Here is a 221,859-nt window from a genome sequence, read left to right as displayed (position 1 = left end):
GCTTGATAACAGATTAAATTAACCGGCGTAAGCGGGTTAATACAACAGAATTTGCCTGGCGGCACTAGCGCGGTGGTCCCACCTGACCCCATGCCGAACTCAGAAGTGAAACGCCGTAGCGCCGATGGTAGTGTGGGGCCTCCCCATGCGAGAGTAGGGAACTGCCAGGCATCAAATTAAGAAGTATGGCACTGACCTCTGAGGCAGTTCACTACTCGATAAGAGAGTAGGACAAAAGCGAAAGCTTTTGAACGTTGCAAAGCAACGGCCCAAAGGGTGAATCACGAAGTGATTCATAAACTGCCAGGCATTAAATTTAGCGTGCTGATATGGCTCAGTTGGTAGAGCGCACCCTTGGTAAGGGTGAGGTCCCCAGTTCGACTCTGGGTATCAGCACCACTTTTTCGGTTAAAGTTCGGCAGATTAGAAAAGAATTTGTCTGGCGGCAGTAGCGCGGTGGTCCCACCTGACCCCATGCCGAACTCAGAAGTGAAACGCCGTAGCGCCGATGGTAGTGTGGGGTCTCCCCATGCGAGAGTAGGGAACTGCCAGACATCAAATAAAGCAGAAGGCCATCCGGAAGGATGGCCTTTTTGCATTGGAGCGAAAAAAATGCCGGATGGCGGCTTCGCCTTATCCGGCCTACGGGTACGGTGCGAACCTGAACTGTGTAGACCTGGTAAGTGTAGCGCCACCAGGGAATTTGTTGGCTCAATAATTAATAAAGCAGAAGGCCATCCGAAAGGATGGCCTTTTTGCATTGGTGCGAAAAAACGGGATAGCAATTAATGGATTACCTGCGATAAAAATGCGCGTGTACGCTCGGATTTCGGATGTGCAAAAAACTCCTCTGGCGCGGCCTGCTCGACAATCTCTCCGCGATCCATAAATATCACCCGATCAGCGACGGTACGCGCGAAACCCATCTCATGCGTGACACACAGCATCGTCATACCCGACTGCGCCAGTCCAATCATCGTATCCAGCACCTCTTTAACCATCTCCGGATCGAGCGCCGATGTCGGTTCATCAAACAGCATAATCTTGGGTTTCATGCACAGAGAACGGGCAATCGCGACACGCTGCTGCTGCCCGCCGGAAATTTGCCCGGGAAACTTATGTGCATGCTCGGCAATCCTCACGCGCTCAAGGTAATGCATCGCCAGCGCTTCTGCCTCTTTCTTTGGCATTTTATGCACCCAAATGGGGGCCAGCGTACAGTTTTGCAGAACGGTCAGATGCGGGAATAAATTAAAGTGCTGGAACACCATGCCCACTTCCTGACGTACTTTCTCGATATTACGCAGATCGTCGTTTAGCTCGATCCCATCGACAATAATTCGCCCCTGCTGATGTTCCTCAAGGTGGTTGATACAGCGGATGGTTGTTGATTTTCCTGAGCCCGAAGGCCCACATAATACAATACGCTCACCCGGCCTCACTTTAAGATTAATGTCTTTTAAAACATGAAATTGCCCGTACCATTTATTCACATTTTCCAGCGTAATCATCGCGTCGGCGGGTTGCATCAAAATTTGGCTCATAGATTCCTCAGTGCGGTGTACGCCCGGTGTGGAAGCGCTTTTCCAGGTACTGGCTATAGCGCGACATGCTAAAACATAAGATCCAGTAGATCAGTGCAGCGAAGACATATCCTTCGGTCGACATTCCCAGCCAGGTGGGATCGACGGTTGCTTGTTGTACGCTGCTGAAGAGATCAAACAGGCCGATGATGATTACCAGGCTGGTATCCTTAAACAACGCAATGATGGTGTTCACCAGACCTGGAATCACCAGTTTCAGCGCCTGTGGAAGAATAACCAGTCCCTGCATCCTCCAGTAGCCCAGCGCCAGCGACTCCGCGGCTTCATATTGACCCTTTGGCAGCGCCTGAAGTCCGCCGCGTACCACTTCCGCGACGTAGGCTGACTGGAACAGGATCACACCGACCAACGCGCGAATCAGCTTATCGATACTGGTGCCTTCCGCCATAAAGAGCGGCAGCATGACCGAAGACATAAACAGAACCGTAATAAGCGGCACGCCGCGCCAGAACTCGATAAAAATTACCGACAGAATACGCACCACTGGCATCGTCGAGCGCCGGCCTAACGCAAGGAGGATCCCGAGTGGGAGTGCCCCCGCGATGCCAACAGAGGCGATAATCAGCGTCAGTGTCAGCCCGCCCCACTGGCGCGTCTCGACGCGATCCAGCCCAAAAATTCCACCGTACAGCAGGCCCCAAACAATTAGCGGATAGATAACCGCCCAACCAGCAATGTAGCGCCCGCGCTGTGGCATGTTGCGCCAGAACATCAGCGCTATGGAGAACAGGCCAATCAGCAGTGCCAGATTAATTCGCCAGCGCTGATCGTGCGGATAGAGGCCATACATAAACTGGCCAAAACGTTGGTGGATAAAGACCCAGCACGCCCCGGCTTTCGTACAATCGGCGCGTGTCGTGCCAATCCAGTTGGCCTGCAAAAATGCCCAGTTCAGCAGTGGCGGAATTAACTGCCACATCAGCCACAGGCAGAACAGGGTGAGCAAGCTATTCAGCCAACTGGAGAACAGGTTTTTACGTATCCAGACCAGCGGTCGCCAGGATGAAGCTGGCGTGGGCGGGACCGGATGCGATAACAGTGCTTTTGTCATCATGGCTCCTTAACGCTCGACCAGGGCGATGCGGCGGTTATAGAGGTTCATCAGCAGGGAGATCGTCAGGCTGATAATCAGGTAAACCGACATGGTAATGGCGATGGTTTCAATCGCCTGTCCAGTCTGGTTGAGTACCGTTCCGGCAAACAGTGACACCATATCCGGATAACCAATCGCTGCCGCTAAAGAGGAGTTCTTCACAATGTTCAGATACTGGCTGGTGAGCGGCGGAATGATAACCCGCAGCGCCTGTGGGATGATCACCTGGCGCAGCGTGATCGGATTCGGCAGCCCCAGTGAACGCGCCGCTTCATGCTGACCATAAGGCACCGCCTGAATACCCGCACGAATAATTTCCGCGATAAACGCCGACGTATACACAGAGAGCGCCAGGGTGAGCGCCGCCAGTTCAGGGATAAGCGCCATGCCACCGCGGAAATTAAACCCCCGCAGTTCCGGCACATCCCAGTGTAATGCCGCGCCAAAAAGCACGTGAGCCAGAAACGGTAAGCCAATAATGAGCGCCAGCGCAGCAGGCCAGGTACGGCGGAGCTGGCCCGTTTTGATCTGTCGTAATGTGTTATAGCGATACAGCCCGATAGAGATGGCAATAGCGACAATCATGGCTGCCAGAAATGCCAGCAGCCCTTCCCCTAACTGCGGTGCAGGAATATACAGCCCACGATTGCTGAGAAACAGCAGGTCAAAGGCGTTAACCGCCTGACGCGGCCCCGGCAGGTTGCGCAGTACGGCAAAGTACCAGAAAAAAATTTGCAGCAGCGGGGGAATATTACGGAACGTCTCGATGTAAATCGTAGAGAGTTTACGCAGCAGCCAGTTATCTGATAAGCGGGCCAGGCCAAGGAAAAAGCCGAGTATCGAGGCGAAAACAATACAGAGGGCGGAAACCAGCAGTGTGTTCAGCAGTCCGACCAGAAACACCCGGCCATAGGTATCTCCCTGCTGATAATCAATCAGGTGCTGGACGATACCAAACCCGGCGCTGCGATCGAGAAAAGCGAAGCCTGAGGTGATACCGCGGTTATTCAGGTTGGTAATCGTGTTGTGTATCAAATAGATGGCGATAGCGACAAGCGTCACTACGGCGATAATTTGAAACAGCCAGGCACGAACCGTGGGATTAGAAAAGGAGAGGGCTCCCTTTACGGTTGGGTGACGATGGCGCATAAAAAACCTCAGAACCAGAACGAAAATGTGGGCGCCGCAGCGCAGCGCCCGTTACTGCCGTGCTTAGCGTACTGGCGGAGCGTACTGAATCCCGCCATTGTTCCAGAGGTTGTTTTGCCCGCGTTTGATCTTCAGCGGGCTTTCCGATCCGACATTGCGCTCGAAGATCTCGCCGTAGTTGCCGACCTGTTTCACAATGTTGTAAGCCCATTTGTTATCGAGCTTAAGATCTTTCCCGTAATCACCCTCTTTGCCTAACAGGTGCGCCATATCCGGCGTGGCAGGGCTGGCGGCTTTCTCGTCCACATTCTTCGAGTTGATACCCATCTCTTCGGCGTTCAGCATGGCGAAAAGCGTCCAGCGAACGACGGAGAACCATTCGTCATCGCCACGGCGTACTACCGGCCCGAGCGGCTCTTTTGAGATAACCTCAGGCAGTACAATCCACTCCGCCGGGTTACCCAACTTGATACGCAGGGCATACAGTTGAGACTGGTCAGAGGCCAGCGTATCGCAGCGGCCTGACTCCAGCGCTTTGGCCGATTCGTCAGAGCGGTCGAAGGTCACCGGCGTATACTTCATGTTATTTGCTTTGAAGTAGTCCGCCACGTTCAGTTCCGTATCTGTGCCTGCCTGAATACAAACCGTCGCGCCATCCAGCTCTTTCGCACTTTTCAGGTCGGCCTTGTTATGGGTCAGGAAGCCAATACCGTCGTAATAGGTGACGCCGGTGAACGACATCCCCATGCCAGCATCGCGCGAGGAGGTCCAGGTGGTATTACGGGAGAGTAGATCGACTTCACCCGATTGCAGTGCAGTGAAGCGCTCTTTGGCAGTGAGAGGGGTATATTTTACTTTGCTGGCATCACCAAAGACGGCAGCGGCGACGCCGCGACAGACATCTACGTCGATACCGCTAAATTTGCCATCAGCATCGGCGTAAGAGAAACCGGGCAAGCCGTCACTTATCCCACACTGGACGAACCCCTTTTTCTTAACTGCATCAAATGTGGTACCTGCATGTGCCTGATTCACAACTGCAAACAGCGCGCCGGCAGCGGCGAGGCTGGCTATCATTATCTTTTTCATAATGCATCCTGTGTGGCGAGAAATTATCGTTATAAGTGACGTTTGGGAAACGCCTGAACCTGTCTGTCGTGATGGCTCTACTTTTTAACTAAGCAAACGTAGTGCCAGGTTTGCGCGAGCGAGTGACAGCGCAATATGTCTGAGTGTAGACAGGAAAAAATAAAATCAGCGCCCCGAAACAGTGCGAAATTACAACGTAAGCCACATTTTGGCGCAAAATATTTTCTTTTTAACGGCAACAGTTCGCTAACAGTTTTGGCCGTGAATATAAGCAAACTGTAGGATGAATTGAATATGTGAAAAGCAACACGAATAATTGCAACGCAGCAATATTTAAGACAACAGGATGTGATTAACTTCTATATGTATTTATTTATACAGCGGATGGCGTTTATAAAATTGCACCACAGAAAGGCAAACGCGCGGTCAGGGCCGCGCGCGGAAAGCATTATTTGGACAGGGCGATGATCCCCATCGTCAGACCCGCCACGGCGGCAGTCCCCACCGCGACGGCGCCGGCAGTCTCCCAGTTATCCTGAGTGGTGCCTTTCATGCAGGTATTGGTATGAACCAGGCGGCCCTGGTCATCATAGACCGGTACGCAGGGAGAATCGTGAGCACAACCTGCCAGCAGCGCGGTAAGCAGTGCGACAGAAATTAATCTTTTCATGGTGTTACCTCAATAATCACGCCTTCGCTTAATAAGTTGAATTCCTTATTAACGAGCTCGAGGCTATTTTATCACTGGCGATATAAAGACCATCGTGTGGAATAATGTCAATTCATGTGAATTGTAAAAATAATGAAGGGAGAAGAATTTTATAAATTGGTTTTAAGAAAGAACGAATCACTATCTTATTAATTATTATAGCCTTCAGACTCCATAAAAAAAGCGTCCGAAGACGCCATTATGTTTCAGTCTTACTCGCCTTTGCCTTTGAAGCGACGACGAATCACCACAAAGAAGACGGGGACGAAGAAGATGGCTAACAATGTCGCGGAAACCATCCCGCCCATCACGCCAATACCCACCGCATTCTGCGCGCCGCTCCCGGCGCCGTTGCTGATTGCCAGCGGTAATACGCCGAGGATAAACGCCAGCGATGTCATCAGGATGGGACGCAGACGCATTCGTACTGACATCAACGTTGCTTCTATGATGCCTTTGCCCTCTTTCTCCATCAAATCTTTGGCAAACTCCACGATCAGAATGGCGTTCTTGGCCGATAGACCAATGGTGGTGAGTAGGCCAACCATAAAGTAGACGTCATTTTTCTGGCCAAAGAGCGTAGCAGCTAACAACACGCCGACGATCCCCAGCGGTACAACCAGCATCACGGAGAATGGAATCGACCAGCTCTCGTAGAGCGCTGCCAGGCAGAGGAAGACGATAACGAAAGAGATGCCGATCAGGGCAGGTGCCTGGTTGCCTGACAGTCGCTCCTGATAGGACATCCCGGTCCAGTCGTAACCAATGCCCACTGGCAGCGTCGACGCCAAATGCTCCATCAGCGCCATCGCTTCACCGGTACTTTTACCCGGAGCGGATTCGCCCTGAATTTCCATTGAAGGTAGCCCGTTATAGCGTTCCAGACGCGGTGAGCCGTGAGTCCAGCGTGCTGAGCTGAAGGTGGAGAACGGCACCATTTCGCCACTCGCACTGCGCACGTAAAGATTATTAATATCTTCCGGCAGCATGCGGAACTTCGCATCCGCCTGCACGTAAACCTTTTTCACGCGACCACGGTCGATAAAGTCGTTAACGTAAGCGCCGCCCAGCGAGGCCGAAATAGTCTCGTTGATATCTGAGAGCGATACACCCAATGCCTGTGCCTTTTCCTGATCGACATCGAGCTTAAACTGTACCGTATCTTCCAGCCCGTTGGGTCGGACACCTTCCAGAACATCAGGATGCTGCATGGCTTTGCCCAGCAGTTCGTTACGTGCCGCGGTTAACGCCTGATGGCCCAGCCCGCCCTGGTCGATGAGTTCGAAGTCAAAACCGGTGGCCGTACCCAGCTCCAGAATGGGCGGCATGTTAAAGCCCCGTACAAAGCCATCGGTAATCTTTTCAAATGCCGCATTGGCGCGGCTCAAAATGGCGGTAACCTTCGACTCTTTTCCTTCACGCTGCTCCCACGGTTTCAGGCTGACAAACGCCATCCCTGCGTTTTGCGCCTGACCGCTAAAGCTGAATCCGTTAACGGTAAACACGCTTTCGACATCCGCTTTTTCATTATTCAGGTAATAATGCGTCACCTGGTCGAGCACTTTTTGCGTGCGTTCCTGCGTCGCCCCCGCGGGAAGCTGAACGATGGTCATAAATACGCCTTGATCCTCGTCCGGAAGGAACGAGGACGGAAGACGCAATGCCAGGATCACCATCCCGGCAACAATCAGAACAAAGATCAGCAGATAACGCCCGGTTGAACCCAGAATCCGGCTCACGCTGTCGGTGTAATGCCCTACGCTCCGTTCGAACAGATTGTTAAACCAGCCAAAGAAACCGCCTTTAGGGGCATGCTGCTCTGGCGACATCGGTTTTAAGAGGGTAGCGCACAGTGCCGGCGTGAGGATTAACGCAACCAATACCGATAGCGCCATCGCCGACACGATGGTGATAGAGAATTGTCGATAAATCGCCCCGGTAGATCCGCCAAAGAAGGCCATCGGAATAAACACTGCCGACAGCACCATCGCAATCCCGACCAGCGCACCCTGAATTTGCGACATCGATTTTTCTGTCGCTTCCCTTGGCGGCAGATGTTCTTCAGCCATTACGCGCTCGACGTTCTCCACCACTACGATGGCATCATCGACCAGCAGGCCTATGGCGAGCACCATCCCAAACATCGTCAGGGTATTAATGGAGTAACCGAAGGCGGACAGAATGGCGAATGTTCCCAGAAGTACGACCGGGACCGCGATCGTCGGGATAAGCGTCGCGCGTAAATTCTGTAAAAACAGATACATTACAAGGAAGACCAACACGATCGCTTCGAAAAGGGTTTTCACCACCTCATTGATGGAAATTTTCACAAACGGTGTTGTGTCGTACGGATAAACCACTTTCATCCCCTGCGGGAAGAAAGGTTGCAGTTCTGCCAGCTTCTCTTTAATGGCTTTTGCGGTATCAAGGGCGTTGGCGCCCGTCGCCAGCTTGATTCCCAGGCCCGAAGCCGGATTGCCGTTAATCCGTGCCACCACGTTGTAGTTCTCACCACCCAGCTCAATGCGTGCGACATCTTTCAGGTGCACCACGGAGCCGTCAGTATTCACGCGCAGTGTAACGTTCCCGAACTCAACCGGATCTTTCAGACGCGTTTGCGCAATGATGGAAGCGTTAAGTTGTTGCCCCGGAAGCGCAGGCGTGCCGCCAAGCTGACCGGCGGCAATCTGATCGTTCTGTACCTTTAGCTGGTTGATGACATCAACCGGGGTAAGGCGATATTTATTCAGAAGGTTGGCATCCAGCCAGATACGCATGGCGTATTGTGCGCCGAACAGCTGTACATCGCCCACGCCGTTAAGGCGACTAATGGAGTCTTTAATATTAGAGGCCACATAGTCAGAAATATCATCCTGCGTGGTGGCGGGGTTATCGGAGACAAAACCGGCCACCATGAGGAAGCTGCTGCTCGATTTTTCGACGCTGATCCCTTGCTGCTGCACTTCCTGCGGCAGCAGCGGCGTGGCGAGCTGAAGTTTATTCTGCACCTGAACCTGTGCGATATCCGGATCGGTACCTGACTGGAAGGTGAGGGTTATCGTCACGCTCCCGGCGGAGTCGCTGGTGGACGACATGTACATCAGGTTATCGATACCGTTCATGTTCTGCTCGATAACCTGCGTCACCGTATCCTGTACCGTCTGCGCATCTGCGCCCGGATAGTTAGCGGAAACAGAGACTGCTGGTGGCGCGATAGTGGGATACTGCGCAACCGGCAGCTGTAAAATCGCCAGCACGCCAGCCATCATCAGAATGATAGCCAACACCCAGGCGAAAATTGGACGCTTAATAAAAAAGTTAGCCATTTCGTAGGGATACCTTACTGCGCCGCAGGCGGGGTTGATTCATCGCTAACGGCGGTAACCTTCGCGCCGGGATGCACTTTCTGTAAACCGCTGACAATTACCTTGTCGCCCGTCTTCAGCCCGTCGCTAATCAACCATTGGTCGCCAATGGCCTGAGTGGCTGTTACGTTACGGGTCTCGACGGTGCTGTCATTGTTCACCACCATCACGGTGGCATCACCGCGTGGCGTGCGTGTGACGCCCTGTTGCGGCACCAGCATGGCATCTGGCTGCACACCTTCATCGATGCGGGCGCGCACAAACATTCCGGGCAGCAATGTATGCTGCGGATTCGGGAAGACGGCGCGCAGAGTAATAGAACCGGTGCTTTCATCGACGGTGACGTCAGAGAACTGCAGGGTGCCTTTTAGGGGATAAGGCTGGCCATTCTCCATCAGCAGTTCCACGTTGCTGGCAGTATTCTCTTTTTGCAGATTACCCTGCTCGACGGACTGTTTCAGGCGCATAAAGTCGCTGCTGGACTGTGTTACGTCGACATAGATAGGGTCTAACTGTTGTACGGTTGCCAGTTCGGTGGTTTGCCCATTTGTCACCAGTGCGCCTTCCGTCACATTGGATTTACCAATACGTCCGCTGATGGGTGACGTGACTTTGGTATAAGCCAGATTGATACGCGCGCTCTCAACCGACGCTTTGGCGGCAACGACTACCGCATCCGCCTGACGCGCGTCGGCAATGGCCTGGTCATACTCTTGCTGGCTGATGTATTTGGTCCCCACCAGCGGCACATAGCGTTTCATCGTCAGGTGGGCAATCTGCGCGGCAGCTTCACTTTTCCCCAGTTCGGCTTTCGCACTGTCGTAATCGGCCTGATAGGTTGCCGGGTCAATCTGGTACAGCGATTGCCCCGCTTCAACGTCGCTGCCTTCCGTGAAGTGCCGTTGCAGGATGATACCGCTGACCTGTGGGCGGACCTGGGCGATGCGGAAGGCAGATGTGCGGCCTGGCAGTTCAGTGGTCACCGCCAACGGCGCCGTTTTCACAATGTGCACGGTAACCTGCGATTGCTGCGGATGGGCTTGCGTATCACCCTGATCGTTACAACCGGCAAGTAACGTAGCCGAAAGGATGATGAAGGTGGGCAGGAGTGAAAACCTGGCGTATTTCGTCATTGCAGTTCCTTATAAACTGAAGCTCGCTATTTACCGTTGCGGGGTAATAGAGAAAACAGAGATCGAGAAAATAAATAGTTTGCTATCCTACAAATAATAAGGTGGCTATGTAAGTAATAGTTATTTATTCACCCTTCGAAAGGCACGCAAACATAAAGTAGAGATAAGATAAGTGTATCTTTTATTGGCGTCGTGTTTCTAAATATAACGTAATGCCGATGGCTGAAATTATATATTTATGATGAATGTAATTATATTATTTTATTTGCTATGGTTATGTGTGTTATCTCGACGGTTTTTAATGCTTCAGGATGAATTAAAGATAAAATAGTGTCATTATTGCCATATTCATCTTTTCTTCTATGCAGGGTTACGCCATGGCGAAAAAAACAAAAGCAGAGGCGCTTAAAACTCGTCAGCTTCTGCTCGAAACGGCGATCGCGCAGTTTGCTGCGCGTGGCGTGACCAATACCACGCTGAACGATATCGCCGATGCTGCCCAGGTCACACGTGGCGCTATCTACTGGCACTTTGAGAACAAAGTACAGTTGTTCAATGAAATCTGGCTACAACAGCCGGCACTGGGAGAACTGATCACCTTTGACCTTACCGCAGAGTGGCAGAATAACCCATTAAGGTTGATGCGTGAAAAACTGATACTGGGATTGCAATATATTGCAACTAATCCCCGTCAGCGGGCATTAATGCAAATTTTGTATCATAAATGTGAATTTCACGAAGAAATGCTTTCGGAGCAATATATTCGTGAAAAGATTGGATTCAGCCATCCGCAGATGCGCAGCTTATTGATTCAAGCCATCGCGCAAGGGCAGCTCTCACCCAGTCTGGACTTAGACGTGATATTAATTATTCTGCATGGTTGCTTTAGTGGGATTGTTAAAAACTGGTTGATGAATCAGTCGCATTACGATTTATTCTCGCAAGCTCCCGCGCTGGTGGATAATACGCTACGCATGTTGGCAAGTAATTATAATTTTGATGAATGCATTATGGCGGAGGGCATTGCAGGATAATATCCGTGTAAGCGATTATCCTGCATGTTACGCGCAGCCAGATTTACTCCAGTTCGCTGCAGTTCACCAGCTTTAACGGATTGACCGAGTTCATGTTTCTGCACTTGTCCGTTTCCGTTGCCAGCAGCTCTATCCACTGCATCACTACCGCATCGAAGAAGAACATAAACAGCGCGAAAACGACAAGCCAACCGTATTTGCGAATCATGAGCCAACCCTGGTATTGGTAACGTGAATGGCAGCAATATACACGAAAATGAGGTTCAGGAAAGCCGAGGAAGAAGGGTTTTACAGACAATAAAAAAGGCGCGTCCCCATGCCGAGTAGCGCCTTTTTATCCGTCATAAACGAAACTTAGTTCATGCCGTATTTTTTCAGTTTTTTACGCAGCGTACCGCGGTTGATCCCCATCATGAGAGCAGCACGGGTTTGGTTACCGCGGGTGTATTGCATCACCATGTCCAACAGGGGCTGTTCTACTTCAGCCAGTACCAGCTCATACAGATCATTAACATCCTGACCATTCAGTTGAGCAAAATAGTTCTTCAGTGCCTGTTTAACCGAGTCACGCAGGGGCTTTTGAGTTACCTGATCCTGAGAGTTAACGGTAGAAACGGTCAGTACGTCAGAATTTACGCGTTGTTCGAACATAGTTCTGTCAGCTCTTTATTTCTATTACGCAAAATTTTCGAAGTATGCCTCCAACGCCTCCAGCTGTTCGCTGGCATCCTCAATGGCGTTGAATGTGCGCCGAAACTGGTCATCTGGAGCGTGCTCCTGGAGATACCAGGAGACGTGTTTACGTGCAATTCGGTACCCTTTTGCCTGACCATAAAAGTCGTGCAACTCCCGAACATGCGCGCAAAGTAAGCGCTTAACCTCTACCAGAGGCAGAGGGGGCAGCAGCTCCCCAGTGTCCAGATAATGCTGGATTTCCCGAAAGATCCAGGGTCTTCCCTGAGCTGCGCGGCCTATCATCAGGGCATCAGCCCCCGTATAGTCCAGTACAGCTCTGGCTTTAAGCGGGTCAGTAATGTCGCCATTCGCGATAACCGGAATGGAAACTTTCTGCTTAACTGCCCGAATACTGTCGTACTCAGCTTCACCATTAAACAAACAGGCGCGTGTGCGTCCGTGAATCGTCAGGGCCTGAATGCCACAATCTTCAGCCAGTTGGGCAATTTCTTCACAGTTACGGTGCTCAGGAGCCCAGCCAGTGCGAATTTTGAGTGTTACGGGTACGTCCACTGCCTTCACGACCGCGGTCAGGATAGACTGCACCTGGTCCGGATACTGCAGTAGGGCTGAGCCCGCGAGCTTGCGATTCACTTTCTTTGCTGGACAGCCCATATTGATATCAATAATTTGGGCGCCGCTTTCCACATTAATGCGTGCGGCCCATGCCATCTCTTCAGGATCGCTACCGGCGATTTGCACGGTTCGGATGCCTGGTTCATCAACGTGCACCATCCGTAAGCGAGACTTATCACTCTCCCAAACCTGCGGGTTAGATGACATCATCTCGGAAACGGTTAAACCTGCTCCCATCTCATAGCACAGCGTCCTGAATGGTCTGTCAGTGATGCCAGCCATAGGTGCTGCGATCAGGCGATTTCTGAGCTGATAGTGTCCGATGCGCATGAGTTAAGAAATGACCATACTGTGACTGCAAGGCGGCGTATATTACGCATTTTTTGGACGAGATGAAAGGCCAAACTTTGAGCAATCAGATGTTGTAGATCAATGAATCGCAGCTCAAAGGATAGTCAAAAAATAAATATCTTTAAGAATCATGAAATTAATTCGAGATGGATGTTTTGTGCGCAACGATAAAAAGGTAAAACTTCTCGTTTTTTCTTACTTCTCATCGGGTATTCACGGCACAAAACGCTGTTTTTATGAGCAAAAATAGGGGGCTATAGTGCGATCTGGATCCCATTTATGGCCATTGCCAGCAGAAACAAGGGGGAACAGGCGGCCCGGACAGGCCGCCTGAAGGCTTACTTCTTGCGGCCGGTGATCCGACACCACTCTTCTTTCTCGACCACTGCGTCGAGGTCGAAGAGGTCAGCATAAGCTTCGCATACGCTTTCTGCCTGGCTCGCCAGAATACCGGAAAGGCCCAGCAAACCACCTGTAACGGGCAGCACGCTGATTAACGGGGCCAGCTCACGTAACGGGCCCGCAAGGATGTTAGCGACCACCACATCCGCTTTCATGGCGTCTGGCTGGTCCTGCGGCAGATAAAGTTCCAGACGCTCAGAGACGCCGTTACGTTCAGCGTTATCGCGGCTGGCCTGAATCGCCTGCGGGTCGATATCAATACCGATGGCTTTTGCCGCGCCGAGCTTCAACGCCGCGATAGCCAGAATGCCGGAGCCGCAGCCGAAATCGATAACGGTTTTGCCCGCCAGATCGAGCCCGTCGAGCCACTGCAAGCACAGAGAGGTTGTCGGGTGCGTCCCGGTACCAAACGCCAGGCCTGGGTCAAGCATCACGTTCACCGCGTTGGCATCCGGCACATCGCGCCAGCTTGGGCAAATCCACAGACGCTCGCCGAAACGCATCGGGTGGAAGTTATCCATCCACTCACGTTCCCAGTCTTTATCTTCCAGTTGTTCGATTTTATGCGCAAAACCGGCGCCCAGTAGCGGATGAAGTTCCAGGGCGGCAACCACCTCTTTCATGTCGGTTTCTGCGTCGAACAGGCCGATAACGTCCGTATCGCCCCACAGGCGGGTTTCACCCGGCAGTGGCTCAAACACTGGTGTATCGTGGGTATCCTGGAAGGTGATGGAGACGGCGCCCGTTTCCATCAGCGCATCGCTTAAGTCCTCAGCGTTCGCGCCGCTGGTGTTCAGTTTCAGTTGGATCCATGGCATGGCAAAAACTCTTTATTTATCAGTAGACAGTACGACAGTTTGTGGTGCGGATGAACCGAAACGGTTCCCGACCAGAAACGCCAGCAAACTCAGCAGTAACGAAGGCACAATCGGATGGAAGCCCAGGTACTGAATATTAAACGTCGCGAGTACGGCATACAGCACGCCGCCTGCGATCATCGCGCTCAGCGCGCCTGCGGCGTTGGCGCGTTCCCAGTAAAGCCCCAGCACCAGCGGCCACAGGAACACGGCTTCCAGGCCGCCAAAGGCCAGCAGGTTCAGCCAGATGATCATCTCTGGCGGACGCCATGCCGCCAGCAGCAGCAGTGCGCCCAGAATCAGGGTAATCGCCGCCGACATCCGCTTCAGGCGTCGCTCGTTTTGCAACTGCTCCGGGCGCAGGTTCAGGTAGAGATCTTTAATGATCGTAGCGGAACTTTGCAGTAACTGGGCGTTGATTGTCGACATTATGGCGGCCATCGGTGCGGCAAGGAAGATCCCGGCGGCGAACGGCGGCAGCACTTTAACCATCAGCGTGGGGATAACCAGATCCGGCACGGTTAAGTCCGGGATCACCGCACGCCCCAACGCGCCGGCCAGGTGCATACCGAACATCAGGATGGCGACAACGATGGTGCCGATGATAATCCCGCGGTGCACGGCTTTACTGTCTTTGTAGGAGATGCAGCGCACCGCCGTGTGCGGCAGGCCAATCACCCCGAAACACACCAGCACCCAGAATGAAGTCATAAAGGTTGGCGACAGGATATCTTCCGCGCCTTCCGGGCTGACCAGTTTCGGGTCAATGGTTTGCAGCGTCTCAACCGCATGGGTCAAGCCGCCTGCCGCGTGAACGATACCGACCAACAGCACGATGGTGCCAACCAGCATCACCAGCCCCTGCATCGTATCGTTGAGTACGCTGGCGCGGAAGCCGCCAAAAGCGGTGTAGAGCGCAATACTGATACCGAAAATCAGCAGGCCGGTTTCGTAAGGAATTCCTGCAGCCGTTTCCAACAGACGCGCACCGCCGATAAACTGTACAGTCATCGCGCCGACAAATGCGATAAGCAGGCTCAGGCTTGCCAGCCACACCAGCAGGCGGCTCTGATAACGCGCAAACAGCATATCGTTCAGCGTGACGGCATTATAACGTCGCGCCAGAATGGCGAATTTCTTGCCCAGAATCCCCAGCGACAGCCAGACAGCAGGTAGCTGAATCATCGCCAGCAGAACCCAGCCGAGACCATATTTATACGCGGCCCCAGGCCCGCCGATGAACGAGCTGGCGCTGATATAGGTAGCCGTGAGTGTCATCGCCAGCACAATTCCGCCCATCGAGCGGCTGCCGAGGAAGTACTCGTTGAGGAATGTACCTGTAGTCCGTTTGCGCATCGCATAAACCGACAGGCCAAACACCACCACCAGATAAGCGACAAGCGGAAGAATTACCTCAAGCTGCATCGTCATCCTCCAGCGGAATATCGCGGTAAATCAGTTTCACCATTGCCCAGCACAGCACAATAAAAATCAGCGGGACCAGCAGGCAGGCCATCTCAAACCAGTGCGGCAGGCCGGTAACACCGATCGCCGAATCAGGTAAGTAAGCAGCCACTAACCACGCCGCAAGATAAAGAAGGGTCAGCCACAGCGCCCAGCGCGCCTCTTTATGGGCCTGAACAAAACGTGTGTCCATTTTTTGTCCCTTGTGGATGAAGAAAGCGGGGATTGTACATGAGGGTGAGCGGGAGGGGAAAAAACAAAAGGCCGGAATATCCGGCCTTTTTCAATCAACGCAGGCTTATTTTTCCTGAAGACCGAGTTTTTTCTCCAGGTAGTGGATGTTAGTGCCACCGTGCTGGAAGTTCTCGTCATTCATGATGCGGATCTGCAAATCAACGTTGGTTTTGATACCGTCGATGATCAGTTCCTGCAATGCGTTTTTCATACGGGAAATGGCAACGTCGCGGGTTTCACCGTAGCAAATCAGTTTGCCGATCATTGAGTCATAGTACGGCGGTACCGTGTAGCCCGCGTAGATATGCGATTCCCAACGAACGCCAAAACCGCCCGGCGCGTGGAAGCGCGTGATTTTACCCGGGCTCGGCAGGAAGGTGTCCGGATCTTCGGCGTTGATACGGCATTCTACCGCATGGCCGCGAACCTGCACTTCGTCCTGCTTGATAGAGAGCGGTTGACCTGCGGCGATGCGCAGCTGCTCTTTGATCAGGTCAACGCCGGTGATCATTTCGGTAACCGGGTGTTCAACCTGAATACGGGTGTTCATTTCAATGAAATAGAACTCGCCGTTTTCGAACAGGAACTCGAAAGTACCCGCCCCGCGATAGCCGATATCCACACACGCTTTGGCGCAACGTTCGCCGATGTAGCGACGCAGTTCCGGTGTGATGCCCGGTGCTGGTGCTTCTTCAACCACTTTCTGGTGACGACGCTGCATGGAGCAGTCACGTTCAGCCAGATAGATGGCATTACCCTGACCATCAGCCAGTACCTGGATCTCCACGTGACGTGGGTTTTCCAGGTATTTTTCCATATATACCATGTCATTGTTGAACGCTGATTTGGCTTCAGCTTTCGTCATGGCAATAGACTGCGCCAGGTCAGCGTCGTTGCGCACAACGCGCATACCACGACCGCCGCCGCCGCCGGAGGCTTTGATAATAACCGGATAACCAATGCGTTTCGCATGGGCACGGTTAACATCCATATCTTCGCCCAGCGGGCCATCAGAGCCAGGTACGGTCGGTACGCCTGCTTTTTTCATCGCGGTGATTGCAGACACTTTATCGCCCATCAGGCGGATAGTGTCGGCTTTCGGGCCGATGAAGATAAAGCCAGAACGTTCAACCTGCTCAGCAAAGTTGGCGTTCTCGGAGAGGAAACCATATCCAGGGTGAATAGCTACTGCGCCAGTGATCTCAGCTGCGCTGATGATCGCCGGGATATTCAGGTAGCTTTTTACGGACGGAGCCGGGCCAATACAGACCGTCTCATCCGCCAGCAATACGTGTTTTAAATCGCGGTCCGCGGTGGAGTGCACAGCGACGGTCTTGATGCCCAGTTCTTTACAGGCACGAAGAATACGCAGTGCGATCTCGCCGCGGTTAGCGATGACAATTTTATCCAGCATCTTCGCCTCGTTACTCGATGATGACCAGCGGCTCGTCAAATTCAACCGGTTGCCCGCTTTCGACCAGAACGGCTTTCACTACGCCCGCTTTATCAGCTTCGATCTGGTTCATCATTTTCATCGCTTCTACGATGCACAGGGTGTCGCCCACGTTAACTTTCTGACCCACTTCCACGAAAGCTTTCGCTTCCGGGCCTGGTGTACGGTAGAAAGTACCAACCATCGGGGAACGTACGATGTGACCACTGATTTCAGCTTTCGCCGGAGCGGCTTCTGATGCTGCTGCCGGAGCGGCAACAGGCGCTGGCTGAGCCTGAGCGACCGGTGCGGCATAAGCCTGCTGCATGACCGGGAAGCTGGCTGGCGCGGTTGCGCGGCTGATGCGTACTGACTCTTCGCCTTCAGAAATTTCCAGTTCAGAAATGCCAGACTCTTCGACCAGCTCGATCAGTTTTTTAATCTTACGAATATCCATGAGTGGGTTCCGTACTCTTTGTTTAGTGTGATTGTGACAGGCGTTTTACCGCCGTCTGTAACGCGTATGAATAACCATCTGCGCCTAATCCGCAAATAACGCCAGCGGAGACATCAGACAGATACGAATGATGGCGAAACGGTTCGCGCGCATGCACATTGCTGAGGTGAATCTCGATAAACGGGATACTTACCGCCAGCAGTGCATCTCGAAGGGCAACGCTTGTGTGCGTAAACGCGGCCGGATTAATCAGGATATAGTCGACAATGTCTTTAGCCTGATGAATTCGGTCGATGAGTGCGTACTCCGCGTTGGATTGCAGATGATCCAGTTCAACGTTCAGTGCTTCCGCTTCACGCTGTAAACCGTTAACGATTTGCGCAAGCGTCAGCGTTCCGTACTTCTCGGGTTCACGGGTGCCGAGCATGTTAAGGTTCGGGCCGTTTAAAAGCAAAATGCGAAACTTGTCTGCCATTGTGCTGCTATCTCCTGCAATTCTCCGGTAAAAAACAAAATATACCTTCGATGCGCGATTGTCACCTTTTCAGGGGCTTAAAACCCCTGTCAGGAAAACTGAAGTCGCACATTATAACTATTTCGTAGCATTTGGCAGCTAAATACTGGTCTTATCAGGGAAGATTATCAACCGCATTCGTGTAAAGTCAGGATGGAGTTCAGTAATTTGCGGTAAACCGCACATATCTCGCAGCTAGCGCCACCACTGGCGGAACTTCTTATAACGCCATGCTAAAAGCGCGACTGCGCACAGGGCATAAAGCAGCGGCTGCGGCGATAAAATTTTTACCGACCACAGATAATGAATCGGCGCGAGGATCGCCACCAGATAGACGAAGTTGTGCAATAACTGCCAGCGGCGGCCCAGTTTTCGCTGCATGTACTGGGTCGATGTTATCGCCAGCGCCAGTAAAATCAGCCAACTGGCGAAGCCCAGCAGTAAATAAGGGCGCGTAACCAGTTCCTGACCCAGTAGCGCCAGATTGTTGATACCGAGTTCCAGAAGCGCATAGCTACATAAGTGCAACGTCGCCCATGCAAAACACCATAACCCCAACAGGCGGCGGGTGCGTATCAATAATGGCTGTTTAGCGTAGCGCGCCAGCGGGGAAATCAACAAGGTCGCCAACAGTAATTTCAGAGCCATCCTACCGGTGAAGTGCTGGATATCTTTTGCCGGATCGGCGCTGAGTTGCCCGGAAGAGGCGGCCCAAAAGAGCCAGACAAACGGCAAAAATGCCGCAACATGCAGGCAAAGTTTCAGCCAGCGAATGTGTGTAACGGTTAAACGCATTAAAAGTTCTCCCGCAAATCCAGCCCACGATAGAGTGAGGCCACCTGGTCGGCATAGCCATTAAACAGCAGCGTCGGCTGACGTTTCACATCCAGAATCCCACCGGAACCAATAAAGCGTTCACTCGCCTGTGACCAGCGCGGATGGTCGACGTGCGGATTCACGTTGGCATAAAAGCCATATTCATTGGCTGCGGCGAGGTTCCATGTGGTTGGTGGACGTTCGCGGGTGAGCTTTATAGAGACAATCGATTTGATGCCCTTAAAGCCATATTTCCACGGCACAGTGAGACGAACCGGCGCGCCATTTTGCGGCGGCAGCGCTTTGCCATACACGCCGACGGTCAACATGGTGAGCGGGTGCATCGCTTCATCCAGGCGCAGCCCTTCAACGTAGGGATATTTCAGCCCGCCGCCAATAAATCGGTCTTTTTGTCCGGGCATCACATCAGGGGCGTATAGGGTCTGGAAGGCGACATATTTTGCATTACTGGTGGGCTCAACCAGCGATAGCAGTTTATGTAAAGGAAAGCCCACCCACGGCACGACCATCGACCAGGCCTCTACGCAGCGCATCCGGTAAATGCGCTCTTCCAGTGGAAAGCGACGGGTGAGATCATCGTGATCAAGCGTTAGCGGCTTCGCCACTTCGCCATCAATCGTCAGTTTCCAGGGATCGGTCGGCAAACTGCCGGCATTGGCAGCCGGGTCGGCTTTATCGAGGCCGAATTCATAGAAGTTGTTGTAACCGGTGACTTTATCTTCCGGCGTTAAGGTGAGTTTATTTTGCCATTCGGCGGGTTTACTGAAATCGAGCGGTTTACCGGAAGGCGCTGGCGGGCGATCGTTACCTTTAAACCAGTCGCTGAGGCCCGCCTGGGCAGGCAGCGCAATGGCAGCCGTACTGATTCCTAACATCTTCAGCACCTGGCGGCGCTGCATCATAAAGACGGACTCTGCGGTCACGTCGGCTTCGGTTAATTTTTTCACGTTATCTCACCTCTCCGTCATTTGTACTAAGCATGACGGAGAGGCGTTATTTGCGCGAATATGTCACGAAAATTTGAAGATTAGGCGATTTTTACCAGGATACGGCCCTGTGCCTGATTGTTGATAATCGCGTCAGCAAACTGCGGTGCTTTATCAAGGGGGATTTCCGTCGCACTCTGGGCGTAAAACGATTCTGGCAGATCTTTCACCAGACGCTCCCACGCGGCGGTGCGGCGCGCAATTGGGGTCATCACTGAATCGACGCCTTGCAAACGGACGTTGCGCAGAATAAACGGCATCACGGTGGTCGGCAGGGCGAAACCGCCCGCCAGGCCGCAGGCCGCCACGCAACCGCCGTAGTTCATTTGCGCCAGCACCTTCGCCAGCACTTTATCGCCAACGGTATCGACAGCACCCGCCCAGACCTGTTTTTCCAGTGGACGCGTTTCTGCGAATTCATCACGCGCCAGAATTCGGTTTGCGCCCAGCTGGCGCAGGTAATCGTGGGTGCTTTCGCGACCTGAAACAGCGGCCACCTGATAACCCAGTTTATGCAGTAGCGCGACCGCGGTGCTGCCTACGCCGCCGCTGGCGCCAGTTACCACAATTTCGCCGTCTTGTGGACGCACACCCGCATCTTCCAGTGCCATCACGCACAGCATGGCGGTGAAACCGGCGGTGCCGATAATCATCGCTTTACGGCCATCGAGCCCCTTTGGCATCGGCACCAGCCAGTCGCCCTTCACGCGTGCGCGTTCAGACAAACCGCCCCAGTGATTTTCCCCTACGCCCCAGCCGGTGAGCAGCACCTGCTGACCGGGCTGGAAACGCGCATCGTCGCTGGCGTGTACCGTACCGGCGAAATCGATGCCGGGCACCATAGGGAAGTTGCGGATAATTTTGCCTTTTCCGGTGATCGCCAGCGCGTCTTTATAGTTCAGGCTGGACCACTGAATATCCACGGTGACATCCCCTTGCGGCAACAGGCTGTCGTCGATGCGCTGTACCGATGCAAGGGTTTTCCCGTCCTGCTGTTTTAAGATTAATGCCTGCATAATCCGTCCTCAATGGCTCGATGTTGGGTAAAATTTCCTTCAGAACTATACTCGCTACACACAATTCTATGTCGATTTGGCGCAATAAATTGCCAGAAACCCCTGATTTGGTAGTATGCCGGGTTCATTTGATATGTTAGTGCTCACTTTTGAAGGAGCGGGCAGCCGGGGCCGGGCGATTTGTCGGGTGACGATTAACCAACGGAGTTAAATCAGGGATGCGATTAACGACGAAATTTTCCGCTTTTTTTACGCTGCTGACCGGGTTGACAATCCTGGTGACGTTGATTGGCTCGTCGCTGAGTTTTTATAACGGCATTCAATATAAAGTGAAGAGCCGCGTTGAGGCGGTGGCCACGGTGCTGGATAATCGCCTGCTGACCACGCCCTTCGAGCAACTGGGCCCGCAGCTTGATGAAATGCTGGCGCCCGTGGATGTGGTGCGTGTCGATTTCCTCCAGGATGGAAAAAACATCTACCATCACGCGCGCAAAAGCAGCTACCGCCCGGTCGGCAGCTATTATCGCTATCGCGAAGTGGTGATTGATTCTGTTAAGCATCCCGGCATGCAAATTAAGCTGGAGTATCAGGATCCGATGGCGAACTACTTCCGTTCGCTGATGACCACACTGCCGCTGACGCTAACCATTGCTTTTATGGTATTGATGGTGTTTATCGCTGTGCGCTGGCTGCGTCGCCAACTGGCGGGACAAGAGTTGCTGGAATCGCGGGCCATTCGCATCCTGAACGGTGAGCGCGGCGCGAAAGTGAAAGGTAACGTTCACGAATGGCCTGCCCGCACGAGTAGTGCGATGGACCTCCTGTTGTCAGAAATTCAGTTTGCCGGTGAACAGCGCAGCCGAATGGATACGCTGATTCGCGCCTATGCCGCGCAGGATAATAAAACCGGCCTCAGCAATCGTCTTTTCTTTGATAATCAACTGGCGACGCTGCTGGACGATCAGGAAAACGTCGGTGCGCACGGCATTGTGATGATGATTCGTCTGCCGGACCTCGATTTACTGCGCGACAGTTGGGGCAATGAAGCGGCAGAAGAGCACCTCTTTATGCTCATCAACCTGCTTTCCACCTTTATGATGCGTTACCCCGGCGCATTACTGGCGCGATACCACCGCAGCGACTTTACTGTACTGTTGCCGCATCGCACCCTGAAGGAAGCCGACAGTATCGCTGGTCAACTGCTCAAGGCGGTGGATGCGCTGCCGATAACCAAAATTCTCGACCGTGATGACATGATGCACATTGGCATTTGTGCCTGGCGTAGCGGACAAACCAGCCAACAGGTGATGGAGCACGCGGAAGCCGCCGTACGCAACGCGGTGTTGCAGGGCAGTAATAGCTGGGCGATTTACGATGATTCGCTGCCGGAGAAAGGGCGCGGGAATGTACGCTGGCGTACGCTCATCGAACAAATGTTACGACGCGGCGGCCCGCGTCTGTATCAGAAACCGGCGGTCACGCTTAATGGTCGTGTGCATCACCGGGAACTCATTTGTCGCATCTATGACGGTACTGAAGAGGTGATTGCCGCTGAGTATCTGCCGATGGTGCTGGAGTTCGGCCTGATGGAAGAGTATGACCGTTTGCAGATAAACCGCGTGCTGCCGTTCCTGAATTTCTGGCCAGAGGAAAACCTGGCGTTGCAGGTGTCGGTCGAGTCGCTCATTCGCCCGCGTTTTCAGCGCTGGCTGCGTGATACGTTAATGCAATGCGAAAAATCGCAACGTAAACGGATTATTTTTGAACTTGCAGAGGCGGATGTTTGTCAACATATCAGCCGCTTGCAGCCCGTCGTGCGTTTAATTAACGCATTGGGGGCCAGGATCGCCGTTATTCAGGCGGGTTTAACCCTGGTGAGCACCAGTTGGATTAAGCAACTTGAGGTTGAACTCATTAAGCTTGACCCAAGCCTGGTGCGAAATATTGAGAAGCGGAGTCAAAACCAGTTGCTGGTGCAAAGTCTGGTTGAAGCCACGAAAGGCACAACCATGCAGGTTTTTGCGCCGGGCATCCGGAGCCGTAGTGAATGGCAGGTACTGACAGAGTGTGGCGTTTCCGGCGGGCAAGGTGATTTTTTTGCCGCCTCACAACCACTTGACACGAATGTGAAAAAATATTCGCAAAGATACTCTGTTTGACCTGCTGTTTAGCGTGTTTATCACGTAGAATAATGCGCGCGGTTTATTCGGGGGTGTGCGTGTCTGCTCGCCGGGTATATGTCGCATCATGCAAGTCGACGACCTTTGAAACAGGTTGCAAGTCCAGATTGGGATACGGTTAATGACTCCCGACGCTGATGGAGCCAGGTTGGATTTGTAACAGAGGAAACGAACTGCACTAATTTTCACCGTTGCAGATGATTTTTGCGCCTTGTCGCTGCTGCGTGTGGTTGGTAAAGTAAGCGGATTTTGTTTTCCGCCCCAGCTTTCAGGATTATCCCTTAGTATGTTGAAAAAATTTCGTGGCATGTTTTCCAATGACCTGTCCATTGACCTGGGTACTGCGAATACCCTGATTTACGTAAAAGGACAAGGCATCGTATTGAATGAGCCTTCCGTGGTGGCCATTCGTCAGGATCGTGCTGGTTCTCCGAAAAGCGTCGCTGCCGTCGGTCATGACGCCAAACAGATGCTGGGTCGTACGCCTGGCAACATCGCAGCCATCCGCCCGATGAAAGACGGCGTTATCGCTGACTTCTTCGTTACCGAAAAAATGTTGCAGCACTTTATTAAACAAGTGCACAGCAACAGCTTCATGCGTCCAAGCCCACGTGTACTGGTGTGTGTGCCGGTTGGCGCAACGCAGGTTGAGCGTCGTGCGATTCGTGAATCCGCGCAGGGCGCTGGTGCCCGTGAAGTGTTCCTGATTGAAGAACCGATGGCTGCCGCAATTGGTGCGGGTCTGCCGGTTTCCGAAGCGACAGGTTCTATGGTGGTTGATATCGGTGGTGGTACCACTGAAGTGGCGGTTATCTCCCTGAACGGTGTGGTTTACTCCTCTTCCGTACGTATCGGCGGCGACCGTTTCGATGAAGCTATTATTAACTACGTCCGTCGTAACTACGGCTCTCTGATCGGTGAAGCCACCGCAGAGCGTATCAAGCATGAAATCGGCTCCGCTTACCCGGGCGACGAAGTGCGTGAAATCGAAGTACGTGGCCGTAACCTGGCAGAAGGCGTACCGCGCGGTTTCACCCTGAACTCCAACGAAATCCTCGAAGCGCTGCAAGAGCCGCTGACCGGTATCGTAAGCGCCGTCATGGTTGCTCTGGAACAGTGTCCGCCGGAACTGGCGTCCGACATCTCCGAGCGCGGTATGGTTCTGACCGGTGGTGGTGCGCTGCTGCGTAACCTTGACCGCCTGTTAATGGAAGAAACGGGCATTCCTGTCGTTGTTGCTGAAGATCCGCTGACCTGTGTGGCGCGCGGTGGCGGCAAAGCGCTGGAAATGATCGATATGCACGGCGGCGACTTGTTTAGCGAAGAGTAGTCAGCCTGAGTCCGGGGTAGCTTTCGGGCTACCCTTGATTTTACTGACACGAGAATACGCATAGCCTATGAAGCCCATTTTTAGCCGTGGCCCGTCGCTACAGATTCGCCTTATCCTGGCGGTTCTGATCGCGCTTGGCGTTATCATCGCCGACAGCCGCCTTGGTATGTTCAGCCAGATCCGAACGTACATGGATACCGCCGTCAGTCCTTTCTATTTTGTCTCTAATGGTCCTCGTGAATTACTCGACAGCGTGTCACAAACGCTGGCCTCGCGTGACCAACTCGAACTTGAAAACCGGGCACTTCGCCAGGAACTGCTGCTGAAAAACAGCGACCTGCTGATGCTGGGTCAGTACAAACAAGAAAACGCCCGTTTACGTGAACTGCTGGGTTCGCCGCTGCGTCAGGATGAGCAGAAAATGGTGACGCAGGTGATCTCTACTGTTAACGATCCTTACAGCGATCAGGTGGTTATCGATAAAGGCAGCGTCAATGGCGTCTATGAAGGCCAGCCGGTCATCAGCGACAAAGGCGTGGTCGGCCAGGTGGTGGCTGTCGCCAAACTGACCAGCCGCGTGCTGTTAATTTGCGATGCCACGCATGCGCTGCCGATTCAGGTGCTGCGTAACGACATCCGCGTGATTGCCGCCGGTAACGGCTGCACCGACGATCTCCAGCTCGAACACCTGCCTGCCAACACCGATATCCGCGTCGGCGACGTGCTGGTGACGTCTGGCCTCGGCGGTCGTTTCCCGGAAGGGTACCCGGTTGCGGTGGTCTCCTCTGTGAAGCTCGATACGCAGCGTGCGTACACCGTGATCCAGGCGCGTCCAACTGCCGGCTTACAGCGTCTGCGTTATCTGCTGCTGTTGTGGGGCGCCGATCGTAACGGTGCGAACCCGATGACACCGGAAGATGTGCATCGCGTAGCTAACGAGCGTCTGATGCAGATGATGCCACAGGTATTGCCATCCCCGGATTCCATGGGGCCGCCTACGCCAGTTCCTGCGCCTGCTACAGGGATTGCAACCTCGCCCACGGAAACCCCGCCGACTGAGCTCTCCCCTCAGGGAGGGCCATAGTGGCGAGTTACCGTAGCCAGGGACGCTGGGTAATCTGGCTCTCGTTTCTTATCGCACTGCTGCTGCAAGTGATGCCCTGGCCGGACAACATTATTGTTTTCCGGCCCAACTGGGTTCTGCTCATTCTGCTTTACTGGTCACTGGCGCTGCCGCATCGGGTGAATGTCGGTACAGGCTTTGTGATGGGCGCGATTCTGGATCTCATTAGCGGTTCAACGCTTGGCGTGCGCGCGCTGTCGTTGAGCATCGTGGCGTATCTGGTGGTGCTCAAGTATCAGCTGTTTCGTAATCTGGCGCTCTGGCAACAGGCGCTGGTCGTCATACTGTTGTCGCTTGCCACGGATATTATTGTTTTCTGGTCAGAGTTTTTAGTGATCAACGTCTCTTTCCGACCAGAAGTGTTCTGGAGTAGTGTAGTCAATGGCGTACTCTGGCCGTGGATCTTCCTCCTGATGCGCAAAGTTCGTCAGCAATTCGCCGTGCAATAAGGTCGTTATGAAAATTTATCTCGCTTCAGGCTCCCCGCGTCGCCAGGAACTGCTTACCCAATTAGGTGTGGCGTTTGAAAAAATCGTTCCAGGCATTGAAGAGCAGCGCCGTCCGCAGGAAAGCGCGCAGCAATACGTGACGCGGCTGGCGCGCGAAAAAGCGCAGGCCGGGGTGGCGATGGTCAATCAAGACCTCCCGGTTCTGGGCGCGGATACTATAGTTATCCTCAATGGCGAAGTGCTGGAGAAACCACGTGATGCCGCCCATGCGGCAGAGATGCTGGGCAAGCTTTCAGGGGAAACGCATCAGGTGATGACCGCTGTCGCGCTGGCAGACCGCCAGAACACGCTCGACGCGCTGGTGGTCACCGATGTGACGTTCAGAGTACTTTCCGAACACGATATCGCAGGCTACGTTGCCAGCGGTGAACCTTTAGATAAAGCAGGTGCATACGGTATTCAAGGGTTGGGTGGCTGTTTTGTCAGGAAGATAAATGGCAGCTATCACGCCGTAGTCGGCTTACCGCTGGTGGAAACGTATGAGTTGCTCAGTAACTTTAACTCACTACGTGAGGAAAGGGATAAACATGACGGCTGAATTATTAGTAAATGTGACGCCATCCGAAACGCGTGTGGCGTATATCGATGGCGGCATTTTGCAGGAAATTCATATTGAGCGTGAAGCGCGACGCGGAATAGTAGGCAATATCTACAAGGGTCGTGTCAGTCGGGTATTGCCAGGGATGCAGGCGGCATTTGTAGATATTGGTCTGGATAAGGCCGCATTCCTTCACGCTTCCGATATCATGCCGCACACCGAGTGCGTGGCGGGCGAAGAACAAAAACAGTTCACCGTGCGCGACATCTCCGAGCTGGTGCGTCAGGGGCAGGACCTCATGGTCCAGGTGGTGAAAGATCCGCTCGGCACCAAAGGCGCGCGTCTGACAACCGATATCACGCTCCCTTCCCGTTATCTGGTCTTTATGCCTGGCGCGTCCCACGTCGGCGTCTCCCAACGTATTGAAAGTGAAGCCGAACGCGAACGCCTGAAAAAGGTGGTGGCGGAATACTGCGACGAGCAGGGCGGGTTTATCATTCGTACGGCGGCAGAGGGCGTGTGTGAAGAGGATTTAGCCTCTGACGCCGCGTACCTCAAACGCGTGTGGACCAAAGTGATGGAGCGTAAAAAACGCCATCAAACGCGTTATCAGATGTACGGCGAACTGGCGCTGGCGCAGCGTGTGCTGCGTGATTTTGCCGATGCTCAGCTTGACCGTATTCGCGTTGATTCGCGACTGACCTATGAAGCACTGCTGGAATTTACCGCCGAATATATCCCGGAGATGACCAGCAAGCTGGAGCACTACACCGGCCATCAGCCGATCTTCGATCTCTTTGATGTCGAAAATGAAATTCAGCGCGCGCTGGAACGTAAAGTAGAACTGAAGTCGGGTGGCTATCTGATTATCGATCAGACCGAAGCGATGACCACGGTGGATATCAACACCGGGGCATTTGTCGGCCACCGTAATCTCGACGACACTATCTTCAATACCAACATTGAAGCGACCCAGGCGATCGCGCGGCAGCTGCGTCTGCGTAATCTGGGCGGCATTATCATCATCGACTTTATCGATATGAATAATGACGATCACCGCCGTCGCGTGCTGCACTCGCTGGAGCAGGCGCTGAGCAAAGATCGCGTGAAAACCAGCATTAATGGCTTCTCTCAGCTTGGGCTGGTGGAGATGACCCGTAAGCGCACCCGTGAAAGCGTGGAGCATGTGCTTTGCAATCAGTGCCCGACGTGCCACGGACGCGGAACGGTGAAAACCGTTGAGACCGTATGTTATGAAATCATGCGTGAAATTGTGCGCGTGCATCATGCGTATGATTCCGATCGCTTCCTGGTGTATGCATCACCGTCGGTGGCGGAAACCCTGAAAGGTGATGAATCACACGCACTGGCGGAAGTCGAAATTTTCGTCGGCAAGCAGGTAAAAGTACAAATCGAACCGCTCTACAATCCAGAGCAGTTTGATGTGGTTATGATGTAAAACAGCCTGCCAGGCACAAGGAGAGAAGCGTGAGGCGATTGCCGGGGATATTACTGCTCACCGTGGCAACATTGATTGTCATTGCTGCGCTGCTGGTGAGCGGCCTGCGCCTCGTGCTGCCGCATCTGGACGAGTGGCGCCCGCAAATCCTGGCGAAAATCTCCTCGGCGGCGGGGCAACCGGTAGAAGCCTCGAAAATTCAGGCCAGCTGGGAAAACTTCGGCCCCACCCTTGAAGTGCGTGATATTAAAGCCGGGCTGGATAACGACGGCGGTGAGATGTCGATTAAACGCGTCTCGCTGGCGCTGGATGTCTGGCAGAGCCTGCTGCATATGCGCTGGCAGTTCCGCGATCTCACGTTCTGGCAGCTCAACATTCACACCAATTCGCCGCTGCAAAGCAATGAAAGTAGCGACAGCATGGAAGGCGATCGCATTGCTGATCTCTTCCTGCGCCAGTTTGACCAGTTCACCCTGCGCGATAGCCACCTGAGCTTCCTGACCCTTTCCGGTCAGCGGGCTGAACTGGCGATCCCGCAACTCACCTGGCTGAACGGTAAGAACCGACACCGCGCGGAAGGTGAACTGAGCCTGACCAGTCTCACCGGGCAGCACGGGGTGATGAAAGTGCGTATGGATCTGCGTGATGAAAACGGCCTGCTGAACAAAGGCAGGCTGTGGTTACAGGCGGATGATATCGATGTTAAACCCTGGCTGGGCAAATGGATGCAGGACAACATCGCGTTGACCAGTGCGCGCTTCAGCCTTGAAGCCTGGGCTTCGCTTGATAAAGGCGAAATTGCCAGCGGTGACGTCTGGTTGAAAAAAGGCGGCGCGAGCTGGGAGGGTGATAAAGAGGATCACCGTCTTGCGGTGGATAACCTGACGGCGCATCTCTCGCGTGAGAAAAATGGCTGGGAATTCCGTATTCCTGATACGCGAATCACTATCGATGATACGCCATGGCCGCGCGGCGCGCTGGCGCTGGCGTGGATCTCCGAGCAGGAAGTGGGCGGCAAAAACAGCGTGCGCAGCGATGAACTGCGCATACGCGCCAGCCATCTTTCTCTTGCCGGGCTTAACGGCCTGTTGCCGATTGCCGACAAACTCTCTCCCAAGCTTGGCGAAATCTGGCGCACCACACAGCCAAACGGCATGATTGATTCGCTAGGGCTCGATATCCCTCTCCAGGCGACCGAACAAACCCGTTTCCAGGCCGCGTGGAAGGATCTGGCCTGGAAGCAGTGGAAGTTGTTGCCCGGTGCAGAGAATGTCTCTGGCGATCTGTCCGGCAGCGTTGAAAACGGCGCGTTGAAAGTGAATATGCAGCAGGCGACGATGCCGTATGAAACGGTCTTCCGCGCGCCGCTGGAGATTGCCAAAGGCACCGCCACACTCAACTGGCTGAATAACGATAAAGGCTTCATGCTGGATGGTCGTCATATCGATGTAGAAGCCAAAGCCGTCCGCGCCGCAGGCGGTTTCCGTTACCTGCAGCCGAAAGATGACCAGCCCTGGCTGGGCATTCTGGCGGGCATCAGCACCGACGATGGCGGCCAGGCCTGGCGCTATTTCCCGGAAAATCTGATGGGCAAAGAGCTGGTCGATTACCTGAGCGGCGCGATTAAAGGCGGCCAGGCTGATAACGCGACGCTGGTGTATGGCGGCAATCCGCATCTCTTCCCGTACAAGCACAACGAAGGGCAGTTTGAAGTGTCGGTGCCGCTGCGCAATGCCACCTTTGCCTTCCAGCCTGACTGGCCCGCGCTGACCGACCTCGACATTCATCTCGACTTCCTCAACGATGGCTTGTGGATGAAGGCCGACAAAGTGGCATTGGGCGGCGTCACGGCGACCAACCTTAACGCCATGATCCCGGACTACGCCAAAGAGAAGCTGCTGATTGATGCCGACATCAACGGGCCGGGTAAGGCGGTTGGGCCGTATTTCAATGAAACACCGCTTAAAGAATCTTTAGGTGCGACGCTGGATGAACTCCAGCTTGATGGGAATGTGAGTGCTCGCTTACAGCTTGATATTCCGCTTAATGGTGAGCTGGTTCATGCAACTGGCGATGTAGCGCTCAATAACAACAGCCTGTTTATCAAACCGCTCGACAGTACGCTGCAGAACCTGAGCGGCAAATTTAGCTTCTCTAACGGCGATTTGCAGAGCCAGCCGATGACCGCAACCTGGTTTAATCAGCCGCTGAAGGTTGATTTCAACACCCGTGAAGGCGAGAAATCGTATCAGGTTGGTGTCAACATGGACGCCAACTGGCAACCTTCACGCACGGGCGTACTGCCGAAAGCTGTCAACGACGAAATCAGCGGCACCGTGCCGTGGCAGGGGAAAGTCGCTATTGAGCTGCCGTATCGCGGTAGCCCCACGTACAAGGTAGGCGTCACCGCTGACCTGAAAAATGTGAGTAGTCACTTACCTGCACCGGTCGATAAAGCCGCCGGTGAGCCGCTTCCGGTGAAAATTGACGTTGATGGCAACCTGAAAAGCTTCGATTTAACCGGCAAAGTGGGAAGTAATAATCATCTCAATAGTCGTTGGTTGCTCAACCAGAAACTGACGCTGGATCGCGCAATCTGGGCAAGCGACAGCCGCACTAATCCGCCGTTGCCCCAGCAGCAGGGCGTTGAGCTAAATCTCCCACCCATGGATGGCGCACAGTGGCTGGCGTTGTTCCAGCAGGGCGCGGCCAGTGATGCAAGCTCCGCCGCCGTTTTCCCGAAACAGGTCACGCTGCGCACGCCGTCGCTGACCTTAGGCGGGCAGCAGTGGAATAACCTGAGCATCGTTTCGCAGCCGTCGGCGCAGGGTACCAAAGTTGATGCGCAGGGCCGCGAAGTGAATGCCACGCTGACCATGCACGACAATGCACCGTGGCAGGCGGCAATTCGCTATCTGTATTACAACCCATCCGCGACGCCGCTGACGCAGGCCTCGGCGGCGTCGACAGGCCCGCTCACCCGTAATCGCATCGATTTCAGTGGCTGGCCGGATCTTCAGCTTCGTTGTGCGGAATGCTGGCTATGGGGGCAGAAATATGGCCGTATCGACGGCGATTTTGCCATTAAAGGCGACACCCTGACGCTCAGTAACGGCCTGGTGGATACCGGCTTCGCGCGGCTGACCAGCGACGGCGAATGGGTTAATGGGCTGAATAGTCAGCGGACGTCGCTGAAAGGAAAATTGCGCGGCAAGAAAATTGATGATGCGGTGGCGTTCTTTGGTATCGCCACGCCAATCCGCGACTCCTCAATTGACCTGGATTACGACTTACACTGGCGCGCCAGTCCGTGGCAGCCGGATGTCCCGTCGCTGAACGGTATTTTGAAAACGCGTATTGGCAAAGGCCAGTTTACCGATTTGAGCACTGGCCATGCGGGTCAGCTGCTGCGCCTGCTGAGCGTCGATGCGCTGCTGCGTAAACTGCGCTTTGATTTTAGCGATACCTTTACGGAAGGCTTCTATTTTGACTCTATCCGCAGCACCGCCTGGATTAAAGACGGCGTGCTGAACACGGATGACACCCTGGTTGATGGCCTGGAAGCGGATATCGCCATGAAAGGTTCGGTCGATTTAGTCCGCCGTCAACTGGCGATGGAAGCCATTGTTGCGCCTGAGATTTCTGCAACTGTCGGTGTGGCAGCGGCGTTTGCCATTAACCCGATTGTCGGTGCAGCCGTCTTCGCGGCCAGTAAAGTGCTGGGGCCGCTGTGGAGCAAAGTCTCAATTCTGCGTTATCGCATCACCGGGCCAATCGATTCGCCGCAAATCAATGAAGTTCTGCGCCAGGCGCGCAGCGATACGAAGCAATGATTTGACGCAATCGCACAATTGCCTCACTCTTTTAACACGAGCATTTTAGCGGTAACTAACGAGTAGCGAATAATGAGTCTAAACCTGGTAAGTGAACAATTGCTGGCAGCGAACGGCCTGAATCATCAGCGCCTGTTTGACATTCTTGGTCAACTCGCCGAGCGCCGTCTCGATTATGGCGATCTCTATTTTCAGTCGAGCTATCACGAATCCTGGGTTTTAGAAGACAGCATCATTAAAGATGGTTCTTACAATATCGACCAGGGTGTTGGCGTGCGTGCGGTGAGCGGTGAAAAAACCGGGTTTGCCTACGCAGATCAGATTAGCCTGCTGGCACTTGAGCAGAGCGCACAGGCGGCGCGGACCATCGTTCGTGACGCGGGTGATGGCAAGGTGCACACGCTGGGCGCGGTAGACCACTCTCCGCTCTATACCTCGCTCGATCCGCTGCAAAGCATGACCCGTGAAGAGAAACTCGATATTTTGCGTCGCGTCGATAAAGTCGCGCGTGCGGCTGATAAGCGCGTACAGGAAGTGTCTGCCAGCCTGACGGGCGTGTATGAACTGATCCTGGTCGCCGCAACGGACGGTACGCTGGCGGCGGATGTTCGCCCGCTGGTGCGCTTGTCTGTCAGTGTTCAGGTTGACGATAACGGCAAACGTGAACGCGGCGCGAGTGGCGGCGGCGGTCGATTTGGCTACGACTATTTCCTGGCAGACCTCGATGGTGAAGTGCGCGCGGATGCATGGGCAAAAGAAGCCGTGCGTATGGCGCTGGTAAATCTTTCAGCCGTCGCGGCGCCTGCGGGAACGCTGCCGGTGGTGCTGGGCGCAGGCTGGCCGGGTGTGCTGCTGCATGAAGCGGTAGGTCACGGTCTGGAAGGCGACTTCAACCGTCGCGGCACTTCTGTTTTCAGCGGTCAGATGGGCGAGCTGGTGGCCTCTGAACTGTGTACGGTCGTCGATGACGGCACCATGCAGGATCGCCGTGGCTCTGTGGCTATTGATGATGAAGGTACGCCGGGTCAGTACAACGTGCTGATCGAAAATGGCATTCTGAAAGGCTACATGCAGGACAAACTCAACGCGCGTCTGATGGGCGTTGCACCGACCGGGAACGGCCGTCGTGAATCCTATGCGCATCTGCCGATGCCGCGTATGACCAACACTTACATGCTGGCCGGGAAATCGACGCCGCAGGAGATTATCGAATCCGTTGAGTACGGCATTTACGCGCCGAACTTTGGCGGCGGCCAGGTGGATATCACCTCCGGGAAATTCGTCTTCTCGACGTCAGAAGCGTATCTGATTGAAAACGGTAAAGTCACGAAACCGGTGAAAGGCGCGACGCTGATTGGTTCCGGTATTGAAACCATGCAGCAGATTTCCATGGTCGGTAACGACCTGAAGCTGGATAACGGCGTGGGCGTTTGCGGTAAAGAGGGGCAGAGCCTGCCGGTTGGCGTGGGTCAGCCGACGCTGAAGGTTGATAACCTGACCGTGGGTGGCACCGCGTAATTTTGCCTTGCCGGATGGCGGCTTCGCCTTATTCGGCCTACGGTGTTGTGCGCGTTGTTGCCGGATGACGGCTTTGCCTTATCCGGCCAACCGATCGAGTAGGCCTGATAAGCGTAGCGCCATCAGGCGAAATGCCTCAACGTTCTCCCGTCTCATCTTTACCCCGCATCCCCTGATACAGCCTGGCCACCTCGACAAAATAATCGGTCAGGTAATTAATACACACCTGCACTTTCAGTGGCAGCTTATCTTTCTCGGTATAAAGTGCGTAAACCGGACGCGGATCGGACTGGTAGCGCGGCAGCAAAATTTCCACCTCGCCACGGTTAATCTCTTCGATCACCCACATGAGCGGCACGTACGCGATCCCCGCACCCGCAGAGAGCCAGCGGCTAAGCGTCATCGGATCGTTAGTCACAAATCGCCCTTCAGGAATGAGGCGTGTGGTCAGGCCTTCGGGGGCGATCAGCTCAAATTCGTTATCCGGACGCACGCTGTATTCCAGCCATGAATGGTTGGCGAGGTCGGCGGGCTTCTCTGGAATGCCTGCATGTTGTAGATAACTTTTAGCCGCGCAGATAACCATCGGCATCGAGCCTAACCGGCGCGAGAAGAGGCTGGAATCCTGCAATGCGCCAACGCGAATGACCACATCCAGACCATCGGCAATCAGATCCGGGGCCGGAATACCCGTGACCAGATTTACCGTCAGGCCGGTGTACTCCTTCAACATCTCCGCGGTGATCCGCGCGAGGACATTTTGTGCCATAGTTGAAGAACAGCCAATTCGCAGCGTACCGATAGGTGTGTTGTTAAACGCGTAGAGCTGTTCGTGGACATCCTGAGCCTCAAACAGCATACGGCGGCATCCCTGGTAATATATTTTGCCGGCTTCTGTGAGACCTATACTACGCGTGCTGCGGTTTAACAGCTTAACTTGTAACTCATCTTCCAGCTTTGATACAGTCTGGCTGATGGAAGAGACGCTCATCTGAAGCTGTTTCGCGGCGGCGGTGAACGAGCCTTGCTCGACCACTTTGGCAAACACCGACATTCGTTTTAGTCGTTCCATTATTCACTCTGGCTTAAAAGTGATTTAGATCACAATATATAGATAACGGCATAACAGTTACGTTAATATACTGTTAGCTGAATAATTAAAGCGCACTCTCACCTGCACGCTAGTCTAAACCAAGGTCAACATGAGTCTGTTTCCTGTCATTGTGATTTTCGGCCTGTCATTCCCGCCGATCTTCTTTGAGTTGCTATTGTCGCTCGCCATCTTCTGGGGGGTGAGGCGACTGCTTATTCCAACCGGTATCTATGACTTTGTCTGGCACCCTGCGCTGTTCAATACGGCATTGTATTGCTGTCTTTTTTATCTGATATCACGTTTGTTCGTTTGAGGTAGATGTGAAAACGCTAATAAGAAAAATCTCCCGTACAGCCATCACACTGATACTGGTTATTCTGGCTTTTATCGCCATTTTCCGCGCCTGGGTGTACTACACCGAGTCGCCGTGGACGCGTGATGCGCGTTTCAGTGCAGACGTGGTCGCCATCGCGCCCGATGTCTCCGGGCTGATTACTCAGGTAAATATCAAGGATAACCAACTGGTTAGTAAAGACCAGGTATTGTTTACCATTGACCAGCCACGATACCAGAAAGCACTGGAAGAAGCTGAAGCCGATGTGGCGTATTACAAAGCGCTCGCCAGCGAGAAGCGTCGGGAAGCCGGACGTCGTAACCAGTTAGGCATTCAGGCGATGTCGCGTGAGGAAATCGACCAGGCCAATAACGTCCTGCAAACCGTCGAGCATCAGTTAGCCAAGGCACAGGCAACCCGCGACCTCGCACGTCTTGACCTTGACCGCACCGTTATCCGCGCGCCTGCCGCCGGTTGGGTAACCAACCTCAACGTCTTTAACGGTGAGTTTATTACCCGTGGTTCTACGGCAGTGGCGCTGGTGAAAAAGAATTCGTTCTACGTACTGGCCTACCTGGAAGAGACCAAACTGGAAGGCGTGCGAAAAGGCTATCGTGCGGAAGTCACCCCGCTTGGCAGCAACCGTGTTATCAAAGGCACCGTAGATAGCATCGCGGCGGGCGTAACCAACGCCAGCAGCAGCAATGATGCGAAAGGCATGGCAACCATTGATTCCAACCTGGAATGGGTACGTCTGGCGCAGCGTGTGCCGGTCCGTATTCATCTTGATGAACAGCAGGATAATATCTGGCCTGCCGGGACAACCGCGACGGTGGTGATTACCGGTGAAAAAGACCGGGACGCGCAGAACATGACCTTCTTCCAGAAACTGGCGCTGCGTCTGCGTGAGTTCGGTTAATCGTTATGGGCATTTTTAGCATTGCCAATCAGCACATCCGCTTTGCCATTAAACTGGCTTGCGCGATTGTGCTGGCGCTGTTTGTCGGTTTCCACTTTGAGCTGGAAACGCCGCGCTGGGCGGTTTTGACGGCAGCAATCGTCGCGGCAGGCCCGGCATTTGCCGCCGGTGGTGAACCCTATTCCGGCGCTATCCGCTACCGCGGGATGCTACGTATCATCGGGACCTTTATCGGCTGTATCGCGGCGTTAACCATCATTATTATGATGATCCGCGCGCCGTTGCTAATGGTTCTGGTGTGCTGTATCTGGGCCGGTTTTTGTACCTGGCTCTCCTCGCTGGTCCGCGTCGAAAACTCCTATGCGTGGGGGCTGGCGGGTTACACGGCGCTGATTATCGTTATCACTATTCAGGCCGAACCGCTCCTGACGCCGCAATTTGCGGTCGAACGCTGTAGCGAGATCGTTATTGGTATCGTCTGCGCGATCATGGCCGATCTGCTTTTCTCCCCGCGATCGATCAAAAAAGAGATCGACCTTGAACTGGATAACCTGCTTATCGATCAATATCGCCTGATGCAGCTGTGCATCAAGCATGGCGACAGTGAAGAAGTTGACCGCGCGTGGAGTGGACTTGTGCGCCGCACCGCAGCCCTGGGTGGAATGCGAAGCAACCTGAGTATGGAGTCCTCCCGCTGGTCGCGCGCTAATCGGCGCTTAAAGGCGTTGAACACGGTCTCCCTGACCATGATCACCCAGGCGTGCGAAACCTACATCATTCAGAACACGCGCCCGGAAACGGTCACCGATGACTATCGCGAACTCTTCGCCGAGCCGGTAGAGACCGTACAGGATGTGCATCGTCAGCTTAAACGCATGCGTCGGGTGATGGCCTGGACGGGCGAACACGGCACGCCGGTTACGATTTACGGCTGGGTGGGCACGGCGACGCGCTACCTGTTGCTAAAACGCGGCGTGATTGGTAATACCAAAATCAGCGCCCGCGAAGAGGAAATTCTTCAGGACGAAGTGGTGGTGAAGGCCGAGTCTGCCGAACGCCACCATGCGATGGTTAACTTCTGGCGTACGACGGTATCCTGCGTGCTGGGCACGCTCTTCTGGCTGTGGACCGGCTGGACATCCGGCAGTGGGGCGATGGTAATGATTGCGGTGGTCACCTCGCTGGCTATGCGTCTGCCAAACCCCCGGATGGTTGCCGTCGACTTCCTTTACGGCACGCTGCTGGCGCTGCCGCTGGGGACGCTCTTCTTCCTGGTGATCATCCCCTCAACGCAGCAAAGCATGCTTTTACTCTGTATTAGCCTGGCGGTGCTGGCGTTCTTTATTGGTATCGAGGTGCAGAAACGGCGGCTGGGATCGCTGGGTGCGCTGGCGAGTACCATCAACATTATCGTGCTCGATAACCCGATGAAGTTTGAATTTAGCCAGTTCCTTGATAGCGCCCTGGGCCAGCTGGTGGGCTGCTTCCTGGCGCTGATGGTTATTATGCTGATTCGCGATAACTCGCGTGAACGGACGGGCCGCGTACTGCTAAACCAGTTTGTATCGGCGGCGGTTTCGGCGATGACTACCAACTCCGCGCGACGTAAAGAGAACCATCTGCCGGCGCTCTATCAGCAACTCTTCCTGTTGTTGAATAAATTCCCTGACGATATCGCCAAATTCCGTCTGGCCCTGTCGCTGATTATTGCGCACCAGCGTCTGCGCGATGCGCCAGTGCCTGTGAATCAGGATCTCTCTGAGTTTCACCGCCAGCTCAGACGCACGGCGGACAGCGTGATCTCTGCAGGCAACGATGATAAACGTCGTCGCTACTTCCTGCGTCTACTGGAAGAGTTAGATATCTATCAGGACAAATTACGTATCTGGGATGCTTCGCCGCAGGTTACCGAACCGGTTGCTCGGCTGGTGGCGATGCTGCATAAGTATCAGAGCGCACTAACGAACAGCTAGCACGTGTCGGATATAACGTCTGTAGGCCTGATAAGCTAAGCGCCATCAGGCAATACATCAATCGTCCAGACCTTCTCACATTTATCCCCCTATAAAGCCGACGCCCTCAGCGTCGGTTTTTTTATCGCTATACTTAGAGGCGGATGACAGCGGCGGGAAAATTGAGGGCGGGCGATGGAACTCTATTCTTTTGATTTTGATGAAATAGAAAACCAGGGTGATTTTTACCGCGAGTTCACGCGCCTTTTCGCACTCAAGAGTGGGCAGGTTCACGATCTCGATTCATTGTGGGATGTCGTGACCGGCAGCCAGCTTCCGCTGCCGCTGGAGATAGAGTTCCTGCATCTGGATGAGAAGCAGAAGCGGCGTTACGGTGCGCTGATACTGTTATTTGATGAGGCAGAGGAAGAGCTGGAAGGGATGCTGCGCTTTAACCTTTCGCGGACATAAAAAAGCCCCCGCGTAACGGCGGGGGCAAGTCGTCGGACAAGACGACGAGGGTTTATTTGTACAATTCTGCGGTCGCGTGCCAGGTATTACCGGAACGCGCTTCAATAATGCGGTAGCCGCTTGCGCCTTCTTTTGCTGCTTTTGCTGATAATGCGCTATTCATATCCATCGGCGAGCTGCCGACCTGTGATACGGAAACGGTACCCATAGATTGCAGGTTCTGTGCTTGTTCCGAACTGATTTGCTCAGCCGCGCTGGCACCAAAAGAGAGAACAGAAGCCAGACCCAGAGAAGCGATGAACATTGCGTTTTTCATAATTTTTACTCCACCATGTGCGACAGCGGTGAGAGGAGAAAACATGGCTTCCTGGACCGCTGTAGAAAATATTGTTTACCTAAATCTTACTCACTCTATAAGCCAAACTTATTTGTACAGTTCAGCTGTTGCGTGCCAGTGGGCGCCGGTACGCGCTTCGATGATGCGATAAGAAGAAGCGCCCTGTTCTTCCGCTTTCTTGTTCAGCATCTCATGCATATCCATCGGAGAAGAACCGACTGCACCGACGGATACGGTGCCGATAGCCTGACGATTTTGCGCTTGATCGCTGTTAATAGAGTCAGCGGCGAAAGCGCCAAAAGAGATAACGGAAAGGATGCTCAGAGCCGCAACAGTTGTTTTGATTTTCATGATCTACACCTCGTCGAATTATTTGGAAGGTCTTTGTTTTGTGACCCTCATCACGAAATTAAGTATACACTAATCACACTTAAAATTAATACCAGACTAATGGTTTCAAGCGTAAATCTGTTTTAAAAAATCTTTTTTTTATGACCAATTGAAATAAAAAATGGTGTATTAGTGCTATATTGTGAGGTTAATCCTAAGAAAATCATATGGATATACTGATTTGATTTTTCGTGCGATTCTGTGCGGATGTATTCACTGAAACTATGTGTTTAGGCGATTTAAAGCACGTATTGCAAAATGGTGTGCGGGAGAATGTCGGGGAAACGAAGCGGCAGAAAGGGATGATCCTCTGGCCAGCGACCAGAGGAAGGGGATTACAGCTCTTGCTCGAACAGAACCAGAATGGCTTCGTAGAGATCTTTCACCGTAAAGCCACGGGCCGGAGTGGTAAAGATGGTGTCGTCACCGGCGATGCTGCCGAGAATACCTTCCGCTTTACCCAGCGAGTCAAGCAGGCGGGCAATCAGCTGCGCAGCGCCAGGGCTTGTGTGGATAACAACAACCGCATCGTTGTAGTCGATATCCAGCACCAGATTTTTCAGCGGGCTGGAGGTCGTCGGTACGCCGAGTTCAGCCGGAAGGCAGTAGACCATCTCCATCTTGGCATTGCGGGTACGAACCGCGCCAAACTTGGTTAGCATGCGGGAGACTTTGGATTGATTAATATTTTCGAATCCTTCCTCCTGCAGCGCCTGGACGATCTCACCCTGAGAGCTAAACTTTTCTTCCTTTAATAGCGCTTTAAACGCTTTCACTAATTCTTCTTGTTTGGTCGAACTTCGCATAAGTCACCCGTATATGGTGATGAAATTAACATGATTATGCATATAAATGCATTTTTATGCAAATAATCTGCAAAAAAGGCGGATAATAATCGCGAGAAGGGGCGGATCTTAGCAAAATTTACTATTAATAAACATGCCTATATCACGGCCTGCAAATAAGGTTAAAAGTAAATTAAATGTTATGAAAATGATGTTGTTTTAACCAGATCACTGGTTATAGTTTAAGTGATAGTTGATGTGGATTTGGTTACGTGAATAAGACCTTTCCCGGTAAACGAATGAGCAATTTTGTAGCAAGGCTGCTAAATACCCCTCATTCTGTAAGTAATTAGATTGTAATTATTTACACCGTGAATTAAGGTCGCCGCAACGGAGTATAACAGGCAGTGCCCTGCGTCGGTTTTGCGGTACATGACAGGTCACCCTGAATGACATTAACCATAATAAGGAGTTTCGGATGAAAGTTGCAGTCCTTGGTGCCGCCGGCGGTATCGGTCAGGCGCTTGCCCTACTACTTAAGACCCAACTACCTTCAGGCTCAGAACTCACTCTCTATGATATCGCCCCTGTCACGCCAGGCGTGGCGGTCGATCTCAGTCATATCCCGACCGATGTGAAGATTACAGGCTTCTCCGGTGAAGATGCTTCTCCGGCGCTGGAAGGGGCGGATGTGGTGTTAATTTCCGCGGGCGTCGCGCGCAAACCGGGTATGGATCGCTCCGATCTGTTTAACGTTAATGCCGGGATCGTGAAGAACCTGGTGCAGCAGGTGGCGAAAACCGCTCCGAAAGCCTGCATCGGCATAATCACAAATCCGGTGAATACCACGGTTGCCATTGCGGCAGAAGTGCTGAAAAAAGCGGGCGTATACGATAAGAACAAACTGTTCGGCGTTACTACGCTGGATATCATCCGCTCAAATACATTTGTGGCGGAACTGAAAGGTAAAAAGGCGACAGAAGTGGAAGTGCCGGTTATTGGCGGCCACTCTGGCGTGACCATTCTGCCGCTGTTGTCACAGATCCCTGGTGTTTCCTTTAGCGATCAGGAAGTGGCCGATCTCACCAAACGTATCCAGAATGCGGGTACGGAAGTGGTTGAAGCCAAGGCTGGTGGCGGCTCTGCAACCCTGTCGATGGGGCAGGCGGCTGCACGTTTAGGTCTTTCTCTGGTTCGCGCCCTGCAGGGTGAGAAAGGCATCGTTGAATGTGCCTATGTGGAAGGCGACGGTCAGTACGCGCGTTTCTTCTCTCAACCGCTGCTGCTGGGCAAAAACGGTGTGGAAGAGCGTCAGTCCATCGGCAAACTGAGCGCGTTTGAGCAACAGGCGCTGGAAGGTATGCTGGATACGCTGAGAAAAGATATTACGCTTGGCGAAGAGTTTGTGAATAAGTGATGTAACGCATGAAAAAAAGGGCCGTCAGGCCCTTTTTTTGTGTCTGTTAGTTCGACGCCGGATACTCCTGAACCGTCACTTTCAGCGTGAGTTTCTTATCGTCGCGCATGACCTCAACCGGGATATCCGACCCCGGGCGAATTTCGGCCACCTGGTCCATGGTCTCCAGCGCGGAAAGCGCCGGTTTACCATTCACCGAAGTAATAACGTCGTTGACCTGAATACCCGCCAGCGCGGCTGGGCCGCCTGTGGTGACTTCGTTTACCACGATCCCCTGGATCTGATCCATGCCGCCGCCCTGTGCATGCAGCGGGGCGATCTCGCGCCCGCCGATCCCGATATAACCACGGATCACCCGACCATCGCGGATCAGTTTATCCATGATTTTAGTCGCCAGCTGGAACGGGATGGCGAAGCTTAAGCCTTCCGGCGTTTCGCCGTCGTTACTCTTATCGAAAGAGAGGGTGTTGATACCCATTAGCTCGCCCAGTGAGTTAATCAGCGCGCCGCCAGAGTTACCGTGGTTGATGGAGGCATCCGTTTGCAGGAAATTCTGTCGCCCGGTCGGGTTCAGGCCGATACGGCCGGTAGCACTGATAATGCCCTGCGTAATGGTCTGCCCCAGGTTGTAAGGGTTACCAATCGCCAGCACCACATCGCCAATATGGGGTACACGTTTGGGATTGATGGGAATAACCGGCAGGCCGCCGGTGGCGTTAATTTTTAGTACCGCAAGGTCGGTAAGCGTATCGGAGCCGACCAGCAGCGCTTCGAAGACGCGGCCATCCTGCAACGCGACGATGATTTGATCGGCATCGTTAATGACATGCTTGTTGGTCACGATATACCCGCGTTCGTCCATGATCACCCCGGAGCCGAGCGTGCGGATCTCCAGTTGATTCTGCCCGGTGCTGTTCAGGCCACGGTTATAGACGTTAACGACCGCTGGCGCGGCACGACGCACAGCCTGGTTATAGCTGGCGGGGGATTCATCCGAGCTGGTGAGCGTGGTGGTCGCGGTTGTCCACTTGCGTAAAGAGGGCATCGCGGCCAGCAAAATGCCACCGACAATAAAACCAATTGCGACAGAACGTAAAAGCTTTGCAAGCATGATCAGGTATCGTTGATGAATAAACGTTCGCAGCATACCACGACTACGCTGGACATCACATGCTGCGCGATGTCCAGCGCATAACGGTTAGCGCATCAGGAGGTAAATACTTTCTTCACCGCGCATTACGTTCAGGGCAATCACCGACGGTTTAGTTTCCAGCACTTTGCGCATATCCGCGATGGACTGCGTGCGCTGGCGGTTAATGCCGATGATGACATCATCTTTATGCAGGCCAACCTGCGCCGCTGCGCTGCCTTTTTCTACATCGCTGATGACAATGCCTTTGGTGCCATCTTTCAACTGACCATCGCTTAATGACGCGCCCTGAAGCTGTGGGGCAATCATTTCTGCGCTGGCGGTTGCCGAGGTGCTTTTATCCAGCGTGACTTCGACTTCAAGCGGTTTGCCATCGCGCAGCAGACCCAGCTTCACTTTTGAGCCGGGTTCGGTGGTAGCAATGCGCGAACGCAGTTCGGCAAAGCTGCTCAGCGCTTTACCGTTCAGGCTAACAATCACGTCGCCTGATTTTATACCCGCTTTCGCTGAACCGGAGTTAGGCAGCACTTCGCTGACAAACGCCCCGCGCTGCACGTTGAGGTTAAACGCTTTGGCGATATCGGCGCTCATTTCCATACCGCGAATACCGAGCAGCCCGCGTTTGATTTCACCGAACTGAATCAGCTGTTTCGCGAGGATTTGCGCCATATTGCTGGGGATGGCGAAGCCAATCCCCACGCTACCGCCGCCCGGGGCGAGAATCGCGGTGTTAATGCCGATCAGCTCACCGTTGAGGTTCAGCAATGCGCCACCGGAGTTCCCACGGTTAATTGAGGCATCGGTCTGAATAAAGTTTTCCAGCCCTTCGAGGTTCAGCCCGCTTCGGCCTAACGCCGATACGATCCCGGAGGTGGCGGTTTGCCCCAGTCCGAAGGGGTTACCCACGGCGACGGCGAAATCACCGACGCGCAGTTTATCGGAGTCGGCAATGGCGATTTGCGTGAGTTTGCTGCCGCCCTGAATTTGCAGCAGGGCGATGTCGCTTTGGTCATCACTGCCAATCAGTTTGGCATCGAACTCGCGGCCATCATTCAGCTGGATGCTGATTTTTTGCGCCTGGCTGATGACGTGGTTGTTGGTTAAGACGTAGCCTTTCGCCGCATCGATTATGACGCCGGAGCCCAGACCTTCGAATGGTTGCGCTGGTTCGTTGCCGCCTTCTTCACCAAAGAATTTTTTAAGCTCTTCCGGCACGCGCTGACTCGGCGTGGCGGTGCCTTCCACCTGCACGCTCACCACGGCGGGCAAGACTTTTTCCAGCATCGGCGCGAGGCTTGGCAGTGCGCCCTGGCCTGGAACCTGAGTGGGAATCGACGCGCTGGCCACCTGAGGTACGGCAAAGGACAGGCCGACACTTAACGCTAACGCACTCAACAGCAAAGTAGATTTATTCATTGATGCTGGCTCTCCTGACCTGAGGTGTAAGGACATGCTTCCCGAAACAGTCTGATGTTATTGAATTTTTCTCGGGGTAACAATGTGGATATTGACTAAATATAGTCGGGGCAGAGAGAAGTGACGGGCGCAACAGGCGCGCCCGTGAAATAAATTGTTCGCAGAAAGGATTAGTCGCGTTTTGCACCGCTACGCAGCAGGCCGGATGCGCCTTCTGAGTAGTCACGCGGCATCTGTACCGGCGCCTGGTCGTTACCGGCTTCCGATTCAGCCAGACGGTTGCGGAACGGATTAGACTCTGCGCTCATTTCAGGCAGCAGGCTGCTTGAGCTTTTCGCCATGTGTTGATAGAGCTGACGATAATCGTCTGCCATGTTGTTCAGCAATTCCGCACTACGCGCAAAATGGCTGACTAACTCTTCACGGTACTCTTCCAGTTCGGCTTTATTTTTTTCCAGCTCGTACTGCAGGGCCTGTTGTTGACGCAATTTGCGATTACCGAAACGCATGGCCACAGCACCGATAATAATGCCGACAACGAGCCCAATTAGCGCATATTCCCAGGTCATGAACATCTCCCATTGTTTTGTGGTTCCGTAGGGTATTGGTGACCAGGCGGTCCTTGCCTGTACCAGATACTGCCACTATAACCGCTTATTCCGCAGAAGTGGAATCCTGGCGTATCATCGCGTAGTGTAGAACGGCACTTTTTTCACCAATCGTGAAGTAAGACATACCGGTTTTCAAAGGAATAACAATTAGATCATGCAAAGCCTGTCCCCCACATCGCGTTATCTTCAGGCCCTCGAAGAGGGCACCCATCAGCCTGATGATGTTCAACGTGAGGCGGTAAACCGCCTCGATACCATCTACCAGGAACTGCTCGCTAATCGTGTGCAGCCGGCCCAAAGCGGCGGCGGCCTGATGGCAAAATTCGGAAAATTGCTTGGTAAACGCGAGGCGGACACCAGCACGCCGGTTCGTGGCTTATATATGTGGGGCGGGGTTGGCCGGGGGAAAACCTGGCTGATGGACATGTTCTATCACAGCCTGCCGGGCGAACGTAAACAGCGCCTGCACTTTCACCGCTTTATGCTGCGTGTACATGAAGAGCTGACGCAGCTTCAGGGCCATAGCGACCCGCTGGAAATCGTTGCTGAACGCTTTAAAGCGGAAACCGACGTGCTGTGTTTTGACGAGTTTTTTGTCTCGGATATCACGGACGCCATGCTGCTCGGCGGCCTGATGAAAGCGCTGTTCTCGCGTGGGATTACGCTGGTTGCTACGTCTAACATACCGCCGGACGAGCTTTATCGCAATGGCTTACAGCGTGCGCGCTTCCTGCCGGCCATTGACGCGATTAAAGCCCACTGCGACATCATGAATGTTGATGCAGGCGTCGATTACCGTTTACGCACATTAACGCAGGCGCATCTGTGGCTCTCGCCGTTAAACGATGAAACGCGCGTCGAGATGGATAAACTGTGGCTGGCGCTGGCGGGTGCAAAGCGCGAACATGCGCCAGAGCTGGAAATCAACCACCGCCAACTGCCAACGCTGGGCGTTGAGAATCAAACGCTGGCGGTTTCCTTTACGACACTGTGCGTTGATGCGCGCAGCCAGCACGACTACATCGCGCTCTCGCGCCTGTTCCACACGGTGATGTTATTTGATGTGCCTGTTATGACGCCGCTGATGGAGAGTGAAGCTCGTCGCTTTATTGCGCTGGTGGATGAATTCTACGAGCGTCATGTGAAGCTGGTGGTGAGCGCGGAAGTGCCGCTGTACGACATTTATCAGGGCGAGCGGTTGAAGTTTGAGTTCCAGCGTTGCCTGTCGCGTTTGCAGGAAATGCAGAGCGAAGAGTATTTGAAACGGCCGCATATGCCATAAATCCTCCCCTCTCCCCGTGGGAGAGGGTACGGATTGTGCCGGAGGTTATGTGAGTGAGGTTTTCTCCCTCTCCCTGTGGGAGAGGGCCGGGGTGAGGGCATCAGGCCGCACCCCCCCTATCAAAAACCCTCGATCAAAATCACAAATAAGGGTCGACCTTTAACCACGACTTCTCTATAATCTTGCGACCCCACGTTACAAGAAGGTTTTTTTCCCAAAACTTTCTCTGCGCCGGCATAGGCTATTCGAAGGGGTAGGTTTGCTGGACAATGTCGTGTGAACCTCAACTGACAAAACGTTTGGGTGTTCACCAACGTGTAACTTATTTATTTGGGTAAGCTTTTAATGAAAACTTTTACAGCTAAACCAGAAACCGTTCAACGCGACTGGTATGTTGTTGACGCGACCGGTAAAACTCTGGGCCGTCTGGCTACTGAACTGGCTCGTCGCCTGCGCGGTAAGCACAAAGCGGAATACACTCCGCACGTAGATACCGGTGATTACATCATCGTTCTGAACGCTGACAAAGTTGCTGTAACCGGCAACAAGCGTACTGACAAAATGTACTATCACCACACCGGCCACATCGGTGGTATCAAAGAAGCGACCTTTGAAGAGATGATTGCCCGCCGTCCTGAGCGTGTGATTGAAATCGCGGTTAAAGGCATGCTGCCAAAAGGCCCGCTGGGTCGTGCTATGTTCCGTAAACTGAAAGTTTACGCGGGTACCGAGCACAACCACGCGGCACAGCAACCGCAAGTTCTTGACATCTAATCGGGATTATAGGCAATGGCTGAAAATCAATACTACGGCACTGGTCGCCGCAAAAGTTCCGCAGCTCGCGTTTTCATCAAACCGGGCAACGGCAAAATCGTTATCAACCAACGTTCTCTGGAACAGTACTTCGGTCGTGAAACTGCCCGCATGGTAGTTCGTCAGCCGCTGGAACTGGTCGACATGGTTGAGAAACTGGATCTGTACATCACCGTTAAAGGTGGTGGTATCTCTGGTCAGGCTGGTGCGATCCGTCACGGTATCACCCGCGCTCTGATGGAGTATGATGAGTCCCTGCGTGGCGAACTGCGTAAAGCTGGCTTCGTTACCCGTGATGCTCGTCAGGTTGAACGTAAGAAAGTCGGCCTGCGTAAAGCACGTCGTCGTCCTCAGTTCTCCAAACGTTAATTGGTTTCTGCTTCGGCAGACAACAATTTGCGCAAAAACCCGCTTCGGCGGGTTTTTTTATGTCTGAACAGTAACGTTACGAGCGTATTGGCAGGGCGAACAAGCGAAGTGCCCCTGCCATAATCTCAACGCTAGCGCCAATCTCACGGCTCTTTTTCCGGATTTCCAGAATCCACTCACCACAAGCCGCGCAAAATCTGGTAAACTATTCTCCAATTTTCTGCCCAAATGCGGGTGATTGTTCAATTTTTGTTTGGTTTGCAAGCAGGAATGCCACTCAACGCAGGATGGGGACACACTTCTGGCTAGCCACCGTGTGGCTGGTAGCAGTAAAAATTCTGAATATACCTGGAGGTTTTCATGGCTGTCGCTGCCAACAAACGTTCGGTAATGACGCTGTTTTCTGGTCCTACTGACATTTATAGCCATCAGGTCCGCATCGTGCTGGCTGAAAAAGGTGTCAGCTTTGAGATAGAGCACGTGGAAAAGGACAATCCACCGCAGGATCTGATTGACCTCAACCCGAATCAAAGCGTCCCGACACTGGTAGATCGCGAACTGACTCTGTGGGAATCCCGCATCATCATGGAATACCTGGATGAGCGTTTCCCGCATCCGCCGCTGATGCCGGTTTATCCGGTTGCACGTGGTGAAAGCCGTCTGTACATGCAACGTATCGAGAAAGACTGGTACTCGCTGATGAACGTCGTGATGACGGGTTCTGCGTCTCAGGCTGATGCTGCACGTAAACAGCTGCGCGAAGAGCTGCTGGCGATTGCGCCGGTCTTCACCCAGAAGCCGTACTTCCTGAGCGATGAGTTCAGCCTGGTCGACTGCTACCTGGCGCCGCTGCTGTGGCGTCTGCCGGTTATGGGCATCGAAATGGTGGGTGCGGGTGCGAAAGAGCTGAAAGGCTATATGACCCGCGTCTTCGAACGTGATTCTTTCCTTGCCTCCTTAACGGAAGCCGAGCGCGAAATGCGCCTTGGCCGGGGTTAATTGAATGGATGTGTCACAGCTTTCTCCGCGCCGCCCGTATCTGCTTCGCGCATTTTACGAGTGGCTGCTGGACAACCAGCTTACGCCGCATTTGGTCGTTGATGTCATGCAGCCAGGCGTTCAGGTGCCAATGGAGTATGCCCGTGACGGCCAGATCGTTCTGAACATCGCGCCGCGCGCGGTGGGCAACCTGGAGCTGGCGAACGATGAAGTTCGCTTTAACGCCCGTTTCGGCGGCGTTCCGCGCAATGTCTCCGTGCCGCTGGCTGCCGTACTGGCTATCTACGCGCGTGAAAACGGCGCAGGCACCATGTTTGAGCCGGAAACAGCCTACGACGAAGATGCTGAAGGCTACAACGACGATCTCGAAGTCGTTGAAAACGAAACGGTGATGTCGGTCATCGATGGCGATAAGCCGGATCACGACGACGACACCGATCCGGACGATACCCCGCCGCCGCGCGGTGGTCGCCCGGCGCTACGTGTAGTGAAGTAATGTTTCTGAAAAGGCCCGAAAGGGCCTTTTTTTTCGTCTTGATATTTAGCCCGATACAACGATAAACCTCAATATAAATAAACAGTAGACTTCATAAAATAATCATTAATTTCAACTAACGCGTTCCATTAATAATAGTTTTTTATCTAAAAAAATATTAATTGCAGCCTTATAATATTATATTTCATAGTGTTGATTATGCAATAGTTTATTTGCTTACATTCTCTCTGCAGTAATTTAATCATAATTACTGGTTATGTTATTAGTGTTTTTCATCGTTTGCGTCCTTTTTATCTGGGGCTTTTGGAACTTTCACATTATTGTCATGGATGTAATTAATTATTTTAAAAAATAAATTAATTAAAAATAAATTGAGCGAGAGGGATATCAGGGACACTATCCCCGCTCACCAAAGAATATAATCACATGCAATTCTTTTGCGGGAAGCAATGACGCCTATTCGATGGTTGACTATAAACATCATCTTCAATTTTGAATTTTATAATTTCATTAAAGAGAGTGTTTATATTTTAATTATTTATGATTTAAGGACAAATAATGAGTAAGTTCGCTAAAACGGCCATTGCAGCCGCAATGGTAATGGGCGCAGTTGTCTCCACGTCAGCCTTCGCTGCAGGCAACAACGGTACTGCACGTTTCTACGGCACCATTGAAGACTCCCCGTGCTCTATCGTTCCAGACGATCACAAACTGGAAGTGGATTTGGGTAACATCGGTGCCGAAGTACTGAAAAACAACGGGACTACCACGCCGAAAGATTTTCAGATTCGTTTGCAGGACTGCGTATTTGAAACCCAAACGAACATGGAAACGACGTTCACCGGTAACGTTTCTACGGGAAACGAGAATTACTACACCATTTTTAATATCGATACAGGTGCTGCGTTTAACAATGTAAGCCTGGCGATTGGTGATAAGCAAGGTACTTCCTATAAAAGCGGTGCTGGCATTAAACAGGCGATCGTAAATGACTCAGCAACCAATAAAGGCAAACCTAAACAGACTCTGAACTTCAAAGCCTGGTTAGTCGGTGCGACGGGTACGCCTGACCTGGGTGGTTTTGAAGCGAATACCACTTTCCAGATTACCTATCTCTAAGGTAATTCACCCCCATAGCATTTCGCTATGGGGGATTTTGGCGAGTTTTTGGACTTATTATAATAATCACGGATGAATACGTGTATGCCTGACTATTCCCTTTTCCGCTTACGGGCGCTTCCCTGGTGCGTTGCCGTGGCCATCTCTGGATGCCATATCAATGCCTGGGCTGATGAAGATATTCAGTTTGATTCCCGTTTTCTGGAATTAAAAGGCGACACGAAAATCGATTTAAAACGCTTTTCAAGCCAGGGTTATGTTGAACCGGGTAAATACAGTTTACAGGTTGAGGTGAATAAACAGCCATTACCCGGTGAATATGATATTTACTGGTATGCTGCAGAAAATGATGCCAATAAGACTTACGCCTGCCTGTCGCCAGACCTGGTGGCACTGCTTGGTTTCAAAGAAGACATTGCGAAAAATTTGCAATGGGTTCACGACGGTAAATGCCTCAAGCCAGGCCAATTTGACGGTCTGGAAATGCGCGCTGATTTAAGCCAGTCCGCACTCCTTATCAGCTTGCCGCAGGCTTATCTTGAATACAGCGATGTCGACTGGGACCCTCCCTCGCGCTGGGATGATGGCATTTCAGGTTTAATTGCCGATTACAGCATCAACGCCCAAACCCGACATGAAGAAAAAGGCGGTGATGACAGCAACGATATCAGCGGCAACGGTACGGTTGGCGTTAACCTGGGGCCGTGGCGCTTGCGAGCCGACTGGCAGAGCGATTATCAGCATACCCGCAGTAACGATAAAGAGACGGAAGACAGCACCGAAAGAAACTGGGACTGGAGCCGTTACTATGCCTGGCGCGCGTTACCGAGCCTGAAAGCCAAACTGGCACTCGGTGAAGATTACCTCGATTCCGATATATTCGATGGCTTTAACTACATCGGCGGTAGTATCAGTACTGACGATCAAATGCTGCCGCCGAACCTGCGCGGCTATGCCCCGGATATTTCCGGCGTGGCCCATACGGCGGCGAAAGTCACAGTTAGCCAGGCCGGGCGCGTAATCCATGAAACCCAGGTGCCAGCCGGGCCATTCCGTATCCAGGATCTTGCCGATTTTAGCTCTGGTACGCTGCATGTGCGCATTGAAGAGGCAAACGGTCAGGTGCAGGAGTATGACATCAGCACTGCCTCCATGCCGTTCCTGACTCGCCCGGGCCAGGTGCGCTACAAAATTATGATGGGGCGACCACAGGAGTGGGGGCACCATGTGCAAGGCGGGTTCTTTTCCGGTGGCGAAGCGTCCTGGGGGATAGCAAACGGCTGGTCACTGTATGGCGGGGCGCTTGGCGATGAAAATTACCAGTCAGCCGCGCTTGGGATTGGTCGCGATCTTTCCGTTTTCGGTGCGATGGCCTTTGATATCACCCACTCGCATACCCGACTTGACGATTCGACCGCTTACGGAAAAAGCACGCTCGACGGTAACTCTTTCAGAGTCAGTTACTCCAAAGACTTTGATGAACTCAACAGCCGCGTCACCTTCGCCGGATACCGCTTCTCGCAAGAGAACTATATGACCATGAGCGAGTATCTGGACGCGAATGACAGCGCAATGGTTCGCTCAGGCAATGATAAAGAGATGTACACCGCCACTTATAACCAGAACTTCAGGGATGCCGGTGTTTCTGTTTACCTGAACTATACGCGCCACACCTACTGGGATCGTGAGGAACAGACCAACTACAACGTAATGCTCTCCCACTATTTCAATATGGGCGGCATTCGGAACATGAGTATCTCTCTGACCGGTTATCGCTACGAGTATGACGATAGCGCTGACAAAGGCGTCTACATCTCCTTAAGTATGCCGTGGGGCGATAGCAGCGTTGTGAGTTACAACGGCAACTACGGTAGTGGTTCAGACAGCAGCCAGGTAGGGTATTTCAGTCGTATCGATGACGCCAGTCATTATCAGATAAACGTGGGCAACAGTGAAAATCACTCCAGCGTGGATGGTTATTACAGCCGTGACGGTTCAATGGCCCATGTGGATCTCAATGCCAACTACCATGAAGGGCAGTACACCTCTGCCGGGTTGTCGCTACAGGGCGGCGCTACGCTCACGGCTCACGGTGGCGCGTTGCACCGTACTCAAAATATGGGCGGTACGCGACTGCTGATTGACGCTGACGGTGTCGCGGACGTACCGGTCGAAGGAAATGGCGCAGCGGTGTACACCAATATGTTTGGCAAAGCCGTCGTTGCCGACGTCAATAACTACTACCGTAACCAGGCCACGATTGACCTGACCAGACTGCCGGAAAACGCCGAAGCCACGCAGTCTGTCGTGCAGGCGACGCTTACCGAAGGCGCTATTGGCTATCGTCAGTTTGCGGTCATCAGTGGGCAAAAGGCGATGGCTGTCCTGCGCATGAGTGATGGCAGTTACCCGCCATTTGGTGCGGAAGTGAGAAACGAACACGACCAGCAGGTCGGCCTGGTTGATGATGACGGCAACGTCTATCTGGCCGGGGTAAAAGCGGGCGAACACATGCGTGTCTCATGGAATGGCGAACCTCACTGTGAGATTTCACTGCCAGACCCGCTGCCCGCCGACCTGTTCAACGGCCTGTTACTGCCGTGCAAGCAACAAGGCACGGTGATGCCTGCGGCTCCGGCAGAGATTAAACCGATGATTCAGGAACAAACGCAGCAGGTCACACCTGGCGCGGAACCCATGGCTATTTCAGCAAACCAATAACGTGATTAAGGATTGATCCATGTATACATTGACTCGCTCTGCAACACGCGCTGCCCCTGCGTTGGCGCTGCTGGTGGCGGCCGCCAGTTTTACCACCCACGCATCGGTGACGCCCGACCGTACACGCCTGGTCTTCAATGAAGGCGACAAATCTATTAGCGTCACGTTGCGCAATAACGACCCGAAGCAGCCCTACCTGGCACAAAGCTGGATGGAGGACGAAAAGGGCAACAAAATCAGCTCGCCACTTACGGTACTGCCGCCGGTACAGCGTATTGATGCGATGATGAATGGTCAGGTAAAAGTCCAGGGAATGCCGGATATCAACAAGTTACCGGCCGATCGTGAGAGCATGTTCTACTTTAACGTGCGTGAAATCCCGCCAAAGTCGAACAAACCTAATACGCTGCAAATTGCCCTGCAAACGCGTATCAAATTGTTCTGGCGACCCAAGGCACTGGCAAAAATTAACATGAGAGACCCGTGGCAGCACAAGGTGACGTTAACCCGCAATGGTCAGGCGTTCACCGTCAATAACCCCACGCCGTATTACGTGATTATCAGCAATGCCAGCACACAGAAAAATGGTAATCCGGCAGCCGGGTTTACGCCGCTGGTCATGCCGCCGAAATCGTCCGCACCGTTGAATGTGAAGATGGACACTGTGCCGGTGCTGACTTACGTCAACGACTACGGTGCGCGATTGTCGCTGAACTTTAAATGCACTGGCAATAATTGCCAGGTGGATGCAGAGCAAAGCCGCAAAGGCTGATGCCGGGAGAGTCTTATGAAATACACGTTTCTGGTGGGAACGGGCATTTTTCTCCTGAGCGGTTGGCTGATGGGGAACCTTGCCGTCGCAGGGCAAAGTAAACAGGTGTCATTGTCTTTGCGCGTTTTGGTGGATGGGCCACCGCCCTGTTCCGTAAAGGGGAGCAATGTGCAATTTGGCGAAGTATACATTAGCAAAATCAATGGCACGAATTACCGCACCACGCAGCCGCTTTATACCCTGAACTGTGATAACAGGGCGGTGGGCCTTGATGATCTGCGGATGCAGCTTAAAGGCCCTACCACCGTGATTAACGGGGAAACTGTTATTGCGACGGAAATACCCGGCCTGGGTATTCGCATTGAAAATGGTGACGATAACTCCCTGTTCAGAGTGGGTGAAGGTAACTGGTCTGATTTTAATGTTAACCAGTTGCCCAACCTCACAGCGGTGCCGGTAAAACAGAGCGGAGTGCAGCTTACGCCAGCGGAATTTAACGCCAGTATGACGATGGTGGTGGATTACCAATGAAAAAACGCTTGTTCTTTTTACTCTGCACCTGCGGTGGCGTTGCGCTGGCGGCTGGGGATGACATCACCTTCCACGGTACGCTGGTGGCACCGCCTGCCTGTGCTATCAGCGATGGAAAGACCCTCGAAGTGGAATTTCGCGATCTCATTATCGACAGTATCAACGGAGACTATGGTCGCAAGGAAGTGGTATATGGCCTGAGCTGTGACTCTGACACGCGCGATCCCGAGTGGAATATGACACTCACCTGGACGGGTACGCAGACCGCCTACAATGACTCGGCTATCGAAACAGACGTTCCCGGCTTTGGTATTGAACTTCAGCACGATGGTCAGCCTTTTAAGCTGAATACTCCGCTTACTATTAACGCCACCGATTTTACCCAAAAGCCGAAGCTGGAAGCCGTGCCAGTGAAGTCAGCCGATGCGGTGCTGAGTGATACCACGTTTTCAGCCTATGCAACATTGCGGGTGGATTATCAATGAAGACAGAACGTATTTATTCTCTCGGCTATGGGCTGTTAGCGGGCCTGCTGTTGATCGGCAGCACGCGTGCCCTGGCCGTGGACAACAACCTGCATTTTTACGGCAATTTAATTAGCCGCTCTTGTTCGCTGGTGGTTGAGAGCGGGAATCTGGCTGAAGTCCATTTTCCGACTATCAGTCGTCGGGATCTTATGGCTGCGGGGGAGTCTACGCACGTTCCGGTGGTGTTTAAGCTGAAAGATTGTAAGGGGCCTGCGAGTTATCAGGTCCAGGTGACCCTTACCGGTACGGAAGACAGTGAACAGCCCGGTTTCCTGGCGCTGGATACCACATCAACCGCGCAGGGCGTCGGGATTGGGATGGAAACGACTGACGGGGTACGGGTGGCGATTAACGACCCAACCGGGGCGAAATTCACGCTTAGCGATGGCAGCAATGACATTAATTTCAGGGCCTGGTTACAGGCGAAAAGCGGTCGGGAAGTGACGATGGGCGATTTTACCGCCAACCTGACGGCGACCTTCGAGTATATCTAATATGAAAAAATGGACGGTTTTTTTTGCAGGTCTGGTATTAATTGCTCTCGGTTTAGTAATTCCAAAGAGCTATGCGGGTGATAAGCTCCTAAACGCAAGCTTCCCTGGTGCGGAAATCTATTATGCAATTAATAATATCTCTATGCAGGGGAGTATCCGTTTTAATGTCACAGTATTAACGCCAGAAGAAGTAGCCTATGGTCAATACAATTCAGGCGCAAGAAGAGGCGATACTCTTCAATTAATATCCTGGACAGGAACGGGTCCTGCACCAAAGTTAGTGCTTACAGATTTTGGCAATACAGCCACCTCAAATTGTCCGGGTATCGATACGTCCATATATAAATGTGGATTTATGACTTTTAATATCACGGTATCATCTGATGATTATGGCTGCCCATGGATTGCTTCTTTTTATTCAGTTTCTCAGGCCAATGGATTTAGTGCATATACAAGTCCAACAGAGCATAATACTGTTTGCCCGTCAATTCCGGTATCTTCCTATGATATATCCTGGAGTGATAATTATGTTAGCCATACTAAAACGTTGCAATTACAATCCAATGGTTCAACCATCACAACAACGCTTTCGACCTATCTGATGGAAAGTGGCAATCTCTGCGATGGCAGTAATTTTGATTCCAGAGGAGCGTACTGTCGTGCAGTTTCAGATTTATTAACATTTACCTCTTATGGTTGCAATAATGCAAAGGTGACAGTCACACCGACACGTAAACCGTTAACGGATAGAAAACTCCACGACATTGTGGTGAAGGTGAATACCAGTAGTCGGCAACCGATTGATTCTACGTGCCGTTTCCAATATGTCTTAAATGAATTGTAGTGACGGTAATTTAACAACGCGACGGGGCCATCTGGCCCCGTCGTCATTTCCGGCGTCTGTTTTATGATATGATGGTAAAGGCTAACTTCCCCTCTACAGCGAATGGAAACGGTACCTATGAGCGCTTTCGATCCTCAATCTGCAGACACCATCGGCAACAGCCTGCGCCGTCGTCCGCTGGCGCGTAAAAAGCTGTCTGACATGGTGGAAGAAGAGCTGGAGCAGATGATTCGCCGCCGGGAATTTGGTGACGATGGGCAACTGCCGTCCGAACGCGAACTGATGGCGTTCTTCAATGTTGGTCGCCCGTCGGTGCGTGAAGCACTGGCCGCGCTCAAGCGTAAAGGGCTGGTGCAAATCAATAACGGCGAACGCGCCCGCGTCTCACGTCCGTCGGCAGACACCATCATCGGCGAACTCTCCGGCATGGCGAAAGATTTCCTCTCGCATCCTGGCGGTATCGCGCACTTCGAACAACTGCGTCTTTTCTTTGAATCGAGCCTGGTACGTTACGCCGCTGAACACGCTACGGATGAGCAAATTGCGTTGCTGAGTAAAGCGCTGGAGATCAACAGCCAGGCGCTGGATGACAACGCGCAGTTTATCCGCTCGGACGTCGACTTCCACCGCGTGCTGGCGGAAATCCCCGGCAACCCGATCTTTATGGCGATCCATGTCGCACTGCTCGACTGGCTGATTGCCGCTCGCCCAAAAGTGGCGGATCAAGCACTCCACGAACACAATAGCGTCAGCTACCAACAGCATATCGCTATTGTCGACGCTATCCGCGCCCGCGATCCTGACGAAGCCGATCGCGCGCTTCAGGATCACCTCAACAGCGTTTCCGCGACCTGGCACGCCTTCGGTAAAGCCAAAAAATCCCGTCAGTGATCGTCGTATTGCGATCGGTTTAGTGAAGTCGATCGCACAATAAGCTTTCTGTATTACACTGCTTCAAAAGTGATCTGGTATAACAGGTATAAAGGTACACAGTTATTCCAATTAAACATCACTACGAGGTATTTATGGCAAGCAATTTACGCGGCGTCATGCCCGCACTGCTCACCCCTTTCGACGCACAACAAAAGATGGATAAAGAGAGTCTACGTCGTCTGGTGCGTTTCAACATTGCACAGGGTGTTGACGGCGTTTATGTCGGGGGCTCAACCGGAGAAGCCTTCGTTCAAAGCCTGGCGGAACGCGAGCAAGTGCTGGAAATCGTGGCGGAAGAAGGCAAAGGCAAATTGACGCTTATTGCCCATGTCGGCTGTATCAGTACGGCGGAAAGCCAGCAACTGGCCGTTGCCGCAAAACGTTACGGCTTTGACGCCGTTTCAGCGGTAACACCGTTTTACTACCCGTTTAGCTTTGAAGAACATTGTGACCACTATCGCGCAATTATCGACTCGGCTGATGGATTACCGATGGTGGTCTATAACATTCCGGCGCTGAGTGGGGTAAAACTGACGCTGGATCAGATCAACACTCTGGTCACGCTGCCGGGCGTGGGGGCGCTGAAACAAACGTCGGGCGATCTGTATCAGATGGAGCAGATCCGACGCGCACATCCGGATCTGGTGCTCTACAACGGGTACGACGAAATCTTTGCTTCCGGCCTGCTGGCGGGCGCAGACGGCGGGATCGGCAGCACCTACAACATTATGGGCTGGCGTTACATGGGGATCGTGCAGGCGCTGAAAGCGGGCGATATCGCGAAGGCGCAGCAGTTGCAGCGTCAGTGTAACGAGGTTATCGGCCTGCTGATCAAAGTCGGCGTATTCCGTGGCCTGAAAACGGTTCTGCACTATATGGACGTGGTTTCCGTACCGTTGTGCCGCAAGCCGTTCGCGCCGGTAGATGAGAAATACCTGCCGGAACTGAAAGCGCTGGCGCAGCAGTTGATGCAGGAGCGGAGCTGATTTTGCCCCTCACCCCGGCCCTCTCCCGCAGGGAGAGGGAGAAAACCGCAGACACATGATTATTGGCGCGGTCGGTTCCCTCTCCCTTGAGGGAGAGGGTTAGGGTGAGGGGGGAGAAAACCGCACTCACATAACCACTGGCGCGGTCGGTCCCCTCTCCCTTGAGGGAAAGGGTTAGGGTGAGGGGGGGAAAACCGCACCCACATAACCGCTGGCGCGGTCGGTCCCCTCTCCCTTGAGGGAGAGGGTTAGGGTGAGGGGGATAAACCGCACCCACATAACCGCTGGCGCGGTCGGTCCCCTCTCCCTTGAGGGAGAGGGTTAGGGTGAGGGGGACAAACCGCACCCACATAACCGCTGGCGCGGTCGGTCCCCTCTCCCTTGAGGGAGAGGGTTAGGGTGAGGGGGGGAAAACCGCACCCACATAACCGCTGGCGCGGTCGGTTCCCTCTCCCTTGAGGGAGAGGGTTAGGGTGAGGGGGAGAACCCGCACCCACATAACCGCTGGCGCGGTCGGTTCCCTCTCCCTTGAGGGAGAGGGTTAGGGTGAGGGGGGAAAACCGCACCCACATAACCGCTGGCGCGGTCGGTTCCCTCTCCCTTGAGGGAGAGGGTTAGGGTGAGGGGGAGAACCCGCACCCACATAACCGCTGGCGCGGTCGGTTCCCTCTCCCTTGAGGGAGAGGGTTAGGGTGAGGGGAAGAACCCGCACCCATCCAACACATTCATATCAAAGCGCGTGGGCCCAGCCCACCGCGGGAGACTCACCATGAGTACAACAATCCAGAACATCCCGTGGTATCGCCATCTCAACCGGGCACAATGGCGGGCATTTTCCGCTGCCTGGCTGGGGTACTTGCTTGATGGTTTTGATTTTGTCTTAATCGCCCTGGTGTTGACGGAAGTACAGGGTGAATTCGGTTTAACCACGGTACAGGCGGCTAGCCTTATCTCCGCCGCCTTTATCTCCCGCTGGTTCGGCGGCCTGATGCTCGGCGCAATGGGGGATCGCTACGGTCGTCGCCTGGCCATGGTCACCAGCATCATTCTCTTTTCAGCGGGAACGCTCGCCTGCGGTTTTGCACCGGGCTACACCTCGCTGTTTATCGCCCGTTTGGTGATCGGCATGGGGATGGCGGGGGAATACGGTTCCAGCGCCACCTATGTTATCGAAAGCTGGCCTAAACACCTGCGCAACAAAGCCAGCGGCTTCCTGATTTCAGGGTTCTCTGTCGGTGCTGTTATCGCCGCACAGGTCTACAGCCTGGTGGTGCCCGTCTGGGGCTGGCGTGCGCTGTTTTTCATCGGCATCGTACCTATTGTCTTTGCTCTCTGGCTGCGTAAAAACATCCCGGAAGCGGAAGACTGGAAAGAGAAACACGAAGGCAAAGCGCCGGTGCGCACGATGGTCGATATCCTCTATCGCGGCCAGTATCGCGTAATGAACATCATCATGACCTGTGTCGCGGGGGCGTCCCTGTGGTACTGCTTCGCCGGTGAAGCGCGCATTGCCGGGCTGGTGGCCCTGTTGGGCCTGGTGTGCGCCATCATCTTTATCAGCTTTATGGTGCAAAGCAGCGGCAAACGCTGGCCGACCGGCGTCATGCTGATGGTGGTTGTGCTGTTTGCTTTCCTCTACTCGTGGCCTATTCAGGCACTGTTACCGACCTATCTGAAAACCGAGCTGGCCTATGACCCGCACACGGTGGCGAACGTCCTGTTCTTCAGCGGATTTGGCGCGGCGGTAGGCTGCTGCGTGGGCGGGTTCCTCGGCGACTGGCTGGGCACGCGTAAAGCCTATGTTTGCAGCCTGCTGGCCTCACAGTTGCTGATCATTCCGGTGTTTGCGATTGGTGGCACAAACGTCTGGGTGCTGGGCTTGTTACTCTTCTTCCAGCAAATGCTGGGGCAGGGGATCTCCGGGATCTTACCGAAGTTGATCGGGGGATATTTCGAAACGGATCAACGTGCGGCAGGGCTCGGCTTTACCTACAACGTCGGTGCGTTAGGCGGCGCGCTGGCGCCGATCCTCGGCGCATTGATCGCCCAACGGCTGGATCTGGGCACCGCGCTGGGCTCGCTCTCCTTCAGCCTGACGTTTGTCGTGATCCTGCTGATCGGCCTTGATATGCCCACGCGCGTTCAGCGTTGGATCCGCCCGGAAGCGCTGCGCACACACGATGCGATCGACGGTAAACCGTTTAGTGGCGCCGTACCGTTTGGCGGCGATAAAAGCGGACTGGTGAAAAGTAAAAGTTAACAGGGAGCCCGGCGCAGGCCGGGCGCTTCTCCGAGGATATGATGATGTCTTTACTTGAACAGCTGAATAACAACATTGCGCAATCTGGCGGGCTGATTGTCTCCTGCCAGCCTGTCCCTGATAGCCCGCTGGATAAACCCGATATCGTTGCCGCGATGGCGCTGGCGGCGGAACAGGCCGGGGCAGTTGCACTGCGTATTGAAGGCGTGGCGAATTTACGCGCCACTCGTGCAGTCGTGTCGATTCCGATTATCGGCATTCTCAAACGTGACCTTGATGATTCTCCGGTGCGTATCACGCCTTTTCTGGACGATGTTGATGCGTTGGCGCAGGCCGGGGCCGACATTATTGCGGTTGATGGCACGGACCGCGTGCGCCCGGCGAGCGTAGAAGCGCTTCTGGCACAGATTCATCAGCACGGTTTGCTGGCGATGACCGATTGCTCAACATTTGAAGATGGCATGGCCTGCTATCGGCTGGGGGCCGAGATTATCGGCACCACGCTTTCGGGCTACACCACGCCGCAGACACCGGAAGATCCAGACTTCGCACTGGTGAAATCCCTGAGTGATGCGGGCTGCCGGGTGATTGCCGAAGGGCGCTACAACACCCCTGCACAGGCGGCTGAGGCGATGCGCCACGGCGCGTGGGCGGTCACAGTCGGTTCCGCCATCACTCGCCTTGAACATATCTGCCAGTGGTACAACACGGCGCTGAAAAAGGAGCGGTCATGACCACGCTGGCGATTGATATCGGTGGCACTAAACTGGCAGCTGCCCTGGTGGATGATGCGCTCAACCTGCTGGAACGTCGCGAGCTACCCACACCGGCGAGCAAAACGCCGGATGCGCTGCGCGCCGCTTTGCAAACGCTGGTCGAGCCGCTTTTCCCTCGCGCCACGCAGGTGGCGATCGCCTCAACCGGGATTATCCGCGATGGCGTGCTGCTGGCGATTAACCCGCTTAATCTGGGGGGCTTGCTGAATTTCCCGCTCAAGAAGACGCTGGAAGCGATAACCGGCTTGCCAACATTAGCCGTTAACGACGCACAGGCGGCGGCGTGGGCTGAGTATCACGCGCTCCACGATGACTATCGCGATATGGTTTTCCTCACCGTTTCTACAGGTGTGGGGGGAGGGGAGATAATCAACGGCAAACCGATCGCCGGAACGGGCGGTCTCGCCGGGCATTTGGGGCATACGCTGGCCGATCCTAACGGGCCGATGTGCGGCTGTGGCCGCCGTGGTTGTGTCGAAGCGATTGCCTCCGGGCGCGGGATTGCCGCAGCGGCGGAAGGCGAACTAGCCGGATGTGACGCTAAAACGATCTTTATTCGCGCCGGGCAGGGTGATGAACAGGCCATACAACTCATCCATCGTTCTGCGCAGACGCTGGCAAGATTAATCGCCGATGTAAAAGCGACCACCGATTGCCAGTGCGTGGTCATTGGCGGCAGCGTTGGGCTGGCGGAAGGGTATTTAGCGCGGGTGGAGACCTGTCTTGCGCAGGAACCTGCTGTTTATCAGGTCACACTACAATTAGCACACTATCGGCACGATGCCGGATTACTGGGGGCCGCACTTCTGGCCCAGGGAGAACAATCATGTTAACTGGGGATATTCAATCGCTGGCTGCTGCAGGGTTACACCCTGTCCTGGCTGAAGCGTTAACATTGGCGTTAACTGCCCGCCCACAAGAGAAATCACCAGGGCGTTATGAACTGCGCGGCGATGACATCTTTATGAATGTGATGACGTTTGCCACACAGCCAGCCGAAAGTAAAAAAGCAGAACTGCATGCGCAGTATGTGGATATTCAGCTTTTGCTGAGTGGAGAAGAAAGGATTTTGTTCGGTGTGGCAGGGGCGGCCCGGCAGTGTGAAGAGGTACATGCTGATGAGGATTACCAGCTTTGCTCTGCCATCGAGAATGAGCAAGCGGTGACGTTAAAACCGGGGATGTTCGCTGTGTTTATGCCGGGGGAACCGCATAAGCCGGGATGTACAGTCGCGTTATCGCAAGAGATTAAAAAAACGGTGGTGAAAGTCCGCGCCAGCTTACTCGTGCGTTAAAAAAAGCCGGATAGCGCTGGCGCTAATCCGGCCTGAAAAAATATTAATTATCAGTCGGATAAGATTTTTTAGCGGCGTCTGGCCCTTGATGCCAGCGCCTGCTGAGTGCGAATTAATTCTTCCGCCAGTTGTTTCTCATCGGGGAGTTGCACCTTATATTCACTCGCCAGAACGGTATTCGGCAAACCGGCCAGCGCGTAATGTGCTTCACCTGCACCTTTCTCAGCACAAAGAATTAATCCAATAGGTGGATTCTCTCCTGGTTGCGTCCAGTGTTCTTTCGCGTAATTCAGATACATATTCATTTGCCCGGCATCGGTGTAGCTAAATTTCCCGACCTTAAGGTCTACAACCAGCAGGCAGCGTAAAGGACGATGGAAAAACAGAAGATCCACTCGAAACCAGTTGTCATCAATACGTAACCGTCGCTGTCGGCCGACAAAGGCAAAATCATCCCCAAGCTCCAGCATGAAATCCATCAGATGGTTAATCAGTGCCTCTTCAAAATCGGATTCTGAGTACTCATCTTTAAGTTCCAGAAATTCGAGTATGAAAGGATCGCGTATCGCTTGTTGCGGGATGATAGTGGCTTCCACTGGCTGGGTTCGTTGCAATACGGCTGACTTGTCGCGAGACAGTACTGAGCGCTCATAAAACTGGGTGGCGATTTGCCGCTCAAGTTGGCGAACAGACCAGCCGCAACGGAGCGTCTCTTTTTCGTAAAAGTTACGGGCATCGGGGCTTTTAACGGAAAGCAGGCGGACATAAGTGGACCAGGGCAAGGGGAACGACCTGGCGAGTTGCGCTAAATGGCAGGATTCACCAGACAGCGCCTGGCTAATTGTGGCGCTGAATTCTCCAGACGGTGTCTGGAGAATTGCAGGGCTGAATTGTGCAGACAGTGTCTGCACAATTTCAATTCTCTGAAAACAAATATAAAAATCCTTAAATTGCCATAAATTCCTGGTAGAAAACCCACGCTTATACCTTAGACTTAAATCCTTCGATAGCCGCTTAATTAGTTGTGTACCATAAGCCGCTCTGGCTTCGCCGCCTTGTTCAAACTCGACAATTCGTCGGCCAATTTCCCAGTATGTCGCTGTCATCAGTGCGTTAACGCTACGTACTGTTTCTGTCCGTGCGCTATCGACCAGATGAATAATGCCATCGTGAATCTGTTGATAACCTTCAGTGGATTGTGCGGGGAGCGATTCCATCCTTTATCCCTCAATGCGAGCCTGCGTTGAAAATGGAACAGCTATACGCCGGGCGTTCGCGTGGAACAATCCGCAACAGCGTATTGCATTCATTTTCTTCAGGATCTGCGAGGGGCTTTCCAGCAAAAGCGGGGGATTTCAGCACCGCCTTCCTTTCCAGGCAGGCGGCGCTGAGGCAGGGTTTACACTTCCAGCCAGTTCATGATGCCGTCAGCCGCTTTACGGCCTTCGGCGATGGCGGTTACCACCAGGTCCGAACCACGCACAATGTCACCACCGGCGAAGATTTTCGGGTTGCTGGTCTGGAAGGCGTTTTCGTGACCTTCCGGGGCGATGATGCGACCCTGAGAATCCAGTTCGACGCTGTGTTTTGCCAGCCATTCCATGCTGTGCGGGCGGAAACCAAATGCCATCACCACCGCATCTGCCGGAACGACATGCTCGGAGCCAGGAACGATTTCCGCACGGCGGCGGCCTTTTGCATCCGGTTGGCCCATCTCGGTGCGCGCCATTTTCACGCCGCAGACCTTGCCGTTAGCATTCACTTCAATGCCCAGCGGCTGCACGTTGAACTGGAATTCAACACCCTCTTCACGCGCGTTTTTCACTTCGCGGCGTGAGCCTGGCATGTTCTCTTCGTCACGACGATAAGCACAGGTGACATGCGTTGCGCCCTGACGCACGGAGGTACGCACGCAGTCCATCGCGGTATCGCCACCGCCAAGCACTACCACGCGTTTGCCTTCCATGTTGATGTACGGCTCGTCTTTATTCTCACCAAAGCCCATGATCTGACGGGTATTGGCAATCAGGAACGGCAGCGCATCGAACACGCCAGAGGCATCTTCATTTTCCAGCCCACCGCGCATCGACTGATAGGTGCCGACGCCGAGGAACACCGCGTCGTAATCACTCAGCAGGGTTTCAAGCTGCACGTCACGGCCCACTTCGGTATTCAGTTTGAACTCAATCCCCATCCCGGTGAAGATTTCACGACGGCGGGTCATGACCTCTTTTTCCAGCTTAAAGGCCGGAATACCGAAGGTCAGCAGGCCGCCAATTTCCGGGTGACGATCAAAGACGACCGCTTTTACGCCGTTACGCGTCAGGACATCAGCACAGGCCAGGCCCGCCGGGCCTGCGCCGATAATCGCCACTTTCTTGCCGGTTTGCTTCACGCCAGACATATCCGGACGCCATCCCATTTCGAACGCTTTATCATTGATATAGCGCTCAATGTTGCCAATGGTTACGGCGCCGAACTCATCGTTCAGCGTACAGGAACCTTCACACAGACGGTCCTGCGGGCAAACACGCCCACACACTTCCGGTAGGGTGTTGGTTTGATGCGACAGTTCTGCCGCTTCAAAAATACGCCCTTCGTTGGCGAGCTTCAGCCAGTTCGGAATGTAGTTGTGTACCGGGCATTTCCATTCACAGTACGGGTTGCCGCAGGAAAGGCAACGATCGGCCTGCGCTTTGGCCTGACCTTCTGAAAACGGCTCGTAAATTTCAACAAACTCGATCTTGCGGATCTTTAACGCTTTCTTAGCGGGATCAACGCGTTGCAGGTCGATAAATTGATAAACGTTCTGACTCATGATGACCCCTTACTGCGCCTGCACACGCAGCTCTGCTGCGCTACGACTACGGTGACCCAACAGTGCTTTGACATCGCTGGACTTCGGCTTAACCAGTGCAAACTTCGCGGAGAACGCCGGCCAGTTCGCCAGGATCTCTTCACCACGCGATGAACCGGTCAACTGGACGTGCTCGGTAATCAGCCCACGCAGATGCTCTTCATGGATTGCCAGAGAGTCAACGTCCAGCACTTCCACCAGTTCCGGGTTAACGCGTTTGCGGAAATCGCCGCTCTCATCCAGAACGTAGGCGAAGCCGCCGGTCATACCTGCGCCAAAGTTAACGCCGGTTTTACCCAGAATACAGACGATACCGCCGGTCATATATTCACAGCCGTTGTCGCCAATACCTTCGACCACGGTGATTGCGCCAGAGTTACGCACGCCGAAACGTTCACCCGCGCGGCCTGCGGCATACAGACGACCACCGGTCGCGCCGTAAAGGCAGGTGTTGCCGATAATGCTCGCTTCATGGCTGCGGAAGGCGGAACCAACCGGAGGACGAATGGCGATCAGGCCGCCCGCCATGCCTTTACCCACATAGTCGTTGGCATCGCCGGTCAGGTGCAGTTCAACGCCGCCCGCGTTCCAGACGCCGAAGCTCTGACCCGCCGTCCCGCTGAAGTGCGCGGTGATCGGATCGCCGGCCAGACCCTGGTCGCCGTGTGTCTGAGCGATATAACCGGAGAGCGACGCGCCCACGGAACGATCGGTGTTGCGAATATCGAACCAGAAGGTTTTGCTCTGGCGCTCATCGACAAACGGTTTCGCCTGTTGCAGCAACTGCGCGTTCAGCACGCCGTTATCGAACGGCGGGTTATTCTCGGTGCAGTACAGCGCTTTGCCAGGATGTGGCTCAGCGGTCTCCAGCAGACGAGACAGTTCCAGCTTCTGCTGTTTGGCGGTGAAACCGTCCAGCTCTTTGAGCAGGTCGGTACGGCCAATCAGGTCAACCAGGCGGGTCACGCCCAGTTGCGCCATCAGCTCGCGGGTTTCGCGGGCGATAAATTCAAAGTAGTTGGTCACTTTGAACGGCAAGCCGTGATAGTGGTTCTTACGCAGTTTGTCATCCTGAGTTGCCACGCCCGTCGCGCAGTTGTTCAGGTGGCAAATACGCAGATATTTACAGCCCAGCGCCACCATCGGGCCAGTACCGAAGCCGAAGCTTTCCGCGCCGAGAATCGCCGCTTTGATGATATCGACGCCGGTTTTCAGGCCACCATCGACCTGCAAACGAATTTTATGGCGCAAACCGTTGGCAACCAGCGCCTGCTGGGTTTCCACCAGGCCAAGTTCCCACGGGCAGCCAGCATATTTCACCGACGACAGCGGGCTTGCACCCGTACCACCGTCATAACCCGCGATGGTGATTAAATCGGCATAGGCTTTCGCCACACCGGTAGCGATAGTGCCGACGCCCGGTTCGGACACCAGCTTCACGGAGATCATCGCTTTCGGGTTGACCTGTTTCAGGTCGAAAATCAGCTGTGCTAAGTCCTCGATAGAGTAGATATCGTGGTGCGGCGGCGGGGAGATAAGCGTCACACCCGGCACCGAATAGCGCAGTTTGGCGATGTACGGCGTGACTTTATCACCCGGTAACTGACCGCCTTCGCCCGGTTTCGCACCCTGAGCGACTTTAATCTGAATGACGTCGGCGTTGACCAGGTACGCTGGCGTGACGCCGAAGCGACCGGAAGCCACCTGCTTGATACGCGACACTTTATTGGTGCCGTAACGCGCCGGGTCTTCACCGCCTTCGCCGGAGTTAGAGTTACCGCCGATGCCGTTCATCGCTTCCGCCAGCGCTTCGTGCGCTTCCGGGCTCAATGCGCCGATAGACATCGCCGCGGTATCGAAGCGTTTGAACAGGTCAGTCGCCGGTTCAACCTCATCAATACTGACAGCGTCGCTACCCGGCGTGATGGCCAGAAGATCGCGCAGCGTGGCCGCCGGACGCTCGTTGACCAGCTTCGCGTATTCCTGATAGTCGCTGTACTCACCGCTTTGAACGGCTTGTTGCAGTGTGCGCACCACGTCCGGGTTATAGGCGTGATATTCACCGCCGTGAACGTACTTCAGCAGGCCGCCCTGGCTAATCGGTTTACGTGCCAGCCAGGCGCGTTTCGACAGGTTCAGCAGGTCCTGCTGGAAGTCGTCAAAGTTTGCGCCGCCGATACGGCTAACCACGCCCTGGAAGCACTGCTCAACCACGTCGTCGTGCAGGCCGACTGCTTCAAACAGTTTTGAACAGCGGTATGAGGCGATGGTCGAGATGCCCATTTTGGACATGATTTTGTACAGACCTTTGTTGATGCCGTTACGGTAGTTCAGCATCACGGTGCGATACGCTTTATCAATCGCTTTGGTATCGACCAGTTTCGCCAGCGTTTCGTAGGCGAGATACGGGTAAATTGCCGTCGCACCAAAGCCCAGCAGCACAGCGAAGTGGTGCGGATCGCGGGCGCTGGCGGTTTCCACGATGATGTTAGCATCGCAGCGCAGGCTCTTATCCACCAGACGTGCCTGAATAGCGCCAACCGCCATCGGTGCAGGAACCGGCAGACGATTTTTGGCGATGTTGCGGTCAGAGAGCACCAGCAGAACGGTGCCGTTACGCACCATCTCTTCGGCTTTATCGCACAGCGCTTTTACCGTCGCCTCAAGCGAGGTTTCAGTCGCGTCGTAACTAATATCGAGCGTGTCTGCGCGATAGTGTTCATCTTCAATGGTGGTGAGCTGTTTAAAATCAGAGAACAGCAGGATCGGCGATTTGAAGCTCAGACGGTGCGCCTGGCCTTCCGCTTCACAGAAGACGTTCATTTCGCGACCAATGCTGGTCGCCAGCGACATGACGTGCGCTTCACGCAGCGGGTCGATTGGCGGGTTGGTTACCTGCGCAAACTGCTGGCGGAAGTAGTCATAAATAATGCGCGGCTGGCTGGAGAGTACGGCGAATGGGGTATCATCGCCCATAGAACCGACGGCTTCCTGGCCATTTTCGCCCAGCACGCGGATAACGGAATCGAGCTCTTCCGCGCTGTAGTTAAACTGCTTCTGGTAGCTGGCGAGGGCGTCATCGTCCATCTCGCGGCTGCCGACCTCTTCATCCGGCAGATCTTCAAATGGCACCAGACGGCGGACGTTTTTCTCCATCCACTCTTTGTACGGGTGGCGACTTTTCAGGTCGTTATCGGTTTCGGCAGAGTGCAGAATGCGGCCACTGCGGGTATCGATAACCATCAGCTCGCCCGGCCCAACGCGGCCTTTTTCCATCACTTCATCGGGCTGATAATCCCAGATACCCACTTCCGATGCACAGGTGATAAGCTTGTCTTTAGTAATGACGTAGCGCGCCGGGCGCAGGCCGTTACGGTCAAGGTTACAGGCCGCGTAGCGACCATCGGACATGACGATGCCCGCCGGGCCATCCCACGGCTCCATGTGCATGGAGTTAAAGTCGAAGAACGCGCGCAGTTCCGGGTCCATATCCGGGTTGTTCTGCCAGGCTGGCGGAACGAGCAAACGCATCGCACGTACGATATCCATCCCGCCAGCCAGCAGCAGTTCGAGCATGTTATCCATCGAACTGGAGTCGGAGCCGGTTTCGTTAACGAACGGTGCCGCGTCGTGCAGGTCAGGGATAAGCGGCGTCTGGAATTTATAGGTACGCGCGCGTGCCCACTGACGGTTACCGGTGATGGTGTTGATTTCACCGTTGTGCGCCAGGTAGCGGAACGGCTGTGCCAGCGGCCAGCGCGGCACGGTGTTGGTGGAGAAGCGCTGGTGGAACAGGCAGATGGCCGATTCCAGACGCAGGTCCGCGAGGTCCAGATAGAAGCGCGGCAAATCCGCCGGCATACACAGACCTTTATAGATGTTCACCAGGTTAGACAGGCTACATACGTAGAAATCTTTGTCTTCCACCAGGCGTTGTTCAATGCGGCGACGGGCGATGAACAGACGGCGTTCCATATCGCGCGGGCGCCAGCCAGCCGGGGCGTTAACAAAGATTTGCTCGATACGGGGCAGCGAGGAGAGGGCGATTTCACCGAGCACGCCTTCGTTGGTCGGCACATCGCGCCAGCCAACAATAGAGAGCGTTTCACGCTGCAATTCTTCTTCAACGATGCGGCGTGATGCGGCGGCTTTGTCCGGGTCCTGATTGAGGAACAGCATACCGACGGCGTAGTTTTTGGCTAAACGCCAGCCGCGCTCTTCCGCCACAATGCGGAAGAAACGATCCGGTTTTTGCAGCAGCAGGCCGCAACCGTCACCGGTTTTACCATCGGCGAGGATTGCTCCACGGTGCTGCATGCGGGCCAGTGCGTGTATAGCGGTACGCACTACCTTGTGGCTAGGTTCGCCTTCTATGTGGGCGATCAGGCCGAAACCACAGTTATCCCTCTCAAGGGATTTATCGTACAACATATCAGTGAACCTCCCCAGGCTCTACGTGACTCACTCCGACACCGATTGCGCACGGGCGCAGAAAGAGCATGGCGACGGGATTGAGTCGTTCAATGACCAATCTCGCATTCGCCCTCTTTTGCCTTTTCGCGCAGGTCAAACAAGTTTGAGGACTTGCTTCAGAGGGAATCTCAATTACTGCATAAATATGATGAGCTGAGTGCTCATCCAGAAAGCTTCCAGCGGATTTCCAACTTATCGGGAATCCGTAGACAGGTCAAATGGCAAACTTATTTATCTGAAAATGTGCTAAGCAGGAGTTAACTACATGATAATAAATGTTTTTAGATGTATTTTACATTGTATTAACCACGAAACAGGTGCGGATGGAGTGTGATCTGACTCACTGTCTGGAAGCGCTGTGATAAATGACCTGTGCTGAATTTGCCGCTTAAAGCAGCACATAACACTGGCAATGGTTGTGCGGGTATAGGATCACTCTGTTTTTCTACGGGAGGCGGATTATTGCAAAATAAGCGACGTATATAAGCAAAAGTAATCGGTTGAGTGGTGAATGAAATTGCATTTATTCTGAGTGATTATGCAATGAGATAAAGGTCTACCGGGCGATTGATCCAGGTCATCGCCGATCGAGACTAAAAATGGCAGGCTTGGCCCCTTTCTACAGGCCGGTCTATCAGATTATGCAGTTACAAAAATTAGTCAATATGTTTGGTGGGGATCTTGCACGTCGCTATGGCGAAAAGGTCCATAAATTGACGCTGCATGGTGGGTTTAGCTGCCCGAATCGTGATGGCACTATTGGCCGGGGTGGTTGCACATTTTGCAATGTCGCTTCTTTTGCCGACGAAGCGCAGCAGTACCGCTCGATAACCGAGCAGCTTGAACATCAGGCCAGCCTGGTGAATCGCGCCAAACGCTATCTTGCCTATTTCCAGGCTTATACCAGTACCTTTGCGGAAGTGCAGGTGCTGCGGTCTATGTATCAGCAGGCAGTCAGTCAGGCCAATATCGTTGGCCTGTGCGTAGGCACGCGCCCGGACTGCGTGCCGGAAGCGGTGCTCGATTTGCTCACTGAATATAAAGATCAGGGTTATGAGGTGTGGCTGGAGCTGGGGCTCCAAACCGCGCACGATAAAACGCTGCATCGCATCAACCGGGGGCATGATTTCGCCTGCTATCAGAACACCACGCGACTGGCGCGCGAACGCGGGCTGAAGGTGTGCTCACACCTGATTGTCGGCCTGCCGGGCGAAGGGGCGAGTGAATGTCTGCAAACTCTGGAACGCGTGGTAGAGACCGGTGTGGACGGCATCAAGCTGCATCCGCTGCATATCGTGAAGGGCAGCATTATGGCGAAGGCATGGGAAGCGGGGCGTTTAAGCGGTATTGCGCTGGAGGATTACACCGTGACGGCAGGTGAGATGATTCGCCATACGCCACCCGAGGTGATTTACCACCGCATTTCCGCCAGCGCGCGTCGTCCGACGCTGCTCGCCCCGCTGTGGTGTGAAAACCGCTGGACCGGGATGGTGGAGCTGGATAAATACCTTAACGAACACGGTTTGCAGGGATCGGCGCTGGGGCGCGGGTGGGTACAACCCCTCACCCCGGCCCTCTCCCACAGGGAGAGGGAGAAAACCGGCGCAGAACATTAACACGCATGCGATGGGTTCCCTCTCCCTGTGGGAGAGGGTTAGGGTGAGGGCACCAGACCGCACAATCCACGCATTTTTCACACAACCTTCAACGCATTGCTCAGAATTGGGTATTATTGAGCGACGATGACGTGAAGGAACCCCCTATGAAGCAAATCCGTTTACTGGCGCAGTATTACGTCGACCTGATGATGAAGCTGGGTCTGGTGCGCTTTTCAATGCTATTGGCCCTTGCGCTGGTGGTGCTGGCCATTGTGGTGCAGATGGCGGTGACCATGGTGCTGCATGGGCAGGTCGAAAGCATTGATGTGATCCGCTCTATCTTCTTTGGTCTGTTGATTACGCCGTGGGCGGTCTACTTTTTATCGGTGGTGGTCGAGCAACTGGAAGAATCTCGCCAGCGCTTATCGAAGCTGGTGGAGAAGCTCGAAGAGATGCGCGAGCGCGATCTCAAACTTAACGTTCAACTCAAAGACAATATCTCGCAACTCAACCAGGAAATCAGCGATCGTGAAAAAGCGGAAGCTGAGCGTGAAACAATGCTTGAGCAACTGAAGGTCGAGATGAAAGAGCGTGAAGAGACGCAAATCCGCCTTGAGCAACAATCCTCCTTCCTGCGTTCCTTCCTGGATGCGTCACCGGATCTGGTTTTCTATCGTAATGAAGATAAAGAGTTTTCTGGCTGTAACCGGGCAATGGAGCTATTAACCGGCAAGAGTGAAAAGCAACTTATTCATCTGCACCCGGAAGACGTTTACGCGCCGGAGGCCGCGGCAAAGGTTCTGGAAACCGATGAGAAAGTGTTCCGTCATAACGTCTCGCTCACCTATGAACAGTGGCTGGATTACCCGGATGGCCGCAAAGCCTGCTTCGAAATCCGTAAAGTGCCTTACTACGATCGCGTCGGTAAACGCCACGGCCTGATGGGCTTTGGCCGCGATATCACCGAGCGTAAGCGCTATCAGGATGCCCTGGAGCGCGCCAGTCGCGATAAGACCACCTTTATCTCCACCATCAGCCACGAGCTGCGTACGCCGCTTAACGGTATCGTTGGCCTTAGCCGTATTCTGCTTGATACCGACCTGACCACCGAGCAGGAAAAATACCTGAAAACCATCCATGTTTCCGCGGTGACGTTGGGGAATATCTTCAACGATATCATCGATATGGATAAAATGGAGCGACGTAAAGTTCAGCTGGATAACCAGACTATCGACTTTACTGGCTTCCTCTCCGATTTAGAAAACCTCTCCGGCTTGCAGGCGCAACAGAAAGGGCTGCGCTTCGTCATGGAACCGAGCTTACCGCTGCCACATAAAGTGATTACCGACGGCACGCGTCTGCGTCAGATTCTGTGGAACCTGATCAGCAATGCAGTGAAATTCACTCAACAAGGTAAAGTTGAAGTGCGCATTCGTTACGACGAAGGCGATATGCTGCACTTTGAAGTGGCTGACTCCGGTATCGGTATTCCACAGGCAGAGCAGGATAAAATCTTTGCTATGTATTACCAGGTGAAAGACAGCCAGGGCGGTAAGCCGGCTACCGGTACCGGGATTGGTCTGGCCGTTTCGCGTCGCCTGGCGCGCGACATGGGCGGCGATATTGAAGTCTCCAGCAATCCGGGTCAGGGCTCGACGTTTGTTCTGACCGTACACGCCCCCGCCGTTGCCGACGAAGTGGAAGATACGCTTGACGACGACGATATGCCGCTGCCAGCGCTCAACGTACTGCTGGTGGAAGATATCGAACTCAACGTCATTGTCGCCCGTTCGGTGCTGGAAAAACTCGGCAACAGCGTGGATGTGGCGATGACCGGGAAGGCTGCGCTGGAGATGTTTACGCCAGGCGAATACGACCTGGTACTGCTCGATATTCAATTGCCGGATATGACCGGGCTGGATATCTCTCGCGAGTTAAAACAGAAATTTGCCGCTGATGATCTGCCGCCACTGGTGGCATTGACGGCTAACGTGCTGAAAGATAAAAAAGAGTATCTGGAAGCGGGGATGGATGATGTGCTGAGCAAGCCGTTATCAGTACCGGCCCTCACCGCGATGATCAAAAAATTCTGGGACACCGCCGACGACGAGGAGAGCACCGCAATGCCAACAGAACAGGGTAAATCACAGCAGTTACTGGATATTCCGATGCTGGAGCAGTACATCGAACTGGTGGGGCCGAAGCTCATTACCGACGGCCTGGCGGTCTTTGAGAAGATGATGCCGGGTTATCTGGCGGTGCTGGAATCGAATCTGACCGCGCGCGATCAGAAAGGTATTGTCGAGGAAGGGCATAAAATTAAGGGCGCGGCGGGTTCCGTCGGTCTGCGTCATCTGCAACAGCTAGGGCAGCAGATCCAGTCGCCTGATTTACCGGCCTGGTGGGATAACGTCGGTGAATGGGTTGAGGAGATGAAAACCGAATGGCAGCACGATGTCGCGGTGCTTAAATCCTGGGTGGCGAACGCTGAAAAAAAATGACCCCGGCTAAACCGGGGTGCGCGAACACTGCGCCAACACCAGGGAAATCGTGGCTGCGCCATAAGATGTAATAGGATTTTGGTTAGACACAACCTGATGAATACGATTACACGCAGATTAAGATAGCAAAAGTTGAAACATTTGTTACATGAATCAGCAAAATATGTGAAGCATAGCGAGTTAATCAGAAATAGTAATAATCTTCAGTCAGTTACAGCGAGGGACAAGCATCATGAAAAAAGTTGGCGTTATTTTGAGCGGCTGCGGTGTCTATGACGGCTCTGAAATTCACGAAGCCACCATTACGCTGCTGGCCATTGCCCGTAGCGGCGCGCAGGCCGTGTGCTTTGCGCCGGATAAGCGCCAGTTCGATGTTATCGACCACTTGTCGGGAGAAGCGATGGGTGAAAGCCGCAATGTGCTGATCGAGTCTGCGCGCATTGCGCGCGGTGATGTACGTCCGCTCGCCAGTGCGCAGGCGGAAGAGCTGGATGCGCTGATTGTGCCCGGCGGTTTTGGCGCGGCGAAAAACCTCTCCAACTTTGCCACGCAGGGTGCTGCGTGCGAGGTTGACGCGCATCTGAAATCGCTGGCGCAGGCAATGCATCAGGCGGGTAAACCGCTTGGCTTTATGTGTATCGCCCCGGCGATGTTGCCGAAGATTTTTGATTTCCCGCTGCGCATTACCATCGGCACCGATATCGACACGGCAGAAGTGCTGGAAGAAATGGGCGCGGAGCATGTGCCGTGCCCGGTGGATGACATCGTTGTTGATGAAGACAACAAAGTGGTCACCACGCCAGCTTATATGCTGGCGCAGAACATCGCCGAAGCCGCTGAGGGGATTGAAAAGCTGGTGGCGCGCGTGCTGGTACTGGCTGAATGAGCAAGCGCGTTTCACCGCTGAAGTGGATAAAACGTATTGTCTGGCGCATCGCGCTGGTGCTGGTGCTTTTCTGGGGCGGCGGTATTGCGCTGTTTAGCTTTGTGCCAGTTCCGTTTTCTGCGGTGATGGTCGAGCGCCAGCTAAGTGCCTGGCTGAGCGGCGATTTTCATTATGTGGCGCATTCCGACTGGGTCAGTATGGATGAGATATCGCCGTGGATGGGGCTGGCGGTGATCGCTGCCGAAGATCAGAAATTCCCGGAGCACTGGGGGTTTGATGTTCAGGCGATCGAAAAGGCGCTTTCACACAATGAACGCAACGAAAACCGGATTCGCGGCGCGTCGACGTTGTCCCAGCAGACGACGAAAAACCTGCTGCTGTGGGATGGACGCAGCTGGTTACGCAAAGGGCTGGAAGCGGGGTTGACGGTGGGGATTGAAACAGTCTGGAGTAAGAAGCGTATCCTGACCGTTTACCTGAATATCGCTGAGTTTGGTGAGGGCACTTTTGGCGTAGAAGCCGCTGCACAGCGCTATTTCCATAAATCCGCCAGCAGGCTGACCATGTCGGAAGCGGCGCTGTTAGCTGCCGTACTACCGAACCCGCTTCGCTTTAAAGCGGATGCCCCTTCAGGCTACGTGCGTAGCCGCCAGGCGTGGATACTGCGCCAGATGCGTCAGCTCGGCGGCGAATCCTTCATGACCCGCCACCAACTGCATTAAGCTTTGCGAGAAGAGAGCTCCAGCGTGCTGCGCTCTTCGCGCGGCTTGCTGTTATTCAGTGCGGCTGCCAGTACCGGCTGGGCAATAAAACGTTCCCACAGACGTTCCTGCTTACGACGACAGAACCATTTTGACCAGGTGGCCAGAGGAATAAAGGTCGATTCGCCAATGTTGTCGCAGATAACCGGCACCACTTCTGATTCACTGATGCGGTGGCACAGAATATTAGCCGGTTTCAGCGTCATGGTCACAATGTGGTTTTCGGTAATGTACTTCCTCAGCGTGCGCAGGATCTGACGCAATACGACCAGATCTTCTTCGTAGCGACACTCCATAGCGAACTGTTTTAAGGTGATAGAGGGTTTGCCATCAAAGTCGCTGATCACATCATAGACGTAACCTGTTCCGCAGTCGGTCTCAACGGTGCCGTAATAACGCGGGATCCCACTCCAGTCCTTCAGATAACGATTGAGATGTGCGTAGTAGCCCAACTCACGTTTCGTCTCTTTATCGCCGCCATCGTCGTTGTTGTAGACGATTTTAATGCAGCGTTGGGCATCATCCGGATGCGCATAACATTTACGATGTCTTCCGGTGCCCAGGGGGGTGTTTCCCGATAAATGTAACATGACGCGCTCCTGGAATTATTTGCTGACAATTAACCAGTATCGACACGAAACTTAAATGAAACATAAACAAAGCAAATTAAGGTTTTCTTAAGGTTAATCTTAGACAGGAAAGAGCACAAATTGTACAGGGATAACAAAAAAAACGCCGAATGGCGTTTTTACGGTAGAGGCGCTTTTCGTAGGCCGGATAAGGCGAGGCCGCCATCCGGCATGGGGAAGGGAGACTACTTAATCTTCATCAAACCCAGATTCAAACAGTGCGATAACCGCGGCCAGGGCTTCGACTTCCTGCGGGCCGGAGGCTTCCACTTCAATCTGGCGTCCTTTGGCGGAATCCAGCATCAGCAGCGCAATCACGCTGTTGGCTTCCGCTTCGGTGCCTTCGTCGTTGCGCAGCAGCACTTCCGCATCAAAACCCTGCATCAGTTCAAACAGCTTCATCGCAGGCCGGGCGTGCATGCCCAGCCGGTTGGTGATTTCAACGGTTTGCTTTACGGTCATGATTTACGTTTTTCCAGCGTCCGGTGACGAGACTGCACGTTCTTGCCGCGAGAGCGGAAGTAGTCAGCCAGTTGTTCGGCGACATACACCGAACGGTGTTTACCGCCGGTACAGCCAATCGCCACGGTCAGATAGCTACGGTTATTGGTTTCCAGCATAGGTAACCATAGCTCAAGATAGCTGCGGGTCTGGTAGATAAAGTTATGGACTTCCGTATGCCTGTCGAGGAAGGCGGCAACCGGTTTATCGAGGCCGGTCATCGGACGCAGTTTCGGATCCCAGTGCGGGTTGGGCAGGAAGCGTACGTCGAAGACGTAATCCGCATCAATAGGAATACCGTGCTTGAAGCCAAAGGATTCAAACACCATCGTCAGTTCACGCTCGCGTTTGCCCAGCAGGCGGGTACGCAGCATTTCTGCCAGCTCGTGGACCGACATCTCGGAGGTGTCGACGATAAGGTCTGCGCGCGAGCGCAGCGGCTCGAGCAGGTCGCTCTCTTTGTCGATGGCGCTCTCGAGCGACAAGTTTTTACTGGAGAGCGGATGCAGACGGCGCGTGTCGCTGTAACGACGGATCAGCGTATTGCGATCGGCATCGAGGAACAGCAACTGTGGAGAAAATGCGTCCGGCAGATTTTCCATCGCTTTTTCGAAGATTTCCGGAGATTCCGGCATATTACGCACGTCGATACTGACGGCGGCGGAGATCTCCCGGTCGGCCAGCGTTTTCGCAAGCTCTGGCAGCAGGACTACCGGCAGGTTGTCTACACAGTAGAAACCCATATCTTCCAGCGCCCGTAAAGCCACGGATTTACCCGAGCCTGAGCGGCCGCTGACGATCATCAGTACCATGTACCGTTTCTCCTCAGTACGAACTCATTTCCCTTACGCTTCATCACTGTTTTCCGTTTCTGTGATGATTTGATAAAGCTCTTCGTCACTCTGCGCTGAGCGCAGGCGGCGGCAGATGGTTTTATCCGCCAGACGTTTCGCCACCAGTGAAAGCGTATGTAAGTGCGTTTTGGTTTGGTCCGCAGGCACCAGCAGAGCAAACAGCAGGTCGACAGGCTGATTGTCGATGGCGTCGAACGCGATCGGCGTTTCAAGCTGCACAAAAACGCCCACGGCGCGCAGCGTATCTTCTTCCAGCTTACCGTGTGGAATGGCGATGCCATTGCCAATGCCGGTACTGCCCATTTTCTCACGGGTGAGAATCGCTTCGAACACCACCTGCGGAGGCAGACTTAACTGCTTTGCCGCCAGTTCACTGATGATTTCCAGCGCACGTTTTTTACTCTGGCAGTGAACCGCACTGCGGGTACATTCCTGGTTAAGCACATTGCTCAGTTGTAGAGCCGAATCGTTATTTATCATAATTTCACCTAAGCATCGCCCGACACTTTACCGGCATCGGGCGACCGCCCGGACAATTAGTGTTGTTTCAGTTTATCTTTATGTTTATTAAGCTGCCGCGCCAGTTTGTCGATCAACAGATCAATAGCGGCATACATATCCTGCCCTTCCGCGCTGGCATGAAGTTCGCCCCCGTTAACATGCAGGGTCGCATCCGAGATGTGCGTCAATTTCTCCACTTTTAACACAATATAGACCTGATTGATCCTCTCAAAATACTGTTCCAGCTTCACGAATTTCGTGTTGATGAAATCGCGCAGGGCTTCAGTGATTTCGACGTTGTGTCCAGTGATGTTGAGCTGCATAGTGTCTTCCTTATCAGTTGAGTCAGACCAGTTGTTTACGCTGGTTAGACGGCGGAATGGATAAAGACTCTCGGTACTTTGCAACGGTTCGGCGGGCCACCATGATACCTTGATCGGAGAGCATAGAGGTCAGCTTACTGTCGCTTAGTGGTTTCGCGGGATTTTCCGCGGCAATCAATTTCTTCACCAGCGCGCGAATCGCCGTGGATGAGGCTTCGCCGCCACCCTCGGTATTCACATGGCTTGAGAAGAAATACTTAAGCTCAAAAATGCCGCGCGGGCTATGCAAATACTTCTGCGTAGTCACGCGTGAAATGGTGGACTCATGCATCTCGACGGTCTGGGCGATATCCGCCAGCACCATCGGTTTCATATACTCTTCGCCGGACTCAAAAAACGCCTGCTGCTGCTCAACGATGCAGCGGCTGACGCGCAGCAACGTGTCGTTGCGGCTCTCAAGACTTTTAATCAGCCACTTCGCATCTTGCAGATTGCTGCGAATAAACTGGCTGTCGGCGTCGTTACGGACGTTGTTACACATGCCCGCGTAGTGCTGATTAATTTGCAGACGTGGAATGCTGTCGGCGTTAAGTTCTACCACCCAGCGGCCACTGACTTTGCGCACCAGCACATCAGGAATGACATACTCCGGCTCACCGGTCTGGATCGATTGACCCGGACGTGGATCCAGTGACTGAATCAGATCCACCGCTTCTTTCAACACGTCTTCTTTCAGACGCGTGACACGCATTAACGATCGGAAATCGTGGTTGGCAAGCAGATCGAGATGGTCGCTGATGATCAGACGGGCTTCGGCGAGGCGAGGGGTTTCTTTGGCAAACTGAGAGAGCTGAATAAGCAGGCAATCGCGGAGATCGCGGGCGGCAACGCCCACCGGGTCGAACCGCTGGATCCGTTTAAGCACGGCTTCGACTTCATCCAGACCGATTTCGTCATCACCCATGCTCTCGCGGATATCTTCCAGCGGGACGGTCAGATAACCGGTATCGTCAACGGCGTCAACGATGGAGGTGGCTATCGCCCGGTCGGTATCGGTAAACGGCGTGAGTTCCACCTGCCACATCAGGTAATCCTGAAGGGACTGGGTAGTTTCGCCCTGATAGACCGGCAGTTCGTCGTCCTGGTAATCTGCGCCAGTGCCTGAGGGCGTTCCGGCGGTGTAGATTTCATCCCAGCTGGCGTCGAGCGGCAGCTCTTCCGGCATATCTTTCTGTTCGAGCGCGTCGGCGCTGTCTAACGTTTCGTTATCCGGCGTCTCTTTGGCATCGATTTCTTCATGAATATCGGTTTGCTCAAGCAGGGGATTGCTCTCCAGCGCTTGCTGAAGTTCCTGCTGCAGTTCCAGCGTCGACAGCTGTAACAAGCGAATTGCCTGTTGCAGCTGTGGCGTCATGGCGAGCTGTTGGCTGAGCCTTAATTGCAAACCTTGCTTCATGTTCAGTGCGATAATCTCCGGCTAACCTCTCTCATACTTCTACCCTATCAGAGTCTGAAGTCTTCCCCAAGATACACACGTTTAACATGTTCGTCTTGTAAGATCTCTGTCGGGGTGCCGTGGGCGATAAGCTGCCCCTGGCTGACGATATACGCACGCTCACACACCGCCAGCGTTTCGCGGACGTTGTGGTCGGTGATTAACACGCCGAGACCGCTGTCGCGCAGGTGCTCAATGATGTGTTTGATATCGATAACAGAGATTGGGTCAACGCCCGCAAATGGTTCATCCAGCAGGATAAATTTCGGATTTGCGGCCAGCGCGCGGGCGATCTCTACGCGGCGACGTTCGCCACCAGAGAGCGATTGACCCATGTTGTCGCGGAGGTGTTCGATGTGGAACTCTTCCATCAGCTCGTTACAGCGGTCTTCGCGCTGTTCACTGGTGAGATCGTCACGAATTTGCAGCACCGCCATCAGGTTGTCATACACGCTCAGACGACGGAAAATGGACGCTTCCTGCGGCAGATAGCCAATCCCGCGGCGCGCACGGGCGTGCAGCGGCAGCAGGCTGATATCTTCATCATCAATGATGATATTACCCGCGTCGCGCGGCACGATACCGACCACCATGTAGAAGGTGGTGGTTTTACCCGCGCCGTTCGGCCCAAGCAGACCCACAATCTCACCGGAATTGACGGTCAGACTGACATCCTCTACCACACGGCGGCCTTTGTAGGCTTTAGCCAGGTTCTTTGCAGTTAATGTCGCCATAACGAATTAGTTACTCTTCTTCTGTGCCGGTGCCTGGTTTTTGTTCTTGTCCTGCAACTGGGACGGAACCAGAACGGTCGTTACGCGTTTACCTTTTTCGCTAAACGCCTGCATTTTCTGTTCTTTAACCAGGTAAGTGATTTTGTCGCCCTTGATGTTGCTGTCGACCTGTTCCAGATATGCGTTGCCGGTCAGCACCACGAAATCACTTTGCAGTTCATAATGCATTTTGGCGGCGTGGCCTTTCACCGGCTTGCCGTTGTCCTGCATCTGGTAGAAGGTCGCCGGGTTACCGTAGCCGTCGATCACCTCTTTGCCTTTTTCGCCGCCAGGACGGGTCACCACCACCTTGTCGGCGTTAATTTTGATACTGCCCTGGGTCACAATAACGTTGCCGGTAAAGGTGACGATATTGCCCTGCATATCCAGCGACTGCTGATCGGATTCAATATGAATCGGCTGGTCAGTATCACCAGTCAGTGCCAGTGCCGGCAGGCTGGCTGCCAGCAGAGAACCGGCGAGCGCCAGCTTAAGGCTGAGTTTGTTTGTTCTGAATTTCATAGGAGGTTCTAACCTTTTCAATCAGCTCGGCGTTCTTGCTGCGTAAATTGCCGCGCATTTTCAGGCCGCTGGAATTAAATGTCGTTCCGTATAACGTCACCAAATCATCAGAGGTAACATCCTGGGTGACCAGGTTGATCTGGGCGTTATCCGTCGTAATTTTGCGCAATTGCGCGTCAGGGGTCAGGGCGTTAACTTCAACGTGACCATAAAGGTACAGCATGCGATCGTTTGTCAGCTTCGCTTTATCGGCTTTGATTGACCAGGTTGGCACTTTATCAGTGTCAAAGGTGGTCAGTCTCGGCTGGGTAAACCACGAGACAGCTTCGTCGGAAAAATACTCGACGTGTTCTGCGATTAACCGATAATTCAACGCGCCTTCAGGGCTGTAGACCACCGTATCGGTATGTTCGCTTTTATAAGTTGGGTCGTTGCTGTTAACCACCGCCTGACCGTCATCATCATTGCTGGCCAGATTCACGCCAATGAGGACGAGCGCCGCAAGCGAAAGCAGGATAATAACCCAACGTCTGGTTTTACTCATATCGATTGCCCTTTGGCTTCCTCTAACTTCCCTTGCGCCAGCAACAGGAGATCGCACACTTCACGGACCGCGCCGCGCCCACCGGCAATACGGGTGACGTAATCCGCACGTGGCAGCAACAGTGGATGCGCGTCATTGACCGCAACGCTTAAACCCACTTCCGCCATAACCGGCCAGTCGATGAGATCGTCGCCCACATAAGCAACTTCATCGGCCTGCAAACCGAGCTTGCCGAGCAGCTCGCGATAGGCGATAAGTTTATCGGATTGCCCTTGATAAAGATGGGTAATTCCTAACGTATCACAGCGGTCTTCTAACAGTTTAGCTTTTCGCCCGGTAATAATGGCAACTTCGATTCCGGACGTCAGGGCACAGCGAATACCGTAGCCATCACGCACGTTAAACGCTTTCAACTCTTCGCCGTTATTCCCCATGTAAATCAGACCATCGGACAGCACGCCGTCGACGTCGAGGATCAGCAGGCGAATTTTCGCCGCTTTCTCAATAAATTCGGTGCTCACCGGGCCGTAACAGGTTGCCACGGAAGTGACAGCATTACTCATTGTTTTTAATCCTTTTACACTACGCCTGCGCGCAGTAAATCATGCATATGGATGACGCCCAGCAGTTGATCGCCCTCAGCAACCAGCACGCAGGTGACGTGGCGTGATTGCATCAGGTTTAGCGCGTCAACGGCCAGCGTACCCGGACGGATACGAATGCCGCCAGGGGTCATCACATCGGCAATGCTCAGGCTACGTAAATCGGCGCCGTTATCAAAGATGCGGCGCAGGTCACCATCGGTAAAGATACCGTCGATCTTCATGTTTTCATCGCAAATTACCGTCATGCCGAGGTTTTTGCGGGTAATTTCCAGCAGCGCATCACGCAAAGAGGCTTCTTTGTTGACGCGCGGAATGTCGTCGCCGGTGTGCATAATGTCGTTTACGCGCAGCAACAGCTTGCGACCGAGTGCGCCGCCGGGGTGGGAGAGCGCAAAATCTTCGGCAGTGAAGCCGCGCGCTTTCAGCAACGCAACCGCCAGCGCATCACCCATAACCAGCGCCGCAGTAGTGCTGGAAGTCGGCGCCAGGCCCAACGGGCAGGCTTCTTTCGGCACTTTCACGCACAGATGGATATCCGCCGCGCGGCCCATACTGCTTTCCGGGCGGCTGGTCATGCAAATCAGCGGCACCTGCAAACGTTTCAGAACAGGGATCAACGCCAGAATTTCGTTTGATTCACCAGAGTTGGACAAGGCGATGACGATATCGTGCGGCGTCACCATGCCCAAATCGCCGTGTGCGGCTTCGCCCGGATGCACGAAGAACGCGGAGGTGCCGGTGCTGGCAAATGTCGCAGCCATTTTGCGGCCAATATGCCCGGATTTTCCCATGCCCATTACCACGACTTTACCGCTGCAATAGAAGATTTTCTCACAGGCGCGGCTGAAGTCGTCGTTGATGTATTGATCGAGCTGGGCCAGACCCTCGCGTTCAATCTCCAGCACCTCTTTCCCGGCTTTCTGGAAGTCAAAACCCGGTTGCAAATCGATTTGCGACATAATGTTATCCCGATTCATTCTACAAAGAGCGGCGTCGCCCACCAGAGCATCGCCAGCCATGCGATAAACCCGCCGGTTAAGAGCGCGCCCGCCACGCGGCCAATTTGTTGACGTCGCCAGCACAGCAACGCAAAAATCACGCTTACGATAACCATCACCCCGTAGTCGCGGGTGAATGCCAGTGGGTTAAACGCGCCAGGCGCAAGCAGCGCCGGTATTCCAAGAACAATGGCGATATTAAAAAAGTTGGAACCGATGATATTACCAATGGCAATGTCATTTTCGCCTTTGCGCACGCCCGCCATTGCGGTCGCCAGTTCTGGGAGACTGGTGCCCAGCGCAATGGCGGTCAAGCCAATCGTCAACTCGCTCATGGCAAAGAAATTAGCCAGCACCGTGGCGTTATCCACCACCATGCGCGTTGCCATGGGCATAATAATCAATGCGATACCGAGCCACAGGAACGCAACCGGCAGCGAACCTTCGCGAGGCAGTTCTGCAACCTGTTCGCGGGTCAGGCTATCGTTTCCCTGACGTTCCGCCAGCCGGGCGATTTTAACGGTAAACAGCAACCAAAGCACCGCCAGCGCGAGCAAAAAAATGCCATCAAACAGTGATAATTCAACATCATACAACACATAGCCCGCCAGCAGGCTGACGATTAACATTAAGGGAATTTCGCGGCGCAGGATATCAGAATGCACGGTAAAAGGGTGCAGTAAGGCGGCAAGTCCGAGGATTAATAAAATATTGATGATATTCGAACCAATGGCGGTGCCAATGGCTAGATCGACCTGCCCGTGCAGCGCGGCGGCGGAAGATACAATAATTTCCGGTAATGATGTGCCGACGCTGACCACTGTCAGACCAATAATCAGCGGCGGAATACCTACCGCGCGACACAGTATTGATGCGGAGTAAACCAGACGGTCGGCGCTGTAAACCACCAGAAGTAAACCAATTATGAACAGAGCCGTCGCTAAAAGCATTCAAAGTCCTTTCTTAAGGTATAATCGCTAGTCCGTAACGCTTGGTCGTAACGAATTCTTAATTTTGACTTTATGCGCTGTAAAAGTAAAACAAATGCCAGATTTCGTTAACCAAAGCAGAGCAGATTCTGTAAGAATGTCGGGTTTAGGGCAGGGAATCATTCCATGCTCACCCTGTTAAGGTCCTGGTAAAGGGAAACGTATGAGCCAGAGTTTAGCGAATCTTGTTGATGTCCGGGGAATGAGCTTTACGCGCGGGAACCGTGTTATCTTTGACAATATCTCGCTTTCGGTGCCGCGCGGAAAAATTACTGCCATTATGGGGCCGTCCGGCATCGGCAAAACCACACTGCTGCGCCTGATTGGCGGGCAGATCCCACCGGACAGCGGCGAGATCCTGTTTGACGGCGAGAATGTGCCGGAGATGTCCCGCTCGCGCCTGTATACCGTGCGTAAACGCATGAGCATGCTGTTTCAGTCCGGTGCGCTGTTCACCGACATGAACGTTTTTGACAATGTCGCCTATCCTATTCGTGAGCACACGAGGCTTCCTCCCGCTTTGCTGAAAAGCACGGTGATGATGAAACTGGAAGCGGTTGGCCTGCGTGGGGCGGCGAAATTGATGCCGTCAGAGCTCTCCGGCGGCATGGCGCGACGTGCGGCGCTGGCGCGCGCTATCGCGCTTGAGCCTGACCTCATTATGTTTGATGAACCTTTTGTTGGTCAGGACCCCATCACTATGGGCGTTCTGGTCAAATTGATTTCGGAACTCAATAGCGCGCTTGGTGTCACTTGTGTCGTGGTTTCGCACGATGTGCCAGAAGTGCTGAGTATCGCGGATTACGCCTACATCGTGGCGGATAAAAAAATTGTCGCGCACGGGAGCGCGTCAGCGTTGCAGGAAAACGATGATCCCCGGGTACGCCAGTTCCTCGACGGCATTGCCGATGGGCCTGTGCCGTTCCGCTATCCTGCGGGCGACTATCGCCGCGATCTCTTAGGAACAGGGAGCTAACTTACTCATGCTGTTAAATGCACTGGCCGCGCTGGGCCATCGCGGGATTAAGACTCTCGCGACGTTCGGGCGCGCTGGGTTAATGTTATTCAATGCCATCGTCGGCAAGCCGGAGTTTCGCAAGCACGCGCCGTTGCTGGTGCGCCAGCTTTATAACGTTGGTGTGCTGTCGATGCTCATCATCCTTGTGTCCGGCGTGTTCATCGGTATGGTGCTGGGGCTTCAGGGGTATCTGGTTCTAACCACCTATAGCGCGGAAACCAGTTTAGGCATGCTGGTGGCGCTGTCGCTGCTGCGCGAGCTGGGGCCGGTGGTTGCCGCGCTGCTGTTTGCAGGCCGCGCGGGTTCCGCTCTAACGGCTGAAATCGGCCTGATGCGCGCGACGGAACAGCTTTCCAGCATGGAAATGATGGCGGTCGACCCGTTACGTCGTGTTATTTCTCCACGCTTCTGGGCGGGCGTCATCTCGCTTCCGTTGCTGACGATTATGTTCGTCGCGGTTGGCGTCTGGGGTGGTTCGCTGGTTGGCGTGAGCTGGAAAGGTATTGATGCGGGCTTCTTCTGGTCGGCAATGCAAAATGCGGTGGATTTCCGCCTTGATCTGGTGAACTGCCTGATTAAGAGCGTGGTCTTCGCCATTACGGTTACATGGATTGCGTTATTCAACGGTTACGATGCGATCCCTACTTCTGCCGGGATCAGCCGTGCGACAACGCGCACCGTGGTGCATTCGTCGCTGGCGGTACTTGGGTTGGACTTTGTGCTGACGGCACTGATGTTTGGGAATTGAGTGAATGCAAACGAAAAAGAGTGAAATCTGGGTCGGTATCTTTTTGCTGGTTGCCATGCTGGCGGCGCTGTTTATCTGCCTGAAAGCGGCGGATGTCACCTCGCTGCGTACGGAGCCGACATACCGCATTTACGCCACCTTCGATAACATCGGCGGCCTGAAAGCGCGTTCGCCGGTGCGTATTGGTGGGGTTGTGATTGGCCGCGTCGCGGACATCACCCTCGACCCAAAAACCTATCTGCCGCGTGTAGCGCTGGATATCGAAGAGCGTTACAACCATATCCCGGATACCAGCTCGCTGGCGATTCGCACCTCCGGGCTGCTGGGGGAACAGTATCTGGCTCTGAACGTCGGTTTTGAGGACCCGGAGCTGGGAACGTCTATCCTTAAAGATGGCGGTACCATTCAGGACACCAAATCTGCCATGGTGCTGGAAGATTTAATCGGTCAGTTCCTTTACAACAGTAAAGGCAGTGACAATAAGAATTCAGGCGATGCGCAGAGCTCCGGCGAAGGACATACTGATGCTGCGGCGCCTGCTGCTGGCTCGACGAATTAATTTCAGGAGACGTAACTCATGTTTAAACGCTTATTGATGGTCGCTATGCTGGTGATTGCCCCGTTAACTGCGGCAACGGCGGCTGACCAGTCCAACCCGTACAAGCTGATGAATGAAGCGGCGCAGAAAACTTTTGATCGCCTGAAAAATGAACAGCCGAAAATTCGCGCGAATCCGAACTATCTGCGCGACGTGGTCGATCAGGAACTTCTGCCGTACGTGCAGGTAAAATATGCCGGAGCGCTGGTGCTGGGCCGTTACTACAAAGATGCGACGCCCGCACAGCGTGATGCTTACTTCGCGGCATTCCGTGAATACCTGAAACAGGCATACGGCCAGGCGCTGGCCATGTACCATGGTCAGACCTACCAGATCGCGCCGGAACAGCCGCTGAATGACGCGTCTATCGTGCCAATCCGTGTAACCATTATCGACCCGAATGGCCGTCCGCCAGTGCGTCTGGATTTCCAGTGGCGTAAAAACACCCAGACGGGTAACTGGCAGGCTTACGACATGATTGCGGAAGGGGTGAGCATGATCACTACCAAGCAAAACGAGTGGAGCGACCTGCTGCGTACCAAAGGCATTGATGGCCTTACCGCACAGTTGAAATCTATCTCTAACCAGCCGATTACGCTGGAACAGAAAAAATAATGGAACAGCTAAGCTGGACGCGCGACGGGGATATCCTGTCGCTGCACGGTGAACTGGATCAAGATCTACTGGTCCCCCTGTGGGACGCCAGAGCCGAAGCCACGAGCGGCGCTCAGGTGATTGATTTAAGTGGTCTAAGCCGCGTTGATACCGCTGGCCTCGCGTTATTAATCCACTTTATCGAGCTGATCCGCCGTCAGGGAAATACAGCCAGCGTTAAAGGTGTGAGCGAAAACGTCGCCACGCTCGCCGGGTTGTATAATCTGCCAGCAGATATGATCCCATAATACTTTCAGTGCGTTATTGCTGCTGATTACTCTCAAAGCCCCATCAATCTGCACGATGGGGCTTTTTGATTGTTTAAGCCTGCGTCACTTTCCTCTAAGATGTTGGGCTGTTTTCTCTATCAGATAAAAATGTGAACCCATGGAAAATCATGAAATTCAGACCGTGCTGATGAATGCACTCTCCCTTCAGGAAGCGATCGTCTCGGGCGATGGCAGCCACTTTCAGGTTATCGCGGTGGGTGAGATGTTTGACGGCATGAGCCGGGTCAAGAAGCAGCAGACTATCTATGCCCCGCTGATGGAGTATATTGCGGACAACCGCATCCATGCCCTGTCAATCAAAGCGTATACCCCGCAAGAGTGGGCACGCGACCGTAAACTTAACGGATTTTGAGCCATGGATTCGCCTGTAAGGGCGTGAATCGATGGCGAGTATGACTTTTAACAGAGAACAGAATAATGGATAAATTCCGTGTTCAGGGGCCGACTAAGCTCCAGGGCGAAGTGTCTATTTCCGGCGCTAAAAATGCCGCACTGCCAATCCTCTTCGCCGCACTGCTGGCGGAAGAGCCGGTAGAGATTCAAAACGTCCCGAAACTGAAAGACGTTGATACGTCGATGAAGCTGCTGAGCCAGTTAGGCGCGAAAGTTGAGCGCAATGGTTCGGTACACATCGATGCAAGCGGTGTGAACATCTTCTGCGCGCCGTATGAACTGGTGAAAACCATGCGTGCGTCCATCTGGGCTCTTGGTCCGCTGGTAGCGCGTTTTGGTCAGGGTCAGGTTTCACTGCCGGGCGGCTGTACTATTGGTGCGCGTCCGGTTGACCTGCACATCACTGGTCTGGAACAGCTTGGTGCGACCATCAAGCTGGAAGAAGGCTACGTGAAAGCCTCCGTTGATGGCCGCCTGAAAGGCGCGCACATCGTGATGGACAAAGTGAGCGTTGGCGCCACCGTGACCATTATGTCAGCGGCTACCCTTGCTGAAGGCACCACCATCATCGAAAACGCCGCGCGCGAGCCGGAGATTGTCGATACAGCAAACTTCCTCGTTGCGCTGGGCGCGAAAATCAGCGGTCAGGGCACCGATCGCATCACCATCGAAGGCGTAAAACGCCTGGGTGGCGGCGTTTACCGCGTACTGCCAGACCGTATCGAAACCGGTACTTTCCTCGTGGCTGCGGCCATCTCTCGCGGCAAAATCATCTGCCGTAACGCGTGCCCGGAAACGCTGGACGCCGTGCTGGCGAAACTGCGCGAAGCCGGTGCTGAAATTGAAGTCGGCAGCGACTGGATCAGCCTGGATATGCACGGTCAGCGTCCGAAAGCGGTGAACGTGCGTACCGCGCCGCACCCTGGCTTCCCGACCGACATGCAGGCGCAGTTCACCCTGCTGAATATGCTGGCGGAAGGGACGGGTGTGATCACCGAAACTATCTTCGAAAACCGTTTCATGCACATTCCGGAACTGATCCGTATGGGCGCGCGTGCGGAAATCGAAAGCAATACGGCTATCTGTCACGGCGTTGAGAAACTCTCCGGCGCTCAGGTAATGGCGACCGATCTGCGCGCGTCTGCAAGCCTGGTGCTGGCAGGTTGCATCGCGGAAGGTACCACCATTGTTGACCGTATCTATCACATCGATCGTGGCTACGAGCGCATTGAAGACAAACTGCGCGCGCTGGGTGCGAATATCGAACGTGTGAAGGGCGAGTAATCGTTCTTCTCACAACGCCTCTTACGTGCAGCGTGAGAGGCGTTGTGCTTTCTGAGGTTTATTTCTTTTTCGTCTGACGCATCGACTGCGTCTTATCAATAAACTGATGCGTGATAGGGTCGTGATAGCGTGACGGCCAGATAACCCACGGCTCAGTACCCAACGCTTTGGCGATAATCAGCTCACCTTTCGGCCACGGGCGCGACAGAACGTTGGCAAGCGTAGAGGAACTCAGGCCATTCTTACGGGATTCCGCCGCCATTGTTGTGCCTTTTTTGCGCAGACCCGCGATGATATCCGCAGGGTGCCAGTCAATAAACTTATCCATGTTATCTCCCTGTTCAGAAGCTAAATTGTTCGTGAAAACAGCACGGGAGTACTATAGCGCTTCCTGTTGGTAAGCTCTAAAAAGTTCATGTAAGTTGAGCTTAAATTCAGAAAACATCAAATTTTCGACGCTATCAGGCATGAATAATCATTTTTGGGATTTTACTGGAACTCTCCCGCTATGTGCGCGGGAGAGACAGACAGGATTAATGGTCGCGCTGAACAGCGATGTGGGCGAGGGCGATAAGCGCATCGCGCCATTGAGAATCAGGCAGCGGTGAGAGGGCGGCAATAGCTTTATCCGCTTCTTCTTCGGCGCGCTGACGCGTCCACTCCAGCGAGCCACAGGCCGCCATAGCTTCCAGAACCGGCTCCAGCAGATGACGCCCGTTACCCTGCTCAATCGCACCGCGAATCAGCAGCGCTTGTTCCGGGGTACCGTTACGCATAGCGTGCAGCAGCGGCAGGGTCGGCTTGCCCTCGTTGAGGTCATCACCGACGTTTTTGCCGAGCGTCTCGCCATCGGCGCTGTAATCCAGTAAATCATCAATCAACTGGAAAGCAGTACCGAGATAGCGTCCATAATCCTGCAAACCTTTTTCCTGCTCTGGCGTACAGCCTGCAAGCAGGCCGGAACACTGGGATGCCGCTTCAAACAGGCGCGCGGTTTTACTGTAAATCACGCGCATGTAGTTTTCTTCGGTGATGTCCGGGTCGTTGACGTTCATCAACTGCAGCACTTCGCCTTCGGCAATCACGTTCACCGCTTCCGACATCACTTCCAGCACCTTCAGCGAGCCGAGACTGGTCATCATCTGGAACGCACGGGTGTAGATGAAATCGCCGACCAGGACGCTTGCCGCATTCCCGAACGCGGCATTCGCGGTCGCTTTCCCGCGGCGCATGTCGGATTCATCCACCACATCGTCGTGCAGCAGCGTGGCGGTGTGGATAAACTCAATCAGCGCAGCGATGGTGACATGGGCATTTCCCTCGTAGCCGACCGCGCGAGCGGCCAGTACGGCGATCATAGGGCGAATGCGTTTTCCGCCTCCACTGACGATGTAATAACCCAACTGATTGATGAGCTGAACATCTGAGTTGAGCTGTTCAAGAATCGTTGCATTGACACCCGCCATATCCTGCGCGGTTAACTCATTGATTTGTTGTAGATTCATCGCAAAAGCCGGGCTTAATGTCCTGTTTACCACTTATCCGTACGGGATAATGAAGGTTTTACGTTAGAGTTGTAGCACTGATTGTACTGAAAAAACGGCTCAGATAAACGTTACCGTGAAAGTTGTGTTTTTTTTCTGCGTGTATTGATGGTAGCACTTGTCAAAGGCTCGCGTTTTGCGTAATATTCGCGCCCTATTGTGAATATTTATAGCGCACTCTGAATCACACGATTAATGTGCGCGGAAGCGGAGTTCTATATGTACGCGGTTTTCCAAAGTGGTGGTAAACAACACCGAGTAAGCGAAGGTCAGACCGTTCGCCTGGAAAAGCTGGACATCGCAACTGGCGAATCTGTTGAATTCGCTGAAGTTCTGATGATCGCAAACGGTGAAGAAGTCAAAATCGGCGTTCCTTTCGTTGATGGCGGCGTAATCAAAGCTGAAGTTGTTGCTCACGGTCGTGGCGAGAAAGTTAAAATCGTTAAGTTTCGTCGTCGTAAACACTACCGTAAGCAGCAGGGCCACCGTCAGTGGTTCACTGATGTGAAAATTACTGGCATCAGCGCCTAAGACCTGAGGAGAGATTTAAATGGCACATAAAAAGGCTGGCGGCTCAACTCGTAACGGTCGCGATTCAGAAGCTAAACGTCTTGGCGTTAAGCGTTTCGGTGGCGAAACCGTTCTGGCGGGTAGCATCATCGTTCGTCAGCGTGGTACCAAATTCCACGCTGGTAACAACGTAGGTTGCGGTCGTGACCACACTCTGTTTGCTAAAGCAGACGGTAAAGTGAAATTCGAAGTTAAAGGCCCGAACAACCGTAAATACATCAGCATCGTTGCTGAGTAAGGTTTTCGTGGTCCGGTAACGGATTAAAGCCCCGCAACTCGTTGCGGGGCTTTTTACATTCGACGCCCGGAAAATCACAGTGGTCTCAGGCAGGGAATCCGGTATGAAGCAGCAGGCAGGTATTGGTATTCTTTTGGCACTCACCACGGCGATATGTTGGGGTGCTTTGCCGATTGCAATGAAGCAGGTACTGGAGGTCATGGAACCGCCTACCGTTGTCTTCTATCGCTTTTTGATGGCCAGTGTCGGCCTTGGCCTCATTCTGACGGTGAAGCGCAAGCTGCCGCCGCTGCGAATTTTCCGTAACCCGCGTTGGCTGGTTCTGCTGGCGATTGCCACAGGCGGTCTGTTTGGGAACTTTGTTCTCTTCAGCTCCTCGCTGCAATATGTCAGTCCGACGGCTTCGCAGGTCATTGGGCAGCTCTCTCCCGTCGGGATGATGGTTGCCAGCGTATTTATCCTCAAAGAGAAAATGCGCGGTACGCAGATTGTTGGCGCTATCATGCTGGTCTGCGGGCTGGTGATGTTCTTCAACACCAGTTTGATTGAGATTTTCACGCGCCTGACCGACTACACCTGGGGCGTTATCTTCGGTGTCGGGGCGGCGATGGTCTGGGTGAGCTATGGCGTCGCGCAAAAGGTGTTATTGCGGCGGCTGGCGTCACAACAGATCCTGTTTTTACTGTACACTTTATGTACTATTGCGCTGCTGCCATTGGCAAAGCCGGCGGTTATCCATCAGCTCAGTGACTGGCAGCTAGCCTGCCTGATATTTTGTGGGCTGAACACGCTGGTTGGCTATGGCGCACTGGCGGAAGCCATGGCTCGCTGGCAGGCGGCGCAGGTGAGCGCGATTGTGACGCTGACCCCACTGTTTACACTGTTATTTTCAGATTTATTATCAATGGCCTGGCCCGATTTCTTCGCCAGACCGATGTTAAACCTTATCGGTTATCTCGGTGCGTTTGTCGTGGTTGCGGGCGCAATGTATTCCGCCATTGGTCACCGTCTTTGGGGACGGTGGCGTAAGCGTGAGGCGGTTGTAGTTGTCCCCCGCTCAGGCGAATGATTTACGGAGAGTAAAATGAAGTTTGTTGATGAAGCAACGATCCTGGTTGTAGCAGGTGATGGCGGTAATGGTTGCGTAAGCTTCCGCCGTGAAAAATATATTCCACGCGGTGGCCCTGATGGCGGCGACGGCGGCGATGGTGGTGATGTCTGGCTGGAAGCTGACGAGAACCTGAACACTCTGATTGACTATCGTTTTGAAAAATCTTTCCGTGCGGAACGTGGCCAGAACGGCCAGAGCCGTGACTGTACCGGTAAGCGCGGCAAAGACGTCACGGTTAAAGTGCCGGTGGGTACCCGTGTTATCGATCAGGGTACCGGCGAAACCATGGGCGACATGACCAAACACGGTCAGCGTCTGATGGTGGCAAAGGGCGGCTGGCACGGTCTGGGTAACACCCGTTTTAAATCGTCCGTTAACCGTACTCCGCGTCAAAAAACGATGGGGACACCGGGTGACAAGCGTGACCTGCAGCTGGAACTGATGCTGTTGGCCGATGTTGGTATGCTGGGTATGCCGAACGCCGGTAAATCCACCTTCATCCGCGCCGTGTCTGCGGCGAAGCCGAAAGTGGCGGATTATCCGTTTACCACCCTGGTGCCAAGCCTTGGTGTGGTGCGTATGGATAACGAGAAGAGCTTCGTGGTTGCCGATATTCCGGGGCTGATCGAAGGCGCAGCGGAAGGTGCTGGTCTGGGTATCCGCTTCCTGAAACACCTTGAGCGTTGCCGCGTGCTGCTGCATCTCATCGACATCGCGCCGATCGACGGTTCCGATCCGGTTGAGAACGCCCGTATTATTATCGGCGAACTTGAGAAGTACAGTGAAAAACTGGCCGGTAAGCCACGCTGGTTGGTCTTCAATAAGATCGACCTGATGGATAAAGCGGAAGCTGAAGCGAAGGCTAAAGAGATTGCAGAGGCGCTGGGTTGGGAAGGTAAACACTACCTGATCTCCGCCGCCAGCCAGCAGGGCGTAAAAGACCTGTGCTGGGATGTCATGACCTTTATCATCGAGAACCCGATTGTTTCCGCAGAAGAAGCGAAACAGCCAGAGAAAGTCGAATTCATGTGGGATGACTATCACCGCCAGCAGCTTGAAGAAGCGGCTGTCGAAGAAGAAGACGATGAAGACTGGGATGACGATTGGGACGAAGACGACGAAGAAGGCGTTGAGTTCATTTACAAGCGTTAAACTTAAAAACCCGGCCTGATGGCCTAATGCTGGTCAGTTAAGCGCAAAGTTCCGTTCACTTTATGTTTTGCGCAATATGTAACATCAGCATCAGTGAACGGGCAAAGGGGGTCAACCGCGACCCCCTTCGCAATCCCCGCGGCCCCGCGGGGAAATCGGTGCTTCGCACTACGCTCTCCTCCGAACTCCAGCCTGCGGCACGGCGAAACTCGACGTCCTGTCTCGGTTCGCCTCAGTCCGCCATCCATGGCGGACTGACCTTGTCTTCCATTCTCCGGCTCGCCGATTTCCAGCGGGGACTCGTCGGTTTCAGATACGCTGGTTTTTGCTGTTTACTTAAAGACCGCAGCGCTGTTGGTGGCGTCAAAATCGCCGAAGTGTTCCCTGAAGGCCGGGGCAGCCCACATGGATGTGGGCTGAGGGCGCGGCTTTACAGGGATGTTACCTCGCGCCCGACCCGAAAGCCGTAAGGGATAAGCTGAGGGAACCGCGAAGCGGCGATTTTTCCGCCGAAGCCCGGGGGTGCAGGGGGCGGCGGCGATTGGCCGCCCCCTGCGTGCTCCCTGCGCCTGCACGATTTATATGGCATGGAGCCAGACAGGAGCGCAACGGGAAGATGCTTTGAAAAGTGAATCAGTGCTTAACTGACCAGCATTAGGCCTGATGGCCGGTTTTTTTTATGCTCAGTTATTCTGATAAATGTCCTTATACAACCGGCTCTCAAACCGCACCAACGGAATACGGCGGTTACGTTGATCCGCCGGTGAAACCGCATAGCCCGAGAGATACTGCACGAATGCCATTCGTTGACCGCTGGCGGTGGTGATAAATCCGGCCAGGTTATACACGCCCTGCAACGAACCCGTTTTCGCGGAGACTTTGCCATCTACCCCCGCCTGATGCAGACCTGCGCGGTATTGCAAAGAACCATCATGCCCGGCGAGCGGCAGCATAGAGATGTAGTTCAGCTCATTATCATGCTGAGCGATATATTGCAGCACCTGCATCATCGTCGCAGGGGCGATCAGGTTATGCCGTGAAAGGCCGGAGCCATCGGCGATAATCGTGTTGCCTAAATCGACGCCCGCCTGCTGACGCAGGATCTGACGTACCGCATCCGAACCCGCACGCCAGGTACCCGGCACGTTGAAACGCGCGTGGCCGATCATACGGAAGACGGTATCGGCGATCATGTTGTCCGATTTTTTCAGCATAATTCGCAGCAGATCGTGCAGCGGCGCGGACTGCTTCGTGGCGATCACGGTTCCCGGCTCATTAACCAGGGTCTGGCGCAGCAGCGTGCCGCTGTAGGTAATGCCAGCCTGCTTCAGTTCATCTTTAATGATCGCACCGGCGTAGCTGGCGCCGTCCTGGATCGCGAAAGCCAGTGGAAGCGGCTCGGAACGCTGCGGCAGACAGCCGGTCAGGGTGTAGCGGTTAAGATCGCCTGGCACCACGTCCAGTTCACAGTATTGCGCGTCAGGGGAGCCTTTCGCCAGCGTACGTACCTGGCTGAACATGGTCACCGGATAATAAGACGCAACGCGAATAAACGCTAAATCATCCGCTTTTTGCGCACTATAGAGAGAAATCGAGAAGCAGTTGCGATCGACAATCGCGGCAGCGGGCGGGGCGCTGAAGCACTGGGTCATGTCGTTCCACGGCCAGCCAGGGGCTTTATCGTGACTGGCGAAAATTGAGGTATCAATGAGCACATTACCTTCAATTTTCTGCACACCTGCTTTTTTCAGGTTAGCGACCATATTGCGAATATCCTGACGTTTTAACGTCGGATCGCCGCCAAATCGCGCCACCAGGTCGCCTTTCAGCGTACCATCATCGATGCTGCCTTTGCTCTCAAGAGTGGTGGTAAAGCGAAAGTCGGGGCCAAGCTGAAGCAACGCCGCAAGCGCAGTGATCACTTTCTGCGTACTGGCAGGCAGCGCCATCTGTTGGCTGTGGTAGTCGATCTCTGGCGCTGCTGCGCCCACTTTTTGCACCATAAAAGCAAGATTGGCCCCTGCAGGAAGTTGACTGGTGTACTCTTCAACATTCGCGGCCTGGACGCTAAACGCTATCGTGGTGGTCAATCCAATGATAAATCTGGAAAATCGCATAATCCCGCGCTAACAACCTGGAAACAAGCCGACATACTACGGCGCAAAGCCCTGTAAAGTAAACGATGACCCATAGTGAACTTCAGGGTAAAATACTTATCAAATGAGAAATTGCTGCTGACCTGGGACTTTGTACCCGGGTCGGTTTTCTTTTGCTTCTGGCCTGGCCGCGTGGCGTTGTCAGGCGGGCTGAGAGCCGGAGCGGGGTGAACTGCTCCCAACAGGAATGTTCAAGAGGTATAACAAATGCAAGCTATTCCGATGACCCTTCGTGGCGCAGAAAAACTGCGTGAAGAACTCGATTTTCTGAAATCTGTTCGCCGTCCTGAAATCATTGCAGCCATTGCGGAAGCACGTGAGCACGGCGATCTGAAAGAGAACGCTGAATACCATGCTGCCCGTGAGCAGCAGGGCTTCTGCGAAGGCCGTATTAAAGATATCGAAGCCAAGCTGTCTAACGCGCAGGTTATCGATATCACCAAAATGCCTAACAATGGCCGCGTGATTTTTGGCTCAACTGTCACTGTCCTTAACCTCGATACTGATGAAGAACAAACCTACCGTATCGTGGGTGATGATGAGGCGGATTTTAAGCAGAATCTGATTTCTGTGAACTCACCGATCGCGCGTGGTCTGGTCGGCAAAGAGCAGGATGATGTCGTTACCATTCGCACGCCAGGCGGCGAAGTCGAGTACGAAATCATTAAGGTTGAATATCTTTAACGGTTGCCCAACGCAGAGATGTTGATGCATTGTAAAGATAAGAAAAAGGCCGCATAGCGGCCTTTTATCAAGCTGAAGAGCGTGGCATGTTGCTAGCCCTCGAGAAGGAAAACCCTCGTTTTACACACTGTTGTGTGCAAATTTAGGATATTCTTAACGTGGCAGCGAGATTTTACGTTCTTTACTCGGGCGATAAAGCACCAGCATTTTACCGATGACCTGTACGTTACAGGCGCCGGTTTCGCGCACGATAGCGTCCACGATCAAGGTTTTGGTCTCGCGATCTTCAGACGCGACTTTCACCTTGATGAGTTCATGGTGCTCTAACGCTTGTTCAATCTCGGCCAGTACCCCTTCGGTCAAACCATTATTGCCAAGCATAACTACCGGCTTGAGCGGATGTGCCAGACCTTTCAGGTGCTGTTTTTGTTTAGTACTCAGATTCATCGTATATTTTTGCTTACGTTGGGATTGAAAACGGGTCATTCTACCGCCATCTCCCATATATCGCCAAATAGTGCGTTGAAATTTACGCCGCATGGCAACGATGTTCTGCCCCGATGGGAAAGTTAAATGACAGGTAAGAAGCGTTCTGCCAGCTCAAGTCGCTGGCTTCAGGAACACTTTAGCGATAAATATGTTCAAGCGGCACAGAAAAAGGGGTTGCGTTCCCGTGCCTGGTTTAAACTTGATGAAATACAGCAAAGTGACAAACTTTTTAAGCCGGGGATGACGGTTGTTGACCTCGGTGCTGCCCCAGGAGGCTGGTCACAGTACGTGGTCACGCAGATTGGTGGCAAAGGCCGCATCATCGCTTGCGATCTTTTACCTATGGATCCAATCGTTGGTGTGGACTTCCTTCAGGGCGACTTTCGTGATGAACTCGTGATGAAAGCGTTACTGGAACGCGTGGGTGACAGTAAAGTACAAGTTGTCATGTCAGATATGGCACCAAACATGAGTGGAACACCCGCGGTGGATATCCCCCGCGCCATGTATCTGGTGGAGCTGGCGCTTGAAATGGCTCGTGATGTTCTCGCGCCAGGCGGTAATTTTGTAGTGAAGGTGTTCCAGGGCGAAGGCTTCGATGAGTATCTAAGGGAAATTCGCTCCCTGTTTACGAAGGTGAAAGTTCGTAAGCCGGACTCTTCTCGCGCGCGTTCGCGGGAAGTGTACATTGTAGCGACCGGGCGAAAACCATAGAAGGTGGAATTTCAGACGAAAGTTTGAAACAAACTGGATATAGAGTATCCTGACGCTGTTTTTAACACAGTTGTAATAAGAGGTTAATCCCTTGAGTGACATGGCGAAAAACCTAATACTCTGGCTGGTCATTGCCGTTGTGCTGATGTCAGTATTCCAGAGCTTTGGGCCCAGCGAGTCGAATAGCCGCAAGGTGGACTACTCTACCTTCCTGCAAGAGGTCAATCAGGACCAGGTTCGCGAAGCGCGTATCAACGGACGTGAGATCAACGTTACCAAGAAAGATAGTAACCGTTACACGACTTACATTCCGGTTAACGATCCGAAGCTTCTCGACAACCTGCTGACTAAAAATGTCAAAGTGGTTGGCGAACCGCCTGAAGAACCGAGCCTGCTGGCTTCTATCTTCATCTCCTGGTTCCCGATGTTGTTACTGATCGGTGTCTGGATCTTCTTCATGCGCCAGATGCAGGGCGGCGGTGGCAAAGGTGCCATGTCGTTCGGTAAAAGTAAGGCGCGCATGCTGACTGAAGATCAGATCAAAACCACCTTTGCTGACGTCGCAGGCTGTGACGAAGCAAAAGAAGAGGTTGGTGAACTGGTTGAATATCTGCGTGAGCCGAGCCGTTTCCAGAAACTGGGCGGTAAAATTCCGAAAGGCGTCCTGATGGTCGGCCCTCCGGGTACCGGTAAAACGCTGCTGGCGAAAGCAATCGCTGGCGAAGCGAAGGTTCCGTTCTTTACGATTTCCGGTTCTGACTTCGTAGAAATGTTCGTCGGTGTGGGCGCATCTCGTGTGCGTGACATGTTCGAACAGGCGAAGAAAGCGGCACCGTGCATCATCTTTATCGATGAAATCGACGCCGTAGGCCGCCAGCGTGGCGCAGGCCTGGGCGGTGGTCACGATGAACGTGAACAGACCCTGAACCAGATGCTGGTTGAAATGGACGGCTTCGAAGGTAACGAAGGTATCATCGTTATCGCGGCAACTAACCGCCCGGACGTTCTCGACCCGGCGCTGCTGCGTCCTGGCCGTTTCGACCGTCAGGTTGTCGTTGGCCTGCCAGATGTTCGCGGTCGTGAGCAGATCCTGAAAGTTCACATGCGTCGCGTACCACTGGCACCCGATATCGACGCGGCAATCATTGCCCGTGGTACTCCTGGTTTCTCCGGTGCAGACCTGGCGAACCTGGTGAACGAAGCGGCACTGTTTGCCGCACGTGGCAACAAACGCGTTGTCTCGATGGTTGAGTTCGAAAAAGCGAAAGACAAAATCATGATGGGTGCGGAACGTCGCTCCATGGTGATGACGGAAGCGCAGAAAGAATCTACCGCGTATCACGAAGCAGGCCACGCGATTATTGGTCGCCTGGTGCCGGAACACGATCCGGTGCACAAAGTGACGATTATTCCGCGCGGACGTGCGCTGGGTGTGACCTTCTTCCTGCCTGAAGGCGACGCGATCAGCGCCAGCCGTCAGAAACTGGAAAGCCAGATTTCTACGCTGTATGGCGGTCGTCTGGCAGAAGAGATCATCTACGGTGCGGAGCATGTTTCTACCGGTGCGTCGAACGACATTAAAGTCGCGACGAACCTGGCACGTAACATGGTCACCCAGTGGGGCTTCTCCGACAAACTCGGTCCGCTGCTGTACGCGGAAGAAGAGGGCGAAGTGTTCCTGGGCCGTTCAGTCGCGAAAGCGAAACATATGTCTGATGAAACCGCGCGTATCATCGACCAGGAAGTAAAATCGCTCATCGAACGTAACTACGATCGTGCGCGTAAGTTGCTTAACGACAATATGGACATCCTGCATGCGATGAAAGATGCGCTCATGAAATATGAGACCATCGATGCGCCGCAGATTGATGACCTGATGGCCCGCCGTGATGTTCGCCCGCCAGCGGGCTGGGAAGAACCGGGTTCATCGAACAATTCTGACAACAATGGCACCCCGCGTGCGCCGCGTCCGGTCGATGAACCGCGTACGCCGAACCCGGGCAACACCATGTCAGAACAGTTAGGCGACAAATAAGTTATCCGCACGTGATAACGTAGCATCACCTGAAACCCTGAGGCTTGCCTCAGGGTTTTTTTACATTCAAGACAAGAATCAATCGGAAGGATTAGCCATGAAACTCTTCGCCCAGGGCTCCACGCTGGATCTCTCTCACCCTCACGTTATGGGCATTCTGAACGTCACGCCGGATTCGTTCTCCGACGGTGGAACGCACAATACGTTAGTGGAGGCGGTGAAGCACGCTAACCTGATGATTAACGCTGGAGCGACGATTGTGGATGTGGGCGGTGAATCTACGCGCCCAGGGGCTTCTGAAGTCAGCGTCGAAGAGGAGCTGGAACGGGTGATCCCGGTCGTAGAGGCCATTGCCCAGCGATTTGAAGTGTGGATCTCTGTTGATACATCAAAACCGGAAGTCATCCGCGAATCCGCGCGCGCAGGCGCCCATATTATTAATGATATCCGCTCGCTTACCGAACCCGGCGCACTGGAAGCGGCTGCGGAAACCGGCCTCCCCGTTTCCCTGATGCACATGCAGGGCAATCCGAAAACCATGCAGGAAGCGCCGAAGTATGATGACGTTTTTGCAGATGTGAATCGCTTCTTTATTGAACATATCGCACGTTGTGAAGCGGCAGGTATCGGAAAAGAGAAATTGATCCTCGACCCGGGGTTCGGTTTCGGTAAGAATCTCTCCCATAATTATGCATTACTGGCACGCTTGTCCGAATTCCATCATTTTGGCCTTCCGCTGTTCGTTGGGATGTCGCGTAAGTCGATGATTGGTCAACTGCTGAACGTTGGGCCTTCCGAACGTCTCAGTGGTAGCCTGGCGTGTGCGGTGATTGCCGCAATGCAGGGGGCGCATATTATTCGTGTCCATGATGTCAAAGAAACTGTAGAAGCGATGCGCGTGGTGGAAGCTACGTTGTCAGCGAAGGAAAACAAACGCTATGAGTAAACGTAAATATTTTGGTACCGATGGTATTCGTGGTCGCGTAGGCGATGCGCCCATCACCCCTGATTTCGTATTGAAACTGGGCTGGGCAGCCGGGAAGGTGCTGGCAAGCCACGGTTCACGTAAGATCATCATCGGTAAAGATACCCGCATCTCAGGCTACATGCTGGAGTCTGCACTGGAAGCCGGCCTTGCCGCTGCGGGGCTCTCTGCGTCCTTTACTGGCCCAATGCCGACCCCTGCGGTGGCTTACCTGACACGTACCTTCCGCGCTGAGGCGGGTATCGTTATCTCCGCATCGCATAATCCGTACTACGACAACGGCATCAAATTCTTCTCCATCGACGGTACCAAACTGCCGGATGAAGTTGAAGAAGCCATCGAAGCTGAGCTGGAAAAAGAGATCAGCTGTGTGGATTCAGCCGAACTGGGTAAAGCCAGTCGTATCGTCGATGCTGCAGGCCGCTATATCGAATTCTGCAAAGCGACCTTCCCGAACGAACTGAGCCTGAACGACCTCAAAATCGTGGTCGACTGTGCGAACGGTGCCACTTATCACATCGCGCCGAACGTATTCCGCGAACTGGGCGCGCAGGTTGTGGCCATCGGCTGTGATCCGGATGGCGTAAACATCAACCAGGAAGTCGGCGCAACCGACGTTCGTGCCTTGCAGGCGCGCGTACTGGCTGAGAAGGCACACCTTGGCATCGCCTTTGACGGCGACGGCGACCGCGTCATCATGGTTGACCATGAAGGCAATAAAGTCGACGGTGACCAGATCCTCTATATCATTGCCCGTGAAGGGCTGCGTCAGGGCAAACTGCGCGGTGGCGCGGTCGGCACCCTGATGAGCAACATGGGTCTGGAAGTCGCGCTGAAGCAGTTAGGTATTCCGTTTGTACGCGCCAAAGTGGGCGACCGTTACGTGCTGGAAAAACTGCAGGAGAAAGACTGGCGCATTGGTGCGGAAAACTCCGGTCACGTCATTCTGTTAGATCAAACCACCACGGGTGACGGGATTGTGGCCGCGCTGCAGGTTGTTGCAGCGATGGTGCGTAACCACATGTCTCTGCATGATCTGTGCAGCGGCATGAAAATGTTCCCGCAGGTGCTGATCAACGTCCGCTTCACAGCGGGTAGCGGCGACCCGCTGGAAAATGAAACAGTAAAAGCGGTGACGGCGGAAGTGGAAGCCGCACTGGGCAACCGCGGTCGCGTGCTGCTGCGTAAATCGGGCACCGAGCCACTGATTCGCGTGATGGTTGAGGGCGAAGACGAAGCACAGGTTACTGCATTCGCTAATCGCATTGCGGATGCGGTTAAAGCGGTCTGATATCTGCGATAAGTGATTAATAAGGCGGCGGTTGCCGCCTCTCTTTTAGGGAAAACAGGCTTTTTTGCTGTTTTTTTCCGCAGTTGATACAATGCGATAAAATTGCCCTTGCGAAGGTGATTCGCTTTGGTTAGTATTCACACCCGCTTCAGTGGGAAACATTAAAAAAGCCCACTTTAATTGGTCGAAGCAATTGGTATGCGGCAACTCCGCAAGGAACAGGTTGATTATGTACGAAGCTCTTTTAGTAGTTTTCCTTATTGTAGCGATTGGCCTTGTTGGTCTGATCATGCTGCAGCAAGGTAAAGGCGCTGATATGGGAGCCTCCTTCGGAGCAGGCGCTTCCGGCACGCTGTTTGGTTCAAGTGGTTCTGGTAACTTCATGACCCGCATGACCGCAGTTCTGGCAACGTTGTTCTTCATTATCAGTCTGGCGCTGGGTAACATTAACAGCAACAAGACCAATAAAGGAAGCGAGTGGGAAAATCTGAGTGCGCCGAAAACCGAGCAAACTCAGCCAGCTGCACCGGCTCAGCCGACCAGCGATATCCCACACTAAGAGTAGTATCTGTGCTGAGGTGGTGGAATTGGTAGACACGCTACCTTGAGGTGGTAGTGCCCTAACGGGCTTGTGGGTTCGAGTCCCATCCTCAGTACCAATATTCCGAAAGAAAGACGCTGAAAAGCGTCTTTTTTTTCGTCTGTAGTAAACGTAGGCCTGATAAGCGTAGCGCATCAGGCATTGTGCTCGCGGCAGAGTTGCCGGATGGCGGCTTCGCCTTATCCGGCCTACAGATGCACCGAACATCGAACACCAAATACCAAACACCGCACGCTTCGTAGGCCTGATAAGCGCAGCGCCATCAGGCACTGTGCAAGCAGCAGAATCGCCAGACGTCGGTACAACCTGCCCACAAAAAAAGCCGCTTTCGCGGCTTTTTGCATACATCAACAGAGAAGCAATTACTTCCCTTTCTTCTCCAGATTCTCAACCTGCGGCACGCCGCTGGCGGCTGAGGAAGAGAGCAGGCCAGTTTTTGCATAACCGAACAACTTATCGCGCGTGTCGGTGATATCCAGGTTACGCATAGTCAACTGACCGATACGATCTTCGGCAGAGAACATGGAGTCGCCTTTCTCCATCGTCAGACGCTCTGCTTTATAGGTCAGGTTGTCAGACACGGTATTCAGAATGGAGTAGTCGTTCCCGCGACGCAGTTCCAGCGTGACTTCGCCGGTAATCTGGCTTGCGACCCAGCGTTGCAGTGAATCACGCAGCATCAGCGCCTGAGAATCGAACCAACGGCCCTGGTACAGCAGACGACCCAACTGACGACCATGCGCATGATATTGCTCGATAGTGTCTTCGTTATGAATGCCGGTCAGCAGACGCTCGTAAGCGATATGCAGCAGCGCCATCCCCGGGGCTTCGTAGATGCCACGACTTTTCGCTTCAATGATACGGTTTTCAATCTGATCGCTCATGCCCAGACCGTGACGGCCGCCAATGCGATTTGCTTCCAGCATCATCTCCACGTCGTCACTGAAGGTTTTACCGTTCAGCGCGACCGGATGACCCTGTTCAAAACGCACGGTCACTTCTTCTGCCGGGATCTTCACGTTCTCATCCCAGAATTTCACACCCATAATCGGGTTAACGATTTTGACGCTGGAGTTGAGGAATTCCAGGTCTTTCGCTTCGTGCGTTGCGCCAAGCATGTTGGAGTCGGTGGAGTAAGCTTTCTCGACGGACATTTTGTAGTCGAAGCCGCAGGAAATCATGAACTCAGACATCTCATGACGACCGCCCAGCTCATCGATAAAGTCGCTATCGAGCCACGGTTTGTAAATCTGCAGTTCGGCGTTGGTCAGCAGGCCATAACGATAGAAACGTTCAATATCGTTGCCTTTATAGGTGCTGCCGTCGCCCCAAATGTTCACACCATCTTCTTTCATGGCGGCAACCAGCATGGTGCCGGTAACGGCGCGACCGAGTGGGGTTGTGTTGAAGTAGGTCAGGCCGCCGGTGGTATTGTGGAAGGCGCCACATTGAATAGCGGCTATACCTTCTGCAACCAGCTGCTTACGGCAGTCGATCAGACGAGCGTTCTCTGCGCCGTATTCCATGGCACGGCGTGGGATAGCGTCGTAGTCTTCTTCATCAGGCTGGCCCAGGTTTGCAGTATAGGCGTAAGGCACTGCTCCTTTTTGTCGCATCCACAGCAGCGCCGCGCTGGTGTCCAGACCGCCGGAGAAGGCGATACCAATACGTTGACCTACCGGAAGATGCTTGAGAATCGTCGTCATAAAGTAAAACCCTGCTTTGATAGACTGATGGAGAAAACGCTTTTTCGCTCTCAGTGAATTTTTATGCAAAATAAATGAGTTTTAATTTAATCATCTTTTGCGCAATACCGGAAGTGCTTCGTGTGATTTTCAGTGAAAAATCCTTATTGCTGCGGTGTATCGCTTGTGACACATTACTGCCAGTAATACTGCTTGTCCGCTGCATAGAATGTGAGGTTGACAGGATGTTACTTTCTTCTTTATACTACAGGCCGATTTTACGTCCCGTCCTCGGTACCAAATCCCAGCATTATTTGCATTTTTTACTCAAAACGCGTAAAATTTGCCACGTTTCAGGCGCGGGGTGGAGCAGCCTGGTAGCTCGTCGGGCTCATAACCCGAAGGTCGTCGGTTCAAATCCGGCCCCCGCAACCACTTTCCCTTAGAGTTCTTTTTCAAATATACTGTGAAGACTTAGGCCTTCGTAGCTGGATTTGAAAAAAATTCTTTCGGAAGGTTCTCCAGGCCGCAGTTGCGGCTATAGGGTTCAGTTATCTAAAGCCCCGATTTATCGGGGTTTTTTGTTATCTGACTACAGAATAACTGGGCTTTACGCCCTTTTTTTATGTCTTGGGGGTGGGTTTGTCCACATTAGAGCAAAAATTAACAGAGATGATTACGGCACCAGTTGAAGCCCTGGGCTACGAACTGGTCGGCATCGAATTTATTCGCGGTCGCACATCCACACTGCGCATCTATATTGATAGTGAAGATGGCATCAATGTTGATGATTGTGCTGATGTGAGCCACCAGGTAAGCGCGGTAATGGATGTAGAAGATCCGATTACAGTGGCTTACAACCTGGAAGTTTCCTCTCCGGGCCTCGATCGTCCTATGTTCACCGCGGAACACTACACGCGTTTCCTGGGTGAAGAAGTCACGCTGGTCCTGCGCATGGCGGTTCAGAACCGTCGTAAATGGCAGGGCATTATCAAAGCGGTAGACGGTGAAATGATCACTGTGACAGTCGAAGGCAAAGATGAAGTGTTCGCGCTGAGTAACATCCAGAAGGCGAACCTGGTTCCCCACTTTTAACAGTCTGGATTGAGGTGAAAGGCCCCGATGAACAAAGAAATTTTGGCTGTTGTTGAAGCCGTCTCCAATGAGAAAGCGCTGCCGCGTGAGAAGATTTTCGAAGCGCTGGAAAGCGCGCTGGCAACGGCTACGAAGAAAAAATACGAACAAGAAATCGACGTTCGCGTAGAAATTGATCGTAAGAGCGGCGATTTCGATACATTCCGTCGTTGGGTGATCGTTGAAGAGGTCACGCAACCGACGAAAGAAATTACCCTGGAAGCAGCACGCTACGAAGACGAAAGCCTGAACGTGGGTGACTACGTTGAAGACCAGATCGAATCTGTGACCTTCGACCGTATCACCACTCAAACGGCGAAACAGGTTATCGTACAGAAAGTTCGTGAAGCTGAACGCGCAATGGTCGTTGATCAGTTCCGCGAACACGAAGGTGAAATCATCACTGGCGTGGTGAAGAAAGTGAACCGTGACAACATCTCTCTGGATCTCGGCAACAATGCTGAAGCCGTTATCCTGCGTGAAGATATGCTGCCGCGTGAGAACTTCCGTCCAGGCGACCGTATCCGTGGTGTACTTTATTCCGTACGTCCGGAAGCGCGTGGCGCACAGCTGTTCGTCACCCGTTCCAAGCCGGAAATGCTGATCGAACTGTTCCGCATTGAAGTGCCAGAAATTGGCGAAGAAGTTATTGAAATCAAAGCAGCCGCTCGCGATCCAGGTTCTCGTGCGAAAATCGCCGTGAAAACCAACGATAAGCGTATCGATCCGGTGGGTGCTTGCGTGGGTATGCGCGGTGCGCGTGTTCAGGCCGTTTCGACGGAGCTGGGCGGCGAGCGTATCGACATCGTTCTGTGGGACGATAACCCGGCGCAGTTCGTGATCAACGCCATGGCGCCGGCGGATGTCGCGTCTATCGTGGTCGACGAAGATAAACACACTATGGATATCGCTGTTGAAGCGGGCAACCTGGCGCAGGCGATTGGCCGTAATGGTCAGAACGTACGTCTGGCCTCGCAGCTGAGCGGATGGGAACTCAACGTGATGACCGTTGATGACCTGCAGGCGAAGCATCAGGCTGAAGCGCACGCAGCGATCGATACCTTCACCAAATATCTCGATATTGATGAAGATTTCGCGACAGTGCTGGTTGAAGAAGGCTTCTCCACGCTGGAAGAACTGGCCTACGTGCCAATGAAAGAACTGCTGGAAATTGACGGTCTTGATGAAGACACCGTTGAGGCACTGCGCGAACGTGCTAAAAACGCACTGACCACTCTGGCACTGGCCCAGGAAGAAAGCCTCGGTGATAACAAACCGGCTGACGATCTGCTCAACCTTGAAGGGCTGGATCGCGCAATGGCATTCAAACTGGCAGCTCGTGGTGTTTGTACGCTGGAAGATCTCGCTGAACAAGGCGTTGATGACCTGGCTGATATCGAAGGTTTAACTGACGAGAAAGCCGGCGAGCTCATCATGGCCGCCCGTAATATTTGCTGGTTCGGCGACGAAGCGTAATAAACTGTAGCAGGAAGGAACAGCATGACAGATGTAACCGTAAAAACGCTGGCCGCAGAGATACAGACCTCGGTGGATCGCCTGGTACAGCAATTTGCTGACGCTGGTATCCCGAAGTCTGCTGATGACTCTGTGTCCGCACAAGAGAAACAAACTTTACTGGCGCACCTGAACCGTGAAAATGGTTCTGCGCCGGACAAATTGACCCTGCAGCGCAAAACGCGCAGCACGCTCAATATCCCAGGTACCGGCGGTAAAAGTAAGTCGGTACAAATCGAAGTCCGCAAGACACGCACCTTTGTGAAACGCGATCCGCAAGAGGCTGAACGCCTGGCCGCGGAAGAGCAGGCGCAGCGTGAAGCGGAAGAGCAAGCCCGTCGTGAAGCTGAAGAAGCAGCGAAGCGCGAGGCGCAACAAAAAGCCGAACGTGAGGCCGCAGAACAAGCTAAGCGTGAAGCCGCTGATAAAGCGAAACGTGAAGCTGCGGAAAAAGACAAAGTGAGCAATCAACAAGACGATATGACTAAAACTGCCCAGGCTGAGAAAGCCCGCCGTGAAAGTGAAGCTGCTGAGCTGAAGCGTAAAGCGGAAGAAGAAGCACGCCGCAAGCTTGAAGAAGAAGCGCGCCGCGTAGCGGAAGAAGCCCGCCGCATGGCAGAAGAAAACGAAAAAAATGGTGTGAATAGCGCTGAGCCGACTGAAGACACCAGCGATTATCACGTCACCACTTCTCAGCATGCTCGCCAGGCTGAAGATGAAAACGACCGTGAAGTTGAAGGTGGTCGTGGCCGTGGTCGTAACGCGAAAGCGGCCCGTCCGGCGAAAAAAGGCAACAAGCACGCTGAATCCAAAGCTGACCGTGAAGAAGCGCGTGCAGCGGTTCGTGGCGGTAAAGGCGGCAAACAGCGTAAAGGTTCTTCTCTGCAGCAGGGCTTCCAGAAGCCAGCGCAGGCCGTTAACCGTGACGTTATCATCGGCGAAACCATCACCGTTGGCGATCTGGCTAACAAAATGGCCGTTAAAGGTTCTCAGGTCATCAAAGCGATGATGAAACTGGGCGCAATGGCGACCATCAACCAGGTTATCGATCAGGAAACCGCACAGCTGGTTGCCGAAGAGATGGGCCACAAAGTTATCCTGCGTCGTGAAAACGAACTGGAAGAAGCGGTAATGAGCGACCGTGATACGGGTGCTGCGGCTGAACCGCGCGCACCGGTTGTGACCATCATGGGTCACGTTGACCACGGTAAAACCTCTCTGCTGGACTACATTCGTTCAACGAAAGTGGCCTCAGGCGAAGCGGGCGGCATTACCCAGCATATCGGTGCATACCACGTTGAAACTGACAACGGTATGATCACCTTCCTGGACACCCCAGGCCACGCCGCGTTTACCTCTATGCGTGCTCGTGGTGCGCAGGCAACGGATATCGTTGTTCTGGTTGTTGCAGCGGACGACGGCGTGATGCCGCAGACCATCGAAGCTATCCAGCACGCGAAAGCGGCGCAGGTTCCGCTGGTTGTTGCTGTGAACAAAATCGATAAGCCAGAAGCTGACCTCGATCGCGTTAAGAACGAACTCTCCCAGTACGGCGTTATGCCGGAAGAGTGGGGCGGCGAAGCACAGTTCATCCCAGTATCCGCGAAAGCCGGTACCGGTATCGACGACCTGCTGAACGCTATCCTGCTGCAGGCTGAAGTTCTGGAGCTGAAAGCGGTTCGTAAAGGTATGGCAAGCGGCGCGGTGATCGAATCCTTCCTGGATAAAGGTCGTGGTCCGGTTGCTACCGTTCTGGTACGCGAAGGTACTCTGCATAAGGGCGATATCGTTCTGTGTGGCTTCGAATACGGTCGTGTTCGTGCGATGCGTAACGAACTGGGTCAGGAAGTGCTGGAAGCGGGTCCGTCCATTCCGGTGGAAATCCTCGGTCTGTCCGGTGTTCCGGCTGCCGGTGACGAAGTAACCGTTGTGCGTGACGAGAAGAAAGCGCGTGAAGTTGCACTGTATCGTCAGGGCAAATTCCGTGAAGTTAAACTGGCTCGTCAGCAGAAATCCAAACTGGAGAACATGTTCGCCAACATGACCGAAGGCGAGGTTCACGAAGTGAACGTCGTGCTGAAGGCTGACGTACAGGGTTCTGTAGAAGCGATTTCCGATTCCTTGCTGAAACTGTCTACCGACGAAGTGAAAGTGAAGATCATCGGTTCTGGCGTAGGTGGTATCACCGAAACCGACGCCACGCTTGCTGCGGCATCCAACGCCATCCTGGTAGGCTTCAACGTCCGTGCTGATGCCTCTGCGCGCCGCGTGATCGAAGCAGAAAGCCTGGATCTGCGTTACTACTCCGTCATCTATAACCTGATCGACGAAGTGAAAGCAGCGATGAGCGGCATGCTGTCTCCGGAACTGAAACAGCAGATCATCGGTCTGGCTGAAGTACGTGATGTGTTCAAATCACCGAAATTCGGTGCGATCGCGGGCTGTATGGTTACCGAAGGTATCATTAAGCGTCACAACCCAATCCGCGTTCTGCGCGACAACGTGGTTATCTATGAAGGCGAGCTGGAATCCCTGCGCCGCTTCAAAGATGACGTTAACGAAGTCCGTAACGGCATGGAATGTGGTATCGGCGTGAAGAACTACAACGACGTTCGCGTTGGCGATATGATCGAAGTGTTCGAGATCATCGAAATTCAGCGTACGATTGCCTAAGGTTGATTGGGTGTAGGCCGGATAAGGCGTTACGCCGCATCCGGCAGCCGTTGCCTGATGCGACGCTCGCGCGTCTTATCAGGCCTACGTGAACAGCCCTTTCTACCTGAGATTAATTTTAAAAGGGGCTTTTGGCCCCTTTTTTGTCTGGAGAATTTATTATGGCGAAAGAATTTGGTCGCCCGCAGCGCGTGGGGCAGGAGATGCAAAAAGAGATCGCACTCATCCTGCAGCGCGAAATTAAAGACCCGCGTCTGGGCATGATGACGACCGTTTCCGGCGTGGAAATGTCCCGTGATCTGGCCTATGCCAAAGTGTTTGTGACCTTCCTGAACGATAAAGATGAAGCTGCCGTTAAAGCAGGCATCAAAGCGCTGCAGGAAGCTTCCGGTTTCATCCGCTCGCTGCTGGGTAAAGCCATGCGTCTGCGTATCGTGCCGGAACTGACCTTCTTCTACGACAACTCGTTAGTTGAAGGGATGCGTATGTCCAACCTGGTGACTAACGTGGTTAAGCATGACGAAGAACGTCGTGTGAACCCGGACGACAGCAAGGAGGACTGATGAGTCGTCCTCGTCGTCGCGGTCGTGATATCCACGGCGTATTGTTGCTGGACAAACCGCAAGGTGCATCCAGCAATGATGTGCTGCAAAAAGTAAAACGTCTCTATAACGCGAACCGCGCCGGGCATACCGGGGCGCTGGATCCGCTGGCGACCGGCATGCTGCCGATTTGCCTTGGGGAAGCGACCAAGTTTTCTCAGTATCTGCTGGATTCCGATAAGCGATATCGCGTCATCGCACGATTGGGCCAACGTACCGATACGTCCGATGCCGACGGTCAGATTGTCGAAGAGCGCCCGGTGACCTTCACCGATGCGCAGCTGGCTGATGCGCTGGAGAGTTTTCGTGGCGATACCCAGCAGGTGCCGTCAATGTATTCGGCGCTGAAGTATCAGGGCAAAAAGCTCTACGAATACGCCCGCCAGGGCATTGACGTGCCGCGTGAAGCGCGCCCGATTACCGTGTATGAACTGCTGTTTATTCGCCGCGAAGGCGATGAACTGGAGCTGGAAATTCACTGTTCGAAGGGCACCTACATTCGCACCATCATTGATGACCTGGGTGAAAAGCTCGGCTGTGGCGCGCACGTTATTTTCCTGCGTCGTCTGGCGGTGAGTAAATACCCGGTTGAACGGATGGTGACCCTGGAACAGTTGCGCGAGTATGTCGAGCAGGCAGAACAGCAGGGGATTCCTGCCGCACAACTGCTGGACCCGCTTTTGATGCCGATGGACAGTCCGGCTTCGGACTTCCCCGTCGTCAATATTCCCTCCGTTGTGGCGGCATACTTTAAGAACGGCCAGCCGGTGCGTGCCTCTCAGGCGCCCGCCAGCGGATTAGTCCGCGTCACCGAAGGCGACGACGCGAAATTTATCGGCATGGCTGAAATCGATGATGAAGGCCGTGTCGCACCGCGTCGTCTGGTGGTGGAATACCCCGAGTGAGGCAATTGCCTCTCTTGCGATAACAGGCCGCTACGAGTAGAATGTTGCGGCTTAACGTCTGCGTAATTGTTTAACAATGGGCAAGCGTTATCTCAGGGCTGCTGAATTAGAGATCGGCACCCTTTCATTCTTTTAAATTTGGAGTTCAAAATGTCTCTAAGCGTTGAAGCTAAAGCACAAATCGTTTCTGAGTTCGGTCGCGATGCGAACGACAGCGGTTCTACCGAAGTTCAGGTTGCTCTGCTGACTGCACAGATCAACCACCTGCAGGGTCACTTTGCAGAGCACAAAAAAGATCACCACAGCCGTCGTGGTCTGCTGCGCATGGTTTCTCAGCGTCGTAAACTGCTGGACTACCTGAAACGTAAAGATGTTGCACGCTACACCGCGCTGATCGAGCGTCTGGGTCTGCGTCGCTAATTCTGGCGAGTTTCAGAAAGAGGGGCCTTTATGGCCCCTTTTTTCCACCAGATGTCAGCCAGTTAAGAGAAAACGTACCCGCAAAAAATAGTGCTTAAGCGAAAGCCTGTGTGCCACGTAAATGAATTTACAACGCACGTTGCTAACGCAGCGGTATTTTGAAAGATAACGGGTATAATGTATTGTTGTTGTAGATGTTCTTCATTGCAGAGGTTCGCGCGGCTAATGAGAGGCTTCACCCATGAAGGGTTAGGGTTGTCATTAGTCGCGAGGATGCAACGAAGATCGAGTTCCTATGTCGGCACGCCTGAAGGTGTGCTGCCACTTATTGAGAAAGGATAGAATTTTGCTTAATCCGATCGTTCGTAAATTCCAGTACGGCCAACACACCGTAACCCTGGAAACCGGCATGATGGCGCGTCAGGCAACTGCCGCTGTGATGGTTAGCATGGATGACACCGCGGTATTCGTTACCGTTGTCGGCCAGAAAAAAGCGAAACCAGGCCAGGATTTCTTCCCGCTGACCGTTAACTATCAGGAGCGTACCTACGCTGCTGGTCGTATCCCGGGTAGCTTCTTCCGTCGTGAAGGCCGTCCAAGTGAAGGCGAAACCCTGATCGCGCGTCTGATTGACCGCCCGGTTCGCCCGCTGTTCCCGGAAGGCTTCGTCAACGAAGTTCAGGTTATCGCGACCGTTGTGTCCGTAAACCCGCAGGTTAACCCAGACATCGTGGCAATGATTGGCGCATCCGCTGCGCTGTCTCTGTCCGGTATCCCGTTCAACGGCCCAATCGGCGCCGCTCGCGTAGGTTATATCAATGACCAGTACGTACTGAACCCGACTCAGGACGAGCTGAAAGAAAGCAAGCTGGACCTGGTGGTTGCCGGTACCGAAGCTGCTGTTCTGATGGTTGAATCCGAAGCAGAACTGCTGAGCGAAGATCAGATGCTCGGCGCGGTAGTGTTCGGTCATGAACAACAGCAGGTTGTTATCCGTGAAATCAACGAGCTGGTGAAAGAAGCCGGTAAACCTCGTTGGGACTGGCAGCCTGAAGCCGCTAACGACGCGCTGAATGCACGCGTTGCTGCCCTGGCAGAAGCTCGCCTGAGCGACGCTTACCGCATCACTGACAAACAAGAGCGTTATGCTCAGGTTGACGTGATCAAATCTGAAACCATCGCAACGCTGGTAGCTGAAGACGAAACTCTGGACGCTAACGAGCTGGGCGAAATCCTGCACGCTATCGAGAAAAACGTTGTTCGTAGCCGCGTACTGGCAGGCGAACCGCGTATCGATGGCCGTGAAAAAGACATGATCCGTGGTCTGGACGTGCGCACTGGCGTGCTGCCGCGTACTCACGGCTCCGCGCTGTTCACCCGTGGTGAAACTCAGGCGCTGGTTACTGCAACCCTGGGTACGACCCGCGATGCGCAGAACCTCGACGAGCTGATGGGCGAGCGTACGGACAACTTCCTGTTCCACTACAACTTCCCTCCGTACTGCGTAGGTGAAACGGGTATGGTCGGTTCTCCGAAGCGTCGTGAGATTGGTCACGGCCGTCTGGCGAAACGCGGCGTACTGGCAGTGATGCCGGAACTGGACAAATTCCCGTACACCGTTCGTGTGGTTTCTGAAATCACCGAATCTAACGGTTCTTCCTCCATGGCTTCCGTATGTGGTGCTTCCCTGGCGCTGATGGATGCTGGTGTGCCTATCAAAGCAGCCGTTGCGGGTATCGCGATGGGTCTGGTGAAAGAAGGCGACAACTTTGTTGTTCTGTCTGACATCCTGGGCGACGAAGACCACCTGGGCGATATGGACTTCAAAGTAGCGGGTTCCCGCGACGGTATCTCTGCGCTGCAGATGGATATCAAAATTGAAGGTATCACCAAAGAGATCATGCAGGTTGCGCTAAACCAGGCTAAAGGTGCGCGTCTGCACATCCTGGGCGTGATGGAACAGGCGATCAACGCGCCGCGCGGCGATATCTCTCAGTTCGCACCGCGTATCCACACCATCAAGATCAGCCCGGACAAAATCAAAGACGTTATCGGTAAAGGCGGTTCTGTTATCCGTGCCCTGACCGAAGAAACCGGCACCACCATCGAAATCGAAGATGACGGTACTGTGAAGATCGCAGCGACCGACGGTGAAAAAGCGAAATACGCTATCCGTCGTATCGAAGAGATCACTGCAGAGATCGAAGTGGGTCGTATCTATAACGGTAAAGTGACCCGTATCGTAGACTTTGGCGCATTCGTTGCCATCGGCGGCGGTAAAGAAGGCCTGGTGCACATCTCTCAGATCGCTGACAAGCGTGTTGAGAAAGTCACTGATTACCTGCAGATGAATCAGGAAGTACCGGTTAAGGTTCTGGAAGTTGACCGTCAGGGCCGTATCCGTCTGAGCATCAAAGAAGCAACCGAGCAGTCTCAGCCTGCTGCCGCACCGGAAGCTCCGGCCGCGGAACAAGGCGAGTAAGGTTTGCCGTTTTGCCCTCTGCGCAAGCAGGGGGCAATTTTACCTGGCGGGATGCCTGTTTGCAGCCGGGGGACAGGACGTTCATCCAATTGTTGTCTTCGGGAGTGGGAAATGAAGCCTTTTTTGCGCTGGTGTTTCGTAGCGACAGCACTCACGCTGGCAGGATGCAGTAATTCTGCCTGGCGAAAGAGTGAGGTCCTCGCGGTACCATTGCAACCGACTTTACAGCAGGAAGTGATTCTGGCACGCATGGAACAAATTCTTGCCAGTCGGGCTTTAACCGATGACGAACGCGCACAGCTTTTATATGAGCGCGGAGTGTTGTATGATAGTCTCGGTCTGAGGGCACTAGCGCGTAACGATTTTTCGCAAGCGCTGGCAATCCGACCAGATATGCCTGAAGTATTCAATTACTTAGGCATTTACTTAACGCAGGCAGGCAATTTTGATGCTGCCTATGAAGCGTTTGATTCTGTACTTGAGCTTGATCCAACTTACAATTATGCGCACTTGAACCGCGGCATCGCGCTTTATTACGGTGGCCGTGCAAAATTAGCGCAAGATGATCTGCTGGCGTTTTATCAAGACGATCCCAATGATCCCTTCCGTAGTCTGTGGTTATTCCTCGCCGAGCAGAAGCTCGATGAGAAGCAGGCAAAAGACGCGTTGAAACAACGCTTCGATAAATCGGATAAAGAACAATGGGGATGGAACATTGTCGAGTTCTACTTAGGCAACATTGACGAAAAAACGTTAATGGAGCGCCTGAAGGCGGACGCAACGGATAACACCTCGCTCGCTGAGCATCTCAGTGAAACCAACTTCTATTTAGGTAAGTATTACCTAAGTCTTGGGGACAAGGACAGCGCTACGGCACTGTTCAAACTGGCGGTTGCTAACAACGTTCATAACTATGTTGAGCACCGATACGCATTGTTGGAATTATCGCTCCTGGGCCAGGACCAAGATGACCTGGCAGAATCGGACCAGCAATAGCTGACGACTACATCAGCCCGTAATCTTTTTGATTGCCATCACCTTCGCGGGTGAGGGCGTTGTTGTTCGTTAATACACCTACTTTGAGCCGGTTCACACTTTTCAATGAAAATTGCAGATCATTTTCATGATGAGTTATGTAGACTGGCCGCCATTAATATCGAGGCACTTGTACTACATGGCTGAATTCGAAACCACTTTTGCAGATCTGGGCCTGAAGGCTCCTATCCTTGAAGCCCTTAACGATCTGGGTTACGAAAAACCATCTCCGATCCAGGCTGAGTGCATCCCGCACCTGCTGGGCGGTCGTGACGTGCTGGGCATGGCCCAGACAGGTAGTGGTAAAACCGCAGCGTTTTCCCTGCCACTGCTGAACAATCTTGATCCTGAGCTGAAAGCACCTCAAATCCTGGTGCTGGCACCGACCCGCGAACTGGCGGTTCAGGTTGCTGAAGCCATGACGGATTTCTCTAAACATATGCGCGGCGTAAACGTGGTTGCTCTGTACGGCGGCCAGCGTTATGACGTGCAATTACGCGCCCTGCGTCAGGGGCCGCAGATCGTCGTCGGTACGCCGGGTCGTCTGCTGGATCACCTGAAACGCGGCACCCTGGACCTCTCTAAACTGAGCGGTCTGGTTCTGGATGAAGCTGACGAAATGCTGCGCATGGGCTTCATCGAAGACGTTGAAACCATTATGGCGCAGATCCCGGAAGGTCATCAGACCGCTCTGTTCTCTGCAACCATGCCGGAAGCAATTCGCCGTATTACCCGCCGCTTCATGAAAGAGCCGCAGGAAGTACGCATTCAGTCCAGCGTCACTACCCGTCCTGACATCAGCCAGAGCTACTGGACTGTCTGGGGCATGCGTAAAAACGAAGCACTGGTACGTTTCCTGGAAGCGGAAGATTTTGATGCGGCGATTATCTTCGTTCGTACCAAAAACGCGACTCTGGAAGTGGCTGAAGCTCTTGAGCGTAACGGCTACAACAGCGCCGCGCTGAACGGTGACATGAACCAGGCGCTGCGTGAGCAGACGCTGGAACGTCTGAAAGATGGTCGTCTGGATATCCTGATTGCGACCGACGTTGCGGCCCGTGGCCTGGACGTTGAGCGTATCAGCCTGGTCGTAAACTACGATATCCCGATGGATTCTGAGTCTTACGTTCACCGTATCGGTCGTACCGGTCGTGCGGGTCGTGCTGGCCGTGCGCTGCTGTTCGTTGAGAACCGCGAGCGTCGTCTGCTGCGCAACATCGAACGCACTATGAAGCTGACCATTCCGGAAGTCGAACTGCCGAATGCAGAACTGCTGGGCAAACGTCGCCTGGAAAAATTCGCCGCGAAAGTACAGCAGCAGCTGGAAAGCAGCGATCTGGATCTCTACCGTGGCCTGCTGGCGAAAATCCAGCCGACTGCCGAAGGCGAAGAACTGGATATCGAAACCCTGGCCGCAGCACTGCTGAAAATGGCACAGGGCGAGCGTACTCTGATCGTTCCGCCAGATGCGCCGATGCGTCCGAAACGTGAATTCCGTGACCGTGATGACCGTGGTCCGCGCGATCGCAACGATCGTGGCCCACGTGGCGATCGTGAAGATCGTCCGCGTCGTGAACGTCGTGATGCCGGTGATATGGAACTGTATCGCATTGAAGTGGGCCGTGATGATGGCGTTGAAGTACGTCACATTGTTGGTGCGATTGCCAACGAAGGCGATATCAGCAGCCGTTACATCGGTAACATCAAACTGTTCGGTACGCACTCCACTATCGAACTGCCGAAAGGTATGCCGGGCGAAGTACTGCAGCACTTTACTCGCACCCGCATCCTGAACAAACCGATGAACATGCAGCTGCTGGGCGACGCGCAACCGCGTCCTGAGCGTAGCGGTGGTCGCGGTTTCGGCGGCGAGCGTCGTGAAGGCGGTCGTGGCTTTGGCGGCGAACGTCGTGAAGGCCGTGGTTTCGGTGGTGAGCGTCGTGAAGGTGGCCGTGGTGATGGTCGTCGTTTCAGCGGCGAACGTCGTGACGGTGGCCGTGCGCCGCGTCGTGATGATGCTGCCGCGCCGCGTCGTGATGACTCTTCCAGCCGTCGCCGTTTCGGTGGTGATGCGTAAGAAATCATCGCTTGTTAGCGTAAAGTAAAATATACAGCCCCGGTTGCGAAATCGGGGCTTTTTTTATTCCTTTTGTACTCATGTACTGGTACATTAGCGCCATGCTAACGTATAGCAAAGAATGATTCACTGGAGATATCGGCAAATGGCGACACTTACCACTACAGCTTCACGACCGTCACTTTTTGGTGGCGTGGTGATCATCGGCGGGACCATTATTGGCGCGGGCATGTTCTCGCTGCCGGTGGTGATGGCCGGTAGCTGGTTCTTATGGTCGCTGGCGGCGCTGCTTTTCACCTGGTTCTGCATGCTGCATTCCGGGCTGATGATCCTCGAAGCGAACCTCAACTACCGCATCGGCGCGAGCTTCGACACGCTGACCAAAGATCTCCTTGGCAAAGGCTGGAATATCGTCAACGGCATCTCAATTGCCTTTGTTCTTTATATTCTGACCTACGCCTATATCTCTGCGAGCGGCTCTATTCTGCATCATACGTTTGCAGAGATGTCGCTAAACGTACCGGCACGCGTGGGGGGCTTTACCTTCGCATTACTGGTGGCCTTTATTGTCTGGATGAGTACCAAAGCGGTCAGCCGCATGACGGCTATCGTACTGGGCGCGAAAGTCATCACCTTCTTCCTGACGTTTGGTAGTTTGCTGGGGCATGTGGAGCCGACAACGCTGTTTAACGTCGCAGAAAGTAATGCCTCTTACACTCCGTATCTGCTGATGACGTTACCGTTCTGCCTGGCCTCCTTTGGCTATCACGGCAACGTGCCAAGCCTGATGAAGTATTACGGTAAAGATCCTAAGACCATCGTGAAATGCCTGGTTTACGGCACGCTGCTGGCGCTGGGGCTTTACACCATCTGGTTGCTGGGAACGATGGGTAACATCCCGCGTCCGGAATTTATCGGCATTGCTGAGAAAGGCGGGAACATTGACGTGCTGGTACAAGCGCTGAGCGGCGTGCTGAACAGCCGTAGTCTGGACCTGTTGCTGGTGGTGTTTTCTAACTTCGCGGTAGCGAGTTCATTCCTGGGCGTAACGCTGGGTCTGTTCGATTACCTGGCCGATCTGTTTGGCTTTGACGATAGCGCGATGGGCCGTTTCAAAACGGCGCTGCTGACCTTCGCACCGCCGATCGTGGGCGGCGTACTGTGGCCGAACGGCTTCCTGCATGCCATTGGCTATGCCGGGCTGGCGGCAACCATCTGGGCGGCGATTGTACCCGCTCTTTTGGCCCGCGCATCGCGCAAACGCTTCGGCAGCCCGAAATTCCGCGTCTGGGGCGGCAAGCCGATGATTGCGCTGATTCTGGTCTTCGGTATCGGCAATGCGCTGGTGCACATTCTGTCGAGCTTTAATTTGTTGCCGGTTTATCAGTAATTGTGCGGCCTGATGCCCTCACCCTAACCCTCTCCCACAGGGAGAGGGGACTGCCCGGAGTGAGGGGCACACAAACCGTACTTACCCCAACAACTCTTCCTTCACATCCATCGCCAGCCCGAACGAATGCAGACGTGCCTCGCTATCAAAAATCTGCCCGTTAACCATAATTTCATCCGCGTCGGTTTCACGCAGAATTGACTCGAGCCCGTGACGCACTTTCGCTTTATCTCCAACCAGCGACATACTCAGCGCCTGCTGTACGCCATACTGCTCGGACGGCGACCAGAACTGATCCATGTTTTGAATCGGCGGTGGTAGTTGCCCGGTTTCGCCACGGCGCAGTTTCACAAACGCCTGCTGCATGGAGGTGAACAGGAATTCTGCGTCGCGATTGCTGTCGGCGGCGATGATATTGATACACACCATCGCGTACGGTTTTTCCAGCCGCGCGGAAGGTTTGAAGTTGGTGCGGTAAAGGTGCAGTGCCTGGAACAGCATATCCGGTGCGAAGTGCGAGGCAAACGCGAACGGCAGACCTAACTGTGCGGCAAGCTGCGCGCTGTAGAGGCTTGACCCCAGCAGCCAAACCGGGATTTTCTCGCCGTAGCCGGGAACCGGGCGCACGTGCGGATTGGGATCGCGGGCGTCAAACCAGTCAACCAGCTCCGCCACATCGCGTGGGAAATTATCCACATCACCGCTCATATGACGACGCAGTGCCATCATGGTGCGCTGGTCGCTGCCTGGCGCGCGGCCCAGCCCTAAATCAATACGACCAGGGTACAACGTATTAAGCGTACCGAACTGCTCGGCGATCACCAGCGGGGAGTGGTTGGGCAGCATCACACCACCAGAACCGAGATGCAGGGTGGTGGTATTCGCCGCCAGATAGCCAATCAGCAACGACGTTGCCGCGCTGGCGATGCCGGTCATGTTGTGGTGTTCCGCTAACCAGTAGCGATGATAGCCACGCTTTTCGGCGAGCTTTGCGAGATCGAGGGAACGGTCGAAGGCGTCTTTGGCCTGCAAACCTTGTGGGATCGGCGCGAGATCGAGCACCGAGTATGCAACGGTTTTGTCAGTCATAAAGGCTCACTTTGTTAGCTGCTGAACATTTCATACTGCATTAAAGAGTAGTGAATGTTGTTAACAAAGTGAGCTTTATACGGTAGGTGGCGCAGGTAAAATGCCTGATGGCGCTGCGCTTATCAGGCCTACGCGACAATATATTTGTAGGCCGGATAAGGCATTGATGCCGCCATCCGGCGAAAGGTTATGCCTGTAACTCCAGACCCGCCAGGCGTTTCCAGTAACCGTTACAGTCGCTGTTGGCGGTGAGGCTCAGCGGTGCCAGGCCATTTTCGTTGGCGCGGAAGGCATCCAGCATGTCGAACGTCTCGGTGCCCAGCGGCGACAGACGCACGATATCCACCAGCCCCTGCATTGATGCCAGCTCATTACCCAGGTTGTAGACATAACCGCTCATGGTCTGAATGCCGTTCAGCACGAAGACCTGCTGGTTTTCCTGCGACAGCACGTTGCGCCCGTTCGGGTATTTGATGCAGCAGGTTTCGCACTCATCTTTTGGCCTATCTTCCGAACGCGCGGTAAAGCAGCGGGCGGAGTAGGCCAGCGGCAGATGACCGTAGCTCAGAACTTCCACTTCAAACTGATTGCGGATGCCCAGCTCTTCGCACTGCGTCAGCAGATTCGCCAGCCAGTCGCGAGACAGCTCGACTGGCATACACCAGCGCATCATGCCCTGTTTCGCCAGCAGACGAAGCGTTACTGCGTTATAGCAGTTCAGCGCATGCCCGGCGACGAACGGCAGTTTGCGGTCGGCGCACATATTCACCACGCCGAAATCGCTCGCTTCCAGCAGGAAGTCGCCGTTTTCAACGTAACGCTTCAGTTCGCCCAGTTCAGAAGAGGCCTGCACCAGCGCCAGCGTGGATAGCACAATTTGCTTGCCGCTGCCCGCCAGCGATTTCGCCATATCCAGCCAGTCGCCCACTTTGGTGGCGCGACGCTTGCTGCATACCGCTTCGCCCAGATAAATAATATCAGCACTGCTGGTGGCGGCCTGCTGGTAGAAATCCTCCAGCGTCTCTTTTGGCCAGTAGTACAGCACCGGCCCTAATGAATATTTCATGGTCTTTCCTACTGCCATTTGCGGTGGTACGCGCCAAGCGTGGTTTGTGTGCCTTCGGACATTGAACCAAGGGTGTCCATCCATGCCGCCTGCGGCACAAAGTTTTGCGGGTCCGCGATGCAGCGATCGATGGCCTGACGCCATACTTTTGCGACCTGGCTGACATAGGCCGGGCTACGCTGGCGACCTTCGATTTTCACTGACGCGATATTGGCGGCCAGCAGTTCCGGCAGCAGCTCCAGCGTATTCAGGCTGGTCGGCTCTTCCAGCGCGTGATAGCGCTCGCCGTCTACCAGATAACGCCCTTTACACAGCGTTGGATACCCGGCGTTCTCGCCGTCCTGGTAGCGGTCAATCAACACTTCATTCAGGCGTGATTCCAGCCCCTGCGGCGTTTGCTGCCAGCGTACATAGCGCGCCGGAGAACACGCGCCGACGGTATTTGGTGATTCACCGGTCAGGTAGGACGACAGATAGCAACGGCCTTCCGCCATGATGCACAGGCTTCCGAAGGCGAACACTTCCAGCGGAACGGGGGTGACGCGCGCCAGCTGTTTCACCTGGTGGATGGAAAGCACGCGCGGCAGCACCACGCGAGCGACATCGAAATTGCGGTGATAGAAGCGAATTGCTTCTTCATTGGTGGCGGAAGCCTGAACGGAGACGTGGCGCTCAATATGCGGGTAACGTTCTGCCGCGTACTCCAGCATGGCGATATCGGCCAGGATCAGCGCATCTGCACCAAGCTGTGCAGCCATGTCTACCGCGCGTTGCCAGCGAACGTAACCGTCCGGGTGTGCAAAGGTGTTAATGGCGATGTGAAGCTTGCGCTTATGCTGGTGCACAAAGCTGACAGCTTCCTGCAGCTTTTTCTCGGTAAAATTCAGGCCGGCAAAATGGCGGGCGTTGGTGTCATCTTTCAGCCCGATATAGACAGCATCGGCGCCGTTTTCGATGGCCGCCTTCAGCGCCGGGAGATTTCCGGCAGGGCAGAGCAGCTCCATAATTCTTCCTGCAGATAGCGATAATGTTAACGAGGTGGGATTTTAGTTAACCTGGCGGCGATTATTTTTGATTTGAGGCAGACAAAAGCGTATTGATGGCACCAATAATGGTTAGTCTTTACCACATAATTGTTGATTTACGCCGCTATGTCGTTTATCTGATATGGCAAAATAACAGGATTATTGCATTCATGGAGTAAAGCTTGTGTTGGATAAACTGCGTTCACGTCTGGTTCATGTTGCCCCAACGCTGATGAGCGTGCCGGTGAAGTTCACGCCGTTCGCCCTTAAACGTCAGGTGTTGCAGCAGATGCTCAGTTGGCAATTCCGCCAGGCGCTGGCCGAAGGTGAGCTTGAATTTCTCGAAGGTCGCTGGTTAAGCATTGAGGTGCGTGATATTGGCCTGCAATGGTTTACCTCCGTCGAGAACGATCGCCTGATTGTGAGTGAATCGGCGCAGGCTGATGTGAGCTTTAGCGCGGACGCCAGCGATTTACTGATGATCGCTGCGCGTAAACAAGATCCTGACACGCTCTTCTTCCAGCGTCGACTGGTTATTGAAGGCGATACAGAGTTGGGGTTATACGTTAAAAACCTGATGGATGCCATTGAGCTTGAACAGATGCCAAAAGCGCTGCGTGTCATGCTGATGCAACTGGCGGACTTCGTGGAAGCCGGGTTGAAAACGCCATCAGACTCTAAACACACATCGGTAGGTGAGCCATGCTGATTCGAGTGGAAATTGGGATTGATGCACCGGGGATAGACTCCCTGCTGCGTCGCACCTTCAACGGCGACGGGGAAGCCAACCTTGTGCGCGAGCTGCGCGAAGATGGCTTGATTACCCTCGGGCTTGTGGCGACGGATGACGAAGGTCACGTGGTAGGTTACGTGGCATTCAGCCCGGTAAGCGTTGAAGGTGAAGAACTGCAGTGGGTCGGGCTGGCGCCGTTGGCGGTCGATGAAAACTATCGTGGGCAGGGGCTGGCGCGCCAGATGGTCTATGAAGGCCTCGATTCCCTGAACGAGTTCGGTTATGCCGCGGTTGTCACGCTTGGCGAGCCCGCGTTGTACAGCCGCTTTGGCTTCGAACGCGCCGCACAGTACGACTTACGTTGCCGCTGGCCGGGTACGGAAGACGCGTTTATGGTGCATCGTCTGGCGGATGATGCGCTGAACGGCGTGCACGGTCTGGTCGAGTATTCCGATCACTTTAATCGTTTTTAAGGCCGCTTAGCAGGGCTTCAAACGACTCTTCTCCAGCAACGAGGCGCTCTTTCTGGCGCTTCGTTAGCTGTTTAATGCGGTATTCCAGCCGCAAAGCCAGTGAGTGCTCACCAACTTCGCCAGAAAATGCCAACGTCAGTTCACCCTTGCCGCGTAGCGCTTTTGCGCCTTTTCCGCTTTGATGCTGCTGAAAGCGTCGCGCCACGTCGGTGGTGATCCCGGTGTAGAGTTTGTTATCCGCCGAGCGGACCAGATAAAGAAACCAGGGCACGAGTTGAAACCTGTATAGTAACGTGAACGCACCTTAGCATAACGGAGAGAAAAGATGGAAACGCTTGCTGCCATTAGTCGCTGGCTGACAAAACAACACGTTGTAAGCTGGTGTGTGGCGAGTGAAGGCGAACTCTGGTGTGCGAATGCCTTCTTCGTGTATGACGCCGATCGCGTCGCGTTTTATTTGCTCAGCGACACCACCACTCGTCATGGGCAGATGACCGGTACGCATGCACCCGTTGCCGGAACGGTTAATGGCCAGCCGAAAACGGTGGCGTTGATTCGCGGCCTGCAGTTTAAGGGGGAGATTCGGCTGCTGGAAGGTGAAGAGAGCGACGAGAAGCGCGCGTTGTATAACCGCCGCTTCCCGGTCGCCAGAATGTTGTCAGCACCCGTGTGGGAAATTCGCCTTGATGAGCTCAAGTTTACTGACAACACGCTGGGCTTCGGTAAAAAACTGCATTGGCTACGGGAATCAGGCGCCCAGCAGGCGTAAAGCTTCCCGGTTAAATGCCGGTAAATCATCTGGCGTCCGGCTGGTCACCAGTTGGTCATTGTCGACCACCACTTCCTGGTCGTAAAAATCCGCCCCGGCATTTTTCACATCCACTACAATAGGTTTCACGGCGGTGAGCTTGCGTCCGCGCACCACATCGGCGCTGATCAGTAGCTGAGGCCCGTGACAAATGGCAAACACCGGTTTGCCGGCGTTAATAAAGTCGCGGGTGAAGGAGACGAAACGATCGTCGCCGCGCAGGGAGTCCGGCGAATGGCCGCCCGGCAGCAGAAGTGCATCAAAGTCTGCGGGGCTAACCTGGTCAATGGCGGCGTCAATCTTCACCTTTGCTTCGCCGCGTTTACCCGTCACTGTGTTACCGGCCTGCTTCTCAATGGTGATAACCTGATGGCCCGCTTTACGAAACGCATCGGCGGGAGAGGTAAACTCTGAATCTTCAAACTCGTCGGTGATCAAGACGGCTATTTTCTTGCTCATGATTCCTCCATGGTTTTGGCTTCAGAAAAAAATCCTGCGAACTATATAGTCTGGGGCAGGACGACGAGATTACAAGGGTGAAAAATCCGTAAAGGGGATATGAATGAGTCAGGTATTGATAACCGGCGCGACCGGGTTAGTTGGTGGGCACTTACTGCATCTTCTGCTTCAGGAACCGCGTATTTACTCGATTGCTGCCCCGACGCGCCGACCGCTTGAAGGATTTCCCGAAGTCTTTAACCCGCACGATCCGCAGTTAAGCGACGCGCTCGCGCAGGTCAGGACGCCCATTGATATCGTGTTCTGTTGCCTGGGGTCGACGATGCGTGAGGCGGGCTCAAAAGAGGCGTTCATCCAGTCGGATTACACGCTGGTGGTCGATACGGCGCTGACGGGTTTACGACTGGGGGCGAAGCATATGCTGGTGGTGAGCGCGATGGGCGCCAATGCGCATTCACCCTTTTTCTATAACCGCGTCAAAGGTGAGATGGAAGATGCGCTGATCGCGCAGCAGTGGCCACGACTGACCATTGCCCGGCCCTCCATGCTGGTCGGGGAACGCCATAAAAAACGCCTCAACGAGTCGCTGCTGGCCCCGCTGTTTGGTTTCCTGCCGGGGAACTGGAAGTCGATCAAGGCGCGCGATGTGGCGCAGGCCATGCTGACAGAAGCGTTATCACCGGAGCGGGAACCCGTCACCGTTTTGAAGTCAGGGGAGTTGCGCGACATCGCGCGGCGAGCAGTGTAGGCCGGATAAAGCGTTTATGTCGCCATCCGGCAATTGCGCTACACGGTGCCTGATGGCGCTACGCTTATCAGGCCTGCGATTGACGCAGGCCTTTGCCGTTACTGAATATAGGTAAACGCCGTGGTAACGCGTTTCACACCGCTAACGCGGCTGGCGATATCCGCAGCGGCTTTGCCTTCACGATCCGTTACCAGCCCCATCAGGAACACTTCTCCGTTTTCCGTTGTGACCTTCACGTTCGACGATTTAACCTGATCAGTCGTCAGCAACTGGGAGCGTACTTTCGTGGTTATCCAGGTATCCGTGGAGGCAGTCCCCAGGCTAATTGGCGCGCCCTGACGAATTTCGTTGAAGACTTCGGTTGCACCGTCAACGCCCATGGCTATCTGTTTGGCCTGAGAGGCCAGCGCGGTATTGGGTGCCTGACCGACCAGCAGCACTTTGCCCTGGTATGCTGTCACGTTGATGCGCGCTTCTTTCTTAATTTGTTCGTCTTTCGACAGCGCGGTGTTTACGCGTAGCTCCAGCGTGCCATCGTCAACCTGGGTTCCCACTGTACGTGGGTCGGTTGCCGCTTTCGTACCAACCGCAGCGCCGCCAACCACGGCAGCGGCGACGCATCCCTGAAGCAGCAGCGCGGAAATAAGGACTGCGACGGGCGAGAATGCCTTCATATGTACTCCTTAATCGTCCTGGTGTGGGAAAAGCGTGTTATCAATCAGATCGCATAAGCAATTCACCGTCAGCATGTGCATTTCCTGAATGCGCGCGCTGCGATGCGAAGGGATGCGAATTTCCACATCCTGCTGACCGAGCAAACCAGCCAGCTCACCACCGTCGTAGCCGGTTAACGCCACAATGGTCATATCGCGCGTCACGGCAGCTTCAACCGCTTTCACGATGTCGCGGCTGTTGCCTCGCGTTGAAATTGCCAGTAACACATCTCCGGCATGACCCAGCGCGCGAACCTGCTTGGCGTAAATCTCATCATGTAAGCGATCGTTTGCGATCGCCGTTAAGACCACGTTATCCGCATTAAGTGCAATCGCGGGTAAACCTGGGCGCTCTGTTTCGAAGCGATTGATCATACAGGCAGCAAAATGCTGTGCGTTGGCGGCGGAGGACCCGTTACCACAACAGAGAATTTTGTTGCCATTGAGCAGTGACTGCACAAGGGTCATAGCGGCTCGGGAGATAGCATCCGGGAGAGCTTCTGCCGCTGCAATTTGCGTTTGAATGCTTTCAGTGAAGCAAACTTTAATTCTTTCGAGCACGATTTCCCTTTAAATTCTTGATGTTGCTATTAGCTAAATGCGTTTTTAAGCCATTCGATCTCATTGCCCGTGAAGGCTACCACATCGAAACGGCAATCCACAGTATCAAAACTCCCATTGTGACGGGCGAGCCACAATTGAGCAGTGTGTAATAATTTATGTTGCTTGCTCCGGGTTACGCTGGCGGCAGCACCGCCATACGCACCGGAAGTACGGTAACGGACTTCCACAAAAACCGTTACCGTACCCTCGCGCATAATCAGGTCGATTTCGCCGCCGCGAGCGCGAAAGTTGGCGGCGATAAATGTTAACCCCTTATGTTCCAGCCAGCGACGCGCACGAAGCTCCGCCGCGTCGCCAGTCTGTTTCGTGGTTAGTTTGCTGAAACGACCTGCCCCTGTTGGTATTTGAGCCATGATAACTTCCTGTTAATCACGCAATCCTGAGTTGCCGTCAAATCGCCGGTGTTGCCGTTCAGCTCAAAGCCTGGCACCTGGCGCATTTGCGAGAAATGATTCGCCAGCGACCAGGCATCTGCGCCCATTGCATACAGGCGCGCCAGGGAATAGTCGTTATTCACCGCACGCAGTGCCTGCTGCATCAGAGACGGGTTGCTGCCCGCCAGCATTGGAATCTCACTGTACTGTAAGCCTTCCATCTCTAAACGGAAATCGGGCCCGGCGACGCCCTGCGCGCTACGCGAGCTGGCATACAACGTTGCGCCGCCCTGGCTGCCATTACGCATGGCGATCATCGGCTTGATGAACGCAATTTCCTGCGCTGTCGCCACGATGTACGCGGCATCCACTTTACCCCCGCTGCTGATTTGCGCGTCGCTCGGCGGTGCCGGAATGGTTAAATCGCCAATCGTTACGCTCTGCGGTTGATTCTGGCTGGTGGTGACCGGGCTGCCGGTCAGTGCAATACCGGAACCGCCGTTCACACCGCCGCGCAGCTCAGACAGGGAGCCAAATTTCTGCTGTAACACGGTACCGCCGCCCAATGATTGCCACTCTTCTGCGAAGGCGCGCGTTACGCGATCGCCCAGTGCGCTGCGTGGTACCAACAGTAGCGGAGCCTGTTTTCCCTGCTCGTGAATATGACGCGCGGCATCACGCGCTTCGTCTTCCGGAGAGAGCGCGAAGTAGCAAATGTTAGCACGGTTGGTGACTGACTCAGGCTGGTTAAGCGCCAGCACGTTCAGCGGCGTATTGCTCTTCAGCAGATCGTCGACATTGTTTTTCAACAGTGGGCCGACCACCAGCGTGACGCCATCCTGCTGAGCCTGCGTCAGAATCTGGCTCATAGGTTGCGTGGTGGTGTCATAAATTTTCAGCTCGGCGGACGGATTCGCAGCAACGGGCTGGGCCGCAGGCGTCGCAGGTGCGGTTGTGGCTGGCGCTTGCTCCTGTTGTTGTGGCGCAGTGGTAACAGACTGCACCGGTGCTTGTGCAGGCGCTGGGGCCTGTACTGGATGCGTCTGCGGTGTCGTCAGGTCAGTGACTTCAGCCTGAGACGGGCTCACCACGTTATTTGTCGATGCCGCCTGTGCAACCTGTTCCGGCACTGCGCTGCCGCTTACCGGAGAAATCCCGTTTTTCGCGGCTTCAAAACCTTGCTGAATGGCGCGACCAAACACCGCGGCCTGACCATTTAACGGCAGCAGCAGGGCTACCTTATTGGTTGATGCGGGTTTAAAGCTCTGCACGTTTACCAGTTGGGTCGGCAGCAGTTTTGCGCCTGGATTCTGTGGATAACGAGTTTGCCAGTCTTTGATTCCGGCTTTCATCATGTTGACATCGTTACGATTATCGAACCAGACACGTTGCAGATCGAGCCAACCTTGTAACACATTTTCATCGGCATTAATCACCAGCGCGTTAGCCTGTTCCTGCGTCATTGCGGAAAGCGCCTGCCAGGTGGCATCGATATTTTTCTGTTTTTCCGGTACGGCTTTCAACAGGGGTTCCTGCGCGATTAACGCGCGCAGCAACGCAAGGGTAGGCTTCCCTTGCTGCGAGGCGATGCCGTCGGCCCAGAAGCGGATCTGTTGATTGTTGCTCAGACCATTCGGGTCGATTTTCGCCAGCAGCGCTTCCGCGCCTTTGAAATCTTGCTGTGCCAGTTTGATCTCAACGGCCAGCAGGGACTGCTCCAGACGCTGCTCATCGTTAAGCTCTTTCGGTAACTGGCCGAACAGTTCCATTGCCTGCTGGCTCTTACCCTCTTTCAGCAGTGCACGAATGGCGAGTAATTGCCAGTTGGTCTTGCTATCATTCGCACTCTGCTGCATCTGCTGCAGGTAATAACCCGAGTCCGCTTGTGCGGTTCCCTCTAAATGGGATGCACTCTGGTCCTGTGTTTGCTGGGTGCCACAGCCGGCGAAAAGTAATGCCGCCATAACAACAGGCAGGCAGCGCGCGGCTTTAGAACGAAGAAATGTTGACGGTACCATATGTATCCAGTGATATTTTTTTGGCTCAATGCTCAATATTAAATCGGCAATACGGATGAAACAATGAAACAACACGAATCAGCTGAGAATTCTGAAGGTCAGCTCTATATTGTACCCACTCCTATCGGGAATCTGGCTGATATCACCCAACGTGCATTAAACGTATTACAAGCCGTTGATTTAATTGCCGCAGAGGACACGCGTCACACCGGTTTGCTGCTGCAACACTTTGCGATTAACGCCCGTTTGTTTGCGCTTCACGACCACAATGAGCAACAAAAAGCGGAAACGCTGGTGGCGAAGCTGAAAGAGGGGCAAAACATTGCGCTGGTGTCTGATGCCGGTACGCCGCTGATTAACGATCCTGGTTATCATCTGGTGCGTACCTGTCGTGAAGCGGGCATCCGCGTTGTCCCACTGCCGGGGCCGTGTGCCGCTATCGCCGCACTGAGCGCCGCCGGTCTGCCATCGGACCGTTTCTGCTATGAAGGCTTCCTGCCGGCCAAATCAAAAGGCCGTCGCGACGCGCTGAAAGCCATTGAAGAAGAGACGCGCACGCTGATTTTTTATGAATCAACACACCGTTTGTTAGATAGCCTGGAAGATATTGTCGCGGTATTGGGCGAATCTCGCTATGTGGTTCTGGCCCGTGAACTCACCAAAACCTGGGAATCTATTCACGGCGCGCCGGTAGGTGAACTGCTGGCGTGGGTGAAAGAAGACGAAAACCGTCGCAAAGGCGAAATGGTGCTAATTGTCGAAGGGCATAAAGCGCAGGAAGATGATTTACCCGCCGATGCACTGCGCACGCTGGCGCTGTTACAGGCAGAACTGCCACTGAAAAAAGCGGCAGCCCTGGCCGCGGAAATTCACGGCGTGAAGAAGAATGCGCTGTATAAGTATGCGCTGGAGCAGCAAGGGGATTGAGATAAATTGACCAGGTTGCGGCTCCCGATTAAGCCGCAACCCGACAGGCGTTCTATCTCGCGATTGACCCATCAACCAGACACGTCAACTTCTCGTGCAACCACAGCAATGAGGCTGGTGTTAGCGTACTTATCCTTTTTGACATAAACCGTTCCACAGCATCCTGTTTTCCCTCTCCTGCAATCAGCATAAGAACTTCTCTGGCACTCATGATTTCTTTCAGCCCTAACGTAATACCGAATTCAACGGGAAGACCTGCTTGTTGCAGCATGTCATGACCCCGCGTTTTATCATCAAGCTTGCTGATGTGGCAGAACGGTTCGAGAGTCGGTGAGGGTTCATTCAGACCCAGGTGACCATTTTTACCCAGACCCAGAACGCAGAGATCCAGCCCGCCGCGTTGGGCAATTTGATGCGTCACACGCAGGCACTCTGTTTCATCAATCCCTTCGGATCGGAAGCCGATTAGCTGGTCTGCTCGTAACGCCAGCGGTTGTATAACGTGTTGTTGCAGGAAATGCTCACAGGTTCCTGGTGTCTCTAAGGGTAAGCCCACCCACTCATCCAGTTTTACAAAGGTCACTTTGCTGATATCTATCTTGCGCTGGTGGATTTTCTCTACCAGATACTGATAAGTAAGCAACGGTGTCGCGCCGGTAGCAAGGCAAATGACAGCGTCCGGTTTGTTTTCAATGCAGGCAAGCAACAGATCGCTGGCTTGTTGGCTCAAAACGTCATAGTGACGACAGACATTAATTTTCTGCATGATGATAGGTCCTAAAGAATGCCCAGTGCTGAGGCGAGGATTGCCAGTACGAACGTCACGCCAATCAGTAATACCGGGTGTGATTTTTTCACCCGCAGGAAGTAGTACATCAGTAGCGTATAGCCCAGAGGCAGAATATTCGGGAAGACTTTGTCGAAGAAGTCCTGCTGGAGCGCAACTTTATGAGTGGCATCAATAGCGAACGTGGTGATCACGTTGATGTGCACGTAAGAGGCAATCAAACCCCCGATGACGGTGATCCCAAGGATCGTCGCGGAACGGGCAATCATTTGGGAGTTCTCACGCACTTTGTCGATCGCTTTGACGCCCAGCGTATAACCAATATGCGTCCAGCCGACGCGCAGGAAGAATACGCCCAGATAGACGGCGAAAAAGAGTATTGGCCCGAGCAGGTTCCCCTGACTGGCAAAAGATGAACAGATCCCGGCCATAATCGGTAACAATGTAAACCAGAAAATAGCGTCGCCAATCCCGGCAATGGGTCCAAACAATGCAACCTTTAACCCCTTGATAGTGCTGCGATCTTCTTTATTTTCCTCCATGGAAATTAACAGGCCCATCAGGAAGCCCACCAGGTTAGGGTGAGTATTAATAAACTCGAGGTTATCCTTCATTGCCGCGCTCAGCCCGGCTTTGTTGTCCTTATAGATTTTCTTTAGCAGCGGTAACATTGCCCAGGTAAATCCGCCGGCCTGCATACGTTCATAGTTAAAGCTGGCCTGAAGCAAAGAGGAGCGAAACCCTAAGCGGGTAATATCTTTTTTGCTAATTTCAGATCCCATTGCTGTAGTCCTCTGTTGATTCATTTTTCTGCACGACCTGCGTCGCAGCTTTGGTTTTTGCGTTGAAGAATTCCCAGATAGCAAAGCCTGCACCAAGCACGGCAACCGGCAGTAAGTTATTGACTGGGATAAAACAGACAAACAGGAACCCGGCTATCAGGTAAGGCGTGAACTGCACCTTAAACATCACGCGTAACAGCAGGCCGAAACCGACAGCAGGCAGGATGCCGCCAGCGACTTCAAATCCATGTGTTAACCAGCCTGGCATGGCCTTAACCAGTGATTGCATCGCCCCCTGCGCCAGATAAGTACACAGAAAAGCGAGCAGGGCATATGAGCTGGCGACAATCAGCATGGTCGTCCAGTTAAGCCTTGAAAAAGCCCCTGTGTTTGCTTCCTCTGCACAGCGGTCAGCTTTAGCCATAAACAGCGAGAAGGCTGAGTAGAAAAAGAGAATAATGTATTGCATCAGCAGGCTGAAAGGGAGACCGAGGCCAATCGCCGTTTTGGCATCAACGCCAGTGGAGTAAGCAATAACGGTGGTCATCAATCCGGCCATAATGGGGTTCGGAGGTTGAACGCCGCCCGCAGGTGTAAGACCTGCAAAGGCCAGTTCGGTTAATCCACCCGTGATAAGCCCCGTTTGAATATCTCCCAGAATTGCACCCGTTAACGTACAAACGATAATGGGGCGAAAAAGGAAAAGTGCTTCCAGCCAAAAATCAATTCCAAGGAAGAACACTAACGCGGCAAGGGATATCCCTTGCATTAATGTAATGTCATGCATATTAATGCCTCATTAATCAGTAATGTCGGGTTGAATATCTGGAGACCATCTACTCAGGTATGCTTTCTTTCTGATCTCCAGGGACGTCCTGAATAAAAACATTAATGTTCTTGTTCTTAATAAATTGTAAGTCTTCTAAATCTTGATCATTGATATAAACTTTATTGCTGATCTGGCGTTTACCCTCAGAGAAATGCATATTCCCTACATTCACCTCTTTAAGTGGTACACCACCTTCAACGAGTTTACGGACCGTTGCAGGCGTGCGGCAGATGAGGAATATTTTTTGATGGGGCGCAGCCTTACCAATGACGTTAATGGTTTTTTCTATAGAGAAAAATCGAATACCGAAACCATAGGTGTCTGCGGTCATGCCCATAAGCTTTTGCTGAATGTCATCACCCGCCACCTCATCATCAACAACGACTAACAGATTCGCTCCGATGGTTGATGTCCAGGTCACACCGACCTGACCATGAACTAAACGGTTATCGATACGAGTTAATAAAATATTTGGGGAGCTCATATTATGTTTTCCTGTCATAGAAATTTATTGTATTATAAGGGTGGTGAATACTTATTTGTGTCATTCATAAACTGAGTGTTTTTAATTACGTATTACTACGTAATTATTTCAAAAATAGCGTTATCCAGTTAATGCCAGATAACGCTATTTTCATGCTTTAATGCAATGTCATTTTTTTAAATAGAGAGTTAAGCCAGGGTTTAACTTATTGACTCAGCGAGTAGTTTTTGTGCTGAACCACAGACGGCAATTTTGTTTCTAACGATTTCTTTCATTGCATCCATCCCCACGCGCATATAATAGCGCGGGTCATTACCATCAGGATTTTCGCTAAACCAGTTTTTAACTGCCGCGGCAAAAGCAATTTTCAATTCTGTCGCAACATTAACTTTGCAAATACCTAACTCAATGGCGCGTCTGACATACTCGTCTGGCACATCACTCGCACCATGGAGAACCAGCGGAATATCAACCACTTCACGAATTTCGGCTAGTCGGGAAAAGTCAATTTTTGGGCGCTGTTTATATAAACCATGGGCTGTTCCGATCGCAACGGCCAGGCTATCTACCCCGGTCAGTTCCACAAATTGACGGGCCTCTTGCGGGTCGGTAAGAAAAGCGCTTTCTGCATCGACGCTCATGTCATCTTCGACGCCACCCAGGCGACCTAGCTCGGCTTCAACGCTGCAATCGTGGCGATGGCAGAAATCGACGACCGATTTCACCAAACGGACATTCTCTTCAAACGGATAGTGGCTGCCATCGATCATTGCGCTGCGTACGCCTGCGTCGACTTTACAGCGGATATCATCCAGTTTTTCATGATGATCGAGATGGAGAGCGAGGGGGATATCGTAGCTTGCTGAGTAGGCTTCACACAGCGCGTAAATCTCTTCAAAAGCGATGTGTTTGAAGGTACCCGGCGTTCCGGCCAGGATAACCGGCGATCGAAGTTCACTACATACTTCCAGGATCGCCTGAATAGTTTCGGCGTTATGAATATTGAATGCGGGAACGGCATAACCTTTTTCCTGGGCATCCTGAAGCAGGTATTTCGTCGAGATAATTGCCATTTGTCAGACCTCTCATGCGTTCCAGGGATGAATAGTGACGCCCTGAACGACACGGTTTACGGTTCCGTTAGCCGAAGGGGAGTCGGGGGTAATTCCGGCTTTTAGCGATTCCGAAAGGGCAAAAATTTGTGCGTAGATCAGGAAACAAAAGGCCTGTTCAACATCATGAAAATGGCGAGCGGGAGGTAGGTAGAAATGTGGGCCCGCGTCGATCGCAGGATGCTTCTCAGCAGAGATCGCGATGACGCGCATTGCTTGCTTGTCATTACGCAATTCGGTCAGAAGATCCAGATCGTACTGACGGGTGTACGGATGGCTTGAAATCATCACAACCACCAGCGTTTCCCCGTCGACCAATGATTTTGGTCCATGGCGAAAACCCGTAGGGGAATCGTAGAAGGCCGCCAACTTGCCCGCGGTAAGCTCGAGAACCTTCAGCGCAGATTCGCGTGCTACGCCTTGTAATCCGCCACTGCCAAGGTAGACGATGCGTTTAAAAGGAAGATCGCCGAAGGGATGGGAATGGAATTCGCCCAGAGATTCAATAATCTGCTGGCAGCGTTCAGAGACTGCGCTGAAGCTTGCAAGGTTAATGACTTCCGGGGCGAAAACGGCGAGGCAACTTACCATCATTGTGGTGATGCTGCTGGTCATGGCAAAGCCACGATCGTGCGTTTCAGCGGGCATCAACAGCGCGTATGCCCGAGGATTATTATGAGCATCCTGGTAAAGTGCGCCAGCATCATTACAGGTGATCATCAAATGGTAGCTGTTATCGATCATTTGATTGGCCAACTCAACGGCTGCCACGCTTTCCGGGCTGTTGCCGGATCGCGCAAAGGAGACCAGCAGCGTTGTGCGATCTTTACTGAAATGATCCATCGGATTACTCACGATATCAGTGGTCGGCACGGCAACGATATCAAGCTGAGTATGTCGGGCCAGCCAGGGCGCGATAATATCGCCAATAAAGGCTGAGGTTCCGGCTCCTGTGAGAATAATTTTGACGTTCCCGGCCTTCAGAACAGGTTTCAGGAACGCATCTATCTCACACCGTTGGTTATCAAGATTTTTGAGCGCCTTCAGCCAGGTCTCTGGTTGTTGGCGAATCTCTTCCTCCGTCCAGGTGGGTGCCGCCGTTGCATTGATATCCAGTGTTTCACTCATCACATCATCCTTAGCAGTAGCCATTCAGGAAATTACAGTGAGGGAATTGACCTTTCATTTCATTTCACTGCTTCTTTCGTTTCTTTTCCTAAAATCTATAGAAAAGAAAATGAAAGGTCAATCTGATAAAAGGAAATAAAACGAAATTTGTGAGATGTGAAAGGTGTTTTGTTTAACGTGATGAATTATAAGGTTTTATTTGTTTATCAAGATAAGGAAGTGAAAGAATCTGACTTACTGAGAGACTCAGTAAGTCAGTTGGAAACATAACGAAAGGTTTTAAATAGCGACGATGCCATTCACCCAGGTTTTCTGTACCTGTAAATGGCTATCCAGAGCGATAAGATTCGCGCGTTTTCCGACGTCGATGGTGCCCAATTCGCTATCCATACCCAGCAGTTTGGCAGGGTGCAACGATGCCATTTTGATCGCCTCTTCTGAACTGATGTCGCAGAACTGCACCATATTGCGAACCGCGGCATCCAGTGACAGCGTACTGCCAGCCAGTCCACCTTCCGCAGTGCGTACCACGCCTTGTTTCATGTCGACAGCACAACCGCAGATATCGTAACGCCCGTCCGGCATACCCGCGGCACGCATGGCATCGGTAATGAGAATAATGCGCTGGCGAGCGCATGTGCAACTCAACGCGAGTACCGAGGGATGAACATGATGACCATCAGCAATAAGCTCCAGCCAGGCATGGTCATCCGTAAGGCCCGCCCCCACCATACCGGGTTCACGATGATGTAATCCCGTCATGCCATTGAAACAATGCACCAGACCGTCAGCGCCAACATCGAAGGCTTTCTGTGTTTGTTCCCATGTCGCATCGCTATGGCCAAGCATGACAAGAACACCTTGTTGTTTAAGGTACGTAATGGCTTCCAGTGCTCCGGGTTTCTCTGGTGCAAGCGCGACGATGCGTAAGGTCCGTTGTGAAACAGTGATTAAGCGGTCAAGTTCGTTGAGATCTAATTCCTGAAACAATGCTGCTGGATGCGCACCACGGTTCTTCGGCGTGAAAAAAGGCCCTTCCAGATAACTCCCCAGAACCGTTGCACCGGGCCCGCCAGACTGGCAACGTTTAGCAATGCGAGCCAGAGCGTGATGTATCTCAGCCATTGGAGCGGTGACCGTTGTGGGCAGCCAGGCGCCAACCCCTTGTTGTGCTTTGAAAATGGCTAATCTATCAAGCGCGTCAGGATCGCAATCCATCACATCTACGCCATCGCCGCCATGAACATGCAGATCGATATAGGCTGGGCAGAGTAACTCAGCTTCACGGAAAGGAATCCCAATCGGTACAGGTTCGATGGCGGTAATCATTCCGTCTTCAATGCGAAGCAACTTGTCGTGACACCAGCCTTGCCCGGTCAATACATGCCGGGCACGGATGATTTGCGTCATATTCCTTCCTCAACGGGTTCGCTTTCGCGATTGCGGACAAGCTCATCGGCCAGACTGGTCAAACCGCGGTGACCGCACTCGAGAGCCTGCTGGCGAAAATCTGTGCAGCTCAGATCATCGCGTTCCATCGCCATTTCTAACAATAATTGCAGGTTGGTGCCGGTGATAACTTCGCAATCAGGGCGTGGCATCGCAAGCGTTGAAGCCACGCGGAAAGGCGTACCGCCCAACAGGTCTGTGAGAAAAATGATGCCTTCGGTTTCCGGTAATGTTTGTATTGCCTCTTCAAGCTGTGCGGTGAGAATCGCAGTGGAGGACGTTTCCGGGAAATCGATGGCAACAAACTGCTCCTGCTCACCAAGAATCTGTAACATCGCCTTTTCCATTCCGCTGGCGAACCCGCCGTGTCCTGTCAAAATAATGCTTAACATTGTGTCTCCTTATGCTCAAAGGAAGTGGGCAAATTTGCCGACGATCCCTAATACGACGGTGATACCAATAAGGCGCAATGGGCTCCAGCCGCGACGAACCAGTCCGTACATCGCCAGGGTGTAGACCAGGGGTAAAAAAGCAGGCATCAACTTATCAATGACATCCGCCTGAAGTTTAACGACCGCGTCGCCTGCGGTAATTTCGAGCGTTGTCGCCAGACGCACATAGGTTGCCACTAGCGCACCAATGACCGTCATGCCCACAATCGACGCCGCATGCCCCACTTTACGTGTATTGGCTTTTATAAGCGGAATTGCCGCGACACCCATCCTGTAAGCGTAATGCGCCAGGCCGAAGCGCAAACCTAAATGCACGACGTTAAACAGAACAATAAAAATAACCGCGCCGAGGATTGATCCCTGAAGCGCCAGGCTTGCGCCAATCCCGCCACAAATGGGTAACAACGTAAGCCAGAACATGGCGTCGCCAATCCCCCCCAGCGGTGCGCCGACGGCTATCTTGGTACTTTGAATGCTATTGACGTCCTGCTTAGAACGTTCCATTGCCAGAATGATGCCGATGACAAAGGTCACTAAAAAAGGATGGGTATTAAAAAATCCCATATGTCCTGTCATTGCCCGCGCGAGGTCGCGCTTATTTGTATGGATTTTTTTTAGCGCGGGGAGCAGACCATACAGCCAGCCAGATGCCTGCATACGCTCGTAGTTAAACGAGGCTTGTAAAAGCATTGAGCGCCATGCCACACGATTAATATCCTGCCGCGTCAGGTCAGCCCCCATTGACTGATCGTCATAAACATTTTCATTGACGCCGGTCAGCAGGGTTTCCTCTTTATCAGCAACCGGGGTCAGCGTGGTGTGATTAGATGCCATCTTCAAATTCCTCCTGCTGTGACGGTGCAGTTTTGGGTTCGGGATCTTTACGAACGAAATCGATGAGAGCCATTGCCAGCGCGGCGGCGGCAATGGCCAATACCGGTAGCTTCAGCCAGGCCGCTGCGACAAAACCGAGGATGAAGTAGGGAATGTAGACATTCTTCATCATAATTTTTAGCAGAACCGCGAAGCCGATAGCCGGCATGATGCCGCCTGCCACGCCGAGACCATCAATCAGGCGGGTCGGCAGAACATCAATAGCGGTTTTGGCGTGTTCAGCGCCGAAATAGATTGGCAGGAACGCACACAAAAAGTAGAACGTCCCCAGAGCCAGAAGTGCCAGATAGTTGACGCGTTCAATACCACGGGTATCCGCGTTAGCGGCCATATTGTCACAACGTGCCATGACCCCTGACATAACAGAGAACAGGAACGTAATGCCCATTTGCACGGCGACGGCAAAAGGGACGGCGACGCCGACAGCAACCTCAGGTTTTACCCCTGTTGTAATCGCAAACGTGGTGCCCACGATGGTGCCAATGATCACATTTGGCGGCTGTGCCCCTGCCAGAGGCGCCAGACCCATCCAGACCAGTTCCAGCGTACCGCCGGTCAGAATCCCCGTGTGCAAATCGCCCAGAATGAGTCCTACCAGCGGCCCGAGAACGACCGGGCGATGCATGTGAGTCAGGCCATTGAACATATCCAGACCGGCAATAAAGGCCAGTATTCCGAGTGCGGCAGCCTGTAATAAACTGATTTCCATGACACTCTCCTTCAGAGAAGTTTAAACAGATCCTGTGCGGGTTCTGTGGGGACGCCCTGGACAAAGCAAGCAACATTATTTGCCTTTAGTCCGTTGAACGCGGCGATATCCCGGGTATCGACGGAAACCGTTTTTGCGATTTGCTGTTTGCCGTTGACGTAGTGCATATTGCCGACGTTAATGCGGCTGACCGGAACGCCGCCTTCCACCAGTGCTAAAAAATCCGTTGGGTTTTTGCAAACCAATAGAATTTTCTGTCTGTCAGCGGCGCGGTGAATGTTGTCGATGACTTTTTGTAGTGACCAAAACCGTACAGCAATGCCTTCTGCCAGTACCATTTCCATGAGGTTCTGCTGAACGGGGTCTTCAGCCACTTCATCATTCGCGACCAGCACCAGATTTGCGCCAGCGAAACCCACCCACTGCACACCTACCTGCCCGTGAATCAGGCGTTCATCAATTCGGCTCAACACAATATTTGGCATAACATTTATCCTTTCTTTTCTTCTTTGTTATTGCGGCGTACAGGCTGCGTGATACTGACGCAGCACGTCCTGAATATGGTCGATGATCAATTCATGCACCGTCGCGGTGAGTTTGCCTTCGCGAACGCGCGCGTATTGCAGCGGTAAATATTGACTGAGGAGTGGAAGCGCGAGGGTTTCATGCTCCAGATTTCGTACTAACTGATGGTAAGCATCATCAATGCATTGATCGGGCCAGTAGTAGCGGATGCGGTCGGAATAGCTATAGCCTCGGGCCAGGCGGCGTACTGCGTTGTCTCCGTGGTAGTGGCTTTCCCAGTATTCTGGTTTTTCCAGCATGACATTTTCTACCACTGTACGAAGGCTGGCACTGGCACGAGAAGGGAGCAACTCTTCTTCAATGGCGCTAAGGGCAAAAAGCGCTTCCCGTAGCGCGAAGGTGAGCGCCGGGCCTACTTTAAGAATGGCAAAGTGATCGCAAACTAACTTTTGCAGCGATGCAGGATTCTGATAATCGGTCGAGTGCGCTTCAAAGATTAGTGTGTCGTAATCTTCGATCATTTGACTGAGTGCGGTGGCATTTTCAGGAACGTAATCGATAACCTGCGTGTTGTCGAATTCAACGCCTGGTTGAACGACAAGCCCGATGATTCTTGGCCAAATGGCAGTGAGCCCATGTTGTTCAAAGGCATCGTAATGAGCGCGTAGCGTCGCTTGCGCGGCAGAAGGCGTCGTCACTTCAAGTGTGTTTAGCGTTTCATGGGCCCCTCCCGGAACAGGCACTTCGGTACCGATGACGTAAACAAGGTCAGATTCACCAAACATCTCGCGGGCCGTTTCTTCGGCAATTGTCGCCAGTCGCGCGGCACGGCTGGCGACAATCGTGTCGGTCAGGGGAACAGGATCGTCGGCGCAGGACATGCTGCAATCAAGATGGATCTTTTTAAATCCGGCCTGAACGTAGCTTTTTATCAGATCTTCAGCGTGAGCCATGGCAGTAGCGGAGGATAATTTTTGCCAGCGATTTGGCCCTAAATGATCACCTCCAAGGATCAGATCCTCTGACGGGAAATGCCATTTGTTCGCCAGCTCTATAACAAATTGGCGAAAATCTACAGGTGTCATTCCCGTATAGCCGCCAAATTGATCGACCTGATTCGACGTGGCTTCTATCAGAAGCGGAGTTTGCATTTCACGGGCAAAGCGGATGGCGGCTTCAAGTACAACAGGATGTGCGGAACAGACCGCGTATATTCCTTTGGCTTTACCTTTTTTATGTTGCTCCACGACGTGCGTCAGATGTTTCACTTTCATCTCCCGGTAGGGTTTCGTGTCAGTAAATCTTTCGGTTTGTTTCATTTGATAGTGTATTAAGGTGATGTAAAAACAAAACGAAAGATAATAGAATTACGATCTGTTTCACAAAAGAAATATAACGAAAGGTTCTGGCGTGACTAAGAAACCGGTCTCTGCACCGTTTCCGGCTTGCTTTTTGGTAAAAGAAAGGGGTTAATAGACGAAACGAAATAAAACGAAAGATTAAGAAAAGGATTATCGATGAGCGACTCTACTTCTGCGGACAAACGGATGACGGGCACCAGTGAGCGCCGTGAGCAGATTATTCAGCGGTTACGCCAACAGGGAAGTGTTCAGGTTAATGATCTTTCTCACTTTTTCGGTGTATCAACGGTAACTATCCGTAATGATTTAGCGTTCCTTGAAAAGCAGGGGATTGCTGTACGCGCCTATGGCGGCGCGCTGATTTGTGAAACGGGTGCAACAAACATAGAACCTAGCCTGGAAGACAAAAGTGCGCTGAATACCGGTCTTAAGCAGCGTATTGCGCAGGTTGCGGCAGAACTGATTCATCCAGGGCATCGTGTGATCCTCGACTCGGGCACGACGACCTATGAGATTGCCAGGAAGCTGCGCCATCATCAGGGCGTAATCGCGATGACGAATGGGATTAACGTGGCTAATGCGTTGCTGGAAGCTGAGGGGGTTGAGTTGCTGATGACCGGTGGGCATTTGCGCCGACAGTCACTCTCTTTCTACGGCGATCAGGCTGAACAGTCTTTGCAAAACTACCATTTTGATATGCTTTTCCTGGGCGTGGATGCGATTGATCTTGAGCGTGGCGTCAGTACCCATAACGAAGATGAAGCGCGGCTGAATCGTAAAATGTGTGAAGTCGCTGAACGTATTATCGTGGTTACCGACTCCAGTAAATTCAATCGTTCGAGCCTGCATAAGATCATCGATACTCAGCGGATCCATACGATTATTGTTGATGACGGTATTCCGCAAGAGTGCCTGGAAGGGTTGCGGAAGACGGGGATCGACGTTGTCGTTGTGGCGGAATAAAACACGATCCCAGGGCGATGTCAGAGTGCTGACAAGGTGCGCGTTGTTATTGCCGGATGCGGCGTAAACGCCTTATCCGGCCTACAAAATAGTGCAAAATCAATATATTGAAGATAACTTGTAGGCCTGATAAGCGTAGCGCATCAGGCAATTTTGCGTTTGTCATCGGTCTGACATGGCCCTAAGGCCATGTTTTGCGAGGAATATTCCAAAAGGATATCAGGTAACCGGTGCCGGGTTAAACACCGCCAGCTGGTTATGCAGCCCCCACTGATCCGAGAAGGTTTTCTTCTTCCCGCTGGCGACGTCGAGAATAAACTGGAACAGCTTCCAGCCCACATCCTCAATCGTCTCTTCGCCAGTGGCAATAGTGCCCGCGTTGATATCCATTAAGTCGTACCAGCGGTTCGCCAGTTCGGTACGCGTCGCCATCTTAATGACCGGGACCGCCATCAGACCATACGGCGTGCCGCGCCCGGTGGTGAAGACCTGCACCGTAATACCGGAAGCTACCTGCTGAGTGCCGCAGACAAAATCGCTGGCAGGCGTGGCCGCGTAGATCAGCCCGCGTTTGGTTGGGCGCTGACCAGGTGACAGCACTTCCACAATGGCGCTTTTGCCTGATTTGGCAATCGAGCCGAGCGCTTTTTCCACCACGTTTGCCAGCCCGCCTTTTTTATTGCCCGGGGATGGGTTGGCGCTGCGGTCGGTTTTCCCCATATCGAGATAGTTATCGTACCAGGCCATCTCTTCCAGCAGGCGTTTCCCTACCTCTTCGTCAATAGCGCGCGGTGTTAGCAGGTGGATAGCGTCGCGTACCTCAGTCACCTCTGAGAACATCACGGTTGCGCCGCAGCGCACCAGCAGGTCAGACGCGTAACCCACTGCCGGGTTCGCCGTCACGCCGGAAAACGCATCGCTGCCGCCACACTGCATCCCGACGACCAGTTCAGATGCCGGGCAGGTCTCGCGCTGGCGTTCGTTCAATTTTTTCAGGTGACGTTCAGCGACCTGCAAAATGTCATCAACCATCGATTTAAAGCCGACGTGCTGTTCGTCCTGCAAACGTACAATGCTGGCGCTGTCGACCGGGATGGCATTCACATCCGGCGTGCCTTCCAGCAGACGTTCCGGCTGAAGTTTTTCACAGCCGAGACCAATCACCATGACCTCGCCGCCAAAGTTCGGGTTCAGGGCGATGTTGTGAATAGTGCGGATAGGTACGATGGCGGCAGGCGCATTAATCGCCACACCGCAGCCATAGAGGTGGTTCAGGCCGACGACACCATCAACGTTGGGATATTTCGGTAGCAGATCGCGTTCAATAATTTTGACGACATAATCGACAACACCCGCTACGCAGTGAACACTGGTGGAGATCCCCAGCAGATTTTTCGTTCCCACGCTGCCATCGGCGTTGCGATAACCTTCAAAGGTGTAACCCTCAAGCGCAGGTAGCGGTTCCGGTACTTTGGTGGCCAGCGGCAGCGTATTCAGCGGCGGCGCTTCCGGCAGCGACACGGTGGATTCGTCGATCCAACTGCCTTTCACGATATCGCGCACCGCATAGCCAATGACTTCGCCATAGCGAATAATTTCGCCATTAGCGGGAATGTCCACCAATGCCACCTTATGGCCTTGTGGAATATGTTCAATTAACTCCAGCCCATCAGGAAAACGTGTTCCTGCTTTTAAGCCATTATCATTAACAATAATCGCCACGTTATCCGTATCGTGCACTTTTATATAAAATGCTTTCGGCGCGTCTTGGCGAATTTCGATGTTAGCCATTGTCCAGTATTCTCCAGCCAGGTGGTAAACCTAAAAATTACAATAAAGGGTATCGCTTTCTGACGAAGCAAAAGTATTACATCGCGTGATGGCATAAAGAATGTCAGGAGTTTAACGGTAAAAATGTGACGCAGATCACTACTTAATAGCCTGTCAGGCCAGCTATGACGGGTAATACGTAAATCTGTGCATCAGCGCCCAAAGTCATGGGCGTATGCACAATAGTATGCAATATTAAAATATTCAAATTGTGTAATTGCACAGTGTGTAGACCAGCAATGCTGATTATACTGAATCACGATTTCATTGTGTCTGGTTAGTTATCCGATATTCCTGCTGTCGATAAATAATCAGTGAAATATGCCTTAGTAAAAAATAAATAATATAAGGCATCCTGTGCCCGAGGATAAATTAAATGATGCTGGATACTGCTGTCGAATCGAAGAAAGGTGTACCAACCCGATATTTAATCTTACTCATCATCTTTATTGTTACCGCCGTTAACTACGCGGACCGCGCTACGTTATCCATTGCTGGTACAGAAGTGGCCAAAGAGCTGCAATTGAGTGCGGTCTCGATGGGCTATATCTTCTCAGCGTTTGGCTGGGCTTACCTGCTGATGCAGATCCCTGGCGGCTGGCTGCTCGATAAATTCGGCTCGAAGAAGGTTTACTCTTACAGTCTCTTCTTCTGGTCACTGTTTACTTTCCTGCAGGGCTTCGTGGATATGTTCCCGCTCGCCTGGGCAGGTATCTCCATGTTCTTTATGCGTTTTATGCTTGGTTTCTCGGAAGCGCCATCCTTCCCGGCTAACGCACGTATTGTCGCGGCCTGGTTCCCGACTAAAGAGCGTGGCACCGCGTCCGCTATCTTTAACTCGGCGCAGTACTTCTCTCTGGCGCTCTTCTCTCCGCTGCTGGGCTGGCTGACCTTCGCCTGGGGCTGGGAGCATGTCTTTACCGTGATGGGCGTGATTGGTTTTGTGCTGACGGGGCTGTGGATCAAGCTGATTCATAACCCGACCGACCACCCTCGTATGTCGGCGGAAGAACTGAAGTTCATTTCTGATAACGGCGCCGTGGTCGATATGGATCACAAAAAGCCAGGCAGCACGACACAGGGGCCAAAACTCCACTACATCAAACAGTTATTGACCAACCGCATGATGCTGGGCGTGTTCTTCGGGCAATACTTTATCAACACCATCACCTGGTTCTTCCTTACCTGGTTCCCGATTTATCTGGTGCAGGAAAAAGGGATGTCGATTCTGAAAGTGGGCCTGGTGGCATCAATTCCGGCGCTGTGTGGTTTTGCCGGTGGCGTACTGGGCGGTGTGTTCTCGGATTATCTGATTAAACGCGGGGCCACCATTACGTTAGCGCGTAAGTTACCGATTGTGCTGGGTATGCTGTTGGCGTCGACCATCATCCTGTGTAACTACACCAATAACACCGCACTGGTGGTCACGTTGATGGCGCTGGCGTTCTTCGGTAAAGGGTTTGGCGCGCTGGGCTGGCCGGTAATTTCCGACACCGCGCCGAAAGAAATTGTAGGCCTGTGCGGCGGAGTATTTAACGTGTTTGGCAACGTAGCCTCTATCGTGACGCCGCTGGTGATTGGCTATCTGGTTAGTGAACTGCATTCTTTCAACGCCGCGCTGGTCTTCGTCGGCTGTTCGGCACTGATGGCGATGTTCTGCTACCTGTTTGTCGTCGGTGACATCAAGCGTATGGAATTGCAGAAATAATTAACGGTTAAGAGACAAGGTATAAGCGATGAATAACGATATCTTCCCGAATAAATTCAAGGCCGCGCTGGCCGCCAAACAGATTCAAATTGGCTGCTGGTCAGCGCTGGCAAGCCCCATCAGCACCGAAGTGCTGGGCCTGGCCGGGTTCGACTGGCTGGTGCTGGACGGTGAACATGCGCCAAACGATATCTCTACCTTTATTCCACAACTGATGGCTCTGAAGGGCAGCAGCAGCGCACCGGTGGTGCGTGTGCCGACGAACGAGCCGGTGATTATTAAGCGCCTGCTGGATATCGGTTTTTATAACTTCCTGATCCCGTTTGTGGAAACCGAAGAAGAAGCCGTGCAGGCCGTAGCCTCGACGCGCTACCCACCGGAAGGTATTCGCGGCGTCTCCGTTTCACATCGCGCCAACATGTTTGGCACGGTGCCGGACTACTTCGCGCAGTCGAACAAGAACATCACCATCCTGGTGCAAATTGAAAGTCAGCAGGGCGTCGATAACGTTGATGCTATCGCGGCGACCGAAGGCGTGGACGGTATTTTCGTTGGCCCAAGCGACCTGGCTGCGGCACTGGGCCATCTTGGTAACGCATCGCACCCGGATGTACAGAAAGCTATCCAGCACATTTTTGCGCGTGCAAAAGCACACGGCAAACCGAGCGGCATTCTGGCCCCGGTTGACGCGGACGCGCGTCGCTACCTTGACTGGGGTGCGACCTTTGTCGCCGTCGGCAGCGACCTCGGCGTTTTCCGTTCTGCCACGCAGAAACTGGCTGATTCCTTTAAAAAATAACCACCACCGCAATAAGAGAGAGAGACAATTATGACGATGAAAGTTGGTTTTATTGGCCTGGGCATCATGGGTAAACCAATGAGTAAAAACCTCATTAAAGCCGGTTACTCGCTGGTGGTTTCCGATCGTAACCCGGAAGTGATTGCTGAGCTGATTGCCTTAGGCGCAGAAACCGCAAGCACTGCCAAAGGTATTGCCGAGCAGTGCGATGTGATTATCACCATGCTGCCTAACTCCCCGCACGTGAAAGAGGTTGCGCTGGGTGAAGGCGGAATTATCGAAGGTGCGAAGCCGGGCACGGTTCTTATCGACATGAGTTCTATTGCGCCGCTGGCGAGCCGCGAAATCAGTGAAGCACTGAAAGCAAAAGGCGTGGATATGCTGGATGCGCCGGTCAGCGGTGGTGAGCCAAAAGCGATCGACGGCACGCTCTCTGTCATGGTTGGCGGCGACAAGGCGATTTTCGACAAATACTACGACCTGATGAAAGCGATGGCGGGCTCCGTGGTGCATACCGGTGAAATTGGCGCAGGCAACGTCACTAAACTGGCAAACCAGGTGATTGTCGCGTTGAACATCGCTGCGATGTCCGAAGCGCTGACGCTGGCAACCAAAGCGGGTGTTAACCCGGAACTGGTATTCCAGGCGATTCGTGGCGGCCTGGCGGGCAGCACCGTGCTGGAAGCTAAAGCCCCTATGGTGATGGATAGAAACTTTAAACCCGGCTTCCGTATCGATCTGCATATCAAGGATCTGGCGAACGCCCTGGACACTTCTCACGGTGTTGGTGCACAACTGCCGCTTACCGCTGCGGTCATGGAAATGATGCAGGCCCTGCGTGCTGATGGCCTGGGAACGGCAGACCATAGCGCTCTGGCGTGCTACTACGAAAAACTGGCGAAAGTGGAAGTCACTCGCTAAGGACGTTGTGCCCGGTGGCGCTTAGCTTACCGGGCCTACATTGTAGGCCGGATAAGTGAAACGCCATCCGGCGTTGTGCAGCAACAGGCTATCACTATGAAAATCGTAATCGCCCCAGACTCTTACAAAGAAAGCCTTTCTGCCTCCGAGGTAGCTCAGGCGATAGAAAAAGGATTTCGGGAAATATTTCCTGATGCGCAGTATGTTTCTGTTCCGGTTGCTGACGGCGGCGAAGGAACGGTTGAAGCGATGATTGCTGCCACGCAAGGCTCTGAACATCATGCGTGGGTCACCGGGCCTTTGGGCGAAAAGGTGAACGCCAACTGGGGAATGTCTGGCGACGGAAAAACCGCGTTTATCGAAATGGCGGCAGCCAGTGGGCTGGCGCTGGTTCCTCCGGAGAAGCGCAATCCACTGGTGACAACCTCTCGCGGTACCGGTGAGCTCATCCTGCAAGCGCTGGAAAGCGGCGCAACCAACATTATTATTGGCATTGGCGGCAGCGCCACTAATGACGGTGGTGCAGGCATGGTCCAGGCACTGGGCGCGAAACTCCAGGATGCCAATGGCACTGACATCGGTTTTGGCGGTGGCAGCCTTGAAAGCCTGAATTCCATCGATATCTCGGGCCTCGATCCCCGCATTCAACATTGCAGCATCCGCGTCGCTTGTGATGTGACCAACCCGCTAATCGGCGATAGCGGCGCATCCCGCATCTTTGGCCCGCAGAAAGGGGCTGACGAGGCGATGATCCGCGAACTCGATAACAACCTGTCGCACTATGCCGATGTGATCAAGACATCGCTGCGCGTAGACGTTAAAGAGGTGCCTGGCGCGGGCGCGGCAGGCGGCATGGGGGCTGCGCTGATGGCGTTTCTTGGTGCGGAGCTGAAAAGCGGCATTGAGATAGTCACCACCGCGCTGAATCTGGAAGAGCATATTCACGACTGCACGCTGGTGGTCACCGGGGAAGGGCGCATTGACAGCCAAAGCATTCATGGCAAAGTGCCGATTGGCGTGGCAAGCGTGGCGAAAAAGTATCATAAACCGGTGATTGGTATTGCGGGTAGCCTGACGCGTGACGTGGGCGTGGTACATCAATATGGTATCGATGCGGTATTTAGCGTGCTGACCAGTATCGGCACGCTGGAGGAGGCGTTTCGCGGCGCATTTGACAACATTTACCGCGCTTCACGCAACATCGCGGCCACGCTTGCGGTCGGAATGCGCAGTGCGGGGTGACAAGGGCGCGCAAACCCTCTATACTTCGCGCCGAAGCTGACCAGACAGTCGCCGCTTCGTCGTCGTCCTCTTCGGGGGAGACGGGCGGAGGGGAGGAAAGTCCGGGCTCCATAGGGCAAGGTGCCAGGTAACGCCTGGGGGGTGTAACAGCCCACGACCAGTGCAACAGAGAGCAAACCGCCGATGGCCCACGCAAGTGGGATCAGGTAAGGGTGAAAGGGTGCGGTAAGAGCGCACCGCGCGGCTGGCAACAGTCCGTGGCACGGTAAACTCCACCCGGAGCAAGGCCAAATAGGGGTTCATAAGGTACGGCCCGTACTGAACCCGGGTAGGCTGCTTGAGCCAGTGAGCGATTGCTGGCCTAGATGAATGACTGTCCACGACAGAACCCGGCTTATCGGTCAGCTTCAACTTCTTTAAAAACAATAAGTTGATGTATCTCAGGCACTTAGAAGAATAAATGAGATACAGAATGGGATACATCAACGATTGTTACCTACCTCATACGCTTCAGCGTAACGGCGTTTTTTACGCTTACTTCAGATTGTCTGATAATCAATTTTTCCGTTGCTCGCTTGGTACGGATAGCCCACGCCGATGTCAGTTCCTGATCTCCCGACTAACGCCATTCTTCGCTCTTTTGCGATCTGGTACTATCCACCGCGATCAGTTACAGAGAATCATACGAATGATGAAAAAGCTATCCCAGCATGACATTGATGCTTTCGTAGCCGCGCAACATGCAGAGATTTATGGCTATGTTGAGAATATCCCCGCCGACGCTCGCCAGCGAAAAATAAGGGGAGATGTAACCCCACCGTTATCACCAGATACTGGTCGGGCGTTCGCACAGTTTTTTCAAGAGTTCTATGAAGATCAACTCTTCAACGGCGAAGCATCCCCGACGGAATCTTTTTTTCTTGAGTCTCTGGCTCAGCGTTTCGATATTTCAGGTATGGAAAGTGCCATTGTCGCCGCAGCGTCAAAGTACGATATTCTTTTGCACCAGTCGCAGAAGGCCAATGCAGCTTTTCTGAGTAAAGATTTTTCGACGTACTCCCAGATCCTCAACGATCTGAAACAGAAAATCCCTCTACCTGTCGCAGTGTCTCCGGTTGAAGATTCTGCGCCAGCCATGACATTGCAAAAGGCATGGGATGGTTTTCTGGTGTTCAAATCAGATTGGAATCCGAAGATTCGGAAGGGGAACGAAAAGTACTTCATGGTCATCAGAGAAGTGCTGGGGGCTGATACGCCAGTGGACAAAATCACCCGCCGCGATATCAAAAACTTGCTGGAAGTGGTGGCGGGTCTACCCCGTCAGAACAAGAAGCCATATAACAAGATGACGGTTCGGGAGTGTTTAGATTTGGATGAGGTTCCCGAGGATGACCGTGTGGCACCGAAGACCGTTAAAGATTATCTGAAGCTATGCCAGGGGTTGTTCTCTACTTATCTAACATCTGAAATGGATATACTGGCATCTTCACCGACGCTAAACGTTCGTTATGAAGCACACAGCAAAAGCTATGGAGACTACAGCAAAACAGAAATGCGCAGGCTGGTGGCCCATTTCAAAAATCTATCAGGTTGGAAAAAGTGGATACCGCTCCTCCTTGCCTATACTGGTGCACGTCGGGCAGAGATCGCCAAACTAAAGCGTTCGGATGTTCGTCTTGATGATGATTCCCAGCGTTACTACATCATGATTGATGATACCAAAACCGAAGCAGGTACGAGGCAAGTACCGCTATCACTTCATCTGCTTGATCTTGGATTTTTGGACTATGTAGAGGGATTCTCTGCTGGCGATTCGCTTTTCCCTGACCTCACTAACTTCAACCAGATCACCCACTTTTTCCACGATATTCGTGAGGTTCTTGAGATCCCTTATCTCAATGATTATGGCGCTCGCCGCGTCGTGCACAGCCTTCGCCACACATTTATTACAGAAGCGCGAAAAACTAACGAGCTTACGCCAGTTCAGAAGGTGGTCGGACATGAGCATAGTGGGGAAGGGCAAACCCAGCGATACACCCACAAGTTTACTGTGACGAATTTACTTCCAGTGGTTGATGGTATTTGCTGGGACTAAACTCTCATCAACCTTCCTGTAAGTGCAGGGGGGATTCCCCCTACTTTTATAAATTATGGCAAACAGCGTGTTTTTCTCATCAGGTACGCCACCGCTTCCAATGGTTTAATTTATTGATTTTAATAGTGAAACTCATAAAGTGCTTGACAAATGAGAATGATTCGTGTTATTATGTAATTAAGGGGAAGATTTCCCCGACATCCCACCGAAACACATAAAATCCCGCAGGTGCCAGTTTCTGCCTCTTCTCCTTGGTAGGCTGGATCAATCCGCTTGCGGGTTTTTTATTACCATCAGGAAATCATTATTTGGAAAATAAAAACTTAGCGTCAATCGACGTAACGGACTCCGCACGTCTGCGCGGCAAGGTTGACCACACCACATGGCACGCGTGCAAATCGCGGCTAAAACTGCTGGGCCTGCCACAGACACCGAAACGAATCGGCTTCCTTCTCTGGCTGGAACACCAGCAACATCACGTCTTCACCTTTGAAGAGTACGTGGAGAGATGGGGCTACAACAACGCCCATCTGCATCTCAATGAGTATGAAAAAAGCGGACTTATCCATCATCGCGACGAGTATTTTCTTAGCGAAACTGCCACCAGCACCGATAGCCCATTCCGCTGTAAGTGCTGCAAGTCCATAAATCTGAACAAAATTCTTAAAGCAAAGGAGCGCATTATTAATGAAACTAACTAAAGAACAAACAGCCCTCATCCAGCGTCTTTATGACGAACGTATCACGCAAGCGGAAAAAGTAGCATTGTCCGAAGTCAGCACCACCATCGTCTTCAACGAGGTATTCCCGCTGGTCATCACTAAGGCGGCTGCTTATCTGGACAACGGTTACATCCTCAATCCTCAAGCCTGCAACCATTATCAATCTTCGCCTTTCTTCGAGGTGAGCATGTTTAAACCGGAGATTCTGCTGGTACAGGAACGCCAGGAGGCTGTAGCGGCGGCATCTGAACGTCTGAAGTCGGATATCGCCGCAGAAGTGTTGGAAATCGTCCGTCAACAACGCCAGCGAAAGCAGGAAGCAGCAGCAGCCGAACAGTCAGCCAAAGACGCTATCACTACTGAACAAGCGATCTTCGCAGCATTCGAGGTGTGATGGTAGACGCACAATTTCAACAGTTCGCTATGCCGTCAGATTCCCGGCGGTTAGCCTCCCGGCAACGCCCGGCTTACAGAGAAATGATGTCCTCACTCCAGGATGGTAAAGACCCGATTACGGGCACCAGACTAAATTCTCCATGCATCGACCATGACCACGATACAGGGACATGTAGGTTGGTCCTCAATCGCTCAACAAACACGTTTGAGGGAAAGGTGCGAGCCTTCCTAATTCAGCAGGGTTGGAAGCCGCAGCAGTTCGCTCAGCCGTTATTTGATGCATGGTTGGGACGTAATGACGCAGTAACCACGCAACTTTATGAGTTCGCTCTGGAGATCTGGCCCTACCTAAGCTGGGAACGCTTCCTAACGTACCTCCGAAATCTCGCCGTTTACTACGGGACAGCATGGGCGTACTACGACCACTTGCTTTATGAAAAGCCTTCAAAAACAGGATGCTAAGCCATGCAATTAATCGTTCCAAAAGACATTGAACAATGGCTGGACAATACGCGCGAACACCGTTCACGCGCAGCACAGATTATTAAACTTTTATACGACGCACAGGAGCACGACACCTATGACACAAGAGACGACCACACACACAGCCACACCCCCACCCCCAGTTGAAGCCTTCTCGCTTCACCTGCGTAGCCAGGGATACGCCCTGATTTCACTGCCTGGTGGCGTTAAGTTGCGCAACATCAACACAGGCACCGATCATAGTCTCGATTCCCTTGCGGTACATTACGCTCGTTTTTCAGGGAACTCATGGAATCCACTATGGCAGTCCGTTGTATTTCGAACACTTCCATACATTGCCCAAAGTATCTTCAATCCGGCGTTGCCGTCTGGCCTTTCTGACGATGGGATTCTTAATACATTTCGCAAATTCTCCAGTGACAAGTCTCCAGTAGACATCCTTACACCATGGTTTGAATACTTGGTGAGGATGTTCCCTGATGGAGACGATCGCGCCAACGTCTGCGCTTGGTTAGCTCACTGTTTCCAGCGCCCAGAAGAGCGTCCAACATGGCATCTTGTGATCCCATCTGATACCGGCACGGGCAAAGGATTTCTCTTCCAGAAAATACTTTCACCGCTGCTGGCGGGGCAAACAAAGCATTATTCGAGCTACTCCCAACTAACCGAAAAACATAACGGCGCGTTAGCCGATAATCTGATAATTGTTTTCGATGATCCTCCGAAAGCAAGCCGCCGAGTTGCAGAATCACTGAAGTCTATACAGACCGAACCAACAGTGGACATTAGACCGTTGTACGAGAATGCCCGTAAGGTAGCGACATACACGCGATTCATGACGTTTAGCAACAGTCCAACGCCAATAGAAGTTGACGATAACGACCGCCGGCACTATGCGACACACTTCATTAAGCACCAAGTGGATCACGATGAAACAGCAGCATTCATCGCACGCCTTAGCGACTGGTTAGAAGCTGGCGGGCTGGAGGCCGTCTATCGTTGGTTCATGCAATACGATCTCAGTGACTTCAATCCATACCGACCACCACACAGCGCAGCGTTGGAACGGATGAAACAGGCAAGTGTCTCCCCGGCAGAGTCAGAAGCGGCAGTATTCACCGAAAGCCACCAAGTGTTCTCTTTCAATGCTTTTCGTGAAGGTTGTCCGGCATTTAGTCGGGACAATGAAGCAACGGATTGGCTAAGTAAACACGGTTATACCAGCGCAAGATTATTCACACTCACTCGATTTAAGGACACTCCGTTAACAAAGGGTGCGCTTTGGTATCATTCTGACATGGATAAGGGACACGCCCGTGAATGGTATCTGTCGAAATACTACCCTCAGATCGAAGCTGCATAACAGCCCTAAAACGGCCCTGACAAAATAGAGCCGTACTATCCCAGCCCTTGGGAAATAAGGCCTAAACGGGGCAAGCGTCCCTAACGGCCCTAAATCTTTTTTTCTTATTCATTAAGACTGTGACAACCCAGTTGGAACATAACACGTGTCCAATCGTTCGTTATGCGTGGCACCTTGGCTAATGGCGAAGGTCGCCACCACGACGAAAACGCATGTTTGCTTAACAACTTCGTGTAAACGCGAAATTAAAAAAACTTATCTATCCCCTGATCCGAGGAATGTCGGACAGGATTCATCATTCCCCCAAATGGCGCAGTAGAGCGCCGGAGACTTTATCTATGGCAAGACAAAAAAACTCTGAAATTGATGCTCAGTTAAGAGCGTTGGGTGCACCAACAGGCGCTATAAACGGTGTTTACAACGAATGGGAGGGATTGCCTTTCGTAGAGGTAGTTCCTGGTTTCTTGGTTTTGCAGCAGGATCTGAACGATGTAATCCTACCAGCAGAATCGCGTGAGCCGATTAATTACGATCTGGAAGAGTTCTATCTGAACGTGAGTGGAAACCGAGCGTGGCGCTGGCGTATTGAAGATGGGCGGTTTATTGCCTCTACAGGCACTTGTGATTGATAAAAATGTACGGCAGGAGTGGCGTTTTCATCACATTGCTGTGCACTTACTTTGCATCATCGGTTTGAAAGGTTTTGGTATACGGACATTTCCCCTTAGTTACGTAGGTGAAGAGGTAATTGCTGTTCTGATACGTGCATAGCGTTTTCCCGCTCTCCGTCGTTTCCTGCTGAGGATCGGACATTGTGATCTGCTCTGCTGCCACAAACTGCGAGAACAATAGCCCTGATATCGCCAATATTACTCTTGTCACAAACTTTCTCCTTTGATTCCGTTGTCAAAACCCATCGCTCCCAACAACTGTGCATAGGGATTATAGTTTCAAGATTGATCAATTTAATCGATCAATTCAATGCAAATCGATCAATTCAATGCAAATCGATCGTTTTTATCAATTGATGGTTTTATAATGACTCCCGATGAATACCTAACTCACAGCAAAAAGGAAGACCATGAAAAGATTGATTCTCGCGGCGCTGATCGTTCTCCCCTTCGCCTCAAGTGCAACCACGTTCACCTGTAAGGCGATCCAGGAAGGGCAGATCGATTCTGGTAGCCAAAAATCCTCAGTCGAGACTCGTCTTGATGTTCAGGACAAAAGCATGAAAGTGAGCATGGGTGGTAAAACCTGGCGGCTGGGTTTCATTGGAGAGAAAAGTATTGCGAAGATGTACGCCACCCCAGACGGTGGAATAGCGGTTACTTACATTGACAACGGGAGTGATCCTGTTTTCGTTATGCGCCCAACTAACAACGACGGGCAGACCGCTATCTATACGCTTAGTTTGTGTTCTGAGGCTTAAAATTAGGCGTGAGCAATCACGCCATTTCCTTCTTGATGCGGTAAAAAGTGGCGCGTGATACTCCAGCCAGTTCCATTACTTTAGCGGGTTTGTGTCCTGCACTGAGTAAAGATTTAACAACCTCCCGCGCCCTTTCATCCTTAGCTTTACCGACATACACACCAGCCTCTTTTGCTTTCTCGATACCTTGCTTTTGACGTGCACGTCGAGTCTCATAATCCTGACGGGCCATAGTAGCCAGCATATCGATCAGCATGTTATTTACTGCTGCCATAATGCCATCCACCACAGATGACGATTTATCCCCTTGAAGCATTTTCCACGAGGTGGGTAAATCCACCACTACCAGCTTCAGTCCCTTATCTTGGATGGTACGCTTCAAACTTTCCCATTGGACAGCCTCCAGACGACTCAGGCGGTCAATAGACTCCACCAGCAACAAATCCCCATTGTTAGCCTCATCAAGCAACAGCGATAGCTGAGGACGTTCAAGGGAAGCCCCGGAAGCATTCTCGACATATTCCTTACTGATAGCCCAACCACGCTCCCTTGCAAACTCACGCAACGCCGGGACAGCACGTGTGGAATCTTGTTCTCTGGTAGAGGCTCGTGCATAAATTAGGACGTTCATCTTTTGTCTCTTTGAGGTTTTACTTCAACACTCAAAGTATACAGCACACATGAAACGTTATCAATTCTATACTACCAACACCCTATTGATACTAAATATCACGTTGTCAGTGAGGTATACCCAAAAGAGAAAGTACCTATAGTCTTTTATCAAGAATGATTCTCATCAACTTACTGCGGAATTTGTGGTGTGTTTAGCAGTGAGGAACTATTTGTTGTGCAAGTAAGCGAGACAATAGAAAACCGCCCGAAGGCGGTTAAAGAACCCTGTATCTAACTGCGATCAATGAATGGTCGTCTATCGGACCAGCTCGCTCGATACGTTTATAGAGGCTGGATGCGAAACTTGAAGGGTTTTCTAATGTGTTCGGTGAGAAACGTGGTCTTTTTTCCCAAAATGCATGTGTACCATCTGACATCAAATATACGAATGCTTCGTCACGGTCATTAAGCAGCTCATCATGAGGGATAAAGGTTTGCTGGAAATCGAGCGGGATCGCATTCGCGATTGCCGTAGTGAGAGTATTCTTGCCCGGCAACTGTTTCAGCTCACTCTTGCTGTATATTTTATCATCAAGTAGCTTCTGGTGCTGGGTGTGGTCTTTGGTGATTTGTTTGAGTTTAGAATCCGTTTTCACATACAAACGACAATCCCCAACATGTCCAATATGAAGGCCCTCATCATCAACAAAACAAAATGTCAGCGTTGTAGCTGCGTGAGAAAACTTGATGTTCATCTCAGACAATGAAGAAACCCCCTCCTTGAGAGAAAGAAAAAGGCTCGTCATATTTTGCAGATTTCCCTTTCTGACAAGTTCAGGTAGCTCTCTTATAGCTGATTGAGACGCGTTTTGTGCACCGTCATACGATCCAACGCCATCAGCTACAGCAATCAAAAAACCATTATTGATGAGTAGTGGTGGAAGGATGGTATCTTGATTTTCTCTGCGTGGCTCTTTCGAGAAGGAGAACAAGCCACAAGTTAATAATTCAATCATAACCCATTCCCTATAACTATTTTTTCCAAGTCTGCGAGCATTTCATGCACAGAACTATGTCTTTTGGGCGGCTTCCTGGCTGTACTTTTCGTAACCAAGTCATCTACACCCGGTATTGCCCCTAAGTCCATGTCTTCAATGAGGACACCTAAGGCAAAGATATCTGTTTTTTCTGAATAGATCCCAGCAAAAACCTCTGGAGCCATGTAACGTTCGGTACCCATGATTGCAGCTACCTTTGTTATCACCTCCGACTCGGCTTTTTGATCCGCATTCTTGACTAAACCGAAATCAGAAATTTTGTAAGTTCCGTCAGAAAACCTCAAAACGTTTTGAGGTTTTAAATCTCGGTGCCAATAGTTGTGATCGTGAAGGTATGCAACGCCTTCCAGTGTCATGCGAATGGCGCTGATCTTATCTCTTATTGTCATTTCGCCTGAACGCAAAGCCGTTACCAAATCTCCTTCGGCTAAATCCATCACAAACCAAGGCTCATCACCAACCAAGTGATGAAGATAAATAGGCACAATATTAGTATGCTTACAGTCCGCTTGGTAAGTGACCTCTCTTTCGAACCTACGGATGAATTCATCTCTATAGGCTGGGTCTTGTAGCGCGAAGACTTTTCTTGCATATGCTCCGCAGGTGTGACCTTGGTAATTTTGGAGCCGAATCTCTTCAACGTAGCCGAACCCGCCCTTACCAATGCGCCTTATCGGCTTGATAACATAGTTACCATGTGCATCATCCATTTTCACTTCCCGTGCTGGCACTTAATCGTGTGATTTTACATCAATCTTTCTGACGAAGCATATGCAAACGTCATTGTTTCTGAAGATCATTAAACCAAAAAAATGCTCACAGATATTTGATACGCTTGCCGGTTTATAGCAGGGTACGTCAAAAAAATCGGGTTAGATGGTTTCTCCAACCGCGCAACTTCAAATGAGATACAGAATGGGATACATTATTGGCTACAACCCGCATTCCACCGCTTCTGGTGCTTGATTGCATGGGATACAAAGCTGACTTATCGGTCAGTTTCACTTTTTTCAGGCAAAACCCGCTTCGGCGGGTTTTTGCTTTTCTGCCCCGACAACCGGTAATGCCTTCTCTTCATCCTGCATCTACGTGTGCCATTTTGCAGAATTGCGACACGATGCACAAAACACTGATCGGATAAAATTTAGTGGGTTTTTATGCTGCCTGGTGTGCTTTTTGCTTAATTATTTTCTCGTAAAACAAAACAAAAACAGGTTTTTGAAATATCTGCAATGTTTCGTATTGGTTTCTAGTATGTTAATGATAGTGATCTGAACATATTAACGTGAATGTATGTTTGTCCTGGGTATCTGTGACGTTGTACGAAGAATTTTTTTGATAACAGGCTTTTTTACCAGTTTATTTTATATATTAAAAAGAATGTTAATGCGCACAATAGGGTAAAAAACGCCCTGAAATTGGTTGAAAGGTGATCTTTTAATTTGGTTTTTTATATGTTTAAAGGTGCTTTATTTATCGCCATAAAATAAAGTTATACACCTTATTTTTGTTGATAAAAGTCAGGGTAAAGTCACTTGAGTGTATTAATAACTATATGATTTATAATGTTTTTATTGTATTTTGTGACCTGTGTTTATACAGGTTTAAAGTAAATTGTGAGTAATAGCACACATCTTACTCTCCTATATTTATTAGAATCCCTCTCGCCAAATGGAAATAAAGGGGGAAAGAAAAATGGATAATGTTCTTCTGCCAAAAACACAACAGTTAGTGGTGTTTCAGGAAGTCATTAGAAGTGGTTCTTTTGGTTCAGCTGCCAAGCAGCTTGGGCTTACCCAACCGGCGGTCAGCAAAATTATTAACGACATTGAGTCTAACTTTGGTATCGAGTTGATGGTGCGTAAAAATACCGGCGTCACGTTGACCAGCGCAGGTCAGGTGTTGCTGAGTTACTCAGAATCCATCACCCGTGAAATGAAAAACATGGTCAACGAGATGAACAGTCTGAGCTGCAACAGCGTGGTTGACGTTTCGTTTGGTTACCCATCGCTAATCGGTTTTACCTTCTTACCCGAGATGATTAAAACCTTTAAAACGGTGTTCCCGGCGGCGCAGGTCACCATGTTTGAAGCACAGCTTTCGTCGTTTTTACCGGCCCTGCGTGATGGCCGCTTAGATTTTGCCATTGGTACATTAAGTGATGAAATGCAGCTTCAGGATTTGCAGGTAGAGCCGCTGTTCGAGTCTGAATTTGTTGTCGCCGCATCGAAATCGCGAACGTATACGTCAACGGTCACGCTGGAGTCGCTCTCAAACGCGCAGTGGGTTTTACCGCAAACGGATATGGGTTACTACAAAGAACTTCTCACCACCCTCCATCTTCATCACATCAGCACCGAAAATATTGTAAAAACCGATTCTGTCGTCACCATCTACAACCTGGTGCTGAATGCCGGATTCCTGACGGTGATCCCAAGAGATATGATTGCGCCGTTTGGCTCTAAACAATTTATTACACTAAAGGTTGAAGATGTATTACCGGTAGCGCGCTATGCAGCCGTGTGGTCTAAAAATTATCGGATTAAAAAATCTGCCTCAGTATTGGTTGATTTGGCGAAAGAATATTCGTCGAAGGCCGGGAAGGCGGAAATGAATTAATAGCCTGTTAAATAAAAACAGCTAATAACGTAAACAAAACCCAGAGTCATTAAATACTCTGACACCCTGATTTTGTCTAAACATCAGAAAGCCATTCTGATAAGAGGATATGATGCATATTACCTACGATCTGCCTGTAACGCTTGACGATATTCAAACAGCGAAAAAAAGACTGGCCGGTAAAATTTATAAAACCGGGATGCCGCGCTCAAATTATCTTAGCGAACGCTGCAAAGGTGAAATATTTCTGAAGTTTGAAAATATGCAGCGTACGGGTTCCTTTAAAATTCGCGGCGCATTTAACAAACTAAGCGCGTTGACGGAAGCTGAACGCCGTAAAGGCGTGGTCGCCTGTTCAGCGGGCAACCATGCGCAGGGCGTTTCTCTTTCCTGCGCGATGCTTGGGATTGACGGCAAGGTCGTGATGCCAAAAGGTGCACCGAAATCGAAAGTTGCGGCGACGCAGGATTACTCTGCGGAAGTGATTCTTCACGGCGATAACTTCAACGACACGATTGCCAAAGTCAGCGAAATCGTTGAAACCGAAGGCCGCATCTTTATTCCTCCTTATGATGACGCGCTGGTGATTGCTGGTCAGGGAACGATTGGTCTGGAGATCCTTGAAGACCTTTATGATGTGGATAACGTCATCGTGCCAATCGGCGGCGGCGGCCTGATTGCCGGGATCGCCACGGCGATCAAATCCATTAACCCGACAATCAAAATCATCGGCGTGCAGTCTGAAAACGTGCACGGTATGGCCGCATCGTTCTATGCCGGTGAAATCACCAATCACCGCACCTGCACGACGCTGGCTGACGGCTGCGACGTTGCGCGTCCGGGCAACCTGACCTTCGAAATTGTGCGTGAGCTGGTTGACGATATTGTTCTGGTCACTGAAGACGAAATTCGCGACAGCATGATTGCATTAATTCAGCGTAATAAAGTGGTGACAGAAGGCGCGGGGGCATTAGCGTCGGCGGCACTCTTAAGCGGCAAGCTCGACGATTATATTCGTGGCCGTAAAACGGTCAGTATTATTTCAGGTGGGAATATCGACCTTTCTCGTGTTTCCCAAATTACAGGGTATGTTGGTGCTTAATCCATTTTCCTGATCATTATTTACGGGCCGCGCGCCGAACGGCGCTGGCCTGGTATTTAAAGAATGACGGGTACTTTAATCAAAGGATAAGATATGAGTACGACAGAAAGTATTAATGTAAGCCATTCTAAAGAAGCCTCCTGGCGTAAATCGGATACCACATGGACGTTGGGTTTATTCGGTACAGCGATTGGTGCCGGGGTTTTATTCTTCCCAATTCGCGCAGGTTATGGCGGCCTGATCCCAATATTATTAATGCTGTTATTGGCTTACCCCATTGCCTTTTATTGCCACCGCGCGCTGGCGCGCCTGTGTCTTTCGGGATCTAACCCTTCCGGGAACATCACCGAAACGGTAGAAGAGCACTTTGGTAAAACCGGCGGGGTGGTTATCACCTTCCTGTACTTCTTTGCTATCTGCCCACTGCTGTGGATTTATGGCGTTACCATTACCAACACCTTCATGACCTTCTGGGAAAACCAGCTCCAGATGCCCGCGTTAAACCGTGGCCTGGTGGCATTGTTCCTGCTGTTGTTGATGGCGTTTGTCATTTACTTCGGTAAAGATCTGATGGTGAAAGTGATGAGCTTCCTGGTGTTCCCGTTCATCGCGAGCCTGGTGCTAATTTCGCTCTCCCTGATTCCTTACTGGAACTCTGCGGTTATTGACCAGGTTAGCCTCAGCGATATCTCGCTGACCGGTCACGATGGCATTCTGGTCACCGTGTGGCTGGGGATTTCCATCATGGTGTTCTCCTTCAACTTCTCACCGATTGTCTCCTCTTTCGTGGTCTCTAAGCGTGAAGAGTACGAAGGCGAATTTGGCCGTGATTATACCGAGCGTAAGTGCTCTAAAATTATCTCCCGCGCCAGTATGCTGATGGTGGCCGTGGTGATGTTCTTCGCCTTCAGTTGCCTGTTTACCCTCTCTCCGGCAAACATGGCGGAAGCGAAAGCACAGAACATTCCGGTGCTGTCATATCTGGCGAACCACTTCTCCTCCATGGCGGGTCAGAAATCGACGTTTGCCACCACGCTTGAGTATGGTGCCTCCATCATCGCGCTGGTTGCTATCTTCAAATCCTTCTTCGGCCACTACCTGGGCACGCTGGAAGGGCTGAATGGCCTGGTGCTGAAGTTCGGTTACAAGGGTGACAAAACCAAAGTTTCTACCGGCAAACTGAATACCATCAGCATGATTTTCATCATGGGTTCTACCTGGGTGGTGGCCTACGCCAACCCGAACATCCTGGACCTGATTGAAGCCATGGGCGCGCCGATTATCGCTTCTCTGCTCTGCTTGCTGCCGATGTATGCCATCCGTAAAGCACCGTCGCTGGCGAAATACCGCGGCAAACTGGATAACGTCTTCGTTACCGCGATTGGTCTGCTGACCATTCTGAATATCGTCTACAAACTGTTTTAATTAACATGCTCAGGATGAGCGGAGTCGTAATATGAATGAGTTCCCGGTTGTATTGGTTATTAATAGCGGTTCATCGTCTATTAAATTTTCAGTACTGGATGTTGATACCTGTGATGTATTACTGGCGGGTATCGCGGAGGGTATTAATACTGAGCAGGCGGGTTTAACGGTCAACGGCGGCGATATTTCGCCGCTGTCCCAACCCACTTATGAAGCTGCATTAAGCGCTATTTCATTTGAACTTGAAAAACGCAATTTAATGGACAGTGTGGCCTTAATTGGCCACCGCATCGCCCACGGCGGCGATATCTTTACCCAGTCTGTTTTAATTACTGACGCAGTGATTGACAGTATCCGTAAAGTTTCGCCGCTGGCGCCGTTGCATAACTACGCCAACCTGAGCGGGATTGAGTCCGCCCGCCAGCTTTTCCCGGGCGTACAGCAGGTTGCCGTGTTTGATACCAGCTTCCATCAGACGCTGCCGCCAGAAGCGTATCTCTATGGTCTACCATGGAAATACACTGAAGAGCTGGGCGTGCGCCGCTACGGTTTCCACGGCACCTCTCATCGTTATGTCGCAAAACAGACGTATGGCCTGCTGGGGTTACAGGAAGCCGATTCCGGGCTGGTGATTGCGCACCTGGGCAACGGGGCATCTATTTGCGCGGTACACAACGGGCAGAGTGTAGATACGTCGATGGGCATGACGCCGCTGGAAGGCCTGATGATGGGGACCCGCAGCGGTGACGTCGACTTTGGCGCGATGGCGTGGATTGCCAGCCAGACCAACCAGACGATGAGCGACCTTGAGCGCATCGTCAATAAAGAGTCTGGTCTGCTGGGTATTTCCGGATTGTCATCAGACCTGCGTACGCTGGAAAAAGCGTGGCACGAAGGGCATGAGCGCGCGCAGCTGGCGATCAAAACCTTTGTCCATCGCATTGCGTGCCATATTGCCGGACACGCGGCATCGCTGACCCGGCTGGACGGTATTATTTTCACCGGCGGTATCGGTGAAAATTCGGTACTTATCCGCCAAATGGTGATGGAGCATTTACGCGTGCTGGGCGTGGTGGTGAGTCGCGAAATGAATAACCAACCTAATTCCTGCGGCGAACGTATTATTTCTGACGAACATTCCAGTGTCGTCTGCGCCGTTATTCCGACCAATGAAGAAAAAATGATTGCGCTGGACGCTATCCGTTTAGGAAATATTAATACGGTAGCGGAATACGCCTGAGTTAATCGCTTTTAAAATTGAGAGAAGAGTTTCATGAAGGTAAATATCGATCTTAACGATATGCATTTTGCCGATGCATGGCGCGGTTTTAAGGGTAGCGAATGGCAGGACGAGATTAACGTTCGCGAATTTATTCAGCAGAACTACACGCCGTATGAAGGCGATGAGTCTTTCCTTGCGGAAGCGACATCGGCGACGACCGCATTGTGGGAAAAAGTGATGGAGGGCATTCGTACCGAGAATGCCACTCACGCCCCGGTCGATTTTGATACCAATATCGCGACCACCATCACCGTGCACGATGCGGGTTATATCGAAAAAGATCTGGAAAAAATCGTCGGCCTGCAAACGGATAAACCGCTGAAACGCGCGCTGCATCCGTTCGGCGGCATCAATATGATCAAAAGCTCTTTCGAGGCCTATGGCCGCGAAATGGATGCCGATTTCGAGTACCAGTTCACGTCGCTGCGTAAAACCCATAACCAGGGCGTATTTGACGCCTACTCGCCGGATATGCTGCGTTGCCGCAAATCGGGCGTGCTGACCGGCTTGCCGGATGGCTACGGGCGCGGGCGCATTATCGGCGATTACCGCCGTGTGGCGCTGTACGGCATCCGTTATCTGGTGCGCGAACGCGAGCTGCAATTTGCGGACTTACAGAACAAACTGGAGTGGGGCGAAAGCCTGGAAGCCACCATTCGGCTGCGTGAAGAGCTGGCCGAGCATCGCCGCGCGCTGCTGCAAATGCAGGAGATGGCAGCGAAGTATGGTTGCGATATCTCACGCCCGGCACGTAATGCTCAGGAGGCGGTGCAGTGGCTCTATTTCGCCTACCTGGCGGCGGTGAAATCGCAGAACGGCGGCGCGATGTCGCTGGGCCGCACGGCCACCTTCCTTGATATCTATATCGAGCGCGATATGCAGGCGGGTGAGCTAACGGAACAGCAGGCGCAGGAGCTGATCGACCACTTTATTATGAAGATCCGCATGGTGCGCTTCCTGCGAACCCCGGAATTCGACACGCTCTTCTCCGGCGACCCGATTTGGGCGACGGAAGTGATCGGCGGGATGGGGCTGGATGGCCGCACGCTGGTAAGCAAAAACTCATTCCGTTACCTGCATACCCTGCACACCATGGGCCCGGCACCGGAGCCTAACCTGACCATTCTGTGGTCGGAAGCGCTGCCGAAAGCATTCAAGCAGTATGCGGCGCAGGTCTCTATCGTCACCTCATCCCTGCAGTATGAAAACGATGACCTGATGCGCGCTGACTTCGACAGCGATGACTACGCCATCGCCTGCTGCGTCAGCCCGATGGTTATTGGCAAGCAGATGCAGTTCTTCGGTGCGCGCGCCAACCTCGCTAAAACGCTGCTGTACGCCATTAACGGTGGGGTGGACGAGAAGTTGAAAATCCAGGTCGGGCCGAAAACCGCGCCGTTGATGGATGACGTGCTGGATTACGACACCGTCATGGAAAGCCTCGACCACTTTATGGACTGGCTAGCGGTGCAGTACATCAGCGCGCTGAACGTCATTCACTACATGCATGACAAATACAGCTACGAAGCGTCGCTGATGGCGCTGCACGACCGCGATGTCTATCGCACCATGGCTTGCGGTATGGCCGGGTTGTCGGTGGCGGCAGATTCCCTGTCGGCTATCAAATATGCCCGCGTAAAACCGATTCGTGATGAAAACGGGCTGGCGGTCGATTTTGAAATCGAGGGCGATTATCCGCAATACGGCAACAATGACGAACGTGTTGACAGCATCGCCTGTGACCTGGTTGAGCGCTTTATGAAGAAAATCAAAGTGCTGCCAACCTACCGTAACGCCGTGCCGACCCAGTCGATTCTGACCATTACCTCGAACGTAGTGTATGGCCAGAAAACCGGGAATACGCCGGACGGCCGCCGCGCGGGCACGCCATTTGCGCCGGGTGCCAACCCGATGCACGGACGCGATCGCAAAGGTGCGGTTGCCTCGCTGACATCGGTGGCGAAGCTGCCGTTTACCTATGCCAAAGACGGGATTTCCTACACCTTCTCGATTGTTCCGGCAGCGCTCGGCAAAGAGGATGCGGTACGCAAGACCAACCTCGTCGGCCTGCTTGATGGCTATTTCCATCATGAAGCGTCGATAGAAGGCGGCCAGCATCTTAACGTCAACGTGATGAACCGCGACATGCTGCTGGATGCCATCGCGCATCCGGAAAATTACCCGAACTTAACGATTCGCGTCTCGGGCTACGCGGTGCGCTTTAATGCGCTGACGCGTGAGCAGCAACAGGACGTAATTTCCCGAACCTTTACTCAGGCACTTTGAGAACTGGAGAGCGCATGAAAAAGATGATTGAAACCACCCGTGCGCCGGGTGCGATTGGCCCCTACGTACAGGGGATCGATTTAGGCAAAATGATCTTCACCTCCGGGCAGATCCCGGTGAATCCACAAACCGGCGAGATCCCGGCGGATGTGGCGGATCAGGCGCGAATGAGCCTGGAGAACGTCAAAGCCATCATCACGGCGGCAGGCCTTGAAGTGGGGAGTATCGTGAAGACGACGGTATTTATCACTGACCTGAATGATTTTGCGACCATCAACCAGGTTTATCAGCAGTTCTTCGACGATCATCATGCGACCTACCCGACGCGTAGCTGCGTGCAGGTGGCGAGATTACCGAAGGATGTGAAGCTGGAAATTGAGGCAATTGCCGTTCGGGGAGATAGCCTGTAAATCAGTTGTAGCCACACCGGGCTGCTATCCGGCAGCCCGTCTCTGAAGTCGTATCGAGGTCACGGATATGATTAGCACATTCGATATGTTCAAAATCGGCGTTGGGCCATCCAGTTCGCACACGGTTGGGCCGATGAATGCCGGGAAATCCTTTATTGATGAACTCGAGAAGAGTGGGGCGCTGTCGCAAATAACCGGTCTGACGGTCGATCTCTATGGTTCGCTGTCGCTCACCGGGAAAGGGCATGCCACCGATATCGCGGTGATTATGGGGCTGGCCGGCAATCGCCCGGATAGCGTCGATATTGACGCCATTCCGGCATTTATTCGCGCCGTACAGCGCAGCGGGCGTCTACCGGTCGCGCAGGGCGCTGCCGTGGTGCCGTTCTCTGTGAATGATGACGTGGTCTTTCATGACGAGACCCTGCCGCGCCACGAGAACGGCATGCGTTGTACTGCGCGTCACGGCGATCAGATTCTGCTGAGTAAAACTTATTACTCGGTGGGCGGCGGTTTTATTGTCGAAGAGGAAAAGTTTGGCCAGGCGCATGACATCGAACAGCCGGTGCCGTTTCCATTCCGTTCAGCCAGTGAACTGGTAAAACAGTGTACGGATAACGGGTTGTCTATCTCAGGCCTGATGATGCAAAACGAGCTGGCGCTCAGGAGCAGAGAAGAGATCGACACCGGTTTTGCGCGGTTCTGGCACGTCATGCGCACCGGGATCGAGCGTGGTATGAATACGGAAGGCGTGTTGCCAGGGCCGATGAATGTGCCGCGTCGCGCGGTGGCGTTACGGCGGATCCTCGTCTCCAGCGATAGCACATCCAGCGATCCGATGAATGTGATCGACTGGATCAACATGTTCGCGCTGGCGGTCAGTGAAGAGAATGCGGCGGGTGGGCGCGTCGTCACCGCGCCCACCAACGGTGCCTGCGGTATCGTACCGGCAGTGCTGGCCTATTACGACAAATTCCGTCGTACGGTGAACGGCAACTCCGTGGCGCGTTTTTTACTGACCGCCGGGGCGATTGGCGGCCTGTATAAACAGAATGCTTCAATTTCTGGCGCGGAAGTGGGCTGCCAGGGCGAAGTGGGCGTCGCGGCTTCAATGGCGGCGGCGGGCCTGACGGAGCTGCTTGGCGGCAGCCCGCATCAGGTGTGCATGGCGGCGGAAATCGCCATGGAGCATAACCTGGGCCTGACCTGCGACCCGGTTGGCGGTCAGGTGCAAATTCCCTGTATCGAGCGTAATGCCATCAACGCGGTAAAAGCGGTCAATGCGGCGCGAATGGCTATTCAGCGTACCAGTGAAGCGCGTGTCTCTCTCGATAAAGTGATCGAGACAATGTATGAAACGGGCAAAGATATGAACGATAAGTATCGCGAAACGTCTCGTGGCGGGCTGGCGATAAAAGTGGTGTGCAGTTAACACTCTCCAGTCACGAAGAAGCTCCGCACGACGGAGCTTTTTTTTATCCTTTTTCCCTGGATTAAAAATGTGATGTTGTTCAAACATACTTTATTGGTAGTATCTTTTTCTTCATGTGCGCCTTGGCAGAGAAAATTTTTGTCAATATTACCCTCTATTCATCTTAATATTGTGAAATATTTCTCTCAATCTACGAGTATGATGCCTTTATATTAATAATAAGCCTGCCAAAAATACGTTGTATATCGCCTTTGTAGCAACGAGATAAATAATAAACATCTTACCTATACACAGAGTGGTTACGTTATGGAAACGGCGACAAAAAATTGTGTTGCTCGGGAAAGTGCTGTACCTCTTTCTCGGGAGAATATGAGTGAGCAAGCCTGGAAAGAAGCCATCAAGTTCGACAGCACCGATACTGGATGGGTTATTATGAGTATCGGTATGGCAATTGGTGCGGGCATTGTTTTTTTACCTGTGCAGGTTGGGCTAATGGGCCTGTGGGTTTTTTTACTCTCTTCGATTATTGGTTATCCGGCAATGTATCTTTTTCAGCGACTGTTTATTAATACCCTCGCTGAATCACCAGAATGCAAAGATTATCCCAGTGTGATTAGCGGCTACCTCGGTAAAAACTGGGGGATCCTGTTGGGCGCTCTCTATTTTGTGATGTTAGTCATTTGGATGTTCGTCTATTCAACTGCAATCACCAACGACAGTGCATCTTATCTGCAAACCTTTGGCGTAACGGACGGGTTGCTCTCCGAAAACCCGTTTTATGGGTTAGTGCTTATTTGCGTTCTGGTGGCAATCTCCTCCCGGGGAGAGAAACTGCTGTTCAAGATCTCATCAGGTATGGTACTGACAAAGCTTCTGGTTGTCGCTGCGTTGGGGCTGTCAATGATAGGGATGTGGCGTCTCTATAATGTTGGTGCTTTACCGCCGTTAGGCCTGCTAATCAAAAATGCGATCATTACGTTGCCTTTTACACTGACGTCCATTCTCTTTATTCAGACACTGAGCCCGATGGTGATTTCCTACCGTTCTCGGGAAAAATCAATAGAAGTCGCTCGCTATAAAGCATTGCGCGCCATGAATATTGCATTTGGCATTCTCTTTGTAACTGTGTTCTTTTATGCCGTCTCATTTACGCTGGCGATGGGGCATGATGAGGCTGTTAAAGCCTATGAGCAGAATATTTCTGCACTGGCGATTGCTGCGCAATTTATTAGCGGCGCAGGTGCTGGTTGGGTGAAAGTTGTCAGCGTTATCCTGAATATTTTCGCGGTGATGACCGCCTTCTTTGGTGTCTATTTAGGCTTCCGTGAAGCGACTCAGGGTATTGTAATGAACGTACTGCGCCGTAGATTTTCATCTGATGCAATCAATGAAAAAATCGTACAGCGCGGCATCATGATATTTGCAGTTCTCCTGGCCTGGAGTGCAATTGTTCTGAATGCCCCGGTACTTAGTTTTACTTCGATTTGCAGCCCTATATTCGGCATGGTCGGATGTTTAATTCCTGCCTGGCTGGTCTATAAAGTTCCTGCATTGCATAAATATAAGGGGTTATCCCTGTGGGTCATTATTGTTACTGGCCTTCTATTATGTGTATCTCCATTCCTGGCATTTTCCTGATATCGCTATAAAAGGTTGTTGTTATGTTTGAGAATGAAATAAACCCCAAATGGGATGTATTTCTCGCGGCAGTAAAGCAGGAGGTAAAACCTGCGCTTGGCTGTACTGAGCCTGTCTCATTGGCGCTCGCAGCGGCTGTGGCGGCATCGCATTTACAGGGAAAAATTGAACGCATTGACGCGTGGGTCTCGCCTAATCTGATGAAGAACGGCATGGGCGTGACCGTTCCGGGAACCGGGATGGTGGGCTTACCTATTGCGGCGGCGCTGGGGGCGCTGGGCTGTGACCCGCAGGCTGGGCTGGAGGTACTGAAAAACAGCACCAGGGACCACCTTACGGCGGCGAAATTGATGCTGGAAAATGGGCAGGTACGCATCGTATTGCAATCGCCGTGCGAGGATATTCTCTACGCCAGAGCCAGGCTTAGTGCTGGCGAGCGCTGGTGTAGCGTGACCATCGTTGGAGATCACACGCGTATCGTCAGCATTGAGACGCAGGATGGAACGCTATTTTCCCTTGCGGAGAAGGGCGGCGAAACGCGTCGACCTAATCCTCTGGAAAGTCTGGCATCGGCTACGCTTGCGGAGATTGTCGATTTCGCTATTCAGATTCCCTTTGAGGCGATTCGTTTTATTCTCGACTCTGCCCAGATGAATGATGCGCTCTCCAGGCAGGGGCTGCAAAGCGAATGGGGATTACACCTTGGCCGAACGCTAGAAAAACAACGGCATCGTGGGTTGTTGGCTGATGATATTTCGACGGCTATTTTAATCCGCACCAGCGCGGCGTCTGATGCCAGAATGGGAGGGGCGTCGCTTCCTGCCATGACCAATTCAGGCTCAGGTAATCAGGGGATTACTGCCACGCTTCCGGTGTTGATTGTCGCGGAGCATTTTGCGGCAGATGATGAAAAACTGGCGCGAGCATTAATGCTGTCGCACCTAAGCGCCATTTATATTCATAATCAACTTCCGCGACTTTCTGCGCTCTGTGCGACTACGACAGCGGCGATGGGGGCTGCGGCGGGGATGGCCTTACTTGCGGGGGGCGATTATGCCGTGATCTCAATGGCTATCGCCAGCATGATTGGAGACGTAAGCGGGATGATTTGCGATGGGGCGTCTAACAGCTGCGCGATGAAGGTCTCTACCAGTGTGTCTTCTGCGTGGAAAGCCGTTCTGCTGGCGTTAGATGGTTCGGCGGTAAGTGGCAACGATGGCATTGTGGGGTGTGACGTCGAGCATTCAATTGCTAATCTGTGTGCGTTGGCGCGCCATGCGATGCAGCATACGGACCAACAAATTATCGAGATTATGTCTCACAAGGCGACCATTTAAATAACAATCCCCGGTATCACCGGGGATTTTTTTACGCCGCTTCCTCTTCCGACTGGCGGTTTTGGGCATCAGCGACAATCGCTTCGAGTTCGCTTAACATCTCTTCATAACCGAAACTTACCGGCGCTGAAATGACGGCCTGGGGTTTTACCTGCTTTTTCGCCTGCGGCTTCTTATGGCTTTTTTTGCTCATCTGCTCACTCTTTTCATCCTGAAAATCACACAGGTAAATCTATCAGTAAAGCGCGCAGCGGCGTATCGGCAACCAGCGTTATGTTATCTTCGTCACGAATAAATGCGCCATCACCGCAGGTGAGCGCCCCTTTTTCCAACGCCTGCGTTTCGGCATGCACGGTACCGTGAATCGATTGCAGATAAGCGCGCGGGCCGTTGAGGTGGAAACTGGCTTTTTCCCCTTTTTTTAAGTCGATATGGTGGATCCACACCTTCTGACGCAGTTGCAGACTGCCGTCTGCGCCGTCCGGTGAAGCGAGCAGTTGTCGTGATGCATCTGCAATGTCCACTTTCTGAACCAGCGGGTTTTCGCGTTCCGGGCAGGCGTCAAGCCAGAGCTGCATCCGGGTGAGCGGCGTATCTTTACTGACGTTATGTTCGCTGTAGCTGATGCCCGGCTGGGTCGAAATCAGCAGCGCTTCGCCTGCTTTCGCCTGGACATGATGGCCTTCGCTGTTGCGGTACTCCGCTTCCCCTTCGAGGATGATATTAAGGATATCCACTTTCGGGTAAGTTCGCGGCTGGAAGGAGGCCCCTGGTGCCAGCACTTCCTGGTTCAGGACACGCAAAGAGGCGTATCCCAGCAGTTTCGGGTCAAAGTAGTGTCCAAAGGAGAAAGTGTAGCGAGCCTGGAGCCAGCCGAAGTCCGCCTGTCCACACTGTTTGGCTGTTCGGGTAGTAATCATAGTTTTTGACCTCTCTTTACACTAAATCAATGGTAAAGGTATGGACGCTGCATTGTTAGCCAGATATTCTGCCCGGTATATTCAAATTTCCTGAATGATAAAACGATGGCTAAAGAGAGAGCATTAACGCTGGAAGCCCTGCGGGTGATGGATGCAATCGACCGTCGCGGCAGCTTTGCCGCTGCGGCTGATGAGCTGGGACGCGTTCCGTCTGCATTAAGCTACACCATGCAAAAACTGGAAGAAGAACTGGACGTTGTGCTGTTCGACCGCTCGGGTCATCGAACAAAATTCACCAATGTCGGGCGGATGCTTCTGGAACGCGGGCGCGTGTTGCTGGAAGCGGCGGATAAGCTGACGACCGATGCCGAAGCACTGGCGCGCGGTTGGGAAACGCATCTGACGATTGTCACCGAAGCGCTTATTCCAACGCCTACGCTCTACCCGCTGATTGAGAAGCTGGCGTTGAAAGCTAACACCCAGTTGTCGATTATCACTGAAGTGCTGGCCGGTGCGTGGGAACGTCTGGAGCAAGGGCGTGCGGATATCGTGATTGCGCCGGATATGCATTTCCGCTCGTCGTCGGAAATTAACTCCCGCAAACTCTATTCGGTGATGAACGTGTACGTCGCCGCGCCAGATCACCCGATTCATCAGGAGCCGGAACCGCTCTCTGAAGTGACGCGCGTGAAATACCGCGGCGTGGCGGTGGCAGATACAGCGCGTGAACGCCCGGTGCTGACGGTGCAGTTGCTGGATAAACAGCCGCGCCTTACCGTAACCTCAATGGAAGATAAGCGCCAGGCTCTGCTGGCCGGATTAGGCGTGGCGACCATGCCGTATCCGCTGGTGGAAAAAGATATCGCCGAGGGGCGTTTGCGGGTAGTGAGCCCGGAATACACCAACGAAGTGGAAATTATCATGGCGTGGCGTCGCGACAGCATGGGCGAAGCGAAGTCGTGGTGTCTGCGGGAAATTCAGAAGCTGCTGGCGGTTAAGTAGTCTTTTTGTTCAGTGGCGTGGCGAAGTCGGATGGCGGCTGCGCCTTATCCGACCTACAGGACTTGCGTAGGCCGGATAAGCGAAGTGCCATCCGGCAATAAACGCGCTACGAATTCAACTTCGGATCCGCCCCAAAGCGGTTCTCGCCCGGCGTACCCGACTGGCAGTTGAAGATAATAATCACCAGCCAGCCGATAATCGGGATGATCAGCAGCAACAGCCACCAGGCTGAGCGGTCGGTATCATGCAGACGGCGGAACTGGACGGCCCACCAGGGCAGGAAAATCAGCACACCATAAATTGTTGTCAGAATGCCTTCACCGCTGGCGCGTTGCCAGCCCAGCATCTTATCGAGAATACCCAGCACCAGCGTAAAGATGACGTTGACCAGAATAAACATCCAGTACTCTTTACGGCGCGCGCGGCCCCCAAAACCGATGTAATTTCGTAGAACTTTGAGATACCAATCCATTTTCTGCCTCAGCTAATCGTTAATCACTTGTTTTCTAAGCGATCAAATTAAGAATAGCTGTGAATGAAACGGTGGTAAATATTTACGTAACCAATTAATAGGGCATCCCGAAGGATGCCCTGTTTCATTAACGGAAGCGCTCATCACGCCCGTGCGGCTCGTCGAGATCCTGCCACGGCCCGATGGAAATGATTCCTGTAGGGTTAATCGTTTTATGGCTGCGGAAATAGTGATTGCGGATGTGATCGAAATTCACCGTTTCGGCAATGCCCGGCATCTGATAGATATCGCGCATAAAGCCGTGCAGATTCAGGTAATCGCTGATGCGGTGTTTGTCGCACTTAAAGTGCGTGACATAAACCGGATCAAAGCGAATCAATGTGGTCCACAGGCGAATATCAGCCTCAGTGAGTTGGTTGCCCGTCAGATAACGATGCTGACCGAGGATCTGCTCAAGGCGTTCCAGTGAGGTGAAGACTTTCTCGACTGCGTCGCTGTAGGCTTCCTGGCTAGTGGCAAAGCCGGCTTTGTAGACGCCGTTATTCACGGTGTCGTAGATCCAGCCGTTCAGTTCATCAATTTGCTCGCGCAGGGCGACAGGGTAGTAATCGCCCGCTTTTGCACCCAGACCGTCGAAGGCCGTATTGAACATGCGAATGATTTCGGCAGATTCGTTACTGACGATGGTATGGTTTTTCTTATCCCACAGTACCGGCACAGTAACGCGCCCGGTATAGTGCGGGTCGGCATGCAGATAGAGTTGATACAGGAATTCATGCTGATACAGCGTATCGCCGGTCGCAGCCGGGAAGCTGTCATCAAAGGTCCAGCCATTTTCCAGCATCAGCGGGTTAACCACGGAAACGGAAATAAACGGCTCCAGGCCTTTCAGTTTACGCAGAATCAGCGTGCGGTGTGCCCACGGACAGGCGAGCGAGACGTACAGGTGATAGCGATCTTTCTCAGCGGCAAACCCGCCGACGCCCGTTGGGACTGCTTCGCCATCCGCAGTGAGCCAGTTACGGAATGCCGAGACTGAACGTTGAAATTTACCCCCGGTGGATTTGGTGTCGTACCAGGTGTCATGCCAGACGCCGTCAATCAGTTGTCCCATTTTTTCTCTCCTTCAGATGGCAAAAGCGAGGAGATGTCTCCTCGCTTTGATTCAGTATAGTGCGATTACCATTTTTTATTCAGCACGCGGTCGATGCTGAATGCGCCCGGGCCAGTGATGGCCAGCAGCAGGAAACCGCCCGCGATGGTGAGGTTTTTCATAAACATCAGCGAGTTTACGCCTTCCGCAAAGTTACTGTGGAACAGGAACGCGGTCAGGATGGTGAAGCCCGCAGTAAACAGTGCGGTGGTACGGGTCAGGAAACCAAACAGCACTGCCAGACCGCCGCCAAACTCAAGCAGGATAACCAGCGGCAGCATAAAGCCAGGGACGCCCATTGCTTCCATATATTGTTGGGTACCCGCATAACCGGTGATTTTGCCCCAACCTGCGGTAATAAACAGGATTGGCATCAGAATGCGCGCTACCAGTACACCAACATCTTCTAATTTTTTCATCTTATAACTCCAGGAAACCCATCGGGCGAACAATGTTATTTATTGTGCAAATACACGTTGATGCTGTGTGCCTGCTGTCGATGGAAAGAAGAATACCTGCGGCCTGGATCAATTGTTAGCAAGGAAAACTGTCGAATTGCTTCAAAAATTCTGAGTAATGCAATGCAAGTTGAATATTTTTGTCGAGGCTGCTCGGGGAGTGGTGAATTGCCTGCTGACGGCGAGGTTTATCGGCAGGATACTCAACGCAGGACACTTATTGGACAGGATGTCATGACTGAGACAACGACCCCGACACCGCATGATGCTGTTTTTAAAACGTTCATGACCCACCCGGAAACCGCTCGCGACTTTCTGTCGACGCCCCTTTACGTGCGCAGTGCGACCTGTCGACGCTGCAGCTGGAATCGAGCAGCTTTATCGATGAGGAGCTGAAGGAAACGCACTCCGATGTGCTGTGGTCTGTGAATACGGCGCAGGGGAAAGGGTATGTCTATGCGCTGGTTGAGCATCAAAGCACGGCCCAGAAGAACATGACCTTTCGCCTGATGTACTATGCCTTTTCCGCGATGCATCGCCATCTCAAAAACGTCGATAACCAGTTGCCTTTGGTTATCCCGATTCTGTTTTATCATGGCGAACGCAGCCCTTATCCCTATTCCATGCGCTGGTGGGAAGCGTTTAGTCATCCGGCACTGGCGAAACAGCTCTATTTTGAGGCGCTGCCGCTGGTGGATATCACGGTGCTGTCAGACGATGAGATCGCCACGCATCGGCGAATGGCGGTGCTGGAATTTCTACAAAAGCATATTCGCCGCCGCGATCTTCTTGAGCTCACCGATGCGCTGGCAAGGCTTTTAGCGCCAGGTTACACTACCCAAAGCCAGTTCGATGCGATGATGAGCTATATCGCGCAGGCCGGCCATTCCGCCAGTCTGTTCGTCTTTTTTCGCCGGCTGGCGCGTAAGGTACCTCAACATAAGGAGACGTTGATGACGATTGCGGAGTGGATGGAAAAAGAGCGGGAAAAAGGGATCGATTTTGGCCGTCGGTTAGGGATGAACAAAGGGCGTCGCGAAGGTTTTAGTAAAGGGCTCGATAAGGGTTTTGATAGGGGCGAACGCAACGCCAAACGCCAAATCGCCCAGGCATTATTAGCCACCGGCATCGACGTGGCGATTATCGCCAAAACCACCGGCCTGGCTGTTGCCGAGATAGAAGCGCTCGCCTAAAAACAAGGCCCGGCATGGTATACCGGGCCCTGTGTCAGATTAACGCAGCGTATTTTTCACCAGCCGCCAGGCACTCCAGACGCTGAATCCGCGTCGTGCCCAGCGCACCAGCCTGTTCGGCTGACGCAAACCCCAGACGGCGAACACACCGCTCCCCGCCAGCGCCCAGGTCCGCAGGCTGAGCAGCATCGCCCATTTACGGTCATAGACGTGGGTGAGTTCCAGCCAGTCGCGTCGGCCCGCACTTAAGTCCAGCCGCTGTTGCTGAATCTGGCTCAGCAAATACGCCTTACGCGCCTCACGCTCCTTTCGGTTACTCACGATCGTCCTCCAGCAGCGCCCGGTCGTTGGCCAGTTCGTGACGTGTGTGACGCAGCAGGGTTGAGCGTCGCACTTTACGTAACGTCCAAAGGCCGCCGATTAACGCCAGCACCAGTAAGGTGACGGTGGTACCAATCATCACGTTCAGCCGATATTGTGGATCGACTGCCCAGATAATCAGGACCAGCAGGCTCATCAGACCGAAAGCGGCAAACAGCAGGGTTAAGCCAACCAGCAGTAATAGCTGGAAGATGTTGGCTTTCTCTTCTTCCAGCTCCACCACCGCAAGGCGCACCCGCGTCTCAACCATCTGCACCAGTACGGTTACCAGACGTTGGCCGATGCCGAGGATGTTTTTCCCCGGGCCTTGTGTGTGTTGATAATCCGCCATTATTAGCGACGCGTCAGCAGTACGCCCAGCACCAGACCCACCGCTGCGCCAATTCCTACACCGGTCCACGGATTTTCACGTACGTAACCATCGGCACGCGCCGCGGCTTCGCGGGTTTGTTTGGCCAGTGCATCGCTGGTTTCACCCAGACGATGGCGGCTCTCTTTCAGTGCGCTTTCCGCTTTGCTGCGCAGCTTACTTATCTCTTCTTTAGACTTATCAGAGGAGCTATTCAGTACTTCTTCCAGGGTGTCAGCCAGTGATTTCAGTTCCGCGCGCAGATTATCTGCATTGGTATCTTTAGACATGATGCTCTCCTGTTTGAATGTCCATGTGCTTAGTACTGGCGAGACTCCAGTTCTTTAAGCTCGTGCTGAGATTCCGCGAGTTTACGCTCGCGCTTGCTAATTTTATCCGCATCGCCTTTTTGCTTTGCTTCCTGCAGGTCACGCTGACGTTCAGCGATCTCTTCTTTCTGCTCGGCAATTTTTTCCTGATGGTCGGCGCGTAGCTTACTGTCGGAACAGTGTGCTTTGACCTCACTTAACGCTTTTTTCAGGCCATTTATACGGTTTTGATTGTTATGCTTTTCGGCATAGCTTATCTCACGCTGGATGTCCTGTTCTTTCTCCTGACAGAGCGTGGTCGCGCTAGCGCCAGCAGTAAGGGACAGAAGAGCGATGGTCAGTGCGATGCGGTATTTCATGTAAGAAACCTTCCATTGTGTTAAGTACATCAGGAATGTACGGGTTCCAGTAATGTGGGGTGATAGGTTACGCCCACTTACTTAAGCATAGTTAGAAAAATGGGAAATCACCAAAGCCAGTGATTAGATACAGAATTATCCAAAGCGATGCGGCGTGTCGCGCAACAGCGAAAGCCAGGTGGAGGCATCGCGATCGTCATCCTGCTGGGCGATGATGTACTCGTGCGGCAGCGTGCTGTCGAGCACCTTTTTGGCCGCGGCGCTTTGCGCGCTGGACTCAAATTTAATGAGTAGAGCATCCTTTTGCGGCGTAATACTTTTGAACTGAATGCCGTTAGCATCCAGATGATGCCAGATGGAGAAGCCATCCGGCATGCTGGCGCCCTGATTGAGCGGGCGAATTGCCAGCGTGGATTCTTTCTGCTGTAACGTCGCGCAGAGCCAGAGAATGGCGCAAAACAGCAGTAATGCGCCAAGGCTCAGGGTAAATCGACGTAGCGTGACCTGTTTAAGCCCCATTATGAGCTCCGGTTGCCGTATTTTTTCTTCCACAGAACAACCAGCGACCCTACCAGGCCAATAATCAACAACGCTACCGGCAACAGCATCAGACAGGACATCAACGCATCTTCATACTTCAGGAATACCGGCGTTTTGCCAAGCAGGTACCCCAGCGAAGTCAGGATAAGCACCCACAGCAGGCCGCTCATCCAGTTAAAGAACTGGAAGCGCGCATTGCTCAGCCCGGATATCCCGGCGATGGTTGGCAGAAGGGTACGTACGAAAGCGATGAAACGGCCAATCAGCAACGCAGAGAGCCCATGTTTATGGAACAGATGATGCGCGCGTTGGTGATAGTGGGCCGGAAGATGCGAAAGCCAGTTCTGCACAATGCGCGTATTCCCCAGCCATCGCCCCTGAATGTAACTGAGCCAGCAGCCCAGACTTGCGGCGGTGGTAAGCAAAAGAATGGTTTGTGGGAAACCCAGCGCGCCTTTGGCAATCAGAACGCCAATCAGCACCAGCAGGCTATCGCCTGGCAAGAAGGCGGCAGGTAACAGCCCGTTCTCAAGGAACAGGATCATAAACAAGACGAAGTAGAGCATGCCAATCATGGACGGATTCGACAGGGTTTCGAAATCCTGGCTCCATAACGCATTTAATAACTGGGATAATAGTTCCATTCACGATTCCTGGTACAACGATTAACGTAACGCCTGAACGCACTGCGACATTGTTTATATTTTAATCGGTCGCGGTAAACACATCCGTGTTAATGGCGAAGTAAGCAATTGCTAACTCACAGAACGACAAAATGCATCTAATTGTAACAAACGCCTGAGTTTTACGTCACAGATTTTGCAGTTTGTTGAGGTTTGATTTTGCGTGTTGTGTGGGGGAGAGGCGAGGGTATTTACAAAGGCTGACACTATATATGTTTTGCTTACCCACATTAAACGTCAGGCCAGTCTGAAGACTGGCCTGAGAAGGGATAGACGATTATTTGGTGCCGTTGGCGGCCGTGTCGAGATGCACAACCGGGTTCTCAGCGAACAGGTAGCGATCGGCATTAAATTCGAAGTCATCGCTGGTTTCGTTGAACAACATCAGCTTGGTGTTTTCGAGATGCTGCCACATCGCCAGTTTGGCAGCATGTGGGTCTTTGCGTATCAACGCTTTCAGGATTTGGTCATGGTCATCGCACCAGTTATCGACCGTACGCGCATCAATATGTTCATGCAGTTTTTTCCAGTACGGGTTATGGCTACGCTGGGTCCACATTTTCTCGACGATGGCGGCAAGGGCGGTATTCTGCGTGGCTAGCGCGACCTGAATGTGGAATTGCAAATCCCATTCGGAGTCGCGGAAACACTTCTCGTTGCGCGCTTTGTCCTGGATCTCCATCAGCTTCATGATGTCCTGCTTGGTCACCTGGGTAGCGGCAAACTCGGCAATATTACTTTCAATGAGCTGACGGGCCTGGAGCAGCTCGAATGGGCCGTAATTGGCGAATTCCATGGATTCGTCAGGCGCCTGCTGATGGCGTGGCGTATTGGAAATAACATGGATGCCGGAGCCTTTGCGCACTTCAACGTAGCCTTCGACTTCCAGCATGATAATGGCTTCACGAACCACTGTACGGCTCACGCATTTTTCGTCAGCAATAAAGCGCTCGGCAGGCAGTTTGTCGCCCACGAGATAAACGCCTTGCTCAATGCGCTCTTTCAGCTCAGCGGCAAGTTGCTGATATAAACGACGTGCGTCAGTGATTTCCATATTCTCTCCAGGCAGGGTACGGCAGATTAGATTTGTTATACCACTTTTACGAGGATCTAACCATAACGCCGCATGAAAAAGCCGCCATAATCGGCGGCTTTTGCTACAGGTTTAACACTCTCAAACTAGCTTTGCGTGGCCGGTTGGTGCGTTTCTTGCTCAACCTCTTCAGCCGGTTTGTTTTTCAATACCGTCCAGATGACCAATGCACCCAGCAGGTCGAAGATGGCCAATACCGCGAACAGCGGGCTGAAGCCGATGGTATCTGCCAGCGCACCGACCACCAGGGCGAACAGAGTACTTGCCAGCCAGGCGGACATCCCGGTCAGGCCGTTAGCCGTGGCCACTTCGTTACGACCGAATACGTCAGAAGAGAGCGTAATCAGCGCGCCTGACAGTGCCTGGTGAGCAAAGCCACCGATGCACAGCAGGCCGATTGCAACATACGGGCTGGTGAACAGACCAATCATACCTGGGCCAATCATCAGCAGGGCGCCCAGGGTGACAACCATTTTACGGGAAACAATCAGATTCACGCCAAACCAGCGCTGGAACAGCGGCGGCAGGTAACCCCCCACGATACAACCCAGGTCAGCAAACAGCATTGGCATCCAGGCGAACATGGCGATTTCTTTCAGGTTAAAGCCATACACTTTAAACATGAACAGCGGGATCCAGGCATTGAAAGTACCCCAGGCAGGCTCTGCCAGGAAACGTGGCAGGGCGATACCCCAGAACTGACGGTTACGCAGAATCTGACCCACGGACATTTTCTTCGCCGTACCGACCTGGTGCTGGGCTTCCTGGCCGTTAATGATGTAGTCGCGTTCTTCGTCGGTCAGTTTTTTCTGGTCACGCGGGTGTTTGTAGAAGATAAGCCATGCCATCGCCCAGGCGAAGCTCAGCACACCGGAGATAATAAATGCCATCTGCCAGCTGTGCATGACGATTGCCCATACCACCAACGGAGGCGCAATCATCGCACCGATTGAAGAACCGACGTTGAAGTAACCGACCGCGATAGAACGCTCTTTCGCCGGGAACCATTCGGAGCTCGCTTTCAGGCCAGCCGGGATCATCGCAGCTTCTGCCGCACCGACCGCACCACGCGCCAACGCCAGCCCACCCCAGCTACCTGCTAATGCGGTTGCGCCGCAGAAGACAGCCCAGGCAACGGCGAAGAAGGCGTAACCAATTTTGGTGCCCAAAATATCCAGCACATAACCGGCAACAGGCTGCATTACCGTATAGGCCGCGGAGTAAGCGGCAATGATATAGGAGTATTGCTGTGTAGAAATGTGCAGCTCTTCCATCAGTGTTGGAGCAGCGGCTGCAACGGTATTACGCGTCAGGTAGCCCAGCACGGTGCCCAGCGTCACCAGTGCGATCATGTACCAACGTAATCCTTTAATTTTACGCATGTAAACCTCATCGTGTCGTTATTCCGCATCTTCATACGGTCTTCATCCAGTACTACGGGAGGATGTCTCAATCGAGGGGCTTACCGGGAGAACCCGGCACGACCCGAACCTTGCCTTCGTACTTGTGCTTAATTCGGTATCCGTACCGTAAGTCAGGTGTATCTTTCACCAACAATGCATTCCGTCGGCTTATGTTTGACGGGGTGCACAATAACTTGTCATACAACTTTAAAAGGTGAATGCTGTCACAAAAGAGGTATTTTACGTGTGGGTATAGGTGGTAGGGCTTGAAGTCAGTCGTGGCGCGGCTTAGGTCGCTTTTTTTAGTTTTTTAATGTCATTTTTTGTCAATTTTTATTGATCTAACTCACGAAAAAATCTTCGGCTTGACGAAATTGGTGTGATAACTTTGTCTGCATTACAGATAAACATCTGACCACTCGTGAGAGGAAGACGATAATGACCCCGTTTATGACTGAAGATTTTCTGTTAGATACCGAATTTGCCCGCCGTCTGTACCACGACTACGCAAAAGATCAGCCGATTTTTGACTATCATTGCCACCTGCCGCCGCAGCAGATTGCTGAAAACTACCGTTTCAACAACCTGTATGACATCTGGCTCAAAGGCGATCACTATAAGTGGCGCGCCATGCGTACAAACGGCGTCGCTGAGCGTCTGTGCACCGGTGATGCCTCTGACCGTGAAAAATTTGATGCGTGGGCGGCGACCGTGCCACACACCATTGGCAACCCGTTATACCACTGGACGCACCTTGAACTGCGCCGTCCGTTTGGCATCACCGGCAAACTGCTTTCGCCGTCTACCGCGGACGAAATCTGGAATGAATGCAACGAACTGCTGGCGCAGGACACGTTCTCCGCGCGTGGCATCATGCAGCAGATGAACGTGAAAATGGTCGGCACCACCGATGACCCGATCGACTCGCTGGAACATCATGCGACCGTTGCCCAGGACAGCACTTTCTCCATCAAAGTCCTGCCGAGCTGGCGTCCGGATAAAGCGTTCAACATTGAGCAGGCCACCTTCAACGACTACATGGCGAAACTGGGTGAAGTGTCTGACACCGATATCCGTCGTTTCACCGATCTGCAAACCGCGCTGACCAAACGTCTGGACCACTTCGCCGCGCACGGCTGTAAAGTGTCTGACCACGCGCTGGATGTGGTCATGTTCGCCGAAGCGAGTGAAGCCGAGCTGGATAGCATCCTGGCGCGTCGTCTGGCGGGTGAAACCCTGAACGAGCATGAAGTCGCCCAGTTCAAAACGGCAGTACTGGTCTTCCTCGGCGCAGAATACGCCCGTCGCGAATGGGTACAGCAGTATCACATTGGTGCGCTGCGTAATAACAACCTGCGTCAGTTCAAACTGCTGGGCGCGGACGTCGGTTTCGACTCCATCAATGACCGTCCGATGGCGGAAGAGCTCTCCAAACTGCTGAGCAAACAGAACGAACAGAATCTGTTGCCGAAAACGATCCTGTACTGTCTGAACCCGCGCGATAACGAAGTGCTGGGCACCATGATCGGTAACTTCCAGGGCGAAGGGATGCCGGGCAAAATGCAGTTTGGTTCCGGCTGGTGGTTCAACGACCAGAAAGACGGCATGGAACGTCAGATGACTCAGCTCGCACAGTTGGGCCTGCTGAGCCGTTTCGTTGGCATGCTGACCGATAGCCGCAGCTTCCTGTCGTATACCCGTCACGAATACTTCCGTCGCATCCTGTGCCAGATGATTGGCCGCTGGGTGGCCGCGGGCGAAGCGCCGGCGGATATCAACCTGCTGGGCGAGATGGTGAAAAACATTTGCTTTAACAATGCGCGTGACTACTTCGCCATTGAACTGAACTAAGGTCCGGGGTTGATATGCAATACATCAAGATCCATGCGCTGGATAACGTTGCGGTAGCATTAGCGGATTTGGCTGAAGGCACGGAAGTTTCGGTCGACAACCAGACGGTAACGCTCCGTCAGGCGGTAGCGCGTGGGCATAAATTCACGTTGTGCTCTATCGCCAAAGGTGAAAACGTCATTAAGTATGGTTTACCGATTGGCCATGCGCTGGTAGATATTGCGGCAGGTGAACATATTCACTCGCACAATACGCGTACCAATCTGAGCGATCTGGATACGTATAGCTATCAACCCGATTTCCAGCCTGAAGCGGCGCAACCGGCAGATCGCGATATCAACATTTATCGTCGCGCTAACGGTGACGTTGGGGTGCGTAACGAAATCTGGATCCTGCCGACTGTGGGCTGTGTTAACGGCATCGCGCGTCAGATCCAGACTCGCTTCCTGAAAGAGACCAATGACGCCGAAGGTACCGATGGCGTGCATCTCTTCAGCCACACCTACGGCTGCTCTCAACTGGGCGACGACCATATTAATACCCGCACCATGCTGCAAAACATGGTGCGTCACCCTAACGCGGGCGCGGTGCTGGTGATTGGCCTGGGTTGTGAGAACAATCAGGTCGATGCCTTCCGCGAAACGCTGGGTGACTTTGATGCCGACCGCGTTCACTTTATGATTTGCCAACACCAGGACGATGAAGTGGAAGCGGGGATTGAGCATCTCCATCAGTTGTACAATGTGATGCGTAATGATAAGCGCGTACCGGGCAAGCTGAGCGAGCTGAAGTTTGGTCTCGAGTGCGGCGGTTCCGACGGCCTCTCCGGGATCACCGCCAACCCAATGCTGGGTCGCTTCTCCGACTACGTGATTGCCAACGGCGGCACTACCGTGCTGACCGAAGTGCCGGAAATGTTTGGCGCGGAACAGCTCCTGATGAGCCACTGCCGTGACGAAGCCACGTTTGAGAAACTGGTCACCATGGTCAATGACTTCAAGCAGTACTTCATTGCCCATGATCAGCCTATCTACGAGAATCCATCACCGGGTAACAAAGCCGGTGGCATCACCACGCTGGAAGATAAATCGCTGGGTTGCACGCAAAAAGCGGGCTCCAGCCAGGTGGTGGACGTGCTGCGCTACGGCGAGCGTCTGAAAACGCCTGGCCTGAACCTGCTGAGCGCGCCGGGTAACGACGCGGTTGCGACCAGTGCACTGGCGGGAGCGGGCTGTCATATGGTGCTGTTCAGCACCGGTCGCGGCACGCCGTACGGCGGTTTTGTGCCGACGGTGAAAATTGCCACCAACAGTGAACTGGCGGCGAAGAAAAAACACTGGATCGACTTCGACGCGGGTCAGCTGATTCATGGCAAAGCGATGCCGCAGTTGCTGAACGAGTTTGTTGATGTGATTGTCGATTTTGCTAACGGCAAACCAACCTGCAATGAGCGCAACGATTTCCGTGAACTGGCGATCTTTAAGAGCGGTGTCACATTGTAATAAAAATGTGATCTGATACGATAAAACGGCGTTTCACTTCCTGAAACGCCGTTTTTTTTATGGTGTTCACTAAGGACTTCTCCATGACTGCGTATTGGCTCGCCCAGGGCGTAGGTGTACTCGCGTTTATCATCGGTATCACCACCTTCATCAACCGCGATGAACGGCGCTTCAAGTTTCAGCTCTCCCTCTACAGTGCGACGATTGGTGTGCATTTCTTTCTGATGGGAGCAATTCCGGCGGGAATGAGTGCGGAGCTTAACGTTATCCGTACCATTATTTCAGTGTACACCCGCCGCATCTGGGTAATGTTTGTGTTTATTGCCCTGACGCTTATCCTCGGGTTAAGCAAGCTGCATCACGCGATGGAACTGCTGCCGATTGCGGGTACGGTGGCCAGTACGTGGGCGCTGTTTCGTTGCAAAGGGTTATCGGTGCGCTGCGTAATGTGGTGCTCAACGGCCTGCTGGGTTATCCATAACTTCTGGCTTGGCTCAATTGGCGGCACGATGATTGAGGGGAGTTTTCTGGTAATGAATGGACTGAATATTATCCGTTTCTGGCGCATGCAGCGTCGTGGTATAGACCCGTTCAATGTTGAGAAGAAAACACAGGAAGAAAGCCCCTCCGCCTGACGGCGAAGGGGGAAAACATTAACTACGCAGCGCGTTTTTAGCCAGACGCTCGTCTTCTGCGATGCAGGCCGCAGCCGTAAACAAGACGTCGGTAGAGGAGTTCAGCGCCGTTTCACAGGAGTCCTGCAGCACGCCGATGATGAAGCCGACGGCGACCACCTGCATGGCGATATCGTTGGGAATACCGAACATATTACAGGCCAGCGGAATGAGCAGCAGTGAACCGCCCGCCACGCCGGATGCCCCACAGGCGCACAATGAGGCGACGACGCTCAGCAGCAGCGCCGTGGGCAAATCAACCGGAATACCCAGGGTGCTGACCGCCGCCAGAGTAAGTACCGTGATAGTGATTGCCGCCCCGGCCATATTGATGGTGGCTCCCAGCGGAATAGAAACAGAATAGGTGTCTTTATCCAGATTCAGTTTTTCACACAGCGCCATATTAACCGGAATGTTGGCCGCAGAACTGCGGGTAAAGAACGCATAGACACCACTTTCACGCAGGCACATTAGCACCAACGGGAAAGGGTTACGGCGGATTTTCCACCACACCAGCAGCGGGTTAATGATCAGAGCGACCAGCAACATGCAGCCTACCAGAACCAGCAACAACTGCGCATATCCCCAAAGCGTTTCGAAGCCGGTCGTCGCCAGGGTGGAGGCCACCAGGCCAAAGATACCGATTGGCGCAAAGCTAATCACCAGCTTCACCATAAATGTCACAGCATTTGAGAAATCATTGACCAGGTTTTTGGTGGATTCATTACCATGGCGAAGCGCGAAACCCAGGCCCACAGCCCACACCAGAATACCGATATAGTTAGCGTTAAGCAGCGCGTGAATAGGGTTAGCGACTACGCTCATCAGTAAACCCCGCATCACTTCAACGATGCCTGAAGGCGGTACGATATCAGTGGCTGAACTGGAGAGATGCAGCGTTGAGGGGAAGAGGAAACTGAAGACAACAGCGGTAAGCGCCGCGCTGAATGTGCCTAACAGATAAAGGAATAATATTGGGCGAATGCTGGTTTTTTGCCCCTGCTGATGGTTGGCGATAGAGGCCATGACCAGCATAAGTACCAGCACCGGGGCGACCGCTTTCAGAGCACCGACGAACAGCGTACCCAGAAGGCCAACGGCGATAGCCGCGGGTTTAGAAACCCATGCCAGCAAAATACCGAGAACCAACCCGACGAGAATTTTTTTTACCAGACTACCCTGAGTGAACCTGCGGAGTAATCCGCTTGTTGGTTGCGTTGTCATTTCTGTTTCCTTGAGCGTGTTGTGGCTGCCATTCTGACGTACTCTGGAGGTACTCTTTGTCAGAATGTAACAAATGTTTGCACAGTCGAGTATAAAGAAACGGCGGCCGGGGGGAAGTGCAAAATACTGGTTTTTTATCGCGGATCTTATTTTTTAACTATCTATAAACAATATTTTGACATTGATAGAAAACTCAGGGGGACAACCCCGGTGAAGAATTCACCGGGGCCACCTCTTATTTTGTCTCCAGCTTTTTATCGTTCTGGTGGTTGACCCAGGCATTGATCAACAGCGTCAGTACCAGAATACCGCCTACGACCCCAAGGGAAATCGCGATCGGGATATGGTAGAAATCGACAATCAGCATCTTGATACCGATAAACACCAGGATCACCGCCAGGCCATATTTAAGCATCGAGAAGCGCTCTGCCACGCCGGCCAGCAGGAAGTACATTGCGCGCAGGCCGAGGATTGCAAACAGGTTAGAGGTCAGTACGATAAACGGATCGGTAGTGACCGCGAAGATCGCCGGAATGCTGTCGACGGCGAAAATAATGTCGCTGAACTCGACAAGAATCAGCACCAGCAACAGCGGCGTGGCGTAGACAACGCCTTTTTGACGCACAAAGAAGTGCTCGCTCTCTATCTTATCGGTCATGCGCAGATGACCGCGCAGCCAGCGCACCAGCGGTTTATCGCCGATGCCGCTCTCATCTTCTTTCGCCAGCGCCATTTTGATGCCGGTGAAGAGCAGGAACGCGCCGAACACATACAGCAGCCATTCAAACTGGGTAATCAGCCAGCTTCCGGCGAAGATCATGATTGTACGCAGCACGATCGCGCCTAATACGCCATAAACCAGTACGCGGCGTTGCAGCGCTGCCGGAACCGAGAAGTAGCTGAACAGCATCAACCAGACGAAGACGTTATCGACGGCCAGCGATTTCTCAATCAGATAACCGGTAAGGAAGGCGAGCGCCTGCGGATCGGCCACCGCGCGACCCTGTGTCTCAGCCAGATACCACCAGAAGGCAGCGTTGAACAACAACGAGAGCGTGACCCAGACGATAGACCAGGCCGCAGCCTGTTTCATGGTCATGGCGTTAGCGCCGCGTCGGCCCTGCAACATCAGGTCGATGGCTAACATGATCACGACGACGACAGCGAATCCGCCCCACAGCAACGGTGTGCCGACACTATTCATAGATATTTTCCTTACGCATAAAAAAATGGCTAACGTCGGAAGACGTCAGCCGCTGCTTTTTTATGCATAGACCTCGCCTTCCGGCAAGGTCTCACTTACAACAAAAAGTATGTACTTCAAACGGTTGCCCGAAGGTGCATACGTTTTATTGCCCGGCGACCGGATATGGTTTTTCACATATCGTAATGACGATCCACCGGCAAGGAAGTTACTCCCCTTTGCGGGTTACAAAATATTACAGGCCATCGACGACGTCAATGACCTGTAACATCCGTTTTACATAGCTTTACGCAGGCACCTGCTCGCTAACGTCATCCGCAGGGAAAGTGACGCCAGTCTGGCGGCGAATCTCCGTTTGCAGTTTCGCTGTTGTACGGCTGACAGCAAGCCCCGGATGATTCACTTCATTGGTTTCGACCAGACGGGCAAAGACCTCTGCTTCATACAGCATAGTATTAATATGCTGAGGCTGAGTGAGATCCTGCGCTTTGCCGCCGCGCGGCACGAAGGTGACTTTCTGGCATTCGGAAATCTTCTCAATGACCAGCGAACCCTCTTCGCCCTGGATTTCGCTCGGCAGCACCGAGTCACTCACTTTTGAGTGCTGAAGGGTAACGCTGAAATCGCCATAATCGAGCACCACCAGACCGTGCGCATCTACGCCGCTTTCCAGCAGGCTCGCGGATGCCTGCACGCCGTGTGGCTCGCCCCACAGCGCGACCGCTGAGGCCAGGCAATAAAAACCGATATCCATAATCGAACCGTTAGAGAACGCCGGATTAAAGGTATTTGGGTTTTCACCGTCGAGATAGCGCTGATAACGGGAAGAGTACTGGCAGTAGTTGATAAGCGCTTTACGCACCTTACCCACTTTGCTTAACGACTGCTGTAAAAGCAGGAAATTTGGCAGGCTGGCAGTTTTAAACGCTTCAAACAGCACCACCTGATTTTCGCGCGCGGTTTCAATCGCGGCTTCCACTTCGCGCAGGTTTGACGCCAGCGGCTTCTCACAAATCACGTGCTTTTTATGGCGTAAGAAAAGCTGCGTTTGCGGGAAATGGAATGAATTCGGGCTGGCGATATACACCGCATCAATGGCATCGCTTTGCGCCATCGCTTCAAGTGAAGTAAAGAGATGCTCGACGGGGTAATCGTTGGCGAAGGTTTGGGCCTGCTCAAGGCTGCGGGAGTAGATAGCGGTGAGCTTATATTTGCCGGTCTCGTGGGCGGCATCGACAAACTGTTTGGTTATCCAGTTTGTACCAATGACTGCGAAACGTATCATAGACGCTGACGTGCTCCATAAAAGGGGATCTTCCTTCAATGTAGCACGCGGGCGTGACAAATTGAGTGCGCGGTAACGCACTTATTTCGTGGCGGGGCAACCATGCTCGCTGTTTGGGCCAATCACCACCGTGGGGCCGAGATATTTGGGTTGCCTGTGAAAGATTTGGGCATCAATCAGTGCGCTGACGCGGGCGAGTTTTTCCCGCAGGCGCGTGTACGTTCCACGCTTATTCTCCAGGTCTGGCGCGTTAAAGCCTATAGCATCGATGCTATATTGCTTCGCCAGCCAGATGGCGCGCTGATTATGAAATTCCTGCGAGATAATCGTAATGTTATTTTCGCCAAAGACTTTATTGGTACGCACGACCGAGTCGAGGGTAGAGAAACCGGCGTAGTCACAGAAGATAGCACTGGCGGGGACGCCTTTGGCGATCAACGCCTGCTGCATGCCGGAAGATTCATCGTAATTTTTACGGCCATTATCGCCGCTCACCAGCAGCCATTTCACTTTTCCAGCATGAAATAATGCCGCTGCCGCGTTAATCCGCCGGGCGAAGTAATTGTTGCCCGGTTTGGCGCCTAACAGCAGGCCAACATTACGCGCGGGTATTGCATCGACGTCATTCCATGTCAGTTGCTGGCTTGCTTTGACTATCTCCCGGTTGGCGAAAAAAATCATAGCAATAGCCGCAAAAAGCAGAAAACAGACGAACCTGAACATGCGTCGAGAACAAAGAAGGCGACGGAGAAAACGGGCTGAAACGCGAAGCATTGATCGTTATCCTTAACGAAAGCGGGGGAACATGGATTGTAGACGTTAGTGGATAAATTCATAACGATCGACGATCGAATTCAGATTTTGTCTTAACCCAATGACATTTGTGTCAGCCACAGCCGGGTATCAAACTCCAGCTGGTGGTACTGCGGTTCCATATGACAGCACAACTGATAAAACGCTTTGTCGTGCTCTTTCTCTTTCAGGTGCGCTAATTCATGCACCACAATCATGCGCAGAAACGGCTCTGGCGCATGGCGAAAAACGGTGGCGACGCGAATTTCCGCTTTGGCTTTCAGCTTTCCGCCCTGAACGCGCGAAACGGCGGTATGAAGCCCTAACGCATTTTTCAGAACATGGATTTTGTTGTCGTACATCACCTTGTTAATCGGCGGCGCATTACGCAGAAACTGACTTTTCAGATCCTGCGTGTACTGCCAGAGGGCTTTATCCGTCGCAAAATCATGCGTTCCCGGGTAGCGTTTCTCCAGTACCTCACCTAAACGCTGTTCGGCGATAAGCGTGCGCACTTGTGCCAGCAGGTGTTCCGGGTAGCCCTGGAGATAAGTTAGTTGCGTCATCACAGCCCCAAATCGGATTAAAAAGTGTATACTCACGCACCCTTTTCAGGGATAACGCCAAATTTTACCATTCTGGAGGGCCGATGAGCCACATAGACAACGGTTTCCGTTCACTGAATCTGAAACGTTTCCCGGAGACGGACGACGTCAACCCGCTACAGGCGTGGGAAGCGGCGGATGAGTATCTGCTGCAGCAGTTGGACGACACCGAAATCAACGGCCCGGTCCTGATCTTCAATGACAGCTTCGGTGCACTGAGCTGCGCGCTGGCGGAGCATAAGCCGTACAGCATTGGTGACTCTTACGTCAGCGAGCTGGGCACGCGCGAAAACCTGCGCCATAACGACATTGACGAATCCAGCGTCAGATTCCTCGACAGCACTGCTGAATATCCGTCTGCGCCTGACGTCGTGCTGATTAAAATCCCAAAAACGCTGGCGCTGCTTGAGCAGCAACTGCGCGCACTGCGCGAGGTTATTACGCCGCAAACGCGTATTATCGGCGGTGCGAAAGCGCGTGATATTCACAACTCCACGCTGGCGCTGTTCGAGAAAATCCTCGGCACGACTACCACCACGCTTGCGTGGAAGAAAGCGCGTCTGATCAACTGCACTTTCACTAAACCGGAGCTGGCAGACGAATCGCAGATCCTGAGCTGGCCGCTGGAAGGCACCTCGTGGACCATTCATAACCACGCGAACGTCTTCTCACGTACCGGGCTGGATATTGGCGCGCGCTTCTTTATGGAACATCTGCCGGGAGACCTGGAAGGTGAGATTGTTGATCTCGGCTGCGGTAACGGCGTGATTGGCCTGACGTTGCTGGAGAAAAATCCAGAAGCAACGGTAGTGTTTGTGGATGAATCACCGATGGCGGTGGCCTCCAGCCGCCTTAACGTTGAAAGCAACCTGCCGGACGCCATCGATCGTTGTGAATTTATGATCAACAACGCGCTTTCCGGCGTCGAACCGTTCCGCTTCAACGCGGTACTGTGCAACCCGCCGTTCCATCAGCAGCATGCGCTGACTGATAACGTGGCATGGGAGATGTTCCACCATGCGCGTCGTTGCCTGAAAATTAACGGCGAACTGTATATTGTGGCTAACCGTCACCTCGACTACTTCCATAAGCTGAAGAAGATTTTCGGCAACTGCACCACTATCGCCACCAACAGCAAGTTTGTGGTGCTGAAAGCGGTGAAACTGGGGCGTCGCCGTTAAGGCGAATCCCTCACGCCGGCCCTCTCCCACTGGGAGAGGGAGAAATCCACCACTTCTGGAAGCGTGCGCGCATTATTAAAATTCTACCTCTCCCTTCCCTTATATCGCTCCATTTGACGTGTATTCTCACTTCGCCTTAATGATGTAACGTATTGCCAATTTGGCAACATGCGTTATGATATTGCCAATTTGTCAACGGAGTTGATGAAGAATGCACCTGATAACACAAAAAGCATTGAAAGATGCGGCCGAAAAATTTCCGCAGCATGCAATGGAGATCCTTGCGCTGGGAAGGGTGGTTTCAAAAGGATACTTCAGGACGCCTGAGGCACTAAAGGGGCTTTTTCCCACTCTGGATAATTTTAAATATCTGGATAAACATTATGTTATCGACATTGGCCGGAACGAATTACGCGTTATTGTGATGATTTTTTTTGATTCACAGAAGTTCTATGTTCGGCATGTCTTCACGCATAAAGAGTACGATAGGTTTACAGCAGAGCATCGAGGAAGGGGAAAAAGATGATGGTCATTTCTGAAGTACTGAAGGCAGGTGAAAAGCTGACACAAGCCGCCCCTTTTTTGGCCGGCATCCAGAACGACGAGCAATATAGGGAAGCGCTCATGTTGATCGAACATCTGTTGCTTAACGATCCTGATAATCCACTCGTTGATCTGGTTTGCGCAAAAATCACGGCCTGGGAGACATCCGCACCAGAGTTTGCTGAATTTAATGCAAGGCTTGAAGCGACGCCTGCAGGCATTGCGGTAATACGTACGTTAATGGATCAGTACGAATTAACGTTATCCGATCTTCCAGAAATCGGCAGCAAATCAATGGTATCCCGGGTTCTCAACGGACAGCGAAAGCTAACTCTTGAACACGCGAAAAAGCTGGCGGCCCGTTTTGGTATTTCACCGGCGTTGTTCATTGATTAAGGTGCCGCTGCCTTAACATCACGCACATTCGGTTCCTCTCCCTGCGGGAGAGGTTGTCAAATCTCCAGCGCCAGCCGCGTTCCCTGCGCAATCGCCCGCCGCGCATCCAGCTCCATCGCCACATCGCAGCCGCCGATCAAATGCACGGTTTTCCCGCTTTCCGCCAGCGGTTGCGCCAAGGCGCGCTGCGGATCCTGTCCGGCGCAGATCACCACATGATCGACCTTTAACACCTGCGCTTCACCGCCAATCGTGATATGTAACCCTTCATCGTCGATCTTCTGGTAACTCACCGCCGGGATCATCTTCACGCCGCGCGACAGCAGCGTTGCCCGGTGGATCCAGCCGGTGGTTTTGCCGAGCCCATCACCGGGTTTACTGGCTTTACGCTGGAGCATGACAATTTTTCGCGGGCTCTTCTGCAGCATCGCACCTTCCGGTCGAAGGCCGCCCGGTTGTTGCAGCGTGGTATCGATGCCCCATTCCTGGCAAAACTCATCAATATTTTGACTGGTCGAAATGCCTGGCTGGCTTAAATACATCGCGGTATCAAAGCCAATGCCACCGCAGCCGATAATCGCCACCGAATTTCCCACCGGCACTTTATCGCGCAGCACCTGGAGGTAGGTCAGCACGTTGGGATGGTCGATCCCGTCAATTGCGGGCATGCGCGGGACGATCCCGCAGGCGAGGATCGTTTCGTCAAATGCCTGCAGATGATCCGCTGTGACCCGATGATTCAGTTTGAGCGTTACGCCCGTGACGTCGATCATCCGGCGGTAGTAGCGCAGTGTTTCATAAAATTCTTCTTTGCCGGGGATCTGTTTGGCGATATTAAACTGCCCGCCAATTTCGCTATGTGCATCAAACAGTGTGACCTGATGCCCGCGCGCGGCGGCGTTAATGGCAAACGCCAGCCCGGCCGGGCCCGCGCCGACGACGGCGAGGTTCTTCTTATTCAGCGCCGGAACGATCGGCATTTTTGTTTCGTGACAGGCGCGGGGGTTCACCAGGCAGGAGGTGACTTTGCCCATGAAGATCTGATCGAGACACGCCTGATTGCAGCCAATACAGGTGTTAATCTCATCGGCGCGGCCCGCCTGTGCTTTTGACAGCAGTTCAGCATCAGCGAGGAACGGGCGCGCCATCGATACCATGTCGGCATCACCACGCGCCAGAATATCCTCCGCGACGCCGGGATCGTTGATGCGGTTGGTGGTCACCAGCGGGATCGAGACATGGCCTTTGAGCTTGCGGGTCACCCAACTGAATGCGCCGCGCGGCACCGGCGTGGCGATGGTAGGGATCCGCGCTTCGTGCCAGCCAATACCGGTATTAATGATCGTCGCCCCCGCTGCTTCAATGGCCTGCGCCAGTTGTACGGTCTCATCGAATGCGCCGCCGTCTTCCACCAGGTCCAGCATTGAGAGGCGAAATATGATAATGAAATCTTTCCCCACGCGTTCGCGTACCGCACGAACCACTTCCACGGCAAAGCGCATCCGGCGCGGATAGTCCCCGCCCCATTCGTCATCGCGATGATTGGTACGCGCCGCCAGAAATTCGTTAATCAGGTAGCCTTCTGAACCCATCACTTCCACGCCGTCATACCCGGCTTCCCGCGCCAGTTGGGCACAACGGGCGAAGTCGTCAATCAACACGAGAATTTCGTCGTGCGTTAACGCATGCGGCGTAAAGCGGTTGATGGGGGCCTGAATGGCCGAGGGCGCCACCAGATGCGGCTGATAGCTGTAGCGCCCGGTGTGCAGAATTTGCAGGGCGATTTTGCCGCCTTCCTGATGAACGGCATCTGTCACCTGTCGATGATGTGGCAACTGGCTGGCGTCGCTCAGAACTGCGCCCCCCTCCATGCCGACACCGGAAAGCGCAGGGGCGACTCCGCCGGTGACAATCAGCGCTACGCCGTGACGTGCACGTTCGGCATAGAAAGCCGCCAGGCGCTCCGCGCCATCCGTATGTTCTTCCAGCCCGGTGTGCATCGAGCCCATCAGGACGCGGTTTTTTAGCGTGGTAAAGCCCAAATCCAGCGGGGCGAACAGTGACGGATAGCTCATAAGGTTGTCCAGTATGTAAAATTATTGTTATGTGGTCGGATGAGTTTAATTTAGCCGTCGGCGTAGAAAAGGGAAAAGGGGAATGCAGGGATTGTGATGGGATTCAAAGAACGCCCCCCCACGAAAAGAGGGGGGCGTGAGATTTACTGCTCTGTTGTGGCCTGTTGATCGACCCGTAATGACGCCAGCGCCTTGCGTGTGGCCTTCAGCACCTGCTCGCACTGTTCGATAGTCAGCGTAAGCGGTGGCTCTATGCGGATGGTTTTAGCATTGTTGAGCGTCCCGGCAACCAGCACGCGCTGGCGGAACATTTCACTCGCGAAGCTGTAGCCGATTTCGTTATCAACAAATTCAATCGCCATCAGCATCCCTTTACCGCGCGCTTCACGCACCAGGTCCGGGTATTCGCGTGCCAGGCTGCGGAAGCCGTCCAGCAACATATCGCCTTTTTGCTCCGCCTGCGCCGGAAGGTTCTCCGTCAACAGCACGTTGATGGTGGCGAGTGCGGCCGCACAGGCCAGCGGGTTGCCGCCAAAGGTGGTGGTATGCAGGAACGGATTATCGAACAGCACCGAAAAGACCTCTTCGGTGGCGATGGTTGCGCCGATGGGCATCACGCCGCCGCCGAGTGCTTTCGCCAGGCACAAAATGTCCGGCTGAACGTTCTCGTGTTCGCAGGCAAACATTTTGCCCGTGCGCCCCATCCCGGTTTGCACTTCATCGAAGATCAGTAACGCGCCAAACTCGTCGCACAGCTTGCGTACTGCGGGCAGGTAACCCTGCGGTGGCAGGATCACGCCGCCTTCACCCTGGATAGGTTCCAGGATCACCGCCGCTACGTCGTCACCGGTTTTCTGGCATTCGGATAGCGCCAGACGCATGGCGTCGATGTTGCCAAACGGCACATGACGGAAGCCCGGCAGCAGCGGCATAAACGGCTTACGGAACGTGGATTTCGCTGTGGCCGAGAGTGCGCCAAGCGATTTCCCGTGAAACGCGCCGCTGGTGGCGATGAAGGTGAATTTACCCCGTGGTGATTGATACGCTTTGGCAAGCTTCAGCGCCGCTTCCACGGATTCGGTGCCACTGTTGCTGAAGAAACTGTACTTCAGTTTCCCCGGCGCCAGCGCGGCCAGCGTTTTTGCCAGCATCGCACGAAGCGGGTCGAGCAGCTCCTGGCTGTGTAGCGGTTGTTTGACGAGCTGATTCTGTACGGCGGAAACCACAACTGGATTACGGTGCCCCACGTTGAAAATGCCAAATCCACCCAGACAATCAATAAACTCCTGTCCCTGGGTGTCGACAAGCGTATTCAGGCTCCCCGCTTGCCACTCTACGGCTCCGTAATCCCCGCCGGCGGTCACAGATTTTCGATACTCCAGAAACCCCGGGTTTACATGCTCTTTAAAGTATTCTCTGACCTCCTGATTGAGAGCTTTCATCTCCTCATGATCAAGCGTGCGCTTTTCAATGAGATTCAATGCGTGTGCGCTACAGGCCAAAGCCGATGCGCTGGAAGGTAATCTGTTCAAAATAAGCTCCCGGGGGTCACGTATCACACGATACTGAATTAAGTATTGCAGGGAATGCGCCACTTCGAAGCGGGCGCTGAAAATCGGGATAAACACCAGGGAGAAATGCAGTTGCACAATATTTAATCGTCCAGCGGCCTTGTTGCCGCAGGAGATAGAAAAATCTCATTTCGCCAGAATGGGGCGAGCTGCGCGAAAACGGGGCAGATCCTGCGCCATTTTGACGCGTAAGAGAATATATCCTCTAAAAATGCGAGCTGAATCGAGATTAACGAATAAAGCTCAGTCATCCGCCGCCGACATAACCTTTACACAATAAGCCTTATTACCGGCAAGGATACCTGCATGTCTTCACAACCCTGGGTTAGCCAGCATGAATACCCGCTGGATGAACAGACGACCTTAATGTCCACCTCCGATCTCAACAGCTATGTCACTCATGTGAACGATGCGTTTATTCAGGTGAGCGGCTACAGCCTCGAAGAGATTAGCGGTCAACCGCATAATCTGGTGCGCCATCCGGATATGCCGAAAGCGGCGTTTGCCGATATGTGGTACACCCTGAAACAGGGCGAGCCGTGGAGCGCAATTGTCAAAAACCGACGTAAAAATGGCGACCATTATTGGGTGCGCGCCAATGCGATTCCGATGGTGCGACAAGGGAAGGTGACTGGCTATATGTCGATTCGTACCCAGGCGACGCCAGAAGAAATCGCGGTCACGGAGCCGCTCTATCGTGCGCTCAAAGAGGGGCGAAGCCACAAGCGCCTGCACAAAGGTATGGTGGTAAGTCAACGCTGGTGGGGCAAACTACCCGCGATGCCGCTACGCTGGCGCGTGCGGGCAATCATGATGTTTATTTTTGTGCTGTTAGCGGGGGCGTTATTGGCTACACATGCGTCGTGGATAGCCTTGGCCGTCGCGGCATTGTTGATGGTTTTCGCAACGATCCTTTTTGAAGTACAGGTAGTGCGTCCGGTAGAAAACGTCGCGCGTCAGGCATTAAGCGTGGCGACGGGCGGGAGAAACAGCGTGCAACATCTGAACCGCGGTGATGAGCTCGGGCTGATTTTGCGATCGGTCGGGCAACTGGGGCTTATCTGTCGCTGGTTGAAAAATGATGTCGCAAGCCAGGTCTCCAGCGTCAGTCAGGGAAGCGATACGCTCGCGAAGGGCAACGATGTGCTCAATGAACGCACCCGACAAACGGTGGTTAACGTTCAGCAGACCGTAGCAACGATGAACGAGATGAATGCCTCCGTGCAAAGCAATTCGCAAACGGCGGCGGCAGCCGATAAGCTCTCAATTGCCGCCAGCGGCGCGGCGGAGCAGGGCGGGCAGGCAATGCAGGGCGTGGTCAGAACGATGGACGAAATTGCTGACAGCACGCAGCGGATTGGCTCAATCACCACGCTTATCAATGATATTGCTTTCCAGACCAATATTCTGGCGCTTAATGCGGCGGTCGAAGCCGCGCGAGCGGGCGATCAGGGGAAAGGCTTTGCGGTGGTCGCGGGAGAGGTGCGCCAGCTGGCGAGCCGCAGCGCAACGGCGGCCAACGACATTCGTAAGCTGATTGAGGCCAGCGCCAGCAAGGTGCATTCCGGCGCCGATCAGGTTCACGCGGCGGGGCGGGTGATGAACGATATTCTGGCGCAGGTGCAGAATGTGACGCAGTTGATTGCACAAATCAGCCAGTCGACCTCAGAACAGGCCAACGGGCTGTCGGATATTACCCGCGCGGTGGCGGAACTGGATGCCATTACCCAGAAAAATGCCGGGCTGGTTGCCGAAAGCGCCCATGTGTCGGCGATGGTAAAACATCGCGCCAGCCGGCTTCAGGACGCTGTCACGGTACTGCATTAATCAAGCTGTGAAATTTCCAGCGCCGCGCGGTCGATCACGCCAACAATCTGTTTTAGCTGCGCGTCGCTGATTTCGCTCTGGTTCACTTTCAGGTTCAGTACGGCCTTGAAGTTTTCCAGCGCGCGTTTCATTTGCGGATCTTTACGCAGTTCGTGGCCGACCATGCGGAGTTTCAGTTTCGCCTGAACCTGCTCCAGCACCTCTTTGTTTTCCACCAGCACATTACTGCCTTCCCCGGTGATGGCGATTTTTTTACGTCCACCGTCTTCTTCCTGGATGGTGATCAGCCCCTGATCCTGCAACAGGTCGAGTGTCGGGTAGATTACGCCAGGGCTTGGGCTGTAGTTGCCCTGGGTCATGTTTTCGATCTCTTTGATCAACTCGTAACCGTGGCTGGCGTTGCGGGAGAGGATATCCAGTACCACCAGACGCAGCTCGCCATGGCCGAAGAAACGCTGACGACGCCCGCCGCCAAAGCCGCCTCCACCGCCGTGACGACCTTCACCACGACCACCGCGGCATTCGCGCTCACCATGGCATTCACGACCACCGCGACCTTCACGACCAAACTCTGAAAAGTGTCTCATCATTTTTTACCTTAATTTTGTTTCGATATATCTAATTTATATCTAAATGTCTGGATTTAGCAAGGGTGAGGCGGGGTGTTTTTATATATTCATGAAATATAACAAATTAATTTTATTTCCCCAATTTTTTGTGCGATATATAAAGTATATCTTAAAAAAACTTGCTTTCTGTCTAATTGCCAATCATTATCATTTGCATCAAGTTTAGATATATCTATTTTTTCACGATGGCGACGGATAACATCACTATGACAGAAAAAAAATACCCACAGCGTGTGCGTAATGAACTGCGTTTTCGCGAATTAACCGTGTTACGCGTTGAGCGCATCGGCGCCGCTTTTCAGCGCATTGTGCTGGGTGGTGAGGCGCTGGAAGGCTTCTCCTCACGCGGCTTTGACGATCACACCAAACTGTTTTTCCCTCAGGCCGGCGAACGTATCGCCCCGCCGACCATGACCGACGAAGGGATCGTTTGGCCGGATGGTGTGCGCCCGCAGTCGCGAGACTACACGCCTCTCTACAACGCCGAGCGTCATGAGCTGGCCTATGACTTCTTTATTCATGATGGCGGCGTGGCAAGTTCATGGGCGATGAATGCCCGCGGGGGGGATACGCTAACGATTGGTGGGCCGCGTGGTTCGCTGGTGGTGCCGGAGGATTACGCCTGGCAGCTTTATGTGTGTGATGAATCGGGTATGCCTGCGTTGCGCCGCCGCCTGGAAAGCCTGCGCCAGCTGCCGTCGCGCCCGCAGGTTAAGGCCATTGTGACGATCGCGGATGAGGCGTATCAGGACTATCTGGCGGAGTTCAGCGAGTTTGATATTGAGTGGGTGGTGGGTCATCACGAACAAGCCGTGGCCGATAAGCTGGCGACGCTGGCCGTTCCGGCAGAAGACTATTTTATCTGGGTGACCGGGGAAGGCGCGGTGGCGAAATCACTGGTGAGGCGTTTTGAAAATGACGCGATTGATCAACAACTGGTGCGGACTCAGGCGTACTGGCATAAGAAGTAAGTGCGTTGGTTTTGTCGGGTGGCGCTGCGCTTACCCGACCTACAAAAGCTGAAAACGCGGTGTGTCGGGTGACATCGCATTTGCCAAATTCCGACTATGCTTTGCCGAAAATAATCGTATTGCCCCACCCGGCGCGGCGACTCGCTTATAACCTTTCGTAATAACACATTCCTTTTTGTTGTTTGCTATCTATCACTCATTCCCGATATCGTCTGGACGTCCATACTTCTAAACCGCTATTTGGCAGACGAATGATAGTACTCAGGAATATTTCAAAGATTTTTAACCCTGGAAAAGGGACGATTACGGCGGTCGATAACGTCAACCTGAGCATTGAGCAGGGGCAGATTTACGGCATTATCGGCTACAGCGGCGCGGGAAAAAGCACGCTGATTCGCCTGCTTAACGGGCTGGAAAAACCCACTACGGGTAGCGTTGTCATTAACGGGCAGGATATCTCCGCCGCGAAAGGCGAAAGTCTGCGCCAGGCACGCCTCAAAATCAGCATGGTATTTCAGCACTTTAACCTGCTCTGGTCGCGCACGGTCAGCGAAAACATCGCTTTTTCGATGCAGATTGCCGGCGTACCGAAAGCCAAAATTCGCGCTCGCGTGGCGGAACTGGTTGAGCTGGTGGGCCTGAAGGGGCGTGAAAATGCCTATCCCTCACAGTTAAGCGGCGGGCAGAAACAACGTGTGGGTATCGCCCGCGCGCTGGCCAACGACCCGGACGTGCTGCTGTGCGATGAAGCCACCTCGGCGCTCGACCCGCAAACAACCGATCAAATTCTCGACCTGCTACTGGATATCAACCGCCGCTTCCGTTTAACCATTGTGCTCATCACCCATGAAATGCACGTGGTGCGCAAAATCTGCGACCGCGTGGCGGTGATGGAAGACGGCAAAGTGGTGGAAGAGGGTGATGTGCTGGAGGTCTTTACCCATCCGCAAAAACCGATTACTCAGCAGTTTGTGCGCCAGGTAAGCCAGTACGTCGAAGAGGAGGCGTTTAACCCCGATCTCACCGACGGCCTGACCGGCAGCATTATCAAGCTGACCTTTACCGGGCAGACGACCCATCGCCCGGTCGTCGGTGAACTGACGCTGCGCTATGGCCTGCCATTCAACATTCTGCACGGCAAAATGACGCAGACCACGCACGGCGCGTTTGGTCAGCTCTGGCTGCACGTGGTGGCGAACCCCGAACAACTGAAAAGCATCCTCGCAGATTTGCAGGAAACCGGCATCGACAGCGAGGTAGTGAAACATGGCTGAGCAATTCTTACCGCATCTGAAATGGGATGCCCTGTGGGCCGCCACCCAGGAGACGCTCTACATGACCGCGCTTTCCGGTGTGGCGACGTTTGTCCTCGGCATCGCGCTCGGGCTGGCGCTGTTTCTGACCGCCAAAGGCGGGCTCTTTTATAACCGCCCGCTGTACAGCGTGATTTCGGTGGTGGTGAACGTCTTCCGTTCCATTCCGTTCATTATTTTGATTGTGTTGCTGATCCCGTTTACCAAAACGATCGTCGGCACCATTCTCGGCGCGAACGCGGCGCTGCCCGCCCTGATTGTTGGTGCGGCTCCGTTCTATGCGCGACTGGTCGAGATTGCCCTGCGTGAAGTCGACAAAGGGGTGATTGAGGCAACCCGGTCTATGGGCGCACGTTTGTCGACGCTGATTTTTCGCGTCCTGCTGCCCGAATCTTCCCCGGCGCTGGTTTCCGGTATTACCGTCACGCTGATTGCGCTGGTGAGTTACAGCGCAATGGCGGGGGTGATCGGCGCAGGTGGCTTAGGGAATCTGGCTTATCTGGAAGGATTCCAGCGCAACCACAATGACGTCACGCTGGTCGCGACGGTGACTATTCTCATCATCGTTTTCATCATCCAGTTTTGCGGCGACGTACTGACTTCTCTGTTAGATAAACGCTAATAACACACACAGGAACCATCATCATGAAAAAGACACTCACGCTAATCGCCGCCGCTACCCTGAGCGCCCTGAGCTTTGCTTCCTGGGCTGACACCCTGACCGTGGGGGCGTCCAACACGCCGCACGCGGAAATTCTGGAGCAGGCGAAACCGATTCTGGCGAAGCAGGGTATCGACCTGGAGATTAAACCGTTCCAGGACTACATCCTGCCGAACACCGCGCTGGCAGGTCGCGACATTGACGCCAACTACTTCCAGCACATCCCGTATCTGAACAGCGTGCTGAAAGATCATGCGGGCGATAAAGATTATGATTTCGTGAGTGCCGGGGCGATCCACATCGAGCCGATTGGTATTTACTCCAAAAAATACAAGACGCTGAAAGACCTGCCGGAAGGCGGCAAAATCATCATGCGTGACGCGGTTTCCGAAGAGGGACGTATTCTGACCATCTTCGAAAAAGAGGGCGTGATCAAACTGAAACCGGGGATTGATAAAGTGACCGCGCGTATCGGCGACATCGTGGAGAACCCGAAAAAGCTGCAATTCCTGCCGAACGTCGAAGCGTCTCTGCTGCCGCAGATGTACAACAACGACGAAGGTGCGGCGGTGGTGATCAACGCCAACTACGCGATTGATGCGGGCCTCGACCCGGTGCATGATCCGATTGCGGTCGAGAGCGGTGAAAATAACCCGTATGCGAATATCATTACCGTGCATCGCGGCGACGAGAAGAAAAAAGATATTGTGGCGCTGGTGAACGTGCTGCACTCCAAAGAGATTCAGGAGTGGATCCGCACCAAATACAAAGGTGCGGTTATTCCGGTGAATAACTGATCCTTCCGCCCGGTTAACGCCGGGCGTTTCTCTCTCTCCAACACTTCTTTACAGCAATAAGATTGCCAAACCATTTTCGTCCGTTAAGATTAAGCCCGTATTTATACGAGGTAATGATGATTCATCGGCAGCGAAAGGCGATTTTACTGGTAGCCCTTGCATGTCTGGTGGTGCTGGTTTGCACCGCGCAGCGCATGGCGAGCCTGCACGCCCTGACGATGAACGTTGCCTCCGTAAGCCAGACCGTCTCATCGGATGGCGATGCGCCCGTCACGCCTTGCGAGCTGAGCGCGAAATCGCTGCTGGCGTCGCCGCCGGTGCTGTTTGAAGGCGCGCTGTTTGCCGTTGCGTTGCTGCTGGCGGTACTGGCGGCGCTGCCCGTCTTCTTCACGCGTGTCTGGCCTCCTCGCGTTATCTCTTCGCCCCGATTGCGGGTGCATCTACGATTGTGCGTCTTCCGTGAGTGAGTTTTAGCCTGCGTTATTCAGGTTAATTAATTACTTACGGAGAAAACCGATGCTTACTTTTTTCAGGCAGCTTCTGCTCTGCCTGGTTTGTCTGTGGCTGCCCGCAAGCTGGGCGGCGGACAGCGGCTGGCTGCGCGCCGCCGATAACGACCACGCCAGCGTGCGGCTGCGCACGCAAACTCTTCCGGGCGGCGATACGCGCCTGCTTCTGGATGTTCAACTGGAGAAGGGCTGGAAAACCTACTGGCGCTCGCCGGGCGAGGGTGGGATTGCGCCCACTATCGTCTGGGATAATGCGCCGACGGTGACCTGGCGCTGGCCGGTGCCGCAACGTTTTGATGTCGCGGGTATTACGACGCAGGGCTATCACGATAACGTTAGCTTCCCCATCACGCTGCATGATGTAAAAACGCCGACGCTGAGCGGCGTGCTGACGCTCTCTACCTGTAGCAACGTCTGTATTCTGACGGACTATCCGTTCTCGCTCGACCTGCGCGCGCCGACGAATAAAAACATCGATTACGACTTCACCCGCGCGATGGGCACCCTGCCACGCGAAGATGGGCTGACCACCACATTGCGGGCGGATTACGCGCCGGGAAAAATGATCGTTACCGCCACGCGTGAGGGCGGATGGCAATCGCCCGCGCTGTTTCTTGATACGCTGGATGGCGTGAGTTTTGCCAAACCCAGTGTCCAGATGAACGGCGATACGCTCACTGCCACCGTGCCGGTGACGGACGAATGGGGCGATAGCGCGCCGGATTTACAGGGCAAAACGCTGTCGCTGGTGCTGGTGGATAAGGGCCTCGCGCAGGAGAGTACGCGGGTAATTGGCCTGGCGAGTGGGCTGTCGTCAGAAAGCGTGTCGCTGTGGCTGGTGCTGTCGATGGCGCTGCTCGGTGGGCTGATCCTTAACATTATGCCCTGCGTATTACCGGTGCTGGCGATGAAACTTGGCTCGGTATTACAGGGTGATAGCACGCAGCGCGGCGTAGTGCGGCGGCAGTTTCTGGCCTCGGTGGCGGGGATTGTGGCGTCATTTCTGGCGCTGGCATTGATGATGACAGTACTCCGCCTGAGCAATCAGGCGCTGGGCTGGGGAATACAGTTCCAGAATCCGTGGTTTATTGCGGCGATGGTGCTGGTAATGGTGCTGTTCAGCGCCAGCCTGTTGGGATTGTTCGAAATTCGCCTCTCATCAAACACCACGACGTTTCTCGCTACGCGTGGCGGTCACGGGCTGGCGGGGCATTTCTGGCAGGGCGCATTTGCCACGCTGCTGGCAACGCCCTGCACCGCACCGTTCCTTGGGACGGCGGTATCGGTGGCGCTGGTTGCGCCGCTGCCGAAACTGTGGGGCATTTTCCTTGCGATGGGGATTGGCATGAGCCTGCCGTGGCTGCTGGTTGCAGCCTGGCCGGGGCTGGCGCTGCGCCTGCCGAAGCCGGGCCGCTGGATGAACGTCGTGCGTGTTGTGCTGGGCGTGATGATGCTGGGCTCTGCACTCTGGCTGCTGACGCTACTGAACGCGCATGTTGGGGCCGCCGTCACCTGGGGAATTGGCGGTGTGCTGGCGCTGCTGCTGTGCGCCGCACTGGCCTGGCGCTATCGCGGGCGTGTGGCGCTGTGCGCGGCGGGGCTGATGCTGCTGACCGCGGCGGCGCTTTTCTGGCTTCCACAATCGGCTTCCCCCCTGCGCGACCAAATTGACTGGCAACCGCTGAGCGAACAGGCGATCCAGACGGCGCTGGCTGACGGTAAACGCGTGTTTGTCGATGTGACCGCCGACTGGTGCGTCACCTGTAAAGCCAATAAATACAATGTGCTGCTACGCGATGACGTTCAGCAGGCGCTGACTGCGCCGGATGTTGTCGCCCTGCGTGGTGACTGGAGCCGCCCATCCGCCGTCATCAGCCAGTTCCTCCAGCGCCGCCAAAGCGCGGCTATCCCGTTTAATCAAATTTATGGCCCCGGAACGCCGCAGGGCGAGATTCTGCCGCCGCTGCTCAGCCGCGATGCGGTGTTGAATGCGTTATCGAACGCCAAAGGAAAAAACTAATGCGTGTATTTACTCTGATGTTACTGCTGTGCATGGCCACCTTTAGTCAGGCACAAGAATCGGACACCCAATCGCAGCTCACTGAGATGATTTTCAATGATCCGTCCAGCCCCCGTAAAGGCGCGGAAAAACCGGCGCTGGTGATCGTCAATTTTACCGATTACAACTGCCCTTACTGCAAACAGTTTGACCCGATGCTGGAGAAAATTGTGCAGGATTACCCACAGGTGCAACTGATCGTCAAACTGCTGCCGTTTCGCGGCGAAAGTTCGATGACCTCCGCCCGCGTGGCGTTAACCACCTGGCGTCAGCAGCCGGAAAAATTCTGGGCGCTGCATCAGCGGTTAATGGCGAAAAAAGGCACGCACGATGACGCCTCGATCCTGAGTGCGCAGCAGAAAACCCAGACGGCGGATATCAAGGCGGATGCGCAAAGCACGGACAGCGTGAAGCTGAATCTGATCCTGTCGCAGGTGCTGGGCATTCAGGGAACGCCCGCGACGATCGTTGGCGATCAACTGGTGGCGGGCGCCATCGCCTATGACGATCTGGAGGCGCTGGTGAAAGAACAGCTGGCGAAAGCCAATGCGCAGTAAATTACGCCGCTGGCTGAAGGATCTGGTTGTCCTGCTGCTCCTGGCAATGGCGCTGATGTGGGGGATGGATCAACTGCGTAAGCCTGAACTCCCGGAGAATGTTTCCGGGATAGCCTTACAGACCCTGGACGGCGAAACCCATTCGCTGGTGGATCTGAGCCAGGAAAAGCCGTTGTTACTCTACGTATGGGCGACCTGGTGTGGCGTATGCCGCTACACCACGCCAGCGGTGGAGCAACTTTCGCAGGAGGGTCAGAACGTACTGAGCGTGGCCCTGCGCTCCGGAGACGACAGCCAACTGGCGCAATGGATGGCAAAAAAGCACCTGACCCTGCCCGTGGTAAACGACCCGCGCGGTGAGCTTTCCGCGCGCTGGCAGGTAAGTGTGACGCCCACGCTGGTGGTTATTTCGCAGGGCCAGGTGGTGAATGTGACTACCGGCTGGACCAGCTACTGGGGCATGCGCGCCCGGCTGTGGTGGAGCGGGCTTTAGTAGGTCACGTTGATAGTGACCGTGTCGGCGTAGGTGTCGGGCGTGTAATTCGCGCTTGGCACCGTGGCATACGCATTGTAGGTGGTGGTTTGCCCGTTCCCCGTTCCGGCAACTGTATTGGTGCCTGTGCTGTTTCCCCATGGCGCACCGCTGTTTCCGGCGGCGGAGCGAAGCTGATACGGCACCTGATCGCTGTTGCTGGCATTGCCAGTATTGGTTTTCATCACCCCACTACCCGTCGTGCTGTTGTTGGACGGTACCAGCCCGATGGTATAGGGCGTATTGTTGGTGCAGGCCACGCTAATGCTGTTGTTAGCGCTCAGGTTGGTATCGGTGAAGGCGGCATTGCCAAAATTGATATTACTCGCCGTGGTGACGTTGCAAAATTTGGTCACGGTAGCCTGGACGTTAAAAGGAAAAGTTGGCCCCTGCGTGGTTCCACAGGTCGTCGGTGGCGCCAGCAGGCCGACGTTGATGGTCATGCTGGCGGTCGCCGCCGTATAGGTATCCTGATAGCTTCCCGGCACGACGGTGGTTTGCCTGGCAGGCACTTTGGCATACACCGTCGCACTGCCCGTCACTGGCGTCAGGTTTAACAAATTAAGCTGGATCGCCGGAACGGTGGTCCCGCTTTGATACTGACTACCCCAGACAGTGGTGTACCCCGCATTCTGATAAAGCTGATAATCGAGCGTCCCGGCGGGTGGTCCCGCATAAGCCATTCTGCGCGGTATCACCTGACCGCTGTTCGCCGACACGCCGATGTTAAAGCAGATAGTCACACCGGCCAGTAAATCGCCGAGCTCTTTAGTACAGCTGTAGTTGAAGGTCATGCTGGTATTGGTATCCGCGCTGCTTAACGGGTTGACGTTACCAAAGTTGATGTTTTGCACGCCGGACATTGAGCACACCACCGCTTTGCTGGCCAGCGGGCAGAGCAATAATCCCAACAGTAATACCAGATGAATTAACCGCACATCACGACTCCTGTAGTTAGCGACAGACCAATGGGCCAATTTGCGGGATGCCTTTGGCCTGACGCGGGTAATCGAACTGCACAGCACACTTGCCGCCCGGCAGGGCAACTTCCAGCGTATTATGCGGCGACACCATGTCGAAATAGGCCATCCCATCGAAACCGATCATCACCGTATCAGTGTGCTTTTGGCCTGGGTTGAGCGTGGCCTGGCTGCCTTCCGGTAACGCGTGGCCCTGGGCATCCACTAAGACAATCAACGCGGGTTGCGTGGCGGTAATACCAAACTCAACCAGCGTGCCGGAACGATCGGCGGGAACGGCGGCGGTGTTAACGCGGTCGACGCGCGTGTTGGCCGGAAGATTCAGTGTATCGATGCTTATCTGATTGTTTTGATAGCTATTGAGCTGCGTCACCAGCAGCAAGCCGTCGTCGTCGCTGGTGCCGACGACGTTGTTTTCCAGCATCACCGGCACGTCCGGCACGCCCTGCGTCGACACCACCGCAAAACCATTATTGATTTCACGCGCGGCGAACAGGCCACCGCCCATCATCACCAGTGAACCGGTCGCGCCCGCGTAGGCGTAGTGGTCATCGGGAACACGGTTAAAGCCGGTATAGACCTTCCCGTATCGTCCCTGATAGCCGACTTCGCCCTGGCCGCTGGTTTCAGAGGCCTGGCGATTGGCGGCAATATTCCAGCCCCATCCGCCTTCGGACGGCAGCATCTGGCTGGCATTCATCATGTAACCCGTCTCATTGTTGGTGCGCTGGACGGTACCACTGACGGTACGGTTGTTTTCAAGAGAGACTGTCAGCATCAGGTAGACGCTGCTGTCCTGATGATCGTCAAGATTCTGGTTCAGCCCGAGGTTAAGCCAGGTTTTTTCCGTCAACGATTTCGACCAGTTGGCATTCACATAGCGCAGGTTGCTGTCATGAGGGTAGCGAAACTGCAAATAGCCAACGCTGAAATTGCCGAGTGACTGGGCGTTATAGCCTACTACGGTATTGCTGTTGAGCTCCGGCGGCGCCTGGCCGTACGCGGTGGCGATGTCGCGGTAGTCGCCGCTGGTGGCGGTGGTTAAGGTATTAAAGCTAAAAATATCGTTCGACCAGCGATAGCCGAGGCTGTACAGCGTGCCACTTTTTCCTTCATCATCGCTGAAGGCGAGGGCGACTGAAATCGTACCGCTGCGCGGGCCAGGCACCCAGTCATTACTGATGCCACCGTTAATCAGGCTGTCACTGGCTTCACCGTGTGCAGCAGTGGTGAACGTGTTACTGACGCCGTGACGCCAGGTGGCGCTGAGCGCGGGTTTGCTGGCGTAGTCAAACGAGGTGTAACCGTAATTTTCCCGCACCACGCCCAGTTCGGCGGACCACTCGGTTAAGCCTTTTCGCAACAACGACTGATCGTTATAAAACGAAAAATTTTGCACGGTTGTGCGCCCCAGCGCATCGGTCATCGTTACCTGGGCGTTCCCCGCGCCGTTGATATTAGGCAGGGTGTTAATCTCAAAATTCCCGGCAGGGACGTTGCCGTTGTAGTTTCTCACCCCGTTCACGTATAGCTCGACGCTGGAGGGTAACGTGGCAGAACCAAAAAACGCAGGCAGCGGGGTGGTGGGCTGATAGGGCTGCAGGCTGAAATCGGTGCCGATTTGCAGGCCGGCAATACGCGTAGAACGCGACCATGACAGGGCGCTGGTGAGCGTATCCCCCAACGAGATATACAGCATGTTTTCCGGGAAAGAGGAACGCCAATTGGTATCGAGGCGCGTGAAGCCGTTGCTTTGATAACCTGGCGTGCTTTCGGTGGTGTTCTGACTTAACTGGGTCGAGCTGAAAACTCCGGCGGCATTAAAGGCGCGCAGTTCGCTCCACGTGTTGAGGCGCGTTTCATCATCCTGCGCGGCATAGAGATCGTAGTTGAGCAGTAGCCCACGCGAGATGCTGGCTTGTGGCTGCGCCACGTTCTCTATTCCGACCTCGGTGGTACCGAGATCCAGTGCACTAAGCGGGGCGTTGAGCGTGAGCGTTTGCTGCTGAACGTTATAATCGACTTTGAGTTGTGGAATGTCATTAAGCGCGCGCGTCTCACCCGCCGGGAGGCCAATCTGGCGGCGTGTAGCGGGGCTGGCGTAAAGCTTTTCATTATGAAAGCGAAAATGCACCAGCCCTTTAGGGTTTCCGTTAACCGTCACATCAAGGTAGAGGTCGATACCTTCATGCTGCGCGTTATCATTCATCGGAATATCCCGTGATGGGGCAGTGTGGGTGCTGTTCGCGACCGCGGCTCCCGATAAACATGTTGCGCTAAGCAAAATGACGTTTGCCAGACGGGAATGCCTTCTACAGATTTTGCACCGCTTTTTGGCCATTGATCATGACTTCGAGTTTTCCGCCGGGCGCAATATTTGCGGCCTGTGGCGCTAATATCCATCGCATGGTCGAGCCTGGAAGAACATAGCCAAGCAGTCCCGGCGTAATTTCCCTTCTGCCACCCTGATGATTGATATATGTCACCGCCGAGAGTTGCGCATGGCTATTTCCCTGGTTGCTGACCTCAAGGAAATTATCATTTCCCACGCGTTTAACACCCCACGTTAATTTCGCTTCCGGCTTACCACTGTTTTTCGGTTGAATAAAAACGGGGAGTGAATAATGCAAAACAAATTGTAATTTATTGGACTGCGGCGTGGCTGACGGTAATTCATTAACAGATAACCGGTAAGACTCCTCGACACTGTTAGTTGGATCCCCGAGACGAATAACGCGAATCAACTGGCGCTGCCCGGGTTGCAGAGTGAGCATCGGCGGGCTGATAACCAGATCGCGCGAGGCGGTCAGGTTGTCCTGAAAATCGCGCTGACTCCAGTGAAAGACACGCACCTGCGCGTTAATTGCATTGCTGCCTTCGTTGCTCAGCCAGATGCCATCTGCATTTTTATCCTGAAGCGTTAACGAGACAGGAGAAACCTGCAAACCGCTGGCCAGGGCGAGATTTTGTGAGGCGATCAATCCTGTCAGGCAAAGCCAAATAGCCTGCCTTAAAAAGGTTTTTATTCTCATAAAATTCCGTTTAATCAATAGTTAACGTTAACTGTTACCGTGTCGGCGTAGCTATCCGGGGTGAAGTTTGCGCTCGCGGCGGTCGCGTAGACTGTGTAGGTTTGTGCAACGCCAGTACCGGTACCTGCCACGCCATTACCCACCGTGGTGGTGGTAGCGGTATTCCCCCACACCGGGCCGGTGGCGGAGGTTTGGTTGAGCTGGTACGGCACTTTATCGGTATTCGTTGCGGCGTTGGCGACAGATGACATTGCCCCGGCACCGCTGGTCCCGCCACCGTTGGCGGTGGAGGGCGCCAGGCCGATAAAATAGGGCGTTGTTTTCGAGCAGTTCACCGCAATGGTGCTGTTCCCGCTGGTATTGGTGGCGCTGGCATTGACTGAGCCAAGGTTAATATTAGAGGATGCCCCGGCTGTCACGCTGCATGACTTCAGAATAGTAATAAGAACCTGAAAGGTGGCTGTCGCCGTCGCCGCATTGGCTGTTGGAATTACGGCAAATGCAAAGCAGGGAAGAATGAAGCGCAGCAGGGTTGTTGGTTTCATATTCTTATCCTCTACAGGTTATCTTATTTCTTTTCAAAGAAATGGAAGGGGGTTTTTTCTCAATTGGACGTAAGTAAACCTTAGGGTAAGGAAAAGTTTTGCGCCAATCTAAAATAAGAAAATATGCGTATTGATTTAATCGTAAAGATATATTCGGCTTTGTGGTTATTTTATAGGAATATTCTTGTGGAAGTTTTTTAGATATCGAAAATTAAAATCATATATATAATATATTATATTTGTTATTAAGATTAGATTATTGCCTCAAATGGCAAAAAAGTGATTTCCCGCTACACTCCCGATGAGGGAGGCTGAGGATATGGATGCCCGAAGAAGTGACCCGTACGAGGTTTCGTATGAAAGGTGTAAGAATCCCTTTGATATCGTGAGCCATTTGAGGTCTTATAGTCTTGTTAATCACGTGGTTAATTTAAGGACGAGAACATGCCAACAGTCATCGCAAAAGCCCTGGATTTCATCAACGCTATGGATACAACCGTTGCGGTACCGCACTCTATGGATGAAAGCACAGCGAAGGGTATCTTTAAGTATCTGAAAGAAATCGGTGTACAGGTGAGTGCAGAAGACATTACTGCGCGAGGGACTTCAGAGGGATGGAACCCCGAGTTCACCAAAAAAGTAGTCGGATGGGCTGAGAAAATCGCCTCTGACGAGCGTGTTGTGATTAAAAATCCCGAGTATTTTTCATCTTATATGCAGGAGCAACTGAGCGCGTTAGTGTGAGTTAACGTGGTGAGGAGTGCTGCAAAAAACGAAGGGCTTACGTTTTCACGTAAGCCCTTGCTGTATCTGGTGGCCCCTGTTGGGTTTGAACCAACGACCAAGCGATTATGAGTTAGGACGCAACTTCTTACCTAAAAATACTTTTATATAATTTTCAGTTAGTTAATGATTTTTAATTTACTGTATAAATAACCATAAATACTCTAAAATACTCGTTTGCGGTATCCTATAGGTATCCTAGAGCAAAACAAGCGATTCTCAGGATACCCTGATCGCTTGGTATGGGGTGTTTGTGGAAACATTCAAATTCACGAAAGCAAAACTCGAAAGTTTGCCGCCTGCGGAACGTGGCCAGGTGGAGTATGGTGATACCGTTGTTAACGGACTACGACTCCGGGTGGGGATCAGTGGCGCGAAGAGCTTCTGTATCTCCAGAAAACGTAATGGCAAATTTATACGGGCCACTTTAGGCAGATTTCCCGATCTTACTATTGATAATGCCAGGGCAAAGGCTCTCGAACTGCTGGGAGACGTAGCAACTACAGGCAGAAATCCTAACGTCGAAAAGCGCATCAATGAGAAGGCTTTGGTTACTCTTAAGGATGCGCTGGACACCTATATCAAAAGCCGTGATGAACGGTTAAGCACCGATACAGCAAAACAGTATCGTTCCATCCTGCAAAATTTCTCTGGTGACTGGATGAAACAACCAATCGCCTCTATCAGCCGTGAACGAGTGGAAACCAGACACAAAGCCGTTACTGATGGCTCTGTATGGTTTGGAGCTGATAAATCAACGCTCCGCGCAGGGGTTGGAACCGGCAGTAAAGCACAGGCAGATCTCTGGGCTAGGGTGCTTCGTGCCATATACCGCTTCGCGCACGATCATTACCGTGACGAGGAAGGGAAAACGCTACTTCCGGACCCGCCTACAATGGTACTGAGCACAAAGCGAAAATGGCATGGTACTGTGAGGAAAACTGAACGTATCCGCACCAATGAGCTTGGCAGGTGGTTTAGGGCTTTATCGTCCGTGAGAGATATTGCCGAACAAGGGCGCGATGATATAGCAGCGGCGGTATGTGATGCTGTGGAAATGGCTATTTTTACCGGGCTGCGTAAATCTGAGATTTTAGAGCTTAGCTGGGATAGAGTTAATCTTGGCGGGCGCTACTTCTGGATTGATACCACAAAGAACGGTGATCCGCTTGAACTCCCCATTACTGAAACTCTCCTGAAATTATTTCGCCGCCGAGCAAAGATGAAAGCAGCAGATGGCTTATTAGTTTTTCCTGGCGATAAAGGTGTGATTAAAGAGTACAGGCACATTATCGATCGTATAAGTGCTGCTACGGTGCCAGGCCTAAACTCAGACCAGCTAAATCCTATTCCTTTCAAATGGCATGACGGGCGTCGCACGTTTGGGACAGTTGCTGAGCTGGTGGGGGTCGGAAACTACATTCTAAAACGATTATTGAACCACCGGACGATGAGAAGCGCCGATGTAACTCAGGGCTATTTGCATTTCAGTGCAGATGAATTGATGGAACCGGCTGCAAGAATAGAACGCGCAATACTTGAACATGCGGGGTTGGTGGAGAGTAAAAAATCTCTTGATACTAGATTGTTGAATGCACTTGAAGGACTTAGTGAAGAAGAGAAACACCGCCTCATTTTTGATTTGTCAAAAAATATTAAGGTTGTCTAAATGTCTAAAAAACATATTGCGGAAGTTGAAATTAAGTTTGAGCAAGATGAGTTAAGTAATTTAGATAAGTTTGTTTCTATAATTAGGGATAAAACCTCTGAGTCTCTTGTTGCAAAAACAGTTAATGATATATATGGTGTTACTCCTTCTAAAATGACATGGGAGGAAAAGATTAATCTTTCTTCTGAAATAGAAAATGAAAAAATAGTCATTCAATCTGGGTTGACGATCAAGGCTGAAGGGATTGATAAAGCGCTCAATTATCAAAGTCCAGAGTTATCTGATATGTTAAAAGTATCTGCTATTTTAGAAATTATGGGTTTTGAACGATTGTCTAAACAGATGAGAAAACGTTACGGGGAAATGCTTGTTGAAACACTCTTGGGTGGGCTGCGACAGGTTGAATATGCTAAGAATATAATAAGTGAGGACCGACGTAAAGCCAGGAAAGGTAAAACAAATAGACACCATGCAATTGCTTTGAAAATAGCTTCTGATACTTGGGTGAAATATCCAAATGCTAGCCTTGCAGGGCTTTCAGAGGACATTTACTCCTATTTGAGAAAATCATGGAAAGATGTGCCAGTAGCTGGAACCGTAGAAAAATGGTTAAAAGATTCAGGGCTTAATCCAGATGTAAAACCTAAAAATAGGGACTTCGAGTTAGTTATATCCGAAGGGTAGTAAATCTCGTTTTACACGCTTAAATCTTGTTATCACCCTTGTGAACCAGATATATGTATAGATATCTGGTTTTGCTGACTCTTCAAGTAGTTATATCAATCATAAAGTATCACCACTGTTAACCTGTAATACACGGTGATATCTATGCATTTAATTACTAATAATCTTAAACTGGAACGTTTAACCCGCGCGGAAGCTGCCGCTTATCTTGGCGTTAATGCGCAGACTTTGGCTAATTGGGCCCATACAGGAAAGGTAGGCATCCCACATCATAAGGTTGGCCGTAAAGTTATTTATATGCGGTCGGATCTTGATAGTTATCTTGCATCAACTCGCCGTACTCAGACTGTTTGAGGGGGATGCATGTTGGATAAAACAAAGGCGGCCATGCGGGGCCGCCAGTGTAGTACCGAAAACAAAGAACAGAATCAGCATACCAGGCTGCTCGCTGGTGGTCAAAGCCCGTCTATAGCTTTGAGAAGTCAATCTGATTCTTTGGGCTTCTTACGCTGTCGGCGTTTAATTTCGCCCAGCATTGCAGCGTTAATAAATTGCCCGGTACTCTCGCCGGAATTCTTTACTGACTCCATACCATCAATGATTTCGTGTGCTATGCGAGCTGTCACAGATTGTGATTTTGCATTCTTCGAACCAGTTGCCATATCTACATTCTCCACAATTTACTGTAAGACACTATACACGAAAAATTATTGTTTTGAAGTATTGACGTGTAAGACACCTTTGACCTATTGTGTGTCTTACACCTTTTTTGAGTTAAGGTGCGTAAATAGCGAAGCCCGGCAGTGCGCGAACACTAGCCGGGCCTCTGACCACAATGTTATTGGAGCTAACACTATGGCTGACAATCAGCATACCCAAACTCGCCCGGAATTTACATGGTTATTCCTGGCAACTCCTAAGCATTATCCAGACAGTAAACCCGTTGTGCTGCGCATTGATGCCGATACGGAAGATGAAGCCCGTACAGCTTTTTGCGGCTGGAACATGGTGTTTGCCGCCAGAATCTGTACCCAGATGCGCTGGAGAATAACGTTTTACAGTGATGACAATAGGTTGTCTGCGACACTTGAAACCGAGCTGGTGGAGGGCGTATTCCATGAATAAAACCTTCCAGGCTTACGGGTTTGCCGTTAACAGGCGCGGTCATACAGTAGGTATTCACTACACAATAGCCAGCAAAAACTCTGACGAGGCTAAATCGACAGCGCAGCTACTGGCTCAGCAAGAAGGTTACAGGCATATCCGCATCAACTTTGTTCGGGAGGTTAACCATGCATAAGTTAACGATGCAGGATATGGGGGATAAGTTCCGATCTCTCGAAGTCTTACTGGCTGCTGCTATGGAAATGAATCGCCGTAATGATGATGAGTATGAAATTGCATGTGACCTTATTGATAAAGCACTGATGCGTTGTCGATCACTTCGTCGTGAATTAGAACAGCGGGAGGGCAACAATGCGTGATATTTACCATCAACTTGTTAAGTCTTCCCCTGACTTTAAAAACTTCACTAATGAGGATTTGGAGGAATCCAGCGATTTATACGCTGCTGGTGCATTTGCCATTAATAGTGCGCTTACATTAATCGGGAATTTGGCCCTCAATGCTACGGATGCTGAAGATTATTCCGATGAATATGCACGACGCGATTTTATCCTTGTTAGTCACGCATTACGTCATCTGCCAAGAATGGCACAGGCTCTTAATCAGAGTAGCGATACTGCGAGTTATGTCCGCGCTCAGCGTAACATAGCGGGGAGGGGCAAAAGTGATAAATCCTGAAATCAATGACCGTTGGTCGGAAAAGTGCGGTGAAATGATTACGGTGAATAATGTCGCCTTTAACCGGGTGACGTTTGTTCGCGACGGTTACGAATTTCCCTGCATATTTTCGCTGGAAAGATTTGTTAAAGAATTCACTTTTGTAAGTCGGGGGCAGGGAAATGAAATATGCGCCTAATGTAAAAAATCTTCCGAGAGACAAAATGGAAGAAGCAATTATCTTTGCCGGGACTGGAGCGTGGAAAGCGGCAAAAACATATCAGGGCGAACAGGGGAAAAGTGGCGACACTGTTCCACCTGTCGTGCTGGATCACACTCAACTGACAGAGTTACCGCATCTTCGTATCATCGATAAGGGGCGTCGCTTTGCCCGTGTTTACCAGGCAGGGCTTATTGAGCAAAACCACATCAGCATTATCGCTAATAAGCTGCAAGAAGCTGGTGTAACTAACGCTGAGTATATCAACGAGAAGGGCGAGAAAGAGGACTGGACGGTGCTAATGAGCCGTATCGAAAAGCAGCCACTTGCGGTTGTGGATCGTGGCGGGGCGACACTGGCACTTAACCAGATGGGGGCCAGTCAGCGCGGTGAAGTATTGCTGGCGCACTATGGTGGCGAACTGGCGGTACATGCCGATTCTGACATGGTGCATCACTACAATGGTGTGATATGGAAGCCTGTGCCGGATAAAGAACTGCAACGTGTACTGGCTCAGATTTACATTGATTCCGAGACTTCTTACTCGCAGAACGCCATCAAGTCATCGGTGGAAACCATGAAGCTGAGTCTCCCGGTCATGGGGGTTACGGCCCGTAATCTTATTGGTTTCAGCAATGGGGTATTTGATACCCGAACGGGTCAATTCAGGGAGCACAGCAAAACCGACTGGCTGCTGATCGCCAGTGAGTTGCCTTTCAGCCCACCAGCCGAAGGGGAAACACTGGCAAGCCATGCGCCGAACTTCTGGAAATGGCTTCGCCGTTCCGTGGCCAACAATGACCGTAAGACAGATCGTGTACTGGCTGCGCTGTTTATGGTGCTGGCGAACAGGTATGACTGGCAGTTATTCCTGGAGGTGACAGGGCCGGGTGGTAGCGGTAAGAGCGTGATGTCGGAAATCTGTAACATGCTGGCAGGCAAAGGCAATAGTGTGGCAGCAAGTATGAAAAATCTGGAAGATGCCAGAGATAGGGCGCTGGTGGTCGGCTATTCGCTGATTATCATGCCAGATATGACCCGCTACGCTGGTGATGGGGCCGGGATTAAGGCCATTACAGGCGGCGATAAGGTGTCGATAGACCCTAAGCATAAAGCGCCCTATTCGACACGGATACAGGCGGTAGTGCTGGCCGTCAATAATAACGCAATGACCTTCAGTGATCGAAGCGGGGGGATATCGCGTCGTCGGGTGATATTCAATTTTACCGAAGTAGTACCGGAAAATGAGCGGGATACGATGCTGGCAGAGAAGATAGAGGGGGAGCTTGCCGTAATCATTCGTCACCTGCTGACCCGCTTTGCCAGTCAGGACGAAGCCAAACGTCTATTGCACGAGCAGCAGAAATCCGAAGAGGCACTGGCTATCAAGCGTGAGGGTGATTCGCTGGTGGACTTCTGCGGCTACCTGCTGGCGTCTGTGGCGTGTGATGGGATGTTCATCGGTAATGCCGAGATAGTCCCGTTCAGTCCGCGTAAATACCTGTATCACGCCTACCTTGCATATATGCGTGCTAATGGCCTGAGCAAGCCTGTATCGTTAATGCGGTTCGGTACTGATATGCCTGGTGCAATGGCTGAGTATGGCAAGGAGTACCATAAGCGGAAGACCAAGCACGGTATAAGGTCAAACGTTACGCTGCACGATGATTCAGACGACTGGATGCCATCCTGTTCCGGTTCTTCCGAAGATAGCAGGGTAGAGTAAAGTTATGGATTAAGTGTTCACCAGTATTCACCCTGTTAAAAAGTTCATTAATAACAGAATGTTAAGGGGTGAACACTTATTTATTAAGTATTCACCAAGTATTCACCTGTTCACCTTTTGATTATTTTTTTGCCCTATAGGGTGAAGGGTGGGGTGAACACTAGTGAATACCTGAAAGAGTAGTATTCACCATATAACATCATGAATTTAATTAAGAAATTCGCAAGGGTGAACAGGTGAACACTTAAACGTATATTTTTTAATTTTATAGCAGACACCAATCATAACTGGTGTAGGAGAAATTATGACCGTTAATGATTTTATGGAAGAACCGGAACTGTTCACACTACTGGGTAAGAAAAAAACAGCCGTGTGGCGGTTGCGTAAAGACCATGGATTCCCCAATCCAGTGCTCACCTATCCATCCCGTTATAGCCGTAAAGCTGTGATGAAATGGCTTGAGGATGGTGGTGTTAACAGGATTGTTTAATTTTATTGATGTAAATTTAGCTGGCTGTATTAGGGACTGTACCGCCAGCTAACTCAGAAATATAAGAGAGTCTCCCCGCAATTATTATTCACCGGCATAAACTCGCCTCTCGTGGTTAAACGTACGCTAACTTTGTATGTGAACTGTTTGCCAGTAAGGAATCGGCGATAGTCTGTGTATAGCTGAATAAATCAACAGAAATGAGGTCACACCTCACGCACTATACAGTGCTATGCCCAAAGCCGCGCCAGCGTTGGCTTAAGGGGGTATACGCTACCCATACATAATTTGTATACAAAACATCCATAAAACACACCTAAAAGCACATATGGCAAGGCTTTCAGCTGTATACACCTTCCTGATTTTCACTTCGTTTATAAGTTCTCTCATAAAATCATTTACCACTTTTTATGATTAAAATTAGTTTACTTACCACTTTTATTGATCAATGATTGTACATGTACCATCAACGACGATAAGGGTGGAAAGATGGCTGAACGAAACAATAAGCGGAACGATAAGGGCGGTACGGTTCATATCGATGCAGAAACCATGAAGAAGATCGAGGAGTACCAGGCATTCATCCGTAAGAATCACCCGGAGATGCCTGTTCCTACTAAAGGCCAGATTGTGCGTAGCAGTGTGAACTACTGGCATCACCAGACGCTGGGAGCATGGGTATGAAATCCTGGTACACCATCAAAGCGGCCAGCGATGCCGTCAGCGCTAATATCAGTATTTATGAGGAGATTGGTGGCTGGGGTATCACTGCCCAGCAGTTCTCTGAAGATCTGAAAGCCCTGGGCGATATTTCCCACATCAGTCTTCACATCCACTCACCCGGCGGCGACGTGTTCGACGGTATCGCTATCTACAACCTTCTGAATAAACACCCGGCGCAAGTCACAGTGCATATCGATGGCCTGGCTGCGTCTATGGCGTCAGTCATTGCGATGGCAGGTGACCGTATCGTTATGCCGGAAAACGCACTCATGATGATTCACAAGCCGTGGGGTATCTCAGGCGGTAATGCCAACGATATGCGCGACTATGCCGAGCTGCTGGACAAGGTGGAAAGCGTCCTGATACCGGCTTACGCCCGCAAAACAGGCAAATCAGCCGAAGTGCTGGGGGCCATGCTGGAGAGTGAGACTTGGATGGATGGCCGTGAATGTGTGGCTCAGGGCTTCGCTGATGAGCTGTTACCTGCGGTCAGCGCAATGGCCTGTATTGAATCGAAACGAATTGAGGATTTTGAGCATATGCCAAAAGATATTAAAGGGATGATCACCAGCCCGAAAGGCTCCACCGGCAGCGCGGTACCGGAACAGAATCGCATCAACGGGATTAAAGACCTGTTTGCGATGTTCGGCGGTAAGCATGATTCACTGAAGATGCAGTGCCTGGAGGATGTGGACTGCACGCCGGAAAAAGCGAAAGACATGTTGCTGGCATCTCTGGGTAAGACCTCGACCCCATCGGATAAAAACACTAATGCACATGTTTACGCTGGTAACGGAAACATTACTGGAGATGCCATCCGCCAGGGGCTTTATTCCCGTCTGGGTCACGAACGCGCCGAACGCGGAAACCCTTACGCTATGATGAGCCTGTTTGATATGGCGCAGGCTTCGCTGGTGGATCGTGGTATCAGCGTTAGTGGTTTCGGGAATCGTTCGCAGATTGTTAATCTGGCATTTACCCACAGTACCAGTGATTTCTCTCATATCCTTGCTGGTGGTGCTGAAAAGTCGGTACTGACCGGCTGGCAGAATAGCGGCGAGACATTCCAGCAGTGGACAAAAACTGGTTCACTTTCCAACTTCCATGAGGCCAAACGTGTAGGGCTGAACGGCTTCTCTGAGCTGGAAAAGGTGCCGGAAGGTGCAGAGTATAGATATGTCACAACCAGTGATAGCGGTGTACCTATCGCCTTAGCGACATACGGCAATATCTTCTCCGTCACCCGCCAGGCCATTATCAATGATGATCTGAGCCAGCTTACAACTATTCCGCAGGCAATGGGGCGTGCTGCCGCACGTACTGTAGGGAATCTGGTTTACCTGAACCTGACGGCAAACAGTGAGTTCACAGACGGCAAAGCGCTGTTCCACACCGACCATAAAAACCTCATCGCTAAAGGGATGGACACAGACGGACTGAATGAAGCCCGTAAGGCTATGCGACTGCAAGAGGACGCGAACGGCGATCCAATTAACGTTATTCCAGCCTACATCCTTGTTCCTGCGGCTCTGGAAGGTGCAGCGAATCGCGCTGTACTTTCTTCATCCTCACTGTTCCCGGTAGACCAGGACGGCACTCTGAACCAGAACCCCGGCATTATCAACGTGGTTAAAGATATGGCACAGGTGATCGTTGAGCCGCGTCTGGATAAAGCCAATAACGCGCAGTGGTATGTTGCAGCAGCACAGGGCACAGACACCATCGAGGTGGCTTATCTCGACGGGATGGATACGCCATATCTTGAGCAGCAGGAGGGCTTCACCGTTGATGGTATCGCCTGGAAGGTGCGCATCGATGCAGGTGTGGCTGCGCTGGACTACCGCGGGCTGGTCAAATCGAGTGGGGCATAAGAGCAGAGGGGCGGCCACGGCTGCCCATTTCTCGTGGGTCCTCCGGGCGGGGCGACCTGCCACGGGGCGGCGCACTCGCGGGAAACGGCTAGTTTTTGAATTCTATGGTCATCATCATCATGTTCTAACTATTTGATTTTAAATACATGAATATGATGAAAAACAGTAAAGATGATGGATTGTGTGTTTTTTGTTCATCATCTTTGGGGGTAATGATGAAACAAATACAGTTAACGATTACTGAACTGGCTGGCGCGACGGGGATGCACCGGCAGACGGTATCAAAGCGTCTGCGGGATATCCCGCCCGCGCCGGGTAGTAGCTGTAAGAAAAAACTATACGACCTGAAATCAGCCTTATCGGCAATCTACGCTACCGGAGTAATCCAGAATGCAGAACACTGAAGTAATGACAACAATTAAACTGAGTGGCCCAATGATTGGTTTGTTTGGCAGGGAACATCAACGTTTAGTCAGTACGACGCGTGAGGTATTCAATGCGCTGTCCGTCACGTTGCCGGGATTTCAGCAGTATATGAACACGAGCAAATCCCGAGGTCTGACGTTTGCTATCTTCGTTGATAAGAAAAATATTGCTGAAGATGATCTGGATTTTCCGAACGGTGGTCGTGTCATACGGATTGTGCCTGTGATTATCGGCAGTAAACGTGCCGGTGCGTTACAAACTATTCTCGGTGCGGTGCTCGTTGTTGTCGGGGCTATTGGTGCATTTACTCCCTGGGGGCAGGCTGTAGGCGGTGGTGCCTGGGGATCGGCTGCAATGAAAATCGGTGCAGCAATGATGGTTGGAGGGGTAGCGCAGATGCTTTCACCTCAACCGGCTGGTCTCTCCAGTAAACAGGATGCGGACAACCGAGCCTCATATGCTTTTGGCGGCGTTACAAATACTGCCGCACAGGGTTACCCGGTACCACTTTGTTATGGTAAGCGCCGTATCGGCGGGGCAATCATTTCAGCGGGTATCTATGTTGAGGATAAAATGTAAGATAAAAGTGGAATAGCTCCTGTTTGAAGGAGCTATTTTTATCAGAATACTGTTTTGATTATTTTCTCTGTCCCACTTATTAACTCCTCCGCATCTTCCTTACTAGGCTCTTTATCTTTATGGTGATCACATAGGTTTCTTATGTCACCGAGTCTTTGAATAAAGCGCCAGTTAGGCGTGTCAATAATTTCATTATCTTTTAATAGTTGATTGTATTCTGATATGGAAGGATGTGCTTTCTTCGTTTTAAGTTTATGTAAACTGCAAATATGAGCGAGGTGTTTTTCGAGTACAACTCCAGTAACTGCACCAGCAGCCCGTATAAACCCTTTTTTATTCAATTCCTTAGCTGTATCTAGTTCAGTGTCAAAAATATCAGCTTGTAATATTTCTTTAATGTCGAACAGTGAGCTATCAAATTTTTCGGAGGCAGAGGATAATATATGCCACTGAGTTTCCATTTTTGGAAGTGCAGACTTTCGGCTTGCGACGACTTGGGTTCCTCTGGTTGATTGTAAACCTATCAAATAATCATAAATAGAATAATTCATGTAGGTTACTTCTTTTCTTTTTGGGTCGCCTTGGTATAAGTTAACGAATTCATTTAATCGTTCTGGTATTATTTGCTCTATTACCCGGCAAGCTTTTGTATACCATGACTGGTAATTGTTACCAACTGAAATTATATTTATTCCATCTTTTTTAAATGCTAATAAATGTTCTTCATCAATAGGATCACATTCATTAATCATGGATATATAAAGCTCTTTCCCACGCTTTTCCAGTGAAACTACTTCTTTTTTTAAAGATTCATATTTGGATGTCATGTCAGATCCTTACCATTAAACACGAAGTGTATAACGCAGGTGATACTTGGAATGGAGCCTACAACTGAATGAAGGTGGCCTAACTTTCGTTAGGCCGGGCTTGTTACGCCATCATTTGCGCAATACTAGAACCAGAGCGACGCTTACAGGAATAACAAACATTGGGTGAACACCTGTGTTTGCCAAAGCCATGATAAGGCCACTCATAGCGAAGATACGCTTAGACAGCAGGTCTGAGCCCTTTTCGAAAGTTTTCATTGAAGACTCCTGAAGGTTGCCTGATTGGGGCACTCAAACCCGTAGCACTTTCTTAATTTTCAGTTTAACGGCTGCTACGACCCAACTGTACAACACTGTTGAATACTCGGTTGTACCTGGTGGAGGTATCCTATGGGTATCCTAGAAAAGCTAAGGGACTTAAGGTTATATATAAGTCCTTGAAATTTGGTGGCCCCTGTTGGGTTTGAACCAACGACCAAGCGATTATGAGTCGCCTGCTCTAACCACTGAGCTAAGGGGCCGTGGCGGGGAATTATAAAGTAACTGCGGTTTACAATCCAGTTGTTAAGCAACGTCTGCTGTTTTTATAAACAACGTATTTTCAATTCGTTATAATAGTCACATGAGCCATTTATCAGAGAACAGCATGGTTAAGGATATTATCGCGCCAGGCCTGCGGGTGGTGTTTTGCGGCATTAACCCGGGGTTGTCGTCCTCTTCACTCGGTTTTCCGTTCGCGCATCCGGCAAATCGCTTCTGGAAAGTCCTGCATTTGGCCGGATTTACCGACAGGCAATTGAAACCAGAAGAGGCGGATCATCTGCTCGATTTTCGCTGCGGTGTCACCAAGCTGGTTGAACGCCCGACGGTGCAGGCCACGGAAGTGAAGCGTCAGGAGTTGCATGACGGTGGGCGGTCACTGATTACCAAAATAGAGGCGTATCAGCCTGCGGCGCTGGCGGTACTGGGGAAGCAGGCGTTTGAACAGGGATTCAGCCAGCGGGGCGTGCCGTGGGGCAAACAGTCGATGTCGATTGGCGTGACGCAGGTGTGGGTGCTACCGAACCCGAGCGGGCTGAGCCGCATTACCACGGATAAGCTGGTTGAGGCATACCAGGAGCTGGATCAGGCGCTGGTGCTGCGGGGGCTTTGATAAATCCCCCTCACCCCAGCCCTCTCCCACTGGGAGAGGGAGTTAATCGAGCCAGGTCAAACCTTTATGCACAATCGATCCCCTCTCCCTCAGGGAGAGGGTTAGGGTGAGGGTGTAAAACCCCATAAAAAAAGCTCCCCGCAGGGAGCTTTTTACGTTTCACAAACCGAAATTAATCGTCCAGGAAGCTACGCAACACTTCAGAACGGCTCGGGTGACGCAGTTTACGCAGCGCCTTCGCTTCAATCTGACGAATACGTTCGCGGGTAACGTCGAACTGTTTACCCACTTCTTCCAGCGTATGGTCGGTGTTCATGTCGATACCAAAACGCATACGCAGAACTTTCGCTTCACGGGCAGTCAGGCCAGCCAGCACGTCGTGCGTTGCGGCACGCAGGCTTTCGGTGGTCGCAGAATCCAGCGGCAGTTCGAGGGTGGTATCCTCGATGAAATCACCCAGATGCGAATCTTCATCGTCGCCGATTGGCGTTTCCATGGAGATAGGCTCTTTGGCAATTTTCAGCACTTTACGGATTTTGTCTTCCGGCATCAGCATGCGTTCAGCCAGTTCTTCCGGCGTCGGCTCGCGGCCCATCTCTTGCAGCATCTGGCGAGAAATACGGTTGAGTTTGTTGATGGTCTCAATCATAT

The 221,859-nt window shown here is 52.8% G+C and carries 222 protein-coding genes, 4 tRNA genes, 2 rRNA genes, 1 other RNA gene and 1 pseudogene (1 of these 230 cut by a window edge); 128 read left to right on the top strand and 102 right to left on the bottom strand.

The annotated features are described in order from the left end of the window. The first annotated feature begins 54 nt into the window (after positions 1–54). The 3 genes from rrf (F0Q32_RS17355) (at position 55) to rrf (F0Q32_RS17345) (ending at position 554) form a co-directional block, all read left to right on the top strand. Positions 55–170, top strand: a 5S ribosomal RNA gene (rrf, locus tag F0Q32_RS17355). 153 nt (positions 171–323) lie between these two features. Then, positions 324–399, top strand: a tRNA-Thr gene (locus F0Q32_RS17350). A 39-nt stretch (positions 400–438) separates the two neighbouring features. Next, positions 439–554: ribosomal RNA gene (gene rrf, locus F0Q32_RS17345) — 5S ribosomal RNA — on the top strand. A gap of 231 nt (positions 555–785) precedes the next feature. Here the strand turns inward: rrf (F0Q32_RS17345) and F0Q32_RS17340 are convergent. The 7 genes from F0Q32_RS17340 to F0Q32_RS17310 form a co-directional block, all read right to left on the bottom strand. Beyond that, positions 786–1,544 carry an amino acid ABC transporter ATP-binding protein gene (locus tag F0Q32_RS17340; RefSeq protein ID WP_149464052.1) on the bottom strand — a complete coding sequence of 253 codons (759 nt, stop codon included), beginning with the start codon at positions 1,542–1,544 and terminating at the stop codon, positions 786–788. A gap of 7 nt (positions 1,545–1,551) precedes the next feature. Beyond that, positions 1,552–2,655 (bottom strand): amino acid ABC transporter permease, encoded by a 1,104-nt coding sequence (locus F0Q32_RS17335; RefSeq protein WP_149464051.1) that lies wholly within the window; start codon positions 2,653–2,655, stop codon positions 1,552–1,554. Between the two features lie 9 nt (positions 2,656–2,664). Beyond that, positions 2,665–3,846, bottom strand: a complete 1,182-nt coding sequence (locus F0Q32_RS17330; RefSeq protein WP_149464050.1) for an amino acid ABC transporter permease — start codon at positions 3,844–3,846, stop codon at positions 2,665–2,667. 63 nt (positions 3,847–3,909) lie between these two features. Beyond that, positions 3,910–4,935: an amino acid ABC transporter substrate-binding protein gene (locus F0Q32_RS17325; RefSeq protein WP_015962766.1), complete on the bottom strand. Its 1,026-nt coding sequence runs from the start codon at positions 4,933–4,935 to the stop codon at positions 3,910–3,912. Between the two features lie 448 nt (positions 4,936–5,383). Next, positions 5,384–5,605, bottom strand: a complete 222-nt coding sequence (locus F0Q32_RS17320; protein ID WP_015962767.1) for a lipoprotein — start codon at positions 5,603–5,605, stop codon at positions 5,384–5,386. Between the two features lie 251 nt (positions 5,606–5,856). Beyond that, entirely contained in the window at positions 5,857–8,970 is a 3,114-nt protein-coding gene (locus F0Q32_RS17315; protein WP_149464049.1) for an efflux RND transporter permease subunit, read from the bottom strand. A 14-nt stretch (positions 8,971–8,984) separates the two neighbouring features. Beyond that, a complete protein-coding gene (locus F0Q32_RS17310) occupies positions 8,985–10,142 on the bottom strand; it encodes an efflux RND transporter periplasmic adaptor subunit (RefSeq protein ID WP_149464048.1) in 1,158 nt (385 codons plus the stop codon). Positions 10,143–10,519: 377 nt separating this feature from the next. On the opposite strand from F0Q32_RS17310, the gene envR reads away from it, so the two are divergent. Further along, complete coding sequence (gene envR, locus F0Q32_RS17305) at positions 10,520–11,176, top strand: acrEF/envCD operon transcriptional regulator (RefSeq protein WP_149464047.1); 657 nt, start codon at positions 10,520–10,522, stop codon at positions 11,174–11,176. A gap of 43 nt (positions 11,177–11,219) precedes the next feature. Here envR and F0Q32_RS17300 read toward each other — a convergent pair whose 3' ends face one another. The 12 genes from F0Q32_RS17300 to F0Q32_RS17245 all read right to left on the bottom strand — a co-directional run bounded on the left by F0Q32_RS17300 (position 11,220) and on the right by F0Q32_RS17245 (position 21,037). Further along, complete coding sequence (locus F0Q32_RS17300) at positions 11,220–11,384, bottom strand: DUF2556 family protein (RefSeq protein WP_149464046.1); 165 nt, start codon at positions 11,382–11,384, stop codon at positions 11,220–11,222. 146 nt (positions 11,385–11,530) lie between these two features. Next, a complete protein-coding gene (gene fis / locus F0Q32_RS17295) occupies positions 11,531–11,827 on the bottom strand; it encodes a DNA-binding transcriptional regulator Fis (RefSeq protein WP_000462905.1) in 297 nt (98 codons plus the stop codon). Positions 11,828–11,851: 24 nt separating this feature from the next. Further along, a complete protein-coding gene (gene dusB / locus F0Q32_RS17290) occupies positions 11,852–12,817 on the bottom strand; it encodes a tRNA dihydrouridine synthase DusB (RefSeq protein WP_149464045.1) in 966 nt (321 codons plus the stop codon). A 359-nt stretch (positions 12,818–13,176) separates the two neighbouring features. Next, positions 13,177–14,058, bottom strand: coding sequence for a 50S ribosomal protein L11 methyltransferase (prmA, locus tag F0Q32_RS17285; protein ID WP_015962773.1), 882 nt, complete (start codon positions 14,056–14,058; stop codon positions 13,177–13,179). Between the two features lie 12 nt (positions 14,059–14,070). Beyond that, on the bottom strand, positions 14,071–15,522 hold the full coding sequence (panF, locus tag F0Q32_RS17280; protein ID WP_149464044.1) for a sodium/pantothenate symporter: 1,452 nt from the start codon (positions 15,520–15,522) through the stop codon (positions 14,071–14,073). After that, positions 15,512–15,754, bottom strand: a complete 243-nt coding sequence (locus tag F0Q32_RS17275) for a YhdT family protein (RefSeq protein ID WP_149464043.1) — start codon at positions 15,752–15,754, stop codon at positions 15,512–15,514. The genes panF and F0Q32_RS17275 overlap by 11 nt, the downstream gene beginning before the upstream one ends. Positions 15,755–15,859: 105 nt before the next feature. Then, positions 15,860–17,209, bottom strand: coding sequence for an acetyl-CoA carboxylase biotin carboxylase subunit (accC, locus tag F0Q32_RS17270; RefSeq protein WP_149464042.1), 1,350 nt, complete (start codon positions 17,207–17,209; stop codon positions 15,860–15,862). 10 nt (positions 17,210–17,219) lie between these two features. Further along, positions 17,220–17,684 (bottom strand): acetyl-CoA carboxylase biotin carboxyl carrier protein, encoded by a 465-nt coding sequence (gene accB, locus F0Q32_RS17265; protein ID WP_149464041.1) that lies wholly within the window; start codon positions 17,682–17,684, stop codon positions 17,220–17,222. A 22-nt stretch (positions 17,685–17,706) separates the two neighbouring features. Beyond that, positions 17,707–18,159: a type II 3-dehydroquinate dehydratase gene (gene aroQ / locus F0Q32_RS17260; protein ID WP_149464040.1), complete on the bottom strand. Its 453-nt coding sequence runs from the start codon at positions 18,157–18,159 to the stop codon at positions 17,707–17,709. Between the two features lie 234 nt (positions 18,160–18,393). After that, entirely contained in the window at positions 18,394–18,993 is a 600-nt protein-coding gene (gene msrQ / locus F0Q32_RS17255) for a protein-methionine-sulfoxide reductase heme-binding subunit MsrQ (protein ID WP_149464039.1), read from the bottom strand. After that, positions 18,993–19,982: a protein-methionine-sulfoxide reductase catalytic subunit MsrP gene (msrP, locus tag F0Q32_RS17250; RefSeq protein ID WP_149464038.1), complete on the bottom strand. Its 990-nt coding sequence runs from the start codon at positions 19,980–19,982 to the stop codon at positions 18,993–18,995. The genes msrQ and msrP overlap by 1 nt, the downstream gene beginning before the upstream one ends. 80 nt (positions 19,983–20,062) lie before the next feature. Then, on the bottom strand, positions 20,063–21,037 hold the full coding sequence (locus F0Q32_RS17245; RefSeq protein WP_149464037.1) for an MDR family oxidoreductase: 975 nt from the start codon (positions 21,035–21,037) through the stop codon (positions 20,063–20,065). Between the two features lie 218 nt (positions 21,038–21,255). On the opposite strand from F0Q32_RS17245, the gene csrD reads away from it, so the two are divergent. From csrD to tldD, 8 genes are all read left to right on the top strand, one after another. After that, complete coding sequence (gene csrD, locus F0Q32_RS17240; protein ID WP_149464036.1) at positions 21,256–23,196, top strand: RNase E specificity factor CsrD; 1,941 nt, start codon at positions 21,256–21,258, stop codon at positions 23,194–23,196. A gap of 307 nt (positions 23,197–23,503) precedes the next feature. Then, positions 23,504–24,547 carry a rod shape-determining protein MreB gene (gene mreB / locus F0Q32_RS17235; protein ID WP_000913396.1) on the top strand — a complete coding sequence of 348 codons (1,044 nt, stop codon included), beginning with the start codon at positions 23,504–23,506 and terminating at the stop codon, positions 24,545–24,547. A 67-nt stretch (positions 24,548–24,614) separates the two neighbouring features. Further along, positions 24,615–25,631, top strand: coding sequence for a rod shape-determining protein MreC (gene mreC, locus F0Q32_RS17230; protein ID WP_149464035.1), 1,017 nt, complete (start codon positions 24,615–24,617; stop codon positions 25,629–25,631). Further along, complete coding sequence (gene mreD, locus F0Q32_RS17225; RefSeq protein ID WP_015962784.1) at positions 25,631–26,119, top strand: rod shape-determining protein MreD; 489 nt, start codon at positions 25,631–25,633, stop codon at positions 26,117–26,119. Before mreC ends, mreD begins: the two co-directional genes overlap by 1 nt. A 7-nt stretch (positions 26,120–26,126) precedes the next feature. After that, positions 26,127–26,717 (top strand): nucleoside triphosphate pyrophosphatase, encoded by a 591-nt coding sequence (locus tag F0Q32_RS17220; protein ID WP_149464034.1) that lies wholly within the window; start codon positions 26,127–26,129, stop codon positions 26,715–26,717. Further along, a complete protein-coding gene (rng, locus tag F0Q32_RS17215; RefSeq protein ID WP_149464033.1) occupies positions 26,707–28,176 on the top strand; it encodes a ribonuclease G in 1,470 nt (489 codons plus the stop codon). Before F0Q32_RS17220 ends, rng begins: the two co-directional genes overlap by 11 nt. A 29-nt stretch (positions 28,177–28,205) precedes the next feature. Beyond that, positions 28,206–32,009 carry an AsmA2 domain-containing protein YhdP gene (gene yhdP / locus F0Q32_RS17210; RefSeq protein ID WP_149464032.1) on the top strand — a complete coding sequence of 1,268 codons (3,804 nt, stop codon included), beginning with the start codon at positions 28,206–28,208 and terminating at the stop codon, positions 32,007–32,009. A gap of 72 nt (positions 32,010–32,081) precedes the next feature. Beyond that, complete coding sequence (gene tldD, locus F0Q32_RS17205) at positions 32,082–33,527, top strand: metalloprotease TldD (protein ID WP_149464031.1); 1,446 nt, start codon at positions 32,082–32,084, stop codon at positions 33,525–33,527. A gap of 136 nt (positions 33,528–33,663) precedes the next feature. Here tldD and aaeR read toward each other — a convergent pair whose 3' ends face one another. After that, positions 33,664–34,599 carry an HTH-type transcriptional activator AaeR gene (gene aaeR / locus F0Q32_RS17200; protein ID WP_149464030.1) on the bottom strand — a complete coding sequence of 312 codons (936 nt, stop codon included), beginning with the start codon at positions 34,597–34,599 and terminating at the stop codon, positions 33,664–33,666. Between the two features lie 130 nt (positions 34,600–34,729). Between aaeR and aaeX the strand changes: the two genes are divergently transcribed. From aaeX to F0Q32_RS17180, 4 genes are all read left to right on the top strand, one after another. After that, positions 34,730–34,933 carry a p-hydroxybenzoic acid efflux pump operon protein AaeX gene (gene aaeX / locus F0Q32_RS17195; RefSeq protein ID WP_015962790.1) on the top strand — a complete coding sequence of 68 codons (204 nt, stop codon included), beginning with the start codon at positions 34,730–34,732 and terminating at the stop codon, positions 34,931–34,933. 7 nt (positions 34,934–34,940) lie between these two features. Then, complete coding sequence (gene aaeA, locus F0Q32_RS17190) at positions 34,941–35,873, top strand: p-hydroxybenzoic acid efflux pump subunit AaeA (RefSeq protein WP_149464029.1); 933 nt, start codon at positions 34,941–34,943, stop codon at positions 35,871–35,873. Positions 35,874–35,878: 5 nt separating this feature from the next. Next, complete coding sequence (aaeB, locus tag F0Q32_RS17185; RefSeq protein ID WP_149464028.1) at positions 35,879–37,846, top strand: p-hydroxybenzoic acid efflux pump subunit AaeB; 1,968 nt, start codon at positions 35,879–35,881, stop codon at positions 37,844–37,846. 174 nt (positions 37,847–38,020) lie between these two features. Next, complete coding sequence (locus F0Q32_RS17180; RefSeq protein ID WP_149464027.1) at positions 38,021–38,296, top strand: barstar family protein; 276 nt, start codon at positions 38,021–38,023, stop codon at positions 38,294–38,296. Positions 38,297–38,348: 52 nt separating this feature from the next. Here F0Q32_RS17180 and yhcN (F0Q32_RS17175) read toward each other — a convergent pair whose 3' ends face one another. The 3 genes from yhcN (F0Q32_RS17175) to argR form a co-directional block, all read right to left on the bottom strand. Beyond that, the gene (gene yhcN / locus F0Q32_RS17175; protein ID WP_149464026.1) at positions 38,349–38,612 is read right to left on the bottom strand and encodes a peroxide/acid stress response protein YhcN; all 264 of its coding nucleotides are present in this window, start codon (positions 38,610–38,612) and stop codon (positions 38,349–38,351) included. 108 nt (positions 38,613–38,720) lie between these two features. After that, positions 38,721–38,984, bottom strand: coding sequence for a peroxide/acid stress response protein YhcN (gene yhcN, locus F0Q32_RS17170; RefSeq protein WP_149464025.1), 264 nt, complete (start codon positions 38,982–38,984; stop codon positions 38,721–38,723). 374 nt (positions 38,985–39,358) lie between these two features. Then, entirely contained in the window at positions 39,359–39,829 is a 471-nt protein-coding gene (gene argR, locus F0Q32_RS17165) for a transcriptional regulator ArgR (RefSeq protein WP_015962796.1), read from the bottom strand. Between the two features lie 457 nt (positions 39,830–40,286). On the opposite strand from argR, the gene mdh reads away from it, so the two are divergent. Further along, entirely contained in the window at positions 40,287–41,225 is a 939-nt protein-coding gene (gene mdh / locus F0Q32_RS17160; protein WP_108474934.1) for a malate dehydrogenase, read from the top strand. A gap of 46 nt (positions 41,226–41,271) precedes the next feature. Here the strand turns inward: mdh and degS are convergent, their stop codons facing one another. From degS to zapG, 3 genes are all read right to left on the bottom strand, one after another. Beyond that, on the bottom strand, positions 41,272–42,336 hold the full coding sequence (degS, locus tag F0Q32_RS17155) for an outer membrane-stress sensor serine endopeptidase DegS (protein ID WP_149464024.1): 1,065 nt from the start codon (positions 42,334–42,336) through the stop codon (positions 41,272–41,274). Positions 42,337–42,423: 87 nt separating this feature from the next. After that, entirely contained in the window at positions 42,424–43,791 is a 1,368-nt protein-coding gene (gene degQ, locus F0Q32_RS17150; protein WP_149464023.1) for a serine endoprotease DegQ, read from the bottom strand. A 170-nt stretch (positions 43,792–43,961) separates the two neighbouring features. Next, positions 43,962–44,360, bottom strand: a complete 399-nt coding sequence (gene zapG / locus F0Q32_RS17145; protein WP_015962802.1) for a Z-ring associated protein ZapG — start codon at positions 44,358–44,360, stop codon at positions 43,962–43,964. Between the two features lie 196 nt (positions 44,361–44,556). Here zapG and zapE point away from each other — a divergent pair, with 196 nt between their 5' ends. The 18 genes from zapE (at position 44,557) to nanQ (ending at position 61,618) form a co-directional block, all read left to right on the top strand. After that, positions 44,557–45,684 (top strand): cell division protein ZapE, encoded by a 1,128-nt coding sequence (gene zapE / locus F0Q32_RS17140; RefSeq protein ID WP_149464022.1) that lies wholly within the window; start codon positions 44,557–44,559, stop codon positions 45,682–45,684. A 345-nt stretch (positions 45,685–46,029) separates the two neighbouring features. Beyond that, positions 46,030–46,458, top strand: coding sequence for a 50S ribosomal protein L13 (gene rplM, locus F0Q32_RS17135; RefSeq protein WP_015962804.1), 429 nt, complete (start codon positions 46,030–46,032; stop codon positions 46,456–46,458). Positions 46,459–46,473: 15 nt separating this feature from the next. Beyond that, complete coding sequence (gene rpsI, locus F0Q32_RS17130; protein ID WP_000829815.1) at positions 46,474–46,866, top strand: 30S ribosomal protein S9; 393 nt, start codon at positions 46,474–46,476, stop codon at positions 46,864–46,866. Between the two features lie 360 nt (positions 46,867–47,226). Next, positions 47,227–47,865, top strand: coding sequence for a stringent starvation protein SspA (sspA, locus tag F0Q32_RS17125; protein WP_149464021.1), 639 nt, complete (start codon positions 47,227–47,229; stop codon positions 47,863–47,865). A 4-nt stretch (positions 47,866–47,869) separates the two neighbouring features. Next, a complete protein-coding gene (sspB, locus tag F0Q32_RS17120; protein WP_015962806.1) occupies positions 47,870–48,361 on the top strand; it encodes a ClpXP protease specificity-enhancing factor in 492 nt (163 codons plus the stop codon). A gap of 558 nt (positions 48,362–48,919) precedes the next feature. Beyond that, complete coding sequence (locus tag F0Q32_RS17115) at positions 48,920–49,480, top strand: fimbrial protein (RefSeq protein WP_149464020.1); 561 nt, start codon at positions 48,920–48,922, stop codon at positions 49,478–49,480. 84 nt (positions 49,481–49,564) lie between these two features. Further along, complete coding sequence (locus F0Q32_RS17110; RefSeq protein WP_149464019.1) at positions 49,565–52,201, top strand: fimbrial biogenesis outer membrane usher protein; 2,637 nt, start codon at positions 49,565–49,567, stop codon at positions 52,199–52,201. A 19-nt stretch (positions 52,202–52,220) separates the two neighbouring features. Further along, on the top strand, positions 52,221–52,973 hold the full coding sequence (locus F0Q32_RS17105) for a fimbria/pilus periplasmic chaperone (protein WP_088541247.1): 753 nt from the start codon (positions 52,221–52,223) through the stop codon (positions 52,971–52,973). A 15-nt stretch (positions 52,974–52,988) separates the two neighbouring features. Then, positions 52,989–53,504 carry a fimbrial protein gene (locus tag F0Q32_RS17100; protein WP_105272315.1) on the top strand — a complete coding sequence of 172 codons (516 nt, stop codon included), beginning with the start codon at positions 52,989–52,991 and terminating at the stop codon, positions 53,502–53,504. Then, a complete protein-coding gene (locus F0Q32_RS17095; RefSeq protein WP_149464018.1) occupies positions 53,501–53,989 on the top strand; it encodes a fimbrial protein in 489 nt (162 codons plus the stop codon). Before F0Q32_RS17100 ends, F0Q32_RS17095 begins: the two co-directional genes overlap by 4 nt. After that, positions 53,986–54,525, top strand: a complete 540-nt coding sequence (locus F0Q32_RS17090; RefSeq protein WP_149464017.1) for a fimbrial protein — start codon at positions 53,986–53,988, stop codon at positions 54,523–54,525. Before F0Q32_RS17095 ends, F0Q32_RS17090 begins: the two co-directional genes overlap by 4 nt. Before the next feature lies 1 nt (position 54,526). Continuing rightward, positions 54,527–55,369, top strand: a complete 843-nt coding sequence (locus F0Q32_RS17085) for a StfH/YfcO family fimbrial adhesin (protein WP_149464016.1) — start codon at positions 54,527–54,529, stop codon at positions 55,367–55,369. Positions 55,370–55,486: 117 nt separating this feature from the next. Then, positions 55,487–56,260, top strand: coding sequence for a transcriptional regulator NanR (gene nanR / locus F0Q32_RS17080; protein WP_188016881.1), 774 nt, complete (start codon positions 55,487–55,489; stop codon positions 56,258–56,260). A gap of 134 nt (positions 56,261–56,394) precedes the next feature. After that, positions 56,395–57,288: an N-acetylneuraminate lyase gene (gene nanA, locus F0Q32_RS17075; RefSeq protein WP_149464014.1), complete on the top strand. Its 894-nt coding sequence runs from the start codon at positions 56,395–56,397 to the stop codon at positions 57,286–57,288. Between the two features lie 769 nt (positions 57,289–58,057). After that, positions 58,058–59,548, top strand: a complete 1,491-nt coding sequence (locus tag F0Q32_RS17070; RefSeq protein ID WP_149464013.1) for an MFS transporter — start codon at positions 58,058–58,060, stop codon at positions 59,546–59,548. A 44-nt stretch (positions 59,549–59,592) separates the two neighbouring features. After that, on the top strand, positions 59,593–60,282 hold the full coding sequence (locus F0Q32_RS17065) for an N-acetylmannosamine-6-phosphate 2-epimerase (RefSeq protein ID WP_149464012.1): 690 nt from the start codon (positions 59,593–59,595) through the stop codon (positions 60,280–60,282). Next, positions 60,279–61,157, top strand: a complete 879-nt coding sequence (locus tag F0Q32_RS17060; RefSeq protein ID WP_149464011.1) for an N-acetylmannosamine kinase — start codon at positions 60,279–60,281, stop codon at positions 61,155–61,157. Before F0Q32_RS17065 ends, F0Q32_RS17060 begins: the two co-directional genes overlap by 4 nt. Continuing rightward, positions 61,151–61,618, top strand: a complete 468-nt coding sequence (nanQ, locus tag F0Q32_RS17055) for an N-acetylneuraminate anomerase (protein ID WP_149464010.1) — start codon at positions 61,151–61,153, stop codon at positions 61,616–61,618. The genes F0Q32_RS17060 and nanQ overlap by 7 nt, the downstream gene beginning before the upstream one ends. A 68-nt stretch (positions 61,619–61,686) precedes the next feature. Here the strand turns inward: nanQ and F0Q32_RS17050 are convergent, their stop codons facing one another. The 3 genes from F0Q32_RS17050 to gltB all read right to left on the bottom strand — a co-directional run bounded on the left by F0Q32_RS17050 (position 61,687) and on the right by gltB (position 68,906). Further along, the gene (locus F0Q32_RS17050) at positions 61,687–62,835 is read right to left on the bottom strand and encodes a YhcG family protein (RefSeq protein WP_149464009.1); all 1,149 of its coding nucleotides are present in this window, start codon (positions 62,833–62,835) and stop codon (positions 61,687–61,689) included. 182 nt (positions 62,836–63,017) lie between these two features. Next, complete coding sequence (gene gltD / locus F0Q32_RS17045; RefSeq protein WP_149464008.1) at positions 63,018–64,436, bottom strand: glutamate synthase subunit GltD; 1,419 nt, start codon at positions 64,434–64,436, stop codon at positions 63,018–63,020. Between the two features lie 9 nt (positions 64,437–64,445). Further along, positions 64,446–68,906: a glutamate synthase large subunit gene (gene gltB, locus F0Q32_RS17040; RefSeq protein WP_149464007.1), complete on the bottom strand. Its 4,461-nt coding sequence runs from the start codon at positions 68,904–68,906 to the stop codon at positions 64,446–64,448. A 683-nt stretch (positions 68,907–69,589) separates the two neighbouring features. Between gltB and F0Q32_RS17035 the strand changes: the two genes are divergently transcribed. The 4 genes from F0Q32_RS17035 (at position 69,590) to mtgA (ending at position 74,655) form a co-directional block, all read left to right on the top strand. Next, positions 69,590–70,564 (top strand): TIGR01212 family radical SAM protein, encoded by a 975-nt coding sequence (locus tag F0Q32_RS17035; RefSeq protein ID WP_149464006.1) that lies wholly within the window; start codon positions 69,590–69,592, stop codon positions 70,562–70,564. A gap of 146 nt (positions 70,565–70,710) precedes the next feature. Continuing rightward, on the top strand, positions 70,711–73,047 hold the full coding sequence (gene arcB / locus F0Q32_RS17030; protein ID WP_149464005.1) for an aerobic respiration two-component sensor histidine kinase ArcB: 2,337 nt from the start codon (positions 70,711–70,713) through the stop codon (positions 73,045–73,047). A 232-nt stretch (positions 73,048–73,279) separates the two neighbouring features. Then, positions 73,280–73,933, top strand: coding sequence for an isoprenoid biosynthesis glyoxalase ElbB (gene elbB / locus F0Q32_RS17025; protein ID WP_149464004.1), 654 nt, complete (start codon positions 73,280–73,282; stop codon positions 73,931–73,933). Then, positions 73,930–74,655, top strand: a complete 726-nt coding sequence (mtgA, locus tag F0Q32_RS17020; protein ID WP_149464003.1) for a monofunctional biosynthetic peptidoglycan transglycosylase — start codon at positions 73,930–73,932, stop codon at positions 74,653–74,655. The genes elbB and mtgA overlap by 4 nt, the downstream gene beginning before the upstream one ends. Here mtgA and yrbL read toward each other — a convergent pair. From yrbL to F0Q32_RS16960, 12 genes are all read right to left on the bottom strand, one after another. Continuing rightward, entirely contained in the window at positions 74,652–75,284 is a 633-nt protein-coding gene (gene yrbL, locus F0Q32_RS17015) for a PhoP regulatory network protein YrbL (protein WP_149464002.1), read from the bottom strand. The genes mtgA and yrbL overlap by 4 nt on opposite strands. 228 nt (positions 75,285–75,512) lie before the next feature. Further along, positions 75,513–75,785, bottom strand: coding sequence for a PTS phosphocarrier protein NPr (gene npr / locus F0Q32_RS17010; protein WP_015962820.1), 273 nt, complete (start codon positions 75,783–75,785; stop codon positions 75,513–75,515). After that, positions 75,782–76,636 carry an RNase adapter RapZ gene (gene rapZ / locus F0Q32_RS17005; protein WP_015962821.1) on the bottom strand — a complete coding sequence of 285 codons (855 nt, stop codon included), beginning with the start codon at positions 76,634–76,636 and terminating at the stop codon, positions 75,782–75,784. The genes npr and rapZ overlap by 4 nt, the downstream gene beginning before the upstream one ends. 33 nt (positions 76,637–76,669) lie before the next feature. Continuing rightward, positions 76,670–77,158, bottom strand: a complete 489-nt coding sequence (ptsN, locus tag F0Q32_RS17000; RefSeq protein ID WP_149464001.1) for a PTS IIA-like nitrogen regulatory protein PtsN — start codon at positions 77,156–77,158, stop codon at positions 76,670–76,672. A 56-nt stretch (positions 77,159–77,214) separates the two neighbouring features. Then, positions 77,215–77,502 carry a ribosome hibernation promoting factor gene (gene hpf, locus F0Q32_RS16995; protein WP_149464000.1) on the bottom strand — a complete coding sequence of 96 codons (288 nt, stop codon included), beginning with the start codon at positions 77,500–77,502 and terminating at the stop codon, positions 77,215–77,217. Positions 77,503–77,524: 22 nt separating this feature from the next. Next, positions 77,525–78,958: an RNA polymerase factor sigma-54 gene (gene rpoN / locus F0Q32_RS16990; protein WP_149463999.1), complete on the bottom strand. Its 1,434-nt coding sequence runs from the start codon at positions 78,956–78,958 to the stop codon at positions 77,525–77,527. Positions 78,959–79,005: 47 nt separating this feature from the next. After that, positions 79,006–79,731 carry an LPS export ABC transporter ATP-binding protein gene (gene lptB, locus F0Q32_RS16985; protein WP_015962825.1) on the bottom strand — a complete coding sequence of 242 codons (726 nt, stop codon included), beginning with the start codon at positions 79,729–79,731 and terminating at the stop codon, positions 79,006–79,008. Positions 79,732–79,737: 6 nt separating this feature from the next. Beyond that, on the bottom strand, positions 79,738–80,292 hold the full coding sequence (lptA, locus tag F0Q32_RS16980) for a lipopolysaccharide ABC transporter substrate-binding protein LptA (RefSeq protein WP_149463998.1): 555 nt from the start codon (positions 80,290–80,292) through the stop codon (positions 79,738–79,740). Continuing rightward, positions 80,261–80,836, bottom strand: a complete 576-nt coding sequence (gene lptC / locus F0Q32_RS16975; RefSeq protein WP_149463997.1) for an LPS export ABC transporter periplasmic protein LptC — start codon at positions 80,834–80,836, stop codon at positions 80,261–80,263. Before lptC ends, lptA begins: the two co-directional genes overlap by 32 nt. Continuing rightward, positions 80,833–81,399: a 3-deoxy-manno-octulosonate-8-phosphatase KdsC gene (gene kdsC, locus F0Q32_RS16970; protein ID WP_108474958.1), complete on the bottom strand. Its 567-nt coding sequence runs from the start codon at positions 81,397–81,399 to the stop codon at positions 80,833–80,835. Before kdsC ends, lptC begins: the two co-directional genes overlap by 4 nt. A 14-nt stretch (positions 81,400–81,413) precedes the next feature. Then, positions 81,414–82,400, bottom strand: a complete 987-nt coding sequence (gene kdsD, locus F0Q32_RS16965) for an arabinose-5-phosphate isomerase KdsD (RefSeq protein ID WP_149463996.1) — start codon at positions 82,398–82,400, stop codon at positions 81,414–81,416. A 14-nt stretch (positions 82,401–82,414) separates the two neighbouring features. After that, entirely contained in the window at positions 82,415–83,389 is a 975-nt protein-coding gene (locus F0Q32_RS16960) for a calcium/sodium antiporter (RefSeq protein ID WP_149463995.1), read from the bottom strand. A 202-nt stretch (positions 83,390–83,591) separates the two neighbouring features. On the opposite strand from F0Q32_RS16960, the gene mlaF reads away from it, so the two are divergent. The 7 genes from mlaF (at position 83,592) to murA (ending at position 88,413) form a co-directional block, all read left to right on the top strand. After that, positions 83,592–84,404, top strand: coding sequence for a phospholipid ABC transporter ATP-binding protein MlaF (mlaF, locus tag F0Q32_RS16955; RefSeq protein WP_113858901.1), 813 nt, complete (start codon positions 83,592–83,594; stop codon positions 84,402–84,404). A 7-nt stretch (positions 84,405–84,411) separates the two neighbouring features. After that, complete coding sequence (gene mlaE, locus F0Q32_RS16950) at positions 84,412–85,194, top strand: lipid asymmetry maintenance ABC transporter permease subunit MlaE (RefSeq protein WP_149463994.1); 783 nt, start codon at positions 84,412–84,414, stop codon at positions 85,192–85,194. A 4-nt stretch (positions 85,195–85,198) separates the two neighbouring features. Continuing rightward, complete coding sequence (mlaD, locus tag F0Q32_RS16945) at positions 85,199–85,753, top strand: outer membrane lipid asymmetry maintenance protein MlaD (protein ID WP_149463993.1); 555 nt, start codon at positions 85,199–85,201, stop codon at positions 85,751–85,753. 18 nt (positions 85,754–85,771) lie between these two features. Then, on the top strand, positions 85,772–86,407 hold the full coding sequence (gene mlaC, locus F0Q32_RS16940; protein ID WP_015962834.1) for a phospholipid-binding protein MlaC: 636 nt from the start codon (positions 85,772–85,774) through the stop codon (positions 86,405–86,407). Then, entirely contained in the window at positions 86,404–86,694 is a 291-nt protein-coding gene (mlaB, locus tag F0Q32_RS16935; RefSeq protein ID WP_149463992.1) for a lipid asymmetry maintenance protein MlaB, read from the top strand. The genes mlaC and mlaB overlap by 4 nt, the downstream gene beginning before the upstream one ends. Before the next feature lie 139 nt (positions 86,695–86,833). Further along, entirely contained in the window at positions 86,834–87,088 is a 255-nt protein-coding gene (gene ibaG / locus F0Q32_RS16930) for a BolA family iron metabolism protein IbaG (protein ID WP_015962836.1), read from the top strand. 65 nt (positions 87,089–87,153) lie between these two features. Further along, positions 87,154–88,413 carry a UDP-N-acetylglucosamine 1-carboxyvinyltransferase gene (gene murA, locus F0Q32_RS16925; protein WP_015962837.1) on the top strand — a complete coding sequence of 420 codons (1,260 nt, stop codon included), beginning with the start codon at positions 87,154–87,156 and terminating at the stop codon, positions 88,411–88,413. 58 nt (positions 88,414–88,471) lie between these two features. Here the strand turns inward: murA and sfsB are convergent, their stop codons facing one another. Together sfsB and ispB are read right to left on the bottom strand one after the other, a co-directional pair. Then, positions 88,472–88,741: a DNA-binding transcriptional regulator SfsB gene (gene sfsB / locus F0Q32_RS16920; protein ID WP_149463991.1), complete on the bottom strand. Its 270-nt coding sequence runs from the start codon at positions 88,739–88,741 to the stop codon at positions 88,472–88,474. Positions 88,742–88,946: 205 nt separating this feature from the next. Continuing rightward, complete coding sequence (gene ispB / locus F0Q32_RS16915; protein ID WP_015962839.1) at positions 88,947–89,918, bottom strand: octaprenyl diphosphate synthase; 972 nt, start codon at positions 89,916–89,918, stop codon at positions 88,947–88,949. Positions 89,919–90,176: 258 nt separating this feature from the next. Here ispB and rplU point away from each other — a divergent pair, with 258 nt between their 5' ends. The 4 genes from rplU to cgtA all read left to right on the top strand — a co-directional run bounded on the left by rplU (position 90,177) and on the right by cgtA (position 93,028). Then, positions 90,177–90,488 (top strand): 50S ribosomal protein L21, encoded by a 312-nt coding sequence (rplU, locus tag F0Q32_RS16910; protein ID WP_003025032.1) that lies wholly within the window; start codon positions 90,177–90,179, stop codon positions 90,486–90,488. Positions 90,489–90,507: 19 nt separating this feature from the next. Next, positions 90,508–90,765, top strand: a complete 258-nt coding sequence (rpmA, locus tag F0Q32_RS16905; RefSeq protein WP_007673187.1) for a 50S ribosomal protein L27 — start codon at positions 90,508–90,510, stop codon at positions 90,763–90,765. 103 nt (positions 90,766–90,868) lie between these two features. Continuing rightward, entirely contained in the window at positions 90,869–91,834 is a 966-nt protein-coding gene (locus F0Q32_RS16900; protein ID WP_015962840.1) for a DMT family transporter, read from the top strand. Positions 91,835–91,849: 15 nt separating this feature from the next. Further along, positions 91,850–93,028 (top strand): Obg family GTPase CgtA, encoded by a 1,179-nt coding sequence (gene cgtA / locus F0Q32_RS16895; protein ID WP_149463990.1) that lies wholly within the window; start codon positions 91,850–91,852, stop codon positions 93,026–93,028. 683 nt (positions 93,029–93,711) lie between these two features. Here cgtA and dacB read toward each other — a convergent pair. Then, on the bottom strand, positions 93,712–95,145 hold the full coding sequence (gene dacB / locus F0Q32_RS16890; protein ID WP_149463989.1) for a serine-type D-Ala-D-Ala carboxypeptidase: 1,434 nt from the start codon (positions 95,143–95,145) through the stop codon (positions 93,712–93,714). Positions 95,146–95,391: 246 nt separating this feature from the next. Between dacB and greA the strand changes: the two genes are divergently transcribed. Further along, entirely contained in the window at positions 95,392–95,868 is a 477-nt protein-coding gene (gene greA / locus F0Q32_RS16885) for a transcription elongation factor GreA (protein WP_015962844.1), read from the top strand. A gap of 153 nt (positions 95,869–96,021) precedes the next feature. Here greA and yhbY read toward each other — a convergent pair whose 3' ends face one another. Next, positions 96,022–96,315, bottom strand: a complete 294-nt coding sequence (gene yhbY, locus F0Q32_RS16880; RefSeq protein WP_041686369.1) for a ribosome assembly RNA-binding protein YhbY — start codon at positions 96,313–96,315, stop codon at positions 96,022–96,024. A gap of 126 nt (positions 96,316–96,441) precedes the next feature. Between yhbY and rlmE the strand changes: the two genes are divergently transcribed. The 6 genes from rlmE to F0Q32_RS16850 all read left to right on the top strand — a co-directional run bounded on the left by rlmE (position 96,442) and on the right by F0Q32_RS16850 (position 102,041). Further along, entirely contained in the window at positions 96,442–97,071 is a 630-nt protein-coding gene (rlmE, locus tag F0Q32_RS16875; RefSeq protein WP_015962846.1) for a 23S rRNA (uridine(2552)-2'-O)-methyltransferase RlmE, read from the top strand. A gap of 100 nt (positions 97,072–97,171) precedes the next feature. Next, complete coding sequence (gene ftsH, locus F0Q32_RS16870; RefSeq protein ID WP_108474971.1) at positions 97,172–99,106, top strand: ATP-dependent zinc metalloprotease FtsH; 1,935 nt, start codon at positions 97,172–97,174, stop codon at positions 99,104–99,106. Between the two features lie 97 nt (positions 99,107–99,203). Further along, on the top strand, positions 99,204–100,052 hold the full coding sequence (folP, locus tag F0Q32_RS16865) for a dihydropteroate synthase (RefSeq protein ID WP_149463988.1): 849 nt from the start codon (positions 99,204–99,206) through the stop codon (positions 100,050–100,052). After that, a complete protein-coding gene (glmM, locus tag F0Q32_RS16860) occupies positions 100,045–101,382 on the top strand; it encodes a phosphoglucosamine mutase (RefSeq protein WP_149463987.1) in 1,338 nt (445 codons plus the stop codon). The genes folP and glmM overlap by 8 nt, the downstream gene beginning before the upstream one ends. A 229-nt stretch (positions 101,383–101,611) precedes the next feature. After that, the gene (gene secG, locus F0Q32_RS16855; RefSeq protein WP_015962861.1) at positions 101,612–101,941 is read left to right on the top strand and encodes a preprotein translocase subunit SecG; all 330 of its coding nucleotides are present in this window, start codon (positions 101,612–101,614) and stop codon (positions 101,939–101,941) included. Positions 101,942–101,954: 13 nt separating this feature from the next. Continuing rightward, a tRNA-Leu gene (locus tag F0Q32_RS16850) sits at positions 101,955–102,041 on the top strand. A 304-nt stretch (positions 102,042–102,345) separates the two neighbouring features. Here the strand turns inward: F0Q32_RS16850 and argG are convergent. After that, complete coding sequence (argG, locus tag F0Q32_RS16845) at positions 102,346–103,689, bottom strand: argininosuccinate synthase (RefSeq protein WP_149463986.1); 1,344 nt, start codon at positions 103,687–103,689, stop codon at positions 102,346–102,348. Positions 103,690–104,026: 337 nt separating this feature from the next. Between argG and F0Q32_RS16840 the strand changes: the two genes are divergently transcribed. The 12 genes from F0Q32_RS16840 (at position 104,027) to mtr (ending at position 117,901) form a co-directional block, all read left to right on the top strand. Further along, a tRNA-Met gene (locus F0Q32_RS16840) sits at positions 104,027–104,103 on the top strand. 207 nt (positions 104,104–104,310) lie between these two features. Then, a complete protein-coding gene (rimP, locus tag F0Q32_RS16835; RefSeq protein WP_015962865.1) occupies positions 104,311–104,763 on the top strand; it encodes a ribosome maturation factor RimP in 453 nt (150 codons plus the stop codon). A gap of 27 nt (positions 104,764–104,790) precedes the next feature. After that, complete coding sequence (nusA, locus tag F0Q32_RS16830) at positions 104,791–106,278, top strand: transcription termination factor NusA (RefSeq protein ID WP_015962866.1); 1,488 nt, start codon at positions 104,791–104,793, stop codon at positions 106,276–106,278. Between the two features lie 24 nt (positions 106,279–106,302). After that, positions 106,303–108,990, top strand: coding sequence for a translation initiation factor IF-2 (infB, locus tag F0Q32_RS16825; protein WP_149463985.1), 2,688 nt, complete (start codon positions 106,303–106,305; stop codon positions 108,988–108,990). A 161-nt stretch (positions 108,991–109,151) separates the two neighbouring features. Continuing rightward, complete coding sequence (gene rbfA, locus F0Q32_RS16820; RefSeq protein WP_015962868.1) at positions 109,152–109,553, top strand: 30S ribosome-binding factor RbfA; 402 nt, start codon at positions 109,152–109,154, stop codon at positions 109,551–109,553. Further along, positions 109,553–110,497: a tRNA pseudouridine(55) synthase TruB gene (gene truB, locus F0Q32_RS16815; RefSeq protein WP_149463984.1), complete on the top strand. Its 945-nt coding sequence runs from the start codon at positions 109,553–109,555 to the stop codon at positions 110,495–110,497. The genes rbfA and truB overlap by 1 nt, the downstream gene beginning before the upstream one ends. Before the next feature lie 150 nt (positions 110,498–110,647). After that, positions 110,648–110,917 (top strand): 30S ribosomal protein S15, encoded by a 270-nt coding sequence (gene rpsO / locus F0Q32_RS16810; RefSeq protein WP_015962870.1) that lies wholly within the window; start codon positions 110,648–110,650, stop codon positions 110,915–110,917. A gap of 346 nt (positions 110,918–111,263) precedes the next feature. Beyond that, positions 111,264–113,399: a polyribonucleotide nucleotidyltransferase gene (gene pnp / locus F0Q32_RS16805; RefSeq protein ID WP_149463983.1), complete on the top strand. Its 2,136-nt coding sequence runs from the start codon at positions 111,264–111,266 to the stop codon at positions 113,397–113,399. Positions 113,400–113,510: 111 nt separating this feature from the next. Then, positions 113,511–114,395, top strand: a complete 885-nt coding sequence (gene nlpI / locus F0Q32_RS16800) for a lipoprotein NlpI (protein WP_149463982.1) — start codon at positions 113,511–113,513, stop codon at positions 114,393–114,395. A 105-nt stretch (positions 114,396–114,500) separates the two neighbouring features. After that, complete coding sequence (gene yrbN / locus F0Q32_RS16795) at positions 114,501–114,581, top strand: protein YrbN (RefSeq protein ID WP_149464056.1); 81 nt, start codon at positions 114,501–114,503, stop codon at positions 114,579–114,581. Then, entirely contained in the window at positions 114,574–116,511 is a 1,938-nt protein-coding gene (gene deaD, locus F0Q32_RS16790; RefSeq protein ID WP_149463981.1) for an ATP-dependent RNA helicase DeaD, read from the top strand. Before yrbN ends, deaD begins: the two co-directional genes overlap by 8 nt. A 145-nt stretch (positions 116,512–116,656) precedes the next feature. Continuing rightward, complete coding sequence (mtr, locus tag F0Q32_RS16785) at positions 116,657–117,901, top strand: tryptophan permease (protein ID WP_149463980.1); 1,245 nt, start codon at positions 116,657–116,659, stop codon at positions 117,899–117,901. Positions 117,902–117,982: 81 nt separating this feature from the next. Here mtr and F0Q32_RS16780 read toward each other — a convergent pair whose 3' ends face one another. The 3 genes from F0Q32_RS16780 to F0Q32_RS16770 form a co-directional block, all read right to left on the bottom strand. Further along, entirely contained in the window at positions 117,983–118,990 is a 1,008-nt protein-coding gene (locus tag F0Q32_RS16780) for a luciferase-like monooxygenase (protein ID WP_149463979.1), read from the bottom strand. A 187-nt stretch (positions 118,991–119,177) separates the two neighbouring features. Next, positions 119,178–120,056 (bottom strand): U32 family peptidase, encoded by an 879-nt coding sequence (locus tag F0Q32_RS16775; RefSeq protein ID WP_149463978.1) that lies wholly within the window; start codon positions 120,054–120,056, stop codon positions 119,178–119,180. Between the two features lie 8 nt (positions 120,057–120,064). After that, positions 120,065–121,060, bottom strand: a complete 996-nt coding sequence (locus F0Q32_RS16770; RefSeq protein ID WP_015962877.1) for a peptidase U32 family protein — start codon at positions 121,058–121,060, stop codon at positions 120,065–120,067. A gap of 205 nt (positions 121,061–121,265) precedes the next feature. Here F0Q32_RS16770 and F0Q32_RS16765 point away from each other — a divergent pair, with 205 nt between their 5' ends. Then, positions 121,266–121,790, top strand: a complete 525-nt coding sequence (locus tag F0Q32_RS16765; RefSeq protein ID WP_108474995.1) for an SCP2 domain-containing protein — start codon at positions 121,266–121,268, stop codon at positions 121,788–121,790. Next, entirely contained in the window at positions 121,784–122,287 is a 504-nt protein-coding gene (locus tag F0Q32_RS16760) for a GNAT family N-acetyltransferase (RefSeq protein ID WP_149463977.1), read from the top strand. Before F0Q32_RS16765 ends, F0Q32_RS16760 begins: the two co-directional genes overlap by 7 nt. Here the strand turns inward: F0Q32_RS16760 and F0Q32_RS16755 are convergent. Beyond that, the gene (locus F0Q32_RS16755) at positions 122,274–122,558 is read right to left on the bottom strand and encodes a GIY-YIG nuclease family protein (protein ID WP_108474997.1); all 285 of its coding nucleotides are present in this window, start codon (positions 122,556–122,558) and stop codon (positions 122,274–122,276) included. The two genes, F0Q32_RS16760 and F0Q32_RS16755, sit on opposite strands and share 14 nt — an antisense overlap. A 54-nt stretch (positions 122,559–122,612) precedes the next feature. On the opposite strand from F0Q32_RS16755, the gene F0Q32_RS16750 reads away from it, so the two are divergent. Continuing rightward, positions 122,613–123,056 carry a YhbP family protein gene (locus tag F0Q32_RS16750; protein ID WP_149463976.1) on the top strand — a complete coding sequence of 148 codons (444 nt, stop codon included), beginning with the start codon at positions 122,613–122,615 and terminating at the stop codon, positions 123,054–123,056. Here the strand turns inward: F0Q32_RS16750 and F0Q32_RS16745 are convergent. Continuing rightward, entirely contained in the window at positions 123,036–123,554 is a 519-nt protein-coding gene (locus tag F0Q32_RS16745; protein WP_149463975.1) for a type 1 glutamine amidotransferase domain-containing protein, read from the bottom strand. The two genes, F0Q32_RS16750 and F0Q32_RS16745, sit on opposite strands and share 21 nt — an antisense overlap. Positions 123,555–123,657: 103 nt before the next feature. Between F0Q32_RS16745 and F0Q32_RS16740 the strand changes: the two genes are divergently transcribed. Beyond that, the gene (locus F0Q32_RS16740) at positions 123,658–124,302 is read left to right on the top strand and encodes an NAD(P)H-binding protein (protein ID WP_149463974.1); all 645 of its coding nucleotides are present in this window, start codon (positions 123,658–123,660) and stop codon (positions 124,300–124,302) included. 98 nt (positions 124,303–124,400) lie between these two features. On the opposite strand, the gene dolP is transcribed toward F0Q32_RS16740, so the two are convergent. Genes dolP through F0Q32_RS16715 form a run of 4 tightly spaced genes read right to left on the bottom strand, consistent with a single transcriptional unit; the run spans position 124,401 to position 128,031 of the window. Continuing rightward, positions 124,401–124,976, bottom strand: coding sequence for a division/outer membrane stress-associated lipid-binding lipoprotein (gene dolP, locus F0Q32_RS16730; protein WP_149463973.1), 576 nt, complete (start codon positions 124,974–124,976; stop codon positions 124,401–124,403). A gap of 9 nt (positions 124,977–124,985) precedes the next feature. Next, the gene (gene diaA / locus F0Q32_RS16725; protein ID WP_015962885.1) at positions 124,986–125,576 is read right to left on the bottom strand and encodes a DnaA initiator-associating protein DiaA; all 591 of its coding nucleotides are present in this window, start codon (positions 125,574–125,576) and stop codon (positions 124,986–124,988) included. 29 nt (positions 125,577–125,605) lie between these two features. Next, positions 125,606–125,992 (bottom strand): YraN family protein, encoded by a 387-nt coding sequence (locus F0Q32_RS16720; protein ID WP_149463972.1) that lies wholly within the window; start codon positions 125,990–125,992, stop codon positions 125,606–125,608. Continuing rightward, positions 125,950–128,031: a penicillin-binding protein activator gene (locus tag F0Q32_RS16715; protein ID WP_149463971.1), complete on the bottom strand. Its 2,082-nt coding sequence runs from the start codon at positions 128,029–128,031 to the stop codon at positions 125,950–125,952. The genes F0Q32_RS16720 and F0Q32_RS16715 overlap by 43 nt, the downstream gene beginning before the upstream one ends. Before the next feature lie 63 nt (positions 128,032–128,094). Between F0Q32_RS16715 and rsmI the strand changes: the two genes are divergently transcribed. Further along, on the top strand, positions 128,095–128,958 hold the full coding sequence (gene rsmI, locus F0Q32_RS16710; protein WP_149463970.1) for a 16S rRNA (cytidine(1402)-2'-O)-methyltransferase: 864 nt from the start codon (positions 128,095–128,097) through the stop codon (positions 128,956–128,958). Positions 128,959–129,010: 52 nt separating this feature from the next. Here rsmI and F0Q32_RS16705 read toward each other — a convergent pair whose 3' ends face one another. From F0Q32_RS16705 to kbaZ, 12 genes are all read right to left on the bottom strand, one after another. After that, the gene (locus F0Q32_RS16705; protein WP_149463969.1) at positions 129,011–129,724 is read right to left on the bottom strand and encodes a galactosamine-6-phosphate isomerase; all 714 of its coding nucleotides are present in this window, start codon (positions 129,722–129,724) and stop codon (positions 129,011–129,013) included. A gap of 11 nt (positions 129,725–129,735) precedes the next feature. Then, positions 129,736–130,527, bottom strand: a complete 792-nt coding sequence (gene agaD / locus F0Q32_RS16700) for a PTS galactosamine transporter subunit IID (RefSeq protein WP_149463968.1) — start codon at positions 130,525–130,527, stop codon at positions 129,736–129,738. Then, complete coding sequence (gene agaC / locus F0Q32_RS16695; protein WP_149463967.1) at positions 130,517–131,314, bottom strand: PTS galactosamine transporter subunit IIC; 798 nt, start codon at positions 131,312–131,314, stop codon at positions 130,517–130,519. Before agaC ends, agaD begins: the two co-directional genes overlap by 11 nt. Positions 131,315–131,363: 49 nt before the next feature. Continuing rightward, a complete protein-coding gene (gene agaB / locus F0Q32_RS16690; protein ID WP_149463966.1) occupies positions 131,364–131,840 on the bottom strand; it encodes a PTS galactosamine transporter subunit IIB in 477 nt (158 codons plus the stop codon). Between the two features lie 200 nt (positions 131,841–132,040). Continuing rightward, entirely contained in the window at positions 132,041–132,913 is an 873-nt protein-coding gene (gene kbaY / locus F0Q32_RS16685) for a tagatose-bisphosphate aldolase subunit KbaY (protein ID WP_149463965.1), read from the bottom strand. A gap of 12 nt (positions 132,914–132,925) precedes the next feature. Continuing rightward, positions 132,926–134,080 carry an SIS domain-containing protein gene (locus F0Q32_RS16680; protein WP_149463964.1) on the bottom strand — a complete coding sequence of 385 codons (1,155 nt, stop codon included), beginning with the start codon at positions 134,078–134,080 and terminating at the stop codon, positions 132,926–132,928. 279 nt (positions 134,081–134,359) lie between these two features. Continuing rightward, positions 134,360–135,490, bottom strand: coding sequence for an N-acetylglucosamine-6-phosphate deacetylase (nagA, locus tag F0Q32_RS16675; protein ID WP_149463963.1), 1,131 nt, complete (start codon positions 135,488–135,490; stop codon positions 134,360–134,362). Continuing rightward, positions 135,487–135,921, bottom strand: a complete 435-nt coding sequence (gene agaF / locus F0Q32_RS16670) for a PTS galactosamine/N-acetylgalactosamine transporter subunit IIA (protein ID WP_149463962.1) — start codon at positions 135,919–135,921, stop codon at positions 135,487–135,489. The genes nagA and agaF overlap by 4 nt, the downstream gene beginning before the upstream one ends. A 15-nt stretch (positions 135,922–135,936) precedes the next feature. Next, positions 135,937–136,815 carry a PTS N-acetylgalactosamine transporter subunit IID gene (gene agaE / locus F0Q32_RS16665; protein WP_149463961.1) on the bottom strand — a complete coding sequence of 293 codons (879 nt, stop codon included), beginning with the start codon at positions 136,813–136,815 and terminating at the stop codon, positions 135,937–135,939. Continuing rightward, positions 136,805–137,584, bottom strand: coding sequence for a PTS N-acetylgalactosamine transporter subunit IIC (gene agaW, locus F0Q32_RS16660; RefSeq protein WP_149463960.1), 780 nt, complete (start codon positions 137,582–137,584; stop codon positions 136,805–136,807). Before agaW ends, agaE begins: the two co-directional genes overlap by 11 nt. Positions 137,585–137,595: 11 nt before the next feature. Beyond that, positions 137,596–138,069, bottom strand: coding sequence for a PTS N-acetylgalactosamine transporter subunit IIB (gene agaV / locus F0Q32_RS16655; protein ID WP_149463959.1), 474 nt, complete (start codon positions 138,067–138,069; stop codon positions 137,596–137,598). Positions 138,070–138,096: 27 nt separating this feature from the next. Beyond that, on the bottom strand, positions 138,097–139,377 hold the full coding sequence (kbaZ, locus tag F0Q32_RS16650) for a tagatose-bisphosphate aldolase subunit KbaZ (RefSeq protein WP_149463958.1): 1,281 nt from the start codon (positions 139,375–139,377) through the stop codon (positions 138,097–138,099). A 249-nt stretch (positions 139,378–139,626) separates the two neighbouring features. Between kbaZ and F0Q32_RS16645 the strand changes: the two genes are divergently transcribed. Further along, positions 139,627–140,433 (top strand): DeoR family transcriptional regulator, encoded by an 807-nt coding sequence (locus tag F0Q32_RS16645; protein WP_149463957.1) that lies wholly within the window; start codon positions 139,627–139,629, stop codon positions 140,431–140,433. Positions 140,434–140,652: 219 nt separating this feature from the next. Here F0Q32_RS16645 and garD read toward each other — a convergent pair whose 3' ends face one another. After that, positions 140,653–142,224, bottom strand: coding sequence for a galactarate dehydratase (gene garD, locus F0Q32_RS16640; RefSeq protein ID WP_149463956.1), 1,572 nt, complete (start codon positions 142,222–142,224; stop codon positions 140,653–140,655). A 415-nt stretch (positions 142,225–142,639) separates the two neighbouring features. Between garD and garP the strand changes: the two genes are divergently transcribed. From garP to F0Q32_RS16585, 10 genes are all read left to right on the top strand, one after another. Beyond that, on the top strand, positions 142,640–143,971 hold the full coding sequence (gene garP / locus F0Q32_RS16635) for a galactarate/glucarate/glycerate transporter GarP (protein WP_149463955.1): 1,332 nt from the start codon (positions 142,640–142,642) through the stop codon (positions 143,969–143,971). Positions 143,972–143,999: 28 nt separating this feature from the next. Next, positions 144,000–144,770 carry a 2-dehydro-3-deoxyglucarate aldolase gene (garL, locus tag F0Q32_RS16630; RefSeq protein ID WP_149463954.1) on the top strand — a complete coding sequence of 257 codons (771 nt, stop codon included), beginning with the start codon at positions 144,000–144,002 and terminating at the stop codon, positions 144,768–144,770. Between the two features lie 30 nt (positions 144,771–144,800). After that, positions 144,801–145,691, top strand: coding sequence for a 2-hydroxy-3-oxopropionate reductase (garR, locus tag F0Q32_RS16625; RefSeq protein ID WP_149463953.1), 891 nt, complete (start codon positions 144,801–144,803; stop codon positions 145,689–145,691). Positions 145,692–145,787: 96 nt separating this feature from the next. Then, entirely contained in the window at positions 145,788–146,933 is a 1,146-nt protein-coding gene (gene garK / locus F0Q32_RS16620; RefSeq protein ID WP_149463952.1) for a glycerate 2-kinase, read from the top strand. A gap of 32 nt (positions 146,934–146,965) precedes the next feature. Beyond that, an RNA gene (rnpB, locus tag F0Q32_RS16615) (RNase P RNA component class A) lies at positions 146,966–147,346 on the top strand. A gap of 275 nt (positions 147,347–147,621) precedes the next feature. Continuing rightward, complete coding sequence (locus F0Q32_RS16610) at positions 147,622–149,028, top strand: tyrosine-type recombinase/integrase (RefSeq protein ID WP_226876165.1); 1,407 nt, start codon at positions 147,622–147,624, stop codon at positions 149,026–149,028. A gap of 308 nt (positions 149,029–149,336) precedes the next feature. Beyond that, complete coding sequence (locus F0Q32_RS16605) at positions 149,337–149,729, top strand: hypothetical protein (protein ID WP_003844871.1); 393 nt, start codon at positions 149,337–149,339, stop codon at positions 149,727–149,729. Further along, a complete protein-coding gene (locus F0Q32_RS16600) occupies positions 149,716–150,144 on the top strand; it encodes a hypothetical protein (protein ID WP_064179037.1) in 429 nt (142 codons plus the stop codon). Before F0Q32_RS16605 ends, F0Q32_RS16600 begins: the two co-directional genes overlap by 14 nt. Positions 150,145–150,726: 582 nt before the next feature. Further along, the gene (locus F0Q32_RS16590) at positions 150,727–151,992 is read left to right on the top strand and encodes a primase-helicase family protein (protein ID WP_227660981.1); all 1,266 of its coding nucleotides are present in this window, start codon (positions 150,727–150,729) and stop codon (positions 151,990–151,992) included. 338 nt (positions 151,993–152,330) lie between these two features. Next, positions 152,331–152,621 carry a hypothetical protein gene (locus tag F0Q32_RS16585; protein ID WP_063155291.1) on the top strand — a complete coding sequence of 97 codons (291 nt, stop codon included), beginning with the start codon at positions 152,331–152,333 and terminating at the stop codon, positions 152,619–152,621. A gap of 46 nt (positions 152,622–152,667) precedes the next feature. Here F0Q32_RS16585 and F0Q32_RS26580 read toward each other — a convergent pair whose 3' ends face one another. Then, positions 152,668–152,874: a hypothetical protein gene (locus F0Q32_RS26580; protein WP_064179039.1), complete on the bottom strand. Its 207-nt coding sequence runs from the start codon at positions 152,872–152,874 to the stop codon at positions 152,668–152,670. 199 nt (positions 152,875–153,073) lie between these two features. On the opposite strand from F0Q32_RS26580, the gene F0Q32_RS16575 reads away from it, so the two are divergent. After that, positions 153,074–153,424 (top strand): hypothetical protein, encoded by a 351-nt coding sequence (locus F0Q32_RS16575; protein ID WP_048998060.1) that lies wholly within the window; start codon positions 153,074–153,076, stop codon positions 153,422–153,424. A gap of 16 nt (positions 153,425–153,440) precedes the next feature. Here F0Q32_RS16575 and F0Q32_RS16570 read toward each other — a convergent pair whose 3' ends face one another. The 3 genes from F0Q32_RS16570 to F0Q32_RS16560 form a co-directional block, all read right to left on the bottom strand. Beyond that, positions 153,441–154,055, bottom strand: coding sequence for a recombinase family protein (locus tag F0Q32_RS16570; RefSeq protein WP_105604601.1), 615 nt, complete (start codon positions 154,053–154,055; stop codon positions 153,441–153,443). 256 nt (positions 154,056–154,311) lie between these two features. Next, positions 154,312–155,052 (bottom strand): PP2C family serine/threonine-protein phosphatase, encoded by a 741-nt coding sequence (locus F0Q32_RS16565; protein ID WP_126501295.1) that lies wholly within the window; start codon positions 155,050–155,052, stop codon positions 154,312–154,314. Next, positions 155,049–155,804 (bottom strand): serine/threonine-protein kinase, encoded by a 756-nt coding sequence (locus F0Q32_RS16560; RefSeq protein WP_047355789.1) that lies wholly within the window; start codon positions 155,802–155,804, stop codon positions 155,049–155,051. Before F0Q32_RS16560 ends, F0Q32_RS16565 begins: the two co-directional genes overlap by 4 nt. A 985-nt stretch (positions 155,805–156,789) precedes the next feature. On the opposite strand from F0Q32_RS16560, the gene tdcA reads away from it, so the two are divergent. The 9 genes from tdcA (at position 156,790) to F0Q32_RS16515 (ending at position 168,625) form a co-directional block, all read left to right on the top strand. Beyond that, positions 156,790–157,713, top strand: coding sequence for a transcriptional regulator TdcA (tdcA, locus tag F0Q32_RS16555; protein WP_149463951.1), 924 nt, complete (start codon positions 156,790–156,792; stop codon positions 157,711–157,713). Positions 157,714–157,825: 112 nt separating this feature from the next. Beyond that, positions 157,826–158,815, top strand: coding sequence for a bifunctional threonine ammonia-lyase/L-serine ammonia-lyase TdcB (gene tdcB / locus F0Q32_RS16550; RefSeq protein ID WP_108475019.1), 990 nt, complete (start codon positions 157,826–157,828; stop codon positions 158,813–158,815). Positions 158,816–158,908: 93 nt separating this feature from the next. Next, positions 158,909–160,240 (top strand): threonine/serine transporter TdcC, encoded by a 1,332-nt coding sequence (tdcC, locus tag F0Q32_RS16545; protein ID WP_149463950.1) that lies wholly within the window; start codon positions 158,909–158,911, stop codon positions 160,238–160,240. Between the two features lie 31 nt (positions 160,241–160,271). Beyond that, positions 160,272–161,480 (top strand): propionate kinase, encoded by a 1,209-nt coding sequence (gene tdcD / locus F0Q32_RS16540; protein WP_149463949.1) that lies wholly within the window; start codon positions 160,272–160,274, stop codon positions 161,478–161,480. 33 nt (positions 161,481–161,513) lie between these two features. Continuing rightward, positions 161,514–163,808 carry a formate C-acetyltransferase gene (pflB, locus tag F0Q32_RS16535; RefSeq protein ID WP_149463948.1) on the top strand — a complete coding sequence of 765 codons (2,295 nt, stop codon included), beginning with the start codon at positions 161,514–161,516 and terminating at the stop codon, positions 163,806–163,808. A gap of 14 nt (positions 163,809–163,822) precedes the next feature. Continuing rightward, the gene (locus F0Q32_RS16530; RefSeq protein WP_149463947.1) at positions 163,823–164,218 is read left to right on the top strand and encodes an enamine/imine deaminase; all 396 of its coding nucleotides are present in this window, start codon (positions 163,823–163,825) and stop codon (positions 164,216–164,218) included. Between the two features lie 67 nt (positions 164,219–164,285). Beyond that, complete coding sequence (tdcG, locus tag F0Q32_RS16525) at positions 164,286–165,650, top strand: L-serine ammonia-lyase (protein WP_149463946.1); 1,365 nt, start codon at positions 164,286–164,288, stop codon at positions 165,648–165,650. Positions 165,651–165,956: 306 nt separating this feature from the next. Next, positions 165,957–167,288 (top strand): amino acid permease, encoded by a 1,332-nt coding sequence (locus tag F0Q32_RS16520; protein ID WP_149463945.1) that lies wholly within the window; start codon positions 165,957–165,959, stop codon positions 167,286–167,288. A gap of 23 nt (positions 167,289–167,311) precedes the next feature. Then, the gene (locus F0Q32_RS16515; RefSeq protein ID WP_149463944.1) at positions 167,312–168,625 is read left to right on the top strand and encodes a serine dehydratase subunit alpha family protein; all 1,314 of its coding nucleotides are present in this window, start codon (positions 167,312–167,314) and stop codon (positions 168,623–168,625) included. 31 nt (positions 168,626–168,656) lie between these two features. On the opposite strand, the gene F0Q32_RS26195 is transcribed toward F0Q32_RS16515, so the two are convergent. Both F0Q32_RS26195 and F0Q32_RS16510 read right to left on the bottom strand, forming a co-directional pair. Continuing rightward, positions 168,657–168,818 (bottom strand): hypothetical protein, encoded by a 162-nt coding sequence (locus F0Q32_RS26195; RefSeq protein ID WP_188016880.1) that lies wholly within the window; start codon positions 168,816–168,818, stop codon positions 168,657–168,659. Between the two features lie 25 nt (positions 168,819–168,843). Next, positions 168,844–169,545 carry a pirin family protein gene (locus F0Q32_RS16510; RefSeq protein ID WP_149463943.1) on the bottom strand — a complete coding sequence of 234 codons (702 nt, stop codon included), beginning with the start codon at positions 169,543–169,545 and terminating at the stop codon, positions 168,844–168,846. 105 nt (positions 169,546–169,650) lie between these two features. Between F0Q32_RS16510 and F0Q32_RS16505 the strand changes: the two genes are divergently transcribed. Continuing rightward, positions 169,651–170,547, top strand: a complete 897-nt coding sequence (locus F0Q32_RS16505) for a LysR family transcriptional regulator (protein WP_149463942.1) — start codon at positions 169,651–169,653, stop codon at positions 170,545–170,547. A 106-nt stretch (positions 170,548–170,653) separates the two neighbouring features. Here F0Q32_RS16505 and F0Q32_RS16500 read toward each other — a convergent pair whose 3' ends face one another. The 3 genes from F0Q32_RS16500 to F0Q32_RS16490 all read right to left on the bottom strand — a co-directional run bounded on the left by F0Q32_RS16500 (position 170,654) and on the right by F0Q32_RS16490 (position 172,591). Further along, positions 170,654–171,019 carry a DUF805 domain-containing protein gene (locus F0Q32_RS16500; RefSeq protein ID WP_108475028.1) on the bottom strand — a complete coding sequence of 122 codons (366 nt, stop codon included), beginning with the start codon at positions 171,017–171,019 and terminating at the stop codon, positions 170,654–170,656. Between the two features lie 127 nt (positions 171,020–171,146). Beyond that, complete coding sequence (locus tag F0Q32_RS16495; RefSeq protein ID WP_149463941.1) at positions 171,147–172,133, bottom strand: glutathione S-transferase family protein; 987 nt, start codon at positions 172,131–172,133, stop codon at positions 171,147–171,149. A 65-nt stretch (positions 172,134–172,198) separates the two neighbouring features. After that, on the bottom strand, positions 172,199–172,591 hold the full coding sequence (locus F0Q32_RS16490) for a DoxX family protein (RefSeq protein WP_015962910.1): 393 nt from the start codon (positions 172,589–172,591) through the stop codon (positions 172,199–172,201). Positions 172,592–172,864: 273 nt separating this feature from the next. Between F0Q32_RS16490 and F0Q32_RS16485 the strand changes: the two are divergent. Beyond that, a pseudogene (locus tag F0Q32_RS16485) lies at positions 172,865–173,823 on the top strand (Rpn family recombination-promoting nuclease/putative transposase). 39 nt (positions 173,824–173,862) lie between these two features. Here F0Q32_RS16485 and F0Q32_RS16480 read toward each other — a convergent pair. The 8 genes from F0Q32_RS16480 to exuT all read right to left on the bottom strand — a co-directional run bounded on the left by F0Q32_RS16480 (position 173,863) and on the right by exuT (position 178,939). Then, on the bottom strand, positions 173,863–174,144 hold the full coding sequence (locus F0Q32_RS16480; RefSeq protein ID WP_015962912.1) for a YqjK-like family protein: 282 nt from the start codon (positions 174,142–174,144) through the stop codon (positions 173,863–173,865). Beyond that, positions 174,137–174,535: a phage holin family protein gene (locus tag F0Q32_RS16475; RefSeq protein ID WP_015962913.1), complete on the bottom strand. Its 399-nt coding sequence runs from the start codon at positions 174,533–174,535 to the stop codon at positions 174,137–174,139. Before F0Q32_RS16475 ends, F0Q32_RS16480 begins: the two co-directional genes overlap by 8 nt. Before the next feature lie 2 nt (positions 174,536–174,537). After that, on the bottom strand, positions 174,538–174,843 hold the full coding sequence (locus F0Q32_RS16470) for a YqjD family protein (RefSeq protein WP_015962914.1): 306 nt from the start codon (positions 174,841–174,843) through the stop codon (positions 174,538–174,540). A gap of 29 nt (positions 174,844–174,872) precedes the next feature. Next, complete coding sequence (locus tag F0Q32_RS16465) at positions 174,873–175,241, bottom strand: DUF1090 domain-containing protein (RefSeq protein ID WP_149463940.1); 369 nt, start codon at positions 175,239–175,241, stop codon at positions 174,873–174,875. Positions 175,242–175,376: 135 nt separating this feature from the next. Beyond that, the gene (gene mzrA, locus F0Q32_RS16460) at positions 175,377–175,760 is read right to left on the bottom strand and encodes an EnvZ/OmpR regulon moderator MzrA (RefSeq protein WP_149463939.1); all 384 of its coding nucleotides are present in this window, start codon (positions 175,758–175,760) and stop codon (positions 175,377–175,379) included. Next, positions 175,760–176,425, bottom strand: a complete 666-nt coding sequence (gene yqjA / locus F0Q32_RS16455) for a DedA family general envelope maintenance protein YqjA (RefSeq protein ID WP_108475034.1) — start codon at positions 176,423–176,425, stop codon at positions 175,760–175,762. Before yqjA ends, mzrA begins: the two co-directional genes overlap by 1 nt. Positions 176,426–176,741: 316 nt before the next feature. Continuing rightward, positions 176,742–177,518 (bottom strand): transcriptional regulator ExuR, encoded by a 777-nt coding sequence (exuR, locus tag F0Q32_RS16450; protein WP_108475035.1) that lies wholly within the window; start codon positions 177,516–177,518, stop codon positions 176,742–176,744. Between the two features lie 125 nt (positions 177,519–177,643). Further along, positions 177,644–178,939 (bottom strand): hexuronate transporter ExuT, encoded by a 1,296-nt coding sequence (gene exuT / locus F0Q32_RS16445; RefSeq protein ID WP_149463938.1) that lies wholly within the window; start codon positions 178,937–178,939, stop codon positions 177,644–177,646. Positions 178,940–179,398: 459 nt separating this feature from the next. Between exuT and uxaC the strand changes: the two genes are divergently transcribed. The 3 genes from uxaC (at position 179,399) to F0Q32_RS16430 (ending at position 182,948) form a co-directional block, all read left to right on the top strand. Then, entirely contained in the window at positions 179,399–180,811 is a 1,413-nt protein-coding gene (gene uxaC / locus F0Q32_RS16440; RefSeq protein ID WP_149463937.1) for a glucuronate isomerase, read from the top strand. Positions 180,812–180,825: 14 nt separating this feature from the next. Then, positions 180,826–182,313 carry a UxaA family hydrolase gene (locus F0Q32_RS16435; protein WP_149463936.1) on the top strand — a complete coding sequence of 496 codons (1,488 nt, stop codon included), beginning with the start codon at positions 180,826–180,828 and terminating at the stop codon, positions 182,311–182,313. 83 nt (positions 182,314–182,396) lie between these two features. Further along, complete coding sequence (locus tag F0Q32_RS16430) at positions 182,397–182,948, top strand: YgjV family protein (protein ID WP_149463935.1); 552 nt, start codon at positions 182,397–182,399, stop codon at positions 182,946–182,948. An 18-nt stretch (positions 182,949–182,966) separates the two neighbouring features. On the opposite strand, the gene sstT is transcribed toward F0Q32_RS16430, so the two are convergent. The 5 genes from sstT to F0Q32_RS16405 form a co-directional block, all read right to left on the bottom strand. Continuing rightward, a complete protein-coding gene (gene sstT / locus F0Q32_RS16425; RefSeq protein ID WP_149463934.1) occupies positions 182,967–184,211 on the bottom strand; it encodes a serine/threonine transporter SstT in 1,245 nt (414 codons plus the stop codon). A 235-nt stretch (positions 184,212–184,446) separates the two neighbouring features. Further along, entirely contained in the window at positions 184,447–185,415 is a 969-nt protein-coding gene (locus tag F0Q32_RS16420; RefSeq protein ID WP_149463933.1) for a TerC family protein, read from the bottom strand. A gap of 286 nt (positions 185,416–185,701) precedes the next feature. Further along, a complete protein-coding gene (locus F0Q32_RS16415) occupies positions 185,702–186,700 on the bottom strand; it encodes a Gfo/Idh/MocA family protein (protein WP_149463932.1) in 999 nt (332 codons plus the stop codon). Positions 186,701–186,781: 81 nt separating this feature from the next. Further along, positions 186,782–187,474: a vancomycin high temperature exclusion protein gene (locus tag F0Q32_RS16410; RefSeq protein ID WP_149463931.1), complete on the bottom strand. Its 693-nt coding sequence runs from the start codon at positions 187,472–187,474 to the stop codon at positions 186,782–186,784. A 92-nt stretch (positions 187,475–187,566) separates the two neighbouring features. Next, on the bottom strand, positions 187,567–188,058 hold the full coding sequence (locus tag F0Q32_RS16405) for a M48 family metallopeptidase (protein ID WP_149463930.1): 492 nt from the start codon (positions 188,056–188,058) through the stop codon (positions 187,567–187,569). Between the two features lie 83 nt (positions 188,059–188,141). Here F0Q32_RS16405 and rlmG point away from each other — a divergent pair, with 83 nt between their 5' ends. The 3 genes from rlmG to F0Q32_RS16390 all read left to right on the top strand — a co-directional run bounded on the left by rlmG (position 188,142) and on the right by F0Q32_RS16390 (position 190,217). Next, the gene (gene rlmG, locus F0Q32_RS16400) at positions 188,142–189,278 is read left to right on the top strand and encodes a 23S rRNA (guanine(1835)-N(2))-methyltransferase RlmG (protein WP_149463929.1); all 1,137 of its coding nucleotides are present in this window, start codon (positions 188,142–188,144) and stop codon (positions 189,276–189,278) included. Positions 189,279–189,489: 211 nt separating this feature from the next. After that, entirely contained in the window at positions 189,490–189,804 is a 315-nt protein-coding gene (locus F0Q32_RS16395; protein ID WP_149463928.1) for a type II toxin-antitoxin system HigB family toxin, read from the top strand. Continuing rightward, positions 189,801–190,217 (top strand): type II toxin-antitoxin system HigA family antitoxin, encoded by a 417-nt coding sequence (locus F0Q32_RS16390; RefSeq protein ID WP_149463927.1) that lies wholly within the window; start codon positions 189,801–189,803, stop codon positions 190,215–190,217. The genes F0Q32_RS16395 and F0Q32_RS16390 overlap by 4 nt, the downstream gene beginning before the upstream one ends. A 56-nt stretch (positions 190,218–190,273) precedes the next feature. On the opposite strand, the gene F0Q32_RS16385 is transcribed toward F0Q32_RS16390, so the two are convergent. Together F0Q32_RS16385 and ygjG are read right to left on the bottom strand one after the other, a co-directional pair. Beyond that, a complete protein-coding gene (locus tag F0Q32_RS16385) occupies positions 190,274–192,292 on the bottom strand; it encodes an NADPH-dependent 2,4-dienoyl-CoA reductase (protein WP_149463926.1) in 2,019 nt (672 codons plus the stop codon). A gap of 143 nt (positions 192,293–192,435) precedes the next feature. Then, positions 192,436–193,824 (bottom strand): putrescine aminotransferase, encoded by a 1,389-nt coding sequence (gene ygjG, locus F0Q32_RS16380; RefSeq protein ID WP_223145806.1) that lies wholly within the window; start codon positions 193,822–193,824, stop codon positions 192,436–192,438. 345 nt (positions 193,825–194,169) lie between these two features. Here ygjG and F0Q32_RS16375 point away from each other — a divergent pair, with 345 nt between their 5' ends. Further along, positions 194,170–195,690: a PAS domain-containing methyl-accepting chemotaxis protein gene (locus F0Q32_RS16375; RefSeq protein WP_149463925.1), complete on the top strand. Its 1,521-nt coding sequence runs from the start codon at positions 194,170–194,172 to the stop codon at positions 195,688–195,690. On the opposite strand, the gene F0Q32_RS16370 is transcribed toward F0Q32_RS16375, so the two are convergent. Next, positions 195,687–196,277: a PadR family transcriptional regulator gene (locus F0Q32_RS16370; RefSeq protein WP_149464054.1), complete on the bottom strand. Its 591-nt coding sequence runs from the start codon at positions 196,275–196,277 to the stop codon at positions 195,687–195,689. The genes F0Q32_RS16375 and F0Q32_RS16370 overlap by 4 nt on opposite strands. A gap of 248 nt (positions 196,278–196,525) precedes the next feature. Between F0Q32_RS16370 and F0Q32_RS16365 the strand changes: the two genes are divergently transcribed. The 8 genes from F0Q32_RS16365 to F0Q32_RS16330 all read left to right on the top strand — a co-directional run bounded on the left by F0Q32_RS16365 (position 196,526) and on the right by F0Q32_RS16330 (position 203,679). After that, positions 196,526–197,290: a siderophore-interacting protein gene (locus tag F0Q32_RS16365; RefSeq protein ID WP_149463924.1), complete on the top strand. Its 765-nt coding sequence runs from the start codon at positions 196,526–196,528 to the stop codon at positions 197,288–197,290. Positions 197,291–197,541: 251 nt separating this feature from the next. Continuing rightward, entirely contained in the window at positions 197,542–198,564 is a 1,023-nt protein-coding gene (locus tag F0Q32_RS16360; RefSeq protein ID WP_149463923.1) for a methionine ABC transporter ATP-binding protein, read from the top strand. Next, positions 198,557–199,225 (top strand): methionine ABC transporter permease, encoded by a 669-nt coding sequence (locus tag F0Q32_RS16355; protein ID WP_108475053.1) that lies wholly within the window; start codon positions 198,557–198,559, stop codon positions 199,223–199,225. The genes F0Q32_RS16360 and F0Q32_RS16355 overlap by 8 nt, the downstream gene beginning before the upstream one ends. A 23-nt stretch (positions 199,226–199,248) precedes the next feature. Then, positions 199,249–200,061, top strand: a complete 813-nt coding sequence (locus tag F0Q32_RS16350) for a MetQ/NlpA family ABC transporter substrate-binding protein (protein WP_149463922.1) — start codon at positions 199,249–199,251, stop codon at positions 200,059–200,061. A gap of 116 nt (positions 200,062–200,177) precedes the next feature. Beyond that, a complete protein-coding gene (locus tag F0Q32_RS16345; protein WP_149464053.1) occupies positions 200,178–200,528 on the top strand; it encodes a copper resistance protein in 351 nt (116 codons plus the stop codon). Positions 200,529–200,577: 49 nt separating this feature from the next. Next, positions 200,578–202,590 carry a protein-disulfide reductase DsbD gene (locus F0Q32_RS16340; RefSeq protein ID WP_149463921.1) on the top strand — a complete coding sequence of 671 codons (2,013 nt, stop codon included), beginning with the start codon at positions 200,578–200,580 and terminating at the stop codon, positions 202,588–202,590. After that, on the top strand, positions 202,590–203,186 hold the full coding sequence (locus F0Q32_RS16335; protein WP_149463920.1) for a DsbA family protein: 597 nt from the start codon (positions 202,590–202,592) through the stop codon (positions 203,184–203,186). Before F0Q32_RS16340 ends, F0Q32_RS16335 begins: the two co-directional genes overlap by 1 nt. After that, positions 203,176–203,679: a protein disulfide oxidoreductase gene (locus F0Q32_RS16330; protein WP_149463919.1), complete on the top strand. Its 504-nt coding sequence runs from the start codon at positions 203,176–203,178 to the stop codon at positions 203,677–203,679. Before F0Q32_RS16335 ends, F0Q32_RS16330 begins: the two co-directional genes overlap by 11 nt. On the opposite strand, the gene F0Q32_RS16325 is transcribed toward F0Q32_RS16330, so the two are convergent. From F0Q32_RS16325 to F0Q32_RS16310, 4 genes are all read right to left on the bottom strand, one after another. Next, the gene (locus tag F0Q32_RS16325) at positions 203,676–204,656 is read right to left on the bottom strand and encodes a spore coat protein U domain-containing protein (protein WP_149463918.1); all 981 of its coding nucleotides are present in this window, start codon (positions 204,654–204,656) and stop codon (positions 203,676–203,678) included. The genes F0Q32_RS16330 and F0Q32_RS16325 overlap by 4 nt on opposite strands. Before the next feature lie 16 nt (positions 204,657–204,672). Next, positions 204,673–206,907: a fimbria/pilus outer membrane usher protein gene (locus tag F0Q32_RS16320; RefSeq protein WP_149463917.1), complete on the bottom strand. Its 2,235-nt coding sequence runs from the start codon at positions 206,905–206,907 to the stop codon at positions 204,673–204,675. A gap of 103 nt (positions 206,908–207,010) precedes the next feature. After that, positions 207,011–207,730, bottom strand: coding sequence for a molecular chaperone (locus F0Q32_RS16315; protein WP_149463916.1), 720 nt, complete (start codon positions 207,728–207,730; stop codon positions 207,011–207,013). 14 nt (positions 207,731–207,744) lie between these two features. Continuing rightward, a complete protein-coding gene (locus F0Q32_RS16310) occupies positions 207,745–208,275 on the bottom strand; it encodes a spore coat protein U domain-containing protein (protein WP_149463915.1) in 531 nt (176 codons plus the stop codon). Positions 208,276–208,719: 444 nt separating this feature from the next. On the opposite strand from F0Q32_RS16310, the gene F0Q32_RS16305 reads away from it, so the two are divergent. The 4 genes from F0Q32_RS16305 to F0Q32_RS16290 all read left to right on the top strand — a co-directional run bounded on the left by F0Q32_RS16305 (position 208,720) and on the right by F0Q32_RS16290 (position 211,765). Then, complete coding sequence (locus tag F0Q32_RS16305; protein ID WP_149463914.1) at positions 208,720–209,019, top strand: DUF1889 family protein; 300 nt, start codon at positions 208,720–208,722, stop codon at positions 209,017–209,019. A gap of 292 nt (positions 209,020–209,311) precedes the next feature. Then, positions 209,312–210,727 carry an integrase family protein gene (locus tag F0Q32_RS16300; protein WP_149463913.1) on the top strand — a complete coding sequence of 472 codons (1,416 nt, stop codon included), beginning with the start codon at positions 209,312–209,314 and terminating at the stop codon, positions 210,725–210,727. Continuing rightward, positions 210,728–211,411: a hypothetical protein gene (locus F0Q32_RS16295; RefSeq protein ID WP_149463912.1), complete on the top strand. Its 684-nt coding sequence runs from the start codon at positions 210,728–210,730 to the stop codon at positions 211,409–211,411. It abuts the gene before it with no gap. Positions 211,412–211,555: 144 nt separating this feature from the next. After that, positions 211,556–211,765: a helix-turn-helix domain-containing protein gene (locus tag F0Q32_RS16290; protein WP_149463911.1), complete on the top strand. Its 210-nt coding sequence runs from the start codon at positions 211,556–211,558 to the stop codon at positions 211,763–211,765. A gap of 128 nt (positions 211,766–211,893) precedes the next feature. Here the strand turns inward: F0Q32_RS16290 and F0Q32_RS16285 are convergent, their stop codons facing one another. Continuing rightward, complete coding sequence (locus tag F0Q32_RS16285; protein WP_149463910.1) at positions 211,894–212,073, bottom strand: YlcI/YnfO family protein; 180 nt, start codon at positions 212,071–212,073, stop codon at positions 211,894–211,896. A 193-nt stretch (positions 212,074–212,266) separates the two neighbouring features. Here F0Q32_RS16285 and F0Q32_RS16280 point away from each other — a divergent pair, with 193 nt between their 5' ends. The 11 genes from F0Q32_RS16280 to F0Q32_RS16230 all read left to right on the top strand — a co-directional run bounded on the left by F0Q32_RS16280 (position 212,267) and on the right by F0Q32_RS16230 (position 219,228). Then, positions 212,267–212,536, top strand: coding sequence for a host cell division inhibitor Icd-like protein (locus F0Q32_RS16280; protein ID WP_149463909.1), 270 nt, complete (start codon positions 212,267–212,269; stop codon positions 212,534–212,536). Further along, positions 212,529–212,711, top strand: coding sequence for a hypothetical protein (locus F0Q32_RS16275; RefSeq protein WP_149463908.1), 183 nt, complete (start codon positions 212,529–212,531; stop codon positions 212,709–212,711). The genes F0Q32_RS16280 and F0Q32_RS16275 overlap by 8 nt, the downstream gene beginning before the upstream one ends. Continuing rightward, a complete protein-coding gene (locus tag F0Q32_RS16270) occupies positions 212,704–212,895 on the top strand; it encodes a hypothetical protein (protein WP_149463907.1) in 192 nt (63 codons plus the stop codon). Before F0Q32_RS16275 ends, F0Q32_RS16270 begins: the two co-directional genes overlap by 8 nt. Beyond that, the gene (locus F0Q32_RS16265; RefSeq protein WP_149463906.1) at positions 212,888–213,214 is read left to right on the top strand and encodes a hypothetical protein; all 327 of its coding nucleotides are present in this window, start codon (positions 212,888–212,890) and stop codon (positions 213,212–213,214) included. Before F0Q32_RS16270 ends, F0Q32_RS16265 begins: the two co-directional genes overlap by 8 nt. Further along, a complete protein-coding gene (locus F0Q32_RS16260) occupies positions 213,201–213,392 on the top strand; it encodes a DUF4222 domain-containing protein (protein WP_149463905.1) in 192 nt (63 codons plus the stop codon). Before F0Q32_RS16265 ends, F0Q32_RS16260 begins: the two co-directional genes overlap by 14 nt. Then, entirely contained in the window at positions 213,376–215,139 is a 1,764-nt protein-coding gene (locus F0Q32_RS16255) for a primase-like DNA-binding domain-containing protein (RefSeq protein WP_149463904.1), read from the top strand. The genes F0Q32_RS16260 and F0Q32_RS16255 overlap by 17 nt, the downstream gene beginning before the upstream one ends. Before the next feature lie 304 nt (positions 215,140–215,443). Continuing rightward, positions 215,444–215,629, top strand: a complete 186-nt coding sequence (locus F0Q32_RS16250) for a DNA-binding protein (RefSeq protein ID WP_149463903.1) — start codon at positions 215,444–215,446, stop codon at positions 215,627–215,629. 489 nt (positions 215,630–216,118) lie between these two features. After that, the gene (locus F0Q32_RS16245; protein ID WP_149463902.1) at positions 216,119–216,313 is read left to right on the top strand and encodes a hypothetical protein; all 195 of its coding nucleotides are present in this window, start codon (positions 216,119–216,121) and stop codon (positions 216,311–216,313) included. Continuing rightward, positions 216,310–218,223 (top strand): ClpP-like prohead protease/major capsid protein fusion protein, encoded by a 1,914-nt coding sequence (locus F0Q32_RS16240; protein WP_149463901.1) that lies wholly within the window; start codon positions 216,310–216,312, stop codon positions 218,221–218,223. The genes F0Q32_RS16245 and F0Q32_RS16240 overlap by 4 nt, the downstream gene beginning before the upstream one ends. Before the next feature lie 215 nt (positions 218,224–218,438). Beyond that, positions 218,439–218,627 carry a DUF1441 family protein gene (locus F0Q32_RS16235; RefSeq protein WP_188016878.1) on the top strand — a complete coding sequence of 63 codons (189 nt, stop codon included), beginning with the start codon at positions 218,439–218,441 and terminating at the stop codon, positions 218,625–218,627. Beyond that, positions 218,614–219,228, top strand: a complete 615-nt coding sequence (locus F0Q32_RS16230; RefSeq protein ID WP_149463899.1) for a tail assembly protein — start codon at positions 218,614–218,616, stop codon at positions 219,226–219,228. Before F0Q32_RS16235 ends, F0Q32_RS16230 begins: the two co-directional genes overlap by 14 nt. A 41-nt stretch (positions 219,229–219,269) precedes the next feature. Here F0Q32_RS16230 and F0Q32_RS16225 read toward each other — a convergent pair whose 3' ends face one another. The 3 genes from F0Q32_RS16225 to F0Q32_RS16220 all read right to left on the bottom strand — a co-directional run bounded on the left by F0Q32_RS16225 (position 219,270) and on the right by F0Q32_RS16220 (position 220,576). Then, the gene (locus tag F0Q32_RS16225) at positions 219,270–220,055 is read right to left on the bottom strand and encodes a hypothetical protein (protein WP_149463898.1); all 786 of its coding nucleotides are present in this window, start codon (positions 220,053–220,055) and stop codon (positions 219,270–219,272) included. A 111-nt stretch (positions 220,056–220,166) separates the two neighbouring features. Then, positions 220,167–220,313, bottom strand: coding sequence for a hypothetical protein (locus F0Q32_RS26190; protein WP_188016877.1), 147 nt, complete (start codon positions 220,311–220,313; stop codon positions 220,167–220,169). A gap of 187 nt (positions 220,314–220,500) precedes the next feature. After that, positions 220,501–220,576: transfer RNA gene (locus F0Q32_RS16220), tRNA-Ile, on the bottom strand. Positions 220,577–220,701: 125 nt separating this feature from the next. Between F0Q32_RS16220 and mug the strand changes: the two genes are divergently transcribed. Next, a complete protein-coding gene (gene mug / locus F0Q32_RS16215) occupies positions 220,702–221,208 on the top strand; it encodes a G/U mismatch-specific DNA glycosylase (protein ID WP_149463897.1) in 507 nt (168 codons plus the stop codon). 172 nt (positions 221,209–221,380) lie between these two features. On the opposite strand, the gene rpoD is transcribed toward mug, so the two are convergent. Continuing rightward, a protein-coding gene (gene rpoD / locus F0Q32_RS16210; RefSeq protein WP_149463896.1) for an RNA polymerase sigma factor RpoD crosses the window boundary here: on the bottom strand, positions 221,381–221,859 show its end. The gene runs 1,363 nt beyond the window's last position; only the last 479 of its 1,842 coding nucleotides appear in the window; its start codon lies beyond the right edge, outside the window — the gene reads right to left on this strand; its stop codon occupies positions 221,381–221,383.

It is taken from the genome of Pseudocitrobacter sp. 73 (genome assembly GCF_008369545.1).
GTDB classification, from domain to species: Bacteria; Pseudomonadota; Gammaproteobacteria; order Enterobacterales; family Enterobacteriaceae; genus Pseudocitrobacter; species Pseudocitrobacter vendiensis.
This window is presented reverse-complemented; position numbering and strand designations above follow the sequence as displayed.

Coding starts and splice junctions, on each gene's coding strand:
- F0Q32_RS17340 (WP_149464052.1), bottom strand. CDS start 1,544: ATGAGCCAAATTTTGATGCAACCCGCCGACGCGATGATTACGCTGGAA.
- F0Q32_RS17335 (WP_149464051.1), bottom strand. CDS start 2,655: ATGACAAAAGCACTGTTATCGCATCCGGTCCCGCCCACGCCAGCTTCA.
- F0Q32_RS17330 (WP_149464050.1), bottom strand. CDS start 3,846: ATGCGCCATCGTCACCCAACCGTAAAGGGAGCCCTCTCCTTTTCTAAT.
- F0Q32_RS17325 (WP_015962766.1), bottom strand. CDS start 4,935: ATGAAAAAGATAATGATAGCCAGCCTCGCCGCTGCCGGCGCGCTGTTT.
- F0Q32_RS17320 (WP_015962767.1), bottom strand. CDS start 5,605: ATGAAAAGATTAATTTCTGTCGCACTGCTTACCGCGCTGCTGGCAGGT.
- F0Q32_RS17315 (WP_149464049.1), bottom strand. CDS start 8,970: ATGGCTAACTTTTTTATTAAGCGTCCAATTTTCGCCTGGGTGTTGGCT.
- F0Q32_RS17310 (WP_149464048.1), bottom strand. CDS start 10,142: ATGACGAAATACGCCAGGTTTTCACTCCTGCCCACCTTCATCATCCTT.
- envR (WP_149464047.1), top strand. CDS start 10,520: ATGGCGAAAAAAACAAAAGCAGAGGCGCTTAAAACTCGTCAGCTTCTG.
- F0Q32_RS17300 (WP_149464046.1), bottom strand. CDS start 11,384: ATGATTCGCAAATACGGTTGGCTTGTCGTTTTCGCGCTGTTTATGTTC.
- fis (WP_000462905.1), bottom strand. CDS start 11,827: ATGTTCGAACAACGCGTAAATTCTGACGTACTGACCGTTTCTACCGTT.
- dusB (WP_149464045.1), bottom strand. CDS start 12,817: ATGCGCATCGGACACTATCAGCTCAGAAATCGCCTGATCGCAGCACCT.
- prmA (WP_015962773.1), bottom strand. CDS start 14,058: ATGCCATGGATCCAACTGAAACTGAACACCAGCGGCGCGAACGCTGAG.
- panF (WP_149464044.1), bottom strand. CDS start 15,522: ATGCAGCTTGAGGTAATTCTTCCGCTTGTCGCTTATCTGGTGGTGGTG.
- F0Q32_RS17275 (WP_149464043.1), bottom strand. CDS start 15,754: ATGGACACACGTTTTGTTCAGGCCCATAAAGAGGCGCGCTGGGCGCTG.
- accC (WP_149464042.1), bottom strand. CDS start 17,209: ATGCTGGATAAAATTGTCATCGCTAACCGCGGCGAGATCGCACTGCGT.
- accB (WP_149464041.1), bottom strand. CDS start 17,684: ATGGATATTCGTAAGATTAAAAAACTGATCGAGCTGGTCGAAGAGTCT.
- aroQ (WP_149464040.1), bottom strand. CDS start 18,159: ATGGCAGACAAGTTTCGCATTTTGCTTTTAAACGGCCCGAACCTTAAC.
- msrQ (WP_149464039.1), bottom strand. CDS start 18,993: ATGCGTTTAACCGTTACACACATTCGCTGGCTGAAACTTTGCCTGCAT.
- F0Q32_RS17245 (WP_149464037.1), bottom strand. CDS start 21,037: ATGCAGGCATTAATCTTAAAACAGCAGGACGGGAAAACCCTTGCATCG.
- csrD (WP_149464036.1), top strand. CDS start 21,256: ATGCGATTAACGACGAAATTTTCCGCTTTTTTTACGCTGCTGACCGGG.
- mreB (WP_000913396.1), top strand. CDS start 23,504: ATGTTGAAAAAATTTCGTGGCATGTTTTCCAATGACCTGTCCATTGAC.
- mreC (WP_149464035.1), top strand. CDS start 24,615: ATGAAGCCCATTTTTAGCCGTGGCCCGTCGCTACAGATTCGCCTTATC.
- F0Q32_RS17220 (WP_149464034.1), top strand. CDS start 26,127: ATGAAAATTTATCTCGCTTCAGGCTCCCCGCGTCGCCAGGAACTGCTT.
- rng (WP_149464033.1), top strand. CDS start 26,707: ATGACGGCTGAATTATTAGTAAATGTGACGCCATCCGAAACGCGTGTG.
- tldD (WP_149464031.1), top strand. CDS start 32,082: ATGAGTCTAAACCTGGTAAGTGAACAATTGCTGGCAGCGAACGGCCTG.
- aaeR (WP_149464030.1), bottom strand. CDS start 34,599: ATGGAACGACTAAAACGAATGTCGGTGTTTGCCAAAGTGGTCGAGCAA.
- aaeX (WP_015962790.1), top strand. CDS start 34,730: ATGAGTCTGTTTCCTGTCATTGTGATTTTCGGCCTGTCATTCCCGCCG.
- aaeB (WP_149464028.1), top strand. CDS start 35,879: ATGGGCATTTTTAGCATTGCCAATCAGCACATCCGCTTTGCCATTAAA.
- F0Q32_RS17180 (WP_149464027.1), top strand. CDS start 38,021: ATGGAACTCTATTCTTTTGATTTTGATGAAATAGAAAACCAGGGTGAT.
- yhcN (WP_149464026.1), bottom strand. CDS start 38,612: ATGAAAAACGCAATGTTCATCGCTTCTCTGGGTCTGGCTTCTGTTCTC.
- yhcN (WP_149464025.1), bottom strand. CDS start 38,984: ATGAAAATCAAAACAACTGTTGCGGCTCTGAGCATCCTTTCCGTTATC.
- argR (WP_015962796.1), bottom strand. CDS start 39,829: ATGCGAAGTTCGACCAAACAAGAAGAATTAGTGAAAGCGTTTAAAGCG.
- mdh (WP_108474934.1), top strand. CDS start 40,287: ATGAAAGTTGCAGTCCTTGGTGCCGCCGGCGGTATCGGTCAGGCGCTT.
- degS (WP_149464024.1), bottom strand. CDS start 42,336: ATGCTTGCAAAGCTTTTACGTTCTGTCGCAATTGGTTTTATTGTCGGT.
- degQ (WP_149464023.1), bottom strand. CDS start 43,791: ATGAATAAATCTACTTTGCTGTTGAGTGCGTTAGCGTTAAGTGTCGGC.
- zapG (WP_015962802.1), bottom strand. CDS start 44,360: ATGACCTGGGAATATGCGCTAATTGGGCTCGTTGTCGGCATTATTATC.
- zapE (WP_149464022.1), top strand. CDS start 44,557: ATGCAAAGCCTGTCCCCCACATCGCGTTATCTTCAGGCCCTCGAAGAG.
- rplM (WP_015962804.1), top strand. CDS start 46,030: ATGAAAACTTTTACAGCTAAACCAGAAACCGTTCAACGCGACTGGTAT.
- rpsI (WP_000829815.1), top strand. CDS start 46,474: ATGGCTGAAAATCAATACTACGGCACTGGTCGCCGCAAAAGTTCCGCA.
- sspA (WP_149464021.1), top strand. CDS start 47,227: ATGGCTGTCGCTGCCAACAAACGTTCGGTAATGACGCTGTTTTCTGGT.
- sspB (WP_015962806.1), top strand. CDS start 47,870: ATGGATGTGTCACAGCTTTCTCCGCGCCGCCCGTATCTGCTTCGCGCA.
- F0Q32_RS17115 (WP_149464020.1), top strand. CDS start 48,920: ATGAGTAAGTTCGCTAAAACGGCCATTGCAGCCGCAATGGTAATGGGC.
- F0Q32_RS17110 (WP_149464019.1), top strand. CDS start 49,565: ATGCCTGACTATTCCCTTTTCCGCTTACGGGCGCTTCCCTGGTGCGTT.
- F0Q32_RS17105 (WP_088541247.1), top strand. CDS start 52,221: ATGTATACATTGACTCGCTCTGCAACACGCGCTGCCCCTGCGTTGGCG.
- F0Q32_RS17100 (WP_105272315.1), top strand. CDS start 52,989: ATGAAATACACGTTTCTGGTGGGAACGGGCATTTTTCTCCTGAGCGGT.
- F0Q32_RS17095 (WP_149464018.1), top strand. CDS start 53,501: ATGAAAAAACGCTTGTTCTTTTTACTCTGCACCTGCGGTGGCGTTGCG.
- F0Q32_RS17090 (WP_149464017.1), top strand. CDS start 53,986: ATGAAGACAGAACGTATTTATTCTCTCGGCTATGGGCTGTTAGCGGGC.
- F0Q32_RS17085 (WP_149464016.1), top strand. CDS start 54,527: ATGAAAAAATGGACGGTTTTTTTTGCAGGTCTGGTATTAATTGCTCTC.
- nanR (WP_188016881.1), top strand. CDS start 55,487: ATGAGCGCTTTCGATCCTCAATCTGCAGACACCATCGGCAACAGCCTG.
- nanA (WP_149464014.1), top strand. CDS start 56,395: ATGGCAAGCAATTTACGCGGCGTCATGCCCGCACTGCTCACCCCTTTC.
- F0Q32_RS17070 (WP_149464013.1), top strand. CDS start 58,058: ATGAGTACAACAATCCAGAACATCCCGTGGTATCGCCATCTCAACCGG.
- F0Q32_RS17065 (WP_149464012.1), top strand. CDS start 59,593: ATGTCTTTACTTGAACAGCTGAATAACAACATTGCGCAATCTGGCGGG.
- F0Q32_RS17060 (WP_149464011.1), top strand. CDS start 60,279: ATGACCACGCTGGCGATTGATATCGGTGGCACTAAACTGGCAGCTGCC.
- nanQ (WP_149464010.1), top strand. CDS start 61,151: ATGTTAACTGGGGATATTCAATCGCTGGCTGCTGCAGGGTTACACCCT.
- F0Q32_RS17050 (WP_149464009.1), bottom strand. CDS start 62,835: ATGGAATCGCTCCCCGCACAATCCACTGAAGGTTATCAACAGATTCAC.
- gltD (WP_149464008.1), bottom strand. CDS start 64,436: ATGAGTCAGAACGTTTATCAATTTATCGACCTGCAACGCGTTGATCCC.
- gltB (WP_149464007.1), bottom strand. CDS start 68,906: ATGTTGTACGATAAATCCCTTGAGAGGGATAACTGTGGTTTCGGCCTG.
- F0Q32_RS17035 (WP_149464006.1), top strand. CDS start 69,590: ATGCAGTTACAAAAATTAGTCAATATGTTTGGTGGGGATCTTGCACGT.
- arcB (WP_149464005.1), top strand. CDS start 70,711: ATGAAGCAAATCCGTTTACTGGCGCAGTATTACGTCGACCTGATGATG.
- elbB (WP_149464004.1), top strand. CDS start 73,280: ATGAAAAAAGTTGGCGTTATTTTGAGCGGCTGCGGTGTCTATGACGGC.
- mtgA (WP_149464003.1), top strand. CDS start 73,930: ATGAGCAAGCGCGTTTCACCGCTGAAGTGGATAAAACGTATTGTCTGG.
- yrbL (WP_149464002.1), bottom strand. CDS start 75,284: ATGTTACATTTATCGGGAAACACCCCCCTGGGCACCGGAAGACATCGT.
- npr (WP_015962820.1), bottom strand. CDS start 75,785: ATGACCGTAAAGCAAACCGTTGAAATCACCAACCGGCTGGGCATGCAC.
- rapZ (WP_015962821.1), bottom strand. CDS start 76,636: ATGGTACTGATGATCGTCAGCGGCCGCTCAGGCTCGGGTAAATCCGTG.
- ptsN (WP_149464001.1), bottom strand. CDS start 77,158: ATGATAAATAACGATTCGGCTCTACAACTGAGCAATGTGCTTAACCAG.
- hpf (WP_149464000.1), bottom strand. CDS start 77,502: ATGCAGCTCAACATCACTGGACACAACGTCGAAATCACTGAAGCCCTG.
- rpoN (WP_149463999.1), bottom strand. CDS start 78,958: ATGAAGCAAGGTTTGCAATTAAGGCTCAGCCAACAGCTCGCCATGACG.
- lptB (WP_015962825.1), bottom strand. CDS start 79,731: ATGGCGACATTAACTGCAAAGAACCTGGCTAAAGCCTACAAAGGCCGC.
- lptA (WP_149463998.1), bottom strand. CDS start 80,292: ATGAAATTCAGAACAAACAAACTCAGCCTTAAGCTGGCGCTCGCCGGT.
- lptC (WP_149463997.1), bottom strand. CDS start 80,836: ATGAGTAAAACCAGACGTTGGGTTATTATCCTGCTTTCGCTTGCGGCG.
- kdsC (WP_108474958.1), bottom strand. CDS start 81,399: ATGAGTAATGCTGTCACTTCCGTGGCAACCTGTTACGGCCCGGTGAGC.
- kdsD (WP_149463996.1), bottom strand. CDS start 82,400: ATGTCGCAAATCGATTTGCAACCGGGTTTTGACTTCCAGAAAGCCGGG.
- F0Q32_RS16960 (WP_149463995.1), bottom strand. CDS start 83,389: ATGCTTTTAGCGACGGCTCTGTTCATAATTGGTTTACTTCTGGTGGTT.
- mlaF (WP_113858901.1), top strand. CDS start 83,592: ATGAGCCAGAGTTTAGCGAATCTTGTTGATGTCCGGGGAATGAGCTTT.
- mlaE (WP_149463994.1), top strand. CDS start 84,412: ATGCTGTTAAATGCACTGGCCGCGCTGGGCCATCGCGGGATTAAGACT.
- mlaD (WP_149463993.1), top strand. CDS start 85,199: ATGCAAACGAAAAAGAGTGAAATCTGGGTCGGTATCTTTTTGCTGGTT.
- mlaC (WP_015962834.1), top strand. CDS start 85,772: ATGTTTAAACGCTTATTGATGGTCGCTATGCTGGTGATTGCCCCGTTA.
- ibaG (WP_015962836.1), top strand. CDS start 86,834: ATGGAAAATCATGAAATTCAGACCGTGCTGATGAATGCACTCTCCCTT.
- murA (WP_015962837.1), top strand. CDS start 87,154: ATGGATAAATTCCGTGTTCAGGGGCCGACTAAGCTCCAGGGCGAAGTG.
- sfsB (WP_149463991.1), bottom strand. CDS start 88,741: ATGGATAAGTTTATTGACTGGCACCCTGCGGATATCATCGCGGGTCTG.
- ispB (WP_015962839.1), bottom strand. CDS start 89,918: ATGAATCTACAACAAATCAATGAGTTAACCGCGCAGGATATGGCGGGT.
- rplU (WP_003025032.1), top strand. CDS start 90,177: ATGTACGCGGTTTTCCAAAGTGGTGGTAAACAACACCGAGTAAGCGAA.
- rpmA (WP_007673187.1), top strand. CDS start 90,508: ATGGCACATAAAAAGGCTGGCGGCTCAACTCGTAACGGTCGCGATTCA.
- F0Q32_RS16900 (WP_015962840.1), top strand. CDS start 90,869: ATGAAGCAGCAGGCAGGTATTGGTATTCTTTTGGCACTCACCACGGCG.
- cgtA (WP_149463990.1), top strand. CDS start 91,850: ATGAAGTTTGTTGATGAAGCAACGATCCTGGTTGTAGCAGGTGATGGC.
- dacB (WP_149463989.1), bottom strand. CDS start 95,145: ATGCGATTTTCCAGATTTATCATTGGATTGACCACCACGATAGCGTTT.
- greA (WP_015962844.1), top strand. CDS start 95,392: ATGCAAGCTATTCCGATGACCCTTCGTGGCGCAGAAAAACTGCGTGAA.
- yhbY (WP_041686369.1), bottom strand. CDS start 96,315: ATGAATCTGAGTACTAAACAAAAACAGCACCTGAAAGGTCTGGCACAT.
- rlmE (WP_015962846.1), top strand. CDS start 96,442: ATGACAGGTAAGAAGCGTTCTGCCAGCTCAAGTCGCTGGCTTCAGGAA.
- ftsH (WP_108474971.1), top strand. CDS start 97,172: ATGGCGAAAAACCTAATACTCTGGCTGGTCATTGCCGTTGTGCTGATG.
- folP (WP_149463988.1), top strand. CDS start 99,204: ATGAAACTCTTCGCCCAGGGCTCCACGCTGGATCTCTCTCACCCTCAC.
- glmM (WP_149463987.1), top strand. CDS start 100,045: ATGAGTAAACGTAAATATTTTGGTACCGATGGTATTCGTGGTCGCGTA.
- secG (WP_015962861.1), top strand. CDS start 101,612: ATGTACGAAGCTCTTTTAGTAGTTTTCCTTATTGTAGCGATTGGCCTT.
- argG (WP_149463986.1), bottom strand. CDS start 103,689: ATGACGACGATTCTCAAGCATCTTCCGGTAGGTCAACGTATTGGTATC.
- nusA (WP_015962866.1), top strand. CDS start 104,791: ATGAACAAAGAAATTTTGGCTGTTGTTGAAGCCGTCTCCAATGAGAAA.
- infB (WP_149463985.1), top strand. CDS start 106,303: ATGACAGATGTAACCGTAAAAACGCTGGCCGCAGAGATACAGACCTCG.
- rbfA (WP_015962868.1), top strand. CDS start 109,152: ATGGCGAAAGAATTTGGTCGCCCGCAGCGCGTGGGGCAGGAGATGCAA.
- truB (WP_149463984.1), top strand. CDS start 109,553: ATGAGTCGTCCTCGTCGTCGCGGTCGTGATATCCACGGCGTATTGTTG.
- rpsO (WP_015962870.1), top strand. CDS start 110,648: ATGTCTCTAAGCGTTGAAGCTAAAGCACAAATCGTTTCTGAGTTCGGT.
- nlpI (WP_149463982.1), top strand. CDS start 113,511: ATGAAGCCTTTTTTGCGCTGGTGTTTCGTAGCGACAGCACTCACGCTG.
- yrbN (WP_149464056.1), top strand. CDS start 114,501: ATGAAAATTGCAGATCATTTTCATGATGAGTTATGTAGACTGGCCGCC.
- deaD (WP_149463981.1), top strand. CDS start 114,574: ATGGCTGAATTCGAAACCACTTTTGCAGATCTGGGCCTGAAGGCTCCT.
- mtr (WP_149463980.1), top strand. CDS start 116,657: ATGGCGACACTTACCACTACAGCTTCACGACCGTCACTTTTTGGTGGC.
- F0Q32_RS16780 (WP_149463979.1), bottom strand. CDS start 118,990: ATGACTGACAAAACCGTTGCATACTCGGTGCTCGATCTCGCGCCGATC.
- F0Q32_RS16775 (WP_149463978.1), bottom strand. CDS start 120,056: ATGAAATATTCATTAGGGCCGGTGCTGTACTACTGGCCAAAAGAGACG.
- F0Q32_RS16770 (WP_015962877.1), bottom strand. CDS start 121,060: ATGGAGCTGCTCTGCCCTGCCGGAAATCTCCCGGCGCTGAAGGCGGCC.
- F0Q32_RS16760 (WP_149463977.1), top strand. CDS start 121,784: ATGCTGATTCGAGTGGAAATTGGGATTGATGCACCGGGGATAGACTCC.
- F0Q32_RS16750 (WP_149463976.1), top strand. CDS start 122,613: ATGGAAACGCTTGCTGCCATTAGTCGCTGGCTGACAAAACAACACGTT.
- F0Q32_RS16745 (WP_149463975.1), bottom strand. CDS start 123,554: ATGAGCAAGAAAATAGCCGTCTTGATCACCGACGAGTTTGAAGATTCA.
- F0Q32_RS16740 (WP_149463974.1), top strand. CDS start 123,658: ATGAGTCAGGTATTGATAACCGGCGCGACCGGGTTAGTTGGTGGGCAC.
- dolP (WP_149463973.1), bottom strand. CDS start 124,976: ATGAAGGCATTCTCGCCCGTCGCAGTCCTTATTTCCGCGCTGCTGCTT.
- F0Q32_RS16720 (WP_149463972.1), bottom strand. CDS start 125,992: ATGGCTCAAATACCAACAGGGGCAGGTCGTTTCAGCAAACTAACCACG.
- F0Q32_RS16715 (WP_149463971.1), bottom strand. CDS start 128,031: ATGGTACCGTCAACATTTCTTCGTTCTAAAGCCGCGCGCTGCCTGCCT.
- rsmI (WP_149463970.1), top strand. CDS start 128,095: ATGAAACAACACGAATCAGCTGAGAATTCTGAAGGTCAGCTCTATATT.
- F0Q32_RS16705 (WP_149463969.1), bottom strand. CDS start 129,724: ATGCAGAAAATTAATGTCTGTCGTCACTATGACGTTTTGAGCCAACAA.
- agaD (WP_149463968.1), bottom strand. CDS start 130,527: ATGGGATCTGAAATTAGCAAAAAAGATATTACCCGCTTAGGGTTTCGC.
- agaC (WP_149463967.1), bottom strand. CDS start 131,314: ATGCATGACATTACATTAATGCAAGGGATATCCCTTGCCGCGTTAGTG.
- agaB (WP_149463966.1), bottom strand. CDS start 131,840: ATGAGCTCCCCAAATATTTTATTAACTCGTATCGATAACCGTTTAGTT.
- kbaY (WP_149463965.1), bottom strand. CDS start 132,913: ATGGCAATTATCTCGACGAAATACCTGCTTCAGGATGCCCAGGAAAAA.
- F0Q32_RS16680 (WP_149463964.1), bottom strand. CDS start 134,080: ATGAGTGAAACACTGGATATCAATGCAACGGCGGCACCCACCTGGACG.
- nagA (WP_149463963.1), bottom strand. CDS start 135,490: ATGACGCAAATCATCCGTGCCCGGCATGTATTGACCGGGCAAGGCTGG.
- agaF (WP_149463962.1), bottom strand. CDS start 135,921: ATGTTAAGCATTATTTTGACAGGACACGGCGGGTTCGCCAGCGGAATG.
- agaE (WP_149463961.1), bottom strand. CDS start 136,815: ATGGCATCTAATCACACCACGCTGACCCCGGTTGCTGATAAAGAGGAA.
- agaW (WP_149463960.1), bottom strand. CDS start 137,584: ATGGAAATCAGTTTATTACAGGCTGCCGCACTCGGAATACTGGCCTTT.
- agaV (WP_149463959.1), bottom strand. CDS start 138,069: ATGCCAAATATTGTGTTGAGCCGAATTGATGAACGCCTGATTCACGGG.
- F0Q32_RS16645 (WP_149463957.1), top strand. CDS start 139,627: ATGAGCGACTCTACTTCTGCGGACAAACGGATGACGGGCACCAGTGAG.
- garD (WP_149463956.1), bottom strand. CDS start 142,224: ATGGCTAACATCGAAATTCGCCAAGACGCGCCGAAAGCATTTTATATA.
- garP (WP_149463955.1), top strand. CDS start 142,640: ATGATGCTGGATACTGCTGTCGAATCGAAGAAAGGTGTACCAACCCGA.
- garL (WP_149463954.1), top strand. CDS start 144,000: ATGAATAACGATATCTTCCCGAATAAATTCAAGGCCGCGCTGGCCGCC.
- garR (WP_149463953.1), top strand. CDS start 144,801: ATGACGATGAAAGTTGGTTTTATTGGCCTGGGCATCATGGGTAAACCA.
- garK (WP_149463952.1), top strand. CDS start 145,788: ATGAAAATCGTAATCGCCCCAGACTCTTACAAAGAAAGCCTTTCTGCC.
- F0Q32_RS16610 (WP_226876165.1), top strand. CDS start 147,622: ATGATGAAAAAGCTATCCCAGCATGACATTGATGCTTTCGTAGCCGCG.
- F0Q32_RS16600 (WP_064179037.1), top strand. CDS start 149,716: ATGAAACTAACTAAAGAACAAACAGCCCTCATCCAGCGTCTTTATGAC.
- F0Q32_RS16590 (WP_227660981.1), top strand. CDS start 150,727: ATGACACAAGAGACGACCACACACACAGCCACACCCCCACCCCCAGTT.
- F0Q32_RS16585 (WP_063155291.1), top strand. CDS start 152,331: ATGGCAAGACAAAAAAACTCTGAAATTGATGCTCAGTTAAGAGCGTTG.
- F0Q32_RS16575 (WP_048998060.1), top strand. CDS start 153,074: ATGAAAAGATTGATTCTCGCGGCGCTGATCGTTCTCCCCTTCGCCTCA.
- F0Q32_RS16570 (WP_105604601.1), bottom strand. CDS start 154,055: ATGAACGTCCTAATTTATGCACGAGCCTCTACCAGAGAACAAGATTCC.
- F0Q32_RS16565 (WP_126501295.1), bottom strand. CDS start 155,052: ATGATTGAATTATTAACTTGTGGCTTGTTCTCCTTCTCGAAAGAGCCA.
- F0Q32_RS16560 (WP_047355789.1), bottom strand. CDS start 155,804: ATGGATGATGCACATGGTAACTATGTTATCAAGCCGATAAGGCGCATT.
- tdcA (WP_149463951.1), top strand. CDS start 156,790: ATGGATAATGTTCTTCTGCCAAAAACACAACAGTTAGTGGTGTTTCAG.
- tdcB (WP_108475019.1), top strand. CDS start 157,826: ATGCATATTACCTACGATCTGCCTGTAACGCTTGACGATATTCAAACA.
- tdcC (WP_149463950.1), top strand. CDS start 158,909: ATGAGTACGACAGAAAGTATTAATGTAAGCCATTCTAAAGAAGCCTCC.
- tdcD (WP_149463949.1), top strand. CDS start 160,272: ATGAATGAGTTCCCGGTTGTATTGGTTATTAATAGCGGTTCATCGTCT.
- pflB (WP_149463948.1), top strand. CDS start 161,514: ATGAAGGTAAATATCGATCTTAACGATATGCATTTTGCCGATGCATGG.
- F0Q32_RS16530 (WP_149463947.1), top strand. CDS start 163,823: ATGAAAAAGATGATTGAAACCACCCGTGCGCCGGGTGCGATTGGCCCC.
- tdcG (WP_149463946.1), top strand. CDS start 164,286: ATGATTAGCACATTCGATATGTTCAAAATCGGCGTTGGGCCATCCAGT.
- F0Q32_RS16520 (WP_149463945.1), top strand. CDS start 165,957: ATGGAAACGGCGACAAAAAATTGTGTTGCTCGGGAAAGTGCTGTACCT.
- F0Q32_RS16515 (WP_149463944.1), top strand. CDS start 167,312: ATGTTTGAGAATGAAATAAACCCCAAATGGGATGTATTTCTCGCGGCA.
- F0Q32_RS26195 (WP_188016880.1), bottom strand. CDS start 168,818: ATGAGCAAAAAAAGCCATAAGAAGCCGCAGGCGAAAAAGCAGGTAAAA.
- F0Q32_RS16510 (WP_149463943.1), bottom strand. CDS start 169,545: ATGATTACTACCCGAACAGCCAAACAGTGTGGACAGGCGGACTTCGGC.
- F0Q32_RS16505 (WP_149463942.1), top strand. CDS start 169,651: ATGGCTAAAGAGAGAGCATTAACGCTGGAAGCCCTGCGGGTGATGGAT.
- F0Q32_RS16500 (WP_108475028.1), bottom strand. CDS start 171,019: ATGGATTGGTATCTCAAAGTTCTACGAAATTACATCGGTTTTGGGGGC.
- F0Q32_RS16495 (WP_149463941.1), bottom strand. CDS start 172,133: ATGGGACAACTGATTGACGGCGTCTGGCATGACACCTGGTACGACACC.
- F0Q32_RS16490 (WP_015962910.1), bottom strand. CDS start 172,591: ATGAAAAAATTAGAAGATGTTGGTGTACTGGTAGCGCGCATTCTGATG.
- F0Q32_RS16475 (WP_015962913.1), bottom strand. CDS start 174,535: ATGGCGGATTATCAACACACACAAGGCCCGGGGAAAAACATCCTCGGC.
- F0Q32_RS16470 (WP_015962914.1), bottom strand. CDS start 174,843: ATGTCTAAAGATACCAATGCAGATAATCTGCGCGCGGAACTGAAATCA.
- F0Q32_RS16465 (WP_149463940.1), bottom strand. CDS start 175,241: ATGAAATACCGCATCGCACTGACCATCGCTCTTCTGTCCCTTACTGCT.
- mzrA (WP_149463939.1), bottom strand. CDS start 175,760: ATGGGGCTTAAACAGGTCACGCTACGTCGATTTACCCTGAGCCTTGGC.
- yqjA (WP_108475034.1), bottom strand. CDS start 176,425: ATGGAACTATTATCCCAGTTATTAAATGCGTTATGGAGCCAGGATTTC.
- exuR (WP_108475035.1), bottom strand. CDS start 177,518: ATGGAAATCACTGACGCACGTCGTTTATATCAGCAACTTGCCGCTGAG.
- exuT (WP_149463938.1), bottom strand. CDS start 178,939: ATGCGTAAAATTAAAGGATTACGTTGGTACATGATCGCACTGGTGACG.
- uxaC (WP_149463937.1), top strand. CDS start 179,399: ATGACCCCGTTTATGACTGAAGATTTTCTGTTAGATACCGAATTTGCC.
- F0Q32_RS16435 (WP_149463936.1), top strand. CDS start 180,826: ATGCAATACATCAAGATCCATGCGCTGGATAACGTTGCGGTAGCATTA.
- F0Q32_RS16430 (WP_149463935.1), top strand. CDS start 182,397: ATGACTGCGTATTGGCTCGCCCAGGGCGTAGGTGTACTCGCGTTTATC.
- sstT (WP_149463934.1), bottom strand. CDS start 184,211: ATGACAACGCAACCAACAAGCGGATTACTCCGCAGGTTCACTCAGGGT.
- F0Q32_RS16420 (WP_149463933.1), bottom strand. CDS start 185,415: ATGAATAGTGTCGGCACACCGTTGCTGTGGGGCGGATTCGCTGTCGTC.
- F0Q32_RS16415 (WP_149463932.1), bottom strand. CDS start 186,700: ATGATACGTTTCGCAGTCATTGGTACAAACTGGATAACCAAACAGTTT.
- F0Q32_RS16410 (WP_149463931.1), bottom strand. CDS start 187,474: ATGCTTCGCGTTTCAGCCCGTTTTCTCCGTCGCCTTCTTTGTTCTCGA.
- F0Q32_RS16405 (WP_149463930.1), bottom strand. CDS start 188,058: ATGACGCAACTAACTTATCTCCAGGGCTACCCGGAACACCTGCTGGCA.
- rlmG (WP_149463929.1), top strand. CDS start 188,142: ATGAGCCACATAGACAACGGTTTCCGTTCACTGAATCTGAAACGTTTC.
- F0Q32_RS16395 (WP_149463928.1), top strand. CDS start 189,490: ATGCACCTGATAACACAAAAAGCATTGAAAGATGCGGCCGAAAAATTT.
- F0Q32_RS16390 (WP_149463927.1), top strand. CDS start 189,801: ATGATGGTCATTTCTGAAGTACTGAAGGCAGGTGAAAAGCTGACACAA.
- F0Q32_RS16385 (WP_149463926.1), bottom strand. CDS start 192,292: ATGAGCTATCCGTCACTGTTCGCCCCGCTGGATTTGGGCTTTACCACG.
- F0Q32_RS16375 (WP_149463925.1), top strand. CDS start 194,170: ATGTCTTCACAACCCTGGGTTAGCCAGCATGAATACCCGCTGGATGAA.
- F0Q32_RS16370 (WP_149464054.1), bottom strand. CDS start 196,277: ATGAGACACTTTTCAGAGTTTGGTCGTGAAGGTCGCGGTGGTCGTGAA.
- F0Q32_RS16365 (WP_149463924.1), top strand. CDS start 196,526: ATGACAGAAAAAAAATACCCACAGCGTGTGCGTAATGAACTGCGTTTT.
- F0Q32_RS16360 (WP_149463923.1), top strand. CDS start 197,542: ATGATAGTACTCAGGAATATTTCAAAGATTTTTAACCCTGGAAAAGGG.
- F0Q32_RS16355 (WP_108475053.1), top strand. CDS start 198,557: ATGGCTGAGCAATTCTTACCGCATCTGAAATGGGATGCCCTGTGGGCC.
- F0Q32_RS16350 (WP_149463922.1), top strand. CDS start 199,249: ATGAAAAAGACACTCACGCTAATCGCCGCCGCTACCCTGAGCGCCCTG.
- F0Q32_RS16345 (WP_149464053.1), top strand. CDS start 200,178: ATGATTCATCGGCAGCGAAAGGCGATTTTACTGGTAGCCCTTGCATGT.
- F0Q32_RS16340 (WP_149463921.1), top strand. CDS start 200,578: ATGCTTACTTTTTTCAGGCAGCTTCTGCTCTGCCTGGTTTGTCTGTGG.
- F0Q32_RS16335 (WP_149463920.1), top strand. CDS start 202,590: ATGCGTGTATTTACTCTGATGTTACTGCTGTGCATGGCCACCTTTAGT.
- F0Q32_RS16330 (WP_149463919.1), top strand. CDS start 203,176: ATGCGCAGTAAATTACGCCGCTGGCTGAAGGATCTGGTTGTCCTGCTG.
- F0Q32_RS16320 (WP_149463917.1), bottom strand. CDS start 206,907: ATGAATGATAACGCGCAGCATGAAGGTATCGACCTCTACCTTGATGTG.
- F0Q32_RS16315 (WP_149463916.1), bottom strand. CDS start 207,730: ATGAGAATAAAAACCTTTTTAAGGCAGGCTATTTGGCTTTGCCTGACA.
- F0Q32_RS16310 (WP_149463915.1), bottom strand. CDS start 208,275: ATGAAACCAACAACCCTGCTGCGCTTCATTCTTCCCTGCTTTGCATTT.
- F0Q32_RS16305 (WP_149463914.1), top strand. CDS start 208,720: ATGCCAACAGTCATCGCAAAAGCCCTGGATTTCATCAACGCTATGGAT.
- F0Q32_RS16295 (WP_149463912.1), top strand. CDS start 210,728: ATGTCTAAAAAACATATTGCGGAAGTTGAAATTAAGTTTGAGCAAGAT.
- F0Q32_RS16290 (WP_149463911.1), top strand. CDS start 211,556: ATGCATTTAATTACTAATAATCTTAAACTGGAACGTTTAACCCGCGCG.
- F0Q32_RS16285 (WP_149463910.1), bottom strand. CDS start 212,073: ATGGCAACTGGTTCGAAGAATGCAAAATCACAATCTGTGACAGCTCGC.
- F0Q32_RS16280 (WP_149463909.1), top strand. CDS start 212,267: ATGGCTGACAATCAGCATACCCAAACTCGCCCGGAATTTACATGGTTA.
- F0Q32_RS16275 (WP_149463908.1), top strand. CDS start 212,529: ATGAATAAAACCTTCCAGGCTTACGGGTTTGCCGTTAACAGGCGCGGT.
- F0Q32_RS16270 (WP_149463907.1), top strand. CDS start 212,704: ATGCATAAGTTAACGATGCAGGATATGGGGGATAAGTTCCGATCTCTC.
- F0Q32_RS16265 (WP_149463906.1), top strand. CDS start 212,888: ATGCGTGATATTTACCATCAACTTGTTAAGTCTTCCCCTGACTTTAAA.
- F0Q32_RS16255 (WP_149463904.1), top strand. CDS start 213,376: ATGAAATATGCGCCTAATGTAAAAAATCTTCCGAGAGACAAAATGGAA.
- F0Q32_RS16250 (WP_149463903.1), top strand. CDS start 215,444: ATGACCGTTAATGATTTTATGGAAGAACCGGAACTGTTCACACTACTG.
- F0Q32_RS16245 (WP_149463902.1), top strand. CDS start 216,119: ATGGCTGAACGAAACAATAAGCGGAACGATAAGGGCGGTACGGTTCAT.
- F0Q32_RS16240 (WP_149463901.1), top strand. CDS start 216,310: ATGAAATCCTGGTACACCATCAAAGCGGCCAGCGATGCCGTCAGCGCT.
- F0Q32_RS16235 (WP_188016878.1), top strand. CDS start 218,439: ATGAAACAAATACAGTTAACGATTACTGAACTGGCTGGCGCGACGGGG.
- F0Q32_RS16230 (WP_149463899.1), top strand. CDS start 218,614: ATGCAGAACACTGAAGTAATGACAACAATTAAACTGAGTGGCCCAATG.
- F0Q32_RS16225 (WP_149463898.1), bottom strand. CDS start 220,055: ATGACATCCAAATATGAATCTTTAAAAAAAGAAGTAGTTTCACTGGAA.
- F0Q32_RS26190 (WP_188016877.1), bottom strand. CDS start 220,313: ATGAAAACTTTCGAAAAGGGCTCAGACCTGCTGTCTAAGCGTATCTTC.
- mug (WP_149463897.1), top strand. CDS start 220,702: ATGGTTAAGGATATTATCGCGCCAGGCCTGCGGGTGGTGTTTTGCGGC.